This window comes from Hymenobacter tibetensis, from assembly GCF_022827545.1.
GTDB classification, from domain to species: Bacteria; Bacteroidota; Bacteroidia; order Cytophagales; family Hymenobacteraceae; genus Hymenobacter; species Hymenobacter tibetensis.
Map to the genome: position 1 here is coordinate 4,315,686 of NZ_CP094669.1, position 230,686 is coordinate 4,546,371.

Annotated in this window: 186 protein-coding genes (2 of these 186 only partly in view); 96 read left to right on the top strand and 90 right to left on the bottom strand. The window is 53.9% G+C overall.

Annotated elements, in window-relative coordinates; translation table 11 throughout:
• Window positions 1-543: the 5' portion of a DUF308 domain-containing protein gene (locus MTX78_RS17290; protein ID WP_243796909.1), read on the bottom strand. It extends 60 nt beyond the left edge of the window; only the first 543 of its 603 coding nucleotides appear in the window; it begins with the start codon at window positions 541-543; its stop codon lies off the left edge, out of view.
• A gap of 141 nt (window positions 544-684) precedes the next feature.
• Window positions 685-1,188, bottom strand: a complete 504-nt coding sequence (locus tag MTX78_RS17295; RefSeq protein ID WP_243796910.1) for a hypothetical protein — start codon at window positions 1,186-1,188, stop codon at window positions 685-687.
• Window positions 1,189-1,544: 356 nt separating this feature from the next.
• Between MTX78_RS17295 and MTX78_RS17300 the strand changes: the two genes are divergently transcribed.
• From MTX78_RS17300 to MTX78_RS17315, 4 genes are all read left to right on the top strand, one after another.
• The gene (locus MTX78_RS17300) at window positions 1,545-2,252 is read left to right on the top strand and encodes a class I SAM-dependent methyltransferase (protein WP_243796912.1); all 708 of its coding nucleotides are present in this window, start codon (window positions 1,545-1,547) and stop codon (window positions 2,250-2,252) included.
• 153 nt (window positions 2,253-2,405) lie between these two features.
• Window positions 2,406-3,650 carry an S-adenosylmethionine:tRNA ribosyltransferase-isomerase gene (locus MTX78_RS17305; RefSeq protein WP_243796913.1) on the top strand — a complete coding sequence of 415 codons (1,245 nt, stop codon included), beginning with the start codon at window positions 2,406-2,408 and terminating at the stop codon, window positions 3,648-3,650.
• 190 nt (window positions 3,651-3,840) lie between these two features.
• Window positions 3,841-4,890 (top strand): aldo/keto reductase, encoded by a 1,050-nt coding sequence (locus MTX78_RS17310; RefSeq protein WP_243796915.1) that lies wholly within the window; start codon window positions 3,841-3,843, stop codon window positions 4,888-4,890.
• A gap of 271 nt (window positions 4,891-5,161) precedes the next feature.
• Window positions 5,162-5,479 (top strand): hypothetical protein, encoded by a 318-nt coding sequence (locus tag MTX78_RS17315; RefSeq protein WP_243796917.1) that lies wholly within the window; start codon window positions 5,162-5,164, stop codon window positions 5,477-5,479.
• Between the two features lie 130 nt (window positions 5,480-5,609).
• Here MTX78_RS17315 and MTX78_RS17320 read toward each other — a convergent pair whose 3' ends face one another.
• Together MTX78_RS17320 and MTX78_RS17325 are read right to left on the bottom strand one after the other, a co-directional pair.
• Window positions 5,610-8,201 carry a M14 family metallopeptidase gene (locus MTX78_RS17320; RefSeq protein WP_243796918.1) on the bottom strand — a complete coding sequence of 864 codons (2,592 nt, stop codon included), beginning with the start codon at window positions 8,199-8,201 and terminating at the stop codon, window positions 5,610-5,612.
• Window positions 8,202-8,329: 128 nt separating this feature from the next.
• Window positions 8,330-8,596, bottom strand: a complete 267-nt coding sequence (locus MTX78_RS17325) for a hypothetical protein (protein ID WP_243796920.1) — start codon at window positions 8,594-8,596, stop codon at window positions 8,330-8,332.
• Window positions 8,597-8,816: 220 nt separating this feature from the next.
• Between MTX78_RS17325 and MTX78_RS17330 the strand changes: the two genes are divergently transcribed.
• A complete protein-coding gene (locus MTX78_RS17330; RefSeq protein ID WP_243796921.1) occupies window positions 8,817-9,284 on the top strand; it encodes a hypothetical protein in 468 nt (155 codons plus the stop codon).
• A 135-nt stretch (window positions 9,285-9,419) separates the two neighbouring features.
• On the opposite strand, the gene MTX78_RS17335 is transcribed toward MTX78_RS17330, so the two are convergent.
• Window positions 9,420-10,766 (bottom strand): RagB/SusD family nutrient uptake outer membrane protein, encoded by a 1,347-nt coding sequence (locus MTX78_RS17335; RefSeq protein ID WP_243796923.1) that lies wholly within the window; start codon window positions 10,764-10,766, stop codon window positions 9,420-9,422.
• 24 nt (window positions 10,767-10,790) lie between these two features.
• Entirely contained in the window at window positions 10,791-13,865 is a 3,075-nt protein-coding gene (locus tag MTX78_RS17340; RefSeq protein WP_243796925.1) for a SusC/RagA family TonB-linked outer membrane protein, read from the bottom strand.
• A 308-nt stretch (window positions 13,866-14,173) separates the two neighbouring features.
• Between MTX78_RS17340 and MTX78_RS17345 the strand changes: the two genes are divergently transcribed.
• The 3 genes from MTX78_RS17345 to mltG all read left to right on the top strand — a co-directional run bounded on the left by MTX78_RS17345 (window position 14,174) and on the right by mltG (window position 18,536).
• On the top strand, window positions 14,174-15,346 hold the full coding sequence (locus MTX78_RS17345) for a ribonuclease D (RefSeq protein WP_243796926.1): 1,173 nt from the start codon (window positions 14,174-14,176) through the stop codon (window positions 15,344-15,346).
• 489 nt (window positions 15,347-15,835) lie between these two features.
• Complete coding sequence (locus MTX78_RS17350; protein WP_243796928.1) at window positions 15,836-17,326, top strand: helix-turn-helix domain-containing protein; 1,491 nt, start codon at window positions 15,836-15,838, stop codon at window positions 17,324-17,326.
• Window positions 17,327-17,474: 148 nt separating this feature from the next.
• A complete protein-coding gene (mltG, locus tag MTX78_RS17355) occupies window positions 17,475-18,536 on the top strand; it encodes an endolytic transglycosylase MltG (RefSeq protein ID WP_243796929.1) in 1,062 nt (353 codons plus the stop codon).
• Between the two features lie 10 nt (window positions 18,537-18,546).
• Here the strand turns inward: mltG and MTX78_RS17360 are convergent, their stop codons facing one another.
• On the bottom strand, window positions 18,547-20,088 hold the full coding sequence (locus MTX78_RS17360; RefSeq protein ID WP_243796931.1) for a hypothetical protein: 1,542 nt from the start codon (window positions 20,086-20,088) through the stop codon (window positions 18,547-18,549).
• A gap of 99 nt (window positions 20,089-20,187) precedes the next feature.
• On the opposite strand from MTX78_RS17360, the gene dtd reads away from it, so the two are divergent.
• Window positions 20,188-20,631: a D-aminoacyl-tRNA deacylase gene (dtd, locus tag MTX78_RS17365; protein ID WP_243802918.1), complete on the top strand. Its 444-nt coding sequence runs from the start codon at window positions 20,188-20,190 to the stop codon at window positions 20,629-20,631.
• Between the two features lie 21 nt (window positions 20,632-20,652).
• Window positions 20,653-20,979, top strand: a complete 327-nt coding sequence (locus MTX78_RS17370; RefSeq protein ID WP_243796933.1) for a nucleotide pyrophosphohydrolase — start codon at window positions 20,653-20,655, stop codon at window positions 20,977-20,979.
• 14 nt (window positions 20,980-20,993) lie between these two features.
• Here MTX78_RS17370 and MTX78_RS17375 read toward each other — a convergent pair whose 3' ends face one another.
• Together MTX78_RS17375 and gcvT are read right to left on the bottom strand one after the other, a co-directional pair.
• On the bottom strand, window positions 20,994-21,737 hold the full coding sequence (locus MTX78_RS17375) for a 2-phosphosulfolactate phosphatase (RefSeq protein WP_243796934.1): 744 nt from the start codon (window positions 21,735-21,737) through the stop codon (window positions 20,994-20,996).
• Window positions 21,738-21,830: 93 nt separating this feature from the next.
• Entirely contained in the window at window positions 21,831-22,937 is a 1,107-nt protein-coding gene (gene gcvT / locus MTX78_RS17380; RefSeq protein ID WP_243796936.1) for a glycine cleavage system aminomethyltransferase GcvT, read from the bottom strand.
• A 266-nt stretch (window positions 22,938-23,203) separates the two neighbouring features.
• Between gcvT and MTX78_RS17385 the strand changes: the two genes are divergently transcribed.
• Genes MTX78_RS17385 through MTX78_RS17395 form a run of 3 tightly spaced genes read left to right on the top strand, consistent with a single transcriptional unit; the run spans window position 23,204 to window position 25,650 of the window.
• On the top strand, window positions 23,204-23,569 hold the full coding sequence (locus tag MTX78_RS17385) for a CZB domain-containing protein (RefSeq protein ID WP_243796938.1): 366 nt from the start codon (window positions 23,204-23,206) through the stop codon (window positions 23,567-23,569).
• Between the two features lie 50 nt (window positions 23,570-23,619).
• Window positions 23,620-25,170 (top strand): sensor histidine kinase, encoded by a 1,551-nt coding sequence (locus tag MTX78_RS17390; protein WP_243796940.1) that lies wholly within the window; start codon window positions 23,620-23,622, stop codon window positions 25,168-25,170.
• Between the two features lie 54 nt (window positions 25,171-25,224).
• Window positions 25,225-25,650, top strand: coding sequence for a response regulator (locus MTX78_RS17395; RefSeq protein WP_243796941.1), 426 nt, complete (start codon window positions 25,225-25,227; stop codon window positions 25,648-25,650).
• Between the two features lie 75 nt (window positions 25,651-25,725).
• On the opposite strand, the gene MTX78_RS17400 is transcribed toward MTX78_RS17395, so the two are convergent.
• Window positions 25,726-26,301 carry a ribonuclease HII gene (locus MTX78_RS17400; RefSeq protein WP_243796943.1) on the bottom strand — a complete coding sequence of 192 codons (576 nt, stop codon included), beginning with the start codon at window positions 26,299-26,301 and terminating at the stop codon, window positions 25,726-25,728.
• Between the two features lie 124 nt (window positions 26,302-26,425).
• The gene (locus tag MTX78_RS17405) at window positions 26,426-26,668 is read right to left on the bottom strand and encodes a hypothetical protein (protein ID WP_243796945.1); all 243 of its coding nucleotides are present in this window, start codon (window positions 26,666-26,668) and stop codon (window positions 26,426-26,428) included.
• A 570-nt stretch (window positions 26,669-27,238) separates the two neighbouring features.
• Here MTX78_RS17405 and MTX78_RS17410 point away from each other — a divergent pair.
• The 8 genes from MTX78_RS17410 to prfB all read left to right on the top strand — a co-directional run bounded on the left by MTX78_RS17410 (window position 27,239) and on the right by prfB (window position 36,158).
• A complete protein-coding gene (locus MTX78_RS17410) occupies window positions 27,239-27,832 on the top strand; it encodes an NUDIX domain-containing protein (protein WP_243796947.1) in 594 nt (197 codons plus the stop codon).
• A gap of 157 nt (window positions 27,833-27,989) precedes the next feature.
• Window positions 27,990-28,850, top strand: a complete 861-nt coding sequence (locus MTX78_RS17415; RefSeq protein ID WP_243796948.1) for a lysophospholipid acyltransferase family protein — start codon at window positions 27,990-27,992, stop codon at window positions 28,848-28,850.
• 26 nt (window positions 28,851-28,876) lie between these two features.
• Window positions 28,877-29,164, top strand: a complete 288-nt coding sequence (gene gatC, locus MTX78_RS17420; protein WP_243796950.1) for an Asp-tRNA(Asn)/Glu-tRNA(Gln) amidotransferase subunit GatC — start codon at window positions 28,877-28,879, stop codon at window positions 29,162-29,164.
• Between the two features lie 6 nt (window positions 29,165-29,170).
• Window positions 29,171-32,233, top strand: coding sequence for a tetratricopeptide repeat protein (locus MTX78_RS17425; protein WP_243796952.1), 3,063 nt, complete (start codon window positions 29,171-29,173; stop codon window positions 32,231-32,233).
• A gap of 11 nt (window positions 32,234-32,244) precedes the next feature.
• Window positions 32,245-32,973, top strand: coding sequence for an ABC transporter ATP-binding protein (locus MTX78_RS17430; protein WP_243802920.1), 729 nt, complete (start codon window positions 32,245-32,247; stop codon window positions 32,971-32,973).
• A 200-nt stretch (window positions 32,974-33,173) separates the two neighbouring features.
• Window positions 33,174-33,722, top strand: a complete 549-nt coding sequence (locus MTX78_RS17435; RefSeq protein WP_243796953.1) for a cob(I)yrinic acid a,c-diamide adenosyltransferase — start codon at window positions 33,174-33,176, stop codon at window positions 33,720-33,722.
• Between the two features lie 123 nt (window positions 33,723-33,845).
• Complete coding sequence (locus tag MTX78_RS17440; protein WP_243796955.1) at window positions 33,846-34,910, top strand: branched-chain amino acid aminotransferase; 1,065 nt, start codon at window positions 33,846-33,848, stop codon at window positions 34,908-34,910.
• 170 nt (window positions 34,911-35,080) lie between these two features.
• Window positions 35,081-36,158, top strand: a protein-coding gene (gene prfB / locus MTX78_RS17445) for a peptide chain release factor 2 (RefSeq protein WP_243796956.1) whose coding sequence is annotated in 2 segments (ribosomal slippage) — window positions 35,081-35,140 and window positions 35,142-36,158 — 1,077 coding nt in all. Because the reading frame shifts where the segments join, the coding sequence is not laid out codon by codon here.
• Between the two features lie 150 nt (window positions 36,159-36,308).
• Here prfB and MTX78_RS17450 read toward each other — a convergent pair.
• From MTX78_RS17450 to MTX78_RS17465, 4 genes are all read right to left on the bottom strand, one after another.
• Window positions 36,309-37,724 carry a RagB/SusD family nutrient uptake outer membrane protein gene (locus MTX78_RS17450; protein ID WP_243796958.1) on the bottom strand — a complete coding sequence of 472 codons (1,416 nt, stop codon included), beginning with the start codon at window positions 37,722-37,724 and terminating at the stop codon, window positions 36,309-36,311.
• 18 nt (window positions 37,725-37,742) lie between these two features.
• Window positions 37,743-40,820, bottom strand: a complete 3,078-nt coding sequence (locus MTX78_RS17455; RefSeq protein WP_243796960.1) for a SusC/RagA family TonB-linked outer membrane protein — start codon at window positions 40,818-40,820, stop codon at window positions 37,743-37,745.
• A 447-nt stretch (window positions 40,821-41,267) separates the two neighbouring features.
• On the bottom strand, window positions 41,268-42,713 hold the full coding sequence (locus MTX78_RS17460; RefSeq protein ID WP_243796961.1) for a SusD/RagB family nutrient-binding outer membrane lipoprotein: 1,446 nt from the start codon (window positions 42,711-42,713) through the stop codon (window positions 41,268-41,270).
• A gap of 6 nt (window positions 42,714-42,719) precedes the next feature.
• A complete protein-coding gene (locus tag MTX78_RS17465) occupies window positions 42,720-45,965 on the bottom strand; it encodes a SusC/RagA family TonB-linked outer membrane protein (RefSeq protein ID WP_243796963.1) in 3,246 nt (1,081 codons plus the stop codon).
• 1,625 nt (window positions 45,966-47,590) lie between these two features.
• Between MTX78_RS17465 and MTX78_RS17470 the strand changes: the two genes are divergently transcribed.
• The 6 genes from MTX78_RS17470 (at window position 47,591) to MTX78_RS17495 (ending at window position 58,477) form a co-directional block, all read left to right on the top strand.
• Window positions 47,591-50,746, top strand: coding sequence for a SusC/RagA family TonB-linked outer membrane protein (locus tag MTX78_RS17470; RefSeq protein WP_243796965.1), 3,156 nt, complete (start codon window positions 47,591-47,593; stop codon window positions 50,744-50,746).
• Between the two features lie 19 nt (window positions 50,747-50,765).
• Window positions 50,766-52,235 carry a SusD/RagB family nutrient-binding outer membrane lipoprotein gene (locus tag MTX78_RS17475; protein WP_243796967.1) on the top strand — a complete coding sequence of 490 codons (1,470 nt, stop codon included), beginning with the start codon at window positions 50,766-50,768 and terminating at the stop codon, window positions 52,233-52,235.
• A 72-nt stretch (window positions 52,236-52,307) separates the two neighbouring features.
• Window positions 52,308-52,709 carry a hypothetical protein gene (locus MTX78_RS17480; protein ID WP_243796969.1) on the top strand — a complete coding sequence of 134 codons (402 nt, stop codon included), beginning with the start codon at window positions 52,308-52,310 and terminating at the stop codon, window positions 52,707-52,709.
• Window positions 52,710-53,104: 395 nt separating this feature from the next.
• Window positions 53,105-56,275, top strand: coding sequence for a SusC/RagA family TonB-linked outer membrane protein (locus MTX78_RS17485; protein ID WP_243796970.1), 3,171 nt, complete (start codon window positions 53,105-53,107; stop codon window positions 56,273-56,275).
• A 99-nt stretch (window positions 56,276-56,374) separates the two neighbouring features.
• Window positions 56,375-57,856, top strand: coding sequence for a SusD/RagB family nutrient-binding outer membrane lipoprotein (locus MTX78_RS17490; protein ID WP_243796972.1), 1,482 nt, complete (start codon window positions 56,375-56,377; stop codon window positions 57,854-57,856).
• 36 nt (window positions 57,857-57,892) lie between these two features.
• Window positions 57,893-58,477 (top strand): hypothetical protein, encoded by a 585-nt coding sequence (locus MTX78_RS17495; RefSeq protein ID WP_243796973.1) that lies wholly within the window; start codon window positions 57,893-57,895, stop codon window positions 58,475-58,477.
• Window positions 58,478-58,674: 197 nt separating this feature from the next.
• On the opposite strand, the gene MTX78_RS17500 is transcribed toward MTX78_RS17495, so the two are convergent.
• From MTX78_RS17500 to lon, 4 genes are all read right to left on the bottom strand, one after another.
• Entirely contained in the window at window positions 58,675-59,406 is a 732-nt protein-coding gene (locus tag MTX78_RS17500) for an SDR family NAD(P)-dependent oxidoreductase (protein WP_243796975.1), read from the bottom strand.
• 126 nt (window positions 59,407-59,532) lie between these two features.
• A complete protein-coding gene (gene hslU / locus MTX78_RS17505) occupies window positions 59,533-60,948 on the bottom strand; it encodes an ATP-dependent protease ATPase subunit HslU (protein ID WP_243796977.1) in 1,416 nt (471 codons plus the stop codon).
• Window positions 60,949-61,123: 175 nt separating this feature from the next.
• Window positions 61,124-62,182: a type IX secretion system protein PorQ gene (porQ, locus tag MTX78_RS17510; RefSeq protein WP_243796979.1), complete on the bottom strand. Its 1,059-nt coding sequence runs from the start codon at window positions 62,180-62,182 to the stop codon at window positions 61,124-61,126.
• Between the two features lie 170 nt (window positions 62,183-62,352).
• The gene (gene lon / locus MTX78_RS17515) at window positions 62,353-64,815 is read right to left on the bottom strand and encodes an endopeptidase La (RefSeq protein ID WP_243796981.1); all 2,463 of its coding nucleotides are present in this window, start codon (window positions 64,813-64,815) and stop codon (window positions 62,353-62,355) included.
• A gap of 323 nt (window positions 64,816-65,138) precedes the next feature.
• On the opposite strand from lon, the gene MTX78_RS17520 reads away from it, so the two are divergent.
• Window positions 65,139-67,142, top strand: a complete 2,004-nt coding sequence (locus MTX78_RS17520; protein ID WP_243796982.1) for an OmpA family protein — start codon at window positions 65,139-65,141, stop codon at window positions 67,140-67,142.
• A gap of 95 nt (window positions 67,143-67,237) precedes the next feature.
• Here the strand turns inward: MTX78_RS17520 and MTX78_RS17525 are convergent, their stop codons facing one another.
• From MTX78_RS17525 to MTX78_RS17540, 4 genes are all read right to left on the bottom strand, one after another.
• Entirely contained in the window at window positions 67,238-67,735 is a 498-nt protein-coding gene (locus tag MTX78_RS17525) for a DUF6702 family protein (protein ID WP_243796984.1), read from the bottom strand.
• A gap of 34 nt (window positions 67,736-67,769) precedes the next feature.
• Window positions 67,770-69,113 carry an RIP metalloprotease RseP gene (gene rseP / locus MTX78_RS17530; protein WP_243796986.1) on the bottom strand — a complete coding sequence of 448 codons (1,344 nt, stop codon included), beginning with the start codon at window positions 69,111-69,113 and terminating at the stop codon, window positions 67,770-67,772.
• A 176-nt stretch (window positions 69,114-69,289) separates the two neighbouring features.
• Window positions 69,290-70,462 (bottom strand): 1-deoxy-D-xylulose-5-phosphate reductoisomerase, encoded by a 1,173-nt coding sequence (locus MTX78_RS17535; protein WP_243796988.1) that lies wholly within the window; start codon window positions 70,460-70,462, stop codon window positions 69,290-69,292.
• A gap of 388 nt (window positions 70,463-70,850) precedes the next feature.
• Window positions 70,851-71,360 (bottom strand): 3-oxoacyl-ACP synthase, encoded by a 510-nt coding sequence (locus MTX78_RS17540; protein WP_243796989.1) that lies wholly within the window; start codon window positions 71,358-71,360, stop codon window positions 70,851-70,853.
• A gap of 428 nt (window positions 71,361-71,788) precedes the next feature.
• Between MTX78_RS17540 and MTX78_RS17545 the strand changes: the two genes are divergently transcribed.
• Entirely contained in the window at window positions 71,789-74,083 is a 2,295-nt protein-coding gene (locus tag MTX78_RS17545) for a PAS domain-containing hybrid sensor histidine kinase/response regulator (RefSeq protein ID WP_243796991.1), read from the top strand.
• Here the strand turns inward: MTX78_RS17545 and MTX78_RS17550 are convergent.
• From MTX78_RS17550 to MTX78_RS17560, 3 genes are all read right to left on the bottom strand, one after another.
• A complete protein-coding gene (locus MTX78_RS17550; RefSeq protein WP_243796992.1) occupies window positions 74,051-74,464 on the bottom strand; it encodes a LytR/AlgR family response regulator transcription factor in 414 nt (137 codons plus the stop codon). The genes MTX78_RS17545 and MTX78_RS17550 overlap by 33 nt on opposite strands.
• A 270-nt stretch (window positions 74,465-74,734) precedes the next feature.
• Window positions 74,735-75,199 carry a hypothetical protein gene (locus tag MTX78_RS17555; protein ID WP_243796994.1) on the bottom strand — a complete coding sequence of 155 codons (465 nt, stop codon included), beginning with the start codon at window positions 75,197-75,199 and terminating at the stop codon, window positions 74,735-74,737.
• 125 nt (window positions 75,200-75,324) lie between these two features.
• Window positions 75,325-76,827, bottom strand: coding sequence for a GH3 family domain-containing protein (locus MTX78_RS17560; RefSeq protein ID WP_243796995.1), 1,503 nt, complete (start codon window positions 76,825-76,827; stop codon window positions 75,325-75,327).
• A gap of 177 nt (window positions 76,828-77,004) precedes the next feature.
• On the opposite strand from MTX78_RS17560, the gene MTX78_RS17565 reads away from it, so the two are divergent.
• Window positions 77,005-77,433, top strand: a complete 429-nt coding sequence (locus tag MTX78_RS17565) for an OsmC family peroxiredoxin (RefSeq protein ID WP_243796997.1) — start codon at window positions 77,005-77,007, stop codon at window positions 77,431-77,433.
• A gap of 145 nt (window positions 77,434-77,578) precedes the next feature.
• Window positions 77,579-78,067 (top strand): hypothetical protein, encoded by a 489-nt coding sequence (locus tag MTX78_RS17570; protein WP_243796999.1) that lies wholly within the window; start codon window positions 77,579-77,581, stop codon window positions 78,065-78,067.
• A 137-nt stretch (window positions 78,068-78,204) separates the two neighbouring features.
• Here MTX78_RS17570 and dnaA read toward each other — a convergent pair whose 3' ends face one another.
• The 4 genes from dnaA to MTX78_RS17590 all read right to left on the bottom strand — a co-directional run bounded on the left by dnaA (window position 78,205) and on the right by MTX78_RS17590 (window position 82,930).
• A complete protein-coding gene (dnaA, locus tag MTX78_RS17575; protein WP_243797001.1) occupies window positions 78,205-79,698 on the bottom strand; it encodes a chromosomal replication initiator protein DnaA in 1,494 nt (497 codons plus the stop codon).
• 153 nt (window positions 79,699-79,851) lie between these two features.
• Complete coding sequence (locus tag MTX78_RS17580) at window positions 79,852-80,775, bottom strand: bifunctional metallophosphatase/5'-nucleotidase (RefSeq protein ID WP_243797003.1); 924 nt, start codon at window positions 80,773-80,775, stop codon at window positions 79,852-79,854.
• 88 nt (window positions 80,776-80,863) lie between these two features.
• A complete protein-coding gene (locus MTX78_RS17585; RefSeq protein ID WP_243797004.1) occupies window positions 80,864-81,637 on the bottom strand; it encodes a 5'-nucleotidase C-terminal domain-containing protein in 774 nt (257 codons plus the stop codon).
• Between the two features lie 93 nt (window positions 81,638-81,730).
• A complete protein-coding gene (locus tag MTX78_RS17590; RefSeq protein ID WP_243797006.1) occupies window positions 81,731-82,930 on the bottom strand; it encodes a hypothetical protein in 1,200 nt (399 codons plus the stop codon).
• Window positions 82,931-83,115: 185 nt separating this feature from the next.
• Between MTX78_RS17590 and MTX78_RS17595 the strand changes: the two genes are divergently transcribed.
• Together MTX78_RS17595 and scpA are read left to right on the top strand one after the other, a co-directional pair.
• Window positions 83,116-84,897 (top strand): methylmalonyl-CoA mutase family protein, encoded by a 1,782-nt coding sequence (locus tag MTX78_RS17595; protein WP_243797008.1) that lies wholly within the window; start codon window positions 83,116-83,118, stop codon window positions 84,895-84,897.
• Window positions 84,898-85,104: 207 nt separating this feature from the next.
• On the top strand, window positions 85,105-87,243 hold the full coding sequence (gene scpA / locus MTX78_RS17600) for a methylmalonyl-CoA mutase (protein WP_243797009.1): 2,139 nt from the start codon (window positions 85,105-85,107) through the stop codon (window positions 87,241-87,243).
• A 1,266-nt stretch (window positions 87,244-88,509) separates the two neighbouring features.
• Here scpA and MTX78_RS17605 read toward each other — a convergent pair.
• Entirely contained in the window at window positions 88,510-89,274 is a 765-nt protein-coding gene (locus MTX78_RS17605) for an MBL fold metallo-hydrolase (RefSeq protein WP_243797011.1), read from the bottom strand.
• Between the two features lie 146 nt (window positions 89,275-89,420).
• Between MTX78_RS17605 and MTX78_RS17610 the strand changes: the two genes are divergently transcribed.
• Window positions 89,421-89,759, top strand: a complete 339-nt coding sequence (locus MTX78_RS17610; protein WP_243797013.1) for a winged helix-turn-helix transcriptional regulator — start codon at window positions 89,421-89,423, stop codon at window positions 89,757-89,759.
• A gap of 104 nt (window positions 89,760-89,863) precedes the next feature.
• Complete coding sequence (locus MTX78_RS17615; RefSeq protein WP_243797014.1) at window positions 89,864-90,298, top strand: hypothetical protein; 435 nt, start codon at window positions 89,864-89,866, stop codon at window positions 90,296-90,298.
• A 73-nt stretch (window positions 90,299-90,371) separates the two neighbouring features.
• On the opposite strand, the gene MTX78_RS17620 is transcribed toward MTX78_RS17615, so the two are convergent.
• Entirely contained in the window at window positions 90,372-91,499 is a 1,128-nt protein-coding gene (locus MTX78_RS17620) for an adenylate/guanylate cyclase domain-containing protein (protein WP_243797016.1), read from the bottom strand.
• Window positions 91,500-91,874: 375 nt separating this feature from the next.
• On the bottom strand, window positions 91,875-92,369 hold the full coding sequence (locus MTX78_RS17625) for a hypothetical protein (RefSeq protein WP_243797018.1): 495 nt from the start codon (window positions 92,367-92,369) through the stop codon (window positions 91,875-91,877).
• Window positions 92,370-92,768: 399 nt separating this feature from the next.
• On the opposite strand from MTX78_RS17625, the gene MTX78_RS17630 reads away from it, so the two are divergent.
• The 3 genes from MTX78_RS17630 to MTX78_RS17640 all read left to right on the top strand — a co-directional run bounded on the left by MTX78_RS17630 (window position 92,769) and on the right by MTX78_RS17640 (window position 94,825).
• A complete protein-coding gene (locus MTX78_RS17630; RefSeq protein ID WP_243797020.1) occupies window positions 92,769-93,563 on the top strand; it encodes an HAD family hydrolase in 795 nt (264 codons plus the stop codon).
• Window positions 93,564-93,581: 18 nt separating this feature from the next.
• Window positions 93,582-94,313: a metal-dependent hydrolase gene (locus MTX78_RS17635; protein ID WP_243797021.1), complete on the top strand. Its 732-nt coding sequence runs from the start codon at window positions 93,582-93,584 to the stop codon at window positions 94,311-94,313.
• Window positions 94,314-94,537: 224 nt separating this feature from the next.
• Entirely contained in the window at window positions 94,538-94,825 is a 288-nt protein-coding gene (locus MTX78_RS17640; RefSeq protein ID WP_243797022.1) for a hypothetical protein, read from the top strand.
• Window positions 94,826-95,044: 219 nt separating this feature from the next.
• Here MTX78_RS17640 and MTX78_RS17645 read toward each other — a convergent pair whose 3' ends face one another.
• Together MTX78_RS17645 and MTX78_RS17650 are read right to left on the bottom strand one after the other, a co-directional pair.
• Window positions 95,045-95,452: a DoxX family protein gene (locus tag MTX78_RS17645; protein WP_243797024.1), complete on the bottom strand. Its 408-nt coding sequence runs from the start codon at window positions 95,450-95,452 to the stop codon at window positions 95,045-95,047.
• A gap of 44 nt (window positions 95,453-95,496) precedes the next feature.
• Window positions 95,497-95,985 (bottom strand): ankyrin repeat domain-containing protein, encoded by a 489-nt coding sequence (locus MTX78_RS17650; RefSeq protein WP_243797025.1) that lies wholly within the window; start codon window positions 95,983-95,985, stop codon window positions 95,497-95,499.
• Window positions 95,986-96,400: 415 nt separating this feature from the next.
• Between MTX78_RS17650 and MTX78_RS17655 the strand changes: the two genes are divergently transcribed.
• Together MTX78_RS17655 and MTX78_RS17660 are read left to right on the top strand one after the other, a co-directional pair.
• Window positions 96,401-98,101: an FG-GAP-like repeat-containing protein gene (locus MTX78_RS17655; RefSeq protein ID WP_243797027.1), complete on the top strand. Its 1,701-nt coding sequence runs from the start codon at window positions 96,401-96,403 to the stop codon at window positions 98,099-98,101.
• 139 nt (window positions 98,102-98,240) lie between these two features.
• Window positions 98,241-99,029, top strand: a complete 789-nt coding sequence (locus tag MTX78_RS17660) for an SDR family NAD(P)-dependent oxidoreductase (RefSeq protein ID WP_243797028.1) — start codon at window positions 98,241-98,243, stop codon at window positions 99,027-99,029.
• An 85-nt stretch (window positions 99,030-99,114) separates the two neighbouring features.
• Here MTX78_RS17660 and MTX78_RS17665 read toward each other — a convergent pair whose 3' ends face one another.
• Window positions 99,115-99,873, bottom strand: a complete 759-nt coding sequence (locus MTX78_RS17665) for a J domain-containing protein (protein WP_243797030.1) — start codon at window positions 99,871-99,873, stop codon at window positions 99,115-99,117.
• A 265-nt stretch (window positions 99,874-100,138) separates the two neighbouring features.
• On the opposite strand from MTX78_RS17665, the gene MTX78_RS17670 reads away from it, so the two are divergent.
• Window positions 100,139-100,900 (top strand): serine aminopeptidase domain-containing protein, encoded by a 762-nt coding sequence (locus MTX78_RS17670; protein WP_243797032.1) that lies wholly within the window; start codon window positions 100,139-100,141, stop codon window positions 100,898-100,900.
• An 11-nt stretch (window positions 100,901-100,911) separates the two neighbouring features.
• Here MTX78_RS17670 and MTX78_RS17675 read toward each other — a convergent pair whose 3' ends face one another.
• From MTX78_RS17675 to MTX78_RS17685, 3 genes are all read right to left on the bottom strand, one after another.
• A complete protein-coding gene (locus MTX78_RS17675; RefSeq protein ID WP_243797034.1) occupies window positions 100,912-102,078 on the bottom strand; it encodes a geranylgeranyl reductase family protein in 1,167 nt (388 codons plus the stop codon).
• A gap of 183 nt (window positions 102,079-102,261) precedes the next feature.
• A complete protein-coding gene (locus MTX78_RS17680; protein WP_243797035.1) occupies window positions 102,262-102,924 on the bottom strand; it encodes a DUF2461 domain-containing protein in 663 nt (220 codons plus the stop codon).
• A gap of 82 nt (window positions 102,925-103,006) precedes the next feature.
• Entirely contained in the window at window positions 103,007-103,399 is a 393-nt protein-coding gene (locus MTX78_RS17685) for a DUF4174 domain-containing protein (RefSeq protein ID WP_243797037.1), read from the bottom strand.
• Between the two features lie 313 nt (window positions 103,400-103,712).
• Here MTX78_RS17685 and MTX78_RS17690 point away from each other — a divergent pair, with 313 nt between their 5' ends.
• The gene (locus MTX78_RS17690; RefSeq protein ID WP_243797039.1) at window positions 103,713-104,363 is read left to right on the top strand and encodes a hypothetical protein; all 651 of its coding nucleotides are present in this window, start codon (window positions 103,713-103,715) and stop codon (window positions 104,361-104,363) included.
• 43 nt (window positions 104,364-104,406) lie between these two features.
• On the opposite strand, the gene MTX78_RS17695 is transcribed toward MTX78_RS17690, so the two are convergent.
• Window positions 104,407-105,375 carry an alpha/beta hydrolase gene (locus MTX78_RS17695; RefSeq protein ID WP_243797040.1) on the bottom strand — a complete coding sequence of 323 codons (969 nt, stop codon included), beginning with the start codon at window positions 105,373-105,375 and terminating at the stop codon, window positions 104,407-104,409.
• 249 nt (window positions 105,376-105,624) lie between these two features.
• Here MTX78_RS17695 and MTX78_RS17700 point away from each other — a divergent pair, with 249 nt between their 5' ends.
• The 3 genes from MTX78_RS17700 (at window position 105,625) to MTX78_RS17710 (ending at window position 108,195) form a co-directional block, all read left to right on the top strand.
• Window positions 105,625-106,389: a L,D-transpeptidase family protein gene (locus MTX78_RS17700; protein ID WP_243797042.1), complete on the top strand. Its 765-nt coding sequence runs from the start codon at window positions 105,625-105,627 to the stop codon at window positions 106,387-106,389.
• Between the two features lie 33 nt (window positions 106,390-106,422).
• The gene (locus MTX78_RS17705) at window positions 106,423-106,983 is read left to right on the top strand and encodes an NUDIX hydrolase (protein ID WP_243797043.1); all 561 of its coding nucleotides are present in this window, start codon (window positions 106,423-106,425) and stop codon (window positions 106,981-106,983) included.
• Between the two features lie 114 nt (window positions 106,984-107,097).
• On the top strand, window positions 107,098-108,195 hold the full coding sequence (locus tag MTX78_RS17710) for a YncE family protein (RefSeq protein WP_243797045.1): 1,098 nt from the start codon (window positions 107,098-107,100) through the stop codon (window positions 108,193-108,195).
• Between the two features lie 207 nt (window positions 108,196-108,402).
• Here MTX78_RS17710 and MTX78_RS17715 read toward each other — a convergent pair whose 3' ends face one another.
• Both MTX78_RS17715 and MTX78_RS17720 read right to left on the bottom strand, forming a co-directional pair.
• The gene (locus MTX78_RS17715; protein WP_243797047.1) at window positions 108,403-109,818 is read right to left on the bottom strand and encodes a DUF5723 family protein; all 1,416 of its coding nucleotides are present in this window, start codon (window positions 109,816-109,818) and stop codon (window positions 108,403-108,405) included.
• Between the two features lie 220 nt (window positions 109,819-110,038).
• On the bottom strand, window positions 110,039-111,451 hold the full coding sequence (locus MTX78_RS17720) for a DUF5723 family protein (RefSeq protein ID WP_243797048.1): 1,413 nt from the start codon (window positions 111,449-111,451) through the stop codon (window positions 110,039-110,041).
• Window positions 111,452-111,586: 135 nt separating this feature from the next.
• Here MTX78_RS17720 and meaB point away from each other — a divergent pair, with 135 nt between their 5' ends.
• Window positions 111,587-112,564: a methylmalonyl Co-A mutase-associated GTPase MeaB gene (gene meaB, locus MTX78_RS17725; protein ID WP_243797050.1), complete on the top strand. Its 978-nt coding sequence runs from the start codon at window positions 111,587-111,589 to the stop codon at window positions 112,562-112,564.
• Window positions 112,565-112,582: 18 nt separating this feature from the next.
• On the opposite strand, the gene MTX78_RS17730 is transcribed toward meaB, so the two are convergent.
• The 12 genes from MTX78_RS17730 to MTX78_RS17785 form a co-directional block, all read right to left on the bottom strand.
• The gene (locus MTX78_RS17730) at window positions 112,583-115,189 is read right to left on the bottom strand and encodes a DUF5916 domain-containing protein (RefSeq protein ID WP_243797051.1); all 2,607 of its coding nucleotides are present in this window, start codon (window positions 115,187-115,189) and stop codon (window positions 112,583-112,585) included.
• Window positions 115,190-115,589: 400 nt separating this feature from the next.
• The gene (locus MTX78_RS17735) at window positions 115,590-118,226 is read right to left on the bottom strand and encodes a M56 family metallopeptidase (protein ID WP_243797053.1); all 2,637 of its coding nucleotides are present in this window, start codon (window positions 118,224-118,226) and stop codon (window positions 115,590-115,592) included.
• The gene (locus tag MTX78_RS17740) at window positions 118,213-118,638 is read right to left on the bottom strand and encodes a BlaI/MecI/CopY family transcriptional regulator (protein ID WP_243797054.1); all 426 of its coding nucleotides are present in this window, start codon (window positions 118,636-118,638) and stop codon (window positions 118,213-118,215) included. The genes MTX78_RS17735 and MTX78_RS17740 overlap by 14 nt, the downstream gene beginning before the upstream one ends.
• 149 nt (window positions 118,639-118,787) lie before the next feature.
• Window positions 118,788-119,612, bottom strand: coding sequence for a DUF4097 family beta strand repeat-containing protein (locus MTX78_RS17745; RefSeq protein ID WP_243797056.1), 825 nt, complete (start codon window positions 119,610-119,612; stop codon window positions 118,788-118,790).
• 123 nt (window positions 119,613-119,735) lie between these two features.
• Window positions 119,736-120,464: a DUF4097 family beta strand repeat-containing protein gene (locus MTX78_RS17750; protein WP_243797057.1), complete on the bottom strand. Its 729-nt coding sequence runs from the start codon at window positions 120,462-120,464 to the stop codon at window positions 119,736-119,738.
• A 63-nt stretch (window positions 120,465-120,527) separates the two neighbouring features.
• Complete coding sequence (locus MTX78_RS17755) at window positions 120,528-121,418, bottom strand: carboxylesterase family protein (protein WP_243797059.1); 891 nt, start codon at window positions 121,416-121,418, stop codon at window positions 120,528-120,530.
• Window positions 121,419-121,441: 23 nt separating this feature from the next.
• Window positions 121,442-122,218 carry a DUF4097 family beta strand repeat-containing protein gene (locus MTX78_RS17760; protein WP_243797060.1) on the bottom strand — a complete coding sequence of 259 codons (777 nt, stop codon included), beginning with the start codon at window positions 122,216-122,218 and terminating at the stop codon, window positions 121,442-121,444.
• Window positions 122,219-122,332: 114 nt separating this feature from the next.
• The gene (locus MTX78_RS17765) at window positions 122,333-123,187 is read right to left on the bottom strand and encodes a HEAT repeat domain-containing protein (protein ID WP_243797062.1); all 855 of its coding nucleotides are present in this window, start codon (window positions 123,185-123,187) and stop codon (window positions 122,333-122,335) included.
• 30 nt (window positions 123,188-123,217) lie between these two features.
• Window positions 123,218-123,769: an RNA polymerase sigma factor gene (locus MTX78_RS17770; RefSeq protein WP_243797064.1), complete on the bottom strand. Its 552-nt coding sequence runs from the start codon at window positions 123,767-123,769 to the stop codon at window positions 123,218-123,220.
• A 256-nt stretch (window positions 123,770-124,025) separates the two neighbouring features.
• Entirely contained in the window at window positions 124,026-124,388 is a 363-nt protein-coding gene (gene folB / locus MTX78_RS17775; protein ID WP_243797065.1) for a dihydroneopterin aldolase, read from the bottom strand.
• Between the two features lie 170 nt (window positions 124,389-124,558).
• The gene (locus MTX78_RS17780; protein WP_243797067.1) at window positions 124,559-125,578 is read right to left on the bottom strand and encodes a DivIVA domain-containing protein; all 1,020 of its coding nucleotides are present in this window, start codon (window positions 125,576-125,578) and stop codon (window positions 124,559-124,561) included.
• Between the two features lie 156 nt (window positions 125,579-125,734).
• A complete protein-coding gene (locus tag MTX78_RS17785) occupies window positions 125,735-126,661 on the bottom strand; it encodes a WD40 repeat domain-containing protein (RefSeq protein WP_243797069.1) in 927 nt (308 codons plus the stop codon).
• Between the two features lie 158 nt (window positions 126,662-126,819).
• Between MTX78_RS17785 and MTX78_RS17790 the strand changes: the two genes are divergently transcribed.
• Both MTX78_RS17790 and MTX78_RS17795 read left to right on the top strand, forming a co-directional pair.
• Entirely contained in the window at window positions 126,820-127,458 is a 639-nt protein-coding gene (locus MTX78_RS17790; RefSeq protein ID WP_243797071.1) for a 4'-phosphopantetheinyl transferase superfamily protein, read from the top strand.
• 81 nt (window positions 127,459-127,539) lie between these two features.
• Window positions 127,540-128,130: a redoxin domain-containing protein gene (locus tag MTX78_RS17795; RefSeq protein ID WP_243797073.1), complete on the top strand. Its 591-nt coding sequence runs from the start codon at window positions 127,540-127,542 to the stop codon at window positions 128,128-128,130.
• 136 nt (window positions 128,131-128,266) lie between these two features.
• Here the strand turns inward: MTX78_RS17795 and MTX78_RS17800 are convergent, their stop codons facing one another.
• The 7 genes from MTX78_RS17800 to MTX78_RS17830 all read right to left on the bottom strand — a co-directional run bounded on the left by MTX78_RS17800 (window position 128,267) and on the right by MTX78_RS17830 (window position 137,269).
• Complete coding sequence (locus MTX78_RS17800) at window positions 128,267-129,151, bottom strand: transglutaminase-like domain-containing protein (protein WP_243797074.1); 885 nt, start codon at window positions 129,149-129,151, stop codon at window positions 128,267-128,269.
• Window positions 129,152-129,394: 243 nt separating this feature from the next.
• Window positions 129,395-131,122: a ubiquinone-dependent pyruvate dehydrogenase gene (gene poxB, locus MTX78_RS17805; protein WP_243797076.1), complete on the bottom strand. Its 1,728-nt coding sequence runs from the start codon at window positions 131,120-131,122 to the stop codon at window positions 129,395-129,397.
• Between the two features lie 68 nt (window positions 131,123-131,190).
• Window positions 131,191-131,658, bottom strand: a complete 468-nt coding sequence (locus MTX78_RS17810) for a hypothetical protein (protein ID WP_243797078.1) — start codon at window positions 131,656-131,658, stop codon at window positions 131,191-131,193.
• A gap of 188 nt (window positions 131,659-131,846) precedes the next feature.
• The gene (locus MTX78_RS17815) at window positions 131,847-133,502 is read right to left on the bottom strand and encodes an SBBP repeat-containing protein (protein WP_243797080.1); all 1,656 of its coding nucleotides are present in this window, start codon (window positions 133,500-133,502) and stop codon (window positions 131,847-131,849) included.
• Between the two features lie 121 nt (window positions 133,503-133,623).
• The gene (locus tag MTX78_RS17820; protein ID WP_243797081.1) at window positions 133,624-135,252 is read right to left on the bottom strand and encodes an acyl-CoA carboxylase subunit beta; all 1,629 of its coding nucleotides are present in this window, start codon (window positions 135,250-135,252) and stop codon (window positions 133,624-133,626) included.
• Between the two features lie 189 nt (window positions 135,253-135,441).
• Entirely contained in the window at window positions 135,442-136,401 is a 960-nt protein-coding gene (locus tag MTX78_RS17825; RefSeq protein WP_243797083.1) for an MlaD family protein, read from the bottom strand.
• A gap of 136 nt (window positions 136,402-136,537) precedes the next feature.
• Window positions 136,538-137,269, bottom strand: a complete 732-nt coding sequence (locus MTX78_RS17830) for an N-acetylmuramoyl-L-alanine amidase family protein (RefSeq protein WP_243797085.1) — start codon at window positions 137,267-137,269, stop codon at window positions 136,538-136,540.
• Window positions 137,270-137,450: 181 nt separating this feature from the next.
• Between MTX78_RS17830 and MTX78_RS17835 the strand changes: the two genes are divergently transcribed.
• The 8 genes from MTX78_RS17835 to rplS all read left to right on the top strand — a co-directional run bounded on the left by MTX78_RS17835 (window position 137,451) and on the right by rplS (window position 146,098).
• Entirely contained in the window at window positions 137,451-140,351 is a 2,901-nt protein-coding gene (locus MTX78_RS17835; RefSeq protein ID WP_243797086.1) for a putative LPS assembly protein LptD, read from the top strand.
• Window positions 140,352-140,588: 237 nt separating this feature from the next.
• Window positions 140,589-141,404, top strand: coding sequence for a 3-methyl-2-oxobutanoate hydroxymethyltransferase (gene panB, locus MTX78_RS17840; protein ID WP_243797088.1), 816 nt, complete (start codon window positions 140,589-140,591; stop codon window positions 141,402-141,404).
• Window positions 141,405-141,538: 134 nt separating this feature from the next.
• Window positions 141,539-142,246, top strand: a complete 708-nt coding sequence (locus MTX78_RS17845) for an RluA family pseudouridine synthase (protein WP_243797090.1) — start codon at window positions 141,539-141,541, stop codon at window positions 142,244-142,246.
• A 339-nt stretch (window positions 142,247-142,585) separates the two neighbouring features.
• Window positions 142,586-143,341, top strand: coding sequence for an acyl-CoA desaturase (locus MTX78_RS17850; RefSeq protein ID WP_243797091.1), 756 nt, complete (start codon window positions 142,586-142,588; stop codon window positions 143,339-143,341).
• Window positions 143,342-143,604: 263 nt separating this feature from the next.
• Window positions 143,605-144,147 (top strand): 30S ribosomal protein S16, encoded by a 543-nt coding sequence (locus tag MTX78_RS17855; protein ID WP_243797093.1) that lies wholly within the window; start codon window positions 143,605-143,607, stop codon window positions 144,145-144,147.
• Window positions 144,148-144,258: 111 nt separating this feature from the next.
• Window positions 144,259-144,840: a ribosome maturation factor RimM gene (rimM, locus tag MTX78_RS17860; RefSeq protein ID WP_243797095.1), complete on the top strand. Its 582-nt coding sequence runs from the start codon at window positions 144,259-144,261 to the stop codon at window positions 144,838-144,840.
• 20 nt (window positions 144,841-144,860) lie between these two features.
• A complete protein-coding gene (gene trmD, locus MTX78_RS17865; protein WP_243797097.1) occupies window positions 144,861-145,538 on the top strand; it encodes a tRNA (guanosine(37)-N1)-methyltransferase TrmD in 678 nt (225 codons plus the stop codon).
• Between the two features lie 179 nt (window positions 145,539-145,717).
• On the top strand, window positions 145,718-146,098 hold the full coding sequence (gene rplS, locus MTX78_RS17870) for a 50S ribosomal protein L19 (protein ID WP_243797098.1): 381 nt from the start codon (window positions 145,718-145,720) through the stop codon (window positions 146,096-146,098).
• A gap of 81 nt (window positions 146,099-146,179) precedes the next feature.
• Here the strand turns inward: rplS and MTX78_RS17875 are convergent, their stop codons facing one another.
• Entirely contained in the window at window positions 146,180-146,602 is a 423-nt protein-coding gene (locus tag MTX78_RS17875; protein WP_243797100.1) for a hypothetical protein, read from the bottom strand.
• A gap of 142 nt (window positions 146,603-146,744) precedes the next feature.
• Here MTX78_RS17875 and MTX78_RS17880 point away from each other — a divergent pair, with 142 nt between their 5' ends.
• Together MTX78_RS17880 and MTX78_RS17885 are read left to right on the top strand one after the other, a co-directional pair.
• Window positions 146,745-149,729: a M1 family metallopeptidase gene (locus tag MTX78_RS17880; RefSeq protein ID WP_243797102.1), complete on the top strand. Its 2,985-nt coding sequence runs from the start codon at window positions 146,745-146,747 to the stop codon at window positions 149,727-149,729.
• Window positions 149,729-150,340 carry an inorganic diphosphatase gene (locus tag MTX78_RS17885; protein ID WP_243797104.1) on the top strand — a complete coding sequence of 204 codons (612 nt, stop codon included), beginning with the start codon at window positions 149,729-149,731 and terminating at the stop codon, window positions 150,338-150,340. Before MTX78_RS17880 ends, MTX78_RS17885 begins: the two co-directional genes overlap by 1 nt.
• A 207-nt stretch (window positions 150,341-150,547) precedes the next feature.
• On the opposite strand, the gene MTX78_RS17890 is transcribed toward MTX78_RS17885, so the two are convergent.
• Window positions 150,548-151,318 carry a hypothetical protein gene (locus MTX78_RS17890; RefSeq protein WP_243797106.1) on the bottom strand — a complete coding sequence of 257 codons (771 nt, stop codon included), beginning with the start codon at window positions 151,316-151,318 and terminating at the stop codon, window positions 150,548-150,550.
• A 193-nt stretch (window positions 151,319-151,511) separates the two neighbouring features.
• Between MTX78_RS17890 and MTX78_RS17895 the strand changes: the two genes are divergently transcribed.
• From MTX78_RS17895 to MTX78_RS25480, 5 genes are all read left to right on the top strand, one after another.
• A complete protein-coding gene (locus MTX78_RS17895; protein ID WP_243797107.1) occupies window positions 151,512-151,919 on the top strand; it encodes a 6-pyruvoyl trahydropterin synthase family protein in 408 nt (135 codons plus the stop codon).
• A complete protein-coding gene (gene folE, locus MTX78_RS17900; protein WP_243797109.1) occupies window positions 151,912-152,586 on the top strand; it encodes a GTP cyclohydrolase I FolE in 675 nt (224 codons plus the stop codon). Before MTX78_RS17895 ends, folE begins: the two co-directional genes overlap by 8 nt.
• Window positions 152,587-152,706: 120 nt before the next feature.
• Window positions 152,707-153,621, top strand: a complete 915-nt coding sequence (locus tag MTX78_RS17905) for a TIGR01777 family oxidoreductase (protein ID WP_243797111.1) — start codon at window positions 152,707-152,709, stop codon at window positions 153,619-153,621.
• A 9-nt stretch (window positions 153,622-153,630) separates the two neighbouring features.
• Window positions 153,631-154,851, top strand: a complete 1,221-nt coding sequence (locus MTX78_RS17910) for a hypothetical protein (RefSeq protein ID WP_243797112.1) — start codon at window positions 153,631-153,633, stop codon at window positions 154,849-154,851.
• Between the two features lie 82 nt (window positions 154,852-154,933).
• Window positions 154,934-155,128 carry a BPTI/Kunitz-type proteinase inhibitor domain-containing protein gene (locus tag MTX78_RS25480; protein WP_394805593.1) on the top strand — a complete coding sequence of 65 codons (195 nt, stop codon included), beginning with the start codon at window positions 154,934-154,936 and terminating at the stop codon, window positions 155,126-155,128.
• Window positions 155,129-155,211: 83 nt separating this feature from the next.
• Here MTX78_RS25480 and MTX78_RS17915 read toward each other — a convergent pair whose 3' ends face one another.
• The 7 genes from MTX78_RS17915 to MTX78_RS17945 form a co-directional block, all read right to left on the bottom strand.
• Window positions 155,212-157,449, bottom strand: a complete 2,238-nt coding sequence (locus MTX78_RS17915) for a transglycosylase domain-containing protein (RefSeq protein WP_243797114.1) — start codon at window positions 157,447-157,449, stop codon at window positions 155,212-155,214.
• 372 nt (window positions 157,450-157,821) lie between these two features.
• A complete protein-coding gene (locus tag MTX78_RS17920) occupies window positions 157,822-158,160 on the bottom strand; it encodes a hypothetical protein (RefSeq protein ID WP_243797115.1) in 339 nt (112 codons plus the stop codon).
• Window positions 158,161-158,567: 407 nt separating this feature from the next.
• The gene (locus MTX78_RS17925; RefSeq protein ID WP_243797117.1) at window positions 158,568-158,972 is read right to left on the bottom strand and encodes a hypothetical protein; all 405 of its coding nucleotides are present in this window, start codon (window positions 158,970-158,972) and stop codon (window positions 158,568-158,570) included.
• A 17-nt stretch (window positions 158,973-158,989) separates the two neighbouring features.
• On the bottom strand, window positions 158,990-159,226 hold the full coding sequence (locus MTX78_RS17930) for a hypothetical protein (protein ID WP_243797119.1): 237 nt from the start codon (window positions 159,224-159,226) through the stop codon (window positions 158,990-158,992).
• A gap of 56 nt (window positions 159,227-159,282) precedes the next feature.
• A complete protein-coding gene (locus tag MTX78_RS17935; RefSeq protein ID WP_243797121.1) occupies window positions 159,283-160,899 on the bottom strand; it encodes a DUF4153 domain-containing protein in 1,617 nt (538 codons plus the stop codon).
• Window positions 160,900-161,019: 120 nt separating this feature from the next.
• Window positions 161,020-161,313, bottom strand: coding sequence for a winged helix-turn-helix domain-containing protein (locus MTX78_RS17940; RefSeq protein WP_243797122.1), 294 nt, complete (start codon window positions 161,311-161,313; stop codon window positions 161,020-161,022).
• 145 nt (window positions 161,314-161,458) lie between these two features.
• The gene (locus MTX78_RS17945) at window positions 161,459-162,100 is read right to left on the bottom strand and encodes a hypothetical protein (protein ID WP_243797124.1); all 642 of its coding nucleotides are present in this window, start codon (window positions 162,098-162,100) and stop codon (window positions 161,459-161,461) included.
• Window positions 162,101-162,623: 523 nt separating this feature from the next.
• On the opposite strand from MTX78_RS17945, the gene MTX78_RS17950 reads away from it, so the two are divergent.
• The 10 genes from MTX78_RS17950 (at window position 162,624) to MTX78_RS17995 (ending at window position 177,187) form a co-directional block, all read left to right on the top strand.
• Window positions 162,624-163,085: a hypothetical protein gene (locus tag MTX78_RS17950; protein WP_243797126.1), complete on the top strand. Its 462-nt coding sequence runs from the start codon at window positions 162,624-162,626 to the stop codon at window positions 163,083-163,085.
• Between the two features lie 256 nt (window positions 163,086-163,341).
• Window positions 163,342-164,136: a class I SAM-dependent methyltransferase gene (locus MTX78_RS17955; protein WP_243797127.1), complete on the top strand. Its 795-nt coding sequence runs from the start codon at window positions 163,342-163,344 to the stop codon at window positions 164,134-164,136.
• A 112-nt stretch (window positions 164,137-164,248) separates the two neighbouring features.
• A complete protein-coding gene (locus MTX78_RS17960; RefSeq protein WP_243797129.1) occupies window positions 164,249-165,112 on the top strand; it encodes a UbiA family prenyltransferase in 864 nt (287 codons plus the stop codon).
• 92 nt (window positions 165,113-165,204) lie between these two features.
• The gene (locus MTX78_RS17965; protein WP_243797130.1) at window positions 165,205-165,828 is read left to right on the top strand and encodes a hypothetical protein; all 624 of its coding nucleotides are present in this window, start codon (window positions 165,205-165,207) and stop codon (window positions 165,826-165,828) included.
• A gap of 884 nt (window positions 165,829-166,712) precedes the next feature.
• The gene (locus tag MTX78_RS17970; protein ID WP_243797132.1) at window positions 166,713-169,919 is read left to right on the top strand and encodes a SusC/RagA family TonB-linked outer membrane protein; all 3,207 of its coding nucleotides are present in this window, start codon (window positions 166,713-166,715) and stop codon (window positions 169,917-169,919) included.
• A gap of 28 nt (window positions 169,920-169,947) precedes the next feature.
• Window positions 169,948-171,645 carry a RagB/SusD family nutrient uptake outer membrane protein gene (locus tag MTX78_RS17975; RefSeq protein WP_243797133.1) on the top strand — a complete coding sequence of 566 codons (1,698 nt, stop codon included), beginning with the start codon at window positions 169,948-169,950 and terminating at the stop codon, window positions 171,643-171,645.
• Window positions 171,646-171,734: 89 nt separating this feature from the next.
• Window positions 171,735-172,853, top strand: coding sequence for a glycan-binding surface protein (locus tag MTX78_RS17980; RefSeq protein WP_243797135.1), 1,119 nt, complete (start codon window positions 171,735-171,737; stop codon window positions 172,851-172,853).
• 265 nt (window positions 172,854-173,118) lie between these two features.
• Window positions 173,119-174,348 carry a glycoside hydrolase family 27 protein gene (locus tag MTX78_RS17985; protein ID WP_243797137.1) on the top strand — a complete coding sequence of 410 codons (1,230 nt, stop codon included), beginning with the start codon at window positions 173,119-173,121 and terminating at the stop codon, window positions 174,346-174,348.
• 672 nt (window positions 174,349-175,020) lie between these two features.
• Complete coding sequence (locus MTX78_RS17990; RefSeq protein ID WP_243797138.1) at window positions 175,021-176,022, top strand: ROK family protein; 1,002 nt, start codon at window positions 175,021-175,023, stop codon at window positions 176,020-176,022.
• Between the two features lie 127 nt (window positions 176,023-176,149).
• Window positions 176,150-177,187: a LacI family DNA-binding transcriptional regulator gene (locus MTX78_RS17995; RefSeq protein WP_243797140.1), complete on the top strand. Its 1,038-nt coding sequence runs from the start codon at window positions 176,150-176,152 to the stop codon at window positions 177,185-177,187.
• 24 nt (window positions 177,188-177,211) lie between these two features.
• On the opposite strand, the gene MTX78_RS18000 is transcribed toward MTX78_RS17995, so the two are convergent.
• The gene (locus MTX78_RS18000) at window positions 177,212-177,865 is read right to left on the bottom strand and encodes a DsbA family protein (RefSeq protein ID WP_243797142.1); all 654 of its coding nucleotides are present in this window, start codon (window positions 177,863-177,865) and stop codon (window positions 177,212-177,214) included.
• A gap of 196 nt (window positions 177,866-178,061) precedes the next feature.
• Here MTX78_RS18000 and MTX78_RS18005 point away from each other — a divergent pair, with 196 nt between their 5' ends.
• A complete protein-coding gene (locus tag MTX78_RS18005; protein WP_243797143.1) occupies window positions 178,062-178,793 on the top strand; it encodes a hypothetical protein in 732 nt (243 codons plus the stop codon).
• 90 nt (window positions 178,794-178,883) lie between these two features.
• Here MTX78_RS18005 and rho read toward each other — a convergent pair whose 3' ends face one another.
• A complete protein-coding gene (gene rho, locus MTX78_RS18010) occupies window positions 178,884-181,190 on the bottom strand; it encodes a transcription termination factor Rho (RefSeq protein ID WP_243797145.1) in 2,307 nt (768 codons plus the stop codon).
• Window positions 181,191-181,678: 488 nt separating this feature from the next.
• On the opposite strand from rho, the gene serS reads away from it, so the two are divergent.
• Together serS and MTX78_RS18020 are read left to right on the top strand one after the other, a co-directional pair.
• Window positions 181,679-182,959, top strand: coding sequence for a serine--tRNA ligase (serS, locus tag MTX78_RS18015; protein ID WP_243797147.1), 1,281 nt, complete (start codon window positions 181,679-181,681; stop codon window positions 182,957-182,959).
• Between the two features lie 113 nt (window positions 182,960-183,072).
• The gene (locus MTX78_RS18020) at window positions 183,073-183,372 is read left to right on the top strand and encodes a DUF2695 domain-containing protein (protein ID WP_243797149.1); all 300 of its coding nucleotides are present in this window, start codon (window positions 183,073-183,075) and stop codon (window positions 183,370-183,372) included.
• A 30-nt stretch (window positions 183,373-183,402) separates the two neighbouring features.
• Here MTX78_RS18020 and MTX78_RS18025 read toward each other — a convergent pair whose 3' ends face one another.
• The 4 genes from MTX78_RS18025 to MTX78_RS18040 all read right to left on the bottom strand — a co-directional run bounded on the left by MTX78_RS18025 (window position 183,403) and on the right by MTX78_RS18040 (window position 187,413).
• The gene (locus MTX78_RS18025; RefSeq protein WP_243797150.1) at window positions 183,403-183,666 is read right to left on the bottom strand and encodes a UBP-type zinc finger domain-containing protein; all 264 of its coding nucleotides are present in this window, start codon (window positions 183,664-183,666) and stop codon (window positions 183,403-183,405) included.
• 14 nt (window positions 183,667-183,680) lie between these two features.
• Window positions 183,681-184,142 carry an OsmC family protein gene (locus tag MTX78_RS18030; RefSeq protein ID WP_243797152.1) on the bottom strand — a complete coding sequence of 154 codons (462 nt, stop codon included), beginning with the start codon at window positions 184,140-184,142 and terminating at the stop codon, window positions 183,681-183,683.
• A gap of 366 nt (window positions 184,143-184,508) precedes the next feature.
• Window positions 184,509-185,570: a glycosyltransferase family 9 protein gene (locus tag MTX78_RS18035; RefSeq protein WP_243797155.1), complete on the bottom strand. Its 1,062-nt coding sequence runs from the start codon at window positions 185,568-185,570 to the stop codon at window positions 184,509-184,511.
• Between the two features lie 91 nt (window positions 185,571-185,661).
• The gene (locus MTX78_RS18040; protein WP_243797157.1) at window positions 185,662-187,413 is read right to left on the bottom strand and encodes a helix-hairpin-helix domain-containing protein; all 1,752 of its coding nucleotides are present in this window, start codon (window positions 187,411-187,413) and stop codon (window positions 185,662-185,664) included.
• A gap of 363 nt (window positions 187,414-187,776) precedes the next feature.
• Here MTX78_RS18040 and MTX78_RS18045 point away from each other — a divergent pair, with 363 nt between their 5' ends.
• The 6 genes from MTX78_RS18045 (at window position 187,777) to MTX78_RS18070 (ending at window position 192,331) form a co-directional block, all read left to right on the top strand.
• Window positions 187,777-188,166 carry a hypothetical protein gene (locus MTX78_RS18045; protein ID WP_243797159.1) on the top strand — a complete coding sequence of 130 codons (390 nt, stop codon included), beginning with the start codon at window positions 187,777-187,779 and terminating at the stop codon, window positions 188,164-188,166.
• A gap of 74 nt (window positions 188,167-188,240) precedes the next feature.
• Window positions 188,241-188,657 carry a hypothetical protein gene (locus tag MTX78_RS18050; RefSeq protein ID WP_243797161.1) on the top strand — a complete coding sequence of 139 codons (417 nt, stop codon included), beginning with the start codon at window positions 188,241-188,243 and terminating at the stop codon, window positions 188,655-188,657.
• Window positions 188,658-189,093: 436 nt separating this feature from the next.
• On the top strand, window positions 189,094-189,456 hold the full coding sequence (locus MTX78_RS18055; protein WP_243797163.1) for a hypothetical protein: 363 nt from the start codon (window positions 189,094-189,096) through the stop codon (window positions 189,454-189,456).
• A gap of 48 nt (window positions 189,457-189,504) precedes the next feature.
• Window positions 189,505-189,921 carry an EVE domain-containing protein gene (locus MTX78_RS18060; protein ID WP_243797164.1) on the top strand — a complete coding sequence of 139 codons (417 nt, stop codon included), beginning with the start codon at window positions 189,505-189,507 and terminating at the stop codon, window positions 189,919-189,921.
• Between the two features lie 185 nt (window positions 189,922-190,106).
• A complete protein-coding gene (locus tag MTX78_RS18065) occupies window positions 190,107-191,690 on the top strand; it encodes a hypothetical protein (protein WP_243797166.1) in 1,584 nt (527 codons plus the stop codon).
• Between the two features lie 92 nt (window positions 191,691-191,782).
• Window positions 191,783-192,331: a DUF4252 domain-containing protein gene (locus MTX78_RS18070; RefSeq protein ID WP_243797167.1), complete on the top strand. Its 549-nt coding sequence runs from the start codon at window positions 191,783-191,785 to the stop codon at window positions 192,329-192,331.
• Between the two features lie 406 nt (window positions 192,332-192,737).
• Here MTX78_RS18070 and MTX78_RS25375 read toward each other — a convergent pair whose 3' ends face one another.
• The 3 genes from MTX78_RS25375 to MTX78_RS18090 form a co-directional block, all read right to left on the bottom strand.
• Window positions 192,738-194,318, bottom strand: coding sequence for an OmpA family protein (locus MTX78_RS25375; protein ID WP_317258911.1), 1,581 nt, complete (start codon window positions 194,316-194,318; stop codon window positions 192,738-192,740).
• 327 nt (window positions 194,319-194,645) lie between these two features.
• Entirely contained in the window at window positions 194,646-196,103 is a 1,458-nt protein-coding gene (locus MTX78_RS18085; protein ID WP_243797169.1) for an OmpA family protein, read from the bottom strand.
• 335 nt (window positions 196,104-196,438) lie between these two features.
• Window positions 196,439-197,734, bottom strand: a complete 1,296-nt coding sequence (locus MTX78_RS18090) for an aminopeptidase P N-terminal domain-containing protein (RefSeq protein ID WP_243797171.1) — start codon at window positions 197,732-197,734, stop codon at window positions 196,439-196,441.
• A gap of 181 nt (window positions 197,735-197,915) precedes the next feature.
• Here MTX78_RS18090 and MTX78_RS18095 point away from each other — a divergent pair, with 181 nt between their 5' ends.
• The 6 genes from MTX78_RS18095 (at window position 197,916) to MTX78_RS18120 (ending at window position 207,198) form a co-directional block, all read left to right on the top strand.
• A complete protein-coding gene (locus MTX78_RS18095; protein ID WP_243797172.1) occupies window positions 197,916-198,995 on the top strand; it encodes a glycosyltransferase family 9 protein in 1,080 nt (359 codons plus the stop codon).
• 159 nt (window positions 198,996-199,154) lie between these two features.
• Complete coding sequence (locus tag MTX78_RS18100) at window positions 199,155-200,408, top strand: M16 family metallopeptidase (protein ID WP_243797174.1); 1,254 nt, start codon at window positions 199,155-199,157, stop codon at window positions 200,406-200,408.
• 75 nt (window positions 200,409-200,483) lie between these two features.
• A complete protein-coding gene (locus tag MTX78_RS18105; RefSeq protein ID WP_243797176.1) occupies window positions 200,484-200,930 on the top strand; it encodes a YDG/SRA domain-containing protein in 447 nt (148 codons plus the stop codon).
• A 15-nt stretch (window positions 200,931-200,945) separates the two neighbouring features.
• Window positions 200,946-201,587 carry an O-methyltransferase gene (locus MTX78_RS18110; protein ID WP_243797177.1) on the top strand — a complete coding sequence of 214 codons (642 nt, stop codon included), beginning with the start codon at window positions 200,946-200,948 and terminating at the stop codon, window positions 201,585-201,587.
• Between the two features lie 196 nt (window positions 201,588-201,783).
• Window positions 201,784-204,729 carry a TonB-dependent receptor gene (locus MTX78_RS18115; RefSeq protein WP_243797179.1) on the top strand — a complete coding sequence of 982 codons (2,946 nt, stop codon included), beginning with the start codon at window positions 201,784-201,786 and terminating at the stop codon, window positions 204,727-204,729.
• Between the two features lie 222 nt (window positions 204,730-204,951).
• Complete coding sequence (locus tag MTX78_RS18120; protein ID WP_243797181.1) at window positions 204,952-207,198, top strand: LysM peptidoglycan-binding domain-containing protein; 2,247 nt, start codon at window positions 204,952-204,954, stop codon at window positions 207,196-207,198.
• A 156-nt stretch (window positions 207,199-207,354) separates the two neighbouring features.
• Here MTX78_RS18120 and MTX78_RS18125 read toward each other — a convergent pair whose 3' ends face one another.
• Window positions 207,355-208,425 carry a fatty acid desaturase family protein gene (locus MTX78_RS18125; protein WP_243797183.1) on the bottom strand — a complete coding sequence of 357 codons (1,071 nt, stop codon included), beginning with the start codon at window positions 208,423-208,425 and terminating at the stop codon, window positions 207,355-207,357.
• A 489-nt stretch (window positions 208,426-208,914) separates the two neighbouring features.
• Here MTX78_RS18125 and dnaE point away from each other — a divergent pair, with 489 nt between their 5' ends.
• The 6 genes from dnaE (at window position 208,915) to trxA (ending at window position 216,654) form a co-directional block, all read left to right on the top strand.
• Entirely contained in the window at window positions 208,915-212,598 is a 3,684-nt protein-coding gene (gene dnaE, locus MTX78_RS18130; RefSeq protein WP_243797184.1) for a DNA polymerase III subunit alpha, read from the top strand.
• 307 nt (window positions 212,599-212,905) lie between these two features.
• A complete protein-coding gene (locus MTX78_RS18135; RefSeq protein WP_243797186.1) occupies window positions 212,906-213,658 on the top strand; it encodes an SDR family NAD(P)-dependent oxidoreductase in 753 nt (250 codons plus the stop codon).
• Between the two features lie 497 nt (window positions 213,659-214,155).
• A complete protein-coding gene (locus tag MTX78_RS18140; protein ID WP_243797187.1) occupies window positions 214,156-214,674 on the top strand; it encodes a GbsR/MarR family transcriptional regulator in 519 nt (172 codons plus the stop codon).
• Window positions 214,675-214,779: 105 nt separating this feature from the next.
• Window positions 214,780-215,706 (top strand): TIGR01777 family oxidoreductase, encoded by a 927-nt coding sequence (locus tag MTX78_RS18145; protein WP_243797189.1) that lies wholly within the window; start codon window positions 214,780-214,782, stop codon window positions 215,704-215,706.
• Window positions 215,707-215,753: 47 nt separating this feature from the next.
• Window positions 215,754-216,137, top strand: a complete 384-nt coding sequence (locus MTX78_RS18150; protein ID WP_243797190.1) for a hypothetical protein — start codon at window positions 215,754-215,756, stop codon at window positions 216,135-216,137.
• A gap of 187 nt (window positions 216,138-216,324) precedes the next feature.
• Entirely contained in the window at window positions 216,325-216,654 is a 330-nt protein-coding gene (gene trxA / locus MTX78_RS18155; RefSeq protein ID WP_243797192.1) for a thioredoxin, read from the top strand.
• Between the two features lie 164 nt (window positions 216,655-216,818).
• Here trxA and MTX78_RS18160 read toward each other — a convergent pair whose 3' ends face one another.
• The 3 genes from MTX78_RS18160 to MTX78_RS18170 all read right to left on the bottom strand — a co-directional run bounded on the left by MTX78_RS18160 (window position 216,819) and on the right by MTX78_RS18170 (window position 221,291).
• Window positions 216,819-217,715, bottom strand: coding sequence for an energy transducer TonB (locus tag MTX78_RS18160; protein ID WP_243797194.1), 897 nt, complete (start codon window positions 217,713-217,715; stop codon window positions 216,819-216,821).
• Between the two features lie 252 nt (window positions 217,716-217,967).
• Entirely contained in the window at window positions 217,968-218,438 is a 471-nt protein-coding gene (locus MTX78_RS18165; RefSeq protein ID WP_243797196.1) for an AsnC family transcriptional regulator, read from the bottom strand.
• A gap of 654 nt (window positions 218,439-219,092) precedes the next feature.
• The gene (locus MTX78_RS18170; protein ID WP_243797198.1) at window positions 219,093-221,291 is read right to left on the bottom strand and encodes a protein-disulfide reductase DsbD family protein; all 2,199 of its coding nucleotides are present in this window, start codon (window positions 221,289-221,291) and stop codon (window positions 219,093-219,095) included.
• Between the two features lie 202 nt (window positions 221,292-221,493).
• Between MTX78_RS18170 and MTX78_RS18175 the strand changes: the two genes are divergently transcribed.
• Window positions 221,494-222,825 carry a hemolysin family protein gene (locus MTX78_RS18175; RefSeq protein ID WP_243797200.1) on the top strand — a complete coding sequence of 444 codons (1,332 nt, stop codon included), beginning with the start codon at window positions 221,494-221,496 and terminating at the stop codon, window positions 222,823-222,825.
• A gap of 89 nt (window positions 222,826-222,914) precedes the next feature.
• Here MTX78_RS18175 and MTX78_RS18180 read toward each other — a convergent pair whose 3' ends face one another.
• From MTX78_RS18180 to accD, 7 genes are all read right to left on the bottom strand, one after another.
• Window positions 222,915-223,502: a TM2 domain-containing protein gene (locus MTX78_RS18180; protein WP_243797202.1), complete on the bottom strand. Its 588-nt coding sequence runs from the start codon at window positions 223,500-223,502 to the stop codon at window positions 222,915-222,917.
• A gap of 130 nt (window positions 223,503-223,632) precedes the next feature.
• Window positions 223,633-224,151, bottom strand: a complete 519-nt coding sequence (locus tag MTX78_RS18185; RefSeq protein ID WP_243797204.1) for a gamma carbonic anhydrase family protein — start codon at window positions 224,149-224,151, stop codon at window positions 223,633-223,635.
• A 90-nt stretch (window positions 224,152-224,241) separates the two neighbouring features.
• Window positions 224,242-225,225: a radical SAM protein gene (locus MTX78_RS18190; RefSeq protein ID WP_243797205.1), complete on the bottom strand. Its 984-nt coding sequence runs from the start codon at window positions 225,223-225,225 to the stop codon at window positions 224,242-224,244.
• Between the two features lie 146 nt (window positions 225,226-225,371).
• Window positions 225,372-226,136 (bottom strand): endonuclease III domain-containing protein, encoded by a 765-nt coding sequence (locus tag MTX78_RS18195; protein WP_243797207.1) that lies wholly within the window; start codon window positions 226,134-226,136, stop codon window positions 225,372-225,374.
• 138 nt (window positions 226,137-226,274) lie between these two features.
• Window positions 226,275-226,985: an OmpA family protein gene (locus MTX78_RS18200; protein ID WP_243797208.1), complete on the bottom strand. Its 711-nt coding sequence runs from the start codon at window positions 226,983-226,985 to the stop codon at window positions 226,275-226,277.
• Between the two features lie 577 nt (window positions 226,986-227,562).
• On the bottom strand, window positions 227,563-228,306 hold the full coding sequence (locus MTX78_RS18205) for an OmpA family protein (RefSeq protein WP_243797210.1): 744 nt from the start codon (window positions 228,304-228,306) through the stop codon (window positions 227,563-227,565).
• A gap of 209 nt (window positions 228,307-228,515) precedes the next feature.
• Window positions 228,516-229,406, bottom strand: coding sequence for an acetyl-CoA carboxylase, carboxyltransferase subunit beta (accD, locus tag MTX78_RS18210; RefSeq protein ID WP_243797212.1), 891 nt, complete (start codon window positions 229,404-229,406; stop codon window positions 228,516-228,518).
• 463 nt (window positions 229,407-229,869) lie between these two features.
• Between accD and MTX78_RS18215 the strand changes: the two genes are divergently transcribed.
• On the top strand, window positions 229,870-230,686 hold the 5' portion of the coding sequence (locus MTX78_RS18215; protein ID WP_243797214.1) for an OmpA family protein. The gene runs 200 nt beyond the window's last position; the window shows 817 of its 1,017 coding nt (coding positions 1-817); its start codon is at window positions 229,870-229,872; its stop codon lies off the right edge, out of view.

Below are 230,686 nucleotides of genomic sequence, written 5' to 3' on the forward strand. Positions count from 1 at the left end.
TGTGCTGTTTTTACTCCTAAATAATAGAAATGGGGTGCCTAAAATAAGCGCCAATACTCCATAAACTAGATAAGCAAGAGGAAGCCAACCTGGAGAGGTACTAGTAAAAGCAGCTATAATTAAGATAATTCCTACTAGTGCTAAGATGCCCCCTACAACATTTACGACCGTAGTGAAGGTATCGGCATCCCGAGTTCGACCAATCAATGCTTTATCTGGCAGTTGAGCTTTATTAGTATCTGGCCGCTCAATAAGCATCGTTTTTAACGACCCATGCGTGAGCAGGGCCTTGCGTCTAAGTTGCTGAGCCTTGCTATGTAGCTGTGTCACTTCGCGTACTGAAAGCGCAGCTGTGAATTGCGGTTCGTCCAGTACTTCAGATTTATTTTGAACAACTGCTGGAATAGGCTTCTCGACAGCCGGTGGTACAGAAGGCGTTGCGCTATAGCGCGTTGTATTTGGCAGGTAAATAACCGAACGAGCACTGTTACAGCCACCTAGAAAGAGAGACAGAAGCAAGAAAGCGTAGAAATAAGGTTTCATAAGGTTAGTTGATAAGCTTAACAAGAAACACTTATTTACTCGACATACTACTGGCAATACTGTTTTTAAGCTAGCAACCAGCAATAAAAAGCCCCGGCTGCTTACGGCAACCGGGGCTTTCAGTGAATAGCAATCCAATGCTTACAACTCGTCGAGAAGCCAGAGTACGATCAACACGAGGCCGACGAGGATTAGAATGGCACCTAGCACGTAGATAAGGGATGAGCTAACTGCCGCACCCAAAAGCTCCACCAAGAGACCAACGAGCACTAGAATAAGTCCCTGACGTAGTTTGCCTTCGAGTCTGCTGGTGGAAGCAGCCTCCGTACGCTTCTTGATCTGCACCTTACCGGCTAGCTTATCAGCCTTCTTTGCGACCTTTTGCACCAATGCCTTCTGTACCAAGCTCATTTTAGGAGCCTTGGTGGAAGCGGCTGGCTTTGTGGCCACAACTTCTGCCACGGCCGAGCGTTCTGCTGAAGCTGACTTGGCTACTTGAGGAGCAACAACTGCTGGGGCAACGGCTTCCGTTGCAACAGGCTCGGTAGCTTCGGGCGTAGCAGAAACTACAGCCGGAGCTGGAGCAGGCTGCACAATGACGCCCCGCTGCGTACCATGGTACGCTGATGCAGTCTTGGGTAACATGGCATACTCAGCCCGGTTACAGCTACTGATACTCAAGGCAACAGCCGCAATAGCTGCCAACTTAGGGAAAAGGTTGAAGACGTGCTTCATAAGGAAAGGAAGTTGGTTTGAGGGTTCAAGAACGGGATTTCTACGCGCTAAACTAAAAATAGATGATAAAATGCCATGAATATTGCCTTAACTCGACCGTGAGAATGCGCCTCATTTAGTTTTCAAGAATGCTCGAACGCTTCGGCCAGCTAGGATGTTAAACTAAACACGATTTACTTGCACTCGTGCCTATGCTCTTCCCCTCTTTGCTTCGGACCACCACGCTGTCCGTTTTATTACTTCCGGCGGCCTGTACCCAAACACCAATGGAAAGCTCCTCGGCAGTAGCTGCCGAGCAGCAATTATCAAACGACGTAGAAGCCGCCGCCGATACCAGCGGGTATCGGTTATCCACTCCGCAAGACCCCAACGGCATAGGTAAATACTACCAGGGCCGCCAAATTGCGCACGTGATGGGCCACGAAGGCGCCGAATGGCTGGAACGAGGCGACCGACAAGAAGAAGAACGAACCGACGTACTCTTGCGCGAGCTGAAAATCAAGCCTACTGATGTAGTGGCCGATATCGGTGCGGGTACTGGGTATTTCTCGTTTCGTATTAGCCCGTTGGTGCCACAGGGCAAAGTCTTGGCGGTTGACATCCAGCCCGAGATGATTAAGTACCTCAGCGACCACAAAGCGGCCAACAATGCGCAAAACGTGCAGCCCATCCTGAGCACGGTGCAGAATCCCAATCTACCTGCTTCCAGCGTTGATTTAGTGCTGATTGTGGATGCTTATCACGAGTTTGATCATCCGCGGGAAATGATGCGTGCCATTCGTAACTCGCTTCGGCCCACTGGTCGGGTGGCCTTGGTAGAGTATCGAGGCGAAGACCCTAACGTGCCAATCAAGCGCATTCACAAGATGACGGAAGCGCAGGCGCGCAAAGAAATGGAAGCCCTGGGAATGGTTTTCGTCGAAAACATCAAAAGTCTGCCCCAGCAGCACCTGCTGATTTTCCGCAAGTCGTAGGGCTGAACGGTAATCTACCTTTTAAGCACTTACTCTTACTCCTGAGTATTAGAGCTGACCTGCCACGTGGCAGGTCGGCTTACTTTTTCAGTGGAAACGAATAATCCGCGGCACCAAACACACCAGTTGCGTCCGTGATTTACCTTTGTGGGTATGCCCACTTCCACTCCTGATCCGCGTCTGCTTTCCATTCAAGACTACACGTACACGCTGCCAGCAGACCGCATTGCCTCTGAGCCCCTGCCCAACCGTGACCAGTCGCGCTTACTGGTGTACCGGGAAGGCCATATCAGTGACCAAACGTTTCAAGACCTGCCCGCTGAGCTTCCTGCCGATGCCCTCCTAGTATTCAACGACACCAAGGTAGTGCAGGCCCGGCTGTTTTGCCATAAGCCCACTGGTGGCCAAGTGGAGTTGTTTTGCTTGGAACCGGTAGCTCCGCATCGGGCCGTTGAGCTGGCCATGCAGCAGACCTCGGGGTGCGTGTGGAAATGCTTGGTGGGCAACGGCAAGCGCTGGAAAAGTGGCCCAGTACAACTGGTGTTCCAGGCCCACGGACAACCCGCCTCCCTGACGGCTGAGCGGCTGGAAGCCACTGACGGCTATTCCCTAATTCAGTTTCGTTGGAGTCCCGAGGCGCTCACCTTCGCAGAGGTATTGCGAGGAGCCGGCCATCTGCCTCTGCCCCCCTACCTCAACCGCGACGATACCGAAGCCGACGCCGTGCGCTATCAGACGGTGTATGCCAGCCACGAAGGTGCCGTAGCGGCTCCTACCGCTGGCCTGCACTTCTCGGAAGCCGTTTTAGCTGCCTTAAGCCAGCGGGGAATTAGCACGGCGCGCGTAACGCTCCATGTGGGCGCTGGTACATTTCAGCCCGTGAAAGCAGCCCACATGGCCGACCACGCCATGCATGGCGAGCCATTTGTAGTGCAAGCTGCAGTGCTGCGCCAGCTCCTTGCGCATCAACCGAAGCCCATACTTGCAGTAGGCACTACCAGCTTGCGAACTTTAGAGAGTGTGTACTGGCTTGGAGTCCAAGCAGCCGAAGGGCATTTGGCAGTTGACAGCATACCGCATGTAACGCAGTGGCAACCCTATACGCCTGGTTCTAGCCTGCCTACCGCTGATGCCTTACAAGCCCTGCTCCATTATCTGGACACCCAACACCTGGACAGCCTGCATGCCACTACGCAGTTGCTTATTGCGCCGGGATACCATTTTCGAGTAGTACAAGGCTTAGTTACCAATTTTCATCAGCCTGAAAGTACGCTCTTGCTACTCGTAGCTGCGTTGCTTGGCCCCGATTGGAGACGCGTGTATGAGCACGCCCTCACCCACGACTACCGGTTCCTGAGCTACGGCGACAGTTCGTTGCTATTACCATATAAGCTCTAGCACATCGGACAAGCTGAAGTCAGCTGCACTTCATCTCAGCAGGGAAGCGAGCCACACTATGGGCACACGTAGGCAGTACTGTTTACGCTGCCATCAATATATCCGCATTTTGTGTAGCAGAAACAGTGGTTTGTGTAGCTCTTGCCTGCGGGCGTAGGCGGACCTTTGAGGAGTAACTAACTCCTTCGTAATGCCTCTCACTACCTATCGTACCCTTGGCCGTTCTGGCCTTGTAGTTAGTCCGCTCACCTTGGGCACCATGACCTTCGGCACCCCGCGTTGGGGCTCGCCCGATGAAGTTTCTCGAACCATCTTTCAAACCTACGTCGAGGCTGGTGGCAATTTCATTGATACTGCTGATGTCTATTCCGGTGGGCGTAGCGAAGAATTGGTTGGCAAGTTTATAGCCGACCAAGGCTTGCGCGACCAAGTAGTGGTAGCTACTAAGTCCACCTTCAATGCGCAGCCTGGCAACCCAAATGCTGGTGGCAACGGGCGCAAAAACATTCACCGCGCATTGGAAGGCTCGTTGCGCCGATTGGGCACCGACTACATCGACCTATACTGGTTGCATGCATGGGACATGGTTACGCCAGCTGCCGAGGTGCTACAGTCGCTCGGCGACTTAGTGCGGGCCGGCAAAATCCGCTACTTCGGCTTCTCTAACATACCAGCCTGGTATGCCACCCAAGCCGCAACAATGGCTTCAATACATGGCGTGCCAGGCCCCATTGCGCTACAGCTTGAATACTCACTGGTGGAACGAAGCATTGAGCGCGAATATGTGCCTGCGGCCCGGGAGCTTGGGCTTGGCATTACTCCGTGGAGCCCCCTTGCCGCCGGTTTTCTGGCAGGTAAATACCAACGTGATGGTGCACGTGCTACTGGCGAAGGCCGGCTTAGTGGCCCCAATCCGTTTGGAGACCAGAAGTTCACTGACCATAACTGGCGCGTGTTAGAAACATTGCAGGCCGTAGCGGCGCAAGTGGAACGGCCAGTAGCGCAGGTTGCCCTGGCTTGGACTGCAGCGCAGCCCGGAATTACTTCACTTATTCTGGGTGCGAGCAAGCTAAACCAGCTCCACGACAATTTGAAGTCGCTAGATATACGCCTTACGCCCGAACAACTTCAAGCACTTAATGAGAGTAGTGCCCTCGACGCAGCGTATCCCTATGGCATATTCACGCCCCCAGTGAACCGCATGATTTTCGGTGGCGTAGCGGTTGAAGGCTGGCACTAGCTTAAACAGGAAACTACAAGGAGATAAATAACTAGGAAAGCAGATCATGCTGCTTATACCCAACAATGACTATCATAACTCCCTGATTGCAACTGGGCTTCAATAAACATACTGACAATCGATATTCAGTTTCTTACCTAATAAACAGCAACTTATCCAGACTATAATTTTCGGTATTCAGGCAGTGTTATGCACGTAAACTGAACTGTTGGCAACCTATTTTTCTGTACACGTATAAGGACCCGGATTCAGTAAATAATCCCCCTCTATCATGAAAAAGATCATAATGTTGCTCGCTGCCGTAGCCTTCTCCACTGCCGCTTTCGCTCAAGGCGATAAAGTAGTAGTAAAAGACGATGCTACCGGTGCCAAATCCACTACCACTGTGCGCGACAATGGCACTGTGAAGACCGAAACCCGCACTGGTCGTACGGAAGCCGGTGAAAAGGCTTACAACACCAAAGAGGATGTGAAGGTAGCTGGCAAAAAAGCCGGTAATAAAGTGGAAAGAGGTGCCAAGAAAACCGGCAAAGCCGTGAAGAAAGGCGCCAAAGCCGTGAAAAACAAAGCAGAAGACGTAGTAGACTAAAGGACTAGGCTGAGTTGAATCCTGGTGATACGACCTAGCCTAACTAGTTGAAAAACAAAAGCGGCTTGCCATGTGGCAAGCCGCTTTTGTTTTTGCTAGAGGGTAGTTACGCAGAGAAATGGCCGACTATCTATTGGCCTACAAAGAACAGCGCGTTGCCAAACAGTAGCTTGCCGCCCTGCCAAAATCCCCGGAACAGCGGGTTGTCGGCGAGGTAAATAACCTGTCCCCGGCCCATGTCTTGCGCACCCAGTACGAAGGTATCGGTGAGTTTGCGGCGTGCTTGGCGGCCAGCAAAACCGGCGGCATAGTTGTCACGCTTTAGTATGCCTACGTTCCAGCCGCCTTCACCTAAAAAGCGGTAGTTCAACGTGTCTCGTACCAGCGCGTAATAAGTAGGCCCATAACCGAAAGCCAATGGGTGCGTGTTGTCGAGTTGAACGCGGTAGACGCTTCCTTGCACTCGTTCCCCAATTTGCTCACGCTCAGCATTGGCGTACGGCTTCAGCAACCGATACGGGTTGGCTTTTTTACTGGCCGCCGAGTCGGCAGGCTTGGTTTTCAGCAGGAAGTCTTTCTTGCCAGCCAGGAAGGCGGCGGCGCCTTCCAGCGCAATGAGGCGGCCTCCGCCACGTACCCACGTTTTGAGGGCCTCTAGGTTTCGCTCCGGGTAGATGTCGCCATAATTACCGTCCGGCAGAATAAGCACATCAAATTTGCTTAACGGTACCGAGCCCAAATAGTCGGTCCCAAGCACCGTGACCGGATAGCCAATTTGCTGCTCGAAGAAGTGCCACACTTCGCCAAACGCTGTGGGCGAAATGCCTTCCCCGGCTACCACTGCAATGGTAGGCCGCGCCACGTTGCGCACGTAGCCCGAGCCCAAATCAGCTCCGGAAGTTGAAAAACCAGACTTTACGGGCTGCACCAGCACACCCAACGAATCGGCCTGCGCACGCACTAGTTGGTCGAAGCGTGTGCCCATGGTTTCGTTGCCGGTGCGCGTGATGACTAGCGTACCGGGCTGGTATTTTTGTCCTTCGGCTTCGAAGGCTCGGCTTGCTACCCGTACTTTCACGCGCTGCTGCAACAAGCGGCTCAGGAAGCGCACATCCTGCAAATTATTCCAGCGCGCCACGTACGCATAGGGTTTGGCGTCGGCGCTTAGCTGCTGGCTGGCAACGGCTTTAGCGGCAGGCTTACTATCGGCAGCTATCTTGTCTTTGAGGGCGTAGGCTTTCAGGCCGAAGGAATAGGGCAGCGCCCAAGCGGTAATGTCATATGTGAGGGAGTCTTCTAACGCGGGCCGAGGCTCAAACAGCACTTTCACCAGCGTTGACTTGGGCTGGTACATGCTCACTACCACATCCTGCGCTTCTAGCTGCACACTTTCGTCTTTACCAGAAGCGTAGTTGAAGCCGCGGGTACGTTGGCGGCGCGGCGCGTAGCCATACTGAATCTGCTGCCGGTCCAGGTAGGTTGTGAAAGCTTTCAGCTGGCCAGGGTCACCGGAGCCCGCCACCACAAACGACTTATAGATGCCACGTGGCTTGGTGCGGGAATTGTCGAAATACTTCTGGAACTCGCTCACCAATTCCACGTGCCGCTCGGCAGCAGCCCGAATAGTGGCTAAGCTGGTAGCATGGTGGTGCGAAATGCGCTGGGCCAGCGTAAGCGTATCTCCGTCGGATTTGGCGTACTGCACCCCCGCACGGCCCGACCCGCCTTGTTCGTAGGTCATACCAATGGCTCCGTTGAACGACGGATACGTGTCGCCGTAGCTTGGATAGAACAGGTCGTAAGTTTCGCGGGTGAAATACAGCCAGTTGTTTTTGTCGAATACCTGCCGGTTGTAGTCGCCGATGGTGTTCTGAAACTGGCGTTGAAAATCAGTGATGTCTTCGTGGTAAGGCTTGGCTGCTGGCGAGAAATAGTAAGGGTCATCGGGGCCCATTTCGTGGAAGTCGGCGTGCACTTGGGGCAGCCACTGGTTGTAGAGCGTGAGGCGCTGCCGGCTCTCCTGCTGCGTTTGCCAAGCCCAGTCGCGGTTCAGATCGAAATAGTAGTGATTAAAGCGGCCACCAGGCCAGGGCTCGTGGTGCTCCCAAGCGTAGGGCGACGCATTGGCCACGCTGGCCCGGGCGCGGTTGTACCACTGCACGTACCGCTCCCGCCCATCGGGGTTCACGCACGGGTCGAGCATCACCACCGTGTTTTGCAGCCACTCCTGCGTCTGGGTGTTTTGCGGGTCGGCCAGGTCGTACAGCACCTGCATCACCGCCTCCGACGATACTGCCTCATTACCATGTATGTTGTAGCTGAGCCACACAATAGCAGGCTGCTGGCGCTGTTTGGCGCCGGTTTCCAGCCCTGCCAAGCGCAAGTTGTTGTGGCGAATATCATCGAGGCGGCTTAGGTTTTCAGGAGTAGCTATCTGCACCACTTCCAGCCGCCGGTTCTCGTAAGTCTGCCCATAGTCTTGCCGTTTCATTCGGCCCGGAGAATGCGCTACTACGTGGTCAACGTAATGCAGCAACTCGGCATGCGGCGTGAAGCGGCTACCCAGCGGGTAACCCAGAAACTGGCTCGGCGTCAGGAGCGGCCCAGTTGCAGTGGTTGCCGTTGGGGCCTGTGCTGCTCCCGGCAATGCGCCGGTGAGTAGTAGGGCTAGTAAAAAAGCCGAGGAAAGAAACCGTAGAGCCAACCGATTGGGTAAGGACATCAGCAAAAAAAGAAGTGAAAGGAATCAATACAAGCAGCCTGCAAGAGCAGGTGCGCGGCGTATAAAAAGCCCGTTGGTAGCTACCAGCGGGCTTTTTATACTGAAAAGACAAATGGGGTATGACGACGCTAGAAGCGTGGCACGTTGCTGTAATCGAAGAGGGTATCTTCTTCTTTTTCGCGCACTTGGTAGAGCACGCTTTCAGCTACGCCCCGGCCAAACAAGCTTACTCCTGCATTGAGCACGCACAGGGCCACGGTGCCAGCTGCCACCCAGTTGGAGGTGGGTTCGCCCCGCTCTTTCTTAGCTGATGCCCACTGCACTAAACATGAGCCGAAGCCGATGACTATCAGCCCGCTGGGAGCAAACAACAACCATTTTTTCTTGTGGGTCATGATACTACTATAGAACAGGTGAGAGTGGAGAGGAGAATGAAAACCAGGGCTTCTACCAAAGATAGCCGGGAATTGCCTGTATGCTTCATCACTGGCCTTTGTTTCCGATCGTACCTTTGCTGGGCGGTGCCGTAAGAAGTGCTTGCATATCCCTGATTCTCCGCCAATATATACCCAGGACTGTTACCAGCCGACTGGTCTGTTTCTTTTTTTCTCCTGCATGTCTGCTTACGAACACTTGTTGCGCGAAGCGTTTAGCCGCGTATCCGAACCGGGCCGCTACCTTGCCCCTACCACGTTGGCCGCCTACACTGATTTCGAGCGAGCCAGCGCCAAGGATCTGTCGTTTCGCTTCGAGCGGGTACGCTTAGCCGTTGCCATGAGCCTACTGCAACTACTAGCCGACCTCGGCGACCATGACGAAAGCCGCCAAGTGCTGGGAGTGCTGCACCGTGCCCTTGGCGCCCGTTCCACCTCTGAAATTGACACTATTATTCAGAAGGACGCCAAACTCTTCGACAAGTTTTACACCAACCTTTATGTCAACGAGGAAGGCGAGCAGCTTCTTCACCTCTTCGAGCGCGCGTTGGATGCCGATTCGCAGCCTCTCATGGATGACGTTATCGAAGAAGCCTTGGCGTTAGCTCGAGAGTTGGATTTCACAGCAAGCGACGAAGACGAGGAGTAGACTGGGTTCTCTTCGCAAAAGCCCTTTGCCGTTGCGGGCAGGGCTATTTCCTACTCCAATTAGCATCAATTAAAGCAAAAAGGCCGCTCTAGCGCTAGAGCGGCCTTTTGTTTTGGTCTAGCTCAAGGTTGCAGATTAGTTATACCCAGGGTTCTGTACCAAGTTGGGGTTTACATCTCGCTCTCGCTGCGGAATCGGCAATACCAGTCGAGGAGAGTTCCAAGGTATAATGACAGGTGGACTATCAGGAGTGGTAGCCTGCTCTTGGTTGCGCTTCAAGTCATGAAGCCGAGCACCCTCAAAAGACAGCTCTAAACGCCGCTCTTTCAGAATGTCTGCCAGCGTAACGCTTGTCAAATCAGGTAGGCCGGCCCGCTCACGAACAGTGTTAATATCTGCCAAAGGCGTTGCTCCTACTGTTCCACCGGTGCGCAGATTACCCTCTGCCCGAATCAGATACATTTCGGCCAGCCGAAGGATGCGGATGTTGCCGTACTGCTGGTCGAACTTCAGTGTGTACACATCATCAAAAAAGTCGGCACGCTCATCGCCGGCTTCGTACCGCTCAAAGTGCTGATCCGACACTTCAATGTCTCCCCTTTGCGTAGGAGAGAAGTATGTATTGAGGTCGTTCAGTCCATCTTGCTGTGTAATTTGAATTGCAAACACATCTTCAGAAGTATTTGCAGTCGGCTCGAAAGCTTCAGCATAGCTAGGAGCAAGGCTATAGCGGTTGGAGGCAATAACGCGGTTGGCAGCGCTGGCCGCTTCTGCAAAGCGCCCCTGCTGCAAGTACACCCGCGCCAGCATACCTGCGGCGGCGGCTTTCGTGGCAAAAAAACCATTGGAAGCCGCTATGTTAGCTTCTGCTGTGCTCAGGTCTGTGATTACCTGCGCGTACACTTCAGCTACTGTGTTGCGCGCGACCTTGTCGGCAGCGCTGAACGCAACAGTTGGAGTCAATACCAGCGGCACCCCCGGGTTGGTTTGCGGGTTGCCGTCGTTCCAGGCACGACCATACAAGCGCACCAACTCGAAGTATAAGCTAGCCCGCAGAAAGCGCGCTTCGCCTTCCACCCGCTTACGCTCTACCTCCGATACTTTGTCGAGGTTGGCTAGCACATTGTTGGCGATGTTGATAGCACGGTACGAGTCGTTCCAGGTGGCCGACACGAAGCTATTATTGGTAAGCACTGCTTTGAACTGGGTTTCGCGTGGCTGCACGAAAGTGCCCACAAACTCGAAGTCGCCGTCATCGGCTAGCAATTCCGATATAAACTGCACGTAGCCTCCGTACACGCGGTTGCTGCTGGTGGCGTCGTAGGCACCTACCAGGGCTGCTTGCACATCAGCGGATGTGAGCAATGCGTTTTCCCCCGGAATGTCATTTACTGGTTCAATGTCAAGCTTGTCGTTGCAGCCAGCCAAAGGAGCAGCAAGCAGCAGACCAGCCATGGCGAGCGAGCGAAATATATTTTTCATAAGAAAGTCGAAGAAGACGGCTTGTTAGAAACCGATGTTGATGCCCACTGTGTAGGTCTTGGCTTGCGGGGCCGAGTAGAAGTCGTTGCCCTGAGAGATATTACCCGACGATGGATTGGTAGGATCGAAGCTCGCTAAGTAGTCGGCATTGACTTCGGGGTCCCAGCCAGGGTAATCGGTGAAGGTGAGCAGGTTCACGCCACTCACATATACCCGGGCAGTCTGCAAATGCACTTTCTCTAACAGACTAGTAGGCAACGTATACCCCAACGACACAGACTTCAGGCGCACATACGACCCATCGTAGAGGTAGCGCGACGACTCTTCGGTGCCATTGCCGCCAAATAGCCGGGCTTGTGGCACATCGGTGATGTCACCGGGGTTGCGCCAACGCCGGAGTTGGTCGCTCGTTTGGTTGTCGTAGCCGTTGCTTCCATTGGCCATCTGGAACTTACCGCTGCCATCGTATACATCGTTGCCAAATACGCCCTGAAACAGTACGCTCAAGTCAATACCCTTAAACGCAAAGGTGTTGGTTACGCCACCAGTCCATTTCGGATTCGGGTTACCAATTATCACTCGCTCGGCGTCTTCGTATACGTCGGTGGTGTTCCGGCTGCGTGAGCCGTCGGCATTTACTGTATTCAGGTAATACAAGGCGTTGCCATTGGCAGGGTCTACGCCCGCGTACTCACGCCCAAAGAACACTCCTATTGGCTGGCCTTCCACTGCCCGGTTCAGGAATCCTCCCTCAATAACCTGACCGTCGAGGTTGGTAATTTTGTTTTTGTTGAAGGAAGTATTGAAACTCGTTGTCCAGGTGAAAGCACCAATCAGGTTGCGCGTGGTCAAGGCGAATTCCAATCCGCGGTTCTCCAGGTCTCCTACGTTGCGAAACTGAGACGTGAATCCTGTGGTGCCCGGCTGATTTACACTCAGTACAAGACCTTCGGTTTTCTTTTGATACACATCAACTTCGCCGCTGAACCGGTTATCAAGGAAGCCAAACTCCAATCCGGCATCCACTTGAGTGGTCGTTTCCCACTTCAAGTCGGGATTAGCTAGCTGGAAGGGACGCTGGCCCGGTACACCTGCATAGGCATTGGCTCGGTACAGGAATCGGGAAATAAAGTCGGTGAAACCTTGGTTGCCTGTGCGGCCGATGCTCACGCGCGGCTTCAGGAAGCTCAACACATTCTGCTCACTCAGGAAGCCTTCCTCCGTCAGGACCCACCCTAAGGAAGCTGCTGGGAAGAAGCCATATCGATTATTTTTGCCGAAACGCGACGAGCCATCCACTCGGAAGCTGGCGCTTAGCAGGTACTTGCTGCTGTAGGAGTAGGTTCCGCGCCCGAAATAAGACAGCAAAGAACTACTTGTTTCGGAGGAAGAACCTGCCGTAATGGAAGCGGCGCTAGTAATTTTGGTGTACGCGTCGCTGGGGAACTGTTGGGCTGTTACGCTATTCGCCTTGATGCGGCGCTCCTCATAGGCCATACCGCCTACAGCTTCCACCAGATGAACTTCGTTGAAGGTTTTCCGGAAGGTCAGGAAGTTGTTGGTGGTGTAGCGGCCGTTCACTACGTAGCGGTTGAAACCGTCGCCGCCATTAGGCCCATTGTTACGGGCAGTGATGCGCCCGGAGTATTGGTCTTCTTCCTGGTTGAGTAAGTCCACTCCTAGCTCGCTCCTTAAGGACAAGCCTGGAATGAACTCGTACTGCGCAAATACATTTCCCAGGTTGCGATACACGGTGGAAACGTAGCTGGCTCCCGCCTCACTCAACAAAGGATTGTAGTAAACCGGATAGTTGTTGTTAGGCAAGCCGGTGGCTACATCCAACTGCCCACTCAGCAAGCCAGTGCGCGGGTCAATTAGGGGCGAAATTGGCGACAACGCCACAATCTGCATAGGATTGCTGAACGCGTTATCGTTGGAAATACGATTGTTGCGTGTTCTTGTCAATCCAAAGTTCAAGCCGAGCGTCAGCTTGTCAGTAGCTTTTTGATCGAGGTTGACGCGGGCACTGATCTTCTCGAACTTGTTACCAATTAGAATACCTTCCTGGTCGCTGTACAAGCCTGATATATAGAAGCGCGTCTTATCGTTTCCGCCATTTATGCTCAAGTCATACTGGCTGAATGGCGCATCTTGAAACGCCTCATCCTGCCAGTCAGTGTTGACTAGGGCTTGCTGGTAATCGTTGTTGCCGGCTGAATATCGCTGCAACCGAGATTCCACTGTGGCCAGGCGTCCTACGTTAGTTCCTGCCTCACGCATCAATTCCACGTATTCGGTTGCGTTCAGGTAGTCCCTCTTGTTGGTAGGTGTACTACCACCGAACTGATAGCCCAGCGTAAAACGGGTATCTCCGCTTTTACCCCGCTTGGTGGTGATAAGCACCACACCATTCGAAGCCCGCGAACCATAGATTGCCGAAGCCGAAGCATCTTTCAAGACGCTAATACTCTCAATATCATTAGGGTTCAGGTCAGCAATCGGGTTTGTGGCAGCCGTAGTAGCCGATTGGTCCTCTGAGATAATTGGAATGCCATCAATTACATACAGCGGTTGAGTGTCGCCGCTCACGGAGCTAGTGCCGCGCACCCGCACCTTGATACCCTGGCCTAACTTACCGCTAGAACTCTCAATAAACACACCGGCTGCTTTGCCTTGAATGGCTTGCTCGAAGCTGGGTACTGGTGCATTCTGTACTTCACGGCCCGATACCTGCGTTACGGCACCCGTCAGGTCGGCTTTCGACTGGGTACCATACCCTACTACCACGGCCTCGCTTAGCGCTATGGCGTCTTCTTTCAGCATCACGGCTACCGTTGTCCGGTCGCCGACTACAACATTTTGCGTGGTGAAGCCTACCGAACTTAGTACGAGCGTAGCGCCAGGCTGTACGGTTAAGGAGAAAGAACCATCGCCGCCAGTACTGGTGCCGTTGGTAGTGCCTTTCTCCAGCACGGTCACGCCGGGGATGCCTGCGCCGTCGGAACCCGTTACCCGGCCACTAATGGCACGGGTTTGGGCCCAGGCTGGCGCGGCCGCTGCAACGGCGCACGCCAAAGGGATGAATAATCTTTTCTTCATGTAAACGAACCTGCAATAGGCCAATTAGAGTGAAATGGAACTATGAAATAGAGTGCTTAGCACGCCAAACACCGTAAAACCAGATGAAGCAGTTTGCAAAGTAAGGCCAAACGATGAAAAAACATTCTTTTGCTCACAATACCCCCCTATAATTAAGGGCAAAATCCTGATTTACTAATTATGGGGTTTCGCTTAACAAAATGTACAATTGGATTTGCTTAGTCGTCATGCCTACCTTTACTCGCATCACCTACTTAACTATTCAGCGCTAATTAGCGCCGTGCTCCGTTCCCCTCTTTTCTCTGAGAATGTCTAACCCCATCCAGTACCTGACCACGGCGGCCGAGGTGCAACACGCCGCTGACAGTCTGCGGACTGTTCCTCGTATTGCTATTGACCTGGAATTCGATGATATGCGCCACCGGTATGGCCGCAATCTGGCCCTGATCCAGATTTTCGACGGGGAGACGCCGTATCTCATCGACCCGCTGCCGCTCACCAATCCGGCCCATGATTTGGAGCCACTCTTCGCTATTCTTCGCGACCCAGCCGTTGAGAAGGTGTTTCACAGCTGCAAGTCTGATATTCTGCTTCTCGATGAAGTATACGGCGTACATGTTCGCCACATCACGGATACTAGCGTGCAGTACACGCTGTTGGCGGAGGCCGATAACAACATCTCCCTAGGCCGCCTGATTCAGGCCGAACTAGGGATTGAGGTAGACAAGGGCGAACAGAAATCGAACTGGCTGAAGCGTCCACTTACTGAAGCGCAGATGCAGTATGCCGCTAACGACGTTCTGTTCCTGTTTGAACTGGCAGATCGGCTGCGCGACAAGCTAGCGGCCCTGGGGCGTACCCACTGGGCTGAAGAGGAAAATGCTGCCCTCGAGGACGTGCGCTACTCCCGAGACGAGCGGCCTTACCTACGCATGGCCGGTAAATACCGCATCTTACCGCAGGAACTCCCCCTGTTCCGCGACCTATACCTGCTCCGCGACCAGGTAGCCCGGCAACTAGACCGCCCACCTTATATGGTATTTGCTAACGAGCGCCTTCCCGAGCTAGTACGCGACCTGCCGCGTAACCTGAATGCGTGGAAAGCGGCTCGTGGTTTGCACCCCGAGCTCAAACGTGCCCCCTACCTCGACCAGTTGGCTGCATTATCGGCTGAAGGTTTCGTGCCTGTACCTGAGCCTACTGCTCCTGCCGAGCAACGCCGGTTCCCGTTCCGGCGGCGGCTGACCGGTGAGAAAGCAGCCCGTGCCGACGCGCGTGAGCAACTACTTACTCAGTTGAAAACTCACGTCACCTCCGACGTCAACGGCTTTGTCGCTAACCTGGTCCTCTCCAACCGCCTGGTGGCAGACATTGTAGAGCTAGGCGCCGAGCAGGTATTACGCCCTTGGCAGAAAACCATTCTGCGCGAAACCGCTCAGCGCCACAACCTCGATTACGACTCGATAGCTCAACCTTTCTAACTCCTTGATTTAACTGGAGTCCTAGGAATGCACGAATTTTCTGGTAGCTATTACCCATTGAAAAAGGCTTGCCAGTTGGTGAGCCTTTTTCAATGGGTAGAAAGTGCTTTCCAATCCGGCGCGGGGCCGCCTCAAGAGTTGCTGTGTATTCTGACCACGCCTACGGTATAGCTCGGTTACGAACGCAATGACCGAAAATGTAAATACCTCAGCTTATCAGCAAAGGGCTGAAGATTAACATGTGGTGACACAGGAGGAAGAAATGTAGAGCAAACACAGGATCGAGCTATAACAACTAAGCGAATATCCGCTATAAACATCAAACACGCCTATCAGCATTTATTTGCGCGTTTTAAATTTTGTCCAAAAGAAACTCTCCGAAATTCTGTTCTTTGTGGGTTAATAGATGGCTGTTCACTTGCAACGCCCCACTGCCCGCCTTTTCCGTGCCCTCCCCCATCCGAAGCACATCGTTGTGTCCTATTGCCTATGTTAAGCCACGGCCAAGTTGTCCGGTTGATTTTTGGACTGAAGTTGCGCGAGCTACGCCAAGAGCGTGGGTTCACTCCGGCCGAGCTGGCTCGTGCCTGCGACGTTTCCGTTTCGTACCTGAATGAGATAGAGAAAGGCAAGAAGTATCCTAAAGCCGACAAGATCTTGAGCCTCAGCAAGGTACTGAGTGTTAGCTACGACCAGCTCACTTCCCTGACGTTGAGCCGGCGTTTAGAGCCGATTTCAGAGCTTCTACAGTCAGAAGTGCTCAAGGAATTCCCGCTTGAGATGTTTGGGCTGGACCCCATACGCATTGTAGAGCTAATTGCTGATGCGCCGGCGAAGATGAACGCCTTCATCAGCACCCTCTTCGAAATAGCCCGCAACTACGAAATGCGGCAGGAAAACTTCTTTCTGGCGGCGCTACGCTCCTACCAGGAGATGCACGACAACTACTTCGAGGATTTGGAAGAGGATGTGCGCACGTTTTGCGTGGAACAAGGCTTGAACACCGCAGCGCCCTTTGATACTACGCAGCTGGAGCGGGTGTTAGTGGAGAAATACGGCTACACCCTGAACCGCACTACACTGGCCAACCACGCGTCCCTGGGTCGTTTGCGTTCAGTGTTTCAACCGAAAACGCGCTGCTTGTTGCTGCGGCCGGGCCTCTCCAAAGCGCAAGAGTCCTTTGTATTAGGCCGCGAGGTTGCCTTCAACTACTTGGGCTTGAAAGAGCGACCTTATGTGAATGCCACGTTTGCAGTACATTCCTTCGACGAGGTGCTAAACAACTTCAAGGCGTCGTATTTCGCTGGGGCTCTCTTGATGGAAGAGGAAAACATGGTGCGCGACTTGCAGCAGTTCTTCGAGCTACCGCAGTGGCAACCCGAGCGCCTACAGGATTTGCTGACGCGCTACGACGTATCGCCGGAGATGTTCATGCAACGGCTAACCAACTTGTTGCCGCGCCATTTTGGGTTGCAAAGCTTGTTCTTTCTACGATTCGACCAAGCCCGTGCCACGGACGACGGCTACAAGCTGAGCAAGGAGCTACACTTGTCGCGCTTGCATAATCCGCACGGCAACGCATTACACGAACACTACTGCCGCCGGTGGATATCTATTCGGTTGGTGCAGGAAGCACGGTTGCGGGCTCTAACCGAAGCTCCGGCCTTTGTGCTGGGCGCGCAACGGTCTTGCTACCCCAACAACGATGAGTATTTGTGTTTGACATTGGCCCGCGCAGCCGGTCCTACCGAGCCAGCTGTCAGCGTAACTGTTGGCTTACTCTGCGACGACAACCTGCGCCAGAAAATTCAGTTCCACGAGGATCCAACCATCATCCAGCGAACCGTAAATGAAACGTGCGAACGGTGTCATATCCTGAACTGCGAAGTGCGTGCTTCTGAGCCAGTGGAATTGGAACGCCGCGCCCGGCAGCAAGCCACCGAAACGGCTATTGCAGCACTAGTTAACGCCGATAAGTAAGCCAAGCGCGCCTGACTGACAAACCGAATCAACTTCTTTGGCAACGCACTGCCGGACCCGGCTGAAGCCGTGGCGGGAACTGCGCCAGCGGTTTTCGAGTATCATTCAACCAGCGTTGCCGTTTTTTTGCTCACCAGAACCCTCTCCTTTGCCAACCACCCAAGCTGCCCACTCTTCCCGCCGCTTACTCTGGTACCTCTTACTACTGGCTGTGCTTGTAACGGGGGCGGCAGCATATGCTACCTGGCGTGTACTGTGGCAGCCAAACGTGGCCGTATCGCCGTACGGTGCCCCCTACTTATACATCCGGACGGGCACCGGCTACGCGGCCGTGCTGGATTCCTTGCGACGCCATGAGCTGCTCCGCGACCTTGACACGTTTGAATGGTTGGCCGAGCAGCGAGGCTACCCGCGACGCGTACGCCCCGGCCGTTACCTCCTCGACCCGAGCCTCGGCAATGATGCCTTGCTGGACATGCTGCTACAAGGCAAGCAAGACACCCTGGCTTTCACTTTGGATGCCTTCAAATACAAGCCGCAGCTTGCACGGCAAATCAGCAAGCAAGTGGAAGCCGATTCTGCGGAGCTACGCAAGCTTCTCAACGACAACACCTTCCTGACCCGGCGCTACCAGCTCGACACCACTACGGTGCTAACCATGTTCTTGCCGGGTTCATACCGCCTGTTCTGGAACACTTCCGCCCGCGACTTCTTGGATTCGGCAGCGGCCACGCACCGTCGGTTCTGGACGCCCGAGCGCCGGCACCGGGCCGATTCGTTGCAGTTGTCGCCTACGGAAGTGCACGTGCTGGCCAGCATCGTGCAGCGCGAGACGGCCAAGAAGGAAGACAAACCTGTTATTGCGGGGGTGTACCTGAACCGTTTGCGGCGCGGTATGCGCTTACAGGCCGACCCAACCCTGCTATGGGCCATCGGCAACTTTGGGGTGAAGCGGGTGCTTAACAAAGACAAACTCGTAGACTCGCCCTACAATACCTACAAGCACAAAGGCCTGCCGCCGGGGCCCATCACTTCGGCTAACCGCCAGAGTTTGGATGCTGTGCTTAAGCCTGCTGCGCACCGCTACGTCTTCTTCTGCGCCCGCCCCGACGGCAGCGGCTTCTCTGATTTCGCTGAAACTTTTGCTGAACACAAGCAGAATGCCCGCCGCTACCAGCACCGCCTCGACAGCTTGGGCATCAAGCGGTAAGGGCATAGCGCTACTGCAAGCGGTACAAGCGGAGCTGAGCGGAATCTTGGCGGGCCGCGCGCTGAAGGATCAGGGTCTGGTGGTAGCCTAGCCCAGTGTATTCAGAATGCTCGAGAAAGAAAAGCGGTGAGGTAAGCAGGGGCTCTGAAAACGCAACAAGGGCCGGCTGGCGGCGTAGCGAATCGAAACGTGGGGTGTTGGTTACTCGCCAATACGCGTCGAGCAGAACATAGTCGAACTGCTTTTTCTGCCAGTGGGCCAGTTGCTTTTCGTCGGTGACAACGGCAATGGTATCTGTGGCGGCAAGAAAGGGGCTTAGTCCTAAGCCGAGCGTACTTACCACCCGTACCGGGCCGGGCGTGCGGGCTTGTAGCTGCTTGGCCATCGAGCCGTAGTGGGTGGTGGCGTACGCATAGACTTCTCGTTGCACTCGGTACAAGTTGAAAGCTGTAGCGGCCAGAAGTAGCACAGCCACTATTCCTTTGGACACCGAAGAAGGCAGCTTGCTGTAGCCAATCAACCGGCGTAGCGCCAGGAACGTGAGCACATAGAACAACGGATACACCAGCAGCAACCCCCGCGGCGCTTTCAGCAGCAACGACATACCCAACAGAAAGCAGCCTGCCCAAACACCCAGGTAGGTTGATAAGCCGAGAGGAACGTGCAGCCGCTTGAAACCCTGCCACCTACCTCGCGCCCACAGCACCAACCCAACTGCCAGCCCCGGCAACAACAACGGCGACTCGAAGTCCCATAGATAGCGCAGGTAGTACAGCCCATCGAAGCGAAGGTGCCCCGCCCGGCCTGCGGCATTGCTGGCCCCCGGAAAAAACAGGTTGTAGTACACGGCCGGCCAACGATACCAGGGCAATCCGCCCAGCACGCCTAGCACGCCCAGTACGATATAGGGCGCCACCAGTACCAGTAGCACCCGCCTCAACGTAGCAGGCCGCCACAGCCTTCCTTGCCCGTAGAGCAGTTCCAGCACCAGCAGAATGGGCAGCGTAAGCAAGAACTTGTAATTGACGCTCAGCCCCAGAGCCAGCCACCCCGCTACACGCACTAACGCGTCCGGAGTGGGATGTTGTAAGCGCGCGTAATGGGTTCGTAGCAGCGCTGCAAACACGCATAAGCTCATGGAGCCCATCGTGAAGTCGCGCCCTGAGAAAGTTAGAAACACGGAAGTACCCGCAAAAAGAAGCAGCAAAGCTTTTTCAGTACCGCCTACCTGCTTCTGGACACCCACAAACTCTAGTAGCCACAGCAGCGCCGCTACTGCCAGTAGGGCGTTTAAGTGCTGGAAAACCCGATAATCGGCCGTGAACCAGGCAACCGGCGCAAACAGCAGGGAAAAAGCCGGGCTGCCGTGGTGAAACAGGTTGCGCAAGTTGCCGTGCGCCACTTCCTGCACAATTTGCCAGTTGCGGACGGAATCGTAATCGGGAAGTGCTACCTCTTGCAGTCGGTACAGTCGCACTGCCACTATTGCCAGCAAGGCCAACCCTAGCAGCAGATAGTTGACAAGAATACGGGAGGAAACAGAAGCGCGCAAAAGGCTTAGCCGTAGATGAAGCCGCAAGATGCTAGTTTTGCTCGGGAGGCTGTTTACAACAAAACCGACCACCGTCGTACACTAGTTAAACACTACACTATGCGCACCGTCATTCAGCGTGTTCAACGGGCCAGCGTCACGGTCGAAGGGCGCATTACCGGTCAGATTGGTGCTGGCCTCTTGGTCTTGGCCGGGTTTGCGCCCGACGATACTCCTGCCACCCTCGACTGGATGGCGCGCAAGCTGATACAGCTGCGCATTTTTTCCGATGAAGCGGGCAAGATGAACCTTTCGGTGCAAGACGTAAACGGGCAACTGCTAGTGGTGAGCCAATTCACGCTGCTGGCCGATGCGCGCAAAGGCAACCGCCCTAGTTATACCGGGGCCGCTCCGCCGCCTGTTGCCATACCGCTTTACGAGCAGTTCATACTGCGCTTGGAGCACCTCCTGGGCCGGCCTATTGCCACCGGCGAGTTTGGCGCCGATATGCAGGTGGAGCTTCTCAATGATGGCCCCGTTACCATTGTGCTGGATTCCCAGTAGTACTACTCCCTACCCTTTCTCATGACTATCGAAGAAGCGCAGCAGACCGTTGATACCTGGATCAAAACCACGGGTATTCGGTATTTCAATGAGTTGACCAACATGGCCATGCTCACCGAAGAAGTAGGCGAAGTGGCCCGCATTATTGCGCGTCAGTACGGCGAACAGTCTTTCAAGGAGTCCGACAAAGACAAAGTATTGGCCGACGAATTAGCGGATGTGCTGTTCGTGGTCATCTGTCTAGCCAACCAGACCGGCGTCAACCTGACCGATGCCCTTCAGCGCAACCTGGAAAAGAAAACCCTCCGCGACACCGACCGTCACCGCAACAACGAGAAGCTGAAATAGCTTTAGGCTAGCGGCTAGCGTAACTCAGAAGACAGCGCTGCGTGTTGGAGGGCTGTAATTCGCCCTTCTTGGTACACGGGCACTACATCGTACACATCTTGGCGCACGCAAAACTCCATGTCTTTATGCAGCTCCAGGCTGTTGAGCCGCCGGACGTGAGAGGACTTCAGCAGATACCCCGCCACATCGGGGCGGGCTGCCTGCCACAAGTCCAAGGCGGCTAGCGTGGCGTCCGAGTCAGTGGTAGTAAATTCAGACGCTAGCTCATTGGCTAGGGCGCCTCCAAACAAAGTGTCTTCCAGGCAGAAGTTGCCTTTCCAGCCAGCACACACCACTATCACATCTTTCTGCTGCTGCCGCAGGAAGTTGGCTACTGCCCCAAGGTTCAGGAAAGCGCCTACCACTACGGCGTCTGCTGCCTGCGACAAGTGCAGGGCCCGAGTGCCATTGGTAGTTGTAATAGCTACGGCACGGCCACGCACGGCTACTACGCCGTCTAAGTAGCCAAAAGGAGAGTTACCTAGGTCCACGCCTAGCGCTTGGCGTCCGTCGCGTTCTGCGGCGGTTAAGTAACCGTCGGCGGCCATGGCTTGGCACGCCGCCACTTCACTCACGGGCACCATATGCGTAACGCCCTGCGCCAGCGCCGTTACAATAGACGATGTAGCGCGCAATACGTCTACCACCACCGCCACCCGGCCTCGCAGATCAAAAAGGGGTAGGAGTTCGGGCGAAAAGCAAATATCAAGAGTAGGCATGAACAGAAAGTAGGTGCTAGAAGAAGAACAGAAGTGAAAAACCGGCGGCAGAAGTCGTTTTTCAACTTCTGCCGCCGGTCATATACCTCCTTTTTATGCTTCCTCCGTACCCGGCACGAAAGGCAATTTCACTACCGTAGCCGGGTGGTTTTTACCGCGCACTTGCACGAATACCTTGCTGCCGGGCGCACTCAATGCCGTCTGTACATAGCCTAGCCCGATACCTTTGCTGAGCGAGGGAGACTGAGTACCGCTGGTTACTTCACCGATTTTTTCGCCGGCTTCGTTCACTAGCTCGTAATGGCCACGCGGTATGCCGGGTCCGTCCATCAGGAAACCAACCAGCTTGCGCTCCACCCCAACCTCCTTTTGCTTTTTGAGCGTATCGGCGTTGGTGAAGTCCTTGCTGAACTTGGTAATCCAGCCCAAGCCGGCCTCCAAGGGCGAAGTCTCGTCGTTGATATCGTTGCCGTACAGGCAGTAGCCCATTTCTAGGCGCAGCGTGTCGCGGGCCCCCAGGCCGATGGGCTTCAAGCCGTAAGGCTGGCCTGCTTCCATCACCTTGTCCCATACTTGCCGGGCGTGCTCGTTGGGCACATAGAGCTCAAACCCACCTGCGCCGGTGTAGCCCGTAGCCGAAATAATAACGTTGGGGGCGCCGGCAAATGTACCTTGTACAAACGAGTAGTAAGGAATGGAGCTTAAATCGGCGTCGGTCAGGCTTTGTAGCGCAGCAATAGCCTTAGGGCCTTGCACGGCAAACAAGCTGATTTCGTCGGACACGTTTTCCATTTCCGCGCCAGCCGTGTTGAATTGCTGAATCCAGTTCCAGTCTTTGTCGATATTGGAAGCATTTACCACTAACAGGTAATCCTCTTCCGCCAGCTTATACACCAGCAGGTCATCTACGATGCCGCCGTCTTTGTTGGGTAGGCAGGAGTATTGAGCCTTACCAGGAGCCAGCTTGCTGGCATCGTTGGTGGTTACACGCTGAATTAGGTCGAGGGCCTGCGGACCACGCACCCGGAACTCACCCATGTGCGACACATCGAAGATGCCAACTGCACGCCGCACAGTGCGGTGTTCTTCGAGGTCGGAAGAATAGCGCACGGGCATGTTGTACCCGGCAAAGGGGACCATTTTAGCGCCTAGTTGCTGGTGTACATCATTCAGAACAACGGTTTTGAGGTCTTCAGCCATTCGTTTAGTTTCTAGTTTCCGTTTTTGCTTGTAGTGCGTCGCCGCAGAAATCTGAATTGCTCTATGGAGAGCTTGCATGTTGCTCTCCTATCTTTGAACAGGATACATGCGGGTTCGGGTGGCGAAATTAGCTAATTCCTGCGGGCAGGCAGCTACCGTCAACTTTGAGTGCAAGCTCGTCGTTAGGGTAAGAGCAGCCGCTACCCTTTCTGCACTTTGTCTTTTTCACTCCCGATGTCCAGCTTGTATTAGAGCGGCTTACCCCTATGAACAACGAACTCAAACAGGACTTTGAATCGGGAATGGTGAAACACCTACTGTTTAAGTCCAAGCTACGTTCTTACTTGTACGGCAGCAAAACCAGCCAAGGTCCCATCCGCGACCCGTCGCTGTGTTCTTTCGGCCACTGGATTCAGAACCGAGCGTTAGGTCCCTATGGCCACCTACCCGAATCGCGCGAGTTGGACCGGCTACATATCCTTGTGCACCACAAAGCCAACGCCCTGATGGACATGCACGAGCGGGGCGAAACCGAGCAGGCGTTGGCAGGCTTACCGGCCATAGAAAAAATTGCCGATCAGATTACCCTTCTGCTGCGAACTATGGAGCAGAAGCTGCGTACGGGGCTCTAGCTGTTGTTGCCACCTTTCAGCTTACCATCTCATCCTGCTGTTCTGCCTGCATGAAGCTGAAGCTTTCCACTAAACTTTTCGCCGGTTTTCTAGCCGTTCTACTTCTATTTGTGGGCGTGGTAGTGGTCAATTACCAGCTCTCGCGCAAGGTGCTGCGCAACGCCCGGCAGGTGCAAGCCTCGCAACGCGTGTTTGCGGAAGCGTCTATGCTCATGCGCAACATCGTGGACATGGAAACTGGGTTTCGGGGCTACTTGCTTATTGGCAAAGAGGAAGTACTGGAACCGTATCATCAGGGCGAGCGGTATTTGCTGAAAAACTTCAGCCAGCTGCTCAGCGACCTAGACCCCGAGAGTCCGCAGTATGCCCGCATCGTACGGGCGCAAAAGATGTTTCGGGAGTGGCTCAACTATTCCCAACTGCTCATCAGCGAGAAGCGCGAAGCCCGCCACCGCTCACCCACTCAGGAAGGGCTTCAAGGCGTCGACCACCGTGCGTTGGCTGAAAGTCTGCAAGGCAAGGTCCTGATGGATCAGATTCGGGTGCTGTTTGCTGGCTTCGACCAGGAAGAACGCAAACAACGCGCGAAGCAAAGCACCCGTCTTCAAGAGAGCATCATCGAAACCCGGCTTATTTCGGTGGGTATCACGCTGCTGGCTATTCTGCTGGGCTTACTATGGGCGGGCTATATCATCCGCCTGATTGGCCGCCGTATTCAAACCATGGTGTCGCTGTCCTCGCGCATTGCGGCGGGCAAGTACCGCACGGCTATTCAGGATACGGAGGGCGATGAGCTGAGCGAGTTAGCCATTTCACTCAACCAGATGGCCACCACCATCGATACCAACATCACCCAGCTAGAGCGCCGCAACCAGGAGCTCGACCAGTTTGCCTACGTAGTGTCGCATGACTTGAAAGCCCCTTTGCGAGGGATAGAAAGTGCTTCGCGCTGGATTGAGGAAGACATGGGCCAGGATATTCCGCAGCACATTCGGGAGTTTTTGGTGTTGATGCGCGTGCGGGTGAAACGGATGGAGCAGCTCATTATGGGCATTCTAGAGCTAGCCCGCGTCGGCCGTTCGCCGCAAGCCGACGAACCCGTGTTTGTGCGTCAACTATTGCGAGAAATCATTGACTCGCTGAACCTGCCGGATGGGTTTCAAGTGGAACTGCCTTTCTACTTGCCTACGCTGGTTACCAACCGAGTGCAGTTGCAACAAGTGTTCACCAACCTCATCAGCAACGCCGCTAAGTACCACGGCCATCCTGAATCCGGCACCGTAAGCATTGCCTGCACCGAAGACACGCAGTTCTACACTTTTTCCGTAACCGACGACGGCCCTGGTATTGCCCCCGAGTACCACGAGAGGATCTTCGTCATCTTCCAAACACTTACCGAGCGCGACACACTGGAAAGCACTGGCGTTGGGCTAGCCATTGTCAAGAAAATTGTAGAGCGCCAAGGGGGCGCCATCCAAGTGGAATCCAAGGAAGGGGAAGGCGCCACGTTCCGATTCACGTGGCCTCGGCAGAGCCGCCCAAACCCTGAAAATCGGGCTATTAGCACAATTTCAACACAAAATTTAGCCTCAACCGTATAGCGGGTAGCCTATGGGCTGATTTACATGCTCTAATTCATCCAACCTACACCTGCTATGCCTAGTATTCTTTTGGTCGAGGACGACCAGATGGACATCATGAATGTGCAGCGCGAATTGCGCAAGAACAACATTGATTTGCCCCTCCAGATTGCTCGCAACGGTCGTGAAGCCCTGAATATGCTGCGCGGTGAAGGTGGCCAAGAAAAGATAGAGTTGCCGCGCGTAGTGATGCTCGACATCAACATGCCCCGTATGAATGGCTTGGAGTTGCTGGAGCAGCTACGCTCCGACCCCGAGTTTGTTGGTCTCAACGTGTTCATCATGACCACGTCCGACCTCGATACCGACCGTCTCAAAGCCCAGAACCTAGCGGTTAGCGGCTACATCATCAAGCCCCTGAACTTCGACACCTTCGGCGAAGGTGGTTCCACCATTGATGGCTTTAGCTTGTTTCTTGATTTGCTGAAACTGAAAAGCTAGGAAAGGCCATAAAAAAGCCAGTGCTCTGTTCTGCGTTGAGAGAACAGAGCACTGGCTTTTTTATAACTCCGATGCTTACAGCAACCGGAAACCCATCCGATGGTGCGAGGTGGTACCATGAGCACGAATAGCGGCCCGATGGTGCAACGTAGGATACCCCGCGTTCTGCTCCCAACCATACTCCGGGTGTTGCACCGCCAATTCTAGCATACGCTCGTCGCGGAAGGTTTTGGCCAGAATAGAGGCCGCGGCAATGTGCTTATAGCGAGCATCGCCTTTCACAAGACAGGTGTGGTCTATGCCTTCATACGCCCGAAAGCGGTTACCATCGACTGCCAGATGAGTGGGTTGAATTCCTAGGGCTGCTACAGCCCGGTGCATAGCTAGGTAACTAGCCTGCGCAATATTGATGGCAGCAATTTCATCGGGCGATGCTTCGGCTACCGCCCAAGCCACCGCCTCCCGGCAGATATCGTGGCGCAACGCCATACGGCGGCGAGCACTCAACTGCTTGGAGTCGTTGAGAAACGCGGGGTTGAAATCGGGCGGCAAGATAACGGCGGCGGCAAACACAGGTCCGGCCAAGCAGCCACGGCCCGCTTCGTCGAGCCCTGCTTCCAGGGGGTGTCCAGTATGAGAGGCAAGCAACATGGCGTAAAGGTACGGGAGGCCCCAACGCCAGACACGAAAAAAGGCATCCCCGGGAGCCATGGCGGCCGGAGATGCCTTTCTAGAGGTGAAATGTTTTACTTATGCTGCAAGGTAGGCCACTACCCTATTTGTGGCTGCCCGCTGTCGAACCTGTTGTAGGAGGATTTTCGCCGCGCCGCAATCCTTGCTTATCACGGGGGCCCTCATCTATTTCATCGTCTTCGTCGGTGCTGATGTATTCGTTGCTGATCGGACCCAGACCACCGGTAGTAGCGCTTAGTTCTGATTCAGCTTGTGCGTGTTTGAGGTTGAATAATGGGTCGCCGGGTTGGGGCTGATTTTCCTGATTCTTGGGCTTATTCGCCATAGCTACCTAACGCCAGCCGGAATGTGAACGGCCGACTTTAGCTTGGTACGGCAGCACAGCGCAGCAGGTTGAAGTAGAATCTTGGCCTAGGATTGAGTTTGTGCTAGTAAGCAAATACTATCTACTTGTCTTCACTTTGGCATGCTAACGCCACACAATAGGCTTTAGCAAGCAAGAATTGAAATAAGTGAAACCGGCTACCCAACAGCCCCAATAATCTATATAGATTTTGTAATCAATAACTTAACTCAAGGTATAGAAAAAGCAAAAGGGGCTGCCGCCTTCCAACGCAACAGCCCCTTTTTATAATTGCGCCGAATGATCTTAAAAATCATCCACCCTACTCCTAGGATCATTACGACGCTGCGCGAGCGAAGCCTTCCTTTCCACAAATACCCACCCGCGCTATAATTGAGTATGACAAAACTACTTACTCTCAATCGGTTATCTAAGCACTTTTTGGTCAATTGGCCTATTTGCCCGGCAAACTAGCTGTTCTACCCGATGGACGCTGAAAACGGAGTATAGCCTTACCTTTAGCTTGAAATCTATTCTTTCTATCTTCCAACCATGGGCACTTCCAAACCTACACTAGACGAAACGCACAACCCCTGGCAGGTTCTAAGCACCGAAGTTAAATATAACAATCCATGGATACGTGTTCGTGAGGACCAAGTCATAAACCCAGGAGGCGGCCGGGGTATTTATGGAGTCGTGACGATGAAGAATAAGGGCCTGGGCATAGTCCCCGTGGACGCCGAAGGAAATACCTGGCTGGTAGGCCAATACCGGTATACCCTAAGCGAGTACAGTTGGGAAATCCCGATGGGTGGCGGCCCAGTAGAACAGGACATTCTGGAGTCTGCGCAGCGTGAGCTACGCGAGGAAACCGGCCTTCTCGCCCGCCGTTGGACTAATATTGCGCGTCTGCACACTTCCAACTCCGTGACGGATGAGGAAGGGTTTGTCTTTCTGGCCGAGGACTTAGAGCAAGGAGAAGTGGAGCCCGAAGAAACCGAAGACCTTCGCCTTTGGAAGCTTCCTCTGGCAGAAGCAGTGCGCATGGTGATGGACAATCGGATTACCGACGCCATCAGTGTAGCAGGACTGTTGAAGGCGGAGAAGGTACTGGCAGACCGGGTGAAAGAGCAGTTGCCTGGCTAGTGGCAAAGCAGGATCTTTCGTGGGTTGCCGTTGCAGGATAGATAGCGCAGCCTCAGGGTAGTCAGCCGACTCCTCGTATGGTGTTCGTCAATCCGGTGCCAGTCCGTTGCAATGGGCTGGTGTCGGACAACGTCAGACAACTTCCTAACTTTGCTACATGCGGCATCTTTTGCGCTATATCGGCCACCGACTCTATACCACCTGGGCAACCTTCTGGTTTGTGACGCCATTCGTGCTGACGTATCCGGTGCAGTGGGCGCTGAGCCAACGGCCACAGTGGCACCGCCATCTTCACAGCCTCAACCGCAACTGGAGCCGGCTATTTATCTGGATGTGGGGCATGCCTGTGGAGATAATCCGAAAAAAGCCCTTACCCACTGAGCAACCCTGCGTGTATGTAGCCAATCATAGCTCGTACATTGATATTCCCTTGCTGTTCAAAGTGTTGCCAGGCTGGTTGAATATCATGGGCAAAAGCTCATTGGCTAAAGTACCCGCTTGGGGTCCCATTTTCAGCCGGGGGTATATCGTGGTTGACCGGGACAATGCTATGAGCAGAGGCCGGGCAATGGTGCAGGCCCGCCGTTCTTTGGAAGCTGGGCGGTCAGTTGTTATTTTTCCGGAAGGCTCCATTGCCAAAAAGCCAGGCGAGCAGCTAGAGGAATTCAAGGATGGGGCCTTTCAGTTGGCTATTGCGGCCGGTGTGCCATTGGTACCTATCACGATGACGCTGAACCACCATTTCCTGCCAGATGTTGGCGGGTTGCGCGTTCGTTATTCGCCGTTGCAAATCATCTTACACGAGCCCATTACTACGAATGGCCTAACGGTGGCGGATGCTTTGGCTCTCAAGAAACGCGTGTACGACACGATTGCCAGTGCCTTCCGCCCCGACACGGCTGGAGTTCCGGGACCAAGCTTCTGGCGCAAGCCCAAACCGCAAGCTTTAGCACCTACACTGACGAAAGAAACACCAGCTTCACCAGAAGACTCTACGCTGGCGTTACCTAACTCATAATTCTCAATTTCTAATTTCTCTTCCCCTTGAGCACTGACCTTGCCACCCTGCGCCAACTAGCGCACCTCTCCCGCTTGGAACTCGATGAGTCCAAAGAGCAGCAGATGTTGGGAGCCCTCAATGAAATCCTGGACTGGGTGGACCAACTGCGCCAGCTCGACACAAGCAGCGTAGAACCTTTGGTGCACTTGTCGCACGAAATCAATGTGCTGCGGCCCGATGATGCGCACAACACCGTGAGCCACCAGGACGGCTTGCGCAACGCCCCCCGCAAAGACTCTGATTATTTCCGCGTACCTAAAGTGCTGGAGTAACTGCTGGTGCCCACTATTCCTGTCTCGCGCGCCGCAAACTGGCGCAGTCCGTTTTTACTTGGCTTGCTTGGCCTAGCCGCCGGGGCTTTGCTTCTGGCCATCTATTATTATTTCACTGGCGACGATGCCACCCTGCCTGTGCAGACGGTGTCGCAGCTTAATCCGGTTCCGACCGTATTAGCGTCAGTGCGCGTGGGCTTGGCGCAGCTTCCCATTCGGGTGAACGGCTACCTGCTCACCCAAACCCACGACATGGTGGGGCCCTACGTTCAGCCAGATGCGGCTTGGGTGCTACTGGGACTACTGGCCGTCGCGCTGGCCGCTTTTTTGGCTGTTGTCAGCACCTTGCCCCGGCCTGCTTTCGTGGCAGGTATGGCAGGGGTTATTTTCCTGTTGATGTCGTTGAATGCCGACTTGCTCGGCATTTTCAATTCGCAGGAACAGTACTTCCTTATCATAGCGCTAGCAGCATTAGGCCTGCCCGCTTACGCGTTTCACGCTTTCTGGACGGAAGTACCACTTGGGGGTCGTTTGTTGGTATTCGGGGTAGTGATAGCAGGCCTAAGCACTCTGTTGCTCACCAAGTCCACCTTTTCAGCCGACGAAACTGCGCTGCATCTTACCAGCTTTGCCACGCTTGGCGGCGCAATAGTGGTAGCCCTGCTGGTGCTGTGGGTGGCATTCGAGAATATTCAGGGCCTGCTGTGGTTCAATACACAGGCTGAAAACCCAGCCAGCCGCTTTGGGTTACTGCCGTTTGTAGCTTCTAGCGTCCTGTATCTTGGCATCTTGGGCATGTATCTCTGGAATGGCGGCGAACTGCTAATTCTGCCGGGCGTGCGCTTCGACCCCTTGGTTTTACTGCTGCCCGCAGTGTGTATTGGCTGGTTGAGTTTGCCGCGCCGAGCTACTTCCTACGGTGAGCTTGTACCCTACTGGCCCGCCGCTGCTCACTTGTATTTGGTTTTTGTGGCACTGGCTGCGGGCTTCTTGGGCTATGCATTTGCTACTGCCAATGATCCGCTGCTGTTGGCTGCCCGTCAGTTTACGGCCCTGGCCCTATTAGTTGGAGGCGGTGCTTTTCTGCTATATGTTCTAGTCAATTTCGGGCCACTTATCCGGCAGCGCTTGCGCGTATACCGCGTCGTGTATGAGCCACGCCGCCTACCCTTATTTGCGGTGTATGTGCTGACGCTCGCTGGGCTGGCAGCCGTGGAATTTCGCTACAACCTCGAAACGCTTCATCAAGTACAGGCCGGCTACTACAACAACCTCGGCGACCTAACCCGTCTGCAAAGTGAGATGGACCCCAAAGGCGATGCACTGGCGTTGCTGGCGGAGCGCTATTACGCCGAAAGCGACGTACTGGACGAGCACAACCACAAAGCCAGCCTAGGCCGCGCCGCGCTGTATCGGTATCGGCTGCAGCGCCAAAACGAAATCAACATCCTGCGTCGGGCGCTCAGTCGTCGGCCCTCTGAGAAGGTATCGTTGCGCTTAGCGGCGCTCTACAACGAGCCTACCGATTTTTTTGACCGACTGGCTGCCTTGCGACAGGGCTTGAAAAGTGCTCCTACCAGTGCGAGCCTCAACAACGACCTGGCCTTGCTATATACCCGCTCTACTCTCACCGATTCGGTAGCGTTGTATCTCGACCGGGCCGAGGCAGCAGCTCCTGGCAGTTCAGTTGTGCAAGCCAACCGATTAGCTTTTCTGCTTCAAAACCGCCAGTTCAAGGAAGCGCAGCAACTGGTTGCGGAGAAAAGCAAGGAAGCCGATGCCGCTTGGCAGAGCAATGTCTTGTTATTACATCAGCTGCACCGTAGCAACCAGCAACCTATTCCCGGCCTCACGCCCAACGCGGAAGCAAACCTGACAGTCCCTGAATTTGCCCGGCTGTATCATGCAGCACTGCAACGAATACAGCAGCAGGATACCAGCTACTTGCCAGCACTGAGCAAGCTAGCAACCCGGCCCAGCAATAGCTCCTACTTCGAGCAGTTGACTTTTCTCAAGGCTCTCACCCAACACTATGGTGGCCGGGTAGTAGCGGCTCAAACCACGCTGCTTCCTTTGTCGGTGGGCACAACGCCTAGCACTGCCTACTACCAGAACATACAAGGGCTATGGTTACTAGAACACGAAGCGTATAGCTCGGCAGCAGCTCGCTTAGCTGAGTCTGCCAGCAACGGCTACACAGAAGCAAACCTGAACCGAGCCTATGCACTGGCACTAAATGGTCAACTAGATTCTGCTCGCACGGCGGTGAACTTAGTAGCGCAAGGACCAGATTCCAGCTTGCAAGCACCGGCTCAGAGGTTGCAACAAGTAATAAATCTAAATTTTAATTCGCAATATGCAATTGCGTCCGATTCCGTAAAAACACAATTCGTTGTGCTACGCGGCAACTCCTTCTATCCTGAGAGCCTTCTAACGTACGCTCTCAACCTGCCAGACCCTCGCCACCGCGAAGTAGCCCTGCTGGCGCAGGCCCCACGTGCGCTGCAAGCTGGCCAGGTAGAAGCCGTCCGCCAGGCCGTGGCGCGCTTTGCTCCGGAAGCCAAGCAGCAGAAAGGTAGCACCACTTCCAATTGGAACGTGGTACGGGGTGCAGTGCTGCTGCGCGAGAAAAAAGCTGAAGAGTTGCGTTTACTGACTAAAAACGGCTATTTCTCGCCGACGCATCAAGCCAAGAAGCTATATTACCAGGCAGCGGCGGCACTCCTCATGAACCAGCCAGACCAAGCTCAGCTGTTGTTCAATCAGCTGACGCGCGAGGCTCCCTTCGAAGAAACTGGCCTGTTAGCCGCCGCCGATTTCTTCACGCAGCGGCAAGACTACTTGACGGCTTATTCCACCTTGCAGCGTGCTCTGGAATATAACCCTGAGTCTATTGCTGTGTTAAAGGCATATACGTTAGCTGCTATTCCGGCCGGACTGTCGGGGTACGCCGCCACCTCCCTCGACAAGCTTCGTACATTGCTTTCACCCACTGAATACGCTACCTTTCGTACCACGTATGACGCCCGCCGAGCAACTCAGGACTCGGTGGTCGCTCCATGGAACTAACCCGGCCGGCTATGCTGCACCCCGTTATCGAAACCCACGACATCTCGAAGATGTACCGCATGGGTACTGAGGAAATTCATGCTTTACGTTCGGTTACCATCACGATTCAACGTGGTGAGTACGTTGCTTTCATGGGTCCTTCGGGTTCCGGAAAGTCAACGCTGATGAATATTGTTGGCTGTCTGGACACGCCCACCACCGGCAACTACATTCTCAACGGCAAAGATGTGAGTCGCATGAGCGACAACCAGCTAGCCGATGTACGCAACAAGGAAATTGGCTTCGTCTTCCAGACGTTCAACCTGCTGCCCCGCGCTACATCACTCGACAATGTAGCCTTGCCCCTTATTTACGCTGGCTACAACAAAGCAGACCGCGAAGAGAAAGCCATGCAGGCGCTACGCAGCGTAGGCCTCGACACCCGCGCCAAGCATCGGCCCAACGAGCTATCCGGTGGTCAGCGCCAACGCGTGGCCATTGCCCGGGCCCTCGTCAATGATCCTAGTATCATTCTGGCGGACGAACCAACTGGCAACCTTGACTCCAAGACCAGCTACGAAATAATGGACCTCTTCGAAGCCTTGTATGCCAAGGGCAACACCATTATTATGGTGACGCACGAAGAAGACATTGCCCGCTATGCGCACCGCATCGTTCGCCTACGCGACGGCCTTATAGAGTCTGACCAGATAAATACAGACGTGGCTTTGCATCATGAGCAAGCCACCAAGCAATTGTAGTTCTTCTGCCTGCTAAGAATAAATCGTTCGTCATCCCAACGAAGGAAAGACCTTTTTGTCGTTAGTGTGTTACTCTCTGCATCTACCACACTGCCGAAGAAAAGTCATTTCTTTGCGGGGATGACGTTTCACTTTCAACAGCGCAGCAATGGCTTGAAACGCAGCGTTATCCTAGCGGCCATAACGCTAACCTCCATTTCATGAAGATTTACACCAAAACCGGCGACAAAGGCCTCACCTCGCTCATTGGGGGCACGCGTGTGCCCAAGTCCAGTTTGCGCATCGATTGTTACGGTACCGTCGACGAGTTGAATTCCTACATTGGCTTGCTCCGCGACCAGGACGTGAATGCTTCTCATCGTGGCTTGCTGAAAGAAATTCAGGACCGCCTCTTTACCATCGGTGCTTCTCTGGCTTCAGATCCTGAAAAGTCGAAGATGAAGATTCCGGATTTGCATGACACTGACGTGACGCTGCTGGAAGAAGAGATGGACCGCATGAACGCACAGCTACCCGAGCTACGCGTGTTCGTGTTGCCTGGGGGACATCAATCCGTGTCGTTTGCACACGTAGCGCGCTGCGTGTGCCGCCGGGCCGAGCGGTTAGTGATTCATCTTCGCGAAGACTCTTTTGTGGCCGACTTGGTGGTGATGTACCTAAACCGGCTATCTGATTACCTATTTGTCCTTAGCCGCCAGATGGCGCACGACCTCGGTGCCGAAGAAGTCACCTGGTTGCCTAGGATGTAGATTACTTTTCAGTTTCTGATTGCTGGTTATCGTTTGAATACGTAAGTCATCTAGCAGAAACGCTTCTATTGCCCGCTCCTCTCCTACCCAATTCCCCATCCTTCCCTCTTCATCTCCTTTTTCATGCTCGACACCCTCACCATCCGGACGCAGCGCACCATGGCATCACGCCTGCAACAGCTGGACCCCGAACGCCTTGAGTTCGGCAAAACCTTTTCCGACCACATGTTCGTGGTGGACTACCGCGACGGGGAGTGGCAGGACGCGCAGATAGTGCCCTACGGCGACATAAGCGTAAGCCCAGCAAATTCGGCCCTGCACTATGGCCAGGCCATTTTCGAGGGCATGAAAGCATACAAAAATGCGGATGGCAACATTGCCCTCTTTCGTCCTTATGACAACCTGCGCCGCCTAAATGCTTCGGCGGAGCGCATGTGCATGCCGCTAGTGCCTGAAGAGCTGTTCATGCAAGGTCTCAGCCAGCTCATCCGGCTTGATAGCGACTGGGTGCCTGATGGCCCCGGAAGCGCCCTGTACATCCGGCCGTTCATGTTTGCTACCGATGGCTTTATCGGCGTGCGCCCCTCCAACGACTACCGCCTCATCATCTTCACGTGCCCGGTAGGACTCTATTACAACAAGCCGCTTCGGGTACGTTTTGAGGAACGCTATGTACGCTCCGCAGAAGGCGGCGCAGGCTACGCCAAGAACGCCGGCAACTACGGAGCTGCCATGTATCCGACCAAGCTTGCTCAGCAAGAAGGCTACAACCAACTTATCTGGACCGATGCTTCCGAGCACCGCTACGTTGAAGAGTCGGGCACCATGAATGCCATTTTTGTGATTGATGGCAAAGTCATCACTCCTGCGCTCAGCACGTCTATTCTTGATGGTGTTACTCGCCGCAGTGTGCTCCAGTTAGCCCGCGACTGGGACATGGTGGTGGAAGAACGTAAAGTGTCAGCAGTAGAGCTTATGGAGGCCTTGGCAGCTGGTAAGCTAGAAGAAGCCTTTGGTGTAGGCACTGCGGCTACCATTGCTCCTATTGCTGTTATTGGCTATCAAGGACAAAACTATGAACTTCCGGCACCGGGTACCGATAGTTTCTCTGCTCGGGCAACGGCTGCACTACACGCTATCCGCATCGGCCAGGCCCCTGACTCTCACAACTGGATGGTAGCCGTATAAGCTACCTGCTACATAAACACTGCAAGAAGCCGATTCTTAGGAAAGAATCGGCTTCTTGTTTTTTTAACGGACCTTTGTCTCGCAATGAACAGGTACCTGAAACGCAGCCTTACGCTTCGTTTGGGTCGTACTGCCTCATCTGCTCCTATCCATTCACATAAGTATTCCCGATGACCCAAGACCAGGTAAAGGAATTGAAGGGCCGCGCTGAGGCCCTGAGGAGGTATCTTTGACTACGACAGCCGCAAAGCCCAAGTAGTAGCCACCGAGGCTCTCACTACTGCCGCTGGCTTCTGGGATGACTCCAAAGCCGCCGAAACCACCCTGCGCGAGATTAAAGCAGTCAAGACCTGGACCGACGACTACGAGGCCGTGCAGCAAGCACTAGCCGATACAGAAGTGCTGTTCGACTTCTACAAAGAAGGCGACGTGTCGGAAACGGAAATGCAAGCCGACTACGACGCCACGCTCAAGAAGATAGAGCAGTTGGAATTCAAGCGCATGCTCTCCGACGAGGAAGATCAGTTGTCTGCCATCATCGACATCAACCCTGGTGCCGGCGGCACCGAAAGCCAAGACTGGGCCGAAATGCTCATGCGCATGTATATTATGTGGGCTGAAGGCCACGGCTTTGGCGTGCGCCAGATCAGCTACCAACCCGGTGAAGGGGCAGGCATCAAATCTGCCTCACTGGAAATTGATGGCGACTTCGCGTATGGCTACCTTAAGAGTGAAATTGGTGTACACCGTTTGGTTCGCATGTCGCCCTTCGACAGTAGCGGCCGACGCCATACCTCCTTCGCTTCCGTTTTCGCCTACCCCGTAATCGACGACACCATCAACATCGAAATCAACCCCGCCGACATCAGTTGGGATACGTTTCGGGCCGGTGGTGCCGGCGGCCAGAACGTAAACAAGGTGGAAACGGCTGTACGCCTCACGCACGCTCCGTCCGGCATCATCATCGCCGTGCAGATCGAGCGCAGCCAGCTCATGAACAAAGAACATGCGCTCCGTATGCTCAAGTCGCGCCTCTACCAGATTGAGATGGACAAGCGCCATGCCGAGCGCGACAAAGTAGAAGCCACCAAGAAACGCATCGACTTCGGCTCTCAAATTCGCAACTACGTTTTGCACCCTTACAAGCTAGTCAAAGACCTCCGCACCGGCATCGAACGCACCGACGTGCAGAATGTATTGGATGGGGATTTAGATGAGTATATCAAAGGCTTTTTGATGCAGAGCTAGTAGAGTGGAACTATGTTGTCATTTTTAAAGGTGCCATCACTAGTATCTACTCCCAAAAAGAAACCCCCGTACTATCTAGTACGGGGGTTTCTTTTTGGGAGTAGATACTAGTTAAAATAGCTCTAAAGTCAGTCTAGTGTTAATTATGTACTATGGATTGGCAACATCCCACTGCTTTTCAGCAAATGGACGTGGCATCTGGTTGAACAGCTTGTAAGGAGTCTGCGTGAATGCCAGAGTAACTCCAGGAGCCGGAGCAGGATTTAGTCGTCCAAGACGGCGTAAGTCTACCCACCAATGACCTTCATAGAACAATGAGTAGCGCCTCTGCCGCAAAATCTCATCAATGTAGGCGGTAACGGTAGTAGGCAAGGTTGCTGCTGTACGAGCCACTAGGCCTCCTGCACGAGCTCGGATTGTGTTTATATCCTCTAGAGCTCCAACGAAGTCGTTGGTACGGGCACGGGCTTCTGCTGCAATTAAAATCAGCTCTTCGTTGCGGATGATATCAATTGGTGCCGTGCCCGAGGTGTACACTAAAGCATCAAAGTTGGCAGTGATACCACCCAACGCTACTGGTGTAGTGCGACGGCCAATCTTGCCTAAGCGCAAGTCGCCGGTTTCAGCCTCACTAACTACATTGTCTGGCACGGCTACTAGAGTGGAAGGTGTACCGTTAGCCACTTGAGCATATGGGTTACCAACGTCACCAGCCGTAGTTGGGCTGAATGTAATTTTAGGGCCTAGCGTAAGGCTAGCTGTACGGCTATAGAAACTGTTCGGCAAAAGCTGTATCACCCCTGTGTAGTCACCTTGGTAAAGGGCTACGCGTGCAGCTAGTGCCCGGTTGAAGCGGCGAAAAGTTTCAGGAGTGCTAAATCCAGCAAAGCCCGTCGAAAGGTCAAACGCAAAAGTTGAACCTGCTGCAGCCAGGTCCTGATCAGCTTGATCAAGCAACCCGCGAATATTAGTTAACGCTTCTGTCTGCGAGACAAACTTGCCCGGACGGAGGATGTTATCTAAGTCGATACGAATGCCTTCTTCTCCTTGCAAGTTCAGCAAGTGCAATTTGCTTAAAGCTTCATACGTGCGCGTGAAACCAGCAAAACCGCTTTTCTGTTCGGCAGTGATGACCTGCGAGTTATTTGCCGAAGCGAGTAGAACACGTGCCGCGCGACCTACCCGGGCAAAATCAGTGTACTGTCCATTATAATAAGCGGCATCGTCCAGCACATCTACAGTGGCACTGCCCCGGCGCCCCTGCAACTCGGCATACCAGCGACTTTCAGTACTTGCCAGTACGGTTACCTCGCGCCCCAATGTGCCTACTACTTGGTTGTAAGAGCTATTATTGGCGTGCCCTAAGCGCAGAGAACCTTCCACGCCAACGGCTAGAGCGTTCAACTGAGGTAATGACGCATTCGACAATACGCTTTCGATACTGGCGTTATTAGGGTCGGTTACAGGTTCGATTTCAGTGAAGTCACAACTGCTTATACTCAGCAGTGCTATCAGAACACCGGCCGTTAACAACGGACGAGTGCTTTTGTGCAGATTTATATACATAGGGATGTGGGTCGAGGCTTAGAAATCCAGATTGAGGTGAAAGAAGATGCGACGCGTGTTGGGGTAAGAACTCACGTCTACCTGGGCAAAGTTTGAGGTAGAGCCAAAGTTTGATACCTCGGGGTCATAACCTACGTAGTCGGTCCAAGTGAGCAGGTTGTTGCCTGATATTCCAATACGGATATTACGCACGTAGTCCTTGAACAAACTGGTCCGGATACTGGCTGGCAACGAATAGTACAGACTAGCTTCGCGCAAACGCACATAGCCACTGTTCTGAATGAATTCACGCGCTGGCTCACCTTGGCGCTGTATGCCATTAGGCACACCATTCCCGTCATCATCCTGGCTCCAGTCCTCGGTAGTGCCACCTTCATCCTGCAACAGTCGGCTTAGGTTGCTCGTGTACGAATCCTTACGCCAGTGCAGCAAAAACGAAGCCTCGAAATTCTTAAACACAGTGAAATTATTCAGGAATGACATCTGAAAACGCGGCTGCGCGTCTTCATAACGAGTCAGAAAACTGGGATTGTTGGCGTTAGTTTCCGCGTTAACTGGTGAGCCGTACCAGCGAGATGGCGATTCACCTAGTGCAAATACGTTGCGGCCAAAAGCATTACCGAAGCCCTGACCAGTGTTGAAAGTAGGCACGACGATGCGGGTCACCTCGCTACGGTTAAACCAGTACTGCGTCGTACTATTCCAAGTGAAATTTTCGCTTCGTATTGGTGCTACACTTAACCCCAGTTCTAGTCCCCGGTTACGCAGGTCGCCTACCGGGTATGCCCGTATAGACGTCACGCCGGTGCTTGGCGCCAACACGAATGTATTGATTAAGTCTTTAGCAACTTTGTTGTAAACAGTAGCTTCGAGCCCGATTCGGTTGTTGAACAAGCTAATGTCTACTCCAGCCTCAAATTCAGAGGCGCGTTCCGGCCCAATTGTGGGCAGACCAACCAAAGTAGAAGGCAAAAATCCCGGACGGCCACCCGTAGTAATGTTGACCAGCGGCGAAAAAGCAGCCCCGAAGAAAGCCGGCGCACCGGTTTCACCATATGCAGCACGCAGTTTCAGCAGGTTCACCTGCTCTATCGACCAGAAATCAAACTTGGCCACATTGACTGCCAGCGACGCTTTGGGAAAAGCATAATATTTATTAGGATCACCGTTGCGGCTTGATTTGTCGAATCGTACTCCAGCCGTCGCAATTACTTGGTCGCGGAAATTTGCTTCTTGCTGAGCCACCAACCCTAAGTCACGCTCTGATTGAAGATCAACTTCCTGCGACACGTTGGAACTGCGGTTTGGTGAAAGCGGCTCGCCTGGTGCCAGGCCCCGGCCTTGGCTGAAGCTCAGATTGCGGTCCAATCGCAGACGCACCATTCCTACCTGTGAGGTAAGGTTTATAGACTCCCCTAGCCGCCAATCGTATACTAAGAAGCCTTGCAGATTAGTGTTAAAAAACTGGTTTTTGGCCACTCGAACCGCCCCTCGATCAGCTGCTACCGAAATATTACGTTGCGACTGAAGATCGGCTGGCAATGCTAGAAAGGCATTACTGCTCGAAAAATCAACGCCGCCCTGCACTGCCAAACGCAATGATGACCGTTCGTTTTCGATAATGCGTACCGTTGCAGTAGCCGCCTGTACCGCACGATTAGTAGTTTCCTCGTTGATAGAACGCTCCACTATAGCTAGCGGGTTATCGCCGCCATAAGGATTTACGGGAAATATTCCCTGCGCATTTGGAAATAGTTGTGCGTATGTAGGTATAGATGCTAAGGTATACCCCAAGCTTACACCGCGGTTATCATTGCCAGTGAAGCCTCGGCGATTGGTAGAGTTAAAATAACCCGATGACACTCCAACATCAACCCGGTTGCCAATTTTTTGGTCTACGTTAGCCCGTACCGAATGTCGTTTGAAACCCGTACGTTCTACAATACCATCTTCGCTAGTAGTTGTGCCGGAAACGTAAAACTTCGTTTTTTCTGTACCCCCCGAAACACTTACTGAAGTGTTTCGAAGGAAAGCCGTATTACCGAAAACTTCCTTTTCGTAATCGTGGATTTGGCCGTTTGCTTGGGCTTGCTCCAACAATCCCTTTTCTCGGTTACGATTAGCGTTGACTGCAGCTACGGCTGTATTATACGCCGCTGTTTGCGCCGGCGTGGGGTTAGCAGGCAAAGTAGGTAATGAGAAATACTGATCTATTTTCTGCGGTGTCCAGTCCTCTTGACCTAATAGACGCCAAGCCTTAGCAAAACCGATATCCTGCGATAAACTCACCCGCGTCTGGCCAGCTTGGCCGCGCTTGGTTTTAATGATGATAACCCCGGCATTAGCTCGCTGCCCGTAAATAGCAGCAGCACTAGAGCCTTTTAGCACCTCAATACTCTCAATATCATTAGGATTCAAGTCGGACAAGCGGTTTATTGCATTATCCTGTGAGCTGCGTCCGGTTGTGGTCGAAGCTGCAGAAGTAAATGCAGCAGCTCCAGCTCCGTTCCCAACTTCGGCATTGACTGCATAGACCCCGTCAATGATGAAGAGTGGCTGTGTACCGCCAGTAAGAGAAGAAATGCCGCGCAATTGAATAGCTACCCCTCCGCCAGGCGCTCCAGACGTCTGAGCAATATTAGCCCCTACAATTTTGCCATTTAAGGCCGCATCAACAGTTACTGGTCTAGTGCTACCTACAAGTTCTCTCGCTGAGATAGTAGTTACAGCATTAGCGAGATTTGACCGCTTTATACTAGTAGCCAGCCCGGTTACTACCACTTCATCTAAATCACGTGCAGAGGCGGTCAGTCCCACGTTAATTGCTGAACCGTCCCCAATAGCGCGTTCTACTGTGCCATACCCAATGAAGCTAAACGTGAGAGTTGTTGCCGAAGCAGGTACGTTCAGTATATAAGAGCCATCAGAATTAGTAGAGGCTCCAACAGTAGTTCCTTTTACAAGCACTGTCACGCCAGGAAGCCCTTGGCCACCTGCTGAGTCAGTTACGCGGCCCGAAATACTGCGATCTTGCGCCACTGCCTGCTGCATCAGGACAGGTGACGCGAGAAGCGCGCTGAGGAAAAGTTTTCTCATGTAGCTTAAGTAGTTTAGTGAGTGAAATTGAATATTTGAAGAATGCTTTTTTCAAACATAACAAATAAACTCCACCATATCACGTATAATTATGTCCTATAATAGTCCTAACTAAAGACATTTTAGCTTTCATATACAGCACTTAATCTAACAGACCTACCTAAATCATTTTAGCCGATAATTAGTAATGTTACGGCTACCACTCAAACGCAATTATTTCAATATTTCGGGAGTTCGAAACAGTAATCAGTAAGGCACAAGCACTTACTTTAGGAGCACAGACGGTAGCATTTTCGCCATTCATGCTAACCGCTTAGACACTGCAACGCTTGATGGGTGCATCTTTTAAGCGCGTTAGCGGCTCTTGCACAGTTGATCGTTCAGGTACGCACAAAAAAAGGCTGTCGATATCGACAGCCTTTTTTTCCTTTACAAGGATGTACGCTACTAACGCTTGTCCCAGAACAGTTTGGTAGTTACCACATCACCACCGATTGCAGAAGAAGCGGCATTATAATTAGCCGTGTTCACGTTCTGCTCGGCGACTGGATAAGGTAAGCGCAAGGGAATTTCGCTGTTGGCTGTGGCTGGTTTGGTAAGACGTGGTGTATCCAGTCTTCTCCATTCCTTGTAAGCTTCAGTAGGCTGATTGTACAGCGCAATCCACTTCTGGTTACCTATCTTTTCTCTGTAGTCAGCACCTGGTGCGGTGGCGTAAGCAACACTCGGCTGTGCCAAGTAAGCCGTTGCCTCAGCCTGCGTGCCTCCCCACTCTAGAATCGATGCTGTGATTCCTGCATTGTAATGCTCCGTAACTGTCCCTGCGATGTAGCCTCTTGCAACTGCTTCAGCTAGCATAAATTCAACTTGCGCGTAGGACATCACTACACCAGGCAATGTCTGCTGACGAAGTTTATCACCTGCAGGAGAATACTCGTCGTATGGATTTGACGCACCATACTCTCCTCCAACGAAATCAGGTGCACCTGCTGCAGGCGAATCCGCAGGATTGAAGTAGTCGTCTAGGCGTGGATCTTCCTTTGTTCTTAGTTGATCAACGAAGAGGCTAGTACCTACAAAGTCATTACGTCCACTTCTTACCAAATCTTCATATAAAGGGTTGGTGTTCGGGAAAGTAGCATCAAATGCCAAGTCAACGATGTCATCATTGGAAGCAAGAACTTTTCCAACTGTAGAGGCCACCATGGTTCTGGCTTTGGCATCATCTACATCAGCAATAGTGAGTGCCATCCGCAGCTTCAGAGAGTTTGCGAATTTCAACCACAACGCCATGTCGCCGCCATTGATCAAATCATAGTCGCCTAAGCCTGCACCTGGCTTAAGTTGTCCTATAACAGCGTCTAGGCGCGTAATAAGATCAGCGTAGATAGCAGCTTGACTATCATATACCGGCAGTGCCGAGTTGATGTTCAGGGCCTGCGTGTACGGCACATCGCCAAAAGTTTCCACCAAAACTGCCCAAGTATATATTTCTAATACTTCGGCGCAGGCTATCTGATTTGCTTTAACTGGTTCAGTAAGTAGCTTATCAGCTGCAATATTGGTCTTCGCTTCTCTTAAGTCACGAAGCACATCCCGGTACAGGGCGTTCCAATATCCTCCGTTGATATCACGCGTGTTGATATCGTAACGGCTTTCTTGAGGATAGTCGGTAGCGGCCCAATATTGAACGTAAAAGCGAAATGGATTCAGGTTTACGTTTGCACTGTTTATTGTACGAACCAAGTTACGTTCGGCATTGGCAACGAAAGTTGCGCCGGGCGCAGTCCCCACTGTAGCTCTCTTTGGATCGATGTTGTAATCTTCCAAAGAGTCTATGCAGGAGGTTGTCAGCAAAGCTGCTGATAGAGCATATATGAGTGATTTTTTCATTTTTGTTTAGAAGCTAAGTCTGATGTTTGCACCGATAGTACGAACAGCAGGATATGCACCAGTCGAATAACCTTGGCCAGCGTTACCAACGCTCAATGCATCTTCAGGATCTGCGTCTGGCAGATTCTTGTTGATGATCCAAAGGTTTCTACCTACTAGAGATAGGTCAACCCCTTTTACACCATTTATCTTCGACAAGAGTATCTTAGGCAAAGAGTATGTGATAGCCACTTCACGTAGCTTCACAAAGCTAGCATCATACACAAAGGCCGCCGCTGGATTGAAAGTAGTTCCGTAAGCAGTTGCACCGGTAAATTCACCATCTACAATACCGCTGTTATCGGCACGTACTGTGTTAGGCGAGCCATCGGCCTGTACTCCTGAAAGAAGAACACCACCACCCTGGCTGATTGGATCACGCGAAGGATTTCCTAGCTCGTTGAGCCCGGCAGTCTCATCTGGTAAACCAGTGTCCAGACCATACGCGCGGTCAAGTGAGAACACATCTCCACCATGGCGAATATCCACCAAGAAGTAAAGAGAGATACCTTTGTAGTTGAATGTATTGGCAACACCACCCGTCCAATCTGGGTTAGGATTACCTATCTCCTCGTTGGCAGTAGCGCTTTCTACGTAACGGCCGTTAGTCCCTACTAAACGCTGACCATTGAGGTAAGTGTAATTAGTTCCCCGCAGCATACCAAATGGCTTTCCAACAGTAGCGTTCGAAGAGACACCACCCTGGTAGCTAGCTATTTGGATGCTTGGAACTCCTTCATACAAAGAGAGGACTTCGTTGCGGTTTCTGGTCCAGTTAGCGTTGATAGTCCAGGTGAAATTATCTGACCTGAAAGGGCTTGCGAATGCCGTAAGCTCAATCCCTCGGTTACGAACCTCACCAGAGTTTACATAACGGGAATTGTAACCAGAAGCTCTCGAAACGTTTACTGGGATGATTTGGTCAACAGTATTTTGCTGATAAACTGTTACATCAAATCCCAGGCGGCTTTGCAAGAAAGCCATCTCAACGCCGGCTTCGCCACTTTTCGTGCGCTCTGGTTTTAATTCCTCGTTGTTTTTAGTGCCTGCTACCGAGAACAATGGGATTGAACCGAATGCAGTAGGCTTGTCATATACATCAAATACGCTTTGTGGCGTAGCACCTTGTCCTACCTCCGCGTAGTTAACCCGGGCTTTGCCATACGAGAGCCAGCTTACATCTTTCAGTAGTTCTGAGAAAACAAAACCAGTTGCTACCGAAGGATAAATGAAAGCATTGTTTTTATTAGGTAGAGTGGTCGACTTATCTCTTCTGGCAGTAAGATCCAGGAAGAGCATATCCCTGTAGCCGAACGTACCGCTAGCAAATATACCGTCAACTCCTCTTTTTGTCTCCACTTCATCAATACCAGGAGCCGGAGGGGTTATTGGCTCTAAACTGTTCGACAATGAGTACAGTCCTGGAACTACCAAGCCGCCATTGGTTGTGGAACGCACAAACCCAAAGCTCTCACGGCGAATGTTAGCACCAGCTAAGCCTTTAAAGCTTACACCTTCCGTGATATTGGCCGAGAAATTACCAATCAGATCAAAGTTGGCTTCCCGTCCAACACGGTTGTAGCGCGAATAACCTGGTACGCCCACAGAAGTTACAGCATACCGCTCCTCTTGGAATTCGTCGTACGAGTCGAGGGTCACGCGGCCCAATACGTTAAACCAGTCAGCAAACTTGTAGGTAGCTGCTACGTTACCGAATGTGCGGTAACGAGAGTCAGTTTCGTAGCTCTGATTACGTGAAAAGTACGGGTTGTTCCAGTACTGACCAGTAGCACCAGCAGTAGGGCTGCTCAAGTTCCACGTTGCGTTCAGCTGCTGGTAGTTGTATGCATCTTCCAGTTCTTTGATATCAACGTTCGTCTGCCACCACTGGCGGAAGTTGGTCATCAAGTTCTCGCTGTATGCTCCGCTATAACCCGTTGCATAGCGACCCTGGCCCTTCACCTGGGAGAAGTTAACCGAAGCACTGGTAGTTAAGCGCGGTGTTAGGTTCAACGACCCTGCAAAGTTTACAATGTTCTTGTTCACCTCGCTATTCGGTAGAATACCCTTGTCACGAACACTGTTGTAGCCTAACTTAAAGTATCCATTGTCGTTGCCTCCGTCAATGGTGATACTGTTGTTCAGGGTACTAGCTGTTTTGAAGAACTTGGAAGGATCATTTTCAGCCGCAACCCAAGGAGTGGCTTTGCCAAAGTTGGGATTACCTGGCGTGAAAGCAGTCCACTGGTAGACCTGTAAGCTAGGATCAAAGCGCGGTCCAAAAGAAGCGTCATGAGTCAAACGAACTAATGGATCAATAACACCGTCGCCGTCGAAGTCACGAGTTCTAGTGAACGTAGGATAGTATCCTCCTCCATATTCCTTCTGGTATTTAATGAAAGTGCTCTTATCAATGCGGCCTCCTGTGATACCAGCATTGATAGTAACGCCTAGTCCTTTTCTACCTTTCTTGGTGGTGATAAGGATTACGCCATTAGAAGCCCGCTCTCCGTAGAGAGCAGTAGCTGCTGCCCCTTTTAGAATGGTTGTTGTGGCAATGTCATCTGGGTTAAGATCAGACGCTGCGTTGCCATAGTCATATCCACCTCCACCAGTTTGCTGACCAGCAGTATTTGTATTGGAGTTGCTAATAGGCACACCATCAATCACATACAGTGGCTGATTGCTATTAAACAACGACTTGGTTCCCCGAATTGTAACGTTGGTAGAGCCACCGAGCGTATTGCTTTGGCGGATGTTTACACCTGCTACTTTGCCCGATAAGCCGTTGATAGGGTTAGGGTTACGAGCAACTGTAATACTTTGACCTTCTACCTGCGTAGCGGAATAAGCTAGCGAGTTACGGGTTCTTTCTACACCCAACGCGGTTACAACCACTTCGCTGAGTTGCTTGGCGTCGGTGCCCATACCAACATCGATACTAGATGCTGTGCCAATAGGCCGCTCAACGCTAGTATATCCTATAAAGCTGTAAGTAAGAGTAGTAGCAGTAGCTGGAACACTTAGCGAATAGGAACCATCAGCACTTGTTGAAGCGCCAATAGAAGTTCCCTTAACCAGCACTGTTACCCCGGGAAGCCCTTGGCCGGTTGCCGTGTCGGTCACGCGGCCCGTGATATTGCGATTCTGCGCCGCCGCCTGCTGCACCAGGACGGGCGATACCAGAAGCGCACTCAAGAGAAGTTTTCTCATGTAATTGAGTGATTTGGTGAGTAGAAATGAATAAATGAGGAAAGTTTATCCCAAACATAATCAATAAACACGTCGCCTACATATGAAAATTTTACACTTGAGCTACTAGTAGGCAGAAAAACGGACTTTTAAATCCTGTTATAGAACAAATAAGGGGCATGCATTTTCCTATACACAGAATTTGTATCAGCATATTTCAACAAAGTTGGATTTATATTATAAAATATTAATATTTATATAAAACAGCTTTTCTCTTCCATAGCGCCTCTAATTTGTACTCACACATTTACTAATCCTTACCATAGCTCTTACGAGCCAACAAACATGAACACGAGTAGTCTATATTGTAACTATACTTAGCCTCCTTTCAGATTACACACCAAGGCAACAACAGCCAAACCCTTGCTAAGTCGATACTCAATTTAAAGAACCTATAATGCTCCCTTATTGACTCAACAAAGAACTTCAAGAGAGCATAATATTTAGAAGCAATTACATGAACTGTGAAGAAAACTAGAACGCTTTGACATTTTTTATTACTTCTGCTAATCTCTCCATATAAACTTGGCTGATGCATAACTTTCTTTGGTATGCATTATTACAACATCATAGTATACCTACATCTTCTGCAACTATATAAATGCTTACTAAGGTCCCATTATGAATATTGGTTTTAATGTTAAGCCCTTAGCTATTACACACAATTTGAATATTCCTTGGAACATGGTGCTAGGTGGCGTATTTGTTCATGCAGGAAGATGAGCCTACATGTGCGCTGTATAACCGACCGATTTATTGAAATTTCTGATCAGTATTGGACAATCAGCAAATGCACTATTATTACCTCTAAGTTAAAGCTGTGAACTATATATCACTTCAATATATCAGATACATATAGTCACAAGCCCTATAGGTGTACTGTGCCATTGGGCGAGAAATCAGATACAGTACAAACCAACTTATGGCCAATAGATATAAGTGTATGCCTGCCTGTAACCATATCTTAGGCTACTAATTGTGCTCTTTACAGGGTAGCCTCAGCTAGACGAGTCTTGTAGAAATTTACTCTCGACAGATAGTCATGCATATTATTTACTTCAGGAATGCCCGCATACCAAATATAGGATAAATCCTGAAATACTAAATGTTTAGTTGTCATTATCACTATTGCTTGACAATTCATCAATCGACAACCTGCTACACCATAATAATATAGTAAAGGGGAGCTGGACACTACTTAATTCTTTCTCCTTGCTAATTTCTATTATAGAAAAACTTGATACATACTGACCACCATCATCGAACGCCGCGTTACGGCTACTTTACTATTCGTTTAACATGATACTTTACACATGGAAAGCTCTCATAACTTACGAGTTCGCTGTGTACATCTACTATTTGCAAACAACAGCTTGACAAACATATGTCCGCATCAATTGTGAAATTTTAACATACGATTTCCTTTTTCTTCTAAAAAAATACAATTTTTCACTTTTCTATATGCACGTGAGCAACATTTTTATTTAACAAGGCTATTTTTAAAATTATGCTTGTAATTTGTGGCTATAAACCGCTCTTTTTCACGCTAAACGCAGATTTATTTCCTTCATTTTTACACCTTCTACATGAATAAAACCCTACTCATGAGTCCTGTACTCATGGCCGGCCTGTTGCAGCAGGTGGCGGCACAAGACCGGAGCATCTCTGGTAAAGTAACGGATCGGCAGACTGGTGAAGGCCTACCCGGTGTAACAGTACTCGTAAAAGGCACGACAAATGGTGTTTCCACGAATTCGGACGGTAGCTTTAACTTAAGCAATGCGCCAGCATCCGGTGGTACGCTTGTTTTTAGCTCGGTTGGATACATTTCTGTAGAGCGTGCGCTCGGTAATGAAAGCACCCTCAACGTAGGCCTTGCTACAGACTCAAAGCAGTTGAGCGAAGTAGTTGTTACTGCTTTAGGGCAAGAGGCACAAAAGAAATCATTGGGATATTCTGTATCTCAAGTGCAAGCTGAAGAACTTACTCAAGCTCGTCAGACCAACGTAGTAAATTCGCTAGCTGGCAAAGTGGCTGGTGTGCGAGTTCAAGCCTCTAACGGCATGGTTGGTTCCTCTTCGAATATTTTCATTCGTGGTCTAACCACGTTCAACGGTAGCAACCAGCCTTTGTTCGTAGTTGATGGTATTCCAATCGATAACGGCGGTGGTACTAACGCTCTGCAAGGTGGTGTATCCAATTCCAACCGGGCCATTGACATCAACCAAGACGACATTGAAACAGTATCCATTCTGAAAGGGCCTGCAGCGGCTGTGCTTTATGGGTCGCGTGCAGCCTCGGGTGCTATTCTCATCACTACAAAGCGAGGTGCGACGCTAGGCTCTAAGAAGCAATCCATAAACGTAACTTCTAACTACAATATAGTTAAAGTAGGGCGCCTACCCGATTACCAGAACACGTACGGGCAAGGCAACCGCGGTAACTTTAATAACATAGCGCAGGGTTCATGGGGGCCACGTGCTACAGGCCAAATTGTTACTAACTTCCGTGGTGAAGATGAAGCACTGACTATCAATCCTGACGTTATTGAGGACATCTTTCAAACAGGCTCTAACTTCCAAAATAACGTTTCTCTATCTGGAGCAACTGAGCGTACTCGCTATTTCGCTTCCTATGGCAACCTACATGAAGTAGGAGTATTAGATAACAACGACCTGAAGCGTAATACTGTAACGTTTAACGGTAATGCTCAATTAACGGAAAAGTTGCGTACCGGAGTCAATGTAATTTTCTCCAATAGCGTTTCTAAACGTACCCCGCAAGGCAACCAGTTATCTAACCCTTTTTTCCGGACTTGGTTCTTACCACGTAGTTATGACGTGCACAAGTACCCATTTGAGCTATCCAATGGTGGTCAGCAGGTTCTGAATGCTGCAGGAGGTACCGCTATACCAAGCAACACATGGTACAGCAGCGATGACAATCCTCTGTGGACAATCAAAAACAACCGGTATAATGACGAGGTAAACCGCATTGTTGGCAACGTCAGCATAGGATACGATTTCGCTGATTGGTTATCCTTGGATTACAAACTTGGCACTGATACCTACGCTCAGGAGAGCAAACAGGTCAATTCGCGCGACAGCCGGGGTACAAGTATTGTAAATACAAACCCTACCCTCATTGGAAACATTCGTGACCGGACCTATACTCGTCGGGAACTCAGTTCTTATTTGAACTTAACTCTCAAGCACGATATCAACGAGGATTTCAATTTACGCCTGCTTTTAGGTAATGAAATCAACCAACGTCGCGACAACGACGTGGGCGTTACTGGAAGTGATATCCAGGTTCGGGGATACGATAACATCACAAGCGCTAAAACTTTCATTCCTTTCGGTCTCGAAACTGAGACCCGGCTGATTGGTTTTTATGGTGATTTGAATGTTGGGTACAAAGACTTTGCTTTCCTCGGACTGACTGGTCGTAATGACTACTCTTCTACCTTCAGCAAAGAGAACCGCTCGTATTTCTACCCTGGTGCATCGCTTAGCATTGTCTTCACCGAAGCTATACCAAGCTTGAAAGACAACAAAATTTTCACTTCCGGCAAACTCAGAGGTGCTGCCGCTACAGTAGGTCGTGAAGCTCCAGTATACTCTACGGATACCTACTTTGCTTCTACCAACAACCCTTCAGACGGCTTTGGCCCCGCAATCAACTTCCCTTTCCGTGGTCAACTAGGACAATCATTGGATAACGTAGGCGGCAACCCAAATCTAGGTCCAGAATTCACGACTACTTACGAAGCGGGTGTTGACTTGAGTTTCTTCGGTGGCCGTTTGAGCTTAGAAGGGACTGTTTACAACCAGCAGAGTAAAGATATCATCTTCCAAGTACCAGTTGCTGGGGCTTCTGGGTTCACCAACATATTCCAGAATATTGGTAAGTCAGAGGCAAAAGGAATAGAGTTGCTTATTACGTCAACCCCTGTGAAGATTGGTGGCTTCACCTATAGCAACTCGATCAACTGGACGCGCATTCGTAACCGTGTTATATCGTTGGCTCCTGGTGTAGACCAGATTACTTTAGGTGGCTTTGTGTCACCTAGCACCCGCCTGATTGCGGGCCAGCCATACGGCGTACTTTTCGGTTCCGTATTCCAGCGTTCGCCTCAAGGTGAGCTGTTGTTGACTCCTCAGGGTCGCACTCAATTGGCATTGGATAACAAGGTAGTTGGTGATCCTAACCCGCAATGGACTGGTGGATTCACAAACACCTTCTCTTACAAAGGCCTGACTCTTAATACACTTCTGGATATACGCTATGGCGGCGACATCATTTCCCGCAACGTGAGTGATATGCGTCGTCAAGGGGCAGTAAAAGAAACCGCTGACCGCGATAATGTATATGTTATCAAAGGCGTAATTGCTCAAGCCGATGGGAGTTTCACGCCCAACAATGTTCAGATTACAGCCGAAGACTATTTCGAGGACCTTTATGGATTTGGCAAAGCAGAATTCGTAGTGTTTGACGCTTCCTGGATTCGCCTACGTGAGGTAGCTCTAACTTACGCCTTACCTAAGTCAATAACTGATAGAACGTTCTTGGGTAATGTAGAGTTAGGGCTGAATGCACGCAACGTGTTCTTGTACTCTCCTAATGTGCCTCATATTGACCCAGAAGTTAACGCTCAAGGTCAAAGCAACTCACAGGGTCTGGAATTCAACGCTCTGCCCCAGTCACGTACGTACGGCGCTTCGATTCGCCTCACCTTCTAATTGCTTAACCTGAGATAACATGCGCTTTTTTCGCTTTACTAAATACGTTGCATTTACAGCCTCACTAGGGCTGCTGGGTGCTTGCGACGATTTTCTAGACGTGAACCAGAGCCCTAATGCTATATTGGTTGCTCCGGCACCTAACGTATTAGTGGCAGCCGAAAGTCACGTAGGCTTCCAAATGGGGTCTGACATCAGCCGCTTCAGTCTTTTATTTGCCCAGCAATTTGCAGGGCAAGGTGGAGGTGGTATTCAGGGTGCTGAATATGACCGATATAACCTTACAGCTACCGATATCAACAACGTGTGGCGTAGTGGTATCTACGGAGGTGGGCTAGCAGACCTCCAAAAACTGATCGATCAGACCCAGGCTACCAGCCCACATTATGCTGGTGTCAGTAAGATTATGCAGGCTTACCTGTATGGCATCACAACAGATACTTGGGGAGATATTCCTTACACAGAGGCTCTGAAGTTTGCCACTAACGTTCAGCCAACTTATACCGCCTCCGCAGATGTCTACACTGGCCTTATCACGCTTATCGACTCAGGTATTGAGGATCTTGATAAGACCTCAGCGCTTGCAATAAGCACCGATGACCTAATATATGGTGGTGATTTAGCTAAATGGAAGAAGTTTGCGAATACGCTCAAACTACGGCTGTATTTGCATTATTATCCCAAGGTATCTCCCACCGCTACTAGCAGCATTGCAAAATTGCTTGAACAAGGGCCGAACAGCTTCATGACCAGCAATGCAGATAATTTTCAACTGAATTTTGCTGCTGTATCAAATAACGAGAACCCCATCCACCAGTTCGATCTTCGTCGTCCAAACCAAATTTTTCCGAGCGCGACGATCGTTAATTTGATGAATGGCAAAACAGACCCACGTCGAGCTTCTTACTTCACCGTGTTTCCATCAGGTGGTCAACAGTACACTGGTGCTGTCAATGGTACTGGTACGAACGGAGTTAGTACCTCTTTCTCACGTCTTCATACTTTCATTCGTGGTGCGGCCACTACTACAGGTACTACCACCACGTACACTGGCGCGGCCCCGGTTCGGATGCTAACATTTGCTGAGTATAACTTTATCTTGGCTGAGTATTACCAGCGTACAGGAAACACAACCAGTGCTATAACTGCTCTCAACGCCGGTATCCGTGCATCTATGACAATGGCAGATGTTTCCGCGGCTGATGCAGATGCGTATGTGTTGCGTGTACCAGCTCTAATTGCAGCTAATGGTTTGCTAAGAACAATAATTGAGGAGAAGTTTGTAGCCAATTTTGGTGTAGCAGTGGAGCCTTGGACTGACTGGCGCCGTACCGGCTTCCCGGCCTTACCTCTTGCCACAAATGCTGCTGTCCAGCAGATTCCACGTATTCTCCCTTACTCTGATCTGGAGCGTGTAGCTAATCCAGCAAATACCCCAGCGCGGACCGATTTGACGGCTCCATCTGTATTCTGGGATCCAGGCCGCTAGTAGTTGTTGCCCCGTGAGCACCCTATTAACAGCTCACGGGGTACCCTTCTCTTTTTCAATAAGATTCGATACATGAAAAAATTCATTTACAATATTCTGTTACTTTTAGTAACAGTTGTGGCTCTAGCTAGCTGCGAAAAGGAAGAAGAAAACTTCCGCGTGACACCTCAAACGCAAATTGTCTTCGACGACAACATCGACAAGATTACTGCTAGCTACCGCTCTACTGGCAACGTTGTGTTGAAGATAGCTGCCCCAGGAGCTACTAGCGTTAGAGTCACGAGTACATATACCGGAGGGTCTGTAGTTCTAGGTAATCTACCTGTGACTGACGGATTCGTAACCCTCAGTGTGCCTGCTACTTCAGTACGAGCATCAGGTACCTTAGTCGGCTCCTACTCTTTTAGAGTAGATGCTACATTACCAGACGGAAGTATAGAAACCCGTTTTTTTACGGCTGCTATAACTGCTTAATAATTAGGCTAGAGAAAGCTATTAATGGCTTAATGAATGCTCAGAAGCGCCGGCCAAATGGTCGGCGCTTCTTTTATGACTTTTATACAAAAAAAGCATGTATATACACATTTACTCATACGCACTATTTTTTCAAGCTCTTGATTAATACAATCGACAAAAAGAGCATGTACGTTGGCTAAGTAACTCTTGCCTTACACATTGATTTGTTGCACCAGCTTAATCCAAGCTGGACTACGCTATTTGACACATATAGTTAAAAAAAGCAGTTCCGGTTGATATTTTCTCGGGTATAGTCCATATAACTTTCAAATTATGCTGTAAATTGTGAATCCGATTTGTTTCTTCAGTCCCTCTGACGAAGTTTTTATCTTCTTCACTTTCACACCTTTTACATGAATAAAACCCTACTCATGAGTCCTGTACTCATGGTCGGCCTGTTGCAGCAGGTGGCGGCACAAGACCGGAGCATTTCTGGTAAAGTAACGGATCGGCAGACTAGTGAAGGCCTACCCGGTGTAACAGTGCTTTTGAAAGGCACGACAAATGGTGTTTCCACAAACTCGGATGGCTCGTTTAATTTAAACAACGTACCGGCGGCTGGTGGTACGCTTGTTTTTAGCTCGGTTGGCTATGTCTCAGTGGAACGCCCGATTGGCACTGACAACAAACTTGATGTAGGTCTTGCCACGGACTCCAAGCAGTTGAGCGAAGTAGTAGTAACCGCCCTTGGTATCGAGCGAGACACTCGTTCATTAGGTTACGCTACACAGCAAATCAAAGCAGATCAGATTTCGCAAAAGTCAGAGCCAAACGTGCTTAGCGCACTCCAAGGCAAAGTGGCAGGCGTTAACATTGTTACGTCTAGTGGCTTACCAGGCGCTTCATCGAATATTAACATTCGTGGCATAACTTCTTTGGGTGGTAACAATCAGCCCTTGTTTGTGGTAGATGGTATTCCAATTAGCAATGATTTGGATCGTACTTCCAGCACACTGTTTGGGGCTCAGCAGTCAAACCGGGCAGCAGACATTGATCCAGAAAACATAGAAAGCATCAACATTCTGAAGGGTCCCGCTGCGGCTGCTCTTTATGGTTCGCGAGCTTCTTCTGGTGCTGTAATTATCACCACTAAGTCTGGTCGAAACGCAAACAAGAAGCTCGAGGTAACCGTTACTTCAGGCTTCTCGCTTCAGCGTGTATACGGTCTGATGGACCTACAGAACGATTACGGACAAGGTACTGGAGGTATAAATCAGTTAACGAACGGAGATCCAAATACCGGTGGCACAAACTCTTGGGGCCCTCGTTTTGGCACTACTCCTACGCTAGCCAACGGCCTGCTCTATAGAGCCGCTGATGGTAGTATTCAGGAACAAGATTACCGAGCATATCCTAATAACATCAAGGATTTCTACCGCCAGGGTCAGATTCTGCAGAATGGTGTAAACATTGCAGGTGGCAATGCTGACCAAAATTTGTCGCTAAGTGTGAATAACACTAGCCAAAAAGGCGTTACGGAAAACTCTAAATTAAATCGTACTAGCATTCAATTGGGTGGCAATACTACACTGCTCAACAAATTACGGGCGGGCGGGTCTGTCAACTTTATTCAGACCAACCAACTAGGGCCTCAGCAGGGTAATGGTGGTTCGCCATTTGGACGTTTGAACGTAGTACCGCGCAGTTACAACTTGCAAGGCCTGCCCTATATTGATCCTAACACAGGACGGAACATACCATTTGCTGGGGGTGAAAATCCACTGTGGAGCTTGCTACGCAATTCTTCTACTTCCAACCTCACTCGCTTCATTAACATAGCTAACTTGAGCTATGAAGTAACGCCTTGGTTGAACGTAGCCTATCGTGCAGGACTTGACACGTATACTGACCGTCGCAAACAGATATACGACATCAGTTCGACACGTGCTGCTGCTGGACAAGTGATTGATCAGACATTGTTCCGGAGTGAAATCAACGGTGATTTGTTGGTGACCTTGAAAAAGGATAATGTTTTTGCAGAAGGTCTCAACGCGAACCTTTTATTGGGTCAAAATATCAACCAGCGCCGCAGACAGGAAGTGTTTGCCCAAGGCGACAACCTAACGCTGCCTAACTTTTACAACCTAGCAAACGCTACTACCTTCTCTAATGGTACAAGTGAAGTAAATTCAACACGTCGTCTCCTAGGGTACTATGGACAGTTGTCGCTCTCGTACAACAACTACTTGTTCTTAGAACTCACAGGTCGTGCCGATCAGTCTTCGACACTGCCTAAGGAGAACAACACTTTCTTCTATCCGTCAGCAACGGCTAGCTTCGTATTCACTGATGCCTTCAAGATATCTAACGATTTTTTCTCATACGGTAAAATTCGGGGTAACATATCGCAAGTAGGCCGCGATGCAGATCCATACCTGCTCAACACAACCTATGGAGTAGCCACGCAAGGCAACAACGTGGCTAGTGTTAGCTTCCCGTTCATTATCAATAATGCGAACTACGCTGGCTTTGATATTGGAAACCGTTTGGGTAGCCAAGCACTGACACCGGAATTCACTAATTCGTACGAAGTAGGAACCAACCTGGGCTTTTTCAACAACAAGCTGACATTCGACCTGACATACTTTAAGACTGTCAGTGAGAGTCAAATCCTTGACGTATCCACAGCTCCCTCTTCTGGTTTCTTAACACGCACCACCAACGTGGGCCGCGTGGATAACAGCGGCTACGAGGCTTTGGTGAACATTACCCCAGTAAGTGCCAATGATTTTCGCTGGGATGTAAGCGTCAACTTCACTCGTATCCGCAACAAAGTGCTGGAGATTTCTGAGGGCGTGACTCAATCGCAAATTGCGGGTGCCACCTTCACAGGAACAAGCCCATCATTTGTAGTGAATCAACCTTACGGTGTTATCAGAGGACAGAAAAAACCCCGTGTAACCGATCGTAACAGTCCTTATTACGACCAATATATCATCAATCCGGCTACCGGCCTATTCGCGCCTGAGTTAACCAACCAGCTAATTTCTAATCCAAACCCAGATTGGCAGGCTGGCATTAACAACACAGTAAGCTACAAAGGCCTCACAGCTTCTTTCTTGGTTGATGCTGTGTATGGCGGTGATGTAATCTCCTTCACCGCTGGCACATTCAAAGGCAACGGTTCTTTGGAAGAAACTGGTAAAAACCGTGAAGCGCCCCGCGTAATACCGGGCGTCATTGCAAATGCTGACGGTACCTATCGTCCAAATGATATTCAGGTTGACGCTCAATCCTACTGGGGAAGCTTCGGTCTGCAAAGTGATTTGAACGTGTATGACGCTACGGTTTATCGCCTACGTGAAGTAACACTGGGCTATACACTTCCTAAAGGGCTACTGGAGCGCACGCCATTTGGACAGGCTACTATATCGCTATCAGGCCGTAACCTGTTCTATTACGCTCCCAATGCTCCTTTTGACCCGGAAGTAAACACTCAAGGCGCTGGCAACATCCGCGGCTTGGAATTACAAGGTTCGCCTAATGCCCGCAACTACGGCATCAACTTGCGCTTCACTTTGTAATACAGCTTCAACAAAGCATTTCGATTTTAAAACATGAGATATCAGAAATACATTGGTCTTACGCTAGCAGGAGTGGTAGCCCTCGGCGCTACAAGCTGCGTGGAAGACTTTCTCGACGTAAACACAACCCCTAACAACAGCCTTACTGCTCCTCCAAGTGTGTTGCTCACTAGCAGCATCATCACTACGGGCTTCTCTAATGGCAACGAAATCAATCGTATTTCGTCGTTGCTAGTACAACATGTAGCGGGCACGGCCAACCAGGCATCGGGTCAAGATGTGTATAACATCCGTGGCGGACTTGATAACCAATGGCAGTTTGAGCAGTACGCGGGTGTCCTCGAAAACACAAACACCCTCATAACAGTAGCAAATACTGCTACTAGCCCTGCTTATTCAGGTATTGCAAAATTGCTCAAGGCTTACAACTTTGCGATGGTAACAGACTTATGGGGAGATATTCCATATTCGGAAGCTCTTCAGGGTTTGGCCAAGCTGCAGCCTCGTTTTGATCGGCAGGAGGATATTTACAAAGGTTCTGCCGACGTCCAGAGCCTTGATGCACTAGTAAAAGAAGGCCTCGCGGAAATTGATCAGCAAAGTACGCTGGTTCCTTCTGCCGTTGATGATCCAGTATACCGAGGCGACCTTGCCAAATGGAAGCGCATGGGCAATACGCTTCGCTTAAAATTGGCTAATACCATCAGCCGTAAAGAGCCAGCTTTAGCTAAGGCTATCATTGACGAGGTAATTAGAGGCAATAATTTCATTGCTAGCAACACTGACGATTTTCAAGTTCCGTTCGGTGGTACTGTAGGTAACCGTAACCCTATCTATGACTTCAACGGGGTCAACGTAACTGGCTCTGTTGCGGGACAGCGCGAACTCGATCTCACATTGAGTCAGCGTCTGTTGGATAGTATGCGTACTAAGAATGACCCGCGCCTACCGATCTACTTCAATACAGTTCCTGCGAGTACTGCAGGCTCGACCACCACTCCGCTTGGTGTCTTCTACGGTTATCAAAACGGCAACAATATTGCAGCACCAACCGCGAAAGCTAACCGCTCCAAGTACAACGTTTATTTCACTGGCAACGCAGGAGAAGCACCTATTCGCCTACTTACAAACTTTCAACGTTTGTTCATTATGGCAGAATCGGCCCTTATACTAGGGACGTCAACGGGCGGTAGCACCGTGCAGGGTCTATACCAAGATGCCATTCGTGCTTCTATGAGCAAGGCAGGTATTTCGAATGAAGCTATAGAAACTTACTTCGCCAATAACCCTAGCGTAGTGAACCTGTCGCCAGCAACTGATGACGCTACCAAGCAGAAGAATCTTAATAAGATTATAACGCAAAAATGGATTGCTTGGGTAGGCAATGGGTACGAAGCCTACAATGATTACCGCCGGACTGGATACCCAAGATTGGCGTTGGTACTAAATGCACAAGGTGATGATCCTACCAAAATTCCGAAGCGCTTCGTGTATCCGGCCTCTGAAAGCTCTGGTAATGCTGCTAATGCTCCTAACCCAGTTCCTGGTACTATCGAACCCGTATGGTGGGACGTTGATTAGTGGTCGGTCTCAGCATCAATTCTCATTTTACTCCTCATGAAAAATCATTTCATAAAACTTTGCGCTATCGTCTTTTTATCAGCTGGCTTTTTTGCCTGCGAAAAAGACTATGGTGATAATTTGGGTCCGGTAGAAGACAGCTTAGCGAGTATACCTGTTACGGTATCTAATGCCGAATTCACAGAACGCTACCCAGTTATTACCACTTCCGTTAGCGCTGGTGGCAACTTCACCATCAACTTTGAAATTCCTGCTGACAAGGGAAAGATTGCTGCAATTACGAAAGTAGCTACAGGCCCGTCTGCTATATCCAATTTAGCAAATCTGAATTCAACTGCTGCTGCTTCCTCTTTGAACACTGCTCCTATTGCAGGCAATGGGACCAACCAAATTTCCTTTACTTCGACTTTGGCAGATTACTTGGCTTACCGCATAAGGAATGGAGCGGCTTTTGGTCCCGTCGCAACAACAGGTAACCCTCCAGTAGCAGTAGTTCCAACTGCTCTACCGGCTCCTAGCACAAACAACATACCTACGGAAATCCAGTATTATTTCCGCTTAACACTGGAAGATGGCACTACTATTGTCCCGATGCCAGTACGAGTAAGATTGATTCCTTAAGTTTCAACAGACAATAAAAAGAGCCCTCTGTATGATACAGAGGGCTCTTTTTGTTTAGCCACATGCACACTGATAGGACAATACCGCTCACAATACAGTTGCTTAGTTACTCTAGTTTTACTTTCAGAGTTGAGAAGCAAACTTTTATAGACTATTCAACTAGCAGCTGATAGAAGAGCACGTATTAGCAGCACGCGTTAAAGGTCTTTCAGCCCTACGATTGTCTCCTCTCCAAAGCTGCTAGGCTTTTGCAGCCACCCTACTACCTTATCTGCTACCACCTCTGGCTCTAGTAGTTTACCCTCTGCATGCAAGGCAGAAAACTTAGAAGCCTCGCTAAAGCTGTGAACATCAGCATCTCGGATGTGCTCTTGCATAGCAGTATCTAGCACGCCTGGTGACAAGCTGCGTAAGCGGATTCCAGAGCCTCGTAAGTCTTGCTCTTTCTGTGCAGTGCGAGTTAGCGCATCAAGAGCGGCTTTGGAGGCACTGTAGGCTCCCCATCCGTCTACGGCACGTTGGGCGGCTCCGCTGCTGATATTTAGGATGGTACGAGGGATACTGGTTTGCTGGGAATAAGCACTTAGAAAGGTGTTCATTAGCATAGCGGGTGCTATTACATTGACATTGAACACAAATTCGAAATGCTCGTTCTGATGCTCACCTAGGTAGCCAATGTTACCCAACACCGCAGCATTATTGATGAGCGTTATGCTAGCGGCGCCCGGACAGGCAGGGAACACTTTGTGTAGGTTGTTCTCTACTGCTGTGATGTCGGATAGGTCGAGCGGCTGGTGTTGATACCGCTCGTGCGTGATAGTAGCGTGGCGTGACACTCCCAAAACATGTGTATCAGATTGGCGTAACACAGCTTCGGCTAGTGCTTTGCCTAAACCACGGCTGGCGCCGGTAATGATGTAGTAGTGCATGCGAAACAGATGACAGGATAAACGAAAAGTGCCGTCAGTGGCCAAAAGAAGCCCCGCACTAGATACGCGGAGAGTCACTTGTCCGTTGACGGCACTTGTTTTTTCGCTTGTTCAAGCGAAGCTATTTTACAGAATATACTGCGATACGTCGCGGTTCCGGACCATGCCTTGTAGGCGCTCGTCTACTAATTCGCGGGTGATGAGGATGTGGGCGTTGGGACCGATAAGATCTGGTACATCGAAGAGAATATCGTTGAGCAAGCGGCTCATAACCGTATGCAACCGGCGCGCTCCAATATTTTCCACTTCGGCATTCACTTCAAACGCTATTTCTGCCAAGCGCTCCAAAGCAGAATCCTCGAACGTCAGAAATACATCCTCGGCTAGTAACAGAGCTTCGTATTGCTTGGTAAGAGCATTTTTTGGGTCTTTCAAGATGCGGAAGAAGTCATCTTTGGTAAGACTTTGAAGTTCCACCCGGATAGGGAAACGGCCTTGCAACTCCGGTATTAGGTCAGACGGTTTGGCTACGTGGAAGGCTCCGGCAGCTATAAACAAAATGTGGTCGGTGTTGATGATGCCGTATTTGGTGCTCACGGCCGAGCCTTCAACTATCGGTAGCAGGTCGCGCTGCACGCCTTCACGGCTAACATCGGGGCCGCCACCGCCTTTGCTGCTCCGGCTCGCTACTTTATCAATTTCATCAATGAAAATGATACCTGCATTTTCAGCTTGCCGAATAGCTTCATCTTTCACCTCATCCATGTCGATGAGCTTGGCGGCTTCTTCGTCCAGCAGAATCTTACGCGCTTCTGCAATAGTGACTTTCCGCTTGCGCGTTTTCTTGGGCATCATTGCGCCTAGCATGTCCTGCAAGCCGGCCATGGAAGCTTCATCTATGCCCGGAGCACCGCCAACAACACCAATACCTGGTGCTCCGCCTTGCTGCACTTTGATTTCGATTTTACGGTCGTCTAACTCGCCGCTGCGAATTTTGTCGCGGAATTTCTCACGCGTGCGTTCGTTTAGCTCGTAGTCGGAGTCGGGCATGGTGGAGCCGTCAGGCAGACTGCCAAAACCCACAGAAGGCTTGCTTATTGAACCACCGCTGCTCACAGGCGGAATAAGGGCATCCAAAATCAGATCTTCAACAGCTTGCGCAGCCTGTACTTTCACAGCTTCTTTGCGGCGTTGCTTCACTTGGTTCACTGATTGCTCCACTAGGTCGCGAACCATGCTTTCCACGTCCCGGCCAACATAGCCTACTTCCGTGAATTTAGAGGCTTCTACTTTGGTGAAGGGGGCATCGGCAATGGCGGCTAGGCGGCGCGCAATTTCTGTTTTACCGACGCCGGTAGAGCCTATCATCAGAATGTTGTTGGGCACAATTTCGCGCTGCATGTCGGCGGGGGCATGCAACCGGCGCCAGCGGTTACGCAGAGCAATGGCAACGTGGCGCTTGGCTTCGTGCTGACCAATGATGTATTTATCAAGCTCGGCCACAATTTGGGCCGGGGTAAGGAAACTGCTGGAATCAAGCATAAGAAAAGTCGATCAATAAAATCTTTCCGAAAAGTAATAAACGTCCTGTTGTGAATAGGACGCCCTGCTGTTGCGTAGTAACAACAGATACACGTACGGTTTTGCCAGTTGCTTCGCTGGATTTTGCTTTCTGCCCTTTCTTCAGGAGCAAGACGCGTCTTACTGTAGCGCCGAGTTACTGCGTTTTGGTGAACAGCGTGTTCAGGTTACGCGCAATAGTGAAGTAGTTGGCAGCTCCGCTGGCATGCATGCCAGCGCGCGTGTAGTCGAGCTGAAATTGACTGATACGCAGCATCACGCCAAAGGCAATGCCTGCGCCGCCACTTACATTGTCGAGGCGCAGCTCGCGGCGCTGCAGGTGGTTGTAGCCGACCCGCAGGTTGAGGTTTTTGCCTAGAATCAGCTCTCCACCCACTGCAAAGTGCCGGGCAATTTTATCACCAACCGTCTTTTTCTTCTTTATGCTTTCGCCGTTCTCATCGAGTTGGCCACGCTGGTTGGGGTCCAGATACACAATGTCGAACTGCTGCAAATGATGCGCGGTAATAGTAAACCGCAACGGCATGTGCTCGGGCTTGATAGAGGCCCCAATCTGGACATCCAGAGGCATGGGCTCCCTACTAGCACCAGCATACGGCTTGAGTTGGTATCCTACGTTGCGTGCTGCTAAGCCAACCGTAAAGTCTTGCTCTGGGTGTTTGAAAACGGCGCCAACATCAGCAAGCACACCCACCGAATGATTACCGGAAATACCCGATACTGCCAACTTTGCTGTGCCTGCCAGCGTGAAGTTGCCTTGCGTGTATGAATCAGCAACGCTCAAGGCATACTCGTTCACTGAAAACTCTCCCATGGGGTTGCCAGCGGCATCATACTGCTCGAACTTACCGTAGCTTAAGTAGGTCAAGCCGATGCCAAAGCGGCCAGCTTTTTCGGTATTGAATGCATAAGCAGCCGTGCTTTGCTTGATATCGGCCAGATAGTCAACGAAGCTTAGTGCCAGCCGGCCCTCCATATCTGCGTTCAGCAAAGCGGGGTTGCTTAGAAACATCGTCGGGTCAGAATCCCGGGACGATACGTTGACGCCACCCAAGGCAGCAGTTTTGGCGCCCGGTGGCAGGTTCAAAAAAGAGAAGGCCTGCTGTCCGCCAATCTGAGCGGCGGCAGGGATGTTGCTCAACCCCAAGCCAATACATACTATAGCAATAACCCGGCAGTGTAGCAGTCGAATCATACAAACAAGATACAGCGTTTAAAGAAGGTTGCGAATCTAAGACGCACGGCCAAGCATTTTATTGCGCGCCATAAATGAGTTCAGGGGCACACCACTCGTTCCTACCTGGTATCGGACAACACTCCTGTGCCTCACAACCAGAAACGAGCAGCATGCCCCTGCATATTCACTTACTGAACTTCTACGCTTGACACTGGCGCTGCTAGAGGCTCATCACGAACTACGAGTTTCAAGGGGTGCTCCACCAGTTCGTCTAGCAAAGCAACCTTTAACACGTCGTCCACCCGGTCGGCATAATGGATAGTTACCTCTTTGAGGTATTCGGCTGATATTTCAAGGATATCCTTGCGGTTCTTGCTGCACAGAATAATGTCGCGGATACCGGCGCGCTTGGCAGCCAGAATCTTTTCCTTGATACCTCCTACCGGCAGCACCTTGCCACGCAGCGTTATTTCACCGGTCATAGCCAAATGGCTCCGGATTTTGCGTTGCGTAAACACCGATGCAATGCTGGTAAAAATGGCAATACCGGCACTAGGGCCATCTTTCGGCACGGCACCTTCGGGGAAGTGGATGTGCAGGTCATACTGATCGAAGAGGCGGTAATCAATGCCTAACTCCTCAGCGCGGCTACGCAAATAGCTTAAGGCGGTGATGGCTGATTCTTTCATCACATCACCCAGCTGACCCGACAACGTCAGCTTACCGCGGCCCCGGCTTAGCAAGCTTTCGATAAAGAGGATGTCGCCTCCTACCGAGGTCCAGGCAAGACCCGTCACCACTCCGGCCGTTTCGTTGTCTTGGTATATATCCCGGTCAAAGATGGCGGGGCCTAGGATCCGCTCGATATCCTTGGGCTCCAATGAGGCAGGAAAGGCCTCACTCATGGCCTTGCTCTTGGCAATATTGCGCACAACGCCACCCAATTTACGCTCCAAGCTCCGCACTCCCGACTCACGCGTGTAGTCGTCGATGACGCGCTGTAAGGCGGCAGTTGTAATGGCCACGTCCTTGATGCTCAGGCCATGGTCGGTGAGTTGCTTGGGCCACAGGTGCTTTTTGGCAATCTGGGTTTTCTCTTCCAGCGTGTAGCCCGTCAAATCAATTATCTCCATCCGGTCGCGCAGGGCAGGCTGAATGGTGTCGAGCGAGTTGGCAGTTGCAATGAACAGCACCCGGCTCAGGTCGTACTCCACTTCCAGATAATTATCGGTGAAAGTAGAATTCTGCTCGGGGTCTAGTACTTCCAGCAGTGCCGACGATGGGTCGCCCCGGAAATCGGAAGCTAACTTATCTATTTCGTCGAGTACAATGACGGGGTTGGAAGCACCCGCTTTTTTAATCTGTGAGATGATACGGCCCGGCATAGCGCCCACGTAGGTTTTGCGGTGCCCCCGGATTTCCGCTTCGTCGCGGACGCCACCCAAGCTCATGCGCACATACTTACGGCCCAGCGCCTTGGCAATGGAACGCCCTAAGCTGGTTTTACCAACGCCGGGTGGTCCATACAGGCACAGAATAGGGGCCTTCATGTCCTGCTTGAGCTTAAGCACCGCCAAGTATTCCACAATGCGCTCCTTCACCTTCTCCATGCCGTAGTGGTCGGCATCCAGAATCTTGCGGGTACGCTTGAGGTTGAAGTTGTCTTTGGTTTGCTCGCCCCAAGGCAAGTCCAACAGAAACTCCACGTAGTTTACACTCAATGGATATTCGGCAGCCTGTGGGTTCACCCGACTCAGCTTATCTAGTTCTTTGCTGAAGTGCTTGGCCACTGTTTCGGGCCACTGCTTGAGCTTGGCGCGCTGCCGGAACTTATCAACGTCCTGGTCGGGACCTTCGGAGCCGCCTAGCTCGTCCTGCAACACTTTGATCTGCTGGCGCAGGAAATAGTCGCGCTGTTGCTGATCGATGTCGGTGTGGACCTTGCTCTGGATTTCGTGCTTGATTTCCAGATGCTGAATCTCCTTCATCATCATTTCCAGCAGCATGGTGCCGCGCTCCACTCCATCATTGATTTCGAGCAGCTTTTGCTTCTGCCCTACTTCCACATTGATGTTGGAACTCAGAAAATGGGTGAGGAAGGCCGGTGATTCAATGTTGTCGAGGGCCACTTGGGCTTCCTGTGGAATCTCGGGATTGAGCCGGAGCATCTTGGCAGCCGCATCCTTCAACGACGCCACCAAGCCTTTCACTTCCTTGGTGTTCTTGGTTGGAAACGTCTCGGCGAAGTAGTTGACCCGGGCCGTGAGGTAGGGCGTAACCTGGGTTTGCTCTTCAATATGAAAGCGGCTCTGCCCCTGAATAATGACCGTGGTATTGCCATCGGGCAGCACCAGCAGCTTCAGAATCCGGGCCATTGTACCTACCTCGTACAAGTCGGCAAGGGCAGGATCTTCGTGCTGATTGTTTTTCTGGGCCACTACCCCTACCAGTTTGTCGCCCCGATAGGCTTTGCGCACCAAACGGACGCTTTTCTTGCGTGTAACCGTCACGGGCAGTACCACTCCGGGGAACAACACGGTATTGCGCACTGGGAGTAAAGGCAACGTGGCGGGTGCATCCTGCATGTCAAGAGGCTGCTCGGGGTCAGTAGCCACAATAGAAACCACTTCGGCGGGATTATCGGCGGACATCAATAGAAAAGACGATGAAAAGCGGGTGGAATTATATACATACTCGGAGCAAAAGGCAGCGGCAGCCAGCGGTGCCAGAATGACAGGAACACAACGGCTACCCTCGCTCAATGGCGAGCGGACTTCCGAAGATACTAGTTTGACAAGTGTTGTGCCACGCTGAGCTACTCAAGACCTGGCATACGGAGCCCTCGAAACCCAGCCAGACCGGCAGAACATGAATAGGGTTGCTATATAGCATTAATCCGACGGTTAGTACCTGAAAATTCCTATTTTTGACCTTTATCGCGCCACGCTGTCTGGCTCCTGCGCTTTCTATCGTTATGTCTCGCTTGTTTCGCACATTTCTACTGCTGTTATTCTTGGGGCTGCCCGTTGCAGGTTGGGCCCAACAGAGCAGTCCTGCTCCACTACGCCAACGCAAGTTAACGGCTCGCGCGCCTCGGCAACTGCGGTTACGCTCCGATGCAACTCCCACTTTTCCGAACATCAACCGGATTCCTTACTACGAAAATAAAAAAGAGCTGAGGGCCATTCAAAAGGCCGAAAAGAGGCGTGACTTGAACCAAGCCCGCACGTTGCTTGGCGCATATGTGCACCAGTTTGGCATCGAGAACTTTGCTCGTAATACCTCTATGCTGTGGCGCTTGGCGCAACTTTGGGAAAAGGCTGGCAAAGAGGATATAGCGAAAGCATACTTCCGCTTAGCGCTGAAGCACCACCGCCAAGATGTGCAGCAGGTCCAACTCTACTACGACTCTTTAGAGCAGAAAACGGCCGACCTCTACGTGCCGCTGAAAACGTACTACGATTTGGTGGAGTACCGAAAAGGCATCGTGGCCTTTCGGCCGCCCAAAGGCGTGTATACCAACATGGGCGACGCCATCAACTCCAAGGCCGAAGACTACGGCCCCACTCTGAATTCGACGGCCGGCATGATGCTGTTTTCTTCGAAGCGCAAAATGCGCGGCATTCATGGTGTAGTGGACGAAGATTTGTACGTGTCGCGCAAAGAAGGCGAGTTGTGGTCGGAAGCCGAACCCCTGCCGAAACCCATTAACTCGCTCTACAATGAAGGATCTGCCTGCTTCACTAAAGACGGCAAGACCATCTACTTTGCCCGCTGCGAGTGCCCTAGCTGCCACGGCAACTGCGACCTGTTTACCTCTACCTTCAAAGATGGGCAATGGACCGTACCCAAAAGCCTTGGAGCACAAGTAAACTCGACGGCTTGGGACTCGCAGCCCACACTTTCTTTGAACGAGGACACGTTATACTTCGCCTCCGACCGGCTCGGAGGCTTTGGCCTCTCCGACATTTGGTACACCTACAAAAACAAAAACAACCAGTGGGCGGCGGCCGAAAACTTAGGCCCGGTGGTGAACACCCGGGAAAGTGAGGTAAGCCCTTTCTACCATCCGCTCTACAATGTGCTCTACTTTTCGTCGCGCGGGCAGTTGCTCAACTACGGTGATTTCGACATCTACAAAACGTACCGCGTCCGGAGCCGCTGGCAAGAGCCCAAGAACATTGGGCCGCTAGTAAATGGCAAAGGATCGGAATACTACTTTACCATCGATTCCGACTCGCAGAACCTGTATTATGCGCGCTCCGAGGAAAAGGACATGAAAAACCTGGACCTCTACTCCTTTCCACTACCCATGGAAGCGCAGCCGCTTTCCACTACACACATCGAAGGCTCGCTCGTTGACTCCGTGTCGCAGAAGCCGCTAAACGGCATCGTTACCATCATCGACACCGACAACGGGATTGAAGTAGCCGCAAAATACCTCCGCCCGGACGGCTCATTTGACTTCGATTTGATTGAAGGCTCGCACTACGTTATGCTGATTCAAAGTCCTGATTTTTTCAGCGTTGAAAAGAACTTCGAGTTGAAGGGAGACACCGTGATGAAGCTCATGACGAATTCCATCGACTACGGCCTACCCCTGATTTTCAAAAACATCGAGTTCGACCAAGACAAGTCCAACATCCGGGCGTCCATGCATCCCGTCCTCGACCGCATTGCATTGTTTATGGTCGACCATCCGGCCTTCCGCCTCAGCATTTCAGGCCACACCGACTCCAAAGGCGATGCTGACTTCAACGAAAAGCTTTCCCAGGACCGCGCAGCAGCCATCCGGCGCTACATCGAGCAGAAAGGGAAATTGCAGCCAAACCGCATCGAGGATATGGGTTATGGTAGTTCTCAGCCGCTGCGCCCAGAGGTTACGGCAGAAGATGCTAAAACCAACCGCCGCGTAGAGTTCCGGCTAATTAAGCCCGACGATGGCAAGAAGAACACCGACGCAGCCGACTGGAAATAGCGTTGCTTAAGCTAAGCGCGTACTCCTGATACCAAAAGGCACCTGCTACTCTTTGTAGCAGGCGCCTTTTGGTATCAGGAGTACGCGCTTAGCTGTTACCAGCTAATGCGCTGTTCCTCTTCGCCGTCACGAAACAGCGTGCTTTGCTTCTTGCCTCCGGCTTCCACGTTCACAATGTTCATCTGATCGGGGAAGGTGAGAAGCAACAGGGAATGCCGCAGGGTGAGGCTAGTCGTTGGTTTGGCGAGCTTCACAGTGCAGTAGAGCCAATGCGCATCACTCTCCTTTTGCATGCCTAGCAACTGCAAGGGAAGCATTTCGCCGGGCTTGGTCCCGAAGGCTAAGGACTTACGCAACAAGTCCGTAGTGAGCTGGGTTACCAGCGGCTTCGGCGACTGGTCGAGGCTGATAGCTGCAGGACGACCCGTGGAAAGGGCCTTCTCGAAGTCATCGGTGAAGACTTTGAGCGCAATTTCAAGTTGCTGCTTTTGTGCGTTGTAGCGCACATCCATAATGCTGGCGTGATAGGCGTGCGCCCACGCGGTGAGCGTAGCAGCTAGCAGCACAGGAAGTACGAGCAGTTTGCGAAGCATAAGGTGGCAAGAGCAGAAACGGGTATGGCCGGTTCTACTTCAGAAATACTTTGATCAGGGGCTTGAAAAGCACGAATATCATGAGGGCCATGATCATTAGCGTGCCGACTTTCTGCGCGTTTTCCAGAAACTTATCGGACGGCTTCCGACCGGCAATCATTTCGTAGAGCAGGAACAGCACGTGCCCGCCGTCGAGCGCCGGAATAGGAAGCAGATTCATGAAGGCCAGCACCATGGAAAGCGAACCAGTAAGCACCCAGAAACGCAGCCAATCCCATTGCCCGCCATACTGCTGCGCAATTTCAACCGGGCCACCCAACGAATCAACGGCTGAAGCCTGACCTTTGAATATCTTGCCAATAGCCTTTGCTTGCACGGCAATAATGCCAAAAGCATTTTTTATGCCCAAGGGTATCGACTCTACGAAGCCATAGTGGCGCGTGCTGTAATGCAGCAGTGGCTTGGGCTCGAAGCCCATTTTGCCCGCCGACGTTACTTTCACGGTCAATGTTTGAGGCTGCCCATTGCGCACGATGCCTACAGCGGTAGGTTTGCCAGCTTGCGCCAACAGTGCCGCCTGCAACTCATCGAAATACTGCACGGGTCGGTCGGCAATGCGTACTAGCTTGTCACCTGGCTTGAGGCCGGCATCGGCGGCTGGCTGTCCGGCTACTACGCGGCCTACCACGAAAGGCAACCGAGGCGCAATGAACAGACTGTCGCCATTGGCGGTAAGCTTGTCCATGAACCGAGAAGGCAAGTTCAGGTCTAGCAGTTTGCCATCGCGCTCTACGGTGTAGTAGCTGTTATCGCCGAGCAGAAAATCAGGGGAGCGGACTTCATCGAACTCAGTGAAAGGGCGCCCGTTGATTTTCACAATTTTGTCGCCGGTGCGGAAGCCAATTTCCCGGCCCAGGCCATTGGGTACTACCCCAAAGCGAGCTTCAGAAGCAGGCAGGTAACTCTCGCCTTGGATGAAAGTAAGCAGTGTAAAGACCACGATGCCGGTCAGGACGTTCATGATAATACCTCCGAGCATCACAATCAGGCGCTGCCAGGCTGGCTTGGCGCGGAACTCATCGGGCTGCGGCTCGGCGGCCAGTGCTTCAGCGTCCTGGGTTTCGTCAATCATGCCATGGATGGCGACGTAGCCGCCCAATGGAAACCAGCCGATACCATACTCCGTCTCGCCTACTTTTTTCTTGAGCAGCGCGAAGTTGAGAACATTGGGCAGCGGAAATAGAAAATCGAAAAAGATGTAAAACTTATCGACGCGAATCTTGAAGTACTTGGCCGCCGCAAAGTGTCCGAACTCGTGCAGACCAACTAGAAGAGAAAGGCCCAGCAACAAGTTGCCGACCATGATAAGGGTTTCCAAGAGTGATTAGGTAAGTAGGTGATGAAGTGACAAGCGAAGGGTAACAGAAAATAAGCAAGCCAAAAGGTAGCAGCAGAAACTGAATTGAGGAGGTAACACAAATAGCAACAAGAATGTGTCCTTTTTTATTTCATTCCCTCTACCCTCATTGGCTGCTAGCAGCTGTCTGGGGTCTCCTAATACCGCGCCAGTCGTTCTTGTGCTATTCGGCGTGCCTCCTTGTCAGTCTGCACATAGTCGTCGAGCGACGGTTCTGCAAGGTACGAAACGCGCGAAAGGCAATCTTCCACCAGTTCCGACATTTCTAGAAACCCCACTTCATCGCGCAAGAAAGCGGCTACGGCTATTTCGTTGGCTGCATTCAGCACGCAAGGCGCGTTGCCAGCCCGGCCCATGGCATCGAAGGCAAGCGCGAGGTTGCGGAAAGCCGTTTTGTCGGGTTGCTCGAAGGTTAGTTGCGGGTAGTCGAGGAAAGAGAAGCGGGGGAAGCTGGCCGGCAACCGGTGCGGATACCCCAGCGCGTACTGGATGGGCAGCTTCATGTCGGGCAGGCCCAGTTGGGCTTTCAATGACCCATCTTCAAATTGAACCAGGGAATGAATGATGCTCTGCGGATGTACTACCACATCAATCTGGTCGTCGCGAAGGCCAAACAACCACTTGGCTTCAATCACCTCTAGTCCCTTGTTCATCAAGGAAGCGGAATCAATGGTGATTTTGGCCCCCATATCCCAGTTAGGATGCTTAAGCGCCTGCGCCTTCGTGACGGAAGCCAGCTCAGAACGAGTCCGTCCGCGGAACGGACCACCCGAAGCCGTAAGAATAATTTTCTCGATTGGGTTGCGCTCCTCTCCTACCAGGCATTGGAAGATGGCAGAATGTTCGGAATCTACGGGGTATAACCCTACCCCGTATTCTTTCACTAGCCGCGTAACCAGCTGTCCGGCCACTACTAATGTCTCTTTGTTGGCTAGGGCTACGTCTTTACCGGCTCGGATGGCAGCTACGGTAGGCAGCAGCCCAGCGTATCCCACCATGGCCGTTAGCACAATATCAGATGCTGGCCGGCCGGCAACTTCCGTGAGGGCCGCAACACCAGCTAACACTTCCGTTTCCGGCTGACCAGCTAGGGCCGCTTTTACGAGGGTGTATTTTGCTTCGTCGCCGATGACAACCGCCGCTGGCCGAAACTCACGGGCCTGCTCGATAAGCAGGTTGGCGTTGGAGTGTGCCGAAAGGGCAACAACAGTGAAGCGAGTCGGATGGGCACGAATTACGTCGAGGGCCTGCGTACCGATGGAACCAGTGGAACCAAGCAGGGCAACGCGTTTGGAAAGAACTGAGGACATTGACAAAAAAACTTACACGGCGAAGGTACAGCAATCCGGCGGGGCCTGCTACTAGTGGTGCATGGAGCCGTTGCGCGCAGTACTTCCTTGCGTACTGCTGGGCTTATACCACTAGCTGTCGGTGGTACGAGTAACTAGGTCGGCTAGTACCGAGCGGGTACTGGCAACACAACAGTTCCATACCTGAATTGCTTTTGCTTGCCGGACTTAACGAGTTTCAGGGCGTCTTCTTGTGCGTCATGAAACTTCAGCCACCCCTCCGGAAAGCTTTTAAAATCATTCAGCGAAGCCGTTTTCAAGGAATATAGCCCCATTGCATTGGTGCCTGAGCTTGTATAGCTGCACCTAGCAGTACACAACTTCGCGACAGGGCTTTATTTGCTTCGTATTACTGTACACCAAGGATACGTACTGCTTTACCATTGAAGATAGCCTCCTCCCCACTGCGCTTACCAGCCAGCGCCGCTGCCACTGGCGCCGCCGCCGACACGGCAAAATAGTCATGGCCTTCCACAGTTAGCTTTCCGGCACTGATGCTGACGTAGAAATATCCCATACTAGTTTGTACCAACGCCCCAGGGCGCACTGCGTCCGAAGGCAGTTCGGGGTTGATGCGGGCTAGTTCTCCCTGAAGCTGCAAGGCCTGCTGAAGCTGTACGGCGTTGCGGTTGCGTTCCTCCTGAGCCATGGCGCGGCCCGTTTCGTATTTGTCGCCAGCGCTGCTTTTGGTTTCGGAGTTGGCAGATTCCTGCGCCGTCAGCATGGCTGCCTGCGCGGCTTCAATACGTTGCGTTACGAAGGTAGCGCAGGCAGCATGGAGCAAAATTTTGATTGTATCAGTAGAGGCAGGTAATGTCATGGTCAGAAACGGGTCGTAGTCTGCGCTAAGGTAGAACATAGCCGTTTTGGACGTGTCACCTCGTAGGTGCGCGCCAATCCAGACGGCCTCCACACAACGTATACTCCCTAGTGCTAATTCGTTTTGCTAGTCTCAAGTTTGAACTGCATTACAGCGGCAATGCCCCTGCGATTTTTTGCAGCCCACATTACGAAGCACACCGGCGTCTAGCGCTGCATCAAGCTGATGTTCACTGCAAGCAACACCGGAATAAAATCGTTATATAATTCAATTATCACTGTTGAGCTTTATAAAATCCTCGTCTTAAGTCATGATTATCACTGCTTCTTGCATAAATGTATAAGTTCCCATTTTCGTAACTAGCGATTTATTCACTTACGTTTAAGTAAGCAACAAATAAATACTCAATCTGCTTGCGATAAAGACCTCAACATGATTGTATATTTAGTACTTTATTGAACTATACAATGCTCACCGTTGCTCCTATTGTTGCTTCTGACGAAGCAATAGCCTTGCGCATACTCGGCCAAAATCCAAATCCGGTACTACAGCTTTCTTTGTCAGCTGAAGTTGTATACGCCAACCCAGCAGCCGAGAATCTGCTCCACGTTCTGACCATTGTCGAAGGGCAATGCTCGAGATGCTACTTGCTTGACCTGGTAAGGCAAGTACCTTCAGCCACAACACAGGAAGTGGCGTTGGCTGGGCGCTATTTTCTGCTGACAATAGTGTCAGGCCCTTCGGGCTACACACTATACCTTACTGATGTAACCGAGCGGCACAAAGCTGAAAAACGACAAGCGGCAGAGCGTGATTTTTTTGAAACGGTACTGTATCACTTGCCAACCGGAGTTGCCATCTTCGACGTGAAACACCGGTTTCAATACTTGAACCCCTGTGCTATCCGCAACGATGAAATTCGGGAGTGGATAATCGGGAAAGACAACTTCGAGTACTGCACCCATTTCAATCATCCCAAGTCGTTGGCAACACGGCGGCAGGAGATGTTTGAGTACGCAGTAGAGCACGGAACAGAAGTAAGCTGGGAGGAAACCTTCCATAAGCCAACCGGCCCCCGGCACTGGCTACGCCTGTACACTCCCGTATTCGGCTCCGAAGGAAAGCTGCGCTTGGTGGTGGGTTCCAGCGTTGATATTACCGAACGATACCTGGCCGAGCAAACCATTCAGCGCGCCCGCCAGGAGGCAGAAGCAGCCGTACAAGTCCGAGAAACTTTCTTGGCGAATATGAGCCACGAAATCCGGACGCCCATGAACGGGGTGCTCGGTATGGCCAGTCTGTTGTCGCGCACTACCCTTGATCTGCAGCAACAGGAGTATGTCAGCATCATTCGTAACTCTGGCAGCCATCTGCTGAGCATACTGAACGATATATTAGATATGGCCAAGATTTCAGCAGGCAAGCTGGAACTCGAACATACTGTCTTCAACCTACCCGATACTGTTCGTGCAGTTACGCAACTCCTTGCATTTCGGGCAGCCGAGAAGAATATAGAGTTCGAGTTGCTCTTGCCCGAGCAGCCGCTCCCGCTCGTACTCGGTGACCCGCATCGGTTGAGCCAAGTACTTCTCAACCTGCTCAGCAACGCTATTAAGTTCACAACGCAAGGCTATGCCAAGCTATACTGCCGGCTAAAAGCGGGAACGCCGGAAACACTTACCGTCAACTTCCAGGTAACGGATACGGGTATAGGAGTGGCCTTAGACAAGCAGGAAGCAATTTTCGAGAGCTTCAATCAAGCCTACGCCGACACCACCCGGCACTTCGGCGGCACCGGGCTAGGCTTAGCCATTAGTAGCAGTTTGGTGGAGCAGCTTGGCGGCCACCTCCTGCTCTGTAGCAGACCAGGAGAGGGCAGCACGTTTGGCTTTACGCTCCCATTTGCCCTAGCTGGCACTGAAAACTACCCTGCCGAAACCCCGGTAACAACTTTAGCCATGGCCGAGCAAGTGAAGGGCTGGCGGGTACTGCTAGTGGAAGACCACGATGTAAACCGCCAGTTGGCGCAATTGGTGCTCGAGCAGTATGACATAATAGTTGATGCCGCAGCCAGTGGAGTAGAGGCACTCAACTTATTTGAAAGCACGTACTACAACGTAGTACTGATGGATATTCAGATGCCCGATATGAGTGGCCTGGATGTCACGACTGCCATGCGCCGCCACCATGACCTTGTCCGGGCTCATACGCCAATAATTGCGCTAACCGCCAACATCCTGCGGTCCGACAACGAGAAATACTTGGCCGCTGGTATGAATGACTGCTTGGCCAAGCCTTTCGAAGAAGAAGAGTTGCTTGGTAAAATGCTGGCCGTGCATGAGGCCCGTACCATCCCAGCAGCGCCGCTTTTCAACTTAACGGGCCTCTACCAGATTGCCCATGGCAAGCCAGCTTTTGTGCGGCGTATTCTGGAATCATTTGCAAGCTCTACTCCCAACTTGGTAGCGCGGCTACAACACAGCCTTAGCAGTACCAACTGGATGGAAATTGCTGCGTGCGCCCATCAATTAAAGCCCGTCTTGAAACTACTGCAGGTAGACAAATTGGTGCAGGCCATATGCACTCTTGAAGATAACAGTACTGCTAACACGGAGCGGCGTGCTTCGGCTCAGCTTCTACTCGAGTCCCTCCCAGTGCTTGTTGATACACTTCGCCAACAAATTAACAACCTACCTCCTCTGGTAGCCAACGGTACTACTCCACAAAGTTTAGCCCCGGGACGAATGAGGGCTAGTGCGTAGTCGCTCAGCTACCCGCTGCACTGCCTGCATAAAACGGTTGTAGTCGAAAGGCTTCACTAGGTAGTCGGTCACGCGCAGTTCGAAGGCTTCCCAAGCGCAGTCTTCGTAGGCCGTTGTGAGCACTACTTGAGGAGGCTCAGGCAACAGACGCAGCATGTCTAGTCCGTTTAGGTCGGGCATTTCCACATCCAAGAACAGCACATCTACACGGCGTTCCGTACTGAAAAAATCCAGTCCTTGCATACTCCCCGAAAGCGAAGCCACAAGCTGTAAAGACCCGCTCAACTCAATGTAATGCTCTAGCGTGAAACGATTGATTTCGTCGTCATCTAGTACGGCACAAGTTAGAAGTGGAAGTGAAGCAGAGTATTCGTTGACCATCCCGAAATGTAATATTCTTTTGTAAAACAGCACCCTATCAGCAAGAAACTCATCGGTATCCAGGATTTACCCTTTTTCTCAGCAAGTCACTTACAAACCTAGGATAATAAAGAGAATAATTGCTTTTCTAAATATCATGCCAACTTCAAGGATAAGCTTTATCAGCTTACACAGCAACTACGCGAAGCGTATCGTTGAGCTTATTGAGGAGAATGATCAAACGCCTACTGATTGCTATAGTGCTATTTCATATCTTGTATTCAGGCAGCTTTAAGTTGCTACTTGCGCTTTATTTTCTACCGCAAGTTGGTTGAGCACTTTAGTTGCCCACTGTGTGTCTTGGGGCTGCACAAGTATTACTCTGAAAGTATGGTGTTCGCCTTCCAACCGCACACCCTCTGCATCATCCAGCAAATAGTCGATGTTGAAACTTGGTGGGTGCTTACTGCACCAAGCAGTTACCTCCCGGCTATGGCGCTGCTGGTTTACCACGCCCGCCAGCGAAATACCATAAAGCCAAAACAGCTTGCGAACATACCAACTGCTTCGGTGCGAGGTGGTATACACCCACATTTCCCAGTTATGCTGACGACAGTAGCAGGCCACTTCCGTTATGCCTAACCGAAGTCTCTCTCCTCCTAGCAACTTCGCCCATGTCCGCCGCAGGGGTTGCTCAAGCGGAAAATCGTAGCCACAGCGGATAAGCGTGTTGTCGAGGTCGAAGGCGATACGCATGCTTCACGAAAGCTTGGTAACGTGAATACTACGTGAGTTGGTCTGGGCAACTTCTACCGATCACCTTCACTGTGCCGCTTCAGCGAGGGGCCTATCAGGTTGTGCTAGGCTATTTAAGAGTTGCTTTATACCGACGCGGCGCTGGTTAGCCCGTCGGCCACATTCCGGTCGTTGCTGAGGCGTGGCACTTTGTTTTGGCCACCGAGTTTGCCCAGGCTTTTCATGTAGCGCTGAAACGCACCAGCTGGCAGTGCTGTGAGTTGCAGCGGAGCTAGGATGTTACCGGTCAGCAAGTCGTCGTAGTAAACGTTGCGGTGGCGTAGGCCGGCTTCCAGGGCCGCGGCAAAAGCAGCTACGTCGTGGGGTGGGCGCGCAAACTCGATAAGCCACTCGTGGCGAGACGGCACCGCGGGGTCGTTGCTTACCTGAGGTGCCACAGTGAACTCCACCACTTCCGCTTCCGGGTGTTGCTGCATGGCTTCGCGTAGGGTTTGCTCTACCTCCTCCCCAATGACGTGCTCACCGAACGCTGACAGGAAATGTTTGATACGGCCGCTCACCACCACCCTAAACGGATATTTTTCAGTGAACCGCACCGTATCACCGAGGCTGTAGCCCCACAGGCCCGCGTTGGAGTTTAACACTAATGCATACTGCTGATCTAGCTCCACTTCGGCCAAGGAGAGACGGGGCGGATTAGGCTCGAAAAACCGTTCGGCCGGAATGAATTCGTAGTAGATGCCTGCGTCAAGCAGAAGCAGCAACCCAGGGTTGCCAGGCTCATCTTGAAAAGCCAGAAAGCCCTCGGAAGCCGGAAAAAGCTCGATACTGTCAACGGGCCTTCCGATGGTGTCGAACAGTTTCTTGCGGTAGGGCTCAAAATTAACGCCCCCATAAACGAACAGGTTGAAAGCAGGAAACACCTCTCCTACCGGCCGACCCGTACGCGCCACCACGTGGTCGAAGTACATCTGCACCCAGGGCGGAATTCCTGAAATCAAGGTCATGGGAGCCGTCAGGGTTTCGTCGACGATGCGCGCGAGCTTGGTTTCCCAATCATCAATAATGTTGGTGGTGTAGCTCGGCAGCTGATTACGGCGCAAATAGGCTGGCACGTGGTGATTGACAATGCCTGAGAGCCGGCCCGTTGGAATGCCGCTTACTTCTTCCAGCTCTGGACTTCCCGACAGGAAAATCAGCTTCCCATCCAAGAAAGCGCTTTTGCCAGTCCGGCGCACGTAATGCAAGAGGGCGTCGCGGGCACCGTTGATGTGGTTGGGGATGCTGTCTTCAGTCAGCGGAATGTATTTAGCGCCCGACGTGGTACCACTGGTTTTGGCCAAATACAGCGGCTTACCAGGCCACAGCACATCGGCTTCCCCGTGTTTCACCCGCTCGAAATACGAAGCCAGCCCTTCGTAATCGCGCACGGGAACCTGCCGGGCTAGGTCCTGCCCCGATTGGATAGCGTTGAAGTCATGGTCTTGGCCGAAAGCGGTACCACTGGCCTTTGCCACAATAGTGCGCAGTACGCGTTGCTGCGTACCAATGGGGTCCTGCTGCCATTTTTGGTACCGGCTGGTTACGAAAGCAGCCAACGGGCGGCTCAAGGCGGATTTCAGACCCATAGGATAAGGTAGTGAGTTCACTGAGCGGTAGGCTACTGCTGCAGTTTGCTACCGTTGTGCCAAAGATAGAGGCCAATTAAACACGTATGCCTTCCGCCAAATCTTATCCATATTTACGGGCATCCGTAAGTAGGAGCACAAGCTCATCACTAACTCACCTTTTCTAATTCAACCCCCATGGTCAACCAACGAGGCAATGCTGTTTGGAACGGCGACATCAAAGGCAGTGGCAACATCACCACCCAAAGCGGCACAGTTTCGGCTCCCTACTCGGTAGGAGCGCGCTTTGAAGGCCAAAAAGGCACCAATCCGGAAGAACTGATTGGGGCTGCTCATGCCGGCTGCTACACTATGTTCCTCACAGGTCAGCTCACCAAAGCCGGCGCCCAGGTAAAGCAGATTCGTACCGAATCGAAGGTAACGCTGGATACTTCAGGCGACGTACCGAAAGTGGTAAAAATCGTCCTCACAACGGAAGGAGAAGTGGAGGGCATCTCGCAGGAAGAATTTCAGAAGCAAGCTGAAAATGCCAAGGAGCACTGCCCTATTTCGCAGTTGCTGAGTGCCGTTCCCGAAATGGAGTTGGCCTCGGCTACGCTGAAGTAGCGCACGGTTAGTTGGTAGCTGGCTGTTATGAATTAGTAGCACGGCAACCACTAGCTCCTCACTCCGTTACTGAAAAACCGGCTGCGTCCTGTGCGTTGCCGGTTTTTCGCTTTCTTTGCCTTTTGTTGCGACCACCAAAGCCGCTATGCCCACAGCTTCTACCCGTATCCGTCTTCAACCAGCCAATACCTCGCGCATCCCTTTCTGGGGGCAATTATCCTTTGGGGTACTCTGGGTGGCGTACACGCTGGCACTCATTATCACTGATAGTGGCCTCAACGACATGCACTTTCTGCATTACGTCTTCCTGGTATTTAGTCTGGTATACATTGGGTATGTGCTGGTTCACAATGCCCCGGTTTTCGGTACCCAAAGTTACCTAGAATTCACTCCTGGCTACATCGTCCATAAAAACGGACTGTTTCGGCCCAAGCAAGTATTTGCAGCCGAGTCTATCAATCGGTTGGAAATGGTGCCGCAGCAGGTGCGCGTGCATACCAAAGAAGAAGGCACGTATGCACTCAGCCTGCGTGAAGTGCGCGGGCGCAAGCGCAAGCGCCAACTTCGAGAGCAAGTGCGCAACTTTGCTGCCCAATACCAGATTCCCCTGCAAGACTCGCAGCCGAACTTATAAGAAGTACGTTTATCTGAACTAGAAAGGGCCTCCAATTGGAGGCCCTTTCTAGTTCAGATAAACGTACTTCTTACCCTACACTCTACGTCCTTCAGGAAAAACGAACATGCCAGGTGTTGTCACGCAGAAGCACGCTGCTATTTGCCCGCGAATTTCTTGCGTAGTTCTACAATCTGCCCACGAAAGCCTTTGTCGGAGTCAATTAGGTCTGAAACGGTTTGTACGGAGTGTATCACGGTGCTGTGGTCACGCCCGCCAAAGTGGTGGCCGATGCTCTTAAGCGAGTGACTGGTGTGCTCTTTGGCGAAGTACATGGCCACTTGCCGCGCCGTTACCACTTCCTTCTTACGTGTTTTGGCCTTCAGCAAATCCAGTGGCACGCTGAAGTATTCAGCGCAAGTTTTCTGAATGAAATCAATATTGACTTCCGCTTCCACCTCCTCGATGATGTGCCGGAGGGCCTGCTTGGCCATTTCCAGGTCGATTTCGCGCCGGTTGAGGCTACTTTGTGCCACCAGTGAAATCAGCACCCCTTCTAGCTCACGCACGTTGGTATTAACGGAGTGCGCCAAGTATTCCACCACCTGCGGCGGGATGTCGATGCCATCCTGCTGCATTTTATTTTGAATGATGGCCATGCGCGTTTCGAAGTCGGGGCTTTGCAGATCGGCGGTGAGGCCCCACTTGAAACGGGAAAGAAGCCGGTCTTCCAAGCCCACCAAATCACGCGGAGGCCGGTCGGAAGTCATAACAATCTGCTTGCCGGCTTGGTGCAGGTGGTTGAAGATGTGGAAGAACATCTCCTGCGTTTTGTCTTTGCCCGACAGAAACTGCACATCATCGAGAATCAGAATATCCACCAACAGGTAAAAGTTGGCGAAATCCTGCACCGCATTGGCTCGCAGGCTCTCGATGAACTGATTGGTAAATTTCTCGGCCGACACATACAGCACAAACTTGTCGGAGTTGCTGGCCTTGATGTGGTTGCCGATGGCTTGCACGAGGTGCGTTTTGCCTAAACCTACGCCCCCATAAATCATGAGCGGGTTGAAGCTGGTAGTGCCCGGCTTGTTGGCCACAGCCAACCCTGCCGAGCGCGACAACCGGTTACAATCACCCTCGATGTAGTTCTCGAAGGTGTAACTGCCGTTGAGCTGGGAATGCAGGTAATGGCGGTCAACAGCTTTGCTGGCTTCAAAGGGATTACGCAGCATAGTTTGCGCAACCGGAGCCGCCGCCGCCGCCGCTACATTGCGTGCCGACGACGACATGGGGCCAGCAGCCAGAGCAGCGGCTGGCGTAGCTACTGGCGCGGGCCCCGCCACCTTGCGAGTGGTTGGGAGATTGAGGGTGCGGGGCTGGTTTTGGCTGTTACCCTGGTCCACCACAATGCTGTACTCCAAGCGGCCATCAGGCCCTAATTCCTGATGAATGGCGCGCTTCAGTTCCTCAACGTAATGCTCCTCCAGAAACTCATAAAAGTAGGTGCTCGGCACCTGAATGATGAGTACGTTCCCCTGCAGCGCCACCGGAGCGATGGGTAGAAACCACGTTCGGAAGCTCTGCTCACCAATGGTAGCTTGGATGACGCGAAGGCAGTTGGCCCAGACTGTATGGCAATCCTTCAGCATCAATTAGTTACGACAAAAGCAGCAGGTGCGTGAGTAAATTAGGAGAGGCGCGAACGGGCCTCAGAAAGGCCCGTTTTTTTTAGAGGGAGACAAAAATGTGGAAAAGTCAGGAGAGAAAAAACCGTTTTTTCGCTTGCATTTGTCGAGCTTTTATCAGGCTACCCGCACGGGTACCACAGCAGCAGCAGCTACTGTTGGGCGGCGCGAGCCCCGTTCAAACGTATAGTCGAGCCGGCCCAAATTGATACCAGACCAGCCTACTTGGTTGATGAGGGTTTGGTGGTTGTTGGGTCCCGTTACAACGTCGGGTTTGTCGAGGAAAGTATGGGTGTGGCCGCCCAAAATTAAGTCGATGCCAGGAGCACCAGCAGCTAGCTTGAAGTCGTCGACCTTTGGGCCTTGGTATTTGTAGCCCAAGTGTGAAAGGCAAATAACTAGGTCGCACTTCTCAGGACCGCGCAGTTTGGCTACCATCTCCTTGGCCGTAGCAATAGGGTCGAGGTACTTGGTAGCGCCGAAGTTCTTGTCGGCTACCAAGCCGGCCATTTCGATACCAAGCCCAAACACGCCAATCCGGTGTCCGGCCTTCTCGAATACCTTGTAGGGTTGGAAGCGGCCAGCTAGAATGGTGCCGGTGAAGTCGTAGTTGGCGACCAAGAAGGGAAAAGTAGCGTTGGGCAGTTGCTTTTGCAGGCCCTCCAAGCCGTTGTCGAAATCATGATTGCCAAGGGTACTGGCATCATACTTCATCTGGCTCATGAGCTTGTACTCTAACTCCCCCATAAAAAAGTTGAAGTACGGCGTTCCTTGCCAGATGTCGCCGGAGTCCAGCAGGAGTACATGGGGCTCTTGCTCCCGAATCTGCTTGATAAGCGTGGCCCGGTGTGCCATACCCCCCATGCCAGCGTACTGCGTGGCACTGTCTGGAAATGGCTCGATGCGAGAGTGCATGTCGTTGGTGTGTAGAATCACCAATCGTTCCGGCTTGGCGTCGGCAACAGCCGGCAAACTCAAGCCGAGCAGTCCTACGCCTGCGGCACCTACTCCCGTATGTTTGAGAAATTCGCGACGATTCATCTTTTCATGTAACAGTTACCAACGTTCATTTAGCAACCTTGGCGAGCACTTAACTGCGGTAAGCACTCCGGCCATGATTGGTTGACAACTAATTGTTGCTTGACTTCACTCGGTTTTCCACTTTGGCTTCCACCAGCTTGCCCTGCTTGGTTAGTTCTCGAATTTGGTCGGCAATGGCATTGCGCAGCAGCACGCCCGTACCGCGGGGCTTGATGGCTTTCAGGAACACCATGTTGTCGCCTCCGCCCGCGAGGTAGTCGCTGATGGCAATGGTGTAGAGGCGGGATTGGGCGGGATTGAACGGCTGACTGTTGATGCGAATGTTGGTGGCTTTACCACTGGGATTGACAGCGTAGGTGGCACCCGAGAAAGCCATTTTCACGCGGGCCCCATAGTCGAAGAGTTGCTGAACCACCTCGGCGGGAGCATCCAACACGACTAGCTCGTTCTCAAACGGCATCAACTCGAACACCGCCCCCAGGGTAACTTGCCCGGCCGGTAAGGGTGCACGCAAACCGCCGTTGGTCATTACTCCCAAGTCGATAGTCTGGCCAAGCTCCCGGCTCGCCCGACTACGTTGCAAATCAGCCACAAAGTTGGCCAGTGGCGATTCGCCGGAATTTTTGAGCAGTGCTACGGGAGCAGTGCCAATTACGGCTGTCATCTGCTCGGTTACGCGCTGCCGGTACGGGACAATAGTGGCCAGAGCGGTTGGGTCGTCGGGAAGCGTATTGCCTACGGGTTGGGCCGTAACGGGCGGCAGAACTGGCTTGGCTACGTAGCTAGCACGCTGGCAGCTACTTGAGAAAGTCAGCGCAGCTAGTAAGCTTAGCGTGGCGAGACGCGAATGAAACAGGTGCATTGCAGAAAACTGGAAGAACGGACTACAAAGGTAAGCCGCCTCTCCGACTATTCCTGTTGTGAGGAAAGCAACTGAACGCCAAAGCAACCTACTTTAGTTGCCACCGAACGTGTAACCCGCTACCAGCGCTACACTGCTGGCCCCAGACAACACTTGGGATGCTTGTGACGAACTGTCGAGCCATTCCGCACGAATTTCCACTTGTACGCTGCCTACTTTTCCAGTTGGGAACGATAACCCAGCCCCGACTGACGGGCCTATGCCGTATTTACGGAGCTCGATGTCTCGGACGGTAGTCGTGTTGAAACGCGGAAGCATCGTCTCGATACGGGCATGGGATTCCGAATGCAGAACCCCTATAGCGCCAGCCTGCAAGTACGGCCGAACCGCTCCTTGCAGAATAGTGTAGCGCAGCAGCAGTGGCACCCGGATTGACGTGAAGTTCACGTAGGCATCTTTTTGAACTCTATCAGCAGAGAATATTCCTTCTCCGTTGCTCTCATAGTGCTTGTAGTAAGGCTGCTTCACATAGAGAGCCTGAAATACAGCCGAGAGCTTGTAATGAAGAAAGCCGGACTTCAATTCCAGCCCGGCCCCAAACACTGCCTGCCGACCAGCTTCTAAGGCGATGCTCTGGCCGTTGTCTAGTAGTGTCAAGTTTGACTGCAAGCCACCAGCAAGCACCGAAAAAGCGACGGTAGAGCTGCGCGTCGGCTTTGCTACTTGTGCGCTGCCCGTTGCACATACGTTGTAATCAGCTACCACTTGCAGTAGCTTTTGTTCACGCAATTCCATAGTGGCAATACTGGGTTGTACCCGTGGGCAATCGGCCATAAGGAGCGCCAGCTGGCTGCGGAACGGGTAGGAACGCACCATCGTTTTGACTTCCCCCCCGGCAGATGCGCTGTATTTCATCATCACGGAGTCACTCTGGATCAGGGGCCGCAGAGATGGGTCGGATTCTTTGCTTGCGTAGTATGCTTCTCGGTCATCGGAGAGCACCGTCCGGTAAAGCGAGACGTTGCCGGGCACTAGGAGCTGCAAAAACACTTTGCTTGTCGATGCACCGGGTATAGAGCGGCTCTGGTAGTTCTTGTCGCCAACCCCATAGCCACGCACCTGCTCTGGCTGATACTCGGAAACCACCCCATTTTTTTCTGAACGAAAGCGGCATAATTGCCGATTCCGCTGCTCATTCCGCGCATCAACTTCTCCACGAAGCGTATCACCGGAAAGCTGTAGCACGTAACCAGGTCGAAAGTTGGTTTGGGCAACAGCTGCTGTGCTGCCCATAAGTAGAGGAAGTAGTACAAGTAATTTTTTCACTGTCACGGTGTGGTTAACTATAAAATTCAAACAGATTAGAATAAGCGCATTCTAAAATCAGGCGAAGATAGAAGAGAGGCCATTGCCTTCCTACAGGCAGATCTTTCCTGAACTGGTATCTTTAGCCGCCTCCGCATCTGTTTACATCCGTCATGCCTGATACGCCCCGCCCCGCGTCTGTTTCCTTTTCCGAGTTCGAACCTATTAGCACTGCCGCGTGGCAGGCACGCATCGCGCGCGACCTAAAGGGTGCTGACCCAGCCACGCTGCGCTGGCAAACACCGGATGGTTTCACAGTAGAGCCGTTCTACCACCGTGAGGCGCTGGCGGCGCTGCCAGAAGTACCGGCTCCGCTGCTCCGCCCCGACACGAACGGCAACACCTGGCGCAACGTGCCCACGTACTCGGTGCCGGCCGGCGAACGAGGCCACGCCACCATCCAAAAAGCGGCCGAGGCCCTTGCCCGCGGCGCTGATGGTGCCCACTTCGTACTGGCGGATGCTACCACGTTCGACGTGGAATTTCTGCACGCGCATCTGCCCCTGGACACCACCTATATTGGCTATTCTCTTACGGGCGCACCCACCGCGTTTGTGCAGCGGCTGTTAGACACTGGCACAATCACGTTGCGCGGGTTTCTGGAATTCGACCCCATTACCAACCATTTGCCTAACCTGAAAAGCCAGCTGCACGAGCTACGCGAAACTCTGACGCTCACGCAAGGCATGCCCGAATTCCGGGCCCTGACGCTGCAAGCGGCTTTCTATGGAAACCGGGGCGCAACCGTAACGCAGCAAGTGGCTTTCGCGCTGGCTACTGCGGCTGCGTACTTGAGCGAGCTACCCACCGAAACGCTTACCACCGCTCAAGTGGCAGCGGCGATGTGGGTGCACGTGGCTATCAACCCCAACTATTTCTTCGAGATTGCCAAGCTACGGGCCCTGCGCCGGCTGTGGGCAACGCTGCTGCACGCGTATGGTTTGCCGTCCGAGGTGGCACTGCCGTTGTTTGCCGAAACATCGTCGTGGAGCCAGACTACGCTGGATGCGCACACCAACCTACTGCGCGTAACCACCGAGGCGATGAGTGCGGTGCTGGGGGGGGTTGATGCGCTGAGCATACGGCCCTTCGACTGCCTGTTTCACGACCCCAACGAATTTTCAAACCGCTTGGCCCGCAACCTCTCGGTGCTGCTGCGCGAAGAGGTAGGGCTAGGCCAGGTGCAAGATGTGGCGGCTGGCTCCTACTATCTGGAAACCCTCACCGACACCTTGGCGCAAGAAGCCTGGACCTTGTTTCAGAGGATTGAGGCCGAAGGGGGGCTGCCCACGGCTATTGGCACGGTGATGCAGGAGTTGCACACGACGGCCCAAGCGCAGTTCCGGCGTATTGCCACCGGCGAGCAGGTGGTAGTAGGCACCAACAAGTTTCAGAACACGCGCGAGCATTTCGACTTCAACCCGAAAAAACTGCTACGTAGCCGCGAGTTCGATTCAACACGGGCCACGTACCCATCGGAAGTGCTTCGGCTGGCAACCAGCCTGCACTTCGAGCGGCGGGAGAAGAAAAAGAAGCGGGCTGCTGTCGTGCTATTAGGGTCTCATACCAACCAGCTTATTCAGGAGTCGTTTTTGCGGTTGATGCCCAAGCAGGAACAATCGGCCTTGCACGATTCGCATCCCGTCGGGACACTGTCAGTGTTGTTTTCTTCTACTGAGGAAGCCATTCTGATGTATGCTACTCCCGAGCAGTTTGGCCGCTTTGCGCGCTATATCTACCGGATTGCGGAAGATGATTCAACCTTTGTGCCTCCGGTGCTGATTACCGCCGACTTAGCCACCATGCAGGAAGCCGTACGCGTGTTTGGCTTTCAAGAATTCACAGTACAAGGCTACACCACCGAAGAAGTATTAGCCCGGTTGCAGGGAAAATAAAGAAGAGCAGGTGCCACAATCTAGTGTTAAAAACTAGCTCTCCTTCCCAGACGAAAAGGTGCTGGGGGTGGTTGATAATCATTGAACGTCATTTAACACTAGCTCTTAGCTCTACTTCTCCAACCACTCCCAACCCCTCCTCGTCTCAGGGGAGCTAGGCCTCTAGCTTCAATTCCTACTTTGCCTCATCATCTGTCACCCACTAAGATGAAACCCGACTTCTCCCGCATTGCTTATAACGCCGCCCCGCTACCTGAAACACCTGTGGCAGAGGCTGCCGTCACGACCCCGGAAGGTATCCAACTCAAGAGCCACTACACGGCCGAGGACGTAGCGAGCTTCGAGCACCTCGGGTTTGGTGCGGGGCAGGCGCCCTACCTACGGGGCCCCTACCCGACTATGTATGTGCAGAACCCCTGGACCGTGCGGCAGTATGCGGGCTTCAGCACGGCCGAGGAAAGCAACGCCTTCTACCGCCGCAACCTCGCGGGTGGGCAGAAAGGCCTGTCGGTGGCGTTTGACTTAGCCACGCACCGCGGCTACGATTCCGACCATCCGCGGGTGGTAGGCGACGTAGGCAAGGCCGGCGTGGCTATTGATTCGGTGGAGGACATGAAGATTCTCTTCGACCAGATTCCGCTGGACCAGATGTCGGTGAGCATGACCATGAACGGAGCGGTGCTGCCCATTATGGCCTTTTATATAGTGGCGGCCGAGGAGCAGGGCGTGACGCCGGACAAGCTGGCGGGTACCATTCAGAACGATATTCTGAAGGAGTTCATGGTGCGCAACACCTACATCTACCCGCCGCAGCCCAGCATGCGCATCATTGCCGACATCTTCGCCTACACGGCGCAGAACATGCCCAAGTTCAACTCCATCAGCATCAGCGGCTACCACATGCAGGAAGCCGGCGCCACCGCCGACCTGGAGCTGGCCTACACCCTGGCCGATGGCCTGGAGTACGTGCGTGCGGGCTTGGCGGCAGGCATGACCATCGACCAGTTTGCGCCGCGGCTGTCGTTTTTCTGGGCCATTGGCATGAACCACTTCATGGAAATTGCCAAGCTCCGGGCCGGTCGGTTGCTGTGGGCCAAGCTGCTGAAGCAGTTCGAGCCGCAGAACCCCAAGAGCTTGGCGCTGCGCACCCACTGCCAGACCTCGGGCTACTCGCTCACCGAGCAGGACCCGTTCAACAACGTGGCTCGCACCGCCATTGAGGCACTGGCCGCCGCGCTGGGTGGCACCCAAAGCCTGCACACCAACGCCCTCGACGAGGCCATTGCCCTGCCCACCGACTTCTCGGCCCGCATAGCCCGCAACACCCAGCTTTACCTTCAGCACGAAACCGACATCACCCGCGTAGTGGACCCCTGGGGCGGCTCCTACTACGTGGAAACCCTCACCCACGAGCTGGCTAACAAAGCCTGGGCGCTGATTCAGGAAGTGGAAGAACTGGGCGGCATGGCCAAGGCTATTGAAACCGGCCTGCCTAAGCTGCGCATCGAGGAAGCCTCGGCTCGCAAGCAGGCCCGCATCGACTCGGGCAAGGAGGTGATTGTAGGCGTGAACCGCTACCGCCTCACTCCGGAGCAGCAGGCCCAGGAAACGCAAATCGAAATCCTCGACATCGACAACGCCGCCGTGCGGGAGTCGCAGATTGCGCGCCTCAACACCATGAAAGCGGAGCGCGACAACGCCGCCGTGCAGCAGGCCCTAACCGCCCTGACGGAAGCCGCCCGCTCCGGCAACGACAACCTCCTGGCCCTAGCCGTGCAAGCCGCCCGCTTGCGCGCGACCCTCGGCGAAATTTCGGATGCGCTGGAAGCGGTGTACGGCCGCCACCAAGCCACTATCCGCACGGTATCGGGCGTTTACTCGCAGGAAATGGACTACGACGCTGAATTTGCTAAAGCCCGCCAAGCGGCCGACGACTTTGCCGCCAAAGAAGGCCGCCGCCCCCGCATGATGGTGGCCAAGATGGGCCAGGACGGCCACGACCGGGGCTCGAAAATCATTGCCACTTCCTTCGCCGACGTGGGCTTCGACGTAGACATTGCTCCCCTCTTCCAAACCCCCGACGAGGTAGCCCGCCAAGCCGCCGAAAACGACGTGCACGTAGTGGGCGTGAGCAGCCTCGCTGCCGGCCACAAAACCCTGATTCCGCAGCTCATCCAGGAGCTACAGCAGCTCGGCCGCGAAGACATCCTCGTCATTGCCGGCGGCGTCATCCCTGCTCAGGATTACGACTTTCTGTACAACGCTGGTGTAGCCGGGGTGTATGGCCCGGGAACTGTCATTGCCGTAGCGGCGCAGGAGATATTGGAGAAGCTCGAAAATAATTGAACACTATTAAATGGCAAATAATGCAGATGTGCCTATCGGTGTACATCAATCCTCTGTTATGAAGTGGGCTACGTTATTCCTGACGACCACAATGACCCTTCTAGCACTCCGCGCCTTTTATCTCTCAAATAAAGGAGGATTTTGGCTTGGATTTAGCATGGCATTATTTTTTTATGCAATAACTTTATTCAACACTGTATTAGTGTCGAACATTTCATTAACATCAAAAGGGATCTTAATTGAAAATTTATTTACACACAAGGTGTATGGCTATGATAGATACATAAAAACAATTTCATTTATCCCTGGATATTCTAAAGTTTATCTAAAAGATACCAGTTACGTATTTCGAAATCAAAGTAATAATTTTAACACCACTTCGCCCTCAGAATCATTTAAGAATCATGAGCGTATAATGGACCATATCAGAAAATCTAATACAAGTATACCCAATAGCACAGTATGAGATCATTGCTATTAACTTTCCTCATATTTATATCATTTTCTTGCAAAAGAAAGAGCAATATCCCAGTGTACAGTAATTACAAGGCTGTTGGCAAAACTTATTTATCTGTGCTAATTGATTCTACTGTAGTTCACAGTAATATAGTTGACAATTCCTTATATTTAGAATTTTCAACTAATGAGTCCACATTTATTTCCAAGCCTTACAACTACAATTTAAGTTTCCCTTTACTCCAAGATTCTCTTACAGAAATATTATTTTATTACAATGATTTTAAGTTTATAGCGACTGGAAACAAAATGAGCCGACTGAAAAAATTCTTTTATTTTCCTAACCGTGATAGTGTAATATTACACATAAGTAAGGCACCTTTTAAAGAAGGAAAATCAGAAAAAGGGGGTTATTATACTAACAAACAGATATTTGCAAAAATCCAGCTCGATAGCTCCAATATATTACTTGCTACTCTTAGTAAGGATACTGTAACGTATAGGCGTTAATGAGTACTCAGATATGCTCATTTCCACAGGTGTGGTTAACGCCTATGCAAATCACCCTCGACCAAGAAGACGCTACATTGACTGGTTTGTTAAGGACAGCTACGGCCATATCCTGCACCTAGCGTCCGGTTCGATACTGCCCGAACCAATGGTGGCTTCACAGGAGGTGTTGTAGTAAAGTGACTTACTTGTGCGCTTCCACTATAAAAGCAAGCCGGCCCGTTAGTAACGAACCGGCTTGCTTTTATAGTGGAAGAACTGTTCAGCTGCCTACAGAATAGATAGATGTTACCTGCCCTTCTAAATCGTTATCCATTCGCCATCAGCTGGCACGTGTACTCGGTTCGTTAGGTCGTTTTGCTCTAGTAGTTTTTGGATGGCGGCCCGGTCTTCAGTACAGTGGTTGACGGTTTCGGTATGGATGGCGTACACCGTGGCTTGCGGCGCATACTGGGCCACTTTCACTACTTCTGCGGCTGTCATCGTAATGGGGTCGCCTACTAGGAACTGGGCCGCACCGGCATTCAGCACGATGGCATTGGGCTGGTACTGATCGAGGGCTGCGCTTACCTCTTCGCACCAGATGGTGTCGCCGGCAATATAGAGGCGCGCTTGCTCGGCCTCTACCACAAAGCCTGAAACGGTACCCATCTGCTGCCCGATTTCGCCGGTGCCGTGCTGGCCACTGGTGCGGTATAGTCGGATGCCCTTCCAATCAAGTTGGTTTTCAATTGGCTGCACGTTCGTAAAACCTTGGGCTCGGAGCATTTCCGTATCAGCGGGCTGCGCCAGGATGGGCAGGTGTTTGGCGAGAAGTTCTAGCGTGGTGGCGTCCCAGTGGTCGGGGTGCGTGTGGGTAAGCAACACGGCATCGAGTGAGGCCAGCAGCTGGGGTAGCTCTTCGGAGCCGAAAGGCAGGTCTACCAGCGGGATGCGCTGGTCGTTGCCGGCGGACATGAGCACTGGGTCGTACTGGAAGCGGGGCGCCAGCATAGGATCTACCAGGATGGTTTTGCCGGCCACCTTCAGCAGCAGCGTGGCATGACGAATTAATTGAACTTGCATCGAAAAAGCGGGTTAAGCACTACCTTGACTGGACGCCGCCTTCGTTCATTCCAGCCAGCGTCCTCCGGGCCAAAAGTACCCCTACCCTACTGCGGGCTCAAGAAGGTTACCAATTGGTTACCTGTTCACCTTTTCGTTTCCCACCCATGCGCCATACTTACCACGACATCGAATGCTGCGCCGCCAAAGTAGCGCTCGACCAGATTTCCGGCAAATGGAAGCCGATTATCCTCTTTCACTTGTCGTCGGGCCCGCTACGGTTCACCGAGTTGTGGCGCGAGATTCCGCGCGTGTCGAAGAAGGTACTGCTAGAACACTTGCGCCAGTTGGAGGCGGCCACCTTGGTGGAGCGTACCGTACACAATAGCTTTCCGCCCGAAGTCACCTACCACCTTTCCAGCAAAGGCCAAGAGCTAGCCCCCATTCTACAGCAACTAGAGCAATGGGCGCTAACCCACATAGAAGGCGTAGTACAGATTTCCTGAGGATGCTCCTAGCAGCGGATGAAGTGCTACCCAGCAAGAACAGCCCGGAGACAATACCCGTACTTGGCTAGCCCTGCCAAGGGTATCAAGCAACTTATATTTTCATGCGCATCGACGAAATAGACCAAGAAGACGCCGATATTGACTGGTTTGCCACGGACAGCAACGGGCATATCCTGCACGTAGCGTCCGGCGGCGGGATACTGCCCGAATCGGTGGCGGCTTCGCAGGAGGTGCTACTGGAGCTGCACCAGTATTTCCTGACGTTGCCGGAGCTTGAGGTGGCGGAGGTAGTGAATGGCGCGGAAGAAGCCAGCAGCTACCAGAGCTTTGCCCGCTACGCCCGGCGCGGGTTGTTCTCGTTCGAGAAAACACGTCTGCACGAGCGGGCCGATACGCGCTACCACTTGATGGCCCGGCCGCTTCGGCCGCTGTTGTTGCACGAATTACCTACGCCGCTAGCCGAGTTGCTGGGCCGAACGCGGCTGCCGGGTTCCGTGGCGGAGCAGGCGGCGCTAGATAGCGCCACTATTTTTTAAACTTTTAGCCGGCCTGCCCACAACGGGCCGATTTCGTTTCTGTTTGTTGCGGCATTGAGGCCACCTTGCGGCCCTAATTACCCGCCGGCCAGCTACTCTCCTGAATTTCCGCATGAATAGGCTGGAAACGGGCCTGCTCCTGCACATCAACCAGTTCGGTGGCGCCGGCTTTGCCCCGCAGCTCGTGGCTGCCAAGCACCGTGAAACGGTATTCTGGGTGCGGCCCAATCTGCTGGTACAGGCTGGCCGAAACCAGGAACTTGCTACCCAGCGCGTTGCACTGCGCCTGAATACGGGCTGTGGTATTGAGCACATCGCCGTGGTGCACTAGCTCGCGGTGCACCGTACCAACCAGCACCGTTGTGACGCGCCCGCCGTGGGCCCCGGCCTTGAACTCGGGCACTACGCCGTACTTGCGCAAGTAGTGGCGCCGACGCTCTTCAATGCGGTGCTGCATCTCGAAAAAGCAGTGCAGGCAGTTGGCGTGCGCCAAACCCAGCTTGGAAGGCCAAGTCACCACTACTTCGTCGCCGACGTATTGGTACACTTCACCCCGAGTAGCCTCAATAGCCACACTCACATCGGAAAAGAAGTCGCGCACCAGGCGGCTGTATTGGTCATTGCCGAGGGTTTCCGCCAGGCGGGTCGAGCCCTTCAAGTCCACAAACAGGAAGATCCGGTCTTCGGTAACGGGCTGCTGATAGTGGCCTGCCAGCAGCTGCATCAGGCGCCGCCGGTCCATACGCAGCAGCAACTGGCGCACCAGCGTCGTCACGAAACCCGCAAACAGGTATATCATGAACACTCGCAGCATGTTCTGCACTGGGCCGGGGGTCTTGCCCGTGGGCGGTATCCAGAGCTGCGGCAAATCGAGCAGGTGGGCTACCCACACAAAAGCGCAGTACAGGACGCTCAGCAACAACAAGTGCCCAACACCTTGGAGCAGCGTGGCAGTCCGCAGCTTGAAGCGCTGCACCAAGGCCGGGAACACCACCGCCTCCAACACCCCCAGAATCAGCCCGATTGGAAAACCTACCAGCGCTAGAAGCAGCAAGGCATGCCGGGGCACCCACAGTAGCAGCGCCATGGCTTCAAGCACCCCCACGAACACCACCCCAATACTGCCAACTATTTGGAAGACGTGGCGTTGCGCGGCCCAAACCCGGGCCCGCTGGGCGGCAGTAACACTAGCAGTAGACATAAACAAACAAAATCGGCGGGCAATGGCGCCTGTCGCCATTACCCACTAATAACGCAATGATACCACAGATACCTTATATACTAAACTAGATATTACAGCTCTTAAAGAAACAGCACTAGAAAGCCGGGAGCTATAAACGACTAAGTCTAGTTGCCCTCAGCTGAGGGGCTAGGGGTGGGTGACCTGTCGTTGTACGGTAACTAGCTCTAGTTTCTAGCACTAGTCTTCCACCCCCCCCTGGCCCCTCCTCATCTGAGCAGGGGAATTAGTTCTTTAAACTCTAGGCTTGATTCCCATTCACCTTGCTACTACACGCAACAACCCGCCTCATCCAAATTCGGACGAGGCGGGTTGTTTACTTACAGGTTGGGCAGGTTAGCTGCGGCGGCTGGAGTCGCGGCGGAAGTTGTTGCGCTGGTCGTTGCCGCGACGGTCGTTCTGGCGGTCGGCCATTTGGCGCTGGCGTTCTTGGCGCTTGGCCTCATACTGGGCGTACTGCTTTTTTGACAGCACATCTTTCAGCTTTTTGTTGGTGCTTTCCTGGATGCGCTTCCGCTCGGCCATTGCCTGGCTGCGGTCGGCGCCGGAGCGGCTGCGTAGCGCCTGCATCTGCTGCTGTTGCTCCTGGAATATCTTCTCGACCTTGCCTTTGTCTTTGCTGCTGAGGTCGAGGTCTTTGGCTAGCTGGTCGAGGTGGCGCTGTTTGTTCTGGGCTCCCCGCTGGCCTCTCTTGTGGTCTTTGTCTTTGTCATGCTCACGGTCTTGGCGTTGCTCCTGGCCGACAACGGCAGTGCTAGCAGCGAAAGAAGAGCCGGCAAAAGAAGTACCGAGGCTGAGGAGAAGGGCGAGGCTAAAGAGTTGCTTTTTCATGGTAGAGGGCAGTTGAAGTCTGTTTGAAGTGGTGTGCAGAACGTTGCGTTCTGTGTGCTCTCTTTCAAACCAAGTGCCGCACTCTGCCAGTTTCGGCCACGTTCTACCGAGCGCCGGTGCTAATCGACCAGTCAGCGGTTTTGTTCGACGATTTCGTGGAAAGCTATTCCGTTCGTAACGCAATACAACAGCCAGCCGACACCTCCGAAACAAAGCGCCTATGCTTCTCCAACCAGAACGACACGGACGTTAGCTGTTTTCCCGAGCCTGCACACCAGAGAACAATGGTTGTGGTCGAGGGTGGAAGTTAAGTGTAATCTTTGGGCTGCGTGGATGCTGTTGGCGTTTTGCCAATCTCTCTTCGTCTAGCTTGTACCCCCGCTCGAAAACCTGTCTTTCATGCCGTCCCAATTGGAGTTGTTGCCGCCCTTTGCTTACCCTACTACCATCCTCTTTGATTTGGATGACACGCTCTTCGACCACGCCAACACAGCCCGCGCAACCTTGGCTATGTCCACGGCCGGAATGGCCGAGTTTCAGGGCGTAGACTTAGAGGTGTTGTATCAGCAGTACAGCGAGATACTGGAAGAGATGCATCCGCAGGTGATGGCTGGCCTTTACACGCATGAAGACGCGCGCCGCCTACGCTTCCAACGGCTGCTGGCGCCGTACGGCCTGGGCACAACAGCTAGTGAAGCCGCCCACTTTGCGCAAAAACACTATCAACACTATCAGCACCTGCGCCGGCCAGTAGCCGGGGCTTTGCCGCTTTTAGAGGCCCTGAAACCGCACTACCAGATTGGCGTAGTCACCAACAACCGCACGTTGGAGCAACAGGAAAAGCTTCAGCAGCTGGGTATGGCGCATTTAATTGATGCACTTATCACGTCGGAAGATGTAGGCGTGCTCAAGCCTCATCCTCGCATCTACCACGTGGCCCTGGAACGGCTGCAAGCCACGGCCGCCGAAACCGTGATGGTGGGCGACAACTGGACGGCCGATGTGGTAGGCGCGCTGGAAGTAGGTATCCGGCCGCTTTGGCTGAACCGCTTCGGTGGCATCAAGCTGCTGCCCCAAGTAGAGGAAATTACCAGCTTGGAGCCTACGGCCGATGTGTTACTAAGCATAACGGGGCAGCAGCTAATAGCCTCCACCGGCCGTGTGGTGCGCAAGCCTTCTTCACCCGAGGCGTAATCCTTACCTAATCAACTTATGCTAAGCACACAGCTTCAGTTTCTTGGGCACGCCAGCTTCCGAATTACCACCCCCGAGGGCTACGTTTTATTGCTGGACCCCTGGCTAACCGGCAACCCTTACGTACCCGAGCCCCTACGCCAGCCTGCGCGCGCCGACCTTGTGCTGCTTACGCACGGCCACGACGACCACATGGACTCGGAACTGCCAACGCTCCTGGCTCAAACCGGCGCTACCATCGTGGCGCCCGCGCCCGTTCGGTTGTATCTGTACGGCCAGGGAGCGCCGCCCGCGCAGTGCGAACCCATGAACGTAGGTGGCAGCATCAATGTGCTTGGGCTGCGCCTGACCATGACTATCGCCCACCACAGTGCCCACGTTGAGTTACCGGGTGGCGCCACCGGGTTCCCGCACGAAGGCGTGGGATTTGTCTTACGGTTTTCTGACGGCACTGTGCTTTACGCCGCCGGCGACACAGCCCTGTTCGGCGACATGCGCCTGTTGGCCGACCTCTATCAGCCAACGGTTGCTATTCTGCCCATCGGTGACCGGTACACCATGGGGCCGCTGGAAGCTGCGCACGCGGCCCGCCTGCTGCGGGTGAAACACATAGTGCCGTTTCATTACGGCACGTTTCCTTCGTTGGTAGGCACCCCCGATCAGCTTCGCGCCCACCTTTCCCCCGCCGATGTCATTACGGTGCACCCGCTACTGGCAGGCGAAACCCTATCGTTAAGCGACTTGCCTTAGCTTTACTCGCCACCAGTATGCTAGGTGTGCGCTATAGGTACACGGCTACATCTGCGGAAGTGCCCACGGCGGCGGTGCCTTCTATGGCAGCGCAGTGAGAAGTAGAAGGCAACCGGTAAGGAGGTAGCAACGGAAAGTTTTTCCTTCACGCCCCGGAAAAAAGGCAGTGCTACATTTCTGTGGGTTACGTATCGAAAAGTGTTCCTTTCTAACCTCGCTTCCTGATGACTAGAGACACCTTTTCCACTGGCCCCTCGGGGGTGTACACCCAAATACAGCAAGACGGGCAATTCGTAACGGTTGTGAAACTGCAAGACGGCCTGCCCCACGCTACCCCAGAGCTTCGGCAGCAACTTATGCAGCAGCTGAACCTAACTCCCAACGACTTGCTGCTTGTGCTCCGCTCGGATGGCAGTGAGCCAGACCAAGGCACAGCGCAAGACCTATACGACCAATACCTCTCCACCAATACGGCCGCCGTGGCCGACGTCACCTGGCAACCTATTCCGTAGGCTTGTACACACACCTAGAGCAACAACAAGGGCCCAGCGTATTGCTGGGCCCTTATTGTTGCTCTAGATTGAGTTGCTACTTGCACTAGCTGGTTGTTCGTAGCCGCATCCTCGTCTTCTCAAAAAAGATTGGATGAGCATGACCGAAACAACGACGCTACTAGCAGAACGGAGCTGGTGAGCAGCCGTCAGAAGAGAGCTGGCAGCCTCTTGCGCGCTTTACACGGCTGGCACAGTGCGCCCACGGTGCAGCAGGCTGTCGATGCTCCAGATACCGGAGCCATGCGCCCAGATGTACAGGAACACGAAGCAGTAGATGACTGCGGGCTCACCTTTGTTGATAATAGGCAGCAGGCCACCGGGTGCGTGCGCCATGAAGTACGCAACAGCCATTGTACCACTGCTTATGAAAGCTGCCGGGCGCGTCAGAAAGCCTACTGCAATTAACAATCCCCCAATAAATTCGATGATACCGGCCACCCCCATCAGGGAAGCAAGCTCCACAGGAGGATTGTCGCCGGGCGCACCAAACAGCTTTTGACTACCGTGCATGGCAAACAATACGCCTATCACAATGCGCAGGAGGGCATACGTGTGCGGGGCGAAGCGAGAAACGGTGTCGTTCATAACCAGGGAGTGGTAAAGGGTTTACGTCAGTGAATACGCCCCGACTACTCTTGCGGGAGCAGTTGTAGCGCCACCTCGTTGCCTTGCTGAATAGCTAAGTCACGGGCCGTGAGGCCGCGTACATCGCGCAGGGTGGCATCAGCGCCGGCTTGCAGCAGCACGGGCACTATGTTGTGGCGCCCGAAAAGGGTGGCAAACATCAGGGCCGTGCCTTCGTTGCCGTTGCGGGCGTTGAGGTCAGCCCCGTGCTCGATAAGCAGTTCAGCAATTTCGGGGTAGCCTTTGAAGCTCACACCCATCAGGGCCGTGTTGCCGCTGGCGTCGTGCACGTTTGGGTTGGCGCCGGCTTCGAGCAGCAAGCGGGTGGCTTCAATGTGGCCGTCGTAGGCAGCAATGATGAGGGCCGTGAAGCCCTTGCCGTCCTGCGTGTTTACGTCGACGCCCTCAGCAAGCAATGCTTTCAGGGTGTCTACATTGCCTTTGCGGGCGGCGTCAAACAGTAGGTCTTCGGGACGGGAGGAAGTGAAATCCATAGAAAAGCGGAAGTAAGAAATATTCAATGAGTGCCTTCTATACGGCAGAAAGGTCATTCCAAGTTACTGTCTGTCATTAGCGCTGTTCCTAAGTAATAATAAAGCAATAGAGCGAGCAATTCAATGAGGTTTGGGACAAGCACGGAGCCCGCTGTACATATCTATTAGTATTTAATTGATATGATAGTTTATTTCAATATAGTATCTGGTTAAATTTCCAGCTAATTATATCTCACCTCAGTCAGCGAGCAGGCATTGCTTCTCTAGCAGTACAATCTCTTTTTGATTGCTAGTATAAGGAACACTAGTCTGCTTGCTTTGCTGAGGTTAGTTATCCGATGACTTGCACTTTGCTCTGCTCCATAGCTGGAATTAACTGGCTTTTGTGTGCATTATTTTTGTCAACCAATACTTTATGAAAAGCTTCTTTTTACTCGCCTTTATTAGCCTTACTCTGCCTGCCACTGCACAGACGGCTCCCACTGTAACTGGAAGTTCACCTGCCCGCAATGCTATTGCTGCGCCGCGTGCCTCAAATGTTGCCGTTACATTCTCACAAGCGTTAAGTAGCAATGCCTCTACTAGCCAAGGGGCACTTAAGCTATTTAGTAACCAGCGAGATGGTAAGCTGACTGGTACTACGGCTGTGAATAGTAATACTGTGTCATTTGATCCCAGGTTCAGCTTCAAACCAGGGGAAGTGGTGAGCGTAACGACAACGACAGCCATTCGGAACACAGCAGGACAGCAACTAGCACGGCCCTTTGTGTATCAGTTCACAGCTGCGGTGGCCGGCGGCACGGGTACGTTTGGCGGGGGAGCCGATGTAATGGTTGGAGGTGGGGCGGATTCTGTAATCCCAGCCGACGTGGATGGCGATGGTGACTTAGATCTGCTTACCCCATGCTTTTTCGACAATGCAGTGAGCGTTCGGTTTAACAACGGGCATGGTGTATACAATAACATAGGAACAGAAGTACCAGTCGGAACCGGACCGGAAGATTTAATAGTAGCAGACTTAGACGGCGACGGCGACTTGGATATAGTGACAGCTAATTACCGTGCTTACAGCGTTAGCGTCCGCTTCAATGCAGGGGATGGCACTTATGGCGGAGGCTCTGATTTTGTGGTAGGGCGGGCTACCTATAGCGTAACAACAGCAGACGTAGACGGTGACGGCGACCTAGACCTGCTAGCGGCTAATCCTAATAGTGGTACAGTTAGTGTCCGGCTCAATGATGGAGCTGGGTCGTTCAGTGGTCAATTGAATGTGTTGGTGGGAACTACCAACCAAAGTGTGGAGGCAGCAGATGTGGACAACGACGGCGACATAGATATTATATCGGCTGCTCTTGTAGATAACGAGGTTAATATTCGTTTGAACACTGGCCTAGGAACGTATAATGGAGGATCCAACGTAGCAGTAGGGAATTATCCCGCTGATCTTTGCACAGCAGATATAGACAATGATGGTGACTTGGACCTACTCACTGCCAACCAAACAGGTAACTCAGTTAGTGTACGGTTTAATAATGGGCAAGGGACGTTCAGTGGCGGCACCGATATTCCAGTGGGCGCCTACACGTCAGGCTTAGCTTTAGGTGATATAGATGGGGACGGCGACTTAGACCTGCTCACGGCAAACCTACAGAGTCCACAACTAAGTGTGCAGCTCAACAGCGGCACCGGTGTTTTCAGTGCTGCTCCTAACGTTCAAATTGGAAATAGCCCTAATAGCGTAGCTCTTGACGACATAGACAATGACGGTGACTTAGACTTGCTAACAACCACCGGTAACCGGGTCGTTACGCGCTTCAATGGGGGTAGCGGTCCGGCACTAGCTACCACTCCCACGTTGCTTCAATTGTTTGGAGTAGCCTATCCTAACCCTGCCCACGCTCGCACTATGGTTCAGGTATCTGCAGTTGCTGGTGCAACTCAAGCTAAGTTTACCTTAACAGATGCACTGGGGCGAATGGTCTATACCAGCACTGCACCGCTACCAACTAGCGGCCTAAGCCAAGAATTAGATTTAACTGGCTTGGCTCCAGGCTTATACGCGCTACGTGTGCAAGCCGGCCCAACCTATACAGTACGACAATTAGTGGTCGAGTAGTAGGTAAGCTTTACATCTTGCTAGGTAACTAGGTAGCCAACTTGTTGAATAATCCTCGAAAAGGAAAAAGAACACTGCTACCAGACAAATGCGCAGTTTGTGCGTTTAGCAGGTGGTTTACCATCATACCTGTACCCACATGGATTTGCAACTCACCAATAAAGTAGCATTAGTCACGGGCTCCACGGCCGGCATCGGGTTGGCTATTGCGCGCCGCTTGACCGCCGAAGGAGCCGAAGTTATCCTTACGGGCCGCACCGAAGCCCGCTTGCAGGAAGCCCAAGCCACTATTCTGGCCGAAACGCCCGGCGCCACCGTGCGCGGCGTAGCCGTTGACTTCAGCCGGTCTGAGCAAGTGGATTATCTGCTGATTCAAGTGCCCACTGTGGATATCCTTATCAACAACGTGGGCATTTTCGAGCCGAAGCCCTTCGCTGAAATTCCGGATGCAGACTGGCTGAAATTCTTCGAGGTGAACGTGCTGAGCGGCGTACGGCTTTCGCGGCAGTACTTCCCGCTGATGCTACAAAAGGATTGGGGCCGCATCCTGTTCATCTCCAGCGAATCGGCCCTCCAGATTCCCGAGGAAATGATTCACTACGGTACCACCAAAACGGCTCAACTGGCGGTAGCCCGTGGCTTGGCTGAGCTTACGAAGGGCACCAACGTCACCGTCAATTCGGTGCTGCCAGGCCCCACGGCCTCGGAAGGAGTCGAGGACTTTCTGCAAAAAATGTCAGCTGAAGGCAAAAGCAAAGAGGAAGCCGAGCGAGAGTTTTTCCAGAATGCCCGGCCTTCTTCCCTGCTCCAGCGCTTTGCCACCACCGACGAAGTAGCCAACATGGTGGTGTACCTCGCCAGCCCCCTGGCCTCCGCTACCAACGGCTCGTCTGTGCGGGTGGATGGTGGCACGGTGCGTAGTATTTAAGCTGTAGCAGCAACCAGGCTTTATCAGAAAGGCCGTTCATGCCCGAGCAATTGGGCATGAACGGCCTTTCTGCTATGATGAATACTTAGTACAGTATCAGCAGCACCACGGCCACTATCCACAGCAGCATACCAACCACGGCTGTGTTCACGCGCAATTCCGCTGGCCGCTTCGGCAGCACCCCTACCACGGCCACGCCTAGCAGCACCATGGGCAGCAGGGCCAACGGTCCGCTGTAGATGCCCCCACCATACGGCTCGAACGGAGCAGGGCCGTCGGGCGAGGTGGGAGAACTGACTTTACGCACTACGCGCAGCAAGGGCGTGCGCCATACCGTTACCCGTTGGCCTTCGCGGGCCCGGTGCGCAATGGCGCTCGGCAGCCGGAATTTGGTGTGCGGCGTGCTGATATCGTAAGCCATTTGGGGGTTGGACACTGAAGAGCCTATTGACACTATGGCCCGGGCAAGTACGAGTTCATGCGGGTACTCACGCAGAGGCAAAGCCCAGTCGAGCGCCAACAGCAGACAAAACGCAAGCAAGCCCCAGTTCACCCACCGGGCCTTGGGAGCGGCTTGCGCCAGTAGCACTTTGGTTGGGTCTGGCGGACGCTTGGGAGGCGCAAACGACTCGGGTTCCTGCTGCATCAGCCGGTCGTATGCCCAGCGCCGCCGCGGATCGGCCAGGATTTGATAGCCAGCGTACGCTGTTTGAAGCCGTTCGTTTAGTGCCGGATCCACGATAGCGCGCCGGTAGATACGGGCGTGCAACTGCCGATATGCCCGCTCAATTTCAGCAACGGACGCCGTATTCGCGACCCCCAAGACATAGTAATAATTCTGCATAAAGTGAAGCTATCCTTGCGAAGTCATAATATATATCGAACGGCGCTGAATAGCAATACTTTATTATGGCATTGCAATTTTCTCAGCCATACCCTTGAATTACTCTACTCAGCTATTGCTTGTATTGGTACGCCTAATTCATCTTACACACGCTTTACATACGGCTTAGCAAGTATTCTCGGCCGGAAGTAGCGTTCTTGGATTGTGGTACCTTACTATTCCAGCTGACACCTGCTTTATGAAGCGCACGCCTATACTTTGGGGGATGGTCCTGCTTGGAAGTGCTTGCGCCTCCACTCCTCAGTTGACGCAACTTTCCACCCCTTCCAGCCCAAAAGCCACAGCTCCATTCAGCGGTATCACAACCGACAGCCTACGGTTACAGGACCCTACCCGCAAACGTTTAGTTCCGGTAGTGACGTATGCGCCAGCCATTCCCCAAACCCATCAGCCGCGCCTTAAGGTAGCCTTGCTCAACCATGGGTACGGCGGCAAAAACACCGACTATTCTTTTATAGCCCGCAACTTGGTGGCGCACCACTACTTTGTGGCCAGCATTCAGCACGAGTTGCCCGGTGACGAACCCATAGCCAACACCGGCAACCTACTGGAAACGCGCAAACCACATTGGCAGCGTGGCGTTGAAAACATGCATTTTGTGCTAACGGAGCTACGACGCCGGCAGCCAGGGCTAGACTACCGTCACTTGCTGCTGGTAGGCCATTCCAACGGCGGCGACATGGTGATGCTCTTCGCGGCCGAGCACCCAGCCCAGGTGCAGCGGGTGGTGTCGTTGGATAACCGCCGGATGCCGTTGCCACGGACGCGGCGGCCACGGGTACTCTCTCTACGGTCCAGCGACCAGCTACCCGACAGCGGCGTGCTTCCTTCCCCAGCAGAGCAAGCGAAGCTAGGAACGCAAATCGTTTGGCTGCCGGCTACCCGGCACAACGATATGTGGGACGGCGCCACTCCCGCCCAGCAGCAGGAAATGAACGCCTACATTTCGCGCTTCTTGGAAAAGTAGCGTGCCAGCTACTACCCTATGGCCCGTATCAGTTGCCGACGCAGCCAGGGCCAGCGTGCTGCCCGCACTACTAGGTTCACTACCCACGCTTTGCCGGCCAGAAAACGCATTAGGCGGTAGCGCTGGGCTAGTTCCCGGCTTATATGTTGGCTTACCTGCCGAGCGTAGTCCGCCAGATACTCGGCATCGAAGCGCTGGGCGTTGAAACACCGTCCCACTTGGGCGGCGGCCAGGATGCCGCTTTGCACGGCCTTATCAATACCGTGGCCCTGGAGTGGGTCAATCAAAGCGGCGGCGTCGCCACACAGCAATAGGCGGGGGCCGTGCACCGGCCGGGCGCTACCTCCCAGCGGCAGGCCGAACCCCGTAATGGAAGACAACGCCACTGCCCCGGCGAAGCGCGGCGCCAAGTGCGGATGGGTGGCCAGCAACTCGCTCAGCTCTTGTTTTAGGTTGAGTCGGCGGGCGGTTATTTCTTCGGACAGTACGCCAAACCCAACGTTGTATACGCCGCCCCCAACCGGGAACACCCAGCAGTAGCCGGCACGGTATGCACGCAAGAAATAGAAATCGGAAGTGTTTTCGGGCGCATCGGCCACGCCTTTGTAGTAGGCGCGCACGGCGGCACAATGGTAGGCTCTATCGAGCGGAACATGCGGCGACAGCGCCCGAGCTACCACCGAATGCGCCCCGTCGCAGCCAATAACCAAGGCCGCCCGAAGCGGCGGCTGGCTGGTGCGCGTGGGCACGAGCGTGACGCCCTCCGCGTCGGTGCGCACGCTACGAATGGCGTAGTCTTCCAGCACGGTGGTAGCGGTGTGTTGGCGTACTAGGGTCAGCAAGGCGGCATCAAAATGCAGCCGCGGGCTATTGAACGCCGGATTGTGCCAGTTGATACGCAGTTCCTCACCGCTTGGGGCCAGCAAGCGGCTGTGCGTGGTAGGAGCTTGGTGCGCCGCCAGCAACGCTCGTAGCTGTGTGCTATACGTGGGGTCGAGGCGGGCAAGGTGCTTGAGCGTAGGGCTCGGAATAGCGTCGCCGCAGATTTTGTCGCGCGGAAAACGAGCTTTATCAATCAAGGCTACTCGTAGGCCACTGTGGCGCAACGCCAACGCACAGGCCGTGCCCGCTGGCCCGGCGCCCACAATAACAACGTCGTATTCATTGGTAACAGGCACAAACGAAAGTAAGGTGAAGCCGCCGCTTATAGAATGCGACCTGGCTCAGCACGAATGTAGCGCGGAAGCCACCGGAAATCTGTTCCGCAACAAGCAAGGCGAGTTCCTGCACGTTGGTGCAGCACCAGATACTAGCTTTATTCGTCACAGAACGAATTTCCGGTGGCTTCCGCGCTACGGTTCTTATCCTTCAATAGCCTCCTGCAAGTACTCACAGAAAGGCTGCATGGCGCGAAAAGCAGCGGGCACGTACGTATCGAGGTCGAGGTGCCGTGCCGTGGCATCTGGCACCTGATGGCTTACCACGAAGCTTTTATACTTCAGCAGCTCGATTTCGGGGTGGTCGACGGGATACCCGGTAGGGGCTTTTTTTAGCTTGTCGCCCCCCACTTCGGTGAAGTATTTCCGAAACCCGGGGGCTTGCAGCAGGCGGTGGAGCGCATCTCCGTTGTAGTCGATTTCCTGGCGGATACGCGCCAGCTGCTCTTTTTCGGGCTCATACAGCCCCCCGGCCAGCAAGGTCTGGCCGTTGGGCCCTAGCTGCACATAGTAGCCGGGCCCGTTACCAGACTTACCGCCGCCAGAAAAGTAAGCACTGAAATGGGTTTTGTAGGGCCGCTTGTCGCGCGAGAAGCGCACGTCGCGGTAGATGCGGAAGATGCACTTCTTGGGTTCTAGCCCCACCAGAGTGGAATCGTGAGTGGCTAGTTGCTTCAGCCAGCGCCCAACCGCGGCTTCAAACTCTAGTCGTAGCTGGTCGTAGGTGGCTTTGCGAGCCTGAAACCAGTCTCGGTCGTTGTGCTCACGGAGTTCGGTAAGGAAATCGAAGAGCAAAGGCGTATTCATAAGCAATAGTGCAGGAGAGCGGAAAAGCCCAGTCCGGGACTGGGCTGCGAGTATAAGTGAATCAGAGAGGACCTGGTTTTTACTACGGCTTACTTTTGCGCATTTCCTGCTGCCGCATCGGCATTACATCAATCGTTGAAAACAAAGAAGCTGGGGCCACGGGCTCGGTTTCGCGGCGCTTGGGGCCGCCGTCCTTCCCAATGAGCACCACCGTAAACGTGGTAGCTGGCACCCGAATGTTTTCCGACAGATAGTTCTTGTCGGCACTGGAAAGCTGGCTGAACACCACCTCATGCACCAGCAGGTCGCGGGCCTGAAGGTCGGCACGCGCGGGCGCTAACAACTGCCGTTGGCGCAACAGCGAAGCGTCGTCGGGACTAGGCGCACAGACTAGCAACACGCGTTTCTGCCAGCGGCTGGTTTTCATCAGCTTCGCCAACGAGGGGGCAGTACCGCCAGATTGTGCTTCTACCATAGGAGTGCATATAAGCAGGCCACCCAAAAGCAGCAGCCAGCGAATCGAGAAAAAACACATAATCGGACGGAGTAAGAAGACAGGCAGTTAACGAAGAATACTGCTCTTGAGGTCTATCTTTCTGTGGAGAAGCTCACACCGCCGCCTATTCTATCAAGAACCGAATACGAATAGCAAGCATACGCCGTTGAAAGCTAGCTTTATAGCACCGTCGCCCTTTTGGCCCCAACGAAGACACGCAGTGCTTGCAACCGTTGGCGGGTGCTGCTAGCTCCGCTTATTACTTGTACTCGTCTCTTTATACTATCTGCTTATGCATTTCGCTGCCATTATTACGAAAGCAAGCTGCGCAACTGGGGTAGCGTTAGTGGTTCATCTGTCCGCTGTGGCCCAAGGCTCGGACTCCACGGCTGCCACAGCAGCGGCCCGGCCCGCTGGCTCTGGCACCCTAGTTAAACTTGGCACCGGCTTAACCCCCGGCCTCGAGTACAACTCTTATTACCGTAGGCTTTTCGCTCCGTTAGTACTCGGCGCGGAGCACCACCTCACGCCGGCTGTTTCGGTGTTTGCCAATGCATTCGGCGGCTTCAACACAGGTCGGCGGCTGCGTTTCGCTGATGGTTCACGTTCCTCTATTATCGGTGAATACGGGTTCGATGCGGGCGGGCGCTACTACTACAATCAGGAGAAGCGTCGGCAGAAAAGCCGGGCCACTGGGCCGTTTGTGGGCAACTACGTCGGGCTGCACGCTACGGCCGTTTACAGCAACACCACTTACTATGCGCATCGGTATTCTTCTCTAACGGCTATATGGGGAATGCAACGCCGCATCGGCAAATACGGCTGGTTCGATGCGTACGCTGGCTTAGGAATCGGTTACGAACCTTACTTCAATTCCTCTGACCACTATGACCCTGTCCCGGAAGTAGGTATCAAGTTCAGCTTAGGCGGCCGTGTCAGGTAAGCGCTAGCACAGCAGGCGGGATTATAGTACAGCATTAGTCTCCCTATTGCGGCGGCAACACGGTGTCCAACCAGTCAAACACGGCTTGGTAAGCAGCCGTGCGGGCAGCCGGCGCCGAAAGAAACAAGTCGTGGATGCCGCCTTCAATGGCTTTCACGGTTACGTTGGGGCCGAGCCGCGGCCCTAGCTGCCGGATGTGCTGCACATCCAAGACAATATCGGCCCGCAGAAAGTCGTCGGACCACTTGCGGCTGTAGGCGGTGCGGTCGGAGTGCAGCACTAGCACGGGCATGGGCAGTTGTAGCCCGCGCCGCACCTGCCGGTGGCCGGCCCGGATAGCGCGCAACCAGCCAGCGTTGATGTGGAACACGCGGTTGGGTTTCCAGGCCAGGTCGTAGTCCCACTGCCCCCGGTAGGCCCGGTGCAAACTCTGGCCGTATGTGTCGGACAGGCTGGCTGGCAGTTTGAGGTCGGGCAGTAAGGCTCCTAGGCGCGTTACGAGCGGTACGCCAAGCTTCCGATACCACGGCTGAAACAAGTCGAAAAACGGACTATTCAGTACCAAGGCCGCCAGCCCGGCCTTTGGCCGAGCCTGAGCATAAAGCGAAACAATAAGGCCGCCCGTGGAATGGCCGCTAAGCACAAGCGTGGTGCTGCCCTCGGCCCGAACAACGGCTAGCGCAGCATCCAGATCCTCATAATATTCGGCGAGGTCACGCACGTTGTTGGGCCACTGGTGGCGGAGCAAGGCCCGCCCGTATTTGCGCAGGTCCAGGGCGTAGAACCGAAAGCCGTGCGCGGCATATTCGGCGGCGAGGTCGCGCTGGAAGAAGTAGTCGTTGAAGCCATGCACGTAGAGCACGGCCCGCGTGGTGGCGGGCGGGTGGCAATGCCGCACGAGCGTGGCCCGTACTTCGCCTTCATAATCAGGAGGCTGAGGCAAGTGGCACAGTTGAAAATCAGGGCCAAGCGGATCGGGCAGGTAGGTGTCAGGGGCTGGAGAAGAGGCCATGCTGCGAATACGGAAATAGCCGGAAAAATGGCTACGCGAAAAGACAACGCGCCTGCCGCTAGTGGACAAGACGCCTAGTGATGCTCATTGCTTTCTGTCAGCACCTAATGGCCACCATGCAGCGTCGAGCATTGACTTTTCCTTTTATATGAATTGCCAGATACTAAGCCTGGCTTTATAGTCGTTCAAGAGACAAAGCAAGTCTGCCTGCCCTGTGCACTACCTGCGGGCTTGCACTACTCTCTTCTCATGCGTCTTCTTGCCCTGCTGGCTGCGGCCCTGCTGCTGACTCTGTGTGCCCGCTCTGCATCACCCCTCACCCGGTCTTTCCCGGATCCAGACCCTGTTTTTCGCGCCCAACAACAGCAGTACCCGCGGGTGCGAGACGCCTACGCCACCCACGAAACCGAGCTGCACGCGCTGCTGCGCCGCCACGGCATTGCTGCAGGACGGTTGGAGCTTTATTCACGAGCCTTCAAGATTGGGCGCCGCCTAGAAGCCTGGGGCCGCGAGCAGGGTACGGGGGAGTTTGTGCTGTTGCGCACGTATCGGCTGGCGGGCACCTCGGGCACGCTCGGCCCCAAGCGCCAATCCGGCGACGGACAAATACCCGAAGGCTTCTATCACATCAACCGGTTCAACCCGGCCAGCACCTACCACCTCTCCCTGGGCCTCGACTACCCCAACGCCGCCGACTTGCGCCAGGCCGCACCCAACCCCGGCGGCGACATTTTCATTCACGGCTCCGACGTGACGGTGGGTTGCCTGCCTATCACTGATGCGGGCATCCGGGAGCTGTACGTGCTGGCCGTGGAGGCCCGCAGCACCGGCCAAACGGATATTGCCGTTCACATTTTCCCGTTTGAAATGACCGCCGCCAACCTGGCCCGCCGCGCCACCAGCCCGCACCACATGTTCTGGCTGGGTCTACTCCCTGGCTACCAGTATTTCGAAGAAACTCACCAGCTTCCTATCATGCGTGTGGATGCCGGGGGCGCGTACGCCGTGGAGTAGCCGTAGCTTTGCGCTACCGCTTAACTTGCTGCTATGCCTGCCCTCCTTACCCCCGACGATTTTCCTATTCCGAAAAACCTGCGCAACGCTGCCGTACTGGTGCCTGTTTTTCGCGACGCCGCCGGCGAGCTACACGTTGTGATGGTTCGGCGCAGTGGTTTCGGTATTCATGGCGGGGAGCTGGCTTTTCCTGGTGGCAAGCACGAGCCCACCGACGCCTCATTGCTGGCTACGGCGCTGCGTGAAGCCGAGGAAGAAGTGGGCTTAGCGGCCACCAACGTGGAAATACTAGCCACGCTGCCCACCGTAGACATACCCACGGGCTTCCGCGTTGCGCCTTTTCTGGGGAAGATCCGCCGGCCAGAGGTGTGGCAGTGGCAGCAGCGCGAAGTGGAAGAAGTGCTGGAGATTCCGCTGCGCCACCTCGCTGACCCTGCCCAGCACACCGAGGAAGACTGGCAGCTCCCTGGGTGGCCTGGCCCCCGCCGGGTGGCTTTTTACCGCATTGCAGGTGGCTACAAGCTATGGGGCGCGAGCTACCGCATCATCACGCCCCTGATTCCGCTGCTCCTCAACGGAGAGCTGGCGAGCTAGGAACAAGGCGGCAGGCATTCAGGTGGCAGAAGCAACACGTTTGGGCTCTTGCACGCACGGCTTCATCATATCTGGCACGAAATTACGTTAAGGTGCTGCTGTTATCTTTCCGACATGAAACGACTTCTTTTTCTGCTTCTCACACTTCTGCCTGCGGCTGCCTGGGCGCAGGGCGAACAAAGCATCTGGTATTTCGGGCAACAAGCCGGGCTGACTTTCCCGGTAGGCGGGGGCGCCCCCACGCCCTTGCTGAACAGCAAAATGACCACCTATGAGGGCTCGGCGGTAGCGACCAATGCGCAGGGCCAACTGCTGTTCTACACCAACGGGGAGAACATCTTCAACCGCCAGCACGCCCTCATGCCCAATGGCCGCGGCCTAACGGGCTCCAGCGCCAGCACCCAAAGTGCCCTCATCGTGCCGGACCCCGGCAGCGGCAATATCTTCTACGTGTTTACGGTGGGTGCCCAGGGCGGCAAGGAAGGCTTCCGCTACTCGGTAGTGGACATGACCCGCGACAATGGCCTCGGCGACGTCCCCCGCGCCAACCTGCTGCTCATCTCACCGGTAGCCGAAAAACTAACCGCCGTGCGCCACCAAAACGGCCGCGACGTGTGGGTGGTGGCGCATCGGTGGAACTCTAATGCCTTCGTGAGCTACCTCATTACCGCCGATGGCGTAGCCGGTAAACCCATCCTGAGCAACGTAGGGGGCATGCACGCCGGCCCCGGGCGTAATGCTATTGGCGCCATGAAGTTCTCGCCTGATGGCCGCAAGATAGCCGTGGCCGTGTGGCGCGAAGCCAACCGCTACGAGGTCTTCGATTTCGACCGCACCACGGGACAGGTGAAGAATCCGAAAGTGTTTTCGCCGTATCCTGAAGCGTACGGCATCGAGTTTTCGCCCGATGGCACCAAGCTCTACGGTTCCACCAACGGCGAAGGCGGCGGCCAGGCCCAGATCATCCAGTTTGACTTGAAAACAGGCAGCGCCACGGTTATCGGCAAATCAGCCAACCGCAAAGTGGGCCAGCTCCAACGTGCCCCCGATGGCAAGATCTACGTGGCTCGCGAAGACAACCCCTTCCTCGGCGTCATTCCCAACCCCAACGCCGATGGCACCGCTGCCAAATACGTGGACGACGGCCTGAAACTAGGCGGCCGCCGCAGCAAGCTCGGCCTCCCCAATTTCATCACCGAACCAGGCAAATAAGCACTGCGCTTGCCAGGTAGTAAAGCTGACTGTAAGGCTGTTCGGCACCCACCAGACTCCTTGTCAGGAAACGACATAAGGCACTCCGTCTTCCCAAAGAATTGCTTGTTACACGCAACACGCCCTTGCCGTTCGAATGGCAAGGGCGTGTTGCATTTGAGGCTTGCGCAGTTAAAGAAAGGGCAATTCTACCGCCGGTCATCTAAGCTACTCTCGGGTGCCTTTGCCTATTTTGAGCCGCAGAAAGCCCATGGCTAGAGAGCCGTAAGGATTTTTGTCGTCGGTGAGGATGCCGCGCAGGTCGCGGGTGCTGAAGCCTAGCTCGTAGGCGTTGGAGGCAATGGCAAAGCCCACTGGGAAACCGGTGCCGTAGCCACCGCCCGAGCTGATGCCTGTGCTCAGCCGAATCCACTTTAGGGGCTTCACATCGATACCCAGCCCGTAAAAGGTGTCCGGCAGGTTGCCGGCTACGTTGTTCATCGGCTGCGTTACATCAAAGCCCACTTCCAAGCGGGTGCCCACTTTGAGGCCAACCCCAGCGCGGAACTTGGTGGGCAGATTGGCGCTCTGCTTCTGTGCGGGCTTGTACTGCAGCAAACTATCGGTGCCGTTGGCAAAGAGGTCGGCTAGCTCCGTCACGAACTCGTAGCTATTCACGCCGTTGGAGCGGAGGCGCCGCAGCTTCTGATCGTTGGCTACCAGTAGGTTACCTTCCCAGGTCATCGTACCAATGTCGGTTACCGATACGCCCGCACGAACCATCTTGCCTATTTCGGCAGCCAAACCCAGGTCGAAGCCATTGCCTTTTCCCACGGGTTGCAGCAGCTTGTCGTTGTCTTGCTGGCGGTTGAAGGAGGGGTTGTTGGTGATGAGCTTGCCGTAATCCACATCAAACTTCGGCGAAAGGGCACTGTAAGCTTCCAGCTTGCCGTTTTCCGACCGAATATCCACTACTCCCAACCCCTGAATGTAGCGGTAGCCAACGCCTCCGGAAAGCTTGAGGCCAGGCAAACTCAGGACGTTACGCCCGTAGGCAATGTTGTATTCGTTGTAGGCGGCCAACTGCACAGCCGTGCCATCCATCACCTCTGAAATAAGCGGGGCGGTAGCAGGGTTGAAGTTGGCAGGGTAAATAGGGGCGTCTTTGCCCAGGAACAGCAGTTCCGCCGTGTTTTTGTTGAGGGCCAGGTGGCCAGTCACGCGTTGCCGCATGTTGAACGCGAAGCTCCCTACCACTGGCAGCACCACCGACAAGGCAACGGAAGTCGCATCCACACTCAGGTTGAGCGTATTGTCGGAAGTGAACGCGCGGGCCAGCTCCAGCTTTTCGGAGCGGGTCAGGTCTTCGCCGGCGCGTCTCACAAAGTTCTCTAGCTGCGGCCGGGTCAAGGACTGCGACCCTACGCCGATACCAAACTCCCCAATGGTCAGCGCAACCCGCGCGTTGCCGCTTCGGCCCAAATTGGCCGGGTTGATGCCAATGGCTTGGTAGTCGGTTACGAACGTGTTGGAGACTCCGCCCCGGGCTACATTCGAGAAATTGCTTAAATCAGTCTGAGCTTGAACGGCTCTGCCTGAAGCACATAAAGCAAGAAAAAAGAGAAAGGGAGTAGAAATTCTCATAGGACAGAGCAAGGAAATTTTATGACTAAAAGGATAGCAAATAGAGGTATATATATACACCTCTACAATACCTAGTTCTAGGTATTTTTCGCGCTTCCAGCCCCCTACCGCCTCGCTTGTGAGAGAGATGTAAGCAGAAAGAGACCCGGCTGCATTTGTCGCAACCGGGTCTCTTTCTGATTAGCCTTTCCGCCTTGTTCTTGTGCCCTTGCAAATGAACTTACTGCGTTTTACCTCCGAATTTGAACCGCAAAAAACCGGTTGCCAACGACACGTACGGGTTTTTGTTGCTCAACGCCCCCGGCAAGTCGCGGGTACTAATACCTCCCTCATATACACTGGTAGACACGGTGATACCCAGCGGCACGCTTAGCCCGTAGCCGGCACCACCCGTCAGGCCGCTACTCAGCCGCAGCCAGCTCAAGGGCTTGTAATCAATGCCAGCTCCTACGAAGGGCGAAACCAGGTTACCGGCTACGTTATTGAGGGGCAATGTCACGTCGAGCCCGGTTTCCAAGAACTCACTGATGCGCACTCCCGCCCCGAGCCGCATCTTGGCAGGTAGGTTGGCCCGCCGATCCTGGCCGGTTTGGTACTGAAACAAACTGTCGGTACCGGAGGCAAAGATTTCCGCCGCCTCCTTGAAGAAGTCGTAGCTGCCTACCCCTGCCGATTTCAGCTTTTTCAACTTCTGATCGTTGGCAGTGAGCAGGTTGCCTTCCCAAGTCATGTTGCCGATATCCGTAACGGCTGCCCCCAGCCGCACCACTTTGCCTACTTCCGCAGCCAAGCCCAGGTCGAAACCGTGGCCCTTGCCTACGGGTTGGAGGCCATTGGTACGAGTCTCGAAGTTGAAGTTCGGATTGCTAGCCAGGGTGCCGTAGTCGATGTTGAACACCGCCGACAAAGAGCTGTACGCCTGTAAGTCGCCGGGCTTCACGCGTACGTCTACAATGCCCACGCCCTGAACGTAGCGGTAGCCAGCTCCTGCCGACAGTTGGAACAAGGGCAGATCCACAATGCGTCTTCCCCAGGCAATATTGAACTCATTCAGGGCCGAAAACTGAAACTGCGTGCCGTCGAGCGCCTCTGACACTAGGGGAATGTTTGTAGCACTGGCCGAGGTATAAATGGGCGCTTCGCTTCCCAAAAACAGCAGTTCCGCCGCGTTCTTGTTCAGCTCCACGTGGCCCGACGACCGCAGCCGGTTGCTAATGGCAATGCCGCCCAGCGCTGGTATCTGCACGGCCAAACCCAGCGTGGTTACGTCGGCTTGCAAGTTCAGGGCGTTGTCGGAGGTGAAAGCAGTGGCTAGCTCCTGCTTGTCGGCAGCGGACAACTCTTCGTTGGTGTTGTAGATGAACTTGCGCAGCTGGTTGCGCGTGAGCGACTTGGAACCAAGCCCCGCCCCTACTTCGCCAATGGTAAATGCTACGCGGGCACCGCCCACGCGGCCCAGGTTGGCCGGGTTGATGCCAATGGCCTGGTAGTCGTTGGCGAAGGTGGTGGCCACGCCCCCGCGGCCAGTGGCCGTGAAGTTGCTTAGCTCACTTTGGGCGTGCCCAGAAAAGGAAGTTCCCAGCAGAGCAGCAGTCAGCAGAGCGTAGAAGTTGTTGTTCATAGCGGTGGTCATTTGCGTAGAGGACAGAATAAGTTGAAGAACAACCTATTTCTTCAAATGTACTATATGGGCTAGCTTGCAGGCGCAATACGTTGTTGCCAGCGTTTTTATTGCTTGTGCTAGCTGTTCCCTGTCCTCCGCGTCTTGATGGCCAAACGCTTTTCTGTTTCCGAGTACACCGATGGCGTCCTGAGTGGCAACCGCGTCATGCTGAGCCGCGCCATTACGCTGGTGGAAAGCACGCTCCCCTCCGACCAAGCACTGGCGCAGCAGGTGCTGAACAATGTGCTGCCGCACGCGGGTCGTTCCATACGGCTGGGTATCACGGGCGTGCCGGGTGTGGGCAAAAGCACGTTCATTGAAGCCCTGGGCCTGCATCTGGTTGATGCGCACGGGCACCGCCTAGCCGTTCTGGCCGTAGACCCCAGCAGCCAACGCAGCGGCGGCAGCATCCTCGGCGACAAAACCCGTATGAATCTGTTGGCTGCGCACCCACAGGCATTTATCCGTCCTTCTCCTGCCGGGCGCAGCCTGGGGGGCGTTACGCGGGCTACCCGTGAAGCTATGGCGCTTTGCGAAGCGGCCGGCCACGATGTTATTTTTGTGGAGACGGTAGGCGTAGGGCAAAGCGAAACCGCCGTGCACGGCATGGTCGACTTCTTTCTGCTGCTGATGCTAGCCGGAGCCGGCGACGAGCTGCAAGGCATCAAGAAAGGCATTATGGAAATGGCCGACGCAGTTACCATCACCAAAGCCGACGGCGACAACGAATTGCCCTCACGCCGGGCCCGCCGCGAGTACCAAAATGCCCTCCACCTTTTCCCGCTGGCCCCTAGCGCCTGGTCGCCTCTCGTCACTACTAGTTCGGCGCTCACCGGCGCTGGCGTGCCCGAGGTCTGGGAGATTGTGCAGAAGTACGTGCAGCAAACCCAAGCCAGCGGCTATTTCCAGCGGCGTCGCCAAGAGCAAAACCTGCACTGGCTCCACGAAACCATTCGCGAAACGCTGGAAACCCGCTTCTTTGCCCGCCCCGAGGTAAAGCAGCAGCTCTCCACAGTGCAGCAGCGCGTGTTGGCCGGCCAACAGTCGGCCTTTAGCGCCGCTTCAGAACTGTTGGGCTTGTAGCCCGAAAATCAGCGCGGTCTAGCCTCTCTTCGGCCGGACTGCTAGGTAGTCGAGGTAATATAGCACCTTGATGGACACCGAGTTGTTGTGCGGCGTGTTGATGGTGTTGCTGAGGTTGTTGAAGTAAAGCGGCGTTGCCTCGTTGCCCGACCGGTAGTCGTAGTCGGGGTTGTTGGCATTTTTCCAGACCACGCTGATCTGCGAGCCGGGCGCAAACCACCACGAGTACACGGCGTCGATGTTGAAGGCGTTGTAGGTGTTGTCGCGGTTGCGGCGGTAGTCCACTAGCTCTTCCTGGCCGCCGGGCGAGAGACGAGCGAAGTCCTGGTAGCGCACGTTGCTGGTATAGTGCCGGGTGCGGAACGTGAACGACATGCGGTTGGAGAAGGTATAAGCCATCGACAGCACGTTGGACACCGTGACGACGTTTCGACGGCCCAAGATTACTTGCCCCACAAACTCTTGATCGAGCGGCTCGTCCTCGTCCATGCCCCCGTTCACGTAGCCAATCTGGTTTTGCTTGTAGTCCCACTCGATGTTGTAGCGGAAGTTAAGCTTGTTGTTGACGCGGTAGCGCGGCGACACCGCAAGGCCGTAGCCCATCCGACGCGGGCGCTGCAGCCGGTCGTCCTCCGCGTAGGTGCGGATACCGCCGTTCACGTCCCAAGCTAGCTTCTTCCGGTAGTCCGTCGACATAAATCCACCCACGTTGGCGCTGCTTGGCACACGTACATAATACTCGCCGAGTGGAAATACCCGCGGCTCGTAGAAGTCGTTTTTCGTGGGGTCGATATTCACATTGAAGCCAGTGGTGATAAAGCTCTTAGTGAACGTAGTTTGCATGCCCCCCGCAATACTAACATCCTGGTAACGCGTGGGCTTATAGAGCAACGACTGGGTAATTTCGCTCCAGGTATAGAGGTTGTTTACCTTCCAAAACGGCTTGTACTTGTTGTAATTGACGTAGATGTTCTGGGAGATGTTGTTGTTGCCGAATAAGATACCCAAGTCGTTGGGGTTGTAGCGGTCGGACTCGATGCCGTGGTTAAAGCCCCACGTAAGCGCCCCGCTGATTTTGCCGAAGCCTATCTGGTACTTGTAGCCATTTTGGTCGTTGATTTCCTCTTCCGAACCGAACACATTGCCGCGGCGGCGCGAGTACACGATGCGGCCATCTAGCGCGTAGGAGTTCTTTTTATTGGCAAAACGAAACAAGCCACCCGTTACGTTGGCATCATAGGTGCTGCCAGCGCGCGTCACGTTGGTGTTGATGAGCGAAACGTAGGAGTTGTTTTTCAGGCTCTGGTCGAGGACTGCGATGCTGTAATTGCTGAACGGCTGCGTTTTCACGGAGCGCTCCTCCCCCGATTCGTTGTTGCGGATGGTGGCGTACACGTCATTGCTGACGGCGTTGAAAAGTCCTACGCCCAGGCCTTTGCTGGTACGCCCCGATACTTTGGTGGCGTTCAGCAAGCGCGTTTCGGCAGGGTTTTTCACCAGCTTTTCATTGGACCCTACTTCCACGTCATAGAAGCCAATGGGTGTGGCTCCCACTCGCCGCGAGTAAAACAGGTTGCCTTTGTTGAAGAGCTCGGTGCCTTCAGTGAAGAATTGGCGGTTTTCGTTGAACTGCACCTCGAACGGCGAGAGGTTTAGCACTTGGTTGTCGCTCTGCACCTGCCCGAAATCAGGCACCAGCGTGGCATCCAGCGTGAAGCTCTCATTGATACCCCACTTCACGTCGGCGCCCCCATTGAAGCTGTTGGTGGTACGGCGCGTGCCTTCCGCGTTCAACGGGTTGTGGTTGACGTAGGTTGACACGTAGGGCGTAAGCGAAAGGCGCAACGGCGGCTTGATGTCGCGAATACCTTTCAGCTCGCCCCACTGGTTCACAAACCCGTCTACGGCCGGCTTCACTTCGTTCCAAAAGAACGCCTGGTTTTCGCGCTTGCGCTGCCGCATAAAGTTGAGGCCCCATTGCTGCTCCACGTTTTTGCTGAAGCGAATGGCCGAGTACGGAATGCGCATTTCCGCCACCCAATCGGTGCCTTTAAGGGCTGTGCGAGACTCCCACACCGCATTCCAGGCAAAATCTTCCCCGCCAGCCGGCGAGTAGCGGCAATCCATCTGCACACCGCCCGTTGTCACGAAAAAGCCATAGCCGTTGAGTTTGTCGCTGTACGTGTCCAGGAAAATGCCGATGAAATCGGTGTTGCCGAAGTCGTCGCGTGGCGTTAGTTCTCGCGGAATGGAATCGGCGTGCACATCGTGCATAATAGCCCCAACGTAGATGTTGGCGTCATCGTAGAGGATGCGCACTTCCGTGGGGTGCTTTTCGTGTGGGCCAGGATTGGGGCGGTTCTGAATGAAATCGGTGGCGGTGGGGGCCTGCTGCCAAATGGCTTCGTCCAGCAAGCCGTCCAGCTTGATAGCGTCGGTGATGCGCACGGCCTGTAGCTGACGCTTGGGAGCTGGCACTTTGGCATCGGTAGCAACGGCCGAGGGAGTGGCACTAGGTTGCTGTTGCGCAGTGGCAGAACCAGCTAGCAGCACCGTGCTCAGCCAGAAGAACAAGACAAAGCGGTAGCTGATCACGACGGAAGGGCGGGATAGAAATGGGTTCAAACAGGAAGGAACTTAACGTATGCCTAGGTGCGGCCGCAAGGAAGATTCAACGGTCTGGGGGCACTGTTGGCAGAGAAACATGGGCTAAAAAAGACCTGATTTAGATACTGGTTCGGTACTACGTCCTTGACAAACGGTACGCCACCCAACTCCGTCACGCACCATAGCTGCATTAGCGTTTTCAAGTATATGAAGCTATAGATGCTCTTCGGCGCTTAACCGTTGCTTGACCTATCTATTTTCTTGTCGAGCCGTGGTTCAGGAGTTGGCTGGAAACCTATTGTAGCCGTGAATACCGCCGTAGAGGTCAGACGTTACAACAATTTCAAAATTTATTTTCAACTCGTACTTGCCCGATAAAAAAGCCGGCCACTGTTGCAGCAGCGGCCGGCGCGGTGATTCACTCACTCACCGAAATATCTATAGTTGATGATGATTTACTGTTGTTGGTATCGGCCGAGTGCCCGAGCAGCTTGCGGTATTTAGCGGCTAGCTCTTCTGACTGCTGCGTTCCATTTACCGTCAGTCCTTTGGCATTGACTTGCAACGAGAATCCCTTCGCGTTTTTATCAAGCAACCCATCCTGCTTCAGCTCTTCCCGAATCCGGTCGGTGTTGACGTGCGGGGCTGCCGGAGCCCGTGGCACCGCAGGTACCCGCGGTACCAGAGGCGTGCGGGGCACGGCCGGGACACGCGGAACGGCAGGAGTACGCGGGAAGGCTGGCGTGCGCGGTGCCGAAGGCGCACGCGGCGCTGGCGGAGGCGGGGGCATCTCGTCGTTGAAGGCGAAAGACGAGTTGCTGTTGCTTTGCTGCTGTATATTGACTGAGCCCGTTGCGCTCAGCTTACGGCCCGTGCTGCTTTCGTATAGCTTCACGTACTTATCACGCATTGCCTCCGACTGCTTGTTGCCGTTAACCGACATGCTCTTTTGGCTCAGCGCGAAGCTGAAATTGTTGGCATCCCGAACTAAGTTGTCTTTCGCTAGCTCAGCATACAGCGCTTTGTGCCATGCTGCCTGTTCTTTGTCGCGCTGAGCTTGCTCTTTGTTGCGGCGAGTTTGCTCTACATTACGCCGCGCCTGCTCTTCGTTACGCCGTACCTGCTCTCTGTCACGTCGGGCTTGGTCTTGGTCGCGTAGCACCTGCTCTCTGTCACGGTGGGCTTGGTCTCGGTCACGTTGAGCCTGCTCTCTGTCTTGCTTTTCTTGGGTGCGCAGCTCTTGCAGTTCCTGCATATGCTCTTGGCGCAACTCCTTCAGGTTCTCCCGCAATTCTTGCTGCTCATCGGCGCTTAAGCTTTCTTTCACCAACTGGTCTTCCAGCACCTTTTCCTCGATCTGGAATTGCTTCAGCATGCTTTGGCTGGCATCATGCAGCTCCATTGCCTGCCCAGCTTCTTGCAGTGCCAGCTTCGAGAGTTCTTCGGCATCGCTGGCATTCGGCGATCTGCCGGCTAGCGCATCGGTGGCCATTCGGTTGGAGAGGGTCTGGATTCGGTCAACATGTTCTTGGCTGCCCGCAACGGTGGTTTTCGCCTTGCCTCCGGCCTGCTCCGCTTTTTCTAGGGACGCACGGTAGGCCTCCAGCTCGGCGGCGGGCACCTTTTTGCCATCCACATACACATCCGACACTGCACCGCTTTCGTCTTTCACCACCACGGTCAGGCCTTTGATTTCGTTGAGGCGGGCCTTACCGGACTTGGTGAGCAGTTTGGGGTTGGTTTGGGCATATACCACCACCGTGTCGTCGAGCGGCTTTGCTTCGCTGGCCTCGAGCCCAACGGCAGCGTCTTCTGTGGCGCCTTGCGCTTCCATTGCAGGTGCTAGTTCTGCCGCTACCTCCTCGGCTACGTCTACGGACCCAGCCGTTTCGGTGGCCGCAGTGGGTGTAGTGAATGAAGCCGCACTCAACGACAGCACCGTACTCACAGTGAGTAGCCCAACGCTGAACAACACAACACAAGCGGCCCAGAAACCATCGGAGAATGTGGGAGCCGCTGCCCGATGCTGCACCAAGCGACGTACCCGGTTCAGCAAGGAGCCCGGAGCCCCCGCGGCTGCCATAGCCAACTTCGGGCTGAGTGTGGCGGGGGCATGTTGCAAGGCAGCCAAGGAAGCCAATGCCTGCGCCAACACCAAGGAGTCGCCGCACAGTTCGGTGGCAATATCGTCGCAGCAGTTTTCGCGCTCGGTGCGCAGGCAACCCGACAGGAACCATACGGCCGGATGGTAGAAGAACAGAATTTCAGCTACCGATTGCAGCAGGTTGAACAGATAGTCGCGGCGCATCACGTGGGCGAGTTCATGGGCCAGAATAGCTTCCAGCTCACTGCCCGACAACCCCGACGCTGCACTCATAGGCAACAGCACCACCGGCTTCAGCCAGCCTATCACTAGCGGCCCCGGAACCAGCCCGGAAGCCAGAATCTGGACTGGACGACGCAGGTTGGTACGGCTGGCCAGCGCGTCGAGGCGCGTTTGCCACTCCGCAGGGAGGGCCGCCACCCGGTAGCGCCGCAGCCGCTGTACATACGCCAGGCTACCCAAGAAGCGCAATGTCATGGCCAACATGCCAAGCAGCCAGGCCACCACCACAAAAGGCATGTTGCGTTCCAGGTACACTTTGCCTGCTGTCAGCAACTGCTGCAACCGGGAGGAGGGCTGCGTTGCCATTTCGGTTTCGGCAGCTACTATCCCGTCGGTAGTCACCAGTTGGCCGTTGTCCTGAACAACCACATCGGCAGAGGCAGCCAACGAGGTGGTAGCCGGGGCTTCCGTCAGTAACACCAGCTCATTAGTAGTGGAAGTGCTGAACGTGTGGTAGTAGTAGCCAAACGTGATACCACTCAGCACCAACAGCCCGAGCAACGAGGCGGCAGCTACCCGGTACCGCAAAGCGGCGGCATGGCGGTGCAACAGCATAAGCAGCATGGCGGCGGTCAGGGCCACCAGGGCACCTTGCCAAACCGAGTGCAGCAGTGTCCAACCCAAGGCGCGCATCAGCGCCGGCGACCCATAGTGCTCAAGCAAGTTCATCGTCTTGTTTGTTAGGGTTGGAGGGGTTGCGCTGTTCTTCAATCTGGTTGAGCAAGCTCCGAATCTGCGCCAGCTCGTCGGCGGAGGTGGTGCGGTTGCCCAGGGCCTGCATCACCATTTTCATGGCCGAACCCCCGAAGGTGGAATCCACGAACCGGTCGAGGAGCAAGCCTTGGGTTTCCTCTTCCCGCACCGCGGCCCGGTAAACGTGTGTCTTGGAATCGTCTTCGCGCAACACCAAGCCTTTATCGAGCATGAGTTGGAGCAGCTTGAGCGTGGTGGTATAGCCTACCTCACGGCGCTGGTTGAGCTGGTCGTTGGCGAACCGAACCGTGCTGGGGCCATGTTGCCACAGCACCTGAAGAATCTCCAGCTCGGATTCGGTGGGTTTGGGGATGGGGGTCTTGCTCATGGAAAGGGCTGTTTTATACTACGACATGTTTCGTACATCAAACATATACGAAACATGTCGTAGATACAAACATACTATACGAAATATTTCGTGCATCACAAGCCGGACGGCCATGACCATACTCCTAGCCGCCTCTAACCAGCACGATCCTACAGCTTCTTCATCCCCTCGATGCTGCTACTTCTCAAGTTGATACCTCCGTTGGTAGTCACCACCGAAACCAGTGCGCCCCCCTCTCCTAGCTTGGTATCTAGGCTACGGCCTATTTTCCCGGTCACCGTTATCGGATAGTCAGTGCTGAGGCCGCCGTGCTGGGTGGCGGTTTTGAGTTGCGCCGAATACGCCGCCGGAATACGCCAGTTGATGCCGCCGTTGGTGGTCGTCACGTCCAGGCCCTTGCCTTCCCACTTCTTGCCGGTGAGCGTTACGTTTACGCCACCGTTCGTGGTAGTGCCGCGCACGTCGCCCCCCAGATTAGCCAGTGAAATACCGCCGTTATGGGCCTCGAATGTAACGGCCGCCTGCGTGCCTTCAATGCTGATACCGCCGTTGTAGGTGTTCAAAGCCAGGGCAGTACGGCGCGGCACAAACACCTCGTAGCTCACCGACCAGTTGTCGTCGTTGCTGGCTTCGGCCTTGAGCACGTTGCCAGTGCTTTTGATTTGCACGGCCTTCACTTGCTCTTGCGCCGCCGTGGTGGAGCTGGCCCAGCTTTGCACCCGGGCCCGCACCCGCACATCGGCCCCGTCCCAGCCGCGCACCGCAATACCTCCGTTGCGGCGGCCATCAATGGTAAGCGTTTGGCCGGCAGCCGGAGCGGCCAGCGTCAGGTCGCGGATTTCGCAGAAACCTTTCTGCTTGTTGCCGTAGCTGTTTTCTTCGCAGGTCGAGCGGAAAGCTGGAGCGGTTGGTGTCTGGGCCAGGGCGTGCAGGCTCAGGAGCGCCAGCAGGCAAGAGGTAAGTACTGTTTTCATGATGGGTAGTTGTTTATTGCTACTTGTCTATTGTTAGGGCAAGCTGTTATGTAGTGGCGGGCAGTTGGTTAGTGCAGCCAAGGTTATTCCTCCGGGCAGCACCCTACTACGCTGGCCTATACTTTATTGCTTGGGCTTGCGGAAAAACACGTCTCCGCTAATAGATTCCAGCTTGAGCAGCGGACCACTGCCGCTGGCCAACGCCCCGCGTAATTGGTACCCCACAATGGGGTTGTCTTTCCGATTCTCGAATGCCACCTCTTGGTCGGTGTACACCTCGCCGGTAATGGTTTTCAAGGCAATGGCGGCGGCTTTGGTAGGCGGCCAGCTAACATCCACGAAGCCACTGATGGACTTGGCTTCCAGCGGCCCCGTCAGCCCCACCACGTCGATATTGCCGGTGATGGTTCGCACGCTGACATCGGCGCCCGCGGGCACCATAATGTCGTAGTTGATGGTGGAGCACACGGTCGCCCCATCCTTGGGGCCCTTGTCTGAAGAGCCGAAATAACTGCTTGTGGTTCTGTTAGGCGGACAGTCGCCGGGCTTAGCAGTGGCGAGTATCTCTTTGCTGAGGTCAGTTGCTACGGTTACGTTGCTCGACGTTTCGCTGAAAGAGAATTGCAGCGCCTCGTTGAGCTTGTTGTCGTTGATGTCGACTGTGGCCCGCACGTGCAGCTGGTTGTCGGTGGCCGGCCGGATACGAATGGCGTTGCCAAACCGCAAATCCAGCACAATTCGCTGACCAGTTTTGATGGCCGCGTTTTCCTCGATGATTTTCTGGGCGAAAGCCGGCCTGGTAGCACCGGCCATCACTCCAACAAGCAGGAAAAGCATTAGAAACCGATGCATGAGTTAGAGTTTTAGGAGGTTGGAACTGAAAAGAAAGAGTTGTCAGAGGCAAGCCCGGCAACGTCACTGCAGGAGCTTGTCGAGTAGGTTGCGCATCACTTCTTCACCATTTTTTCTGTAGATGAAGCCATGATTTCCTTGCTCAACCGTTTCTAGGTGCCAAGCGGTGGCTTCCGCTTTGTGCAGGTTGTAAGTGGCTAGCACGTTCTTGTACAGATACAGGCTATCATCTTTGGCATGCAGCGAGTAGAAGGGCTTGGCTGACAACGCCTTGAAATTGATGTCGCCTACTTGCAGCTTGGGCAGCGCGGCGAAACTGTAGAAGCCCGCAAACAAGTTGGAGTGGTGGCTAGCAAACCAAAACGTGGCGGAGCCTCCGTTCGACATGCCACCCAGGTACACTTGCTTGGCGTCGATATGATAGGTTTGCTTGGCGGCACTAACTACATCCAGCACGTATTGAAAGGAAGCCAGCTGGTTCATCCAGCCAAAGTCTTTTCTGGCGAAAGGATACAGCACAATGGCGTTGTAGCGCTCCGCCAGCGCAAATATGGATTCGGTGGCGTACTCTGGATCTTTGTACTGAAACTGCTTGGTGGACCCTACCCCACCGTGCAGGTACACAATGGTTTTATGTGGTTTAGCCGGGTCGTAGTGGGTGGGCACGTACACCCAGTAAGGCACTTGCAGCGAGTCGGCTTGTATGAAATACAACGCAACCCCAGTAGGCGCTTTCCTGAACGTGTTGCCACTGCGAGGCCGAATGGCGTTGCCGGTTGTTTTGGCTAGCCACTGCTTTTCCACGGCCGCAATGCTATCAGCCGATAGCTTTTTCTGCGCTTGAACTGGTCTGCCGACGGCTAACAGTACCAGCAAGAGTAGCAGGAAGTGCTTCCTATACCGGGCCGGCCGCTCGCTGTTGCGCTTGCTGGGCACGTACTGTTCTGGTAGCATAACGGAGCCGCGCATGGTATTCGTTACTTGGCTTTGCGCACGAATATGTCGCCGCTGATGGTTTTGAGGGACAACGTAGGACCACCGCCGTTGACGTTGCCGCTCACCGTCTGCCCGCCTATCCGGTTCATGTTGTCGGCGCCTTTACCCAGGTTGATGTCGAAGTCGGTGTAGATTTCGCCGGAGATAGAGCGCAGCGCCAAGTTGGCTTTAGTAGCGGCGGGCATCGTTACGTCTAGGTCGCCGCTGACCAGCGAGATGGAACTTGGCTCGGGGCGCATTCCAGAGAACCGCACCGTAACGTCGCCGCTGACGCTGTTGGCTACCACGGGGCCCGCCACGTTTAGCAGCTTCAGGTCGCCGCTTTTCAGGGTGGCTTCAATGCTGCCTTCCACGTCCCGAATGATTAGGTCGCCGCTGTTCCAGTTGGTTTCGGTGAATACCACCGCCGTCCGGCGTGGCACCCGAATCGTGTAGGCGGCATCTTTACGGGAGGCTTTCACCACCCGCAGCGTGTTGCCGGTGCCCGGCGTCACCGACAGCCCTATTTGGGTGTTGTCCTCGGCTGAGTTATACACAGCCCGCAGTCCTTGAGCTTGTTTGGGCAGGGCCTCGTACCCATTGCCCCGGATGACGAGTTCGTCGCCGTCGTAGCCTTCCACGGTGATGTCGCTGCCCTGCATTTCCAGGACCACTTTGCGGTCTTGACGGCTGTTGAACTTGGCTTTAAATTCTTGTGCATGCAGCCCAACACTAGCGGTGAGCAGCGTTATGGCGGTGAGAACGAAGGTCTTTTTCATGAGTTAAAATCAATAGGTCGGGAGAAGGGGGAAAGGCAATTCGCCAGGGCCACACGCTACGTAAGACATCCGGATGTCTTGCGCAGCCTGCGCGTTGTGTTGGATTAGGCAAGCCTAAATCAGCAGTCCGAGGCCATTTGCAGCTTGCTGGCGCACGGCAGGCAGTGCCTCTGGCTGGCGCGAGAGCCGTTCCAGGGTTGGCACAGCCCGCTTGTCGCGCAGGGCTACCAGCAATTCAATAAGGGTGATTTGCACGTTGGGGTCATTCTGGTTGGGCAGGGCCTGTACCAGAGCAGGGCCTACCCGAGGGTCGGCACGGAGGCGGAAAAGGGCTTCGCAGGCGGCCAGCCGCACATTGGGGTTCGGGTCGGCGTTGAGGGTGTTGATGAGCACTTGCACGGCGGGGTCGCCGGGCTGCACGGTGGCGGGCGCTTCGGCTACCAGGCTAATGCGGCGGCTGGCAGTAGCGGGCTGGCTGGTAGCAGCCGTCAGGTGAGCAGCCAATGTTTCGCTGGCAGCAGGTTGCTGAGAGGCCACATCAAGGGAAGTGGCCGGACGCAGTATCAGCCCAAACAAGGCTCCTACGGCCAGCAGCGCAATGCTAGCGGCTATCCGGAGCCAGCGGGCCGTGGGCGTCGGGGCCCAGAAGGCCACTACTTTCGCCTCGGCCGGCGCTTCTGATGGCGTAGCTGTGGCTTTGGGCAACGCCATTTTTTCTTCGGCCAACTGCGCCAGAAAGTTGTCGCGCAGGGCCAGCGGCGGCATCGGAAACACTTGGTCGTCAATGCACGCTAGTAACTCCCGTAGCTGCTTTAGTTGGGTGCGGCACGCCAGGCAGGCTGGCAAATGGGCTTCCACCTGCGCCGTTTCCACCGCCGAAAGCTCTTTTTCGGCGTAGCCAGCCAGCAACGGCGCTATGGCCTCGCAGTCGGCAGGGGTGGATGCTTGATGGTTGAAGGACTCGTTCATTGTATGGGTTCGGGGCTAGGCCCACGGTTTTTAGCTGAAGTACACTTTGCGCAACGCTTCTAAGGCACGGTGGGCTTTCACGCGGGCAGCGCCGGCCGTGCAGCCCAGCATCTCCCCTATCTCCGTGTAGTCGAAGCCCTGGAAGCGGTGCAACACCAGGATTTCGCGCTGCTCAGCTGGCAGCAGGTTCAAGGCTTCCTGCAAGGCCTGCTTTTGGTCAGCGGACTGGCAGTTGGCCTGCGCAGCGCGGCCGTGGCTGGCGGTCCGCTCCACCCCCTCGATGTCAGCGACGGGCTGTTGGCGACGGCTTTTCTGCCAGTGGTCGGCGTGTACGTGGCGGGCCAATTGGTAGAGCCACGCCCGCACCGGCTGGCCGGGCTGGTAGCTGGCTCGGTATTTCATGGCCCGGTAGAACACGTTTTGGGTGAGGTCTTGCCCCACTTCCGTGTCGCCACCGCTCAACCGGCACAGAAAGCCAAACAGCGGGCCTTGGTAGCGCTCGAACAACGGCACCATCTGGTCCAGGTTGTCAGCCTTTACCTGAGCCATTAGCTCTTCGTCGCTTGTCGCAACTACCTGCATTCTAACAAGTGAAAGAAACGTGGATGATTGATTTTGGACCGATTACCGGCGGCACGGCTATTCGTTACAAGCGGTACCAATTATTTTTCTCACCCAAGAAAGCAGCTTTCCGCCGGCTACCGATACCCGGCTTGCCAAACGCGAAAAAGCCAGCCCATAAGGACCGGCTTTTTCGTGTTTACTAGTGACTCAGGTTTACTTACAACGATGTCTATCTGACCCTTGTCAGGTCTTAAAGTAACAAGCCCAACAGACGCTAACTCCTACGCTGACGCTCCAGCGTCACGCGGGCACGGTGGCAGATGCCTCCTAAAGGTGGGTTGAATTTGGAAACGCTGATTTGTACGGCTTCGATGTAGGGAAACTCTTCCAGCACTCTGTCCAGCACGCGGTGGGCGAGATGCTCCAGTAGCCGTGCCGGGGCCAACATTTCTTCGCGCACCACGCGGTATAGCACTTCGTAGTTTACCGTTTCGTGCAGGCGGTCGGAAGCGCCAGAGGCATGCAAGTCAGTGGTGATGTAGAGGTCCACGCCATACTTATTGCCGATTTTCTGCTCCTCGTCGTAGTAGCCGTGGAACGCGAAAAACTCCATTCCCTCCAGTGCAATCTGGCCCATACTATTGGTTTGTGTGATGAACGCGGAAGTACGCGGGTGCAAGCTACAGCAACTTTCGCATCGGATACGGCAAGCTCCTTACAGACTACGGTGTATAAGAGAAGCCACTCAGTTCACCTAGGCAGGTAAACTAAGTGGCTTCTCGTGCAAACAAGCACCCGCGTCTGGGCTTATATCTCGTCGAAGAAAGACTTTTCGGTGGAGGCTACCGCCGCCATACCTGGGTGCCGGGCAGGCTCCGGCTGCGTGATTTCGGGGTGACTTGGTCCGATAGGCTGAATATCAGGAGCAGTGGGTTCCACGTAGGGCTCGGTTGGCTGCGGCACCGTGGAAGGCTCAGGCTGGTAAATACGCGAAGGATCTACGCGGCCTGGGTTTTCGTTGGGCGAAGGGTTGGGCTGAATATCGGGGCCAGGCGTTTGGGCGGGCGCGCCGGGGTCGGGCTGTTGGCCGGGCTTGGGGTTGTAGTTTTGTGGCTCAGCACGGGTTGGAGCTGGGCCGTTGAACGCAACTGACGAAGACGAAGCGGAACCACCAGCTACTGCGGCAGCCGAGGAAGTGGCAGAGGAACTAACGTGCATGGGAGCATCGGGCTGAGCTGAGTGGTCTGCAGCATCATTCCGATTCACTTTTACGCTAGCTGCACGGGAAAGGATGGCTGCGGTGCTAGCTTTCGGCTGGGCCCTCACCTTTTCCACCTTAGCCAGCGCGTCGGAAGCTAGGTTGTGCAAGTCGCGCACCAAGCCATCGAGGTGGGCTTCGAGGCGCTGGCACTCTTGACCTAAGCTGCTCACCTCCTTTTTCATTTCAGCCACCGTCTTTTCCGACTGCTGATAGGCGTCGTCCACTACCGCACGCGCCTTTTGGCGAGCGTCGGCCAAGAGTTGCTCGGCTTTCAGTTGGGCCTCCCGGATGCGTAGTTCCGCGTCGCGCTGGGCTTGTTCGGTGATGCTATTACCGGTGTCTTCAGCCGTCTTGAGGGTGCGGTACAAGCTGGTTTCCACTTCGCGCATCTTGCTCACGTCCTGCGTGGCGTGGTCGAGCTTCACGCGCAACTCGCGGTTTTCGTCGCCCATCCGCTCCCACTGCTGCGAAAGGGTGAGCAGGAAGGCTTGCACTTCGTCTTTATCAAGCCCGCGAAAAGCTTTTTCAAAAGTCTTCTGGCGAATATCGAGGGCGGTAATTTTCATTGGTCTGGGAAGCTAGGAGATGGTAGCTAGAAGCTGGGAGGTACGGATGAGGTGCTAACGAGGAAGTGTAGCGTGTTTGGTATAGTACCGCACGCAACGCTTCGTTGCTTACTGTTATACCAGACCTTGCTAGCTCCCGACTCCTATGCTCCTTCTTTAGGACAGCTGCCAAACGGCTAAGCTGCGGTCGTCGCTACACGAAACTAGCCGATTCTGGCTTCCCGGCCAAAATAACTTGTTTACAGATGTTCCGTGTCCGGCGTGCCGCGCCTTGTCCACTACGCGCAGTAAGGCCAGCGTTTCGGCGTCCCATAGCTTGATGCTCTTGTCCATGCTACACGTGGCCAGCAGCTGGCCATCTGGCGAGAAAGCCAGGTGGTTGATGGTAAACAAATGTGCCACAATATTGTGGTGCTCCACGTAGCCGGCTTCCGCGTCCCACAGGCGCAAATGGGCATCGCGCCCGGCCGTCAGCAGATAGCGCCCGTCCGGCGAATAGGATGCCGTAAAAACAGAATTCGTGCTACCCGTAAGCGTATGTTTTACAGCCAGCGTGGTGGCATCCAGAATCCGGATAAGCCAATCGGAACCGGCCACAGCTAGTTCGTTGCGCTGCTGATGAAGCGTTAGACAACGCAGGCTTTTGTCGGAGAGCGGCACTAGTTTTTCCACCCGAAAGTCATCGGCCCGCAAGACGGCCAGGGTTCCGTTGCCTAGCGCCACGTAAAGCCGCTGGTGGGTTTCGGAATACACCATATCGAAGATGGCAACCGGCGGCAGAGCGGTGGCAAAGGTTAGTTTTCGGGCGCCCAAGTCTATGGCTTGCACGCCTTGGAAATTGTGGCCCACTACCAATAGATTGCGCTCCGGCAGATGCAGCAGGGCATATACCGAGTTTTCCACTTTCGCCACCAACTCACCGTCCTGCTCGGTTGCGTTGGCATTCCAGACGGCCACCATACCATCGGCGCCGCTGGAGTAGAAGGTGCCGGTGCCCGGCGTGCCAGCTAGCGTGTACACACAGTCCTGGTGCCCGGTGAGGGCCGCGAGCTTCTGAACTTCGGGGCGGTGTGTGAAAGCCATGGCGCGAAGGTAGCGCCTGCTTGCTATTGCCAAAGAAAATAGGTTACCCTGGCCCTGCCTAGCAGCCAGCCCTGCCTTGTCGCAACAACCTTGTTCAACCGATAAGCAAGCGGAAGCTGGGCAATGCCGTCCGTTTTGCAGCAGTTACCTTCGTCTTTATGCCGCTTCACTCCCTCACTCCTCTTTCCAACCACGCTATTTTGGGCTTGTGGCTGCTGGAAGAGCCTGCCGCTACCCTCCTCCACGCTCTTCCACCGCACTATGCCCGCAGCATGCCCACGGGTCGCGACGAGACACGTAGCACCCAATGGCTAGCAGGCCGAGCCTTGGCACACGAGCTATTACGGGAGCTTACTTCAACTTCCGCGTTTCTTTGTAATGATGCAAATGGCCGTCCTTTCTTTGAGCAGTTGCCTGCATTCGCCGTTTCTCTGTCGCACTCCGGCCAGTGGGTGGCGTGCGTGCTGCGTACGCACGGGCGAGTTGGCACAGATGTTGAACTAGTTCGCGACAAAGCGCAAAAGTTGGCGCCGCGGTTTCTATCGGAAGCCGAGCAAGCCGACGCTGGCGACGAAGCAGTTAAACATAGTCTCTATTGGAGTTCCAAAGAGACGCTCTATAAACTGCACAGTCGCCGGGGCCTGGTGTTTAAAGAGCAAATTCTGCTCGACCCGTTCAAGCTGCGGGAGGCCGGTGTACTGACGGGACACCTGCTCCTAGAAAACTCTCGCAGCAAACACCAAATCCACTATCAGCGCCTCGCTTCTGATTACGTATTAACTTACTGCCTCGAGTAACAGGCGTACGAGGCATGCAAGCATCCTTTTTTGCTTGACTTTTCTGCTCAGTTGCTTGTGTCTTCACTTAGTTGTTCTCTCATGTCCCTTCGCCGAATTTCTATTATCACCGCTGCGGCCCTCCTGTTTTGTACGGTGGCCGTGGGTGTAGCCCGCGCACAGGGAGGCCGCACAGTGGATGATTTCAGCTTAAAAAACAGTGCCAACGCTGAAGTAGCCCTACGCTCCTATGCAAGCAGCAAGGCCGTGGTGGTGGTGTTTGTCAACCCAAATTGCGCCTTTACGCGTCTGTATCAGGCACGCTTGTCGGCTTTGAGCACTCAGTATGGCGGACGCGGCATACAGTTTCTGTTCATTGAAGCTCCCATTAACCTCGATGCTAGTGCCGATGCTGGCGCAAAAGCTACGGGTATTGATTTGCCTCTGCTCAGTGACGAGGGCCAGAAGGTAAGCTCGCTGCTGGGAGCTACCAAAACCCCCGAAGCAGTGGTTTTGCAACCCGTTGGTAGTGGCTTTGCCGTGCGCTACAAGGGCGCCATCGACGATAACCCGCAAGTGGAAGGAGATACCAAGGAGCACTACCTACAGCAAGTTCTCGATAATCTGCTGGGTGGCCGGCCCGCTGGCGTACCCGACAAACGAGCTGCTGGCTGCCTAATTAAGCGCAACTAGGAGCGGCAGCTTTAAGTCATAATAGCCCACAAAACGAATAAGCCCTTAACGCTCTAGCTGGCGTTAAGGGCTTATTCATTTGAAAAGGCTGTATTAAGAACAGGAAGCAGATGCTGCTTCTATCATGGGCTTTCTACTATTCTTCTCCTTCCGGTTCAGATGGCGCCTCCGTGGCGGCAGATGGCTCTTCGGTGAGGATGGCCAACAGCTTGTTTACCTCGGCAGCTTTGGCAGGCTCCTGCAGCTTCTCGAAACTTAACTGCAAGTTGCGTAGGGCCCGACGCACAATATCAACGTGGGAGCAGGGCTCGTAAAAGATGTCGTTAGGCGTCAGGTTGAGCTGCGCCACGTAATGCTCGATGTCGGTGCGTGATAAGACCAAGCCTCGGTTGTAGCAGTTGATATAGAATGGCTCCACCGCCAAGTCGTCGAGGCGGTAGGTAAGCACAAACAGGTTGGGCAGGTTCACGCCGTAGATGGGCAGGTTCAGGCGCTGCGCTACCAACAGGTAAATGACGCACAGCGTGAGCGGATTACCCCGGCGGGTTTCCAGCACGCGCTGCAACATAGAGTTGGCCGGCGAGTGGAAGTTTTGGGTGTTGGCCGCAAACTTATGCGCCTTGAACAGCACGTAGTTGAGTGCCTGCACCTGGTCGGCGGGGTGCATTTCCGGCTTCAACAGGGTCCAAACCTCGAAACGTAGCTGTTCAATAGCCCGGTTGAGCACCTGCAAGTCGGCGTCGGGATACTGATATGAGTTCAGCAGCCACATACCTTCAATTAGGTTTTCGCTGCCTGAGTCGCGCCATACTCGCAGGCGCTGTTGCAGCCCTTCAAATTGCAGCTTATGAATTAGGTCTTCAAGGCGTTGCTGCTGCTGCGAGTCCAGTGTTTCCTCCCACGATTCTTCTAGAAACGGAATCAGGCTTTCCCCAAGGGTTTGAATTTTCTCCTGAATCTGCGGCGCAACTTCGGGGTCGTCGAGCAGGGAGATAAGCGCTTTGATTTCTTTGTTGGTCATGTAATAGGTAGCGGGTGCCTAGGAGGCGGAGCAGCAAGAAGTAACAAATAAAACAACTGACACGGTATTACCGCCGCCAGCCGTTAGGAGTAAACGCAGTGGGTGGGGTGGAATGTTCAATTTAAAACGGTTTCCACCGTATTTCGAGCGGTAGCAGCAGCAAGCAACTTTCGCTACTTCACCAGACTTCTAGGTGCACGCTACCTTCCACTGCCACGCAGCCTCCAATTCAGCTTGCAATACTTACCGAAACAGGTTGGTTTTGGCTAGCTCCACCAGCTCGTCGCCACGACCGTTCATGATGGCTTTGAGCGCGTAGAGGCTGAAGCCTTTCACCTGACTGGCATCAATGGTAGGCGGCATCGACAGCTCGGTACGCTTCACCACTGCATCGAGCAGCACGGGGCCCGGGTGCGCCAGCATTTCGGCTATGGCGGTGGGCAGATCAGCGGGGTCCGTCACGCGGATGCCGTGTAGTCCGGCCGCTTCGGCTAAGTCCGCGAAGTTGGGGTTGTCCAACGCGGTGCCGTATTCCAAGTAGCCGTTAGCTTTCATCTCCAACTCCACAAACCCCAGGCTGCTGTTGTTGTACACCACTATCTTGACGGGCAGCTTCAACTGGCGAATCGTCAACAGCTCGCCAAGCAGCATGGCCAGGCCTCCATCACCTGCCATAGCAATTACTTGGCGGCCGGGGTACGTGAGCTGCGCCCCAATGGCCTGCGGCATAGCGCCAGCCATGCTGCCGTGGTTGAAGGAGCCGATAAGCCGGCGCTTACCATTGAAAAGCAAGTAACGGGCGGCCCAGATAGTAGGAGTACCCACGTCGCAGGTGAAAACAGCGTCTTCGGCGGCCTGCTCGTTTAGCAGGCGGGTCACGTACTGCGGGTGCATGCTGGTGTCGCCGGGTTCTCCGGTTGCCAGCTCATCGAGGCTTTGGCGGGTGTCGCGGTAGTGTTTCAACGACTTTTCCAGGTGCGCACGGTCGGTCTTGTGGGTGAGCTGCGGCACCAGTAGGCGTAAGGTTTCTGCTACGTCGCCTACCAAGCCTACCTCCACGCGGGTACGGCGGCCGATGTGGGCGGCTCGCACGTCTACCTGTACCACGCGCGCTTCATCGGGCAGAAACTGGATGTACGGGAAGTCGGTGCCAAGCATAAGCAGGGCGTCGCAGTTCATGATGGCCTCGTAGCCCGACGAAAACCCGAGCAACCCCGTCAGTCCTACGTCATAGGGGTTGTTGGGCTCCACAAATTCTTTGCCGCGCAAGGCATGTACAATAGGCGCGCCCAATGCTTCGGCTACCGCCAGCAACTCGGTATGCGCCCCGGCACAGCCTGCCCCGGCCAAAATTGTTACTTTCTCTACTTCGTTCAGGAGTGCAGCAGCTTCGCGCACATCCCTTTCAGCCGGGCGTAAAGTAGCCACACGGCGCAAGATGGGCAGCCTAGGGGCGGGCACATTCGGCACGTCCAGGTGTGTTACGTCGCCAGGCACCACCAGCACCGACACGCCGCGCGCACTAAGTGCGGTTTGGATAGCGGCTTCGATCATGCGCACGGCTTGTCCAGGTTGCGAAAGCAACTCACAATACGCGCTGCATTCCTTGAACGTGGTTTCGGGATGGGTTTCCTGGAAGTAGCCCGTTCCAATCTCTCCACTTGGGATTTGGGCGGCAATGGCTAACACCGGCACCCGGCTCCTGTTGCAGTCGTAGAGCCCGTTGAGCAAGTGCGTGTTGCCAGGACCACAGGACCCCGCACAAACAGCCAACGAGCCGGTGAGGTGGGCTTCGGCTCCTGCTGCAAACGCACCGGCTTCCTCGTTGCGCACATGAATCCATTCGATACCCTCGCGGGCCCGAATAACATCGGTGATGGCATTGAGTGAGTCTCCCACTACACCGTATACGCGCTGCACGCCAGCCGCCATCAAGGTATCTACTAGTATCTCCGCTACTGTCTTCGTCATTGCCTCGGGTTGAAGTCCGAAGGCTATACGGCTTCTCAGAGGGAGTGGGGACAATCGGGCGGCAGAAACTAGCCTAGCAGTCCGGCTATACCTTTCACGTTCAGCCGCGCAAACTTCCGCACTCGGTCAAACTTTGCTACTACCTCTTCCAACTCTTCGTCTTCGGGCAGTTTGGTAGGCACGTGGGTGCGTAGCAGTTCAAACACGGAGGCGGCAATATCCATATAGCCGAGAATCAACAGGTACAGTTGCTTCTTTTGGTCTTCGGAGTAGCCTTTGGTCCGAATGGCTTTCGCTAGCGTATCCAGTTGCGCAGTTTCGTCGCTGTAGAGGTCACGCAGGGCGCTACGGGACTTCAAGAAATCATCTTGCTGCTCCTGAGTTGCCGTGTGTAAGGCAAACGGGAATTCATCAACAAAAGAAGTAGCTGCTAAGAAACCTTTTTCAGCACTATACACAGCCGCTAAGTGCTTCTGCAAGCTAGTCCACAGACCAGTACGGGCTTTTTCGAAAGCGGCGGTATTCGGGTCGGTCACGTTTGGTTGGCGTCAGGATGGGCGGCAAAGGTAATAGGACTAGAAATGCCTTCTGCGCTCAGATACTGTATCTATAGATATTGATGTATTACTAAGACCTAAACCTATCATAGTTCACAGTTGATTAGCTGATCTGAGTGAGAACAATCATGTTTCGCATCCTATATTGTTTGTTGCTGTTTTATAGGTCAATGCTGAACAAGTATTTTTTGTAGTAAAGGTTGCGTTCCATCAAACAATATTTGGCATTGATACCAACCTGGTAGTTTTGGCGCAGGGAACGTAACTTCTGATTTGTGGTTTTCTGAAATAGTTTGACGGTGGATTTCACGCCCCAATACATCACACACAATAAGCATAGTTGGTCGTCTACTAACAGACCAACGTACATGTATCGGGTCAAGTGAGGAAGCAGGACAAGGCCATAGAGTTGCTTTTTCCTGTGCAGAACTTTGCACTGATGCCACTGTACTAGCAGTTAATTTTGCAACGTAGGCTTGTTCTGCAGGTGGGTTTGGGTGCAGCATAACCGCCTGTCCAAAATTGGCATTATTATCTGCATATCCACAAGTATATAGCATACCATTAGGATCAGAAACTAAATTGGCAGTTACTATTCGACCAACACCATTAGCCTGCTGAGCCCACTGCCATACCCCATTTATATCTAAACTCGCTACGTATTGATCAAAAGGCCCAGTAGCTGTCAAGATGGAGTTTCCAAAAATTATCCCTCCGCTGAAATTACCAGTTATGTACACACTCTGTTCTCTACTATCAAGCGCGATACCCCGCCCGAAGGCAGAATCACCATTACCGACTCGGTTTGAAGCAGTAGCCCATTGCCATATGCCATTGGCGTCTATTTTAGCTACGAAGATTCTAGCAAACCCTGTTAGTATGGTACTACCAAAGGTAGCTGGCCCAGTATACCATCCTACTACATAGGCATTTCCTTGTCTATCTATTGCAATAGAACGGGCGTAATCTGTACCACTACCTCCCCCTTGCCTTGCCCATAGCCAAGCTCCTGTTGAACTGAGTTTAGCAATGCATACGTCGGTGCCACCAGTTGCTGTGAGAGTAGTACCTCCAAATACTGCTTGGTCAATGAAGCTACAGACGACATACGCCTCCCCCTGTGAATTTGCTTTAACAGCATATCCATAATTATTAGAACTTCCATTACCTATTGCACACCGCCCCCACTGCCACTGACCTGCATTCGCATCAAGGGCGCCCACAAAAATATCGGCAAAACCTGCAGTTGCTTGAAGTGTTATGTTGCCGAAAGTAGCCCGGTCACGGATTTGACCAGTTATGAAAACAGTACCTGCTGCACTAACAGCTATGCCCCGACCTATATCGAGTCCAGGCCCTCCACCTATATTGGCCCATACCCACTCGCCATTTGAATTCAGCTTTGCCACAAGTATATCTACGGTACCATTAGCAGAAGTCAAAGTTGAATTGCCAAAAGTAAACTGGCCTTGAATTTGACCAGTCACATATATATTGCCTGTTGCATCAAGAGCTAGACTTTCGCCTTGGGCTTTCCCAAAACCACTTACTGAGCGGACCCACTGATACACACCACTGGTATTGATCTTAGCCACATACAGTTGATAAGTCTGCGCTGGGGTAGTAAGTATAAATTGCCCAAATTGTCCGGTACCAGTGAAGGAGCCTGTTATATAAGTGTTACCATCAGCATCAGCAGTAATACCAAAGCAAGTACTCTCATTACCTATTCCCCCACCAACTAGTTTCACCCAATTCCAAGCTGGAGAAGCAGATTGTCCAGAGGCATAAAGCGTACTAGTACACACTATAGCAAAGCTCAAAAGGCACTTGCAAAACCAATGAAATTGCTTGTGGAATGATATATTTAGTAACATCTGTGACTGTACAGAAAAAAATATGTATTGAGTTGAATCAAATATATCTCCCTTTTTCTATTTACCCTCACACTTGAATGACACCCACATTGTAAGCCTTTTCAATTGGTGCGTGGTTGGCCATAGAGATACCCTGAGAAATGACCTTGCGGGTTTCCAGCGGGTCGATGATGGCATCGACCCAGAGGCGGGCCGCGGCGTAGTAAGGCGAGAGTTGTTCGTCGTAGCGGGCTTTGATGCGGTCCAGCAGTTCCTTCTCAGCTTCGGGTGTAATGACCTCACCTTTAGCTTTCAGAGAGGCTACCTGAATCTGGAGGAGCGTGTTAGCGGCGGCGGCGCCGCTCATTACGGCTAGTTGAGCAGTGGGCCAGGCCACAATGAGGCGCGGGTCGTAGGCTTTGCCGCACATGGCGTAGTTGCCGGCCCCGTAGCTGTTTCCGATTATCACCGAGAATTTCGGCACCACTGAATTGCTCATGGCATTCACCATCTTAGCGCCGTCCTTAATGATACCACCGTGCTCACTCTGCGAGCCGACCATAAAGCCCGACACGTCGTGCAGGAACACCAACGGGATGCGCTTCTGGTTGCAATTCATGATAAAGCGCGCCGCTTTGTCGGCCGAGTCAGAGTAGATGACGCCGCCCATCTGCATGGCGCCTTTCTTGGTCTTCACTATTTTGCGCTGGTTGGCGACTATACCCACGGCCCAGCCATCAATACGCGCTAGGCCGCAAAGCAGCGTCTGGCCGTAGAGTTCCTTGTAGGGCTCGAACTCGGAATCATCAACCAGCCGCCGGATAATGTCCATCATGTCGTAGGGCTTCACCCGGTCGGCGGGCAGTATGCCGTAGATTTCCTCGGGCTTCTCTTTAGGCGGGGCGGGTGCTTTGCGTGAAAAACCCGCCGTAGCATGTCCGCCCATCTTGTCGAAGATGTTGCGAATGTGGTCGAGGCATTCCTCGTCGTTGGCAAACTTGTAGTCCGTGACGCCCGAAATTTCGGAATGTGTGGTTGCGCCCCCCAAGGTTTCGTTGTCGATGGTTTCGCCAATGGCTGACTTCACCAGATACGAACCTGCCAGGAACACCGAGCCGGTACCGTCTACTATCATGGCCTCGTCGCTCATGATGGGCAGGTACGCCCCACCGGCTACGCACGGCCCCATAATGGCGGCTAGCTGCACAATGCCCATGCTGCTCATCACAGCATTGTTGCGGAAAATGCGGCCGAAGTGTTCTTTATCGGGGAAGATTTCGTCCTGCATGGGCAGGTACACGCCCGCTGAATCGACGAGGTAGATGATGGGCAACTTGTTTTCGATGCTGATTTCCTGAGCCCGCAGGTTCTTTTTGGCCGTAATCGGAAACCAGGCACCCGCTTTTACGGTAGCGTCATTCGCTACTACCACGCACTGCCGGCCTTGCACCCAGCCAATCACCACCACTACGCCGCCCCCTGGGCACCCCCCCTCCTCTTTATACATCCCCTCTCCCGCAAACGCTCCGATTTCAACACTTTCTGCGTCCTTGTCTAGCAGGTAGGCTATCCGCTCCCGGGCCGTTAGCTTGCCTTTGGCTTTGTGGGCAGCAATACGCTTTTCGCCGCCACCAAGCTCCACCTTTTTCAGGCGCTGGCTGAGTTGAAAATTAAGTTGCTTCAGTAGATCGTCGTTTTTGTTGAATTCGAGGTTCATGCGGGGTGGGAAGTGGTGAGGTAATGAACGAGTGGCAGAGTATGAACGCCCGGTGCTTACGTTGAGCACCTAAGGCTATTTCGTCCTTTCACTCGTTCACCGGGGGTGGGGAAACAAGAAATCCGCCTGGTGGGGCGGATTTCAAAGGTAGATAATGTGTGGGGTTCTGCGCCGTTCCGGGCACCGGAGTTACTTCTGCACAGCTGAGTCTGACGACTGCAAGGTGGGCGTGGTAGTTACCTTTTTGGTTTCTACCTCCATTTCGCCATTCGGCTTCTTTTCCACTTCCTTCTTCACTTTCTCTTTACCACCCCCGAACACCGAGAAGTGCACGTAGCGCTTAGGATTCGCTTGGAAGTCGGAGAGCAGAGAGTTGGTGCTAGCCGCTGTGGCGTTGAGGTTGTTGTAGAGCGAATCGTCGTTCATGAGCTTACCCAATGACCCTTTTTGGTCGTTCAACGACCGGTTCAAGGTAGTCATGGTACCTTGTGCCTCCGTCATGGTGGCATTCAGCTTGCGCATGGCCGGACCCACCGGAGCACCTTTCAGCGAATCGCTGAGTTGGCTGAAGTTGGCGGCAATTCGGTCGAACTTCTTGGTGGTAACGGCCAAGTCACTGGTAAGCTTGGCCATGTTGGTGGTAATCTGGTTGATGTTGCGCTGATTCATAACCAAGAGGTTACGCAATGCTTCTGTGCTGCCTTGGGCATTCAGCAATGTGGCTTGTAAGCTCACCCGAGCATCTTTGTTCAAGAAGCTGTTCACTTTGGTAAGCGTCGAGTCAACGGTGCCAAGTACAGGCAATGCCTTTGCCTGGAAGGCGTCCGTGATGCTGGCTACGGTATAGGACTTCAACTCTTGCCCACCGTCGTACACTTTGGAGTTTTTACCCAAAAACAGCGTAATCGTTTTTGAGCCAAGCAACGAGCCGCTCAAGCTAGCCACCGTAGAATCGCCAACGGTGACTCCCTTCTGTAGCTCAACAGATACCTTGATGCGGTTAGCTTGCTCCGGCATCAACTCCATGTTTTTCACCTGGCCTACTTTGATACCATTCAGGATAACTGGATTGCCTACGGTGAGGCCGTCCACGTTATCGTACGTAGCATAGTAGGTACGGTCAGATGAGAGCAGGTTCGTACCCTTCAAAAAATTAAATCCTATAAACAAGGCCGCTAGGGCCACTATGCCCAATAGAGCAACTTTTATTTCTTTCGTCACAGTGGTCTATCGTTGGGAGGTGAGATGCAGGAGAGAGAAATGGCCACCACGGGCTTGAAAAGGGCTATTCCCCGTTCATAGCCTCAAGTTCATTCTTGTAGTCGCGGAAGGCGCGATAAATACCTGAAGCCATATACGACTGCCCTGCTTTATCGTTCAGATACTTCTCTTCTGTGCGGTTGGTGAGGAAGCCAGCCTCAATCAGAACTGATGGCATAGTGGACTTCCAGAGCACCAGAAACCCAGCCTGCTTCACTCCGCGCGACGGCCGCTTGACGGTGACCCGAAACTGCCGGTCTACCTTTTGGGCAAACCGAATACTGTTTACGATGTGCGCACTCTGATAGAGGGAAAACAAAATATGACTCTGAGGCGAAGTCGGGTCAAACCCATTGTAGCGCTCCTTGTAATTTTCTTCCTGGAGAATAACGGCGTTTTCGCGCTTAGCTACCGACAAGTTAGCGTCGGTTTTATGCGGCCCCATCGTCCATACTTCGGTACCGTAGGCGCTCGGAGCCGCGGCATTGCAATGCACCGAAATGAAGAGGTCCGCATTGTTTTTGTTGGCAACACCAGCGCGGTCGGCTAGCTCCACAAACACGTTGGTTTTGCGGGTATACACCACCTTCACACCCGGCATGCTATCCTGAATCAAACGGCCGAGCTCCAGCACTATTTTCAGGGCCACATCGGCCTCCCGGGCCGATACGCCAGCGCAGCCCCGGTCTTTGCCGCCGTGGCCAGCATCGAGCACCACTGTCCGCAACCGGTACCCTTGGGGCGCGGTTGAGAACACAGGCCGAGGTACCGGATTTCGCGGTAGCACTGCGGCGGGCGAACCCGACAAACATAACATGCCTGCCAGGCATAAGGCGACAATATTCCGCACAGATTTCGTTAGTGAAGAGCAGCGACCCGCTACCTTTGCAAACCGCCACAAAATAAACGAATAAAAACACGTGGCCCTACCCGAGCCTTTGTCCGACGCTAGTATTATTTTCTTTATCAAGACGCTACGCCGGACTATCCGGTTTTTGATGCTGTGGTTGGGGTTGGGTGGCTTGGCAGTTCCAGCCTGGGCTCAGGTGCCAACTCCTGTCCAGCGTCCGCGCTCTGACGTGCGCACGCCGCCGCCTATTCTACGCACCGACACCATCCGGACTACCCGCCGGTCTGGTACCCTATCCGATACCGCCGGCCTAGTACGCCGTACTGGTCCCGACTCGTTGGCTCTTTCTACGGGGCCGAGCCGAAAGGGTAGCGTGGAAACCACCGTGAAGTATGCAGCCAAGGACTCTATTCGGTTCAATGTGCAGGAGAAAAAGGCGGTTCTCTATGATAAAGCCAACGTGGACTACGGAGAATTGTCGTTGAAGGCGGCCGTGATAACCGTTGACTACACCAAAAATATTCTGACGGCCGAAGGAGCCCCTGATTCTACGGGCCGGGTGCAAGACAAACCTATCTTCAAGAACGGCGCCGAGAACTACCAGGCCGGGCGCATCAACTACAATTTCAAAACCAAGAAGGGCAAGATTGCCGAAGCCGTAACGCAGCAAGGCGAAGGTTACGTGCACGCGGATGTCATCAAGAAAAACCAGTACAACGAGATATATGGCCGCAACGGGCGTTACACCACGTGTAACTTGGAGCACCCGCACTTCTTCATCAATGCCAGCAAGATGAAGATGATTCCAGGCGAGAAAGTGGTAACGGGTCCGTTCAACCTCGTTATCAGCGATATTCCAACGCCATTAGGCTTTCTGTTCGGCTATTTCCCGTCACCCAGCAAGAGCCGAGCTTCCGGCATTATCATCCCCTCCTACGGCAACTCTACCGACCGGGGTTTCTTCCTGCGCAATGGTGGCTACTACTGGGCCGCTAGCGACAATATCGGGATACGCTTCACCGGCGACGTATACGCCGGAGCCGGAAGGCAGTTTGGCGGCTGGCGCGGTATGGCGGAATCACAATACATTAAGCGCTACAAATACAGTGGCCTTGCCAGCTTCGAGTATTCCTATCGCCCTATTTCGATAGCGAACAGACGGAACGACGGCACCAACACGAGTCTCGCCAGCCGACGGTTCACTAAGTCCGAAACCTTCTGGATTAACTGGTCGCACTCTCCTGTGCCTCGGCCCGGTGGGGGCCGCTTTTCAGCGAGTGTACGGGCAGGTAGCACCGAGTACAACCAGCAAAATGTGGCAGGAGATCCGCAGCGGTTTCTTACGCCGGCCTTCCAGTCCAACATCACGTATAGCAAGCAGCTGCGCAACGCTCCTGTTAACTACACGGTCAATTTAAGCCAAAGCCAGAACACCGGTACGGGCAGCATGGACTTTACGCTCCCTGACATTACGTTGGGTGTGGCCCGACAGTATCCGTATCAGTGGCTTGGGCTGGAACCTAGTGGCAAGTTCTATGAGCAATTTGCTTTCTCTTATGACCTGCGCGCTCAAAACCGCATCACTAACACGCAGGCGGCTCGCACGTTCGTAGCGGGAGTACCGCTGCTTGGCGGGAGCAACGCCACCCGCGTCATTCCTATTGATGTTGACAACATCGATCAGTTGCTACGCAATTCTCAAACTGATATTCAGCACAATTTTCAGATCTCGCTCGGCAGCTATAGCTTCCTGAAGTTCATCAACCTCGCGCCTACTGTTACCTACCGCCAGTTCTGGTATCTGAAACAACTTGATTACAAATTTGATCCGGTGGCGCAGGCCGTGCGGATTGATACCTTGAGCAAATTCAATATAGTGAATGATTTTTCAAGTGGGGTATCAGCCAACCTGGGAACAACTATTTACGGGTTGTACCAAGTTAATAGCAAGAAAATCAAAGCTATCCGCCACAAAGTCACTCCCAATATTAGCCTTAGCTACGCCCCTAAAAGCGGCAATGCAAACTCTACTAACATTCCAGGGCTTCCTTATTATGGCACTGTTGCCAATCGTAATGAGCCGCCGACAGGGATACGCGAAATAGATAACCGGTTTTTTGACGAGCGGCGTTATTCTCGCTTTCCTGGCTTCACGGGAGCTACGTCTGCTCAATCAGCCTCTATGAACTTCACGCTCCAGAATGCACTGGAGATGAAAGTGAGAGATAACAACGATACGACAGGCACTACCCCTTTCAAGAAGGTTGATTTAATTAAGAACTTCGATGTCAACTTCAGCTATAACTTCATGGCTAAGGAGTTTGCACTTTCGCAGATAGCTTTCTCATTTAACACGCAGATTGCCACTAAGCTCAATCTGAACATGAGGGCTTCTTTCGACCCGTACCAGCGCGATACGGCGGGTATCCTCATTAATAAGTACCTCTTCAATCAAGACAGCCGCCGGTTGGCCCGCTTAACAACTGCCAACTTAGGCCTCCAATATCAGTTCAACCCAAGCCAAAAGCCAGGCCGCAAATCCAACATCAGTCGTGACGTTGCCGCCGCCAATGATCCAGCGCTTGGCACTCCCATTCCAATCAACCCATACGAAGACTATGTAGATTTTGAATTGCCTTGGGAATTGAATGCGGGTTTCACGGCGTTATATACCGATCCTGGCCCTCGGCCCACCCGCCTCACGTACATTCGGCCACGCTCCTTAAGTTCTGCCTCACTAAACCTGAGCGGCTCCGTGAAGCTCACCAATAACACGAGGATAGGCTACCTGACTAACTACGATTTTATCAACGGCACTGCGGCTTTTACGTCGCTCAATATCTTCCGCGACCTGCACTGCTGGCAAATCACCGGGACGTGGTATCCATTTAAAGGCCCTACCCAAGGATACTTCATCACCATTGCCGCGAAATCATCCTTGCTACAGGACCTGAAGCTGAACCGTAACCGCACCTTCCTCAACCGATAGGTCGGCGGGGCTTTCTGCTCTATACTGCATGGTCTAGCAACGCCGTGTGAAGGTTGCTTTCTGGCTTAGTAGATAGGTGCAGCGTAGTACCATTTCACTCACATTGCAAGGAACTGGCTACCACTCTCCCTTGCAGTTCCGATGCCACAACGTGGACCGGTGACCGGGTATGTGCCAGAATTTTGGCACTTTTGGTTTTCAGAACCCATCTACTTCTCTCAACCATCACCTACTCCTATGTCGCAGCACAAAGAAGTCAAACTCGTGACCACGCATCAACTGCTGGCCATGAAAGGACGCGGCGAGAAAATTTCTATGCTCACCGCCTATGACTTTTCAATGGCGACCATTCTCGATGGAGCAGGCATTGACGTGCTGCTAGTCGGCGACTCGGCTTCCAATGTTATGGCTGGTCACGAAACCACTTTGCCCATTACCCTGGACCAAATGATTTACCACGCTTCTAGCGTGGTGCGAGGCGTAAAGCGGGCGTTTGTGGTAGTGGATATGCCTTTCGGCTCTTACCAAGGCAATTCGTCGGAAGCATTACGCTCGGCTATCCGCATCATGAAAGAATCGGGGGGCCACGGCATCAAAGTGGAAGGCGGCGCTGAAATCAAAGACTCTATTACGCGCATCCTTACAGCGGGTATCCCGGTGATGGGGCACTTGGGCCTTACGCCACAGAGCATCTATAAATTTGGCACCTACAGTGTGCGGGCCAAAGAAGAGGAAGAAGCACAAAAGCTGATGGAGGATGCTATGCTCCTGGAAACCTTGGGTTGTTTTGCGCTGGTGCTCGAGAAGATTCCTTCTGCGCTGGCCAAGCAAGTAGCCGAAAAGCTAACAATTCCCGTTATTGGTATTGGTGCAGGCCCTGATGTGGACGGGCAGGTGCTCGTGGTACACGATATGCTTGGTATCACCAAGGAGTTCAAACCACGTTTTCTACGCCGCTACGCTGACCTCGGGGATACCATGCATGATGCCGTGCAGCGCTATATCCAAGATGTGAAGAGCCGGGATTTTCCAAGTACAGAAGAAGCTTATTAATACACCCTAGCCTTCAGAACAAAGTGGCGCTCCATTGTTGAAGCCTACTTGAGTTTGAAGGCTGCTACATAGTTTGCCGTTGTGCGGCAGAGCGGAGGCTACTCTGCTCTACTATCTACTTTTATAGCTTACCAGTGAATCGTCCAAATCTGTGGTCGGAACGGAAAGAAATTCTGTTCGAAGACAATCATCTTCTCGTAATCAATAAGCCAGCTGGTTTGCTTGTGCAAGGCGACGCTACCGGTGACGAGCCCCTCTCCTCCAAGGCGGAAGAGTATTTGCGCTTCAAATACAAAAAGCCCGGTGCGGCCTTTATCGGAGTAGCCCACCGCATTGATCGGCCCGTTAGTGGCATCGTAATACTGGCCAAAACCAGCAAGGCCTTGAGTCGGCTGAACGAGATGTTTCGCGACAACAAGATCCATAAAACGTACTGGGCGCTTACTGGTAAGTGCCCCGATCCGACCAGCGGCCATCTTACGCACTGGTTGGTGAAAGACCCCATCCGCAACACCACCAAAGCCTACACCGAGCGCCACGGGCAAGGCCAAAAGTCGGACCTCGACTACACAGTGCTTGGGCAGGCAGGAAACCGTTATTTGATTCAAGTAAACCCTATCACGGGGCGGCCACACCAAATTCGGGTGCAGCTAGCCACCGGCCTTGGCACCCCCATCGTGGGCGATGTGAAATACGGCTTCCTAGCCCCGCTACCCGACGTCAGCATTGCATTGCACGCCCGGCAACTGCAACTACAACACCCCGTCACCAAAGAGGACATGGTCTTTGTAGCCCCACTGCCCGACATGCCTCATTGGGAGGCGGCGGAAGCATATTACTAAGGTTCTACACTCACTAAATGAGGATGCAAACCCTATGAAGTAGGCACTTCTGTTCTTGGTTAGCCTACCCTTTGAACTGACAGCAATCAGCCTTACAACTATAGGCTATAAACACCGATAGAATTCGAGCAGGGATACGGAGGCGTAGATTTGGGTAGGCGGTAAATCTGGCCAGGAATATTCTATTAACAAGATTTTGGCCTTTCGGCACCGATAATTGCACGCTGATCCACTCTGGCCGTAGTTTTGTAAAACTGCTTCTGAACTAAAGCCCACTGTTTCGGCTTTGCCACCTGAAGCATCTGCTTACCCCTTCGATTCTACCATCTGCTCATATCCATGGCAATCCTCGTTTTCTTTGTTGCCCACTACTATCTTTCGCTGTTCACCCAGACGTTTTATCTGCACCGTTATGCAGCACATAAAATGTTTACGATGAACAAGTTCTGGGAGAAGTTCTTCTTCCTGTTCACCTACATCTGCCAGGGCTCCTCGTTCCTGTCGCCGCGGGCGTACGCATTGCTGCACCGCATGCACCACGCCTACTCCGACACCGAGATGGACCCGCACTCTCCCCACTTCTTTTCGAATCCGTTTTCGATGATGTGGAAGACCAAGATTATCTACGGTGAAGTAGTGGAAAACACCTACGACCCCGCCAAACGCTTCGAGGGTGACACGCCTGAATGGAAATGGTTGGATCAGTTTGGCGGCACTGCTGTTTCGCGTCTGGGCTGGGGTACGGTTTATGTGCTGTTCTACATCAACTTCGCTACTGCTTGGTGGCAATACCTCTTATTGCCCATCCACTTCTTGATGGGTCCGCTGCATGGCGCCATCGTGAACTGGGGTGGCCACAAGTATGGCTATCAGAACTTCGACAACCACGACAAATCCAGAAATACGCTCGCCCTGGACTTCTTGGCCTTTGGTGAGCTATTCCAAAACAACCACCACAAGCTGCCTATGCGTGTGAACTTCGGTGTGAAGTGGTGGGAATTCGATCCTACTTACATGTTCATCTGGACGATGGATAAGGCAGGAATCATAAAAATCAAGCGCAAGCAGAAAGCACCTATACGCGTCGCTGCGTAGGGTCAGAGTATATCAGCAACAAAAAAGCCTGTTCCGCTGTGGAACAGGCTTTTTTGTTGCTGATATACTCTGGCTATGCTTGACGGTGTTTCGATATACGCAAGCGTAAGCTTCTATGTAAATGGCCCGCCCGTTTCTGTCTGCCTGCATGAGCTTCCCGCAAATCTTTGAAATCAGTGTAAATAGCTAGCGCTTTTCCTGTTACCTTTGCACCTCATTTTTCAATCAGACGCACGAGTTGCGTCGCTTAACCAACCCGGTTTATGGCAGTTAAAATCCGCCTCGCCCGCCGCGGCCGTAAAAAGGCCGCTCAATTTGACATCGTTGTTGCTGATTCCCGCTCGCCGCGTGATGGTCGCTTCATCGAGAAACTAGGTACCTACGACCCCAATACGAACCCCGCTTCCATCAACTTCGATGGTGACAAGGCATTCGATTGGATCATGAAGGGTGCTGAGCCTACCGATACGGTACGGGCTATGCTCTCTTACCGTGGTGTGCTGTACCGCAAGCATTTGCAGCTTGGTGTTATCAAAGGTGCTATTTCGCAGGAGACTGCCGATCAACGTTACACCGACTGGAAAGAGCAGAAGGATGCTAAGATCGAAGGCAAGCGCACTTCGCTTGGTACTGCTAAGGACGACGCCCGCACGGCTCGCCTTGCTGCCGAAACTAAAGTGAAAGAAGCTCGTGCTGAGGCGCTGCGCAAGAAAAACACGCCAGCTCCTGTTGAAGCTCCTGCTGCCGAAGGTGAAACCACCGACGCTGAAGCTTCTGCCGAAACGACTGAAGAAGCCGGCGCTTAATCTTTGCCGGTATTCGAGGGAGAGGTGATTAGGAATTGAGCAATTGGAATGCGCCGGCTTCTGATTGCTCGCTCCTAGTCACCTCTCCCCATTTACTGAAACTTCCAACGCATGAAGCTCGACGACTGCTATCAACTTGGCTCCATCGGCAAGCCGCATGGCCTGAAAGGGTTTGTGATGGCCTTCCTAGACGTGGACGACCTAGATGCATACCGCAAAGTAAAATCGGTATTGCTCGAACTACCCACTGCTCCTGGCAAGCTGACGGCGTACGAAGTCGAGAAGCTCCAGCCACAAGCTGAAAGCCGGGCCTTGCTCAAATTGAAGGGTATCGACCGGATTGAGGAGGCCGAGCCGCTACGCAATGCCAAACTCTACCGACCACTTACTGAACTACCAGCTTTGGAAGAAGACCAGTTCTACTTCCATGACGTAATCGGCTACCTCGTCGTAGACGAGCAGTTGGGCGAGCTAGGTGCTGTTGAAACCTTCTACGAGTTACCGCAGCAAGATTTGCTGGCCATGCGCTACAAAGGCCAGGAAGTGTTGATTCCGGTAGTAGATGAGCTGATTCTACGCGCTGATCAGGCCAACAAAAAACTGTACGTGCAGTTGCCAGAAGGCCTACTCGATGTGTATTTGACGCCGCCTTCACGTGAGCGAGATGAGCCTGATGAGTTCGACGAAGCATAGTCTAGTTTTAACCGTTTGCTATGCGTATTGATATCGTAACGTGCCAGCCGGATCTACTGCTCAGCCCTTTTGCGCATTCTATCGTGAGGCGCGCTCAGGACAAAGGGCTAGCTGAAATTCATTTGCACGACCTGCGTAAGTACGCTATCAACAAGCACGGTCAGATCGACGACTATGTCTTCGGCGGCGGCGCTGGCATGGTACTGCGCGTAGAACCGATTGCGGCTTGCTTCGATGAACTGTTGGCTCAACGCAGCTATGATGCCGTTATCTACATGACTCCTGACGGGGAAACCTTGCGGCAACCACTCGTCAACCGCTTGTCCTTGGCAGGAAACCTGCTTGTTCTTTGCGGACACTATAAGGGCGTAGACGAGCGCATTCGTACGGCGTATATCACCCACGAAATCAGCGTAGGCGACTACGTACTCAGCGGGGGTGAATTGGGGGCTGCTATTCTCGTTGACGCTGTAGTACGCCTACTACCCGGCGTGCTTGGCAACGAGGAATCGGCGCTCAGTGACTCATTCCAGGATAACCTCTTGGCGCCTCCTGTATATACTCGCCCCGCAGAGTGGCGTGGACAAGAAGTCCCCGAAATTCTGCTTTCTGGTAATACTCCTTTGATTGACGTGTGGCGGCACGATCAGGCCCTGGAAAGGACTCGGCAACGCCGCCCGGACCTTTTACAGGAGTAGTTCAGCTACTCAGTAGCTGCGTTTTTTTAAGAATGGTGCCGTAATAAGGCAGTAGTCAGGTAATCAGCTACTCAGTTACTGGCATCGGAAGTTGCAATCATCAAATCAGAGCGCTATATTTGCGCCTCTTTAACAGAAACCATAGACGGCGCGGCCGTCCTTTCACAGTTTTTTCAGCCATGAGCGTACTACTCGATTTTATTCAGCAGGAATCCCAGGAGCGCCGCGCCAGCTTCCCTAGTTTTGCTGCCGGCGACACCATAATCGTCCACGTGAAAATCCGCGAGGGCAACAAGGAGCGTGTTCAGCAGTTCCAAGGTGTTGTTCTTCAGCGCAAGAACCCAAACTCTAACGGCGAGACTTTCACTGTACGTAAGATCTCCAACCAGATCGGTACCGAGCGTATCTTTCCTCTTCTGTCGCCTAACATCGACAAAATCGAGGTTATCCGTCGCGGTAAAGTACGTCGTGCTCGTTTGTTCTATCTGCGTGGCCTGTCAGGCAAAGCAGCTCGTATTAAAGAGCGTCGCTTGAACGTGGTAGAGAAGGTAACTGCTTAAGCTACCCTGTAATCCATAAAAAAGCCGGCCTGCTCCATGTTGGAGCAGGCCGGCTTTTTTATGGATTAGCTAGTCGTGTTCTTAGCTAAGAGACGTAGTGTCTTGCCGAAATTCTTCGTCGGCAGCACCTTTCGGGTTTTGCACCTGCTTGGAAGCGCTCAAGAGTGCTTCACCTAATTTGGTAACTCGGTCAGCAGTGTTTGGATTGTCGGCGAATATGGCTGCTTTGATGGTATTCTCACCGAGACGACCCAACAGGGAGCCTACTAGTTTGGAATCAATAGTGCCGCCTCCAAAATGAGCCTTTAGCGCCTGTAGATCCACTACAACTTGGTGTAGTTCAGGATTGCTCGCATCTTTCACGTCTTCGATCCAACGCTGCAACGCGTTGTCGAGGCCAGCACGGCTGGCTTCTTCTTGCAGGTCGCCACTCAAGATTTTGGAAGTGCCATCAAGGTGGTTCTGGTGCTGGGTATCGTCTTTGGGCTGTTTGTGGAAGGACATGGGAAATTTGATTGAGCCGCTGAAGCGGGGTTGAAAGTACTGCCTGTGCAAACGGCGGGTACCAGACAAAGGTTGTAAGCGCGTCCATACGCTACAGATCATTACTTTCGTTTCAGTGTCGTCCTGTTCCTTGTCGCCTCGCATGAAAAAATATTTAATCGGCTTCTGGCTGTGGGTTGCGCTACCCCTGTTGGCGTCGTCGCAACCCACAGCCAAACCCGTAGCTCCTGCCGCTTACTGGCAACAGCAGGTCAACTACTCCATAGATGTGACTCTGGACGACCAACAGCACATGCTTACGGGTCGGGAGGAGTTGGTATACACCAACAACTCACCTTCGGCATTGCCCTTCATCTGGTTCCATTTGTGGCCCAACGCTTACCGCGACGATAACACGGCCTTTGCTCGCCAACAGCTTCGCAACGACGACCGTGAGTTTCATTTCGCCACCGACAAGCAGCGCGGCTTCATCGACCAGCTCGATTTTCAAGTGAATGGCCAACCTGCCAAGCTGGAATACGACCCCGAAAGTCCTGATATGGCGAAGCTGATTCTGCCGCAGCGTCTAGCAGCGGGAGCTAGTGTTACTATCACCACGCCGTTCCGGGTGAAGATTCCAGATTCTTTTTCGCGCTTCGGGCACGTAGAGCAGAGCTATCAGATAACACAATGGTACCCTAAGCCTGCCGTATATGACCGGAAGGGCTGGCACCCTATTCCCTATTTAGATCAAGGCGAGTTTTATTCGGAATTTGGTTCGTTCGACGTGCGTATCACGCTACCCGCCAACTATACGGTAGGAGCTACTGGCGTGCTACAAAACCCCGAAGAACAAACTCGCCTCACTCAATTGGCAGCGGCCACGGCGCTCAAAAAAACTGCTACCGATTTCGGCGATGACCTCCAGTTTCCGGCCTCCGCTACTGAAACCAAAACCTTACGGTATGTACAGGACCGTGTTCACGACTTTGCTTGGTTTGCCGACAAACGCTTCAACGTACTTAAGAGTGGCGTAACACTGCCCTCGGGCCGCACCGTGGACACATGGGTTCTGTTTACCAATAAAGAGGCAAGCAAGTGGCAAAAAGGGCTACAGGATGTAGACTCAGCCGTAGTGTACTACTCTCGGTGGGTAGGCGAGTATCCTTATAGCGCTGTTACAGCCGTGGATGGTGCGCTAAGTGCTGGCTCCGGTATGGAGTACCCCATGGTAACGGTGACTGAACCTGCCGCTATTGTGCACGAGGTAGGTCACAATTGGTTTTACGGCATTTTGGCTTCCAACGAGCGAGACTTCGGCTGGATGGATGAAGGAGTGAATTCCTATGTAGAAAATCGGGTTGCTGAGTTGCACGGGGGGAATGCTGGTGCTCTAGCTGGTTTGCCCACCAAAGGCACTGCTGCCCGACTATTAGGCACTGATAATTTGCCGGGCGCTGCCATAAACCAGATTCTCTATCAGGCGGTAGCCAGTCGAGGCTTGGATCAACCAGTAAGCAATATCACTTCTGCTGATTACGGCAAGCTCAATTATGGCGTAATCATGTACGGGAAAACAGCTTCGCTGCTGAAATATTTGGCGGCGTACGTAGGGCAGCCAACGTTTGATGCAGCTATGCACACCTACTATGAGCGGTGGCAATTCCGGCATCCTTACCCCGAAGACATGCAGGCGGTGTTTGAAGAAACTGCCGGGCAGAAGCTAAACTGGTTTTTCGGGACTATGCTCAACGGCACTTACCGCTACAACGCCGTAATAGCTAAGTCGAAAGTGGAGAAAGGTCAACGCAAAGTGCTTGTTCGCAATGATTCTCCTACCGCTTTTCCTTTTCCAGTAGCCACGCTGGATGCCACCGGCAAGGTGTTGGAAACCAAGTGGACTCTTCCTTTCACCAACACCGATGAAGACGACAGTGCCGTCCTGTTATTTAAAGAAGATGGGGTAGCTGCAGTCGTAGCCGACCCAGAATACGTCACTCCTCAACTCAACCGCCGCGACGACCACCTACGGACCACTGGCTTCTTGCGCGCTTTGGAGCCTATCAGACTTCGGCCGATAGTAAGTCCGGAACGTTGGGACCGAGCTTTCATCAATTGGGCGCCGGTGTTGGGCGCCAATACGTCCGACAAATTCATGTTGGGCGCCGCATTTTACAACAGCCCGCTCAATGTCAAGAAGTTCAGCTACCTGGCAATGCCAATGTATAGCTTCAACCGCAATGAGCTGAACGGTATAGGGATGCTGAACTTAAACATCCTGCCAATACAGGTCACACGGCGGGCAATTCTGGGAGTTGTAGTTCAGCGCTTCGAGCGTTACCGGAAAGTAGAGCCTAGCCTCACGCTTCAGTTGCCTCACGCAGCCTTCGACAAGCCGCAGCATACCTTGAAGATAGCCAATACGGCCATTTACAACCAAGATGCGCGCGTTACTACCAGCATTCAGTCTTTGGAATATGGCTTGGGTATGGGTAACGCCCTCCGACGCTGGAATGCGCATGTCGAGTTCAACTACTTCACCCCCGACCTCTCCGAAGATAATGCGCGCACAGTAGCGGGCTTGGTGCGCGCCGAGATTAGCCACTTGCGGCACTACTCCCCTAGGAAAACTTTTTCGGTTCGGCTGTTTGGAGGCAGTTTCCTGCAGAAAGCCAACGATGCCCCTTTCCGATTAGGATTGAGCGGTAGCCCCGATTACCGCCGCCAAACCATGTTCTTGGACCGGCAGCAAATTTCACCCAGCTTGGCAAGCCAATACCATCAGTTCGATGAACGGGATGGCGCTTTCAAGGCTTACATCCCTGTTTTAAGCAGCCGTTGGCTTACCACCCTCAACTTGCAAGCAGATTTGCCAGTTACGCCGCTCGGCGTGTTCGTCGACTTTGGGGCCAGCAAAGAGAAAGCCCAAGTGGTGATTGACCGTGATGCCCAGCGCGTATTCTATGACGCGGGCTTGTCGTTGCCGCTGTTTAATAAAATGCTAAGCTTCTATTTCCCAGTGGCCGGCTCACAATACAGCAACGGCTTACCTGCCAGCCGGAAGGATTTCACTAACCAAATCCGTTTTGTGCTACGCCTCAATCAACTAAATCCGTTTCGACTTCTTGATGAACAATTAGTGCATTAGTGTTTCACGCCTTCACTCCTATTATACGCGCCCAGGTTAGCATCGTGGCGGTGCTAGTAGGCAGCCTGTTTGCCGGTTGTCAGCCCCAATACGAAGAGCTGCCTACATTTTCAGCAGAGCGAAAACTACTGCAGGTGGTAGTAGAAATGCCAGCTGGTACGAACCACGCCCGACGCTATGATCCGGCTCGGCACGAGTTTGTACCAGTGCGCCGGGCTGGTCTTGACCTAGTAGTTGAATTCTTACCTTGTCCGGGCAATTTGGGCTTTATTCCAGGCACGCGCTTGAGCAGTACTCTCAAGCCGTTGCCTGCGTTGGTGCTAGCCGAAACGCAACCCATCGGGACCATACTAGAGGTGGTACCGGTAGGGGTGCTCACCTTAGATGACAATGGCGTGTTACAATCTGTAATACTGGCCGTACCAGCACGTCCAAGCCAGCAGGTTCTACCTGACGTAGTTACTTGGCAGGATCTGACCAACCGCTACCCTGGAGTTCGTGAGGTGGTCCGCCAGTGGTTTTTGCACCAGGGCCGTCCCGGTGAGGTGCGAATCGTAGGTTGGAAAAACGAGCAGGCGGCCGAGCAGCAAGTGAAAGCAGCTATGAATTGAGATTTTGTGTTGGCTAGGTTACTTCTCAAAGACAGTCTAGAAGAAATGCACTCACTCTTTTTTCCCTGGTACAGCAGCCTTTAAGAACCAAGTAGCACGAGTGTCCAAGAGCTAATGCAGTTGTGAAGGAAGTGCCACTACAAATAAAAAGAGAGCCCCTCCTTTGACAGGAGAAGCTCTCTTTTTATTGCGAAGAGATAGTATAACCTACTCAATCTTGTTCATACGCTCCTTCACAGCTTCCAAGGCCACACGCATGTTAACAATGTCGGCGCGAGCAGCTTCTTGCTCTTTCAGGTTCAAATCAACCTGGTTGTTGTACTGAAGCAATTCAGCCGCGTTCTGAGCCAACTGCTGCTGAATTTCAACTTTCTTCAGCTTATTCTTCTCAATGTCCTTTTTGATGGCATCCGACTTTTGAATTACAGCCATATGGTTATTCTGTGAAGAAACCAGTGACTTTTCGGCTTCTGCCACCTGCACAGCAAGGTCTTCGCGATATAACATCCGGGCAAAATCCTTCAGGTATTTTTCGCTGGCTTTCCACTGTACAGGAGTAGCATCTTTGCTCAGGTAAGCATTGCCCAAGTCAACGGACCACCATACCGACGTACCGGTGGGAGTAGCATCTACCTTGCTGATCACTCGAACAGGAGTTTTCGAAATGTCTTCGATAACTACACCATCCAACTGATAAACACCTTTGTCGGCCTTTACTTTGTTGCCAAACTGTGCGTCAAGCTGCTTTTTCCACGATTCGTCAACGCGTTTGCTATCTAACTGGATAGTCACGCGCTGACCCTTGCGGGGGATGCCCTTGATAGCCATGTCCGTTTCATCAACGGGTGACTTCTGCGCGTAGCCAGTCGCCGTCAGCACAAAAATCAACAGGGAAAGGAGTACGCCTTTTTTCATGTTAATGAGATTATTAGTGGTACGTTGGTCTCGATTATGTCCGATTTTTAGATTTCGGTTCATCAAATTTAACGACTAGCTAAACATCTCACTATGCCTCTGAATGTTTTTTTTCTGCTAATTGATCTTTTATTAAATAGGTTATATCACATGTTGCTAAACTGACAAAAATACCATTTTTAAACGCTTTATGTTGCTGCTACAGAAACTACTTTGCTGCCAAAACAAAACCCACCTTACCTAGTTTGTCTCTCCTATGCCTGTAACTGTCTGCCGCAAAGAGCACTTTAACGCCGCGCACCGCTTGCACAATCCCGCTTGGAGCGAGGAGAAAAACCAACGCGTGTTCGGCAAATGCAACAACCCCCACTATCATGGCCACAACTACGAGTTGATCGTACGGTTGACCGGCGACACCGATCCTGAAACGGGCTACGTGTATGATATGAAGCTGTTGAGCGACCTTATCAAACGTGAGATTCTCGATACCTTTGATCATCGGAACCTGAATCTGGACACGGAGGAATTCCGTCAACTCAACCCCACTGCCGAAAATATTGCGGTGGTCATCTGGAATCGGCTGCGTGAACACATCGATGCGCAACTGAGCCTCTCGGTTACTTTGTATGAGACCGAGCGAAATTTTGTAGAATACCATGGATAATTCCGTGCCTGCCCCGGCTACTGGGGGCACCCCACCCGCTGACACGCACTTGTCAGCCGATTTGCGCACCCCTCTCCGCTCTGATGCATTTCAGCTCACCGATGAAGAGAAGATAGCCGGCATCACCGAACACTTTCGGGAAATCATGCAGCTATTAGGCCTGGACCTAACCGATGACAGCCTAGCTGGCACGCCACGCCGGGTGGCGAAAATGTACGTGCAGGAGTGGTTCCGGGGACTCTCTCCAGAGCACCGTCCTGATGTGCGCCTTTTCGACAACCGCTACCAATACCAGCAGATGTTGGTGGAGCGTGACATCACCCTCTTTTCGTGTTGTGAACACCACTTTGTGCCCATCATTGGGAAGGCGCACGTTGCCTATTTGCCGGGCGAGCATGTGGTGGGCCTTAGCAAGCTGAATCGTGTGGTACAGTACTATGCGCGCCGTCCGCAAGTGCAGGAGCGCCTTACCCGCCAGATTGCCGAGGAACTGAAGCAAACCCTGCACACCGACAATGTGGCCGTGCTTATTGAGGCCGACCACTTGTGCGTGATGAGCCGGGGCGTGAATGACACCAGCAGTTCCACCCTAACAGCCGAGTATGGTGGTGTTTTTGGTGAAGATGCTGCACTCCGCGCTGAATTTCTGCGCTTGATTGGCAAATGAGTTTTAGGGTGGATTACATTTTTTTCTGGTTTTAGTTATAGGTTGTCGTAAGTTTCCAATCTAGACGCCCGAAAGCCGTTATTTGCCCAACTACTACACACCGTACAAGCACCCCACAATATGTCCCGGAAAGTCCTCATTAGCGGTGGTACCGGCATGATAGGCACTCGCCTTGCCGAAATGCTTATCGATTTGGGTTATGAGGTAGCGCTCCTCAGTCGGCAGCCCAGCAACGGGCACTACCGTAGCTTCCGCTGGGACTTACGCGCCGGTACCATCGACGAAGCAGCAGTGCCGTACGCCGACTACATTATCAACTTAGCGGGCTCCAGCGTTTCGGAAGGCAAATGGACGGAAGAGCGCAAGCGTGAAATTCTGACCAGCCGGTTGGGCGGCACCGGTCTGCTAGCCCGCGAACTAGCTCGGGAAGGACACCATGTGCGGGCGTTTGTTTCGGCATCTGCTATTGGCATCTATGGAGACAGTGGCGAGAAAGTGGTGAACGAAGAAACACCTGCTGCCTCGGCTTCTGACTTTCTGGTGGATGTTTCTCAGAAGTGGGAGCAAGCCGCCCACCAAGTGGAACAACTCGGTATCCGCACTATTATCACCCGCATTGGCATTGTGCTGAGCCCGGAAGGTGGGGCACTAGTGCCACTGGCGCGCACCGTGAAGATGATGGCGGGCGCGCCGCTCGGTACTGGCCGGCAATACATGTCCTGGATTCACCTCGACGACTTATGCCGGCTGCTCATTCAGATGCTGGAAGAGCCGCAGTGGCAAGGCACGTACAACGCCGTTTCGCCTAATCCAGTAACCAATAAAGACTTTACGGAAACGCTAGCGAGTGTGCTACATCGGCCGTTGGTGCTCCCCAAGGTGCCTGAGTTTGCTTTGAATCTGATGATGGGCGAGATGAGCGAAATCGTGCTGGCTAGTCAGCGCGTAAGCGCCGAAAAAGTGCTTCGGCAGGGCTTCACGTTCGAGTATCCCCATCTGAAGCCGGCATTGGAGTCGTTCTACGAGGAGGAATAGCAGTAGCCGATGCGGACGCTGTTTCGAGCACTGCTGTCTTTGTCTTTACTTTATCTGCTGTATCTAAACTACCGGCTGTACTATCAGCCGCAAATGGAAGCGGTTGCTGGCCGACCTCTCAATCAGGATTTGCTGAGTCAGTTGCGCTTCCTGAAAACCCGCATGCACCAAGGCGCTGGCGAGGATATGCAGCAGCTGTATCCGGAAGGCTTTGTGTATCTCAACGCTCTCTACGGTCTGAGCTGGGTGGAACTGGCTGGTGGCCTCCCTAATAGCGCAGCGTTACGTCACGAGGCGTTAGGAGAAACTGCTTGGGCCATGCGAGCTATTTTCTCACCAGCCGGGCGCAGGATATTTGAGCAGGAACTGCCACTGCCCTACGGCGCCTATTATCAAGGCTGGTCTACTTACCTGCTGGGCCGCTACCTAGCTGCGCAAACGCCCACCGAACGGGCTGCCGACGACGTCAGGTTGTTCAAGCAGAATTGCGCACAGATAGCACAGGCCGTAGCTGTAAGCCCTACTCCCTACCTCGAGTCGTACTCGGGTGCGGCTTGGCCTGCTGATGGCGTGATGTGCCTAGCAGCTTTAGCGTGCCACGACCGAATACTACCGCCACGGTACCAACCCACTATTCGGCAGTGGCTAACCGTTGTGGATACCCGCCTTGACTCATTAGGCATGATTCCGCACAAAACGGATGCCCGCACGGGCGCCGTGCAACAAGCAGCTCTCGGCGCGTCGCAAAGCCAACTGCTCAATTTCCTGTACGAAATAGACTCCACTTACGCTCGGCGTCATTTCAGGCTATATCGGCACCATTTTCTTACCTCTCGTTTTGGCTTGCCGGGCATGCGCGAATCGGCGCAGGAAGCCGACAACGCGGAGCATATCGACTCGGGGCCAGTGTTACTGGATGTGGGTGGAGCGGCGTCTATTGTAGGCCGGCGCGTCATGCAGCGCTACGGCGACACGGTTACTGCTATTGGTTTACGCAATAGTATAGAGGCGTTCGGCATGCCTTATCAAGTAAGTGACCAGAAACGCTACCTTTTTGGCGTGTTGCCTATTGCGGATGCCTTTATTGCTTGGAGCAACTCTCTGGAAGTGAATCACACCATGAGTACTTCTTCTAGTTGGCGCGGCCATTTTCAAGCGCTTTCTGCACTTTTAGCGGCTGGGCTGCTTGTCGCAGTGTATTTGCTTCGCCGCAAGCCAGTGGGCAAGTAAACCCACAAGTGGTTCTGTTGATTGAGTTGACAGTACGTTGTCTGCCTTGCAACCCTGTAGTAGCTATCCGGCTCCTACTACTATGAAATACGCTCTACTTCTATCGACTGCCGCGCTCCTAGCCTCGGCTACCTCCTGCCAGCAAGAAAAAGATTCTCCCGAACCTGCTTCTCAGCCATCAGCCTGTGCGCTTGTACCCGATGCGGGCCTATGCAACGCAGCTTTTGTGCGGTACTACTTCGACCCCAAGGAGAAGAAGTGCAAACAATTTGTTTAGGGCGGTTGCGCGGGCGTAGTGCCCTTCAAAACCTTGCAGGAATGCTTGGACTGTGGCTGTAAGTAACCCTATTAGATGCCGGTTTACAGACTATCTGGAACTGGCAATGCCCCGCTGTTAAGGTTCTCCAGCAGGTTGTCTACTACAATCGTATCGACGGCTTCTGGCTGGCGCCGACGTGGCTGCTCAGAAACGCACTGATACCGGCGTTTGATTTTGCCAGGGTACTGTGGAAAAGGCCCCATGGTAATACCCAAGTCGGAATCCTGGTATACTTTTTCCATGTACTTGCCGAAGATAGGTAGCGCGGTGCGCCCACCTTCTCCCTGCTGAGAGCCTTGGAAGTGGATGCTGCGGTCCTCGCCCCCCACCCAAACGCCTGTCACCAAGTCTTTGGTGACGCCCATGTACCAGCCATCGGAATAGTTGGAGGTAGTGCCGGTCTTGCCGCCTATCTGGTTGTTTTTCTTCCATAGTTCGTACTCCCATAGCGCCTGCGAGGTACCGCCGGGCTCGTCCATGCCGCCACGCAGCATGTAGAGCATTAGCCACGCTGTTTCGGGAGAAATGGCGCGCCGCTGCTTGGGGTCGAATTGCTTGATGACGTTGCCATTACGGTCTTCGATGCGCGTAACAATCATGGGCTCGGTTTGGAACCCCTGGTTGACGAAGGTGCTGTAGGCGTTTACCATTTCGTACACGCTTACGTCGCCGCCCGAGCCAAGGCCGATGCTAGGCACAGGCAGCAAAGGGCTTTTGATACCCATTTTGTGCGCATACTTGGCTACGTTTTCCCACCCTACCCGCTCGGTTAGCTGGGCCGTAACCGAGTTAACGGACCGGGCCATGGCTTGGCGTAAGGTCATGTTGATGCCGGTGTACTCGCGCGTTACGTTGTCGGGCTTCCACTCCATGTCCTTGCCGTTCTCCACGTAGTTGATGGTCACCCGCTCGTCGCGAATACGGTCGCAGGGCGCGTAGCCGTTATCAATGGCCGTGAGGTAGACGAAGGGCTTGAAGGTGGAGCCCGCCTGGCGCTTGCCTTGGCGTACATGGTCGTACTGGAAGAATCGATAATTGAGCCCACCCACCCATGCCTTGATTTGGCCGGTGAAAGGATCCATGGTCATCATGCCCGCGTGCAGGAAATGCTTGTAGTACGCCAGCGAATCAAGCGGAGACAAAAGCAAGGTGGTGTCACCGTCGCCTTTCCAGGTGAATACCTTGGTGGGGTGCTTGCGGTGCAATGCCGAATCCAAGAGAGCCGGTTGGCCTTTATAGCGCGCCGCCAACTCCTTGTACTGTTCGGTCCGCTTCATTTGGGTTTCAATGAAATTCGGAATTTCATTGCCTTCTTCATCCACCCACGGATTCTTGTCCCGATTACGCCAAAACCGGTCGAACTGCTGTTGCAGCCGCTTCATCCGGTCCTGCACCGATTCCTCGGCGTACTGCTGCATCCGCGAATCGATGGTGGTATAGATTTTTAGACCGTCGCGGTACATGTCGTAGCCGTTCTTTTCGCACCACTCGTTCACGAACTGGCTGACGGCCCCACGGAAATAGGTGGGCGGGCCGTCGATATGCTGCTCGAATTGGTACTTGAGTTGTACGGGCTGCTTCTGGAGGGCTGCCACCTCGGCCGCGGGCAGCACACCGGCTTGCCCCATGCGCGTAAGCACCAGGTTACGGCGCTTGCGGGCCGCCTCGGGGTGAAAGCGGGGGTTGTACGCCGTTGGATTGTTGAGCATGCCCACCAGCATAGCAGCTTGCTCGGCTGTAAGGCTGTCGGGAGAGGTGCTGAAGAAGGTTTTGGCCGCTACTTTGATACCGTACGCCCTCGACCCGTACTCAACGGTGTTGAAATACATCCGCAGAATCTCTTCTTTGGTATAGCGGCGCTCCAACTCCACGGCCGTTAGCCACTCCTTGGTTTTGCTGATGAGCGTGCTCACACCGGGGATATACCCGAGGGCCCCACGGGTTTCGCCCCGGCGGGTGTTGTAGAGGTTTTTGGCGAGCTGCTGCGTAATGGTGGAGCCACCGCCGCTCCGGTTACCCGTTAATACGCCGGCGGCGGCGCGGGCCAGGGCCGTAGCATCAATGCCCGAATGCTCGTAGTAGCGAATGTCCTCGGTAGCGACCAAGGCTTTGATGAGTAGCGGCGAAATCTTGTTCAGTGATACGGGCACCCGGTTTTCCCGGAAGTACTTACCAAGCAGCACGCCATCGGCCGTATAGATTTCAGAGGGCTGTTCCACCTTGGGGTCTTCCAACTCTTCCAAGCTCGGCGACTTGCCGAAAAGGAACATGAAATTCATGCTCACTAAAATGGGGTAGAGCAGGAAAATGCCTACACCCAGTACAAAGACGGCCCATGTGGCTCGTGCCGCGCGGTTAGACCAGGGCCGACGGGGCCGGGGCGTAGGGTTTGTTTTCGGCAATCTTGGGACGGACATTCAGAGCAGATTGGGCGGCGGCTGGCTGGGGTGGCATGTCAAGAAGTGGTAAATATACCGGTTAAGCACGGGCCAACCTGTCGTTTTTGTTGCGCCACCACCTAACTCGGCTTTCCTCTCCGTGCTAACATACCACTTGCCAAGGCCATTAACACACTGGCACACAGCTTCGTTTCACGCATTATGCCCCGCTACAATCAGCGGCCCTGCCAGCTTGCGCGGTACTATTTGAAGCTAGGCGGCAAACAACAACGTCACTACTAGCAGCAAAATGGTCAGTCCTGCTCCTACAGCAGTGGCTCCGGTGGCAGCTATATACCAGAGCAGCCGCCAGCCCGGTTGCACAACATGCATAGCCACCTGCCATACCCACACAATACCGAGTGTGGGCAGCACTAGCATGCAGCCGATAAACACCCATTGCGCTACTACCGAGGCGCTGGGTGTATTAGGGAAAAGCTCTTTCTCGAGTGTGATACTACATACTGAGCCTACCAACAACGTGAGCACCCACCACAATGAGGTAGGCAGTTGGCGCAAGGCACGGGCTGCGAAGATTTGTAGCTGGTTCATTCTAGATGGGTGTCAGCTAGGTTGAGAGTGGCCAGAAATAAAAAAGTATAGAGCCTACAATCCAGAACAACGCCAGCAATACCGACACAAGGTGGAACAACAAGCATAGCACCAACACTACACCCCGTTTCAACTCCGCTACAGCATTGAGGCTAGGACTGCTCCAGAGAGGCCAAGTGCTCCACCAGAACAGAATACCGTTGCTAAGCAGTGGTAAAAGCACCCACGCCCACCAGCTATATACTACTTCTGAGAGCAGGTAGTACACCTCTTTGTCGTTCGAACCCGAGTAATACCAATCTGGCCATTGGGTCCAGAGCCACAACACCGCACACACTGCTACCAGTACACTAAGGGCCTTGCCGGGCGAAGATGAGGCAGGACATGTTAGTACCGCTATTCGTTGACTAGAGAGCATCTGTATCTCTCTGTGCTGTGTAAAATGCCTCTATCAAACCAGTTAAGCTTATACCTAAGCCTATCATATAGCCGATACTTACCCACTCTGCTGTTTCATGTAGTTCGGTTTTAATCTCCGCCGACTGGAACAAGAGCACACAAAGAAATTCATGCACAAAGCCGAGACACCATAGCACCTGGGTACGTTGTGGGCTACTGTTGCCACGCACTATTCGCCACCGCAAAAAGTATAGTATCAAGCCTGGAATGCCGATGCCGAACAATAGGCCAAAAACAAACAGGATGTGCATACCCAAAATGGTGAGCGTATCCTTAAGTTGTTGGGCAGACGCCAGCCAACGACTCAGGTGTGTGGCCTTCAGCGAAGGCTCTAGCATTACTTGGTTTTCCATGAAATAAAATGTTGAGTCTAGTTACCCAATAGCTCGGCTCCTTGCGGCGACCATAGCATCAGCAGAAAAAACACCACTCCCAGCAGTAGGAGCAGCAACAAGCTACCGACAGGCAACACACCGGTTAACAGCCGTTGTCGGCGCAGGTCAGGATCGGCGGCTCGCTCCTGCCAGGTGAGCACTAGGGCCAGCGTTGCCACATCCCCAACGCAGATCAGCAAGCCCAGAACGGTTAAAGAGAATTGGAGAAGCATAGGTAGAAGGTAGTACAGGGTTGATATTGCCGTGTTGAGTGGGCTGACTAGGTCACTTAGGGTTTCGCTAGCTCTTCGTTGGCCTGCCAATCGGCGTAGGTGTTGCTGGGCCAGTTGCGGGCTTGCTGCAGAGCATGAAACTCTCGGAGGCGCTGCTGAAGCCTTTGGCGAGCAGCAATGGGCTCCAGCTTCACCCAAGTGCCGTTGTAGGTTTCCGACACGAGGTGGCGCTGGGTGAGCACCTGCTGGTGGGCGGCTAGTTCGGGTAATACCCGGTCGGGCATGTCCAGCAGGAAGCCATAGTCGAGGATGTGCAGTTCGGGGCGTAGGTTGTAGCGCGCAATCCAGATTTCCCAGTTGCCGCAGGCCAGCCCCACCATCAGCAGGTAAACAGCCAGCGCGTTCAGGCGCACCAGCGAAAAGGTGGAGCGGCGCTGCCATATTTTAAGTAGCACCGTTAGTAGCCCGAAGAACGTCAGCAGCAAGAAGCCATACACGCCAATGCGCTTGTAGGCCAAGCCCGTATTGACAATGTAATAGTAGTTGCGCAGCCCCACCGACACCGCCAGTACCACATTTTGAAGCACCCACACCGTAGCCAGCCAGCGCAGCGCAGGCAGCCCCCGCTGGTAGAAGTTGAGGTTGCGGCGAAAAAACCACAGCACAATACCCATGGCCACCAGAATGCTCAGAATCAGTACGTAGGTGCCTTCGTGCACAAACTGGGTAAGGTCGAAGTTGGGGCCCGGCACAAAGCCAAACCAAATCCAGTTGATGTCGATACCGTTGACAACCAGCAACAGCGCGTTCACCAACCCGAACATGCTCAAGGCAACTAGGTATTCCTTGCGTAAATCAAGCGCGCGGAAGTTCTTGGACCGAAAGTCGGGGCGCCGAACGGCGAAGGAGGCCACTCGGTCGCGCTGCCGGGTTATGAATTCCCCTAGGCGCGACTCCTGGTCTGTGAAGTAGTGAACAGGTACGAGCACCAGCGCGGCACCAGTGGCAACCAGCCCTAGCAGAAAAAACAGCAGGTGCGGCACCGATAGGTTTTCAAACAGCACCTCCAGCCATGTTCCTACCGCCGTCAGCGCTTGACTGGTTAGCTGGCTATACACCGGGTTGGCAACCAAAAACAGAATGTGGAATACGCACAGAGCCATCAGCGGCACGCCCAGCAAGCGCCCATAAAACCAGGCCCGGCCTGCGCGTCCGCCCATGTTGTGCGGCAGACGCACTAGGCTTACCAGACCCGGCATCATCTGCCATGCACTACCTATGGCAGTAAAGAAGGCGTTGCTAATCAACTTCAGGTGCGGTTGGTTGAGGTAGCCATGCCACACTGCCAACGAGGCCACACAGGCCAGCTGGGCGGCCCCTGAACCGTACCACGCCACCATAGTCGCACTCAGCAGCGTACCCGCCAGCGTCAGGCGGAAATAGCCGGAGCGCCACTGTGGCGCATGCCGTGGCAGCTGGGCTAGCACTACTCCTACCACAAACAACGTATAGAGCAGCATATTCAGGGCAGCCCGCTCGTGCCAGAAGAGCACATCGAACAAGATGGCACCTGCGGGTAGTGCCACTTTTTGCAAAACACTAAGCGTGAGTTGCGGAGTGGGTGCGGCGGTGGAGACAAACCGGGAGCCGGCTGCGGAAATCGAGGTATTCATAGTGTACTGGTTAGGAATCTAGTGCCTGTATGTGGAAAGAGTGGAGAGCCAACTTGCTAGCCTCTTCCTATTTTTAAAAGAACTTTGTATTTCAAAGTTTAAAGTCAAAAAAAATACTGCTTACCCCCGCAACAGCTTTTCTAAAGCAAGCAAATGGTCTTGAAAGGCCTGTTTTCCTTCTTGTGAGGCGGTATAAGTGGTGTTGGGCTTCTTACCTACGAATTGCTTGTTTACTTGCACGTACCCGGCCTTCTCAAGGGCTGCCACATGGCTGGCGAGGTTGCCATCCGTTAACTCCAACACTTCTTTCAACTCGGTGAAGCTTACGTTATCGTTGGCCATGAGCACAGCCATTACGCCCAGCCGCACGCGGTGGTCGAAAGCTTTATTGAGCGTGTGAATAAGGTGTTTCAATGGAGAAAAGCCGACCTGACAGGGGTTACCACTTGTATAGGTTTGCGTGGTTTCTTTTTAGAGCGGAGGAAGAGAGAAGTAGCCGTGATACGCAACTTGGCTGTTTTCGCATGCAAAAAAGCCTAGCCTCAACGTGCCTAAAAGTTCATTGTCGTTCGTAGCGGTTATACATCAGTAGTCCGTACCCGATGTGGCCTAGTCCGAAACCGAGCGCAAATAACAGCAATCCGGCGCCAGGCAGCAAAATTCCCACTAAACCAAGTGCCACTTGGGTAAGACCTAGCAAGCGAATTTCATCGGGAGTGTATTTACTGGCATTCAGCAGCGCCAATCCGTAAAAGAGCAGCAAACCCGGCACCACCAGGCTCACGGCTCCGTGGGTGAACAGGGCCAAGCAGAAAAGTCCACCTGCCACCAGCGGAATCATCAGACTTACTGCTAAGCGTCGGCCCAGGGCGCTCCAAAGGGGCTGGCCGGCTTTGCGGGCCCGCCGCATCGTGAAGAACATGGCTACGGCTAAAGCCGCCGCTATTATACCCGCCGACAGCAGGAGCAAAAAGGGCAGCACAAGTTCTCGCTCAGCAGGCGTGCTTTGCAACAGCCGCAAAAAGCCGGTTTCGCCGTACTCCCGACGCAGGTACCAGTGGCCTGCCCCTGCCCCTATCAATGCCACAACGCCCGCTCCAACCCCTGAAAGGCCGCTAAGCGAGATGAAGCGGGAGGAGCGCTCCATGATGGCGCGAATCTCGGTGAGTTGAGCTAACGGGTCGACGGCAGGCTTCATCATGTTTAAAAGCACTTTGTGATACAAAGCAGCGAAAACTTCTTCGCGTTTGCAAATCCCTCCTGAAATATTTCCACAGTATCAGGAAACTCCGCTGGATATACCACAGGTTGTAGCTGCCTCCGCTGTTTTTAAAATATCAACGTACTAGGAAGTACGGTACTCGGGCTCATACAGATAAGTTAAAGAGGCCATACCGTTACTCATGTTGCACTAAACTGAAAGAGCCGTAGCTCGGAACAGATTTCCGCACTACGGCTCTCATAGTATAGCTAATGTTTGCAAGCCCAACACGCATGATAGATGCCGAATGATTTAACTGGGCCAACTCATGCCTGTTTCAAAATGAGAAATCACACGGATTGCAAGCGTCAAATTGGAAGGCTGAATTCCCAAACAAGTCCAAATCCAAACAATCCTACAATTTTCCTCTGTTCGTAGGTATTGCCGTTCAGCTTCCAGTGCTAGCCTGTTTTCAGCGTTAGTCACCACCCTGAGCTTTCTTCCACTTTATTATTTTATTGACATGTTTAACGCGTACACTTCCGTTCAGCCAACTATTATCCGCACACTGCTTCTTTGGCTGTTCAGCAACCTGGGAGGCACCTTCCTACTTGGGTTGGGCTTTGCCCTCACCCACCGACTAAACGATAGTACCATTGCCGTTGCTGCTGGTTTGCTGGCCGCTATTATTACGCTACCCCTGGTGCCACTGGCTGTTCCATTCTTCGCGGTACTCGGGCGTGTTTGCTCGGGTTGGTCGCGCCGGTCTATGGCCCTGTTGGGTGTAACCCTATTTTTTATACTTGCTAATGAGCTACTCCGGTTTATGCTGCCCTTTGTTTCTCTTGAAGGCTTGCTGGAAATGTCGTCTCCTTATCTGGCAGCTGGGTTGATAACGGTATTCTGGCTCTACAGCCCTGGCGGCAAAACTTCTACAACTGCTATTTGGTCCAGAAGAAACACGCACCACGTTGAGGTAGGCTAACCAACAGCTTGCTTGACTAGCACAAGCAGACTCCAACTAGCTATTTGCCAACGCATTGACACCTTACTCAACTAACTTGTTGGGTAGGGTGTTTTTTGTTCCCTCGAACCGCCTTATGCCCTACCCCAAGCATTGCCATATCATACTAGTACCGTGCGGTTCTACGGCCATACTTCCTCTGGACGTTTCCTACCTGCTTTGTGCGTCTCTAGGCTCCCTGACAACCGTCTGCTGCTAATTATGCGTAGGCAATGAAGTGAAAATACGCCTCCAGTTATTCGAGTTTGAAGACCTGCCGTGGTTTCCGCGCGTCATCCGCGCCGGCATGATGGACTACCTACGCTTTATGATTTCGTTGCTGGGTACCTACCAGCCGATTGTGCCGTTGCTACGCGAAGCCCTTGCAAAAGCCAACGCCGCCGAGTTGCTGGAGCTGTGTGCTGGTGCGGGCGGCGGCACCGAAGGCATCTTGCGGCGCCTGCGCGAAACCGGCCTTCCAACGGCCCGCATCACCCTCACCGATTTATACCCGCAACCAGCAGCCTGGCAGCTCTTAGCGCAGCGCAATCCAGGACTTACGTACGAGGTGGCTCCCGTTGATGCCACGGCCGTTTCCACCACGTTGGCGGGGTTCCGCACGGTATTTTCCGCGTTTCATCATTTCCCGCCGCCATTAGCCGAAGCCATTCTTGCTGATGCCGTGCAACAACGAGCTGGCATTGGGGTGTTCGAGGGGGCCGGCAAGCATTGGCTGGAAATTCTGCTGGCCTGGACGGTGCTGCCCATAGCGCAGTTGCTGTTCACCCCGTTTATGCGGCCCTTCCGGTTCAGCCGCCTGTTCTTCACTTACTTCGTGCCCCTTATCCCGCTTTTCACTATCTGGGACGGTACCGTGTCCATCCTGCGTATGTATCCGCCGGCGCAGTTGCTTTCCCTGGCCCGCCGCGCTGACCCCCATAATACGTTTGACTGGCAAGCCGGCAAAGTTCGGCACTGGTGGGGACCAGAAGTGACCTACCTAATTGGTGTTCCTCGCTTACAACGCACATAAGTGTGTACTTCGGTAGTGGCGCCCCGTATCGGTGCTTGTGGTGCTTACTGCCCCGAACTCGTACCTTACTGGTAGCTAAAGCATCCGCTTCCTAACCCTAGAACACCTTGCAATGTCATACCGCCGCGCGTTGTTGCTGCTGCGCATTCCGTTTTCCATCTACCTCATGCCCGTGTTCTGGTTTGGGTTGAGCGCGCTTCGCGAGCCTTTCAGCAGTGGGCGGGCGGTAGGGGTGTTCGTAGTGTTGCACTTGTTGGCTTACCCGGCTTCTAACGGCTACAATTCCTATTACGACCGGGACGAAGGCAGTATCGGCGGCCTAAAGAAGCCCCCTAAAGTTTCCCAAGAGCTGCTTTATCTGGTGTATGTGTTCGATGCGCTGGCTGTGGTGGGGGCCGCGTTGCTGAGCCCATTGTTCGGAGTATTGGTGGCGGTGTATCTTCTGGTGTCGAAAGCCTACAGCTACGAAGGCATTCGACTCAAGAAGTATCCTCTGCTGAGTACGGTGGTGGTCGTGGTATTCCAAGGCGCCTTCACCTTTCTGATGACTCAGGTAGGTGTGGGAGCTTCACAAGCAACGATTCTTGAAACAACTAATTTGCTGCTCGCCCTCGTCAGCAGTCTCTTTCTGTGCGGCTCCTACCCTCTCACGCAGGTCTACCAGCACCAGGAAGATGCCCGCCGCGGCGACCAGACCTTAAGTTTACGACTAGGCATCCGGGGCACGTTTGTGTTTGCGGCCGTAGGGCTTCTGGCAGGGGCCACCGTATTGGCGGGCACGCTCTGGGTTCGTCAGGAAACCATGCACCTCTTCGTATTTCTGCTGGCAACTGGGCCGGTAGTGGCGCTGTTTGGGCGTTGGGCTTACTTGGTTTGGCAAGACCCTAGTGCTGCCGACTTCGAGCATACCATGCGCATGAACCAGGTGTCGTCGTTGTGCATGAGTGTTGCTTTTGGCTTGATGCTGTTCTGGTAGGCACCCAAGCCAGCCTCCGAGCCTACTTGTAGCAAACAGAACAGTCGGCCTTTAAACCGCGTATTGTCGGCAGCTACCATTTCCTTTATCTCATGCGCCTCACTTCGCTGCTTCCCCTGCTCGGTTTTGTTGTTGCTTGCTCCACCCCCGACACGCGTCAGGCGGCTACCAGCCCTTCCACTGCCGACACGGCCACGAATCTGGAGCCTATGGACACTGCCCGTGCTGCCGCTGCCGATGCCCAGTCGGACACCTTGAAAACGGTACGGCAACGGCACACTTTCTCTTCGCCTAGTTCCCCCGACGAATTCAAGCTGGTGATGCGGGGCAAAGATATGCTCACTGGTGAGGCCACCTTCACTATCACCGATGCTAGTGGGCAAGTTATCTTTCGTGAGATTCTTTCGGCCGGCGATTTAGAGGCGGCTATGGTATACGAAATGAAGACCCCCACCGCTACCGCCGATGAGCGTGCTGCCTACGTGCGCCGCCGTATGGATGAGTTTTTCACTGAAAAAAACTTCCAGAAGCCAGCCCTTACCCCCAAGTCGGCCTTCCCCACCGACAATACCATCACCCGCGCTGCCTGGGACGACCTTCGCCAGCGTCCAGATGCTATTAGCTTCTCCTACTTAGTAGGCAAAGAGGACCGCCGCCGAATTGCCTGGGCACCAAGCACCAAGCAGGTAATACATTTGCCAGGCAACGGCAGCTAGCATTCTTTGTTACACATCCAGTTCCATACAAGCAGGACTAGTCTTGTATATAGGCATAGCCCCTTAGCTAGCTGTGCCTATAGCTAGCGTCTTCCTGCGTTCATAAGTACATAAGTAAAGCAGCCGGATTTTGCTCCTTCCCTATCTCCCTAAGTATTTAAATAGAGTATAGGCTGCACTAAGCCCAGGTGAGGTTTGAGCGAAGACGGTTAGATGATTGCGTGTTGATTATGAAAATTATATAAATATTTTATTGATACTTTTTTATCCTTCTATGCATGCTTGCCTGAAACCTTAAATCGCAAACAACTCTTACTATAATTTGTATTTAATTAAGTAAGAGATGCTCTTTATTACATCCATTGCCAAGTGGTTGTTCTACTATTCCTGGGAAGAAAAAAGGTAGCAACAAATAGCAAGTTCCAGCACCAGATAGCTTGGAGTGTTAAAAGGTTATTAGTTCACTATAGTCCAATAAAACAGGCTGCAAGTGCAAAACTTGCTAAAACCTTTTAGTTTGTTAACCTTGGTATTGCAAACGATTACGGTAAGTCAACTGTCGGGTTTGCAATGGAATTTCGGTTCATCCATCTCTCTTTTCACTCATCCAAATCCCACTTCATGCAATCGATTTACACCTTCTTGTTCACCCCTACTATATAAGTAGTCAAATAGTGGATCTACTACTGTAGCTAACTGGACGACTAACAACGTCAACAGCCCGAAGCGCTCTTGTATTAACTAAAGAGTTTGCTAGAGCTGAACTACAGCCTCGCGAGAAAGTACCATTGACCTGGCTAGCCCTCACTTTCTCATCGATGACACCATTGCTGCGAGTCAATTTCTGCACTTCTCCCTTATCTCCATTCCTTTCTCATCACTGTATGAAGAAGATTTTACTCATGACGACGATGGCGGCTTTTGCAGTAAGCCCCACCGAATTACTTGCCCAAGCACCCATTGCCATAAAAGGCACCGTGACCGACGGAGCCAGTGGCGAAGGCTTGCCGGGAGTTAGCGTAGTGGTGAAAGGCACCACCAACGGTACAGCCACCAACACGGATGGCTCCTTCTCCCTTACAGTGCCCAATGAGGACGCCGTTCTTGTCCTTTCATATGTGGGCTTTCAAACGCAGGAAGTGCCCGTAAAAGGCCGCACATCATTCGCCGTCAAGCTCCAGAACGACCAAAAAGCGCTGGAAGAAGTGGTGGTAATTGGTTACGGCTCGGTCAAGAAAAGTGACGTAACCGGCTCAGTAGCTTCCGTCAAGACCGACGATATCCTCAAAACCATTCCAACTAGCATCAACCAAGGATTGCAAGGGCAAGTAGCCGGAGTACAGGTCAACCGCAGTGACGGAGCGCCTGGGGCCGGCATCAGCCTCACCATTCGGGGGGCGAATTCGTTTACAGGCAGCGAGCCGCTGTATGTAATTGACGGCATTCCATTCACCTCGCCTTCTGCTACTGGTTCTTCCACTGGTGGTGCCAACCCCTCGGGGGGCACGGGTCAATCGACCAACGCCTTGTCTTACATCAACCCGCAGGACATCGAGTCGATGGAAATCCTGAAGGATGCCTCGGCCACGGCCATTTACGGCTCGCGCGGTGCCAACGGCGTAGTGCTTATCACTACCAAGAAAGGCAAAGCCGACAAAGACCGCATCGAGATAGTAGCGAATACCAGCATCTCGGAAATTTCTAGGCGGGTGAAAGTCTTGAATGCGTACCAGTACGCTCAGTTCCAGAACGAGGCCCAGCTCAATGCCGAAACGTACAACGGCACAAGCCCTACTACGCTGCCTTTCCCTGGCATTCGGGGTTTCGACCCAATTATCGGCGACTCCACTTATCTGCCGGCACCCGAAGATTTCCTGAATGGAACGGCGGGCGAATCGTATCCGGAGGGCTTCACAGGTACCAACTGGCAGGACAAGATTTTCCGCCAAGCCATCACCAAGGATTACACCCTGCGTATGTCAGGCGGTAGCGACAAAGGCACTTACTCGGTGTCGGGCAACATGCTCGATCAGCAAGGCATCATTGAAAATTCTGGTTTCAAGCGGTATGGCTTGCAAGCCAATATCGTCCGGAAGGTGCACAAGTGGATCGAGCTGGGCACCAGCAACAATATCACCTTCACTAACTATGTGCTAGGCAAAACCAACTCGAACGGCAACGAGGCCAGCATTATCAGTTCGGCGTTGTCGTTTCCGGCTACTTACCCAGTATCGTCGCCGGAGTCAAAAGCGCGGGAAGACAACACGTCTTGGTACGCTGCTGCCAACCCCTACAACTACACCCGCACGGCCAAAGACCAGACGCACTCTACGGGCATCTACTCGTCGAGTTACGCGCTGCTGACCTTCACCGACTACCTCTCGTTCCGCCAGAACCTGGGGGTGAACTACAACGTGAACAACCGGGAAGTGTACTACAACCGGCGCTTGCAGGAAGCCCGCACCACCAACGGGTACGCCTACAACTCCGACGACAACTGGCGCGGCATCACGCTGGAATCTATTCTGAACTTCAACCGCACGTTCCACGAAGACCATAGCGTGAACGCAGTGGCGGCATTCACGCGCGAAACGGGCTACTCCTACTACCGTAACGCGTCGGTGCGGGGCTTCCCCGATGACCTGCTGGAAAACAACAACCTGTTCAACGGCACCACCCAGAAGACGCTGAACAGCGGCAAGTCGGAAAATGGCTTGCTTTCCTTACTGGGCCGGGTGAACTACGGGTACAAAGGCAAATACCTGGCTACGGCTTCGTTCCGGCGCGATGGTTCCAGCCGCTTCACAACGAAAAACAAGTACGCCAACTTCTCTTCTTTCGCTCTGGCGTGGAACGCCGGCGACGAGGTGTTTATTCAGAATCTGGGCGTATTCAGCACCCTGAAGTTCCGGGCGGGTTACGGCCAAACCGGCAACCAAGGTATCGGCTCCTACCGCTCATTGCCCATGTTTGCCTTCTCCGCATACCCCATCGGCGGGGCACCGCAGCCTGGCTACGCCGACGTAACGTGGCGGGGTCCGGCCGATGTAAACTTGCGTTGGGAAACCACCGATCAAGTCAACGTGGGCGTGGATATGGGCTTCTTGAAAAACCGGCTCACCGTAACGGTGGACGTGTACAAGAAGAAGACCCGTGACTTGTTGCAGCCCATCCAGATTCCGAATAGCACCGGCTTCACCACGCAGCTCACCAACTTCGGCACGGTGGAGAACAAGGGCCTGGAAGTCTCGGGCGTTGGCTCGCTGGTTTCAACTCCTAAATTCAACTGGAGCATTAACGCCAACGTTTCCTTCAACCGCAACCAGATGTTGGAGCTGCCCGGCGACCAGTTTGCCGGTAGCCTCTACAACAACTTCGACAACTTCTTTCTGCAGCGCAACGGCCAACCCATTGGTACGGTGTATGGCTTCGTGGAAGACGGTTTCTACGACAACCTAGCCGAGGTAGTGGCGGACCCTTACTATGCCGGCCAATCGGAAGCCGTGCAGCGCATGATGATTGGGGAGATTAAGTACAAAAACTTCGACGAAGACCCCGCCATTACGGCCAAGGACCGCCAGATCATCGGCAACACGAATGCCAACTACAACTTCGGTATCACCAACAACTTCAGCTACCACAACTTCAACCTGAGCATATTCTTCCAGGGAGTGCAAGGCAACGACATCGTGAACACCAATCTGTATCAGATTCGGATGGGCAAGGTGGCCAACCTTCCGCAGTTTGTGTACGATGGCCGTTGGACGCCCGAAAACGCCGCCAATGCGACGTGGCCCAAGGCGTTGGCGGCCGATACCCGCCAGCCCCGCTTGTCGAACCGCTTGGTGGAAGACGGCTCTTACGTGCGCCTGAAGAACATCAACGTGGGGTATTCTTTCAAAAAGCCCGCCTCCTTCATTGATGCCATCAACGTGTATGCCAGCGTGAGCAACGTGCTGACCTTCACCAATTACAAGTGGTATGACCCGGACGTCAATGCGTTCGGCAGCGACGCCTCCCGCCGCGGCGTCGATATGAACTCTTACCCCAACAGCCGCACCTTCACCTTGGGGGTAAGCGCTGGTTTCTAATTCCATCAGAAAAGTAGTCTCTCGTCAGATGAAAAAGATACAAGTACTTGCTCTCCTCCTGGCTGGTTCCTTCGCTGCGGTATCGTGCTCGGATATCTTAGAGGAAAAGCCCCTGGACTTTATTACCCCCGACCAGGTAACGGACCCCAACTTTATTGCCAACGGCGCGCTGAATACCCTGACATCGGGCTCGATGTTTCGCTACGGGCAGTTCCCCAACCTCTGGGACTACGACTCCGACGATGCCACTGGCCCTAGCTGGGCGTTCGGCGACGTTGGCGCCGGCAACTATCAGTCGTATTGGGGGATAGACGCAGGCTGGAACGGCCCCTACACCCTGATTCACCGCTGCAACTTCGGCATCTCGCAGATCAACGCCATGACCACGGCCGACGAAGCAGCGAAGCAGAACGCCTTGGGACAGCTTTATTTCCTGCGTGGCTGGGCCTATTTCCTGTTGGTGCGGTCTTATGGCTCAATTCCGGTTTTCGAAAAAGCAGTGACGGAAGGCACTGCCCCGCAGCAGCCCCGCGTGCCCGTGAAAGATGTGTACGCCCTCATCATCGACAACCTGAAGCAGGCCGAAACCAACTTAAAATCTACTCGGGACGCTGGCTTCGAGCTGGGACGGCCAAGCAAAGGCGCGGCGAGCAGCCTGCTCGCCAAGGTGTACTTAACCATGGCTTCCGGTTCGTTGTCGAGCGGCCAGGTAACGGTGATGGGCGGGAAGGCTTTCCAAGTGGTAAGTGGTAGAAAGACCCTGCTAGCGCCCCAGGCCATTACCCACAACAAAACAGTGGTGGCGGGCCTGGAAGGGTTGAACTCGGCCGAGTACTTCAAGCTGGCCCGCGACAAAGCCCAGGAAGTGATAAACAGCGGCGAGTACTACCTGTTTCCGTCGCATATGGAGGTGTGGACCGTGGCGAACCGCAACCGCGGGGAACACATCTGGTCATTGCAGAGCATTTTGGAGAGCCCCGATTTTGGGAATGAGATTTCGCTGTTCCGTCGGGGCCGCCTCGACCCAACTAAGGCAGACCAACTGGAAGGAGGCTGGATTGGCACCTCGTACCAGTGGTACCATAACTTCGAGGAAAACGACCAGCGCATCACCGACGGCGTGCTGCACCGCTGGAAGATGTGGAGCAACACGCAGTTTCACTACTATCCGCTGAGCGACAGCCTAGTTGTACGCGGCACGGATACAAGCCCCGCAGCGGTAGCCAAGCGTGCCAAGTACGGCTACCAGCCTGCCGACCAGTCTGCCTTGGATGATGGCCGTATTGGCCGCCTGCGCAAGTTCGAGGCCGTCTCGAAAAACAACGTGACCCTCGGTGACTTCCACTTCCCGCTGCTGCGCTACCCCGATGTGCTATTGACTTTTGCTGAAGCTGAAAACGAGATAAACAACGGACCAACGGGTGCGGCGCGCAACGCCGTCAACCAGATTCGTCGGCGCAATGGCGCTTCAGAAGTAGGCACCAGCTTAAACCAGCAGCAGTTCCGCTCCTTCGTGCTGGAAGAACGCCGCCGAGAGCTAGCCCTGGAAGGCGACCGGCGCTGGGATTTGATTCGCTGGGGCATTTATCTGCCCGTGATGAACGCCCTCGACATCGATGAGAACAATGTGATTAAGCGCCGCCAATCGAAGCATTTGCTGTACCCGATTCCAATTTCGGAAGTGAATGCCAACAAACTCATTGGGGGCAACAACCCTGGCTGGTAGCCAGCCTCTACGCTCGGAAGCCTTTCGCTACGCCCGTTAGGAGCAACCGTGGAAGGCTTCCATGCTACACCTTCACACTCCTTTAACTCATGAAGCTATATTCTACTTTCAACCACGCGCTAGTAGCGGGCTTACTGCTAGGCGCCTTCGCGTTTTCCGCTTGCGAAAAGGAAGACGCGCCTGCCTGCTCCGGAGCCCCTTCCGTAGAGCGAATCTCAACGCCCACCAACCGCACAGAAGGCCTTACCAATGGCAAGCTAGCTGATTGGGTCATCATTCAGGGCAGCAATTTTTGTGGCGTAAGCCAAGTACTGTTCAATGATGTGGAAGCCGACTTGAAGGACGCATACATCACTCCCACTGAAATCACGCTGCGTATTCCGCGGGTAGTACCCAAGAACGTGAGCAACATGGTGACGATAGTGTCAGATGCTGGCTCGACGGAAACGGCTTATACGCTCAGCATTCCGTCGTTGGAAGTAGCGGGTATGAGCAACGAGTACACGCCCGCTGGTCAGCGCATGGCCGTGGTTGGCAAGAACTTCGACTTGTATGGCATATCCGTCACCAGCGGCAAGGTTCTGTGGAATGGTACGCCCCTGACCGTTACCCGCGCCACCAGCGACTCGCTTTACTTCACGGTGCCCGCCAATGCCACGCCAGGCGCCACCTTGAAAGTAATTGACGCCAACAACGTGGAAAAAGCGGTGCCTGGCCGCTACAAAGACGACCGAAATATTGTGTTCGGTTACGACCAAGGCGGTAGCATATGGGGAGGCAACACCTACATCACGCAAGGGCCTATTCCAGCGCCAATCAACGGAAGTTTCATCCGCGTAATTACAACGGTCAACGAATGGGTATGGACAGAGTTTTCAACCAGCAATCAGCTGACCCTGCCTAACGCGGTGGTGGCCAACCCATCGGGCTACGTATTGCGGTTTGAAATGAATACGCTGAAACCATTTAGCACCAGTGGTATCAAGTTCGTAATTGATGGTGATGCTAATACGTACACCTGGACGCCTGCCGTACCCTTCAACACCCGAGGCCAATGGAGTACCCGAACCGTCAACCTCACCGATATCGTTAAAAATCCACTGGAGCCTACCCGGACTTTACATGAATTCAAATTCGTATTTCACGGCCCCGGTACGCTGGATGCGGATATCGCCTTCGACAACTTCCGCATCGTACCCAAAGACTGATTGAATAAAGCAGAAAGTGGCGTCAAGCAGGCATATGGTCTGCAACGGGCCACCTGGTAGCCGGTTCGGAAGCCGCTGCAACGGCTCGTGCTGCTGAGTGACAGCCCCGACCCTAGTGCGACGGGTGGCCCGTTCGTCCACTTCTCCTTTTTACCTTGCTCCTTTCCGCCGCCAAAAGCCCACCACAACGCCTAAATAGGCATTTCCACCTCTTCAACGTTCAACCCGGCAGCCAATTACTGCCACACGCACAGCTTAAAACTTAATGAAAGTCGCTTCTCTTTTCGCACTTGGTCTGCTGACCTCTTTTTCCGCCTTCAGCCAAGGAAACAACTACGTCCAGAACTACAAAAAATTCGAAAACCTGGCTATGACGCCGCCGATGGGCTGGAACAGCTGGAACAAGTTTGCCTGTAATGTTGATGAGAAGCTGATTCGGGAAGTAGCCGATGCTATGATTAGCTCCGGCATGAAAGACGCAGGCTACACCTACATCAACATCGACGACTGCTGGCACGGTGAGCGGGACGAGAAAGGTTTTATTCAGCCGGACCCTAAACGCTTTCCGTCCGGCATGAAGGCCCTGGCTGATTACGTTCATTCCAAGGGCCTCAAGTTCGGCGTGTACTCCGACGCCGGTTCTCAAACGTGCGGCGGCCGGCCCGGCAGTCGAGGCTACGAGTTTCAAGATGCCATGATGTATGCGAGTTGGGGGGTTGATTATCTTAAGTACGACTGGTGCAACACGGAAGGGCTGAAAGCGGAAGGCGCCTACAAAACCATTACGGCGGCGTTGCGCAAAGCCGGCCGGCCAGTGGTGTTAAGCATTTGTGAGTGGGGCAACGACAAACCCTGGGAATGGGGCCCGAGTGTGGGGCACCTATGGCGTACCACCGGCGACATCTACAACTGCTTTGACTGCATCGAGGACCATGGCACCTGGAAGTCGTGGGGGGTGATGCAGATTCTCGACAAGCAAGATGGCTTACGGAAGTACGCTGGCCCTGGCCACTGGAACGACCCAGATATGCTTGAAGTGGGCAATGGCATGCCTATCAACGAAGACCGCGCCCACTTCACCATGTGGAGCATGATTGCAGCCCCCCTAATTACCGGCAACGACATCCGGAAGATGAGCAAGGAAACGGCGTCCATTCTCACCAATAAAGAGGTACTAGCGGTCAACCAGGATAAGTTGGGAGTACAAGGCTTCAAGCATAGCGTCAAAGACAGTCTGGAAACGTGGCTGAAGCCAATGGCTGATGGTAGATGGGCTGTTACGTTCCTCAACCGCAGCAAACGGACCCAGGCAGTTAGCTTCGACTGGCAAGCCACCTCTATAGTTGATGACCTATCGAAGGCCGAGTTGAACGCCAAAACCACCACGTACAAAGTCCGCAATGTATGGGCGAAGAAGGATGTGGGCACCACTAAAAAAGCGTTTAGCAGCACCGTACCGGCTCACGATGCCGTTCTGCTGGTTTTAAACAAGTAGCAAACCCACTGGTGCCCACCATGCAGTATAGGCCGCTTCTAATATCGGGAGCGGCCTTTGTTACGCCTCTTTTTTACGGTTGCCTTCTCGCCCTTATTCCTACACCTGGGCGGCTGAATGCATAGTTCGGGAGGCATACCCGTAGGTGAGCTGCGCTTCCATTAGTACCATGGTGGTTTCCGATGGCCGTAATCCGGTTGCTTTCCTTAGGGCATGGCTGGCTCGTCTACAGTTCAGCTTCAACCGATGAACTAGTATCTCGGATGACCCTAAATATTTCACGGAAGCAGCAGATGCAATAGTGCTATTGCAAGATGTAAGCAGACCGCTTAGAGTTAGTGCCTTGAGTGCAACTACACAGGATGTCCGTGCTTGTATAAGGTATCCGTTTGCAGGTACCGCCAGTAATGCGCTAGTGAGTTTAACCGATGTGCATAGCTTCAAAGACAAAAAAAACCGTCATATTAGCTTGCAAATAGGTTTTAGCAAACGTTGAAGGAATGTACCTGTTGCTATTCCTGCACGAGGCGACGGCATGGCTTCATGCCCTACGTCCTGCAATTGATTAACTCCACTGCCACTCTCAAGTTGCTATCCGAGCAACTTGATGGACCTCTGGGCTGGGCAGATATTTACAAAGGTTGGTTGCCATCAACTACAGAGTCAGACACCATGAGCAATTTTACGACGGCGGCCGCACTACATACGATGCAGCAAGTACCTGTTGCACCGCATGAGCAAGTAGCAAATGGGTTCAACCAGCACCAGAACCTCTGGGGCTTGGATATGGGAGGAACCAAAATTGAAGGCGTCATTCTGCAATCAGCTTCCAATCCGCACGTGCTGTTCCGCGACCGAATGCCCACGGAAGCCAGCCAGGGCTATGAGCACATGCTACGGCAGGTTGGGGCGCTGGTGGAGCGCATGGAACAAGCAGCCGGTTACCGCCCCGGTAAGATTGGTATTGGCACGCCAGGCACCATGATTCCGCAATCGGGGTTGATGAAAAACTGCAACACCACAGCCCTGAACGGACGCCCTTTGAAGGCTGATTTAGAGTATTTGCTCGGGCGACAAGTAGTTATTGCCAACGATGCGAATTGCTTTGCTCTCTCTGAAACCCGCTTAGGAATAGTTAAGCAGCAGTTTCCCGGTGCGCGGGTGGTCTTCGGTATCATTCTCGGCACCGGGGTGGGCGGGGGACTTGTTGTAAACGGCCAGATAATCGAAGGTTTCCACGGCATTGCAGGCGAATGGGGCCACAATTACTTAAGCGAAACCGATGGCAAGCCGTGCTTCTGCGGCAAAACAGGCTGCATCGAAAGCATCCTGGCCGGGCCGGCTCTCGAGCTTTACTATGCCGAGCAGAGTGGTCGGAAGCTGGGGTTGAAAGAAATTATGCAGCGCGCCACCGACGGGGTTGACCCTGCTGCTGTACAAACTCTCCACCGGCTTACGCATTACTTCGGGTTGGCCCTGAGCGCCGTGGTGAATGTTCTCGACCCCGATGTAATTGTGATTGGGGGCGGTGTAGGCAATATTTCTGAACTCTATAGTGCCGGGGTGGCCAATATCGAGCAACACATTTTCGACCATCATTTTGCAGCTCCAGTGGTGAAGCCTATGCTCGGCGACAGTGCCGGCGTGTTTGGCGCGGCTTACTTGGTAGCGTAAGCACAGAAACCCCGCGCCTCAGATCTTTGCCTGGGCACACGCTGGCAGGAAGCCGGCCAGGGAATAGCCTTGCCTTTAGGTAATTATTCTACTTTTGAGGACGACGTTATCAGCGTCATTCTCAGATATGAACAGCAAGGTGAAAAAGCGGACATTGATTCATGATATTGCCCGCCACCTGGACGTGTCAATTGCTACCGTATCATTGGTTCTGAATGGGAAAGCCAAGCAGAGCCGCATTAGTGACGCGCTGGCAGAAAGGGTATTAGCTTACGTGAAGGAAGTGGGCTACAAGCCCAATCACTTAGCGAAAAGCTTACGCACTGGCAAAACGCACGTGATTGGGCTGGTTGTGGAAGACATTTCCAACCCCTTCTTCGCCACAGTTGCGTGGATGATTGAAAAGCAGGCGTTCGAGCGGGGTTACCGCATCATCTATTGCAGCACCGACAACGACACCAGCAAGGCCAAGGAACTGATTACCATGTTCCAAGATCGTCATGTCGATGGCTACATTATTGTGCCACCGGAAGGCGTAGAAGAGCAAGTGAGCGTTATCCTACGGGAGCAGATTCCCGTCGTACTTTTCGACCGATACTTGCCTGACCTACCTACCAACTATATTGTGGTAGACGGCACGAAAGGCACCTATGAAGCCGCTCAGCACCTGCTAGAACAAGGCTTCACCTCCATAGCCTTCGTCACCACTGATTCCAAACAGACGCAGATGGAGGCCCGTTTGCAGGGTTACGTACAAGCAATGGAGGAGCGCGGTCTGCAACAACGCGTGAAACACGTGAATATCACCGACTCAGAGAAGATTCTGGCCGATATTCACTCCTTCATTGCCGAAAACCGGGACTGTGACGCCATCATCTTCTCAACCAACTACTTGAGCATCTACGGGCTTGAGGCCATTGCGCAGCAAAAGCTCCGGATTCCCGACGACCTGGCGGTTATTTCCTACGACGACCACGACCTGTTTCGGCTGTACACGCCGGCCATTACGGTTATTGCGCAGCCCGTTGAAAGTATTGCTAAGAATGTCATCGATATCCTGCTAGACCAACTCAAGCACCCCAGTGACAAAGAAGATACCACTGCTATTCAAGCCGTTGTCCTTCCCACCTCACTCGTTGTCCGCAAGTCGTCTATTCGTAGCTAGCTCACACTATTCTTGTGCCTGACTCTATGCAGCTTGCTCTAAAGCTTGGCGTAGGATATCAGCAAACGCGTCGTAGGGCTGGTAGCCCCGGGTGAGAACGTAGCCCTGGCTGCCCACGCGCAACAGTACCATTGGAAAGCCCTGCACCCCAATTTTCGCTACGGCAGCAAACTCCTGGCGGGTGGCAGCTACCGTTTCGGGAAGAGCTAGCCGGCGCATGAATTCCACTTCGTCTATTCCGTAGGCAGCAGCTAGTGGCACGTAGGTTCTCAATTGGTTTAAGTCGGCTCCGTCTTGGAAATGCGCACGCTGCACGTCATGGGCGAAGTTGGGCGTTTGGTTTTGATTGAGCTGACGAAACACATGGATGGCGCGGCTTGGTGGCTCCGAATCCTGCACATAGGCTCCCTCCTCCCCTAGTGCCCGGAAAGCTTCTCCGAACACAACGCCAGTCACCTTCTCTACCTGTTGCAAGGAGCCGCTGATATAGCTCCACGCTTCGCTGATAGGCGCTACCTGTTCTCCGGTCAGCATACCGCCACACAGCACCGATACATCTACTTGGCCGGCAAATTCTTGCTGAATACGCTGTAGCACCGGGCTCATGCCGTAGCACCAACCACACAGCGGGTCGAAAATATAGAGTAGTTCGGGACGGTCAGAAGAGTGTGGTTCCATAAAAGACAAAGGTAGGATCAGGACCCGACAGGCCAAGTACTTGCTACCAATAGTACCATCATACGCCGGTTAGGGTTGGCAGGCCAAGAAAGGTCGCACGTTCTTCCAACTGCTTCCCCCAAAATATCGACTAGCTTGCTGCAACTGCATAAGCTGCACCTGTTGCATACTACCCTGAAGTTTACCTCCCAAGTACATGCTTTCGTTTATCTCACTTATCTCCGTTGCTACACTGCTGCCCGTTTCCACTTCTCCTGATAGCCTGACTATTTTCAATCCGAACCGCACGTACCACTACCGAGCGTTATTTATCAGCCCTACCGGCGACACACTCAGCCAAGAACGGATTACCCTTCGGCCCTCCGGCCAGCCCTGGGCGGGCCAGCCGAAACGGCAGACTGCCTTTCAGATTGAATACCACTACACTCCCCACGACTCGCTGACTTTCCTGGCCCTTCCAAATCCCAAGACCACACGTTCTGATAAACCTTTACCATACTGGTGGAGCAGGTCGCAGCATACTGGTGCTATTGAGAACAGACACGAAATCTGGATGCATCCTATCCGGGGCAACCAATACGAGTACACAGAGGTAGCACCTTTTCCACAAGTCAAGCCTGATTCGCTGCGGGTAGGTGGCAGATGGCGGGAAAAGCCTCTCTATATCTTGATGGGCTGGGGCGCCTTCAAAGGGAAAGTGACGCCTAACTACCAAGCTGAAAAACAGGAAACCCGTCAATACGGGGCCCTACACCTACCCGGATGCTGGCTAATCCACGCCGTTGGGTTGCACAACAAGCTAGGTGAAAGCTTCCTCGATTTCTACTTTCATCCGAGCTACGGCTTCACTGAAATGCACTATCGTTTGTACGATGGAACGAGAATTTCCTTTGTACTCGAACAGGTAGTTGATAGCCGACTACGGTAGTTACCTGGTAACTTTTATCATCAAAAAGGCCGTTGCGCAGAGTGCGCAACGGCCTTTTTGATGGCAAGAACCACGGAATGCCGTGGTTCTTTATCCGTTCATTGACACCAAGAATTCCAGGTTGTCTTTGGTACCTTTCATACGGTCCTTTAAGAATTCCATGGCTTCTGAAGGCGTCATGTCAGCCATGAACTTACGCAGCACCCAGATGCGGCTCAATTCATCTTTGCTCATCAGCAAATCTTCCCGACGGGTACCGGAAGCCGGTACATCAATGGCTGGGAAGATACGCTTGTTGGCCAGTTTGCGGTCCAGCTGCAATTCCATGTTGCCGGTACCTTTGAACTCCTCGAAAATAACTTCGTCCATCTTCGAGCCGGTTTCAATCAGAGCCGTGGCAATAATCGTTAGCGAGCCACCATCTTCTACGTTGCGGGCTGCCCCGAAGAAACGCTTGGGCTTGTGCAGCGCATTGGCATCCACACCACCCGACAGAATCTTGCCGGAAGCAGGCTGCACGGCGTTGTAGGCCCGGGCCAGACGAGTAATGGAATCGAGCAGAATCACGACATCGTGGCCGCATTCCACTAGGCGCTTGGCCTTGTCTAGGGCAATGCTCGTGATTTTGACGTGGCGGTCAGGCGTTTCGTCGAAGGTGGAGCTGAGCACTTCGGCTTTCACCGAGCGGGTCATGTCCGTTACTTCTTCGGGGCGCTCATCGATCAGCAAGATCATCAGATAGACCTCGGGGTGGTTCTCGGAAATAGCATTGGCAATTTCCTGCAGCAGCACCGTTTTGCCGGTTTTAGGCTGCGCCACAATCAAGCCACGCTGGCCTTTGCCAATCGGAGCAAACAGGTCCAGAATTCGGGTGCTGTAGAGGCCCGATTTGGTAGTCAGCTTCAACCGCTCCTCTGGGAAAAGAGGCGTCAGGCTGTTGAATGGCACTCGGTCGCGCGCCTCTTCCATGGCTCGGCCGTTGATGCTGTCGACCCCAACTAGTGCATAATACTTCTCGCCTTCGCGGGGCGGACGAATGGTGCATTTCACTGTGTCGCCGGCTTTCAACGAAAACTGCTTCACCTGCGCCGGCGCCACATAAATGTCGTCGGGTGAGGCCATGTAGTTGTAGAACGGGCTGCGCAGGAAACCGTAGCCACCATCGGGCATCATTTCCAAGGTGCCCTCCCCGGGAATTGTGATGTCGAAGTCGTTGCGGGGACGCTGCTGCACTGGCTGGCCGTTGCTTTCAGGCCGGGGCGCTTGGCCATTAGCCTCCTGCCGCTGCTGGCGTTGTAGCTCGCGAGCGGCATACCGGTCTTCGCGGCGCTGCTCCCGGTCCGGCCGGCCTTGGGGGTCGCGGGGAAGGCGGTTCTGGTCGCGCTGCGGCTGCTCGGACGTGCGGGGCTCGTTGCGGTAGTCTCGCATGTCCCGGACTCCATCGGTAACGCGGCCGTCGCTGGTCCGAGCTACATCCGTAACCGGTGCCGGACGGTTGTCACGGGGCTGGTCGCGGGGAGTTTGGTTTTGGTCACGGTCGGCGCGGAACTCCCGCTCACGGGGCTGGTCGCGCGGCGTACGCGGGGCATTGGTGTTTTGCTCGGGCCGGAAAATACGTGGTGCTACTGGAACTGCTTCCGTGGTGGCTGGCGCCGCTGCTTCAGGAGCGTCGGTTGTCACCTCGGCGGCAGCAGGCGGCAAAAATGGCGCACGCTCCACGGCAGTTTCCAGCGCAGCACCGTTGGCCGATGGGGCCTCCGCAGTGTCGTTGGTAGCTTCGGGAACTGCCGGGCGCGCATTACGACCAGTTGCTTCGCGTGGCCGACGCTCTGACCGCTGGAAAGGTTTGATAGGGCGCTCAGCAGACGTATCGGCGGCAGGAACTGCCACCTCGGCGGGAGCTTCCGCAACGGCCTCTACAGCAGGCGCTGGAGCAGGAGCTGCCACTTCCAAAGCAGGAGGCGTTTCAACGGCAGCGGCCACTTCTGGCGCTGTTACTTCGGTGGGGGCAGTGGCCACTGCAGCAGCTTGGGCGGGCTTGGAACGAGCCGGACGAGCGGGTGCTATCGGACGAGCCGGGGCCGCAGCACGGGTGGAAGCTGAACGAGCCGGCGCTGCAGACCGGGTGGCGGCGACCGTTGGGGAAGTAGCTTCAACGGCCGGGGCCACCACTTCTTCTACAACGGCTACATCAGAAAAAGCTTGCTCGGAGCGCGCTTTGCCGTTCGGCTTGATTTTGGGCGGGAGCTTATCAGCAGGAATAATGGCCTGCTGATCGAGGATCTTGTAAATCAGATCCTGCTTGCTGAGTTTCTTGAAATTACCAACGTTGAGTTCTTCTGCAATTTCCTTTAAGTCAGAAAGCAGCCTGTCCTTCAACTCTTCAATAGTGTACATAGAGGCAATGAGGGGAGAAAAAATCAAAAAGCGGAAGCCCAACCAACAGGGGTAGATTGCCGACGATATCGGGCAATACCTCGGAGCCGCAATGGCGGCCTACAGCACGGGGATTCTGGACTAAACTGAGGGGGTTGTAACGAGAGTAGCGCTGGAAAAATAACCGCGGGCCGGACGTAGTGAAACTACCGAAAACCCGACATCAGCTGCCGACTTGTTAGCGCAATGTTAACCTAATACAGATGAACTGCCAAATCGGAACGTGAAAATTGCAGATTAAGATCCTCTACGGAGAAAATACGCTCTTGGATGCTGACTGTGTTGAAATTAACACGCAGATGCCAATTTCTTTTTGTTTCTGTTGGCGCTTCAACCCGTAGCCACAGCCTATTTCCCGCGCTGAATTGTCTGGAATCTGCGCCATACGTTTAATCTGCCAAATCTAGGGTCTATTTTTACGCCTCCTTTACTTTAGTCTCTCCTGCCCCATGCTGCAAGTTTCCGTTCTCAAAGAGCATCCTGAACAGGTGCTGGCCGGTTTGGCCAAAAAGTGTTACAAAACGGCAGAAGCTGACGTTCAGGCTGTGCTTAGCCTCGATCAGCGCCGCAAGGATGTCCAAACCGCGCACGACGCGGCCCAGGCAGAAGCCAATGAACTAGCCCGTCAGATTGGGGGCCTGATGAAAGCCGGCGACAAAGCCGGTGCAGAGGCCTTGAAAGTGCGCACCGCCGAACTCAAGCAGCAAACCAAAACCTACGCCGACGAGCTAGCACAGGTGGAAATCGCCTTGCAGCAAACCCTGTACAAGCTGCCCAACATACCACACCACAGCGTACCCGAAGGCCGTTCGGCTCAGGACAACGAGGTGGTCCGGGAAGTAGGCACCATCCCGACCCTGCCCGCCGGTGCTCAGCCGCATTGGGAGCTGATCAAGAAGCACGACATCATTGATTTCGAGTTGGGCAACAAGATTACGGGGGCTGGCTTTCCAGTGTATAAAGGCCAAGGCGCCCGCCTGCAACGAGCCCTCATCAACTTTTTTCTAGATGAAGCCCGCGCAGCTGGCTACCAGGAAGTGCAGCCACCGATTTTGGTGAACGAAGCATCCGGCTATGGAACCGGACAGTTGCCCGACAAAGAAGGCCAGATGTACCACGACGAGCGCGACAACCTGTATCTTATTCCAACGGCCGAGGTGCCCATCACCAACCTCTACCGCGACGAAATAATAGCACTCGACAAGTTGCCGATTCGTAACGCGGGCCACACTCCCTGCTTCCGCCGCGAAGCCGGCTCGTGGGGTGCTGATGTACGCGGCCTCAACCGCCTGCACCAGTTCGATAAGGTGGAAATCGTGCAGATTGCCTTACCTGAGCAGAGCTACACTATTCTTGAGGAGATGGTGGCTCACATTGAAGGGCTGCTGCAGAAGCTGGAACTCCCCTACCGCGTGCTGCGCCTCTGCGGTGGCGATATGGGCTTCACCTCCGCCCTCACCTACGACCTGGAAGTGTGGAGTGCCGCACAGGGCCGGTGGCTGGAAGTAAGCTCGGCCAGCAACTTCGAAACCTACCAAGCCAACCGTTTGAAGCTACGCTACCGCCCCGAAGAAGGAGCTAAAACCCAGCTCTTACACACCCTAAACGGCTCGGCGTTGGCTCTCCCCCGCATTGTGGCCGCTCTATTGGAAAACAACCAACTCGAAGACGGCAGCATCCATTTGCCCGAAGCGCTGCACTCTTACTGCGGATTCAGCAAGATTGGCTAATCACAACTCACTACGTACAACAAGGCCCGACTAAGCAATTGGTCGGGCCTTGTTGTACGTAGTACGTTGACCTGTGTATGTATAAATTCAGTACCCTACTACAATCCATCAAGATGCCCTCATTTGAAGAAAAGCAACGCCGAAAGGCAGCGATGAATCAGCTGATAGAGACTTCTCGTGCGGTCCGCTTAGCCGAATTGCCTATGCCAAAAGAGAAAGCAGACAGCTACTTTGATTATCTCGATCAACTCTTGTCTCAACAAGGATGCGATGATACTCTGAGGTTTACCGAGCAATTCGCTACTGATAACCATATAGAATTCCATTTGATGAAACAATGGTTAGCTAAATATGGAGGGTATTGTGATTGTGAAGCGTTGGCGAACGTGGAAGATAGTTTCAAAGACCTATAAGGCATAGGCTGTACTACGTCTTAGCAACCCCTAATACTCGGCCATTTGGTCATCGGCGTAGCACCACGCCCATTGTTCACCGGGCTCGGCCGAGGTAACGACGGGATGCTGGGTGCTGCGGAAGTGCTTGGTGGCGTGCTTGTTTTTCGAGGAGTCGCAGCACCCAACGTGGCCACAGGTTTGGCAGACGCGCAGGTGCACCCAGGTATCGCCAAGGGCAATGCATTCGGGGCAGGCGTATTCAGCGGCCGGAATGAGGGTTTCGAGTGCAGAAAGATGGGCACATATAGCCATGGTGCAGGGTAGTATTAAGTGGTGGATAACTGATCAGCGGGTACGAGGGTGGTGACGATGCGCAGGCCGCTCATGAGCGTTTTTTGCACGGGACACTTCTGAGAAATTATTTCTAGACGCTGGCGCTGCTCTTCTGTTAGCGGGCCGACGAGGCGTAGTTCCTTCTGCACTTCATCCAGCATTTCACCCGCCATTTCGCACTTGTCGCAGTCTTGGCGATGGACGCGCTGATGGCGCAGGCGTACTTCCACTGCTTCGAGCGGCCATTTTTTCTGGTTGGCATAGAGGCGCAGAGTGATGGCCGTACACGCTCCCAGTGCCGAGAGCAGCAAGTCGTAGGGCGTGGGGCCACGGTCTTGGCCGCCTACTTCCACGGGCTCATCCACGAACCAGGTGTGGCGACCAGCTTGCACATCGGCAAGCAAGGCTTCCTGGCCTACTTTTACTACTACTGACTTCTCGGGTGTATCCGTCATGGCTTAGGGTAAAATACCGTTTGCTTCGGCGTCAATTCATTGGTGCGAGGTTAGTCTTTCTTCCAGCCGTTCGTGTAAGGGCAATAAAGGAACGTCGGCTTACGGGAAGAGAGCAGCTAGCTGAGACGATAAGGTACAACTTCCTGCTGTGTTTCATTGGCCGCTTACTGGCAAGCAACCCGCGAACCGCAAAAGGGCCACCCAAGAAGCAGGCGGGCCTTATTGCTGTTGCTACGCATCTAAGCGCAGCGGCGTGCTGAGCGCTACACCTGCAAGAAAGAACCCTTGCCAAGGTGCTCTGCATGGCTTCCGAACTATAGCGGCTGGGTTCCAACCAGGGTTCTGTGGGGGTGCTGCGAACAGCTCTTATCGTCCGTCTAGCGTTTGCGGCAGGTCGAGGTTAAATTTGATGTCGCGCATGCAACGGAAGTGGCCTTGCGGGCATTTTTCGTAACCAATTTTAGAGCACGGCCGGCAAGGCAAGTTCTGGACTTCCAATATTCTGAATTCTGTGCGGTATGGGTACATCCCGAACTCGGGAACGGTGTTGCCCCACACGCTGAATATCTCTTTGCGGAAAGCGGCGGCAATGTGCATCAAGCCAGTATCGTGGCTAACAACTAGCTGTGCTTGCCGCACCAACGAAGCAGACTGATTAAGAGAGAAACGGCCGCAAGCGTTGAAAATGACCGTTGGTTGGTTGCTACTAGCGTGTTGCTTCGGAAAATAGTAAGGGCTGTCCGGGATGCGCTGGGCAGCTGGGGGCGAAATAGCTGCCTGTTTGTCGAAAGCCAGTTCTATCACGTGGCCGGTGCTTTCATCCTCTGGCCCGCCAAGCAACACTACGGGGCGCCGAAGCAGCCCACACAACTCGATAATACGCTCTACTGGCAACCGCTTGGTTGCGTGCTGTGCGCCAATAGCAAAGGCCACATAACCCCGCTGGAAAGGCGCTGGCAACGTTGTAAGGTCCACTTCTTCCGCTTCCGGAATGAAATAGTCTAACCCCTTGCCATCGTTTTTCACCCCGAGTTGCGCAGCCGCTCCCAGATACCGGTCCACGATGTGCACCCGCGGCATCGTGTTCATTTTAAACTGTACCAACAGCCACTTCCGCCAATTCAGCTTGTTGAAGCTAGCCGACTTTACGCCCAATTGGGCCTTCAGCAAGCTGGTACGCAGGTTATGGTGCAAGTCCACCACAAAATCGAACTGCTCGGCACGCAACTCGGCTACCAGCTCGTTGAGTGAGCCCGTGAGGTAGTGCACCTTGTCAACGTATGGGTTGGGCTCGATGATGCTGCGATACGCTGGCTTGGTACAATAATGCACAAGTGCGCCCGATACCTGCTGCTTCACCGCCCGGATAACCGGCGTCGTGAGCACAATATCACCGATAGAAGAAAAACGCAGAATCAGAATTTTCATGCAGTTGTGTTAGCGTAGGCAGCGGGCTTTCGAGAAAACAAAACGGTTGCAGCTAGCGGCTTTCCGTTTCTACCCGCTGCCTTCTGCGGGCTTACCCAAACAGCGAGTTTTGAAACTCCAGGGGTGGTTTGATATCCGCTTTCCGGCGGGTGAAGTACTCGGCCACCTCTGTCACCGATTTCGCATTGAAAGTCATGTCTTTGGTAAGCCCTCCTTTGCGGCCCATAAACACACCGTAGCGCATGTCGGCGTAGCCGTTGGTGTGGTGGGCATCGGGGTTTATGCTAAGCCGCACGCCCTGCGACAACGCGTAGTGCACCCACCGCCAATCCAAGTCGAGGCGCCACGGATTGGCGTTGATTTCGATAATAACATGGTGCTTGGCGCAGGCATCAATGATGGCCTTATGGTCGAGGGGGTAGCCTTCCCGGCGCAGCAGCAACCGTCCCGTAGGGTGCCCCAGCATGGTGCAATACGGGTTTTCAATAGCCCGCAGGACCCGCGTAGTGGCTTTGCGCTCGTCCATACGCAAGTTGCTATGCACCGATGCCACCACAAAGTCGAAGGTTTCGAGGACGGCGGGTGGGTAGTCCAAAGAACCGTCGCTGAGAATGTCTGACTCGATGCCTTTGAAAATGCGAAATGGGGCTAGCTCCTGGTTTAGCTCGTCTATTTCGCGCTGCTGCTGCCGCACCCGTTCTACGCTCAACCCATTGGCATAATGTGCCGCCTGCGAATGGTCGCAGATACCGAGGTACTCGTATCCTTGGTTTTGCAGGAAAGTAGCCATTTCGCGCAGGCTGTGGCTACCGTCGGAGTAGGTGCTGTGGTTGTGCAAAGAGCCACGCAGGTCAGCGTCTTCCAGCAACTGGGGCAGTTGGTGCGCTTTGGCTAAGGTTAGCTCTCCGAGGCCTTCGCGCATTTCGGGTTCTACATATTGCAGGCCTGCCTTCTCGTAAATGGCGGTTTCCTGATAAAACCGTTCCCGGTGCAGCCACTGCCGCAACGTAGCCGGTTGCCCAACTGAAACGTCGGACAATGGCTCGGACAGGTGCAGCTCGGATGCCGACTGCAAGAACACCTGGTTGGTGAAATCATCTTTCCCTACTAGCAGCACTTCCACTTTCACGCCCGAGGCAGTAGCCGTGCCGCGCCACGCAAACGGCCCGGATCGGCGTGGGTCCGGCGTGACACCCTCCAGTTGGTTGAGGGCCGTGTGGACTTTGGCGGGCTGCGCGGTAGCCGCAACCAATGCCACCGTTTCCACCGTTTCGAGGCGGCGGCGCACCTCTCCCACTACCGCCACTTGGTCGGTAGACAGTATTTTTTGTAGCTGTTCCCGCAGGGTATTCGCGAGTTCTTCGGCCTGCGGATACAGCAACTTGCCACGGCTCTGGTCTGAAAATTCCAGCGCCTCCAATATGGTTTGCTGGGTTTTCTGACCGAAGCCTTTCAGCTTACTTACCTCGTCGTTTTCGGCCGCTTCGCGCAATTGTTGCGGACTCTCAATACCGAGTTCTTTCCACAGCGCCCGGATTTTCTTGGGGCCTATACCTTTTATGCTCAACAGCTCTACCACGCCAGGTGGGGTAACAGCGAGTAAGCGTGTTAATTCTTCAAACGTGCCGGTATCCAGCATTTCGGCCACGCGGGCAGCAGCGGTTTTGCTTAGTCCTGTACGGTCGGGCAGACCGTGGCGCTCCACGTCGGCTACCGGAAAGCTCAACGCTTCGAGGGCACTTGCCGTACCTTCGTAGGCTCGGATTTTAAACGGATTTTCGTCGTGTAGTTCCAGCAGTTGGGCTGCCAGCCGGAAAGCACGGGTCAGGGCGCGGTTGTCCATAGCAACAAAGGTAGTTTCTGGGGCGGATTGTTGATTGCGGATACTAGGTAGTTGACTTCAAGCCGGCGGACTGCAACTGAACCACAGCCTACCGTTTCTGATTTCTTTACATTCGTTGCGCGGTTGCACTTGCTAGCCGCGTAGTAGGCCAGCTTTGCCGGTGGGCTTCGCCTTATCTTGCCGCCACACCGTACGTTGTGCTACGGGTATTATGGCTTGAAATCGGAAAGAAATCCTACCGGTTGACGTTGAAGTACGAGCAACTCAGCGTCTGGGTGTTGCCTGAACCCCGAATTACTGAAAGTAGAGCTCGTTTCGTGCACCGAGAACCTACCACCTAAGAACCTTAAATCTGCCTGAAATATGCGTTTGTTCACTCTGTTGGCTGCTTTAAGTGTCTTGCTGCTAGCTGCCACCTGCCAATCCGGCTCCAAAGCCGCTGCCATGAAACAGCTAGAGCGTACGTGGCTGCATGCCCACGAAGAAGACCAGGACGGCATCCAGGTGTACCGCCCCAACACCTACGCGTTTCCGCCTTCCCGCGGCCGCACCGGCTTCGCCTTCGACCACAACGGCCTGTTCACGCAATTCGACATTGCCCCCACCGACGGCCTCGAAGGCCGCAAAGGCAAGTGGGCTGCCGAAAACGACCACACCCTGCGCATCACGCTCGACGATAAGAAAGACCCCGACTACAAGCTGGAAATTGTGTCGCTTGACAAAGACATGCTGAAAGTGAAGAAAATAGAGTAGGCGTTTGCAACTGTTGGCGGGTGCTACAGGCTCTATGCAATGCACACTATGCTTTTGCTTCACTCGCCGGCACTATGCGTTATCTACACAGCATTACGCTGTTATTCTCCCTTGCTTTAGCAACCAGCAGCTGCGAAAAGGACGACGCTGGAATTGCAGACCCGAAGCAAGAAGCCACCAGTACGAGCACGGAGTTGTATGGCAAGGATTGGTTTGATTCCCGCCAGCCCGACTCGTCAGGGTTCAAGCTGTATCAGAGCCCGGGGCAAACCTTGCCATTCGGCAACAATGGCTTCCGGTTTGAAGCCAACGGTACGTTTGTTCGGTACACCATTGCTCCAAACGACGGTATTATGAAGATTCCCGCCACCTGGACTACGGCCAACGGCCAGCTATTTCATATCAAGCCCAACAACGCGCAGCTTAGTGAGTACGACCTACGCATTGAGGCGCTACAACCTAGCACCCTGAAGGCACAGATAGTGCCATAGCAACGGCTCAGGCTGGCCTCCCCCTTGCCTACCTGCGCGCGTTGCTGCCACGAAAGCAACTGAACGTACATGGCGGCACTCCGACGAACAGGAACGGCAGCGAGGTCTGCCTCGAACCCAGTACGTATGCGCATGCGCCTTCCCGCGGCCACGCTGGCTTCGCCTCCAACCAATAAAGCCTGTTTTCGTAGTCCGACAGCCGCCCGCTTGAGGCACCCAGCAAACCTACCGTTTATTAGCCTTGACCTTCAGTGGAATGCGGGCTGCTGACTGAACAGAGTTTTTCGGCAAAATGGGGTACTAGAAAGTACGCCGTAGCGAATTGCAACGTTCTGTATACAACCAGGAGCTCCTACGCGTCCTCCTTTGCTCTGAATACCTTACTACCCACACCTGTACTATGCGCCCCTACCCTCACTACCTTGCTTTTTTGCTTGTGTTTGTTCTTGCCTTAAGCAGCTGCAAAAAGGACAACGACTCTTTGGCGCCCGACGCCTTGTTTGGTAAGAACTGGTATAATACCCGGCAGCAAGATGCCTCGGGGGCGTACGTATATCAGCCAGAAGGCACGTTCCAGCCCATGGGCTGGGGCATTGATGGGTTTCGGTTCGAGAAGGATGGCCGGTTTGTACTCTACACCCAAGGCCCAGCCGATGAGCCCTTGTCGGTTTCAGGCACCTGGACTTCGGAGGACGACAGCACGTTCAACATTCAGCCCGACAACAAGCAGTACTCAACCTTCAGCATCCTGATTTATTCGGTGCAGGAAAATTCCTTGAAAGCGCGCCGTAACCCGTAGTTCGGGCTGCTGTTTTACGCCTAGCGCATTCGGTAGTAGCTTGCGGCCATGAACTATTGGCTCGTCAAATCAGAACCCGCCGCCTATTCCTGGGCGGATTTCACCCGCGACGGTGGTACCGACTGGACCGGGGTGCGCAACTTCCAGGCGCGCAATTGCTTGTTGCAGATGCAACCCAATGACTTGGTGCTCTACTACCACAGCGTAACCGATAAACAGGTGGTGGGCGTGGCCACGGTGGCTGCCAGTGCCGCCCCCGACGCCACAGCCCCCACCGACACCAACTGGGTGGCCGTGCATCTCACACCCCACCAGGCTCTGGCGCGACCCGTATCGTTGGCAGCCATCAAGCAAGACCAGCGCCTGGGCCAGATTGCCTTGCTGCGTCAGTCTCGGTTGTCGGTGATGCCGCTGAAAGCCGAGGAGTTTGATGCCATTCTAGAATTGAGCGAAACCGAGAAATAGCTCCCTTTACAGCGAAAAATTGCCGTTCAAACAACGTCCGTTGGGTTGGCGGAGCGGGAAAAACACGGTTTCACGGCTCGGCTAGTGCCTTGTTGCACATTTCGCGCATTCTCCTTCCTCACCTAATTCCTTACTTCCCGTATCTTACTGAGCCAGGATGCCAAGGCTGGTATCCTGGCTTCGCTATGCACTACGTATCCACCCTAATTTTCCTTTTTCTGCTCGGTGGGCTGGCCGCCTCGGGGCTCGCTCAACCGGCCCCACCCACGCCCGTGCAAGGGGTGCGCCTAGAACTGCCCTTGGAAGTATATTCCAGCGACGTGCAGGTGCTGCCTCTCCCCCAAGACAGCAGCGTCCTCCTGCTCGTTGACAAGGAACCGCTGTCAGGGCGCAAAAACACCAACTACGAGCTCCACAAGTACGACTACCGCCTCCAACGCAGCTGGCTGAAGACGATGGAAGTGCCCCGCGAGTTCGAGTTCAGCCAGCTGTGCAGCGAAGGCACCAATGCCTACGTGTTGTTTCAGTCGGAGTCGGTGCAGCACCGCTTGCACGTAGCGGCCATCGACGGGATTAGCGGGCAGGTGCGCACCTACACCTTTGACACCAAGCTTGCTCGCGACGTGTATGATTTGAAATCATTGGGCGGCAATCTGTTTGTGTCGGTGCTGGTTGACAACCATTTGACGATTTTGCTGCTGGATTTGGCCGCCAACAAGTTTCAGTTCTTGCCTTCGGTGTACGAGCCGCTACCTGCTCAGCTGTCGTTCTTGGCCGACTCGGCTGCCCGCCGGGCCGAGTTCGTGCTAAGCCAGACCAACGGCTTCAAGAACCGCTTACAACTCAAGCAACTCTCGGCCCAGGGGATGCTGCTCCGCTCGGAATTTGTGCAGGCCGAGAGCGAACGGGGGCTTATATCGGCTCAGATCAGCCCGGCCACCGATTCCGCTAGCGGGCGGCTGCTGGCGGGCACGTACACGCTGCGCGATTCCCGTTTTTCACAGGGCTTGTTTGCGGCCGACCTTACCGCGGGCGTGACGCCCACTGGCTCGCGCCGTTCGCTGCGTTTCTACGATTTTGCCAATCTCAAGCACTTTTTCGACTTTATGAGTCCGGGACGGGCCGCGCGGCTCCGGCAACGCAGCGAGAAAATGCGTGCCACCGACCGGGTGTTGCGTTTGCGCTATCGGACTTTGATTCATGACCTCATTCCCTTTCAGGACGGCTACGTGATGGTAGCTGAAGTGTACTACCCACAGTACCGCCAGAATGCGTACAGCTCTTTCGGGCCTTACTTGCCGTACAGCCCCTACCGCTACGGCAACTATTCCAACAACAGCTGGTATGGCACCAACCGCCAGGCCGAAGGCTACCGCATCACCCACGCGCTGGTCTGTGGCTTTGACAAACGTGGTAATCTTCTCTGGGACAACACGTTTGTACTGAAAGATGTGTACAGCAACAGCCTCCAAGAAACTGTGCGCCTACGCCCATTGCCCGATGGCCAGCGCGTAGCCATTGCCTACCTGGACGAAGAGAAATTCAACTACAAAGTAATCGACCACACAGCGCCTTCTCCCAACGATCTGCAGGTAGACCTGCAAACCACGGCCCTGCCTACGGTAAAGGAAAAAGCGACCAGCACCAGCCAAGAAGGGCTATCGGCGTGGTATGGCAGCCGGTTCCTAGCTTTCGGTTACCAGAGTATTCGTACTGAAAAGGCTCCCAATAGGGAAGTGTTTTTCATTAATGTTCTTGGGTTCGAATAAGCTGCATTCGAACGGCCAGCCCGGCATTTTTCTCTGTTCTTTTGCTTCCTTCCCCGTATAAGGAAGGTCATTCTTCACCTCTTTCTCACTGTATGAAATTTCGCTTTTTCCCCTGGATGCCGTTGGTGGTGCTGTTGCTTATGGCGGGCTGTCGGGCGGCTGGTCCTGAACGCCCGGCCCGTACTGTTGCCGAGTTCTTCAACAAATACGAATCACGCTCCGGCTTCAAAGCTACTGACTGGAATGCGGGCCTAACCACCCGGCTGCTGCTCGGGCGCCTGGGTAGCCTAGGAGGCAACAACGACCTTACGCAGGCGCTGTCTTCGGTTCGTAGTTTCCGCGTAATCACCTTCGCGCCTACCAGCAGCAGTGCGCAGAAACTGGTAGCCGACGGGTTGGTGAGCGAAGTAAACGGTCTCTTGGCCAATGAGCGCTACACCCCTCTCACAAGCAGCGGCGACAGCAACATGCGCTACGCCACCCGCAAGCAAGGCGACCGGATAAGCGAAGTAGTGGCTACCAGCAGCGTTTCCGGCGTTCCTGATTCCTTTATGCTAATGTCTATCGGTGGCAACTTCACCCAGGGTCAGCTTGATCAGCTTATCAAAGTGTTGCCCGGCGTAGCCGACATGAGCAAGTAAGCACTGCTTCTTGAGGCACGCCTGAGTGCTCTAAGCAATGTAGCCGTACGCCACGCTACTTTTCCAGCATACGTCTGACAGTTATCTAGTTCGGTCGTAACATTCATCAATATAAAAGGGCCGCTCTAATAAGAGCGGCCCTTTTATATTGACTGATAGACTGTATTCTTCTCACACTTTCCTCAGCCCCTTATAGAAACAGGAACCTATTAGAAGGTATTTGTTGATGGGCTTTATTGGAGGCGTTGCATGAGGCATCCTATACCCATAAAATTGCCTTATTGGCTATAGTATACGAAACCATACACCTATAGCACTTGCGTACATATAGAACACAAAAGCGGCCTGCTCTCTTGGAGCAGGCCGCTTTTGTGTTGCTAGACGGTGAACCAATTGGCCGACTGCCTTACTTCTTGCGCGGTGCAGCTTTGCGCACGGGGGCTTTACGAGCCGGAGCTTTTTTCACGGGCGCCGTAGGTGCTGCTTTTACTGGGGCGGCTGGAATTTCCGGGGCCGGACCGTACTTTGTTTCTGCTGGATTCGGATCATCGGGCAGATACACATCGAATTCAACTCGGCGGTTGAGTGCACGGCCTGCTTCGGTAGCATTGTCCGCAATTGGCTTGCTTTCTCCATACCCGTGCGACACGATGCGGGTGTCGGTCATGCCTTTGCTCAACATGTAGGCCCGGGCCGAAGCAGCCCGCTCGTCCGACAGACGCAGGTTGTAGGCGTCGTCACCCTTGTTATCGGCGTGGGCCGAAATGCCCAAGTTGTAATCGGGGTAAGCATTAAGCAGTTCCACCAATCCGTCGAGGGTTGGGTACGACGAGGGCTTGAGCGTGGCCTTGTTGAACTCGAACTGGATGAACTTGGTAGCCTCCTGCAGCTTCTTCTTCTCTTCTACCTTCATTTCAGGGCAACCACGGTTGGAAGCCGGACCAGCACGGTCAGGGCAACGATCCTGGAAATCAGGCACACCGTCGCTGTCACGGTCGAGTGGGCAACCGCTGGCGTCTACTGCCACACCGGCTGGGGTGTTCGGGCACTTGTCGGCAGAGTCGATTACACCGTCGCCGTCGGCATCTGGGCAGCCTTGCAGTTCAGGTTTGCCAGGAGTGTCAGGGCATTTATCATCACCGTCGCGCACACCGTCGCCGTCTTTGTCTGGGCAGCCTTCCAGGGCTGGCAGGCCAGCTTCGGTGGGGCACTTGTCTTGGTAATCTGGAACACCGTCTTTGTCGCCGTCGAGGGGGCAACCGGTTTCGTCTACGGCTACGCCAGCAGGCGTAGCAGGGCATTTATCTTTGCGGTCGGATACCCCGTCACCATCCTCGTCTTTGGCTTTGCCAAGAGCGACAGTCAGGCCGGCGGAGTGCTGCAGATACCGGTCGTCAAATCGGTTTGCGTCGCGGTTAGGCACTCCATCAAGGTTGGCACTGAACGGCACCACCTGCGCCGTCTGCACGAAAATGCCGACAGCATCGCTGATACGGAAGTTAATACCAGCTGCGCCTTTCAGCGAGAAGTAACGGTCGTCATCATTAAGCCCTTGGCCATTGTAGCTACCCTCCAAGCTGGTCAGCGTCAGACCCGGAGCCAACGACAGATAGGGCTGGATAACGGCATCCTCTTTCAAGGCCCATCCATTGTTGAGCTTGAATTTGAGCGGCAATGCAATGTTCACCACATTGTTGGTGAAGGAGTTCGAGCCATTCGAACCACCCAGCTCGCTCTTGAACTCAACATAATCGGCTTGCAAGCCCAAATCGAAGCCTGGCGCGATGTAGCGGTTGATGGTAATGCCGGGGCCGTAGAAGTTACGGTCCCACTTCCAGTAGTCGGTGCCGTAGTTGCCCTTGTACTGATAAGCGCTGCCATAGAGGCTGATGGCCGTTTTGCGATCGGCACTTTGAGCCTGCGCTTTGGGGGCTCCCCCTAGCAGCGTAAGCCCCAGCAGAGCGCCGGTTGAGAATAGGTGTCTCATGTACGTGAGATGAGGTGAAGTGAAGTTAAGTGTGCAGCCGAAAGCTCGACTGTTAGGTTGGGTTGTAGCGTCCTATACCGTTCCGTTGCTGTTTAGGTTGCTTACTTGGCTTGAAGATTTTGTCATAATTTCTTTATTAAGTGCTAACACATTGCATTTGCAACTGTAACCACCTGATTATCAATAGTAATCACTATATATAGAAGAGAAGCCACTGTTTAGCACTGCATAAAAAAGTAGCGCTAGATGCTTGGCAGGCCATTGTAGCCACAAAAAAAGCGGCGGACCGAATGGCCCGCCGCTTTTCATTTGTCGCTTTGCCGTGCCTTATGGCTGTGGCTGACCGGGGATGAAGAACTCGAACTTGAATTCTACACGACGGTTTTTCGACATGTTGGTTTTCGAAGTGTTAGGAGCAGCTGGCTCACCTTCACCACGACCTTCCGTTACCACGCGGGTTGGATCAACTTGCTTGCCCGTGAAGTAACGCTTCACCGAGTTTGCACGACGCTCCGACAGTGCTTGGTTGAACTCATCAGTACCACGGCTGTCAGCATGACCGATTACACGGATGCTATACTCGGGGTGGTCTTTCAGAGCCTGGATCATCTTGTTCAGCTTAGGATACGAGCTGGTCGTGATAACCGTGCTGTTCGTAGCGAAGCGGATAGGCTGCTCCAGTTTCTGTACAGCTGGGTCGATGGTCAGCGGGCAACCGTTGGCATCTACACGAGTACCGGCCGGCGTGTTCGGGCAAGTATCCTGCGCATCTGGAACACCGTCGCCGTCAGCGTCAACTACGAGTGGGCAACCAGTGGCATCCACTTGCGTACCGGCTGGGGTATCAGGGCACTTATCGTTTTTGTCGGCTACGCCGTCACCGTCAGCATCTGGGCAGCCGCGCAGTGCAGCAGTACCAGCCTGGTCGGGGCACTCGTCTTCCGAGTCACGTACACCGTCGCCATCTTTGTCGGGGCAGCCTTCGAGGGCAGCAGTACCGGCCTCAGTTGGGCACTTATCTTGGTAATCTGGAACACCGTCTTTGTCGCCGTCGAGGGGGCAACCGGTTTCGTCTACGGCTACGCCAGCAGGGGTAGCCGGGCATTTATCTTTGCGGTCTGGAACACCGTCGCCGTCTTCGTCTTTTGGCTTACCAAAAGCAATAGTCAGACCGGCAGTGTGCTGCAGGTAACGGTCATCGAAGCTATCCTCGTCGCGGGTTGGTACCCCGTCCAGGTTGGCACCGAATGGTACTACTTGGGCGGTCTGCACGAAAATGCCGACAGCATCACTGATACGGAAGTTGATACCGGCGGCACCTTTCAGCGAGAAGTGGCGGTCGTCGCCGTTAAGCCCTTGGCCATTGTAGCTACCTTCTAGGCTGGTCAACGTCAAGCCGGGCGTCAACGACAGGTAGGGCTGTACTACAGCGTCTTCTTTCAGAGCCCAGCCGTTGTTCAACTTGAACTTGAGCGGCAAGCCGATGTTAACGACGTTGTTGGTGAAGTAGGTTGGGCCACTCGTCAATTCGCTCTTGAGCTCAGCGTAGTCCGCCTGTAAGCCCAAGTCGAAGCCCGGCGCGATGTAGCGGTTGATAGAAATGCCCGGGCCGTAGAAATTACGGTCCCACTTCCAGAAATCAGAGCCATAGTTGCCCTTGTACTGATAGGCGCTGCCGTAAAGACTGATGGCCGTTTTGCGGTCGGCGCTTTGGGCTTGCGCTTTGGGGGCCGCCGCCAGCAGCGTGAGTCCCAGCGCTGTGCTGATGGTAAGCAGGTGTCTCATAGGTGAGAGATTTAGGGTACAGACAATTCCGGCACGTCGGGGGACGACGAGAACCGGAAACAGGCTACTATACTTGTCCGCATTTAGGAAAGTTGTATTGCCATAGGTTAATGCACTACTACTTATTGCTGTTTTACCATATTATCACTCACTTTCCAGACAGCTGTACTTTGCCTATCCCCGCTGATTTTCAGCCTCCCAACGCCATTAGGGCACATCTGAGGCGTACTTCCTGCTAAACATAGAGTTTTTATTTTTTTCCTTGATAAATCCATAAAAAAAGCCGCCCAATACAGTTGGGCGGCTTAGTTCAGGTGCTTTTACTCGGAATACGCTTATCGGGCAGCGCGCATCAGGGCTTCAATGTCATCGGCTTCCAAGGGGATATTCTTCATCAGGTCTTGGTTGCCAGATGCCGTTATCAGGATGTCGTTTTCGAGGCGTATTCCTAGACCTTCTTCCCGAATGTAGATTCCGGGCTCGCACGTATACACCATCCCGGGCTCGAACACCCGGTACTTGGCCCCTACGTCATGCACATCGAGGCCCAAGTAGTGAGACGTACCGTGCATGAAGTACTTCTTATAAAGCGGAGCTGCTGGGTCTTGGTTTTTGACGTCGTTGGCGTTCAGCAAATCAAGCTTGATTAGTTCCTGCTCCATGGTCCGCCCAACGGCCGCATGGTACTCCTCTATGTTATTGCCGGCAACCAGCTGGGCAGTTGCCTGCTTCATCACCTGCAACACGGCTTGGTACACGTCGCGCTGGCGTTTGGTGAACGTACCGTTAACGGGGATAGAGCGGGAAAGGTCGGCGGCATAGTTGGCGTACTCGGCCCCGAAGTCGAGCAGCATGACATCCCCATCCTGGCATTCTCGGTCGTTGCTGACGTAGTGCAGAATGCAGGCATTGGCTCCCGAGGCAATGATACTGCCGTAGGCCGGGCCACGGGAGCCGTTGCGCAGAAACTCGTGGAAAATCTCGGCCTCAATTTCGTATTCCATCACGCCGGGCTTCACAAAACCGAGCAGCCGGCGAAAGGCTTTGTCGGTGATGTCGGCGGCGCGCTGCATCAGCCGGATTTCCTCGGCACTCTTAATGGCCCGCAGATGGTGCAGCAGCGGAGCAGCCCGGCGGTAGGTGTGCAGCGGATACGCTTCGCGAATCCACTTGATGAAGCGGGCATCACGCGTTTCCACTTCCACCACGGCCCGAATGTGCTCGTTGGTGTTCAGAAACACGTTTTCCGCTTCGTTCATGAGTGCCGGCAGCACCGACTTAAACGATTCCAGCCACATGATAGTGGGCACACCCGACTGGGCGCGGGCTTCGTCTTTGGTTAGCTTGTAGCCTTCCCACACCAGGATGTGCTCACTGGTTTCTTTGAGAAACAGGATTTCGCGGTACTGCGGCAGCACGGCATCCGGAAAAATCACGAGGATGCTTTCCTCCTGATCGACCCCGGCCAGATAAAACAGGTCATTGTTCTGCCGGAAGGCCATGGTGCCGTCGGCGTTGGTGGGCATGATGTCGTTGGAGTGGAATATAGCCAACGACGCAGGAGGCAGCAGTGCCGTGAAGTTGCGACGGTTCTGAATGAAAAGCTCGGGAGAAATCGGGCCGTAGCGCATGAGCGGAAATTAAGGAGAACAAGAAAGGCGTACCCGCGGCACGCTGGCCGCAAGTTAGAAGTTTGGCCAGAATAGCCGTAAACCAAACGCCTTCTAGTGCTACGAAAGCCGGAATTTTGCCGCGCAACTATTCCGTTTGCTTCTCTGTACTTTTACTTACGACCCGATTCTTTCAACCAATATGTCTTCTGCTCCCTCCGGTGCTGTCTTGCTTATTCAAACCGCTTTCATTGGCGACGTGATTCTGGCGACGGCCCTTCTGGAACACCTGCACCGGGCCGAGCCCAACACGCCCGTGGATTTTCTGGTGCGCAAGGGCAACGAAGGCCTTATACAGCAGCATCCGCATGTACGGCACGTGTTGATATGGGACAAGAAGCAAGACAAATACCGGGGGCTGTGGCAGCTACTCCAGCAAGTGCGGCGCGCCGGCTACAGCCGCGTCGTGACGCTTCAGCGTTTCGCCTCCACCGGCTTTCTGACGGCTTTCTCGGGCGCGCTGGAGCGGGTTGGTTTCCAGAAAAACCCGTTTGCCTTCCGTTTCACGCGGGCGTTGCCCCACGTCATGGGGGCAGGGGTGCACGAGGTGACGCGCAACTTGCAGCTGCTGGACCCAGCCTACCAAGGCCCGCTGGTGCCGCCGCGCCTCTACCCCACTCCCGCCGACGAAGCCGCTGCCGCACCCTACACCACCGACGGGCCGTATCTGTGTATTGCACCTACCTCCGTGTGGTTTACCAAGCAGTTTCCGCAGGAGCAGTGGATGAAGCTATTGGCTGCGCTGCCAGCTCACTACCGCGTTTATCTGCTCGGTGGCCCGCCCGATGTAGCGGCGTGTGAGGTGCTGCGGCAAGCCAGCTCCCGGCCCAATGTGGTGAACCTGGCGGGCAAACTCTCGTTGCTGGCATCTGCGGTACTTATACGCGGGGCGGTCCTGAACTATGTCAACGACTCGGCCCCTATGCATTTGTGCTCAGCAGTGGACGCCCCAACCTGCGCCGTGTATTGCTCTACGGTGCCTGCTTTCGGCTTCGGCCCCCTAAGTACGTTTGCGCGGATTGTGGAGATTCCGGAGCCGTTGGCTTGCCGGCCTTGCGGGCTGCATGGCTATCAGAAGTGCCCCCTCACCCATTTCCGCTGTGCCCACGGTATTGAAACCGCGCAGCTCTTAGCAGTGCTAGCCGAAGCCGAGCTATATACCCGCAACCCGCCCCAGGTTTCGGCGGCTTCCGAGCAAGGCAGCAGCCTGACCTTGTCCTGAACGAGTGGCTTCAAGCCAAGCCTAGCGGGCAGCCGCTTTCAGGCAATCGGCGAGTACCTTTGTATTTCTTGGAAACCCAACAGCCCGGCTGATTGGTTATACAAGACCGGGACAGCAAAGAGTAGTCCCTCCGACCTTCCGCTTCCAAGATTTCAGTAAATGTCTGATTACGACCAGTACGAGTTGCCTAATGGCATCCGGGTTTTGCACAAGCAGGTGCTGCACACCAAAATCGCGCACCTTGGCTTTCTGCTTGATATTGGTTCCCGCGACGAGAGGCCCGAGCAGCAAGGCCTCGCGCACTTCTGGGAGCACATGGCCTTTAAAGGCACCGAAAAGCGCAAGAGCTTTCACATCCTCAACCGGCTCGAAACCGTGGGCGGCGAGCTGAATGCGTATACCACCAAAGAGAAAATCTGTTTTTACGCCTCCCTGCTAAGCACGCATTTCGAGCGGGCCTTCGAGCTACTAACGGACCTCACGTTCAACTCAGTTTTTCCTGAAAAGGAAATAGAGAAGGAGCGCGGCGTGATTCTGGAAGAAATGTCGATGTACGAGGATGCACCCGAAGATGCCATTATCGACGATTTCGATGATGTGGTATTTGGCGGCCATTCGTTGGGGCACAACATTTTGGGCACGCGGGAAAGCGTCAGTAGCTTCCAGCAGCCTGATTTCCGGCAGTTCCTGACCGAAAACATCCGCACCGACCGGCTGGTATTTAGCTCGGTCAGCAACCTGCCGTTCAAGGAAGTGAAGCGGCTGGCCGATAAGTTTCTGGCGCCCCTGCCAGCCCGGCTCGGCCCTCGTCCGCGCACGGCTTTCAGCGGCAACCAACGCGTTGACCGGCTAGAGCACCGCCCTATTTCGCAGGCACATTGTCTGATTGGGGGCCCAGCCTATGCCATCAACGACCCGCGCCGGATTCCGTTTTTCATGCTTAGCAACATCTTGGGTGGCCCTGGCATGAACTCCCGCTTGAACTTAGGCATCCGGGAGAAGTACGGCTTGGTATATACCATCGACGCCACGTATTCGCCTTACACCGATACGGGCCTGTTCGGCATTTACTTCGGCACCGAGAAAAAGCAAGTTAACCGCACGATTGCGCTGGTCCAGAAAGAGCTGAAGCGCCTGCGCGAACAAGCGTTGGGCACGGCACAGCTGCACACGTCCAAAGAGCAGTTGATGGGCCAAATGGCCATGGCCGAAGAAAGCAACGGCGGGTTGATGCAGCTGCTAGCCAAAAGCACCCTGGACCTAGGCCGCGTAGAATCCATCAATGAAATCTTCGACCGGGTGCGGGCCGTTACGTCTTCGGAATTGTTGGAGCTAGCCAATGATGTGCTGCGCGAAGACAATCTAAGTGTATTGCAGTACGTGCCAGAGGTGAAGCTGCCGAGGAAGAAGTAGACGTTTCTGCTTACCAGCTAGCATACAGTGCGCTGCTGCCTCCGTAACGTACCACTTCCTGCTTCACTGTACCCTATGCGTGTATTCGGTCATGTAGGCACCTATCGGCCCGGCGACTTATTTGCTAATCGGCTGGAACTGAGCCTAACGGGGCTGCACAAGCCGCGCCGGGCGGGTGTGAGCGGTAGCCAAACCGAAGGCGCCGATTCTATTGTGTTAGCCGGTGCCTACGAAGATGATGCCTTCAGCGAAGACGAAATCATTTACTCGGGCAGTGGCGGGCGCGACCTGCAAACTGGCAAGCAAGTAACCGACCAGGAAATGGTTGGCCGCAACCTGGCGCTGCGGCGCAGCCAGGAAACCGGCCTACCCGTGCGGGTCTTTCATCGGGTGCCGTGCGAAGCCGGCGAGTGTTTCCGCTACGAAGGGCTGTACCGCATTGTCGGGCACGAATTTGCGCGGGGCAAGGCCGGCTTCCAGGTACTTTTGTTTCGGCTGGTTCCCATTGCCACCAATGAATAAAACACGCTATAGTTGATGCCCGACGACGAAATACAGCGCTACGCCGACCAGCATACCAGTTCCGAACCACCCCTGTTGGCCCAGCTCAACCGCGAGACGCACGTGCAGATGCTCCACGCACGCATGCTTTCCGGGCATGCACAGGGGCGGCTGCTGAGCATGATCAGCCACATGGTGCGGCCCCAGCGGGTACTCGAGCTAGGCACCTTCACGGGCTATGCCGCGCTGTGCCTGGCCGAAGGGCTGGCCCCAGATGGGGAACTGCACACAGTGGAATTCAACCCGGAGCTGGAAACTAGGATTCGGCGCTACATCAGCGCCGCAGCCCTGACGGAACGGGTGCATCTGCATATTGGCGCCGCTGCTGACCTGGTGCCCGCATTGGGTGGGCCGTGGGATTTGGTGTTCATTGATGCCGACAAAATCAACAACGACACCTACTACGAGTTGGTGCTGCCGCAGGTAAGTACAGGGGGGTTCGTGCTCATCGACAATGTACTTTGGGGCAACAAAGTACTGGACTCTTACCCCGTAAAACCTTCCGACAAAGACACGCACGCTGTTCGAGCCTTCAACAACAAAGTGCAAGCTGACCCGCGGGTGGAAAATGTGTTTCTACCGCTGCGCGACGGGTTGCTGTTGGTTCGCAAGCTGTAACAATTGCTGGTACCGCGTAAGGCGTGCGTAGCGCATGTTTCGCCGGTTATGGGTTGGCGAGCCTGCCCTGCCGTACAGGACGAACGGAACAGGCACCGCCAACCCAGTTTGCCTTTTGCGCTTGTTTGCGGTAGCAGTGATTAAACGTTGGGACTTGGTTTGCGTCTATGCCCAAGTGAACCCTTATCTCTACGTGATGCCCCAACGTTTTCTACTGCTGTTACTATTGTTATCTATAAGTTTCGGAACCGCCTGGGCTCAAACCAGTTCTATCAGCGGGCGCATTCTGGATGCCACCAACCAGACGCCTCTTATTGGGGCCAACGTACTGATTCGGAAGCTGGCCGCTGACTCGGTGAAAAGCGGTGCCGCCGCCGACGTGGAGGGCAACTTCCGGGTGCCGGACCTGGCCGCGGGCCGCTACGAAATGGTGGTTTCGTTTTTGGGCTACCAAACCCTGCGGCAGCAACTCACCCTAACCGCTCAGCCGTTAGTGCTCGGCACAGTGGCGCTGAGCACGGGGGGCGTGACGCTGAAAGGGGTGGAAGTGGTAGGCAAAGCAGCCGCAGCCATCCAGAAAGGAGATACGTCGCAGTTCAACGCCGGCTCCTACAAAACCAATCCTGATGCCAACGCCCAAGACCTTATTACGAAGATGCCGGGGGTGGTAGTGGACCCCACCACGGGTAAAGTGCAGGCCCAGGGCGAGCAAGTACAGCGGGTACTAGTAGATGGCAAAGAGTTTTTCGGCAACGACCCCGACGCCGTACTCAAGAACATTCCAGCCGAGGTAATCGACAAAATCCAGGTTTATGACCGCGCCTCCGACCAAGCTCAGTTCACGGGCTTCGACGACGGCAATCAGCAGAAAACCATCAACATCGTCACGAAACCGCAGTTTCGGAACGGGCAATTTGGACGCGTGCTGGCGGGCTACGGCCCTCAAGACGACCGGTACCGCGTGAGCGGCAACCTGAACTCGTTCAAGGGCAAGCAGCGCATGTCGATTGTGGCCCAGAGCAACAACATCAACGAGCAAAATTTCGGCACCGACGACTTGCTAGGAGTAGTGGGCGGCTCGGGTGGGGGCGGTGGCGGCCGGGGTGGCCGTGGGGGTGGCGGCGGAGGCAGCAACAACTCCGGCGACTTCCTGGTCAACCAAACCGGCGGTATCTCGCGAACCAATGCCGTCGGGCTCAACTACTCCAATTCTTGGGGAAAAAACACCGAGCTAACCAGCAGCTATTTTTTCAACCTAACCGACAACACGGCCTCCACCAGCCTGCTGCGTCGGTACGTGGCTCCCCCCGACCGGCCCCTCGACCAGCGCTACAACGAAAACTCGCTGGCTACCAGCCGCAACATCAACAACCGTTTCAATGTGCGCCTGGAGCACCGCTTCGACTCAGCTAACTCCATTATTTGGCAGCCCCGCATTTCGGTGCAGCGCAACACAAGCAATAGTTCGCTTGAGGGCCGCACGTTCCAGGTCAACGAAGGCGAGCCGGAGTTCACGCAAGGCAGCAACACCAGCAGCTACCGGTCGGCCAACACGGGTATCAACGCCAACAACCAACTGCAGTACCGGCACCGTTTTGCAAAGCGCGGCCGCACCGCGTCGGTGGGCCTGAACACTGGCTACAACACCCGTAACGGCGACAACACACTGTTATCCGACACCGAATCAAGCCGCGACTCGGTTACGCGCATCAGCTCGCTCAACCAGTTTTCCAACCTCGACCAGACGGGCTGGACCTGGAATGGCAACCTTAACTACACGGAGCCCATCAGCCAATACAGCCAGCTGCAAGCGGAATACCGCCTCTCCTATACGCCCAACCAGTCCGACAAGCGCACCTACGACTACGTTCTGGGGGAGGAAGCCTACAACCAACTCAACGACACGCTCAGCAGCGTGTTCGAGAGCCGCTACCTCACCAACTCGGGGGGCCTGACCTACCGCTACCAGAACAAGGAGCTGCAGTGGACAGTAGGCGCTACGGTGCAGCACGCCCAGCTACGCAGCGACCAAGAGTTTCCGCGGGCCGCTCTCACGGAACGCTCTTTCCTGAACGTACTGCCCAACGCCCAGCTGCGCTACAATTTTTCGCGCCAGCAGAATCTGCGCCTGTTCTACCGCGTCAACACCAATGCGCCGAGCATCGGTCAGTTGCAGGAAGTGGTGAACAATACCAACCCGCTGCAGCTCACAGCCGGTAACCCGGATTTGTTGCAGGCAACCCAGCACAACGTGAACATCCGCTTTTCTTCGGCGGTACCCGAGAAGTCCACCTCGTTTTTTGTGGCCCTCAACGGCTCGGTCACCAACAACTACATCACTAATAGTACCATCTACGCCACATCGGAGCCCCTCACGGTAGCGGGCGTGGTGATACCAGTGGGCGGTCAGCTTACTCGGCCCGTGAACTTGGATCAGCAGTATTCGGTACGCTCGTTCGCCAACTACAGCTTGCCGTTGTCCTTCATCAAGTCCAATCTAAATATTAATGGCAACGTTGGCTTTTCGCAAACGCCGGGCTTGGTTTTCAACGAACTCAACTACAGCCGAACGCCATCTGGTGGGTTGGGGGTGGTGCTGAGCAGCAATATCAGCCCCGAACTGGACTTCACTATTTCCTCGAATTCCAGCCAGAACTACGTGCGCAACAGCTTGCAGCAGCAGCTCAACCGGCAATACTTCCGGCAGAACACGTCGTTGCGCCTTTCCTGGATTATCACCAAAGGTATTACGCTGCAATCCGACGTCAACCACCAATACTACAATGGTTTGTCGGCGGGCTTCAACCAGAGTTTTGTGCTGTGGAATGCCTCAATAGGCAAGAAGTTTATGGCCAAGCAGCAGGCCGAGATTAAACTTTTCGCCTTCGATTTGCTGGGCCAGAACAACAGCATTCAGGTCAACAACACCTCGGCGTACACCGAAGACGTGCGCACCAATATTCTGCAGCGCTACCTGATGCTGATGTTCACCTACAACATCCGCAGCTTTGCTGGCAACGGCCGCCCGGACGCGGCTCCCGGCGACGAGCAGCCAAGGGAACGACGCCCAGGCGGGTTCCGGCCCGAGGGCGGAGGCCGACCTGGCGGAGGCGGTTTCGACCGGCCCGGTGGGGGCTTGTAACCGAGCTTGCTTTCCCGCTTAGGCGGAATGAAAGGGCGGGATTTGGCACTATCGGTCAACAAACCGCTGTCGAATCCCACCCTTTTGCATGCTACATCAGGCAGGCATCCCGCCCAGGCGTGGGCTTGAAACCGCCTTTCCGGCATTTTTTCGCCTACTTTGTACTATTGGAGTCTGGATGGGCAACCGTAGCGCAGCCAGGGCTTCGCACTTGCCTTGACTATGAAACGTATTCTTTTTGCACTGCTGTGCTGCTTGCCACTGTGGGCCGGTGCCCAGAGTGTGCCGGTTCCGGCCGAGCTAGATTTCGCAGGCCTGCACCTGCGCTTCACCAACGGTGGCCAGAAAGCAGTGCAGCAAAAAGTGGATGCCTTACGCAGCCACGCTTCCTCGTTCCAAGCCCGCGTCAACCTCGCCGACGCCTACTTCCCTATCATTGACCGGGTATTGCAAGAAGAGGCCGTGCCGCTGGACTTCCGCTACTTGGCCGTGCAGGAAAGCGGCCTTCAAGGAGATGCGCAAAGCATTCATGACGCCGTTGGTTACTGGCAGTTCAAGCGCGAAACCGCTCTCGACTATGGACTGGTTATGACGGATGTAGTGGACGAGCGCAAGCATATTGTGGCCTCCACGCACGCAGCAGCCAAGTACCTGAAGCGCAACAACAACCCGCTGCACAACTGGGTTAACACGCTGTTGAGCTACAATTTGGGTTCGGGCGGGGTGAAGTCGTACACGCTACCTACTGATTTCGACGCTACGGAGGTGGAAATCTCCGAGAAAACCCACCCCTACATTCTGACCATGCTGGCGCATAAGGTGGCGTACGAGCCGGCCGTGGGTCAGAATCCGAAGCCGCCTCTCACTTTTCAGGAGTTTCCGGCACCAGCTGGCTTTACGCTGGTCAACATTGCTCAGACCCTGCAAACCGACCCTGCCGAAATGGCGCGCCACAACCGCTGGCTGCTGACCACCACCGTCCCGAACGATAAAATTTACACGATTATCGTTCCGGTAGTGGACGCTATTCAGCTTACGGCCATTGCGGCTCAGCAGAAGAATGCTACTTCCGGCCAGCTGCTTAACAAGCCCGAAACCGACCCCCAAAACGCCGAGTACGTGCGTGTTAACGGCATCCGCGCCCTGATAGCCCTGCCCGGTGACACCAAGGAAAGCCTGGCAAAGCGCGCCAACCTGAAGGTGCGCAAGTTCATGCAGTTCAATGACCTGTTTGCCTTCGACAACTTGGTGCCCGGCCAGCCGTACTTCGTGCAGAAAAAGCGCGACAAAGCAGCCAGCGAATACCACGTAGCCCAAACCGGCGAGAGTGTGGCTGCGGTGTCGCAGAAGTACGGCATCCGGGCCAAGGCTATTTTCAGCAAGAACCGTATGGCCCGCAACGAGGAGCTTCGGCCGGGCCGCATTCTGTGGTTGCAACACACCCGCCCCCGCGACGTGGCCATCGAATATGCTGATAGTAAGAACTCTGCTGCCTTGGCGGCCTTTGAACGCCCTGCTAGCAAGCCAGCTGCGCCGCCGGCACCCGTTGCAACAGCGCCCAAAAAGCGTCAGATTGATAGCACAGAGCCTTACCGGGGCAAAACCTCGGAAGCTTCCCGCGTAGTGGAAGACGCCGTAGAAGTAACTGACTCCACGTTGGTTACCCAGGGCCTCGTAACCCAACCTGACAGCGCCACGGACGCGGTGACTGAAAACCTCAACGAGCTTCCCGCTCCTTCGCAGCCCCTTGAAACCGCAGCTACGCCAGCACCGGCTACTCCCCGCACCGTGTATGGTGGTCAGCCAGCCAAGAACGAGCCCCCCGTGCTTGCTCCCGCAACAGACAGCACCGACACGCTGCAAACAGCTGAGGTGGAGGCAACTCCTGCCCCTGCTAACACAGCAGTTCCCAAGGCTGTGGCAACGGCACCTGCAAAGCCCGCACCCGCTACACCCGCTGCCCCCAAACCCGTTGCCCCTCCTGCTCCGGTAGCGACAAAGAATCCAGCAACCACTCCACCTGCTACAACCACAATAGCGCCTATTCCAGGCAATGGCTTACACGTGGTGCAGCCACGCGAGGGGTTGTACGCCGTGGCCCGCCGCTATGGTCTGCGCCCCGCCGACCTGATTGCGTGGAACAGCCTTCCTGATAACCCTTCCCTGGTCGTGGGTCAGGCGTTGCGCCTTACTGCGCCACAAGCCACTGCTACCACTTCGGCACCGGCACCGGTAGTACCAGTTCCCTCGGTTAAGCCAGCGGGTGCAGCGCCAGCCCCCACAAAACCAGCCGCCGCCGCGCCCGTCAACGAGGTAGCCACGGTCCGCCATACGGTAGCGGCTGGCGAGTCGATGTACGCCGTTTCGCGCAAGTACGGCGTCACTATCAAGCAGATAATGGAGTGGAATGGCAAGCCTGACTTCAACGTGCGGCCTGGCGAAGTCCTCCTTATCAAGCCGGCCAAGTAGCCCTATCCACTAGTACTAAAAACGCAAGCGGCATCTGCTACGATAGCAGACGCCGCTTGCGTTTTTAGGTTAGGCACATTGCCGAAAAAGGATTCGGGCAGAAGCTAAAAGGTTGTTCCTACTACTCTCTTGGTTGCTTCAGTATCGTTTACGTCCTTAAGCTGCCACTCGCTCCGATGACACCACTGGCACTATGCGTTGGGTACGGACCTTAAGCATAGAAATAACTTCGGCGTCGGAAGCATAGCGGTTGCCGATGTTCACGAAGTGCCGGGCTAGCAGGTCGTAGCGGCGGGTCATGAGGTAAGCGAAGATGTGCAGGAAATGAATGCCGTCGAACACAATGGCATCGTTCTGCGCGTACTTATCCACGTCTTTTAGGAAGGCGGCGGGGTGCTCCGTCCAGTGCAGCGCAGGCTTGAGGTGGTGGCTGATGTGGTAGCCGTCGTTCCAGCACTTGTGGTTGTATTTCGTGTTGATGCAGGTTACGCTATTGGTGTAGCAGTTGCCGGGGTCATTGGCATCAATAAACGAGTGCTGGCTCCAGTTGCCGAGCATCATCACCGCCCGCGTTACAAGCACCGGCAGCACCAGCACCACGAACGTTGCTGGTAGATTCACAAACGCCAACCCTATGCATGCCACAATGTACACCACTTCGCCGCGCAGCAGACGGTGCCGCAGCTTTGGCTTCTGGTTGCGCGTGAAATATTGCGCTAGCCGCGGGATGCCTACTAGAAAAAAGCTTCCCAAGTAGCGGCCAAAGCTGAGTATCGAGTCACGCTGATAATCCATCGTGGAGCTTTCATCGTGCTCCATGTTGTTCTCGGGGTGATGCATGCCCAAGTGGTGGGTGAAGTACGTCTCGGGGGTTTGCCCGAACAAGGGCCCAATCACCCACGGAATGTAGTGGTTGAATTGAGCGTACTTCTTCTTGAACAAGATGCGGTGGCTGGTGCAATGCAGCATCAGCCCAAATGGCCCTTTAAAGTAAAACGTGGTCAGAAACATGTACACGGCCAGCGCCGCCCACCACACTCGGCTGTCGAGGTTGGGCCAGAACAGTACGGCTACTAGTGGCAGCAGCGTACAGGATATTTCCAGAATCAGGTACACAAAGGGCAAATCCCGTTTGTCTTGTATGAACTGTACTAGAAAGTGACCGAAGCGAGAGAGTGGAGCCGTCTGGTCATAAACCGGATCAGTGAGGGGTGCCAAATGCTTCATGGAGACAATACTGACCGGTATGCCCGGCCTTGGGTGATGTAGAAGCTAGATAGGAAACCCGAAAGTAAAGAAAGTCGTTTGGGCGCACGCAAGCAGCCTAAAGAACTTGATTATCAAGGCACTAACAATCTTTTGTAGATACTATAGCAGTAATAACACCTTTGGTACTCAATGCACCAGTATATATACTATTCTACATACAAGTGCGTATGCAAGCTAACTAGTTTACAGCAGATGGGGTTCCGCCTGCAGGGGAAGTACCCAAATTATGTGGCGCAGTAGGCCACACAAAACCAGCCTTTTCCGAGCCACCCCAACAGGTTGCGGACACTGCTGAGCACCTTGTAGCAAGGAGAAAGCCCGTGAAGCACCTTATTACGAGCTGCGGTGATACGCCAAAATCCCTTGCCGCGCACTCTTTCCTTGCCGCCATTTCGTGGGTAACTTTACTGTCCGCTTCGCGCCCTAACGGCGGGAGGCGCATTGCCCATGGCCGTTTTCTCGCACCTGCATTCCCACACCCAATATTCTCTTCTTGATGGCCAGGCCAGCATCAGCGCCCTGATGAAAAAGGCGCAGGCCGATGGCATGCCCGCCGTTGCCCTCACCGACCACGGCAACATGTTCGGAGCCTTCAACTTCGTAGCAGAAGCCAACAAGTACAACGTCAAGCCAATTGTGGGCTGCGAGTTCTACATGGTAGAAGACCGCCACAAGAAGGCCTTCAGCCGCGAAAAAGGCGAACGTGACAAACGCTACCACCAGCTGCTATTAGCCAAAGACCAAGCCGGCTACCATAACCTGAGCAAGCTTTGCTCGATGAGTTTTATCGAAGGCGTGTACTCCAAGTTCCCGCGTATCGACAAAGAGATTCTGCTCAAGTATCACGAGGGCCTGATTGCTACGTCGTGTTGCATTGGCGCTGAAATTCCGCAGGCCATTCTGTTTGAGAGTGAGGCCAAGGCCGAAGAGCTGCTGAAATGGTGGCTGGACGTGTTCGAGGACGATTACTATATCGAGATTCAGCGGCACGGGCTGATGAATTTCGATGGCACCGGCAAGAGCCAGGAAGACGTAAACCAAGTGCTGCTGAGCCTGGCCAAGAAGTATAACGTGAAGGTGATTTGCACCAATGACTCGCACTACGTCGACCAAACCGACTTCGCGCCGCACGACATTTTGCTGTGCGTGAATACCGGCGAGGAGCACAGCATTCCGGTTGGCGACTTCCAAACGCAGTATTTCCGTCTGATTTCGCAGGACAACAAAGTTCACTACGACCACCTCGACAACCTGCGTCATTTGTCGGCGCAGGATGCTACCATCCGTCGCCAGCTTCAGCGCATCGACGAGGAAGCCCAGGGACCCAAGCCTCGGGCCCGCTTCGGTTTCGCCAACGACCAGTTCTACTTCAAGACCCAGGCGGAGATGAACGCCCTCTTCGCCGACGTGCCGGAGAGCTTAGACAACACCAACGAAATTGTAGATAAAATCACGCCGCCCAAGCTGCAGCGCGATATTTTGCTCCCCAACTTTCCGCTCCCGGCCGAACACCCCACTGCCGACGCGTTCCTACGTTACCTCACGTTCAAGGGCGCTTTCGAGGGCGAAAAACGCCGCTACTCCGAGCGCACGCCCGAAATCGAGGAGCGGCTGGACTACGAACTGCGCGTGATTGAGACGATGGGCTTTGCGGGCTACTTCCTCATCACCCAAGACTTCATCAACCACGGCCGCAACATTGGCGTGGCCGTAGGGCCGGGCCGGGGCTCGGCGGCCGGTTCGGCAGTGGCCTACTGCATTGGTATCACCAACATTGACCCCATCAAGTACTCGCTGCTGTTCGAGCGTTTCTTGAATCCGGAGCGCGTGTCCATGCCCGATATTGATATCGACTTCGACGACGTGAACCGTCAGAAAGTCATCGACTACGTGGTGGACAAGTACGGTAAAACGCAGGTCGCTCAGATTATTACCTTCGGTACCATGGCGGCCAAATCGTCTATCAAGGACGTGTCGCGGGCCATGGATCTGGCCTTGCCGCTGGCCAACGACCTGGTGAAAATGGTGCCCGACCAAGTGGGTACTACACTAGCCAAAGCGTTTGCCGAAAACCAGGAACTGGATATGATCCGGCGCGACGATGCGCCCGACAACCTGCGCGGCCATATCCTGCGCCTCGCCGAGAAGCTGGAAGGCTCAGTCCGCAACACCGGCATCCACGCCGCCGGCGTCATCATTGCCCCCGACGACATCACCAAGTACATTCCCGTTTCCACCTCCAAGGATTCGGACCTGCTGGTTACGCAGTTTGATGGCAAGGTGATTGAGAGTGCCGGGATGCTCAAGATGGACTTCCTGGGCTTGAAGACGTTGACTATTATCGTCGATGCCATCAACCTAATTGAGCAGAACCACGGCGTTAAAATCGACATCGACGCTATTCCAATTGACGACCAGAAAACCTACGAGCTCTACCAGCGCGGCGACACCATCGGCACGTTCCAGTTTGAATCCGAGGGTATGCGCATGTACCTCAAGGACCTCAAGCCCACCAACATCGAGGACCTGATTGCCATGAACGCCCTGTACCGGCCGGGCCCGATGCAGTTCATCCCGAACTTCATCAACCGCAAGCACGGCCGCGAACCGGTAGAGTACCCGCACGAGTTGTTAGAGCCCATCCTGAACTACTCGCAGGGCATCATGGTGTACCAGGAGCAGATCATGCAAACGGCCCAGATTCTGGCCGGTTACTCGCTCGGCGGCGCCGACTTGCTGCGCCGCGCCATGGGTAAGAAGGACATGAAAAAGATGGCTCTGGAACGTGAGAAATTCACGGAAGGCGCCGAGAAGCTACACGGTATCAAGGCCAAGAAAGCCAACGAGGTGTTCGACGTGATGGAAAAGTTTGCGGCCTACGGCTTCAACCGCTCCCACTCCGCCGCTTACTCGGTGGTGGCTTACCAGACCGGCTACCTCAAGGCCCACTACCCTGCCGAGTACATGGCCGCCGTGCTCACCAACAACATGGGCGACATCAAGAAGGTGACGTTCTTCATCGAGGAAGCTCGCAAGCAAGGTGTAGCCGTACTCGGTCCCGACGTCAACGAATCTATCTTGAAGTTCAACGTGAACAAGCAGGGCCAGATTCGTTTTGGGATGGCTGCCGTGAAGGGTGCCGGCGAAGCTGCCGTGGAAGAAATTGTGACGGAGCGTACCAAGAACGGTCCGTACGCCGACATTTTCGACTTCTCGCGCCGCGTGAACCTGCGGGCCGTGAACAAGAAAACGTTTGAAAGCATGGCCCAGGCCGGTGCCTTCGACTCGTTCGAGCGCTACCACCGCCGCCAGTACATCGAGGCGCTGAGTGGTGACCAGAACGTCATTGAGAAGGCCATGAAAGTGGGCCAGCAGCACCAAGCAGCTAAAGAATCGGCCCAGCAGAGCCTATTCGGAGGCGGCGGCGACATGATGGCTATTCCCATGCCCAAGATTCAGGACATGGAGCTGTGGAGCCCCACCGAGAAGCTGCGCCGTGAAAAGGAAGTGGTAGGCTTCTACCTGTCCGGTCACCCGCTCGACGACTTCAAGCTGGAAATCGACTCGTACTGCACGTGCGGCCTCGACAAAATTGAGAACTACAAGAACCGCGACATATCGGTGGCTGGGCTGATTTCCAATGTGTTGTTCAAAACCACCAAGACCGGCCACCCCTTCGTGAGCTTCAACGTGGAAGACTACGAATCAAGTTTGAACCTGGCCTTGTTCCGCGACGACTACTCGAAGTTCTCCCCGCTCATCAACCCCCGCAACTACGACAAAGAGCAGGTGCCGCCTATGTTCATCCGCGGCAAGTTCCAGCAGCGTTTCCGCGACTCCGATCAGTTCGAGTTCAAGATCATGACCATGGAGCCGCTGTTCCACGTGGCCGAGAAGCTCTCCAATGGCGTGCGGGTGCAGCTCGATCTGCGCACCATCACCGAGCCCTTCATGGACCGGTTCATGGCCGCGGTAGAGGAAAGCCAGGGCAGCAAAAAGCTGGAAATCAAGTTTGCGGAGCCCCACGAACACTTGGCCGTGGACACTTATTCGCGTCGCTACCGCATCGAGCCGAAAGCGTTCATTGCCCGGATGCGGGAAATGGAAATTGACGCCTGCCAGCTGATTTAAGGAGTTATACGATTCCATTCCGGAAAGAATAAGGGCAGTAGTGGGCGTCCACTACTGCCCTTATTCTTTCCGGAAGGCATATTGCTGGAACAGACACTAGTGGAAATTGCCAACAGCCTAGCCTTCGTCGATGTGCCACTTCTCGCCCTTCTACCGCCGCTATGCTGCCGTAAGCCCCAGCGCGTTTCGCCCGCTGCCCGCCGTGCCAATTTGATTTCTACAAGAAGCGGATTGGCTAATACAACCGCACCGGCAGCAGGCTAGAGGACCTTTGTCGTGTTCACGTAATACGGCAAATACACTCTGTATGAATACTTCCAAAATCGCGCTTGTAACCGGCGGTAGCCGGGGCCTGGGCAAAGACATGGCCCTCAAACTAGCCCAACAGGGCATCGACGTCATCCTCACGTACCGCAGCCAGCAAGCCGAAGCGGCGGCTGTGGTCGCCGACATCACAGCCTTGGGTCGCCGGGCCGTGGCCCTGCCCCTCGACGCAGCTGAACTGCGCACCTTCGAGGCGTTTTTCGCTGAAGTCACCACGGTGCTGGCCGATACCTTTGCTACCGACCGGTTCGACTTTCTCATCAACAACGCCGGCACCAGCCTGAGCGCCCCCATTAGTGAGACAACCGAGGGGCAGTTTGATGAGATGCTCCAGGTGCACTTCAAGGGCGTGTACTTCCTCACGCAACAGGCGCTGCCCCTGCTGCGCGACGGCGGCCGGATCATCAACGTTTCCACCGTGTCGGCGCGTAGTTCCTATGCGGGCTTTTCCGCCTATGCCAGCATGAAAGGAGCAGTGGAGGTCTTCACGCGTTACCTGGCGCTGGAGTTGGGTAGCCGAGGCATTGCGGCCAACGTAGTCGCCCCGGGCGCCGTCTTTGGGGGCGGAGCGATGCCGGATACACCCGAGATGCGCGCTTGGGTGGCCCAAGCCACGGCCCTGGGCCGCACGGCCGAGCCCGACGATATCGGCGGCATCGTCGCGTTCCTCTGCACCGATGCGGCCCGCTGGCTCAATGGCCAGCGCTTAGAGGTAACCGGGGGGATAGTGCTGTAAACGGGCTGACGAATTACTTCTTGTGCGTTATACCTTACGCCACAACACGCAGTTACCGGAACCAGTAACTGTGTGCTGTGGCGTTTAAGGAAGAAAAAAGGGCATAAACAACTTGAGTGCTTCGCGTGTAAATCCGCTCTTTCGGGAGAAGTCCGCCCTATACGGTGATGCCGGAAGGAGTACCTTGGCTGGAAAGCTATCCAAAAACGACGCCGAGCTCACCCAGAAAAAAGCTCATTTTGGGTATCTAGTGAGCATAATAGAGCTAGATTCTACGACACGGGTAGAGCTTCTGCACACCGTCGACACGGGGGAAGCCTAAAGTACAAGCAGTTGCTGGCGCTGGGCTATGAATGCACTTATAGCAATGGGGCTAACCTCCGCGCCGGCATCTTGCAAAACAGCATCGACACCAAAGCAAAGTTTATCTACTACGTGTAGCAAAATAAACTTTCAATTTTTATTGAAAGTTTAAAACCCTCGCCTATATTTACACCATGCAACTCGAAGAAGCCAAGCGCAAGTTCATTGAAGGCTGGGGTACCCTGGGATCGGCCTGGGGCGTGAGCCGCACAATGGCACAGGTGCACGCGTTGCTGCTGGTGTCGGCGGGGGCGTTGAGCACCGAGGATATCATGGAGCAGTTGCAGATTTCTAGAGGCAACGTCAACCTGAACGTACGGGCGCTAATGGACTGGGGCTTGGTGCGCAAGGAACTACGGCCTGGCGAGCGGCGCGAATTTTTCTCGGGTGAGAAAGACATTCACAAGGTGGCCACGCTCATCATGAAAGAGCGGCGGCGGCGCGAACTGGAGCCGATTATGCGCGTGCTCAGCGAAATCAAGCAAGTGGAATCTTCCTCTACGGTTTCTGAGGCCGAAGCCAAGGCTTTTTCTGAAACGATTGGCAACATCCAAAACTTCGCTGACCTAGCTGACCGTACGGCTGCCACGATCATCAAGGCCGATGAAAACTGGTTTATCAGCACGTTCATGAAAATAATGCGCCCTGGGTAATGCGTGAGGCTTATTTTTTTACTTGTAAGTTTCAATATTTTTTGAAAATTCTATAAGATCAAATGCCTTGTTGTTGCGCTTCCTTATTCACCAAGATTCCAAATCATGCATAGCTTCCCTGAAAACCAACCGAAACTTGTTATTGCCGGCGGCAACGGATTTCTGGGCAAGCATTTAGCTGCGTACTTCAAGAAAGCAGGCTACCGAATTGTAACGATTGGGAGGCAGAACACAACGGCTCCCAACCATGTGCAATGGGATGCGCAGACGCTTGGCGCTTGGGCGGCAGAGCTGGAAGGCGCAGCTGCCTTACTTAATATGGCAGGCCGTACCGTGGATTGTCGTTACACGGAGGCCAACAAACGCGAGATAAGCAACAGCCGCGTCGATAGCACTCATATTCTGGGGGAGGCAATAGCCGCTTGTCAGAATCCCCCACAAGTGTGGCTAAATGCATCTACTGCTACCATCTACTCCCATACAACTGGCGCACAGCCCGCTAACACGGAAACCAGTGACACAAATGGCACTGACTTTTCAGCAGGAGTAGCGCGGGCATGGGAAGCGGCGCTATGGGACGTTGACTTGCCCAGAACACGGCGAGTGGCACTCCGAACCTCTATTGTGCTGGGTGCTGATGGCGGCGCGTTTCCGGTGATGGCAAAACTGGCGAAGCGCGGTCTGTGTACGCCGCAGGGCAGCGGTAGCCAATGGATTAGCTGGCTACACATCCTAGATTTCTGTCGCGCAGTGGAATTTCTGCTGACGGCCACTGGCCAAGAAGGCGTCTTCAACGTCTGTGCTCCTACGCCACTGACAAACCGGGAGTTCAATGCATTGCTGGCTCGCACGCTCCGTCCTGCATTCCGCTTGCCACAACCCGTGTGGCTGCTGGAAATAGGAGCCTTTCTGCTACGAACCGAAACGGAATTAATTCTGAAAAGCCGCAAGGTGGTGCCCCAACGGCTGCTAAACCTCGGCTTCACTTTCCACTACCCTACGTGTGCGCAGGCAGTGGACAACCTGCTTTGAGATTTTCGCGCTTGTTTATCTTTTTTCACTCTTTTTCTTCATTTCCCATGAACTACCTTTTGTTGGTCTACGGCGTTTATTTGCCGGTTACAGTGCTGCTCACGGTGTGGGTTGCGCGTACGCTCTTCACAAACGGCCGTACTTTTTTGGTCGATATATTCCACGGCAACGAGCCGCTGGCCGACTCCGTGAATAAATTACTCCTCACTGGCTTTTACTTGATCAACATCGGGTACGCCACGCTCACCCTCCGCTCCGACGACCCAGTGAATAGCTATCAGCAAACCGTGGAAACGCTTAGCATCAAGCTTGGCACCATCATTTTGATTTTGGGAGGCATGCACTTCTTCAACCTCTACGTGTTTTACAAACTCCGTAGCCGAGCCCAAAATGAAGCGCGCGACTTTCAATTTGTGGCCAACAAACAATAAATTTCAAGCTCCCAACAAGCAGTTTAAGCGCGAAATGTAGCGTTGGGTGCTTCTTCGCCTGCTAGAAACAATCTGCCAACCTGTCCGAACTGAACTTTCCGGCCCGGGACTTGTTGAATCGCAATCCGCTACCTTGCGGCCCGCTTGACCGTAAATAGCACACACATTTCAACTAACCCCTTTTAACATGGGACACAAAGCCATCGAAATTACCGATGCTAACTTCGACGAAATAATCAACTCCGATAAGCCTGTGCTTGTGGACTTTTGGGCCGAATGGTGTGGCCCTTGCCGCATGGTAGGTCCTGTTGTAGAAGAGCTGGCTGGTGAATATGAAGGCAAAGTGGTAATTGGTAAAGTTGACGTAGACGCCAATCCACAAACCTCTGCCAAGTTCGGCATCCGCAGCATCCCGACGCTGCTCGTGTTCAAAAATGGCCAAGTTGTTGACAAGCAAGTAGGTGCAGTTCCAAAGCACGTATTGGCTCAGAAACTTGATGCTCAAGTAACTGCTTAATTAGGCGGTGCACTGCGCTATAGTACAAAGCTCCCCCTTCTATGGAAGGGGGAGCTTTGTTGGTTTATAGCAAATCTGTTATGCAGGGAAGCCTATTAGCTGGTGCCTCCCTAACTGGCCACAGCGCCAGTTGCGCATTCATAAGCTACCGCGCCCATTACCACTCAGTATAGCTCGTCAGGGTTAGCCGCTTGGGCCTCGGTAGGTGGTACTTGTGGCGGACGGATACCGCTGAGCAAGGAGAAATTAGGCGCGAAATGGATGGGCACAGTAAACGTCATAGCAGTAGGCACGTTGTACTCACGGCCAGGTTCGAAAACGGGCAAGCTGGCTACCACGCGCCGTGCTTCCTGGTCGGCTTCTGGGGCTAGCCCGCGCACTACTGCTACTTGTCCTACTCTACCGTCCTCGCCCACTGTATAGCGCACATATACCTTACCAGTAATGCCTTTGCGGCGGGTGTTCTTGGGGTAGATGGTATTGTGCGCCACAAAGTTGAGCAGGGCCTCCTCACCGCCCGGAAACTGGGGTAGCTGGCGTTTCCGCAACCGCCCTACATATGGTGATGCATCTTCGTTGAAAAAGGCCAGGGCAGGCCCTTTTTCCCTGCTCAACAGTTCGATGGCGCTTAGCTGACCGGTATCGTAATAATAGCGCCACTCGCCAGTAGGCTGCCCCATCGTGTAGGTGCCCTTCGAGCGTTTCTGCCCGTTGCGGTGCACACTAATCCAGGATCCTACGCGCTGCCCTTGTGCATACTCGCCACGTTGACTCACGCGGCCGTCTTCGTACCAGGCCACATAGATACCGTCGGCTTCGTCGGAACGGTAGTGTACCTGGGCGGCTTTGCTGCCGTTGGGATGGTACCAGGTTAGTACCCCCGAGCGAATCAAGGGGTCAATAGAAGACAAGGTACCACGTAACAGCAGCGTACCAGAGAGCGAGTATTCACGCATTGCATACGTGCCCAGTAACTCGTTTTTGTGGTCTATCAATCGGTAATGGGTAGCACTGTCGGGCACTGCCTCTACGTTCTGGTCGTTGAGGTAAATGGCAGGCATTGTCTGAGCAGATACCGATGCCGATAAAGACAAGAGCAATCCGCTAAACATGATAAGACAGGCTTTCATTGGGAGCGCGCTATGTGGGATATTTTAGAAATATACCACATAACTTGCACTTAAACAAGCAGGCTGGACATTGTCCAGTCATAACTAGCACATAGGATAACCCTCTCTCAATTGCTGGTTACAAGTTCCTTCCCGCACTATTTCTGGCGAATTAGGCCTGCACAAGAGCGCCAGCCCACTTTCTTACTGGGGGAGTAGTTGAATCGGACGATTCAAGGTTTCCTCGAGCGAAATGAGAGTTTCTGTGCGCTCTATACCCTCAATGAGCTGCATCTTATCATGAAGTACGTCGCGCAGGTGTTGCGTGTCGCGGCATACAATGCGAGCAAAAATTCCGTAGGCGCCCGTTGTGAAGTGAATGCTCACTACTTCCGGAATCTCACGCAATTGCGCAGCTACGCTGCCATATACGGAGCTTTTCAACAAATAAATACCCAAGAAAGCATTCACGCCATAACCGAGCTTTTGGTAGTCGATCTGAAGAGTAGCTCCCTTTACAATGCCAAGTTCTTCTAAGCGCGCCATGCGCACATGCACCGTTCCTCCCGATACATGCACCTTTCTTGCGATTTCGGTATAAGGCATCTTAGCATCTTGCATCAACAGATCTAGGATTTTGCGGTCGGTGTCGTCAAGTTCGTAATTCTTAGCCATTTTGAGCGATGTGTATTATCTATATTGGAATCTAAACTTCATTTTTTGAAAAATATTGTAAATATCAGAGCAGTTCCCTGCTAAAATTTTACAATTAGATTCAACTTACTAAATTTGTCATAATCTCATGCGAACGGCTGAGGGTATTCTTGTAGAATGATGAAACTGGCAGACATACCCTCCTCTCTCGGGGGTGGTGATTCGGGAAAAACTGGTCCGGCGGCCGGCTAACTACACCGTGGAGGTTCGAATCCTTCTTCTACAGCGACTGGGTAGATTATTGTGAGGAGGGAAAACCGGGACGTATCTGGGTGGGTGCGTTCCTTTTCAAGGGGCGGCATCTGGGTGGGTGTCGCCTTTTTGTTTGCTGTAGGTTCGCCCAATTCCAAGCGTTTAGGTCTCCCATACAGACACCTTTACCTGGAATCGGCTGCAAAGAAATGCAAATCTTCTGGTCAACCCTACGTTAAATTCCAACAAAGAGCCCAGCTAGCAGCAATTGTTGCAAGCTGGGCTCTTCCGTTTGAGAACGACTAGAGTACTGCAAATCCCACTACTTCCAGTAAGTTTCGACTGCAGTACAGCTTCAACTGGTGAGTGAGGCAACCACCTAAAGCGGCGCTTTACCATCCTGGTAGCCATACCCCTCAGCACCTATCGTGTTGCGACTGGTTGCGTTTGCTGCCGGTAACTAGCCAAGCCGGCATCCAGAAACCGAACGAATGCTTCTGCATCGGGCTCGTAGGCGACGGGGGCGGTTAGCGTATGCTGCAAATCAGCGGGAGAGGTGGGGTTGAGCAACACGTAGAAGGGCTGCGCATTTACATTGAAGCCTGTTAGCTGAAGGTCGGCATTTTTCTTGCCCAGCGTGGTTTTTTGCTTGCCGTCGTGGCGGGAAACGTAGTGCTCGGAAGCTGGCAGATCGGTTTTATCGTCCACGTAGAGTGCTACAACCACGTAGTCTTCGCGCAGGCGCTTCAGCACTTGCGGATTACTCCACACAGTAGCTTCCATCTTGCGGCAGTTCACGCAAGCATGACCCGTGAAATCGATGAAGATGGGCTTGTTTAAGGCACGAGCGCAACGCTGTGCTTGCTCTAAATCAAAGAAACCCTGCAACCCATGGGGAAGCTCCAAGAACTCACTGTAACGAGGTGCTTCGCAGAGCGCATTGGCGGTGGTAGCGGCGGTGGTTGCAGGGGCAGCAGGAGAAGCTAGGGTGAAGTCGCGGCTGGTTTGTGGGGGCAAGTAACCCGCCAGCAGCGGCAGTGGGGCGCCAAATAGGCCCGGAATTAAGTACGTCATGAAGCTGAAAGCCAGCACAGCCATTAGCAGCCGACCTACGCTGAGGTGCGCTAAGTCGGAGTCATGCGAGAGCTTAAAGCGGCCCAGCAGGTATAGCCCTAGCAAACCAGACAGCGCAATCCAGAGCACCAAATAAATGTCGCGGGGGAGCAAGTTCCAGTGGTAGGCTAAGTCAACCATGCTAAGGAATTTCAGCGCCAGCATCAGTTCCACAAAGCCAAGCACCACTTTCACGGTGTTCAGCCAGCCACCCGAGCGAGGCAAGCTTTTCAACCAAGCTGGAAAAATAGCGAACAGCGTGAATGGCAACGCAAAGGCCATGGAGAAGCCCAGCATGCCAACGACTGGGGTAATTCTTTCTCCACGCGAAGCTAAGCCTAGAATACTAGCTACGATAGGGCCTGTACAGGAGAACGACACTACCACCAACGTGAGGGCCATAAAGAACACGCCCCCCCAGCCACCTTTGTCGGCTTGGGCATCAATCTTATTGACTACACCATGCGGCAGCGTGATTTCAAAGAGGCCCAGAAAGGAAAGCCCAAACACCACAAATACCACGAAAAAAATCAGGTTGGGCAGCCAATGTGTCGCTATAAGGTTCGGACCGTCTTCGCCCAGCAAGGCCGCTACTACCACACCTACCAGCACATAAATCACAATGATGCTGAGGCCATACACAACGGCTTTCAAAATGCCACGCTGCCGACTATCATTGCCGCTCGTGAAAAACGAGACAGTCATGGGAATCAACGGAAACACGCACGGGGTAATTAGTGCGCCTAGTCCAAACAGGAACGCGCCGAATGCAAAAGCCAACAAACCGCCTTTGCTAGGGTCCGTTTCTACAGCGTGAGGAGCAGGCACAGCGGAAGCTGCGGTAGCAGTAGCAGCAGTAGCTTCAGTAGAGGAATGGGCAGCGGTTGCAGTATCAGTGGAAGCGGCTACGGAAGGAGCAGCAGGAGCAGTGGCAGCAGTGGAAGGCGAAGCAGGAGCGGCTACTGCCCCAGTAGGAGCACCGGGTTTGCTGGCTTTGTTGGGAGTGCTAGCGGGAACGGCGGTTCCCGTCACGATGAGGGGGCCGAATTTGAGCGTTTCGTCGCCAGGGATGCAGCGGCCGTCGATGTCGGTGCAGGTTTGGTATTGCACGTCCACTTCTACGGTGAGGGGCCCAGGCTGCAACACTCGAATGCGTTGCCGTATCTGGCCGGTCTTATCGAAGTAGGTGATGTCCCCTTTCCACGTCTCGTCGAATTTCTTTTTCGAGTTGATGGATTTTGGTTGTCCTACGAGTTCGTAAGCGGGACTTTTGGTGAAGTTAAATGTGAAAGCCGTGGGCCCCAGGTCGGGGTCGAAGTCGGTGGCGTAGAGGTGCCAGGTATCGTCGATGCGGGCATTGACGATGAGGTCCACTTCCTCACCTGCTTTTGCTGTGGTCTGGCTGAGCGCCGTGGAAAGCGTGGTAGGCTTCAGTATTTGGGCCGTAGCCCCGGCCGCCGTGACGAGCACGAGCAGCAGACCCAGCAGAATAGTCTTGAGGAAAGTCATCGGAAAATAAAAAGCAGCGAAAAACGTCAGAACAACAAAGGTCGGTAGAAAGCGCAACAGCCATACGAGTTTGGGGGTTTTTTGGCAGCTACATTTCTTATCAGCCCTCTACAACTACAACTCTACCGGAACCGCTTGGGCGGAATCCCGTACTTTTGTAATACCAAGGGAGCTGGGCCGCGTGAGCCCGACCCCCGGATCTATGGCTTTAAATATATTTCTTACCGTTCTCCTAGTATTCGTGAACGGGTTTTTTGTGGCAGCAGAGTTTGCCTTCGTGAAGGTTCGCTCTTCGCAAATCGACATAAAAGCGCAGGGCGGCAACCGCTTAGCTAAATTAGTGCAGCGTATGTTGCACGATCTGAACTTTTACTTATCGGCAACTCAGCTAGGCATTACCCTAGCCTCGCTGGCCTTGGGTTGGATAGGGGAAAGCGTAGTGGCGGAAGTGGTAATGGCCGTTATCGACAATTTCCATATCACTCTCTCCACCACGGCCGTCCACCAGATTTCGCTGGTTACCTCTTTCTCTATCATCACGGTGCTGCACATCGTGCTGGGCGAACAGGCTCCCAAAGTGTTGGCTATTCAGAAACCTGAAAACACCACCATTGCGGTTGCCGTTCCGCTGTTTGCCTTTGCCTGGATTACCAAGCCCTTTATCTGGTTGCTGAATACGCTTTCCAATATGGTGGCGCGGATGGTAGGCGGCGAAGTGACGCACGGCCCCGAGGCCCACTCGGCCGAAGAAATTCGGTTGTTGTTGGATCAGAGCAAGCAAAGCGGTGAAATTCAGGACTCGGAGCACGAGATGATTGAAAACGTGTTCGAGTTCAACGACCGGATGGTGAAGCAAATCATGGTACCTCGGACCAAGCTTTCGGCCATTGATGTAAACACACCGCAAGATGGTATCCTAGAAATCGTGTACAACGAGGGTTTCTCGCGGATTCCCGTTTACGAAGGCAACATCGACAACATTGTGGGTGTGCTTTATGTGAAAGACTTGCTGCAAATCATCCGGCGCAACGAGCCCATGGTGCTCTCCAAGATCATGCGCCCTGCTTACTTCGTGCCTGAGACCAAGAAGATCAACCGCTTGCTGCGGCAGTTTCAGCGCAAGCACATGCACATGGCCATCGTGAGCGACGAATTCGGCGGAGTTTCCGGCATTGTCACCATCGAGGACATTATGGAGGAGCTAGTAGGCGAAATCCAGGACGAGTACGACAATGAGGTGCCCGTGGTGGAGAAGGTTTCGGAAACCGAATACCGCGTTAACACTTCCACTGCTATTCCGGACGCCAACGAGTACCTCCCCTACCCTCTCCCCGAGGGCGACGATTACGAAACAGTAGGCGGCTTACTCAATGTCATCTACGGTAATATTCCGGAGGTCGGCGACGTAGCCGTACTCGACAGCTACGAGTTCCGGGTTCTGAAACGCTCCCGTCGCTCCGTAGAATTGGTACAGCTCCGCGTAACATCAGACGCCGAGCGCGAAGAAGAAGCCAACGAAGCACTGAGTCTATAAACTCAAATTCACCAAAGGGACATAAAAGAAGGGCTTTCCTAAAGGAAAGCCCTTCTTTTATGTCCCTTTTAATGGCAAGCAACACAAACTTAGTCGCCTAATTTCTTCGCGTATTCTCCGCCCTTCGGCTTCAAGTCACCAATTAGAATTCGGATAAAGTCAATCAGTGCCCAAATACCCAAGCCACCGAGTGTAATTAATTTAAGTATACCTAAGCCAGTGTAGCCCAAGTAGAAACGGTCAACGCCGAGGCCTCCCAAAAAGAACGATAGAAGCACGGCGGTCAGTTGGCTCTTGCCCTCAGCTGCCACCTCAGCAACCTTACGAGCTTCTTTGGCAGCTTTCTTGATTGCCTTGTGCTCTGCTTTGGTAGTAGCACTAGCCGAAACTGCTAGCGGAGTGGTTGCCTTTTCTACAAGTGCCTTTGCCGTAGCTGTGCGGTTGGTAGCTACTTCCACTACAGAGCGCTTGGATGCAACCGGAGCAGCTTCTGCGGAAGCAGTTAGAGTGGTGGATGAGTTGGCAGCGGTGGTAGGCTCAACAGCTACTTGCGTACCAACCACCGTTTTATGGTAGGATGATGCAGATGGCTGAAAAGCATAGTTAGAGCGGCTGCACGAAGACAGCGAAGCTGAAGCCAGAACAGCTACCGATAAGTAGGTGTAAACTCTTTTCATAAGAAAAATATAAATAAAGGGAGAGAAAAGAAGCTACGCGCCAGCACACCAGGTTCACCCAACGTGGCTCGTAGCTCTGTCACAAACATATACATTTATTATTTACGCTATTTAATACTTGACGCATAAATCATTCCTCTTTCAGCCAGCTTGCGTACAGCACGTAGTTGTCGGCAGTACGGGCCAAGTTGGCGCGTTGCTCATCGGTTACGGGCTTGATGCGCCGGGCCGGAATACCAGCGTAGAGGTAGCCAGGCTCGCACTGGGTGTTTTCAAGTACTACGGCGCCGGCCGCAATGATGCATCCAGTTCCCACCACGGCATGGTCCATTACAATGGCTCCCATACCAATCAGCACGTCATCTTCGATGGTGCAGCCGTGAGCAATGGCTTTGTGCCCAATACTTACGCGCGAACCAATAGTAAGGGCAGCCTTCTGATAGGTACAGTGCAGAACCGCGCCATCCTGAATATTGGTACGGTCGCCGATACGGATGCGGTGTACGTCGCCCCGAATAACGGCATTGAACCACACCGTGCAGTCTTGCCCTAATACCACGTCGCCGATGATAGTGGCATTGTCAGCAACGTAGCAATTGGGGCCTAGCTGGGGCAGAACACCCTTGATTGGTAAGATGAGAGCTGGCATACGAGAAGCTGGAGTGCTAAAAGAATTTGGACCATACAGATCACGCAAGTTGTGCAGACAAAACAGCAAAAACCACTGCTTCTCGCTGCCTTACCGCGTCAACATCCGCTTCCAGGTTCCTTTCGTGAGGCTGTACTTCAACGTGCTCGGAAGGGCCTGCCAGAAGTACTTGCTGGTTTCCACGGCAAAGCTCGGCTGCATGTAACAATTGATAGTGCAGCCTTCGCACTGTGGCAACCGCCCTTCCAGCGCGGCAAGGCCCTGCACCGCAGCAGATTGGTAGAGAGTAAATAAGTCGCCGTTGATGCTGAATTTCTGCTCTCCTAAATGGTAGCAAGGCAGCACCAACTCGTTGGAGGGCGAGATAACCAATGTGGTACTGGCGGCTCTACACACAGGCGCCGCCACATGGTTGCCCCCGTCGCGGCGAAGCTCAATGAACGCTTCGTTGAGGTATACCCCTTTTCGCCGACCGAAAGCGGAAAGGTAATCCAGCTCATCGGCCGTAAGCTGTTCTCCAGTAGCAACGCTGTTGTATTCAAAGGCAGGATTGAGAATCAACATCAGCTTGTTGGGCTGCGCGATGTCACGGTACACGGCTTCTAAGTCAGACAGATTTTCGCGAAAGACGGTGAACAAGATATCCGGCCTCTCTCCTAGCTCGCGCGCCACTCGGATGCTTTCCAGCACAAAATCGTAGCATGCTACACCTCTGCCCCGATCGTGCACTTCCTTCTCCGACGCGTCCAGGGAAAAATGCAGCATATCCACTTTGCCTCGTAGCTTCTCTGCATACTTGGGATAAAGCAAACAGTTGGTGGTGAGGGTTGTAATGAAACCCATGTCGTGAGCCAACCCCACAAACTCATGAATCTGGCGATGTAACAGTGGCTCGCCTCCCGTAAAATCCACCACGGACACCCCTAGCCGCTTCAAGTCACGCAAGTTGCGTTCAACGTCTTCGAGCTGAATGTAAGGTGACGGCTTTTCCCAAATGTCGCAAAACGAACAGCGCGCATTACACCGATACGTGACGTAGTAATTGCACAGAACTGGATGACGAACGAGGCGCATAGGTGGGCAAAGGTACGCCTGTAAAAGTAGCAGGCAGCTACACAGCGCGCACTGGGTGAGATGAGTGCTTGCGCACCATTACCATCTTGTTTACTTGCTGATCGAAATAACGAGTATTCGCATTCAAAAACTTCCTTAGCCTTGGCCTAGTGAGGCAGCGTGCCCCAGGCCTTATCCCACTTGGTGGGAGTGGCGGCCATTGCTTCCTCGGTTGCAGGGCCGTAGTGCTCTAGATAGTAATTGCAAAACCCTTTTAACGGACATTTGGCGCAATCAGGCTTAGCGAACAGGCAAATTCGCTGGCCATGCCAATAGTTGTGCTTGTGGAAGTTGAGCAGCACCAGCGGGTCCTTTGGCAGTTGCTCCAATAACACCTGGTGCGCTTTATCGGCAGATGCTTTTGGGCTTATCATACCCACACGCTGCGCGATACGGTGGACGTGCGTATCAACAGGCAGCACCGGCTTGTGAAAATTGAAAAGCAGTACCAAGGAGGCAGTCTTCAACCCGATGCCGGGCATGTCGGTCAGCCATTTCATTCCCTGCTCGGCCGTCCAGTCAGTTAGGAAATCTAGGTGAAACTCTCCTCCGGTCTGGGCCTGGATGCGGCGCAACACCTCTTGGATGCGCGGCGCCTGCGTGTCAGGCCAGCGGGTGGTTCTGATGGCATGAGCCAGATCAGGGGTGGAAGCTGCTACTACCCCAGCCCAGTCGCCGAAGGCTTCCAGCATCCGGTCGTAGGCCAGTTCTTCATCGGCATGGGTGGTACGGTGCGACAGGATGGTGGAAATCAGCTCGCGCATAGGTGTGCGGCGTGGTTGCTCCAGCGTCAGAGGGTCGAAGAACGTGTTTAGAATCAGATGATCCTGCCAAGTTTTTTCGGCAGGGGCGGCAGCATACGTGGTGGGCATATCTACAATCTACGTCGATGGATAAGGAACGATTCGTAGTAAACAGTACGGCCCCGCCACCGAAATAGGTAGCGGGGCCGTAGCGTATTATTAGGAACAGAGCGCCGTTGGCTACTCGTTCACTGGGTACTGTTAAGCTTAGATGGTGCCCTTCTCGGCAGCCTTCTTCAGCTTCTCGTTGGCGAAGATGGCAACTTCTACACGACGGTTGGCAACGCGGCCAGCTTCGGTGGTGTTGTCAGCAATTGGCTGCTTGGAGCCGTAGCCTGTTACAGTGAAGCGCGAAGCGTCTACGCCCTGCTGCTGCGTGTAGTTGGCTACTGCCTGTGCACGACGCTGCGACAGCGGATCGTTGATAGCATCGGTACCGGTGTTGTCGGTGTGGCCTTCTACAATAACGTTGGTGTCGCCGTACTTAATCAGCGTCTGAGCCAACTCCTTGATGTTCTCCTGAGCGGCAGAAGTTAGGGCAGCCGAGTTCTTAGCGAACAGCAGACCCGAGTCGAAGGTGATTTTAATGCCTTCGCCTACACGCTCTACTTTGGCGCCGGCCATTTCTTGTTTCAACTCAGCAGCTTGCTTGTCCATCCGGCGGCCAATCAAAGCGCCACCAGCACCACCCACAGCAGCACCAATGATGGCACCTTTAGCCGTGCTGTTCTTGCCGCCAATCACGCGGCCTAGTACGCCACCAGCAGCAGCACCACCTAAGCCTCCGATAATGCCGCCTTTAGCTGTTTTGCTCCAAGGCTTCTTCTCAGTGGTAGTGGTAGTTTGAGCTTGCACGGCACTAGTGCCTACCGTAAGGAGAGCAAGCAGCAACAGAAAAAAGGAACGAAAGCTTTTCATGATAAAAAAAGTTAAGGGTTTCGGCTTTGTAAAATGAGAACGGTAAATGTAATGAGACTTAAACTGGCCCGAAGATAATACCTACAACGAAGCATCAGGCTAATGAGTATTCCCTTTGCAACCATCTTGCCAAAAACATTGAAAAGACCGAAAAACAAGAAAAAGGGCTTTTAAGACGCCGCAGTAGCTGTTTTGTGTAGACAGGCACCTAACTCCTTTAGGCTCTCTACCTTCTATTAATAATTTATTTTCTTGAAATCGAACAGATAAATAATTAATTCCAAAATGGATGAGTATTATATTATTACAGCATAATGCAATTATATTTTTTTAACATATACTATTGCTATAGAACACCGCCCTCTCAATATTCTTTGTATCAAAAGCAGCAATACTTTTCACTACTTGTTCAAGCTTAGCCAAAGCACTTCCCTATCTCCGTGTGTGCAGACAGCCGCTTCTGGAACACACGCATGCATGAAGTGAAGAACAGACAAGCAAAGGATTTAATAGAAGTATCCACAAACAAAAAAGACCGCACATACCGTGCGGTCTTTTTGCTACTAGCGAGATAAGCTTACAGCTTGTTGGCTTCGGCAGCTTTCTTCATTTTTTCGTTGGCATAGATGGCAATTTCTACGCGACGGTTGGCCTGCTTGCCAGCTTCAGTAGTGTTGTCGGCAATCGGCTGCGAAGAACCATAGCCTTGGGTGGTGATGCGTGAAGCGTCTACGCCCTGCTGAACGGTGAAGTCGGAAACAGCTTGAGCCCGACGCTGCGAGAGAGGGTTGTTGATGGCATCGGAACCGCTGGCATCCGTGTGGCCTTCCACCAGTACGTTGGTGTCAGGATACTTTTGCAGTACGGCCGCCATTTTCTGGATTTCCGACTGCGAAGCAGCCCGTAGGGTGGAGCTGTTGGTGTCGAAGAGGATACCCGAGTCGAAGGTGATTTTGATGCCTTCGCCTACGCGCTCCACTTTGGCGTTCTGCATGTCGCGCTGCAATTCTTCCGCCTGCTTGTCCATTTTGCGACCAATCAGGGCACCGCCCGAACCACCAACAGCAGCACCAATGATAGCGCCAGCTGCTGTGCCCGATTTGCCACCAATCACGCGGCCTAACACGCCACCTACTACGGCGCCACCGCCGGCACCTAGCAAGCCACCCTTAGCAGTTTTGCTCATGCCTGTGTTGCGCGGACCGCTACCGTTGCCAGTTGGCGCGTCTGGAATGTTGGGGTTGCGTTTGGTGGTAGCGCACGAGCCGAGCAGCAACGTAAGCGCCATAAACAAAGACAGAAGTGATTTGGGAGTGTTCATCGAAATGAAGAGAAGTGAATTTGGTGGATAGGGAGAGTGTCGAGCGTGCTTACTGAAAATGCCGGAAAAATGTTCGCTGTACGTAGCGGATTGGCTGCTTAGAGCTAGAAGCAGGTGCATTGTGGTGTACCAGACCTAGCCCATAAAAAAGCCCGCCCGACGCGCAACGTTGCGCGTCGAACGGGCTTTTTCAAGAAGCGTGCCGACTTTTAAACTTGCTGCGCCGATTTTGCTGACGCCTTGGTAGCAACTTCCGTTGGCCGTAGCATCGTGAGCAGATCTGTGAGGCGCGCTTTGAGCTCTTTGCGGTCTACAATGAAGTCAAGGAAACCGTGCTCCATTACAAATTCGGCGCTTTGGAAGCCTTTGGGCAAGTCCTTACCAATTGTCTCTTTGATAACGCGAGGACCAGCAAACCCAATGAGGGCACCGGGCTCGGCAATATTGAAGTCCCCGAGCATAGCAAACGACGCGGTAACGCCGCCCGTAGTTGGATCGGTGAGCAGAGAAATATAAGGCAACCCAGCTTCCGAAAGCAGGGCCAGCTTAGCCGAGGTTTTGGCCATCTGCATCAAGGAGAAACCAGCTTCCATCATTCGGGCTCCACCAGAGCGCGAAATCATCAGGAATGGGAGGCGGTGCTGCCGGGCGTAATCAATGGCACGGGCAATTTTTTCGCCTACCACTGAGCCCATCGAGCCGCCAATAAAGCGGAAATCCATGGCAGCCACCACCAATTCGAGACCGTTGAGCTGCCCATGGGCTGTACGAACGGCATCGGTCAGACCCGTCACCTTTTCAGTGGCCGTCAGGCGTTGCGGATACGCCTTAGTGTCCACGAAGTGAAGCGGATCGGCGGAGTGCATTGTTTCATCCAACTCCTTGAACTGCCCTCCATCGAAGAGAAACTCGAAATATTCGGCGGCGTCAATCCGCTCGTGGTGGTTGCAGTTGCCACAGGTGGAGAGCAGGCGCTTGTGCTCGGCCATGGTGGCAACCGTTTTACACTCGGGGCACTTGTGCCACAAGCCGTCGGGTGTCTCTTTCTTTTCTTCCGTTGGCGTGACAATGCCTTTTTCTACGCGCTTAAACCAAGACATTTTTGGGTATTAAGTATTGGGTACTTTGTATTGAGACAAATCAGGGGTCGTGCGCCTTGGGTGCGAGGCGCTGAACTTGGGGCGACAAAGATGCAGGAACTAATCAGCAGTATCTATCTACCCGACTCGATACCTGTTACTATGTGTGCTACTGTTATGCTAAGGTAATCGACTTGTTCAAGGTATGCGCTTATGTGGCCTCGGGCATTGCTACGCTTGTGGCGGAAGAATGCGAGCTGACAAGGGCGAAGTGTTGGCATCTGAGTTGCCGATAAGTGATGATACGCCAAGCAGGTAGAGGAAGGAGCTCCCAACCCCGACAAGAGCAAGACCAAATATAACCTGAAAATCCACTGATTGTCGGGCTGTTTTGCAACATCAACCAGCCACTGAGTACCTTGCGCTGGGGTATTACCTCGTGTACGCCTCTTAGCTAACTTCGATTTTCACCTTTCGCTTTTCTGTGAAAAATTATTCTACTGGCCTACTCGCCCTGTCCCTGACGGCTGCTACGCTGCTGCCCGGCTGCGTGCCTTCCAAGCGCTACGACGACCTGAAAGCCCGCTACGCTTCCACTGAGCAAAGCAAAGCCGATGCCGAGCGCCAGCAACGCCTAGCCGTGGCTGAATTGAAAAAGACCACCGATGAGCTAAACGAGATGCGCCTCAGCAATAAGCGTCTTACCGAAGATTCCACTCAGACTGGCAACGCCCTCCGCCGCACCCGTCAGCTCTACAATCAGCTTACCGACAGCTACGACAAGCTGCTCAAAAACAGCGACCGGGAACTCGCCAACAAATCGTCGGACTATAACAAAGTAGCGCAGGACCTGGCCCGTCGCGAAGCGGAGCTAGGTGAGCTAGACACCTCGCTCAAGAAAAACAAAGTGGCCATCGACAAGCTGAACGCCGACCTGCAGACCCGTGAAGCACGCTTGGCCGAGCTGGAGAAAGCCTTAGCCGAGAAAGACAAAGCCGTAAACGACCTCCGGGCCAGCGTAGCCAATGCCCTGCGCGGCTTCCAGGGCACCGATTTGCAGGTGCGCATGAAGGATGGCAAAGTATATGTGTCCCTTTCTGAGCAGCTCCTTTTCAAGACAGGTTCCACCAAAGTTGACCCCAAAGGCCAGGAGGCCCTCAAGCAATTGGCTGCTGCCCTCAAGGCGCAACCTGATGTGAACGTGGTGGTGGAAGGCCACACCGATAACGTACCCTTCAGCCGCCCCACGGCCGCTATGCAAGACAATTGGGACTTAAGTGTACTCCGGGCCACTGAAATTG

Coding starts and splice junctions, on each gene's coding strand:
- MTX78_RS17310 (WP_243796915.1), top strand. CDS start 3,841: ATGCCTCTCACTACCTATCGTACCCTTGGCCGTTCTGGCCTTGTAGTT.
- MTX78_RS17480 (WP_243796969.1), top strand. CDS start 52,308: ATGAAAAAATTCATTTACAATATTCTGTTACTTTTAGTAACAGTTGTG.
- MTX78_RS18190 (WP_243797205.1), bottom strand. CDS start 225,225: ATGCGCCTCGTTCGTCATCCAGTTCTGTGCAATTACTACGTCACGTAT.
- trmD (WP_243797097.1), top strand. CDS start 144,861: ATGCGTATTGATATCGTAACGTGCCAGCCGGATCTACTGCTCAGCCCT.
- serS (WP_243797147.1), top strand. CDS start 181,679: ATGCTGCAAGTTTCCGTTCTCAAAGAGCATCCTGAACAGGTGCTGGCC.
- MTX78_RS17700 (WP_243797042.1), top strand. CDS start 105,625: ATGCGTCTTCTTGCCCTGCTGGCTGCGGCCCTGCTGCTGACTCTGTGT.
- MTX78_RS17630 (WP_243797020.1), top strand. CDS start 92,769: ATGCCGTCCCAATTGGAGTTGTTGCCGCCCTTTGCTTACCCTACTACC.
- MTX78_RS17920 (WP_243797115.1), bottom strand. CDS start 158,160: ATGAACCAGCTACAAATCTTCGCAGCCCGTGCCTTGCGCCAACTGCCT.
- MTX78_RS17950 (WP_243797126.1), top strand. CDS start 162,624: ATGTTTAACGCGTACACTTCCGTTCAGCCAACTATTATCCGCACACTG.
- MTX78_RS17710 (WP_243797045.1), top strand. CDS start 107,098: ATGAAACGACTTCTTTTTCTGCTTCTCACACTTCTGCCTGCGGCTGCC.
- MTX78_RS17670 (WP_243797032.1), top strand. CDS start 100,139: ATGGTCCTGCTTGGAAGTGCTTGCGCCTCCACTCCTCAGTTGACGCAA.
- MTX78_RS17970 (WP_243797132.1), top strand. CDS start 166,713: ATGAAGAAGATTTTACTCATGACGACGATGGCGGCTTTTGCAGTAAGC.
- MTX78_RS17455 (WP_243796960.1), bottom strand. CDS start 40,820: ATGAGAAAACTTTTCCTCAGCGCGCTTCTCGCGTCACCTGTCCTGATG.
- MTX78_RS17645 (WP_243797024.1), bottom strand. CDS start 95,452: ATGAACGACACCGTTTCTCGCTTCGCCCCGCACACGTATGCCCTCCTG.
- MTX78_RS17790 (WP_243797071.1), top strand. CDS start 126,820: ATGCCGCTTCACTCCCTCACTCCTCTTTCCAACCACGCTATTTTGGGC.
- poxB (WP_243797076.1), bottom strand. CDS start 131,122: ATGACGAAGACAGTAGCGGAGATACTAGTAGATACCTTGATGGCGGCT.
- MTX78_RS17590 (WP_243797006.1), bottom strand. CDS start 82,930: ATGGGCAGCACAGCAGCTGTTGCCCAAACCAACTTTCGACCTGGTTAC.
- MTX78_RS17585 (WP_243797004.1), bottom strand. CDS start 81,637: ATGCACCTGTTTCATTCGCGTCTCGCCACGCTAAGCTTACTAGCTGCG.
- MTX78_RS17440 (WP_243796955.1), top strand. CDS start 33,846: ATGCTCGACACCCTCACCATCCGGACGCAGCGCACCATGGCATCACGC.
- MTX78_RS18205 (WP_243797210.1), bottom strand. CDS start 228,306: ATGAACACTCCCAAATCACTTCTGTCTTTGTTTATGGCGCTTACGTTG.
- MTX78_RS17470 (WP_243796965.1), top strand. CDS start 47,591: ATGAATAAAACCCTACTCATGAGTCCTGTACTCATGGCCGGCCTGTTG.
- MTX78_RS17295 (WP_243796910.1), bottom strand. CDS start 1,188: ATGTTACCCAAGACTGCATCAGCGTACCATGGTACGCAGCGGGGCGTC.
- MTX78_RS18105 (WP_243797176.1), top strand. CDS start 200,484: ATGCGTGTATTCGGTCATGTAGGCACCTATCGGCCCGGCGACTTATTT.
- dnaA (WP_243797001.1), bottom strand. CDS start 79,698: ATGCTGAAGGATTGCCATACAGTCTGGGCCAACTGCCTTCGCGTCATC.
- MTX78_RS18110 (WP_243797177.1), top strand. CDS start 200,946: ATGCCCGACGACGAAATACAGCGCTACGCCGACCAGCATACCAGTTCC.
- MTX78_RS17650 (WP_243797025.1), bottom strand. CDS start 95,985: ATGGATTTCACTTCCTCCCGTCCCGAAGACCTACTGTTTGACGCCGCC.
- rimM (WP_243797095.1), top strand. CDS start 144,259: ATGAAGCTCGACGACTGCTATCAACTTGGCTCCATCGGCAAGCCGCAT.
- MTX78_RS17640 (WP_243797022.1), top strand. CDS start 94,538: ATGACTAGAGACACCTTTTCCACTGGCCCCTCGGGGGTGTACACCCAA.
- MTX78_RS17660 (WP_243797028.1), top strand. CDS start 98,241: ATGGATTTGCAACTCACCAATAAAGTAGCATTAGTCACGGGCTCCACG.
- MTX78_RS17935 (WP_243797121.1), bottom strand. CDS start 160,899: ATGAATACCTCGATTTCCGCAGCCGGCTCCCGGTTTGTCTCCACCGCC.
- MTX78_RS17320 (WP_243796918.1), bottom strand. CDS start 8,201: ATGTCCTTACCCAATCGGTTGGCTCTACGGTTTCTTTCCTCGGCTTTT.
- MTX78_RS17400 (WP_243796943.1), bottom strand. CDS start 26,301: ATGTTGCTTGCCTCTCATACTGGACACCCCCTGGAAGCAGGGCTCGAC.
- MTX78_RS17345 (WP_243796926.1), top strand. CDS start 14,174: ATGTCTAACCCCATCCAGTACCTGACCACGGCGGCCGAGGTGCAACAC.
- MTX78_RS17770 (WP_243797064.1), bottom strand. CDS start 123,769: ATGCAGGTAGTTGCGACAAGCGACGAAGAGCTAATGGCTCAGGTAAAG.
- MTX78_RS17740 (WP_243797054.1), bottom strand. CDS start 118,638: ATGAGCAAGACCCCCATCCCCAAACCCACCGAATCCGAGCTGGAGATT.
- MTX78_RS18050 (WP_243797161.1), top strand. CDS start 188,241: ATGCGTTATCTACACAGCATTACGCTGTTATTCTCCCTTGCTTTAGCA.
- MTX78_RS17905 (WP_243797111.1), top strand. CDS start 152,707: ATGTCCCGGAAAGTCCTCATTAGCGGTGGTACCGGCATGATAGGCACT.
- MTX78_RS17450 (WP_243796958.1), bottom strand. CDS start 37,724: ATGTATATAAATCTGCACAAAAGCACTCGTCCGTTGTTAACGGCCGGT.
- MTX78_RS17895 (WP_243797107.1), top strand. CDS start 151,512: ATGCCTGTAACTGTCTGCCGCAAAGAGCACTTTAACGCCGCGCACCGC.
- MTX78_RS17385 (WP_243796938.1), top strand. CDS start 23,204: ATGAACAACGAACTCAAACAGGACTTTGAATCGGGAATGGTGAAACAC.
- MTX78_RS18040 (WP_243797157.1), bottom strand. CDS start 187,413: ATGGACAACCGCGCCCTGACCCGTGCTTTCCGGCTGGCAGCCCAACTG.
- MTX78_RS17760 (WP_243797060.1), bottom strand. CDS start 122,218: ATGAAAAAGACCTTCGTTCTCACCGCCATAACGCTGCTCACCGCTAGT.
- MTX78_RS18195 (WP_243797207.1), bottom strand. CDS start 226,136: ATGCCCACCACGTATGCTGCCGCCCCTGCCGAAAAAACTTGGCAGGAT.
- MTX78_RS18185 (WP_243797204.1), bottom strand. CDS start 224,151: ATGCCAGCTCTCATCTTACCAATCAAGGGTGTTCTGCCCCAGCTAGGC.
- MTX78_RS18000 (WP_243797142.1), bottom strand. CDS start 177,865: ATGGAACCACACTCTTCTGACCGTCCCGAACTACTCTATATTTTCGAC.
- MTX78_RS17720 (WP_243797048.1), bottom strand. CDS start 111,451: ATGACCACCGCTATGAACAACAACTTCTACGCTCTGCTGACTGCTGCT.
- MTX78_RS17750 (WP_243797057.1), bottom strand. CDS start 120,464: ATGCATCGGTTTCTAATGCTTTTCCTGCTTGTTGGAGTGATGGCCGGT.
- MTX78_RS17610 (WP_243797013.1), top strand. CDS start 89,421: ATGCGCCATACTTACCACGACATCGAATGCTGCGCCGCCAAAGTAGCG.
- MTX78_RS17340 (WP_243796925.1), bottom strand. CDS start 13,865: ATGAAGAAAAGATTATTCATCCCTTTGGCGTGCGCCGTTGCAGCGGCC.
- MTX78_RS17890 (WP_243797106.1), bottom strand. CDS start 151,318: ATGAACCGAAATCTAAAAATCGGACATAATCGAGACCAACGTACCACT.
- folE (WP_243797109.1), top strand. CDS start 151,912: ATGGATAATTCCGTGCCTGCCCCGGCTACTGGGGGCACCCCACCCGCT.
- MTX78_RS17305 (WP_243796913.1), top strand. CDS start 2,406: ATGCCCACTTCCACTCCTGATCCGCGTCTGCTTTCCATTCAAGACTAC.
- MTX78_RS17685 (WP_243797037.1), bottom strand. CDS start 103,399: ATGGTAGAAGCACAATCTGGCGGTACTGCCCCCTCGTTGGCGAAGCTG.
- MTX78_RS17555 (WP_243796994.1), bottom strand. CDS start 75,199: ATGCGTATCGCCTTCGACCTCGACAACACGCTTATCCGCTGTGGCTAC.
- MTX78_RS18150 (WP_243797190.1), top strand. CDS start 215,754: ATGAACTACCTTTTGTTGGTCTACGGCGTTTATTTGCCGGTTACAGTG.
- MTX78_RS17495 (WP_243796973.1), top strand. CDS start 57,893: ATGAAAAATCATTTCATAAAACTTTGCGCTATCGTCTTTTTATCAGCT.
- MTX78_RS17620 (WP_243797016.1), bottom strand. CDS start 91,499: ATGTCTACTGCTAGTGTTACTGCCGCCCAGCGGGCCCGGGTTTGGGCC.
- MTX78_RS17855 (WP_243797093.1), top strand. CDS start 143,605: ATGGCAGTTAAAATCCGCCTCGCCCGCCGCGGCCGTAAAAAGGCCGCT.
- MTX78_RS17435 (WP_243796953.1), top strand. CDS start 33,174: ATGAAGATTTACACCAAAACCGGCGACAAAGGCCTCACCTCGCTCATT.
- MTX78_RS18170 (WP_243797198.1), bottom strand. CDS start 221,291: ATGACTTTCCTCAAGACTATTCTGCTGGGTCTGCTGCTCGTGCTCGTC.
- MTX78_RS17735 (WP_243797053.1), bottom strand. CDS start 118,226: ATGAACTTGCTTGAGCACTATGGGTCGCCGGCGCTGATGCGCGCCTTG.
- MTX78_RS17820 (WP_243797081.1), bottom strand. CDS start 135,252: ATGAACCTCGAATTCAACAAAAACGACGATCTACTGAAGCAACTTAAT.
- MTX78_RS17655 (WP_243797027.1), top strand. CDS start 96,401: ATGAAAAGCTTCTTTTTACTCGCCTTTATTAGCCTTACTCTGCCTGCC.
- MTX78_RS17330 (WP_243796921.1), top strand. CDS start 8,817: ATGTCTGCTTACGAACACTTGTTGCGCGAAGCGTTTAGCCGCGTATCC.
- MTX78_RS17880 (WP_243797102.1), top strand. CDS start 146,745: ATGAAAAAATATTTAATCGGCTTCTGGCTGTGGGTTGCGCTACCCCTG.
- MTX78_RS18200 (WP_243797208.1), bottom strand. CDS start 226,985: ATGAAAAGCTTTCGTTCCTTTTTTCTGTTGCTGCTTGCTCTCCTTACG.
- MTX78_RS18165 (WP_243797196.1), bottom strand. CDS start 218,438: ATGGCTAAGAATTACGAACTTGACGACACCGACCGCAAAATCCTAGAT.
- MTX78_RS17665 (WP_243797030.1), bottom strand. CDS start 99,873: ATGCAGAATTATTACTATGTCTTGGGGGTCGCGAATACGGCGTCCGTT.
- porQ (WP_243796979.1), bottom strand. CDS start 62,182: ATGATTCGACTGCTACACTGCCGGGTTATTGCTATAGTATGTATTGGC.
- MTX78_RS17965 (WP_243797130.1), top strand. CDS start 165,205: ATGCGCCTCACTTCGCTGCTTCCCCTGCTCGGTTTTGTTGTTGCTTGC.
- MTX78_RS17410 (WP_243796947.1), top strand. CDS start 27,239: ATGGGCACTTCCAAACCTACACTAGACGAAACGCACAACCCCTGGCAG.
- MTX78_RS18115 (WP_243797179.1), top strand. CDS start 201,784: ATGCCCCAACGTTTTCTACTGCTGTTACTATTGTTATCTATAAGTTTC.
- MTX78_RS18025 (WP_243797150.1), bottom strand. CDS start 183,666: ATGGCTATATGTGCCCATCTTTCTGCACTCGAAACCCTCATTCCGGCC.
- MTX78_RS18095 (WP_243797172.1), top strand. CDS start 197,916: ATGTCTTCTGCTCCCTCCGGTGCTGTCTTGCTTATTCAAACCGCTTTC.
- MTX78_RS17995 (WP_243797140.1), top strand. CDS start 176,150: ATGAACAGCAAGGTGAAAAAGCGGACATTGATTCATGATATTGCCCGC.
- MTX78_RS17535 (WP_243796988.1), bottom strand. CDS start 70,462: ATGTCCTCAGTTCTTTCCAAACGCGTTGCCCTGCTTGGTTCCACTGGT.
- MTX78_RS17430 (WP_243802920.1), top strand. CDS start 32,245: ATGCTGCACCCCGTTATCGAAACCCACGACATCTCGAAGATGTACCGC.
- MTX78_RS17465 (WP_243796963.1), bottom strand. CDS start 45,965: ATGAGAAAACTTCTCTTGAGTGCGCTTCTGGTATCGCCCGTCCTGGTG.
- MTX78_RS17335 (WP_243796923.1), bottom strand. CDS start 10,766: ATGAAAAATATATTTCGCTCGCTCGCCATGGCTGGTCTGCTGCTTGCT.
- dnaE (WP_243797184.1), top strand. CDS start 208,915: ATGGCCGTTTTCTCGCACCTGCATTCCCACACCCAATATTCTCTTCTT.
- MTX78_RS17390 (WP_243796940.1), top strand. CDS start 23,620: ATGAAGCTGAAGCTTTCCACTAAACTTTTCGCCGGTTTTCTAGCCGTT.
- MTX78_RS18180 (WP_243797202.1), bottom strand. CDS start 223,502: ATGAAAAGAGTTTACACCTACTTATCGGTAGCTGTTCTGGCTTCAGCT.
- MTX78_RS17315 (WP_243796917.1), top strand. CDS start 5,162: ATGAAAAAGATCATAATGTTGCTCGCTGCCGTAGCCTTCTCCACTGCC.
- MTX78_RS17475 (WP_243796967.1), top strand. CDS start 50,766: ATGCGCTTTTTTCGCTTTACTAAATACGTTGCATTTACAGCCTCACTA.
- MTX78_RS17800 (WP_243797074.1), bottom strand. CDS start 129,151: ATGACCAACAAAGAAATCAAAGCGCTTATCTCCCTGCTCGACGACCCC.
- scpA (WP_243797009.1), top strand. CDS start 85,105: ATGAAACCCGACTTCTCCCGCATTGCTTATAACGCCGCCCCGCTACCT.
- MTX78_RS18070 (WP_243797167.1), top strand. CDS start 191,783: ATGAAATTTCGCTTTTTCCCCTGGATGCCGTTGGTGGTGCTGTTGCTT.
- MTX78_RS25480 (WP_394805593.1), top strand. CDS start 154,934: ATGAAATACGCTCTACTTCTATCGACTGCCGCGCTCCTAGCCTCGGCT.
- MTX78_RS17565 (WP_243796997.1), top strand. CDS start 77,005: ATGGTCAACCAACGAGGCAATGCTGTTTGGAACGGCGACATCAAAGGC.
- MTX78_RS17525 (WP_243796984.1), bottom strand. CDS start 67,735: ATGCTTCGCAAACTGCTCGTACTTCCTGTGCTGCTAGCTGCTACGCTC.
- MTX78_RS17985 (WP_243797137.1), top strand. CDS start 173,119: ATGAAAGTCGCTTCTCTTTTCGCACTTGGTCTGCTGACCTCTTTTTCC.
- MTX78_RS18135 (WP_243797186.1), top strand. CDS start 212,906: ATGAATACTTCCAAAATCGCGCTTGTAACCGGCGGTAGCCGGGGCCTG.
- MTX78_RS17850 (WP_243797091.1), top strand. CDS start 142,586: ATGGCAATCCTCGTTTTCTTTGTTGCCCACTACTATCTTTCGCTGTTC.
- MTX78_RS17695 (WP_243797040.1), bottom strand. CDS start 105,375: ATGGCCTCTTCTCCAGCCCCTGACACCTACCTGCCCGATCCGCTTGGC.
- MTX78_RS17500 (WP_243796975.1), bottom strand. CDS start 59,406: ATGCACTACTACATCATTACCGGCGCCAGCCGTGGTTTAGGCAAAGCA.
- MTX78_RS17915 (WP_243797114.1), bottom strand. CDS start 157,449: ATGAATTTCATGTTCCTTTTCGGCAAGTCGCCGAGCTTGGAAGAGTTG.
- dtd (WP_243802918.1), top strand. CDS start 20,188: ATGCGCACCGTCATTCAGCGTGTTCAACGGGCCAGCGTCACGGTCGAA.
- meaB (WP_243797050.1), top strand. CDS start 111,587: ATGGCCAAACGCTTTTCTGTTTCCGAGTACACCGATGGCGTCCTGAGT.
- MTX78_RS17925 (WP_243797117.1), bottom strand. CDS start 158,972: ATGGAAAACCAAGTAATGCTAGAGCCTTCGCTGAAGGCCACACACCTG.
- MTX78_RS17680 (WP_243797035.1), bottom strand. CDS start 102,924: ATGAATACGCCTTTGCTCTTCGATTTCCTTACCGAACTCCGTGAGCAC.
- rho (WP_243797145.1), bottom strand. CDS start 181,190: ATGTACACTATTGAAGAGTTGAAGGACAGGCTGCTTTCTGACTTAAAG.
- MTX78_RS17705 (WP_243797043.1), top strand. CDS start 106,423: ATGCCTGCCCTCCTTACCCCCGACGATTTTCCTATTCCGAAAAACCTG.
- MTX78_RS17395 (WP_243796941.1), top strand. CDS start 25,225: ATGCCTAGTATTCTTTTGGTCGAGGACGACCAGATGGACATCATGAAT.
- MTX78_RS17875 (WP_243797100.1), bottom strand. CDS start 146,602: ATGTCCTTCCACAAACAGCCCAAAGACGATACCCAGCACCAGAACCAC.
- MTX78_RS17755 (WP_243797059.1), bottom strand. CDS start 121,418: ATGCTACCAGAACAGTACGTGCCCAGCAAGCGCAACAGCGAGCGGCCG.
- MTX78_RS18160 (WP_243797194.1), bottom strand. CDS start 217,715: ATGCCTGCCATTTACCTCAACGACCAGAACGTAGAGGCAGTGCCCGAC.
- MTX78_RS17300 (WP_243796912.1), top strand. CDS start 1,545: ATGGAAAGCTCCTCGGCAGTAGCTGCCGAGCAGCAATTATCAAACGAC.
- MTX78_RS18065 (WP_243797166.1), top strand. CDS start 190,107: ATGCACTACGTATCCACCCTAATTTTCCTTTTTCTGCTCGGTGGGCTG.
- MTX78_RS17980 (WP_243797135.1), top strand. CDS start 171,735: ATGAAGCTATATTCTACTTTCAACCACGCGCTAGTAGCGGGCTTACTG.
- MTX78_RS18120 (WP_243797181.1), top strand. CDS start 204,952: ATGAAACGTATTCTTTTTGCACTGCTGTGCTGCTTGCCACTGTGGGCC.
- MTX78_RS18005 (WP_243797143.1), top strand. CDS start 178,062: ATGCTTTCGTTTATCTCACTTATCTCCGTTGCTACACTGCTGCCCGTT.
- MTX78_RS17780 (WP_243797067.1), bottom strand. CDS start 125,578: ATGAAAATTACCGCCCTCGATATTCGCCAGAAGACTTTTGAAAAAGCT.
- MTX78_RS17580 (WP_243797003.1), bottom strand. CDS start 80,775: ATGAATCGTCGCGAATTTCTCAAACATACGGGAGTAGGTGCCGCAGGC.
- MTX78_RS18030 (WP_243797152.1), bottom strand. CDS start 184,142: ATGACGGATACACCCGAGAAGTCAGTAGTAGTAAAAGTAGGCCAGGAA.
- MTX78_RS18035 (WP_243797155.1), bottom strand. CDS start 185,570: ATGAAAATTCTGATTCTGCGTTTTTCTTCTATCGGTGATATTGTGCTC.
- MTX78_RS17545 (WP_243796991.1), top strand. CDS start 71,789: ATGCTCACCGTTGCTCCTATTGTTGCTTCTGACGAAGCAATAGCCTTG.
- MTX78_RS18145 (WP_243797189.1), top strand. CDS start 214,780: ATGCATAGCTTCCCTGAAAACCAACCGAAACTTGTTATTGCCGGCGGC.
- MTX78_RS17605 (WP_243797011.1), bottom strand. CDS start 89,274: ATGCAAGTTCAATTAATTCGTCATGCCACGCTGCTGCTGAAGGTGGCC.
- MTX78_RS17485 (WP_243796970.1), top strand. CDS start 53,105: ATGAATAAAACCCTACTCATGAGTCCTGTACTCATGGTCGGCCTGTTG.
- MTX78_RS17540 (WP_243796989.1), bottom strand. CDS start 71,360: ATGTTCTACCTTAGCGCAGACTACGACCCGTTTCTGACCATGACATTA.
- MTX78_RS17560 (WP_243796995.1), bottom strand. CDS start 76,827: ATGGGTCTGAAATCCGCCTTGAGCCGCCCGTTGGCTGCTTTCGTAACC.
- MTX78_RS17945 (WP_243797124.1), bottom strand. CDS start 162,100: ATGATGAAGCCTGCCGTCGACCCGTTAGCTCAACTCACCGAGATTCGC.
- MTX78_RS18090 (WP_243797171.1), bottom strand. CDS start 197,734: ATGCGCTACGGCCCGATTTCTCCCGAGCTTTTCATTCAGAACCGTCGC.
- MTX78_RS17595 (WP_243797008.1), top strand. CDS start 83,116: ATGCCTGATACGCCCCGCCCCGCGTCTGTTTCCTTTTCCGAGTTCGAA.
- MTX78_RS18085 (WP_243797169.1), bottom strand. CDS start 196,103: ATGAGACACCTGCTTACCATCAGCACAGCGCTGGGACTCACGCTGCTG.
- trxA (WP_243797192.1), top strand. CDS start 216,325: ATGGGACACAAAGCCATCGAAATTACCGATGCTAACTTCGACGAAATA.
- MTX78_RS17625 (WP_243797018.1), bottom strand. CDS start 92,369: ATGAAAAAGCAACTCTTTAGCCTCGCCCTTCTCCTCAGCCTCGGTACT.
- MTX78_RS17375 (WP_243796934.1), bottom strand. CDS start 21,737: ATGCCTACTCTTGATATTTGCTTTTCGCCCGAACTCCTACCCCTTTTT.
- rplS (WP_243797098.1), top strand. CDS start 145,718: ATGAGCGTACTACTCGATTTTATTCAGCAGGAATCCCAGGAGCGCCGC.
- panB (WP_243797088.1), top strand. CDS start 140,589: ATGTCGCAGCACAAAGAAGTCAAACTCGTGACCACGCATCAACTGCTG.
- MTX78_RS18020 (WP_243797149.1), top strand. CDS start 183,073: ATGCCCTCATTTGAAGAAAAGCAACGCCGAAAGGCAGCGATGAATCAG.
- MTX78_RS17460 (WP_243796961.1), bottom strand. CDS start 42,713: ATGAAAAAATCACTCATATATGCTCTATCAGCAGCTTTGCTGACAACC.
- lon (WP_243796981.1), bottom strand. CDS start 64,815: ATGTCCGCCGATAATCCCGCCGAAGTGGTTTCTATTGTGGCTACTGAC.
- MTX78_RS17910 (WP_243797112.1), top strand. CDS start 153,631: ATGCGGACGCTGTTTCGAGCACTGCTGTCTTTGTCTTTACTTTATCTG.
- MTX78_RS17350 (WP_243796928.1), top strand. CDS start 15,836: ATGTTAAGCCACGGCCAAGTTGTCCGGTTGATTTTTGGACTGAAGTTG.
- MTX78_RS17635 (WP_243797021.1), top strand. CDS start 93,582: ATGCTAAGCACACAGCTTCAGTTTCTTGGGCACGCCAGCTTCCGAATT.
- MTX78_RS17405 (WP_243796945.1), bottom strand. CDS start 26,668: ATGGCGAATAAGCCCAAGAATCAGGAAAATCAGCCCCAACCCGGCGAC.
- MTX78_RS17960 (WP_243797129.1), top strand. CDS start 164,249: ATGTCATACCGCCGCGCGTTGTTGCTGCTGCGCATTCCGTTTTCCATC.
- MTX78_RS18100 (WP_243797174.1), top strand. CDS start 199,155: ATGTCTGATTACGACCAGTACGAGTTGCCTAATGGCATCCGGGTTTTG.
- MTX78_RS17785 (WP_243797069.1), bottom strand. CDS start 126,661: ATGGCTTTCACACACCGCCCCGAAGTTCAGAAGCTCGCGGCCCTCACC.
- MTX78_RS17990 (WP_243797138.1), top strand. CDS start 175,021: ATGAGCAATTTTACGACGGCGGCCGCACTACATACGATGCAGCAAGTA.
- MTX78_RS18175 (WP_243797200.1), top strand. CDS start 221,494: ATGGCTTTAAATATATTTCTTACCGTTCTCCTAGTATTCGTGAACGGG.
- MTX78_RS18060 (WP_243797164.1), top strand. CDS start 189,505: ATGAACTATTGGCTCGTCAAATCAGAACCCGCCGCCTATTCCTGGGCG.
- MTX78_RS17795 (WP_243797073.1), top strand. CDS start 127,540: ATGTCCCTTCGCCGAATTTCTATTATCACCGCTGCGGCCCTCCTGTTT.
- MTX78_RS17370 (WP_243796933.1), top strand. CDS start 20,653: ATGACTATCGAAGAAGCGCAGCAGACCGTTGATACCTGGATCAAAACC.
- MTX78_RS17715 (WP_243797047.1), bottom strand. CDS start 109,818: ATGAGAATTTCTACTCCCTTTCTCTTTTTTCTTGCTTTATGTGCTTCA.
- MTX78_RS18125 (WP_243797183.1), bottom strand. CDS start 208,425: ATGAAGCATTTGGCACCCCTCACTGATCCGGTTTATGACCAGACGGCT.
- MTX78_RS17690 (WP_243797039.1), top strand. CDS start 103,713: ATGCATTTCGCTGCCATTATTACGAAAGCAAGCTGCGCAACTGGGGTA.
- MTX78_RS17415 (WP_243796948.1), top strand. CDS start 27,990: ATGCGGCATCTTTTGCGCTATATCGGCCACCGACTCTATACCACCTGG.
- folB (WP_243797065.1), bottom strand. CDS start 124,388: ATGGGCCAGATTGCACTGGAGGGAATGGAGTTTTTCGCGTTCCACGGC.
- MTX78_RS17615 (WP_243797014.1), top strand. CDS start 89,864: ATGCGCATCGACGAAATAGACCAAGAAGACGCCGATATTGACTGGTTT.
- MTX78_RS17325 (WP_243796920.1), bottom strand. CDS start 8,596: ATGACCCACAAGAAAAAATGGTTGTTGTTTGCTCCCAGCGGGCTGATA.
- MTX78_RS17930 (WP_243797119.1), bottom strand. CDS start 159,226: ATGCTTCTCCAATTCTCTTTAACCGTTCTGGGCTTGCTGATCTGCGTT.
- MTX78_RS18140 (WP_243797187.1), top strand. CDS start 214,156: ATGCAACTCGAAGAAGCCAAGCGCAAGTTCATTGAAGGCTGGGGTACC.
- MTX78_RS25375 (WP_317258911.1), bottom strand. CDS start 194,318: ATGAGACACCTATTCTCAACCGGCGCTCTGCTGGGGCTTACGCTGCTA.
- hslU (WP_243796977.1), bottom strand. CDS start 60,948: ATGCTTGATTCCAGCAGTTTCCTTACCCCGGCCCAAATTGTGGCCGAG.
- MTX78_RS17765 (WP_243797062.1), bottom strand. CDS start 123,187: ATGAACGAGTCCTTCAACCATCAAGCATCCACCCCTGCCGACTGCGAG.
- MTX78_RS17745 (WP_243797056.1), bottom strand. CDS start 119,612: ATGAAAACAGTACTTACCTCTTGCCTGCTGGCGCTCCTGAGCCTGCAC.
- gcvT (WP_243796936.1), bottom strand. CDS start 22,937: ATGGCTGAAGACCTCAAAACCGTTGTTCTGAATGATGTACACCAGCAA.
- MTX78_RS17570 (WP_243796999.1), top strand. CDS start 77,579: ATGCCCACAGCTTCTACCCGTATCCGTCTTCAACCAGCCAATACCTCG.
- accD (WP_243797212.1), bottom strand. CDS start 229,406: ATGTCTTGGTTTAAGCGCGTAGAAAAAGGCATTGTCACGCCAACGGAA.
- MTX78_RS18045 (WP_243797159.1), top strand. CDS start 187,777: ATGCGTTTGTTCACTCTGTTGGCTGCTTTAAGTGTCTTGCTGCTAGCT.
- MTX78_RS17520 (WP_243796982.1), top strand. CDS start 65,139: ATGTCTCGCTTGTTTCGCACATTTCTACTGCTGTTATTCTTGGGGCTG.
- MTX78_RS17550 (WP_243796992.1), bottom strand. CDS start 74,464: ATGGTCAACGAATACTCTGCTTCACTTCCACTTCTAACTTGTGCCGTA.
- MTX78_RS17975 (WP_243797133.1), top strand. CDS start 169,948: ATGAAAAAGATACAAGTACTTGCTCTCCTCCTGGCTGGTTCCTTCGCT.